Annotated in this window: 193 protein-coding genes, 3 tRNA genes and 11 pseudogenes (2 of these 207 only partly in view); 113 read left to right on the top strand and 94 right to left on the bottom strand. The window is 61.6% G+C overall.

Features of this window, described 5'->3' with window-relative positions; all coding sequences use genetic code 11:
* Both PSTAB_RS12035 and PSTAB_RS12030 read right to left on the bottom strand, forming a co-directional pair.
* Positions 1–857, bottom strand: partial view of an SLC13 family permease gene (locus PSTAB_RS12035; RefSeq protein WP_013983121.1) — the 5' portion only. Its footprint begins 592 nt before the window's first position; the window shows 857 of its 1449 coding nt (coding positions 1–857); it begins with the start codon at positions 855–857; its stop codon lies beyond the left edge, outside the window.
* 141 nt (positions 858–998) lie between these two features.
* Positions 999–2348 carry a class II 3-deoxy-7-phosphoheptulonate synthase gene (locus tag PSTAB_RS12030; protein WP_013983120.1) on the bottom strand — a complete coding sequence of 450 codons (1350 nt, stop codon included), beginning with the start codon at positions 2346–2348 and terminating at the stop codon, positions 999–1001.
* A gap of 138 nt (positions 2349–2486) precedes the next feature.
* On the opposite strand from PSTAB_RS12030, the gene PSTAB_RS12025 reads away from it, so the two are divergent.
* The 17 genes from PSTAB_RS12025 to PSTAB_RS11970 all read left to right on the top strand — a co-directional run bounded on the left by PSTAB_RS12025 (position 2487) and on the right by PSTAB_RS11970 (position 24345).
* Positions 2487–3236, top strand: a complete 750-nt coding sequence (locus PSTAB_RS12025) for a spermidine synthase (RefSeq protein ID WP_013983119.1) — start codon at positions 2487–2489, stop codon at positions 3234–3236.
* Between the two features lie 295 nt (positions 3237–3531).
* A complete protein-coding gene (locus PSTAB_RS12020; RefSeq protein WP_013983118.1) occupies positions 3532–5694 on the top strand; it encodes a methyl-accepting chemotaxis protein in 2163 nt (720 codons plus the stop codon).
* 331 nt (positions 5695–6025) lie between these two features.
* Positions 6026–7687 carry a DEAD/DEAH box helicase gene (locus PSTAB_RS12015; protein ID WP_013983117.1) on the top strand — a complete coding sequence of 554 codons (1662 nt, stop codon included), beginning with the start codon at positions 6026–6028 and terminating at the stop codon, positions 7685–7687.
* 253 nt (positions 7688–7940) lie between these two features.
* Positions 7941–8225, top strand: coding sequence for an integration host factor subunit beta (gene ihfB, locus PSTAB_RS12010; RefSeq protein ID WP_013983116.1), 285 nt, complete (start codon positions 7941–7943; stop codon positions 8223–8225).
* Positions 8226–8376: 151 nt separating this feature from the next.
* Positions 8377–9648, top strand: a complete 1272-nt coding sequence (locus tag PSTAB_RS12005) for a Wzz/FepE/Etk N-terminal domain-containing protein (protein WP_013983115.1) — start codon at positions 8377–8379, stop codon at positions 9646–9648.
* Positions 9649–9907: 259 nt separating this feature from the next.
* The gene (locus PSTAB_RS12000; protein ID WP_041771751.1) at positions 9908–11188 is read left to right on the top strand and encodes a Wzz/FepE/Etk N-terminal domain-containing protein; all 1281 of its coding nucleotides are present in this window, start codon (positions 9908–9910) and stop codon (positions 11186–11188) included.
* A 131-nt stretch (positions 11189–11319) separates the two neighbouring features.
* A complete protein-coding gene (locus tag PSTAB_RS11995; RefSeq protein WP_013983113.1) occupies positions 11320–12753 on the top strand; it encodes an MBL fold metallo-hydrolase in 1434 nt (477 codons plus the stop codon).
* 205 nt (positions 12754–12958) lie between these two features.
* Complete coding sequence (locus PSTAB_RS11990) at positions 12959–14476, top strand: lipopolysaccharide biosynthesis protein (RefSeq protein WP_013983112.1); 1518 nt, start codon at positions 12959–12961, stop codon at positions 14474–14476.
* A gap of 5 nt (positions 14477–14481) precedes the next feature.
* Positions 14482–15852, top strand: coding sequence for a Coenzyme F420 hydrogenase/dehydrogenase, beta subunit C-terminal domain (locus PSTAB_RS21265; RefSeq protein ID WP_013983111.1), 1371 nt, complete (start codon positions 14482–14484; stop codon positions 15850–15852).
* Complete coding sequence (locus tag PSTAB_RS21260; protein ID WP_080564983.1) at positions 15849–16991, top strand: polysaccharide pyruvyl transferase family protein; 1143 nt, start codon at positions 15849–15851, stop codon at positions 16989–16991. The genes PSTAB_RS21265 and PSTAB_RS21260 overlap by 4 nt, the downstream gene beginning before the upstream one ends.
* A 43-nt stretch (positions 16992–17034) precedes the next feature.
* Positions 17035–17979 (top strand): glycosyltransferase family 2 protein, encoded by a 945-nt coding sequence (locus tag PSTAB_RS21255; protein ID WP_080564982.1) that lies wholly within the window; start codon positions 17035–17037, stop codon positions 17977–17979.
* A gap of 45 nt (positions 17980–18024) precedes the next feature.
* Entirely contained in the window at positions 18025–19062 is a 1038-nt protein-coding gene (locus tag PSTAB_RS11985; RefSeq protein WP_041771749.1) for an EpsG family protein, read from the top strand.
* Positions 19062–19853, top strand: a complete 792-nt coding sequence (locus PSTAB_RS21250; protein ID WP_080564981.1) for a glycosyltransferase family 2 protein — start codon at positions 19062–19064, stop codon at positions 19851–19853. The genes PSTAB_RS11985 and PSTAB_RS21250 overlap by 1 nt, the downstream gene beginning before the upstream one ends.
* A complete protein-coding gene (locus PSTAB_RS21245) occupies positions 19834–20673 on the top strand; it encodes a glycosyltransferase family 2 protein (RefSeq protein ID WP_080564980.1) in 840 nt (279 codons plus the stop codon). The genes PSTAB_RS21250 and PSTAB_RS21245 overlap by 20 nt, the downstream gene beginning before the upstream one ends.
* A 29-nt stretch (positions 20674–20702) precedes the next feature.
* Positions 20703–21659 (top strand): UDP-glucose 4-epimerase family protein, encoded by a 957-nt coding sequence (locus PSTAB_RS11980; protein WP_080564979.1) that lies wholly within the window; start codon positions 20703–20705, stop codon positions 21657–21659.
* Positions 21660–21678: 19 nt separating this feature from the next.
* Positions 21679–22236: a sugar transferase gene (locus tag PSTAB_RS11975; RefSeq protein WP_041771950.1), complete on the top strand. Its 558-nt coding sequence runs from the start codon at positions 21679–21681 to the stop codon at positions 22234–22236.
* A gap of 96 nt (positions 22237–22332) precedes the next feature.
* Positions 22333–24345 carry a polysaccharide biosynthesis protein gene (locus PSTAB_RS11970; RefSeq protein WP_013983107.1) on the top strand — a complete coding sequence of 671 codons (2013 nt, stop codon included), beginning with the start codon at positions 22333–22335 and terminating at the stop codon, positions 24343–24345.
* Positions 24346–24542: 197 nt separating this feature from the next.
* Here the strand turns inward: PSTAB_RS11970 and PSTAB_RS11965 are convergent, their stop codons facing one another.
* Together PSTAB_RS11965 and PSTAB_RS11960 are read right to left on the bottom strand one after the other, a co-directional pair.
* Entirely contained in the window at positions 24543–24950 is a 408-nt protein-coding gene (locus tag PSTAB_RS11965) for a PA2817 family protein (RefSeq protein WP_013983106.1), read from the bottom strand.
* 162 nt (positions 24951–25112) lie between these two features.
* Positions 25113–25841, bottom strand: a complete 729-nt coding sequence (locus PSTAB_RS11960) for a 4'-phosphopantetheinyl transferase family protein (protein ID WP_193384065.1) — start codon at positions 25839–25841, stop codon at positions 25113–25115.
* 158 nt (positions 25842–25999) lie between these two features.
* On the opposite strand from PSTAB_RS11960, the gene pap reads away from it, so the two are divergent.
* Both pap and PSTAB_RS11950 read left to right on the top strand, forming a co-directional pair.
* The gene (pap, locus tag PSTAB_RS11955) at positions 26000–27499 is read left to right on the top strand and encodes a polyphosphate:AMP phosphotransferase (protein ID WP_013983104.1); all 1500 of its coding nucleotides are present in this window, start codon (positions 26000–26002) and stop codon (positions 27497–27499) included.
* Positions 27500–27778: 279 nt separating this feature from the next.
* A complete protein-coding gene (locus tag PSTAB_RS11950; protein WP_013983103.1) occupies positions 27779–28963 on the top strand; it encodes a thiolase family protein in 1185 nt (394 codons plus the stop codon).
* Between the two features lie 64 nt (positions 28964–29027).
* Here PSTAB_RS11950 and PSTAB_RS11945 read toward each other — a convergent pair whose 3' ends face one another.
* The 12 genes from PSTAB_RS11945 to PSTAB_RS11890 all read right to left on the bottom strand — a co-directional run bounded on the left by PSTAB_RS11945 (position 29028) and on the right by PSTAB_RS11890 (position 44200).
* Positions 29028–30230, bottom strand: a complete 1203-nt coding sequence (locus PSTAB_RS11945) for an ISL3 family transposase (RefSeq protein ID WP_013983102.1) — start codon at positions 30228–30230, stop codon at positions 29028–29030.
* Positions 30231–30540: 310 nt separating this feature from the next.
* Entirely contained in the window at positions 30541–31641 is a 1101-nt protein-coding gene (locus PSTAB_RS11940; protein WP_013983101.1) for a polysaccharide biosynthesis/export family protein, read from the bottom strand.
* A gap of 444 nt (positions 31642–32085) precedes the next feature.
* Positions 32086–32853, bottom strand: a complete 768-nt coding sequence (locus PSTAB_RS11935) for a WecB/TagA/CpsF family glycosyltransferase (RefSeq protein ID WP_013983100.1) — start codon at positions 32851–32853, stop codon at positions 32086–32088.
* Positions 32846–33721: a glycosyltransferase family 2 protein gene (locus tag PSTAB_RS11930; protein ID WP_013983099.1), complete on the bottom strand. Its 876-nt coding sequence runs from the start codon at positions 33719–33721 to the stop codon at positions 32846–32848. Before PSTAB_RS11930 ends, PSTAB_RS11935 begins: the two co-directional genes overlap by 8 nt.
* Positions 33681–34931, bottom strand: coding sequence for a hypothetical protein (locus tag PSTAB_RS11925; protein ID WP_013983098.1), 1251 nt, complete (start codon positions 34929–34931; stop codon positions 33681–33683). The genes PSTAB_RS11930 and PSTAB_RS11925 overlap by 41 nt, the downstream gene beginning before the upstream one ends.
* 44 nt (positions 34932–34975) lie before the next feature.
* Entirely contained in the window at positions 34976–36226 is a 1251-nt protein-coding gene (locus PSTAB_RS11920) for a Coenzyme F420 hydrogenase/dehydrogenase, beta subunit C-terminal domain (RefSeq protein WP_013983097.1), read from the bottom strand.
* A 64-nt stretch (positions 36227–36290) separates the two neighbouring features.
* On the bottom strand, positions 36291–37523 hold the full coding sequence (locus tag PSTAB_RS11915) for an oligosaccharide flippase family protein (RefSeq protein ID WP_013983096.1): 1233 nt from the start codon (positions 37521–37523) through the stop codon (positions 36291–36293).
* A 2-nt stretch (positions 37524–37525) separates the two neighbouring features.
* Complete coding sequence (locus PSTAB_RS11910; RefSeq protein WP_011913609.1) at positions 37526–38713, bottom strand: polysaccharide pyruvyl transferase family protein; 1188 nt, start codon at positions 38711–38713, stop codon at positions 37526–37528.
* An 18-nt stretch (positions 38714–38731) separates the two neighbouring features.
* On the bottom strand, positions 38732–39814 hold the full coding sequence (locus PSTAB_RS11905) for a glycoside hydrolase family 5 protein (protein ID WP_232244003.1): 1083 nt from the start codon (positions 39812–39814) through the stop codon (positions 38732–38734).
* A gap of 133 nt (positions 39815–39947) precedes the next feature.
* Positions 39948–42164, bottom strand: coding sequence for a polysaccharide biosynthesis tyrosine autokinase (locus tag PSTAB_RS11900; protein ID WP_013983094.1), 2217 nt, complete (start codon positions 42162–42164; stop codon positions 39948–39950).
* Positions 42165–42177: 13 nt separating this feature from the next.
* Entirely contained in the window at positions 42178–42615 is a 438-nt protein-coding gene (locus PSTAB_RS11895) for a low molecular weight protein-tyrosine-phosphatase (RefSeq protein WP_013983093.1), read from the bottom strand.
* Between the two features lie 157 nt (positions 42616–42772).
* Positions 42773–44200 (bottom strand): undecaprenyl-phosphate glucose phosphotransferase, encoded by a 1428-nt coding sequence (locus PSTAB_RS11890; RefSeq protein ID WP_013983092.1) that lies wholly within the window; start codon positions 44198–44200, stop codon positions 42773–42775.
* Positions 44201–44575: 375 nt separating this feature from the next.
* Between PSTAB_RS11890 and yegS the strand changes: the two genes are divergently transcribed.
* The 3 genes from yegS to PSTAB_RS11875 all read left to right on the top strand — a co-directional run bounded on the left by yegS (position 44576) and on the right by PSTAB_RS11875 (position 47411).
* Positions 44576–45487, top strand: coding sequence for a lipid kinase YegS (gene yegS / locus PSTAB_RS11885; protein WP_013983091.1), 912 nt, complete (start codon positions 44576–44578; stop codon positions 45485–45487).
* Between the two features lie 112 nt (positions 45488–45599).
* Positions 45600–46532 (top strand): chemotaxis protein CheV, encoded by a 933-nt coding sequence (locus PSTAB_RS11880; RefSeq protein WP_011913602.1) that lies wholly within the window; start codon positions 45600–45602, stop codon positions 46530–46532.
* 78 nt (positions 46533–46610) lie between these two features.
* Complete coding sequence (locus PSTAB_RS11875; protein ID WP_013983090.1) at positions 46611–47411, top strand: MOSC domain-containing protein; 801 nt, start codon at positions 46611–46613, stop codon at positions 47409–47411.
* Between the two features lie 44 nt (positions 47412–47455).
* On the opposite strand, the gene PSTAB_RS11870 is transcribed toward PSTAB_RS11875, so the two are convergent.
* Positions 47456–49378, bottom strand: coding sequence for a transglycosylase SLT domain-containing protein (locus tag PSTAB_RS11870; RefSeq protein WP_013983089.1), 1923 nt, complete (start codon positions 49376–49378; stop codon positions 47456–47458).
* Between the two features lie 293 nt (positions 49379–49671).
* Here PSTAB_RS11870 and PSTAB_RS11865 point away from each other — a divergent pair, with 293 nt between their 5' ends.
* Positions 49672–51588, top strand: coding sequence for an ATP-binding cassette domain-containing protein (locus tag PSTAB_RS11865; RefSeq protein WP_013983087.1), 1917 nt, complete (start codon positions 49672–49674; stop codon positions 51586–51588).
* Between the two features lie 153 nt (positions 51589–51741).
* Positions 51742–52434, top strand: coding sequence for a DUF6901 family protein (locus tag PSTAB_RS11860; RefSeq protein WP_011913598.1), 693 nt, complete (start codon positions 51742–51744; stop codon positions 52432–52434).
* Positions 52435–52478: 44 nt separating this feature from the next.
* On the opposite strand, the gene PSTAB_RS11855 is transcribed toward PSTAB_RS11860, so the two are convergent.
* A complete protein-coding gene (locus tag PSTAB_RS11855) occupies positions 52479–52919 on the bottom strand; it encodes a universal stress protein (protein WP_011913597.1) in 441 nt (146 codons plus the stop codon).
* Positions 52920–53145: 226 nt separating this feature from the next.
* Here PSTAB_RS11855 and PSTAB_RS11850 point away from each other — a divergent pair, with 226 nt between their 5' ends.
* From PSTAB_RS11850 to PSTAB_RS11840, 3 genes are read left to right on the top strand one after another with little or no spacing between them, the layout of a single operon-like run.
* A complete protein-coding gene (locus PSTAB_RS11850) occupies positions 53146–53613 on the top strand; it encodes a hypothetical protein (RefSeq protein WP_013983086.1) in 468 nt (155 codons plus the stop codon).
* 44 nt (positions 53614–53657) lie between these two features.
* Positions 53658–54440, top strand: coding sequence for a class II glutamine amidotransferase (locus PSTAB_RS11845; RefSeq protein ID WP_011913595.1), 783 nt, complete (start codon positions 53658–53660; stop codon positions 54438–54440).
* Positions 54434–54949 (top strand): DUF2937 family protein, encoded by a 516-nt coding sequence (locus tag PSTAB_RS11840; RefSeq protein ID WP_011913594.1) that lies wholly within the window; start codon positions 54434–54436, stop codon positions 54947–54949. The genes PSTAB_RS11845 and PSTAB_RS11840 overlap by 7 nt, the downstream gene beginning before the upstream one ends.
* A gap of 46 nt (positions 54950–54995) precedes the next feature.
* Here the strand turns inward: PSTAB_RS11840 and PSTAB_RS11835 are convergent, their stop codons facing one another.
* The 4 genes from PSTAB_RS11835 to PSTAB_RS11820 form a co-directional block, all read right to left on the bottom strand.
* Positions 54996–56174: a vWA domain-containing protein gene (locus PSTAB_RS11835; RefSeq protein ID WP_011913593.1), complete on the bottom strand. Its 1179-nt coding sequence runs from the start codon at positions 56172–56174 to the stop codon at positions 54996–54998.
* 43 nt (positions 56175–56217) lie between these two features.
* Positions 56218–56622 carry a GFA family protein gene (locus tag PSTAB_RS11830; RefSeq protein ID WP_011913592.1) on the bottom strand — a complete coding sequence of 135 codons (405 nt, stop codon included), beginning with the start codon at positions 56620–56622 and terminating at the stop codon, positions 56218–56220.
* A gap of 52 nt (positions 56623–56674) precedes the next feature.
* Entirely contained in the window at positions 56675–57523 is an 849-nt protein-coding gene (locus tag PSTAB_RS11825; RefSeq protein WP_011913591.1) for an AAA family ATPase, read from the bottom strand.
* 145 nt (positions 57524–57668) lie between these two features.
* Positions 57669–58739 (bottom strand): DUF748 domain-containing protein, encoded by a 1071-nt coding sequence (locus PSTAB_RS11820; protein ID WP_013983085.1) that lies wholly within the window; start codon positions 58737–58739, stop codon positions 57669–57671.
* A 124-nt stretch (positions 58740–58863) separates the two neighbouring features.
* Here PSTAB_RS11820 and cysK point away from each other — a divergent pair, with 124 nt between their 5' ends.
* On the top strand, positions 58864–59838 hold the full coding sequence (gene cysK / locus PSTAB_RS11815; RefSeq protein ID WP_013983084.1) for a cysteine synthase A: 975 nt from the start codon (positions 58864–58866) through the stop codon (positions 59836–59838).
* A 25-nt stretch (positions 59839–59863) separates the two neighbouring features.
* Here cysK and PSTAB_RS11810 read toward each other — a convergent pair whose 3' ends face one another.
* Positions 59864–60781 carry a DMT family transporter gene (locus PSTAB_RS11810; RefSeq protein ID WP_013983083.1) on the bottom strand — a complete coding sequence of 306 codons (918 nt, stop codon included), beginning with the start codon at positions 60779–60781 and terminating at the stop codon, positions 59864–59866.
* A gap of 125 nt (positions 60782–60906) precedes the next feature.
* Here PSTAB_RS11810 and aceK point away from each other — a divergent pair, with 125 nt between their 5' ends.
* Both aceK and PSTAB_RS22045 read left to right on the top strand, forming a co-directional pair.
* On the top strand, positions 60907–62628 hold the full coding sequence (gene aceK / locus PSTAB_RS11805; RefSeq protein ID WP_013983082.1) for a bifunctional isocitrate dehydrogenase kinase/phosphatase: 1722 nt from the start codon (positions 60907–60909) through the stop codon (positions 62626–62628).
* 197 nt (positions 62629–62825) lie between these two features.
* A complete protein-coding gene (locus PSTAB_RS22045) occupies positions 62826–62951 on the top strand; it encodes a PA1414 family protein (protein ID WP_011913586.1) in 126 nt (41 codons plus the stop codon).
* 6 nt (positions 62952–62957) lie between these two features.
* Here the strand turns inward: PSTAB_RS22045 and PSTAB_RS11800 are convergent, their stop codons facing one another.
* Positions 62958–63629, bottom strand: coding sequence for a glutathione S-transferase (locus PSTAB_RS11800; RefSeq protein ID WP_013983080.1), 672 nt, complete (start codon positions 63627–63629; stop codon positions 62958–62960).
* A gap of 87 nt (positions 63630–63716) precedes the next feature.
* Between PSTAB_RS11800 and PSTAB_RS11795 the strand changes: the two genes are divergently transcribed.
* Positions 63717–64298, top strand: a complete 582-nt coding sequence (locus tag PSTAB_RS11795) for a tRNA-uridine aminocarboxypropyltransferase (protein ID WP_041771747.1) — start codon at positions 63717–63719, stop codon at positions 64296–64298.
* Between the two features lie 42 nt (positions 64299–64340).
* Here PSTAB_RS11795 and PSTAB_RS11790 read toward each other — a convergent pair whose 3' ends face one another.
* Together PSTAB_RS11790 and PSTAB_RS11785 are read right to left on the bottom strand one after the other, a co-directional pair.
* On the bottom strand, positions 64341–64760 hold the full coding sequence (locus PSTAB_RS11790) for a YbaN family protein (protein ID WP_011913583.1): 420 nt from the start codon (positions 64758–64760) through the stop codon (positions 64341–64343).
* Positions 64761–64942: 182 nt separating this feature from the next.
* Positions 64943–65530: a YecA/YgfB family protein gene (locus PSTAB_RS11785; protein ID WP_013983078.1), complete on the bottom strand. Its 588-nt coding sequence runs from the start codon at positions 65528–65530 to the stop codon at positions 64943–64945.
* Positions 65531–65699: 169 nt separating this feature from the next.
* On the opposite strand from PSTAB_RS11785, the gene recQ reads away from it, so the two are divergent.
* Positions 65700–67823, top strand: a complete 2124-nt coding sequence (gene recQ / locus PSTAB_RS11780) for a DNA helicase RecQ (RefSeq protein ID WP_013983077.1) — start codon at positions 65700–65702, stop codon at positions 67821–67823.
* A 181-nt stretch (positions 67824–68004) separates the two neighbouring features.
* The gene (locus PSTAB_RS11775; RefSeq protein WP_013983076.1) at positions 68005–68436 is read left to right on the top strand and encodes a MarR family transcriptional regulator; all 432 of its coding nucleotides are present in this window, start codon (positions 68005–68007) and stop codon (positions 68434–68436) included.
* Here the strand turns inward: PSTAB_RS11775 and PSTAB_RS11770 are convergent.
* On the bottom strand, positions 68433–70619 hold the full coding sequence (locus tag PSTAB_RS11770; protein WP_041771746.1) for a patatin-like phospholipase family protein: 2187 nt from the start codon (positions 70617–70619) through the stop codon (positions 68433–68435). The two genes, PSTAB_RS11775 and PSTAB_RS11770, sit on opposite strands and share 4 nt — an antisense overlap.
* A gap of 71 nt (positions 70620–70690) precedes the next feature.
* On the opposite strand from PSTAB_RS11770, the gene PSTAB_RS11765 reads away from it, so the two are divergent.
* Positions 70691–70972 (top strand): Rdx family protein, encoded by a 282-nt coding sequence (locus tag PSTAB_RS11765; protein ID WP_013983073.1) that lies wholly within the window; start codon positions 70691–70693, stop codon positions 70970–70972.
* 24 nt (positions 70973–70996) lie between these two features.
* Here PSTAB_RS11765 and PSTAB_RS11760 read toward each other — a convergent pair whose 3' ends face one another.
* From PSTAB_RS11760 to PSTAB_RS11745, 4 genes are all read right to left on the bottom strand, one after another.
* Positions 70997–71872: a DMT family transporter gene (locus PSTAB_RS11760; RefSeq protein WP_013983072.1), complete on the bottom strand. Its 876-nt coding sequence runs from the start codon at positions 71870–71872 to the stop codon at positions 70997–70999.
* A 123-nt stretch (positions 71873–71995) separates the two neighbouring features.
* A complete protein-coding gene (locus PSTAB_RS11755; protein WP_013983071.1) occupies positions 71996–72754 on the bottom strand; it encodes an AraC family transcriptional regulator in 759 nt (252 codons plus the stop codon).
* A 71-nt stretch (positions 72755–72825) separates the two neighbouring features.
* Complete coding sequence (locus PSTAB_RS11750) at positions 72826–74214, bottom strand: adenylate/guanylate cyclase domain-containing protein (RefSeq protein ID WP_011913575.1); 1389 nt, start codon at positions 74212–74214, stop codon at positions 72826–72828.
* Positions 74215–74474: 260 nt separating this feature from the next.
* Positions 74475–74792 (bottom strand): Mpo1-like protein, encoded by a 318-nt coding sequence (locus tag PSTAB_RS11745; protein WP_011913574.1) that lies wholly within the window; start codon positions 74790–74792, stop codon positions 74475–74477.
* A 120-nt stretch (positions 74793–74912) separates the two neighbouring features.
* Here PSTAB_RS11745 and PSTAB_RS11740 point away from each other — a divergent pair, with 120 nt between their 5' ends.
* Together PSTAB_RS11740 and PSTAB_RS11735 are read left to right on the top strand one after the other, a co-directional pair.
* On the top strand, positions 74913–75926 hold the full coding sequence (locus PSTAB_RS11740) for an AraC family transcriptional regulator (protein ID WP_013983070.1): 1014 nt from the start codon (positions 74913–74915) through the stop codon (positions 75924–75926).
* Positions 75927–75992: 66 nt separating this feature from the next.
* Positions 75993–76925, top strand: coding sequence for a DUF808 domain-containing protein (locus tag PSTAB_RS11735; protein ID WP_013983069.1), 933 nt, complete (start codon positions 75993–75995; stop codon positions 76923–76925).
* Here the strand turns inward: PSTAB_RS11735 and PSTAB_RS11730 are convergent, their stop codons facing one another.
* Positions 76926–78377 (bottom strand): TrkH family potassium uptake protein, encoded by a 1452-nt coding sequence (locus PSTAB_RS11730; RefSeq protein WP_014596988.1) that lies wholly within the window; start codon positions 78375–78377, stop codon positions 76926–76928.
* 189 nt (positions 78378–78566) lie between these two features.
* On the opposite strand from PSTAB_RS11730, the gene PSTAB_RS11725 reads away from it, so the two are divergent.
* Both PSTAB_RS11725 and PSTAB_RS11720 read left to right on the top strand, forming a co-directional pair.
* Entirely contained in the window at positions 78567–78938 is a 372-nt protein-coding gene (locus PSTAB_RS11725) for a YkgJ family cysteine cluster protein (protein ID WP_011913570.1), read from the top strand.
* A gap of 91 nt (positions 78939–79029) precedes the next feature.
* Positions 79030–79593: an NAD(P)H nitroreductase gene (locus PSTAB_RS11720; protein WP_013983066.1), complete on the top strand. Its 564-nt coding sequence runs from the start codon at positions 79030–79032 to the stop codon at positions 79591–79593.
* On the opposite strand, the gene PSTAB_RS11715 is transcribed toward PSTAB_RS11720, so the two are convergent.
* From PSTAB_RS11715 to PSTAB_RS11695, 5 genes are all read right to left on the bottom strand, one after another.
* Entirely contained in the window at positions 79587–80945 is a 1359-nt protein-coding gene (locus tag PSTAB_RS11715) for a sensor histidine kinase (protein WP_013983065.1), read from the bottom strand. The two genes, PSTAB_RS11720 and PSTAB_RS11715, sit on opposite strands and share 7 nt — an antisense overlap.
* A gap of 90 nt (positions 80946–81035) precedes the next feature.
* Positions 81036–81449, bottom strand: coding sequence for a Spy/CpxP family protein refolding chaperone (locus PSTAB_RS11710; protein ID WP_041771745.1), 414 nt, complete (start codon positions 81447–81449; stop codon positions 81036–81038).
* A 158-nt stretch (positions 81450–81607) separates the two neighbouring features.
* Positions 81608–82285 carry a response regulator transcription factor gene (locus tag PSTAB_RS11705; protein WP_013983063.1) on the bottom strand — a complete coding sequence of 226 codons (678 nt, stop codon included), beginning with the start codon at positions 82283–82285 and terminating at the stop codon, positions 81608–81610.
* A 13-nt stretch (positions 82286–82298) separates the two neighbouring features.
* On the bottom strand, positions 82299–82676 hold the full coding sequence (locus tag PSTAB_RS11700) for a hypothetical protein (RefSeq protein WP_013983062.1): 378 nt from the start codon (positions 82674–82676) through the stop codon (positions 82299–82301).
* Positions 82677–82749: 73 nt separating this feature from the next.
* Positions 82750–83049, bottom strand: a complete 300-nt coding sequence (locus PSTAB_RS11695; RefSeq protein ID WP_003294265.1) for a YciI family protein — start codon at positions 83047–83049, stop codon at positions 82750–82752.
* Between the two features lie 342 nt (positions 83050–83391).
* Between PSTAB_RS11695 and PSTAB_RS11690 the strand changes: the two genes are divergently transcribed.
* The 14 genes from PSTAB_RS11690 (at position 83392) to PSTAB_RS11625 (ending at position 98911) form a co-directional block, all read left to right on the top strand.
* Positions 83392–84258, top strand: coding sequence for a PHP domain-containing protein (locus tag PSTAB_RS11690; RefSeq protein WP_013983060.1), 867 nt, complete (start codon positions 83392–83394; stop codon positions 84256–84258).
* A 13-nt stretch (positions 84259–84271) separates the two neighbouring features.
* Positions 84272–84895: an L-threonylcarbamoyladenylate synthase gene (locus tag PSTAB_RS11685; protein WP_013983059.1), complete on the top strand. Its 624-nt coding sequence runs from the start codon at positions 84272–84274 to the stop codon at positions 84893–84895.
* A gap of 208 nt (positions 84896–85103) precedes the next feature.
* Complete coding sequence (locus PSTAB_RS11680; RefSeq protein ID WP_169917646.1) at positions 85104–86309, top strand: tryptophan--tRNA ligase; 1206 nt, start codon at positions 85104–85106, stop codon at positions 86307–86309.
* A 27-nt stretch (positions 86310–86336) separates the two neighbouring features.
* Positions 86337–87155, top strand: coding sequence for a segregation and condensation protein A (locus PSTAB_RS11675; protein ID WP_013983057.1), 819 nt, complete (start codon positions 86337–86339; stop codon positions 87153–87155).
* Positions 87156–87174: 19 nt separating this feature from the next.
* A complete protein-coding gene (gene scpB, locus PSTAB_RS11670; protein WP_013983056.1) occupies positions 87175–87942 on the top strand; it encodes an SMC-Scp complex subunit ScpB in 768 nt (255 codons plus the stop codon).
* Between the two features lie 172 nt (positions 87943–88114).
* Positions 88115–89944, top strand: a complete 1830-nt coding sequence (gene edd, locus PSTAB_RS11665) for a phosphogluconate dehydratase (RefSeq protein WP_013983055.1) — start codon at positions 88115–88117, stop codon at positions 89942–89944.
* Entirely contained in the window at positions 89941–90903 is a 963-nt protein-coding gene (locus PSTAB_RS11660) for a glucokinase (RefSeq protein ID WP_013983054.1), read from the top strand. Before edd ends, PSTAB_RS11660 begins: the two co-directional genes overlap by 4 nt.
* A gap of 57 nt (positions 90904–90960) precedes the next feature.
* A complete protein-coding gene (locus PSTAB_RS11655) occupies positions 90961–91695 on the top strand; it encodes a response regulator (protein ID WP_011913557.1) in 735 nt (244 codons plus the stop codon).
* Positions 91679–93130 carry an ATP-binding protein gene (locus PSTAB_RS11650; RefSeq protein ID WP_011913556.1) on the top strand — a complete coding sequence of 484 codons (1452 nt, stop codon included), beginning with the start codon at positions 91679–91681 and terminating at the stop codon, positions 93128–93130. The genes PSTAB_RS11655 and PSTAB_RS11650 overlap by 17 nt, the downstream gene beginning before the upstream one ends.
* A 159-nt stretch (positions 93131–93289) precedes the next feature.
* A complete protein-coding gene (locus PSTAB_RS11645; RefSeq protein WP_013983052.1) occupies positions 93290–94537 on the top strand; it encodes an ABC transporter substrate-binding protein in 1248 nt (415 codons plus the stop codon).
* Positions 94538–94646: 109 nt separating this feature from the next.
* Positions 94647–95564 (top strand): carbohydrate ABC transporter permease, encoded by a 918-nt coding sequence (locus tag PSTAB_RS11640; protein WP_011913554.1) that lies wholly within the window; start codon positions 94647–94649, stop codon positions 95562–95564.
* Positions 95557–96399 (top strand): carbohydrate ABC transporter permease, encoded by an 843-nt coding sequence (locus PSTAB_RS11635; RefSeq protein ID WP_013983051.1) that lies wholly within the window; start codon positions 95557–95559, stop codon positions 96397–96399. The genes PSTAB_RS11640 and PSTAB_RS11635 overlap by 8 nt, the downstream gene beginning before the upstream one ends.
* Positions 96400–96410: 11 nt before the next feature.
* Positions 96411–97583, top strand: a complete 1173-nt coding sequence (locus PSTAB_RS11630) for an ABC transporter ATP-binding protein (protein ID WP_013983050.1) — start codon at positions 96411–96413, stop codon at positions 97581–97583.
* Between the two features lie 104 nt (positions 97584–97687).
* Complete coding sequence (locus PSTAB_RS11625) at positions 97688–98911, top strand: maltoporin (RefSeq protein ID WP_013983049.1); 1224 nt, start codon at positions 97688–97690, stop codon at positions 98909–98911.
* A gap of 4 nt (positions 98912–98915) precedes the next feature.
* On the opposite strand, the gene PSTAB_RS11620 is transcribed toward PSTAB_RS11625, so the two are convergent.
* Entirely contained in the window at positions 98916–99695 is a 780-nt protein-coding gene (locus PSTAB_RS11620) for a hypothetical protein (RefSeq protein WP_013983048.1), read from the bottom strand.
* 80 nt (positions 99696–99775) lie between these two features.
* Positions 99776–100738: an alpha/beta hydrolase gene (locus PSTAB_RS11615; protein WP_013983047.1), complete on the bottom strand. Its 963-nt coding sequence runs from the start codon at positions 100736–100738 to the stop codon at positions 99776–99778.
* 156 nt (positions 100739–100894) lie between these two features.
* Between PSTAB_RS11615 and aroC the strand changes: the two genes are divergently transcribed.
* The 7 genes and pseudogenes from aroC to PSTAB_RS11585 all read left to right on the top strand — a co-directional run bounded on the left by aroC (position 100895) and on the right by PSTAB_RS11585 (position 105173).
* Positions 100895–101986 (top strand): chorismate synthase, encoded by a 1092-nt coding sequence (aroC, locus tag PSTAB_RS11610; protein ID WP_013983046.1) that lies wholly within the window; start codon positions 100895–100897, stop codon positions 101984–101986.
* Between the two features lie 65 nt (positions 101987–102051).
* Positions 102052–103203, top strand: coding sequence for an MFS transporter (locus tag PSTAB_RS11605; RefSeq protein WP_013983045.1), 1152 nt, complete (start codon positions 102052–102054; stop codon positions 103201–103203).
* 7 nt (positions 103204–103210) lie between these two features.
* Positions 103211–103394 (top strand): annotated as a pseudogene (locus tag PSTAB_RS21925) (methylthioribulose 1-phosphate dehydratase); the annotation flags it as partial.
* Between the two features lie 52 nt (positions 103395–103446).
* Positions 103447–103992, top strand: coding sequence for a 1,2-dihydroxy-3-keto-5-methylthiopentene dioxygenase (locus PSTAB_RS11600; RefSeq protein WP_011913546.1), 546 nt, complete (start codon positions 103447–103449; stop codon positions 103990–103992).
* A gap of 209 nt (positions 103993–104201) precedes the next feature.
* The gene (locus PSTAB_RS11595; protein WP_011913545.1) at positions 104202–104411 is read left to right on the top strand and encodes a PLD nuclease N-terminal domain-containing protein; all 210 of its coding nucleotides are present in this window, start codon (positions 104202–104204) and stop codon (positions 104409–104411) included.
* Between the two features lie 6 nt (positions 104412–104417).
* On the top strand, positions 104418–104609 hold the full coding sequence (locus tag PSTAB_RS11590) for a PLDc N-terminal domain-containing protein (RefSeq protein WP_013983044.1): 192 nt from the start codon (positions 104418–104420) through the stop codon (positions 104607–104609).
* A 3-nt stretch (positions 104610–104612) separates the two neighbouring features.
* On the top strand, positions 104613–105173 hold the full coding sequence (locus PSTAB_RS11585; RefSeq protein ID WP_013983043.1) for a histidine phosphatase family protein: 561 nt from the start codon (positions 104613–104615) through the stop codon (positions 105171–105173).
* Positions 105174–105181: 8 nt separating this feature from the next.
* On the opposite strand, the gene PSTAB_RS11580 is transcribed toward PSTAB_RS11585, so the two are convergent.
* Entirely contained in the window at positions 105182–106057 is an 876-nt protein-coding gene (locus PSTAB_RS11580) for a DNA-3-methyladenine glycosylase family protein (RefSeq protein ID WP_013983042.1), read from the bottom strand.
* A 186-nt stretch (positions 106058–106243) separates the two neighbouring features.
* On the opposite strand from PSTAB_RS11580, the gene speE reads away from it, so the two are divergent.
* The gene (speE, locus tag PSTAB_RS11575) at positions 106244–107104 is read left to right on the top strand and encodes a polyamine aminopropyltransferase (protein ID WP_013983041.1); all 861 of its coding nucleotides are present in this window, start codon (positions 106244–106246) and stop codon (positions 107102–107104) included.
* A 313-nt stretch (positions 107105–107417) separates the two neighbouring features.
* Entirely contained in the window at positions 107418–107759 is a 342-nt protein-coding gene (locus PSTAB_RS11570; protein ID WP_011913540.1) for a ribonuclease E inhibitor RraB, read from the top strand.
* Between the two features lie 3 nt (positions 107760–107762).
* Here the strand turns inward: PSTAB_RS11570 and PSTAB_RS11565 are convergent, their stop codons facing one another.
* Positions 107763–108719, bottom strand: a complete 957-nt coding sequence (locus PSTAB_RS11565) for a LysR family transcriptional regulator (RefSeq protein WP_013983040.1) — start codon at positions 108717–108719, stop codon at positions 107763–107765.
* Between the two features lie 109 nt (positions 108720–108828).
* Here PSTAB_RS11565 and PSTAB_RS11560 point away from each other — a divergent pair, with 109 nt between their 5' ends.
* Positions 108829–109581 (top strand): sulfite exporter TauE/SafE family protein, encoded by a 753-nt coding sequence (locus PSTAB_RS11560; RefSeq protein ID WP_011913538.1) that lies wholly within the window; start codon positions 108829–108831, stop codon positions 109579–109581.
* A 6-nt stretch (positions 109582–109587) separates the two neighbouring features.
* Here the strand turns inward: PSTAB_RS11560 and chrA are convergent, their stop codons facing one another.
* Together chrA and PSTAB_RS11550 are read right to left on the bottom strand one after the other, a co-directional pair.
* The gene (gene chrA / locus PSTAB_RS11555; RefSeq protein ID WP_013983039.1) at positions 109588–110808 is read right to left on the bottom strand and encodes a chromate efflux transporter; all 1221 of its coding nucleotides are present in this window, start codon (positions 110806–110808) and stop codon (positions 109588–109590) included.
* Between the two features lie 58 nt (positions 110809–110866).
* Complete coding sequence (locus PSTAB_RS11550; protein ID WP_011913536.1) at positions 110867–111829, bottom strand: DUF1853 family protein; 963 nt, start codon at positions 111827–111829, stop codon at positions 110867–110869.
* A gap of 201 nt (positions 111830–112030) precedes the next feature.
* Between PSTAB_RS11550 and PSTAB_RS11545 the strand changes: the two genes are divergently transcribed.
* The 8 genes from PSTAB_RS11545 to PSTAB_RS11510 all read left to right on the top strand — a co-directional run bounded on the left by PSTAB_RS11545 (position 112031) and on the right by PSTAB_RS11510 (position 122623).
* On the top strand, positions 112031–112918 hold the full coding sequence (locus tag PSTAB_RS11545) for an NAD(+) kinase (protein WP_013983038.1): 888 nt from the start codon (positions 112031–112033) through the stop codon (positions 112916–112918).
* Positions 112918–113886: a metallophosphoesterase gene (locus PSTAB_RS11540; protein WP_011913534.1), complete on the top strand. Its 969-nt coding sequence runs from the start codon at positions 112918–112920 to the stop codon at positions 113884–113886. The genes PSTAB_RS11545 and PSTAB_RS11540 overlap by 1 nt, the downstream gene beginning before the upstream one ends.
* Positions 113883–114740 carry a rhomboid family intramembrane serine protease gene (locus tag PSTAB_RS11535; protein WP_013983037.1) on the top strand — a complete coding sequence of 286 codons (858 nt, stop codon included), beginning with the start codon at positions 113883–113885 and terminating at the stop codon, positions 114738–114740. Before PSTAB_RS11540 ends, PSTAB_RS11535 begins: the two co-directional genes overlap by 4 nt.
* 71 nt (positions 114741–114811) lie before the next feature.
* Positions 114812–115090: a YeaC family protein gene (locus PSTAB_RS11530; protein ID WP_011913532.1), complete on the top strand. Its 279-nt coding sequence runs from the start codon at positions 114812–114814 to the stop codon at positions 115088–115090.
* A complete protein-coding gene (locus tag PSTAB_RS11525) occupies positions 115090–115929 on the top strand; it encodes a DUF2797 domain-containing protein (RefSeq protein WP_013983036.1) in 840 nt (279 codons plus the stop codon). The genes PSTAB_RS11530 and PSTAB_RS11525 overlap by 1 nt, the downstream gene beginning before the upstream one ends.
* Positions 115930–116149: 220 nt before the next feature.
* On the top strand, positions 116150–118810 hold the full coding sequence (pepN, locus tag PSTAB_RS11520; RefSeq protein ID WP_013983035.1) for an aminopeptidase N: 2661 nt from the start codon (positions 116150–116152) through the stop codon (positions 118808–118810).
* A gap of 443 nt (positions 118811–119253) precedes the next feature.
* Entirely contained in the window at positions 119254–120252 is a 999-nt protein-coding gene (locus PSTAB_RS11515) for a WD40/YVTN/BNR-like repeat-containing protein (protein ID WP_013983034.1), read from the top strand.
* Positions 120253–120268: 16 nt separating this feature from the next.
* Positions 120269–122623, top strand: coding sequence for an efflux RND transporter permease subunit (locus tag PSTAB_RS11510; protein ID WP_013983033.1), 2355 nt, complete (start codon positions 120269–120271; stop codon positions 122621–122623).
* 93 nt (positions 122624–122716) lie between these two features.
* Here the strand turns inward: PSTAB_RS11510 and cobA are convergent, their stop codons facing one another.
* The 4 genes from cobA to nirB are packed head-to-tail and all read right to left on the bottom strand — an operon-like array spanning position 122717 to position 129031.
* Entirely contained in the window at positions 122717–123454 is a 738-nt protein-coding gene (gene cobA / locus PSTAB_RS11505) for a uroporphyrinogen-III C-methyltransferase (RefSeq protein ID WP_013983032.1), read from the bottom strand.
* Between the two features lie 25 nt (positions 123455–123479).
* The gene (locus PSTAB_RS11500; RefSeq protein WP_013983031.1) at positions 123480–126185 is read right to left on the bottom strand and encodes a nitrate reductase; all 2706 of its coding nucleotides are present in this window, start codon (positions 126183–126185) and stop codon (positions 123480–123482) included.
* A 42-nt stretch (positions 126186–126227) separates the two neighbouring features.
* Complete coding sequence (gene nirD / locus PSTAB_RS11495; protein WP_013983030.1) at positions 126228–126557, bottom strand: nitrite reductase small subunit NirD; 330 nt, start codon at positions 126555–126557, stop codon at positions 126228–126230.
* 23 nt (positions 126558–126580) lie between these two features.
* Positions 126581–129031: a nitrite reductase large subunit NirB gene (gene nirB / locus PSTAB_RS11490; protein WP_013983029.1), complete on the bottom strand. Its 2451-nt coding sequence runs from the start codon at positions 129029–129031 to the stop codon at positions 126581–126583.
* A gap of 489 nt (positions 129032–129520) precedes the next feature.
* Here nirB and PSTAB_RS11485 point away from each other — a divergent pair, with 489 nt between their 5' ends.
* Entirely contained in the window at positions 129521–129829 is a 309-nt protein-coding gene (locus tag PSTAB_RS11485) for a hypothetical protein (RefSeq protein WP_013983028.1), read from the top strand.
* Position 129830: 1 nt separating this feature from the next.
* On the opposite strand, the gene PSTAB_RS11480 is transcribed toward PSTAB_RS11485, so the two are convergent.
* Together PSTAB_RS11480 and PSTAB_RS11475 are read right to left on the bottom strand one after the other, a co-directional pair.
* Positions 129831–131504 (bottom strand): bifunctional protein-serine/threonine kinase/phosphatase, encoded by a 1674-nt coding sequence (locus tag PSTAB_RS11480; RefSeq protein WP_041771743.1) that lies wholly within the window; start codon positions 131502–131504, stop codon positions 129831–129833.
* A 61-nt stretch (positions 131505–131565) separates the two neighbouring features.
* Positions 131566–132777 (bottom strand): MFS transporter, encoded by a 1212-nt coding sequence (locus PSTAB_RS11475; RefSeq protein ID WP_013983026.1) that lies wholly within the window; start codon positions 132775–132777, stop codon positions 131566–131568.
* A 349-nt stretch (positions 132778–133126) separates the two neighbouring features.
* Here PSTAB_RS11475 and PSTAB_RS11470 point away from each other — a divergent pair, with 349 nt between their 5' ends.
* Positions 133127–134062, top strand: coding sequence for a 1-phosphofructokinase family hexose kinase (locus PSTAB_RS11470; RefSeq protein WP_013983025.1), 936 nt, complete (start codon positions 133127–133129; stop codon positions 134060–134062).
* Here PSTAB_RS11470 and PSTAB_RS11465 read toward each other — a convergent pair.
* The 10 genes from PSTAB_RS11465 to PSTAB_RS11420 all read right to left on the bottom strand — a co-directional run bounded on the left by PSTAB_RS11465 (position 134059) and on the right by PSTAB_RS11420 (position 144398).
* Positions 134059–134502, bottom strand: coding sequence for a thioesterase family protein (locus PSTAB_RS11465; RefSeq protein WP_011913518.1), 444 nt, complete (start codon positions 134500–134502; stop codon positions 134059–134061). The genes PSTAB_RS11470 and PSTAB_RS11465 overlap by 4 nt on opposite strands.
* A 205-nt stretch (positions 134503–134707) precedes the next feature.
* On the bottom strand, positions 134708–135406 hold the full coding sequence (locus tag PSTAB_RS11460; RefSeq protein WP_013983024.1) for a hypothetical protein: 699 nt from the start codon (positions 135404–135406) through the stop codon (positions 134708–134710).
* 290 nt (positions 135407–135696) lie between these two features.
* Positions 135697–136275 (bottom strand): ANTAR domain-containing response regulator, encoded by a 579-nt coding sequence (locus PSTAB_RS11455; protein WP_013983023.1) that lies wholly within the window; start codon positions 136273–136275, stop codon positions 135697–135699.
* Between the two features lie 13 nt (positions 136276–136288).
* On the bottom strand, positions 136289–137506 hold the full coding sequence (locus PSTAB_RS11450) for a CmpA/NrtA family ABC transporter substrate-binding protein (RefSeq protein ID WP_013983022.1): 1218 nt from the start codon (positions 137504–137506) through the stop codon (positions 136289–136291).
* A gap of 136 nt (positions 137507–137642) precedes the next feature.
* Complete coding sequence (locus PSTAB_RS11445; protein ID WP_013983021.1) at positions 137643–139271, bottom strand: BatD family protein; 1629 nt, start codon at positions 139269–139271, stop codon at positions 137643–137645.
* Positions 139268–140977, bottom strand: a complete 1710-nt coding sequence (locus PSTAB_RS11440) for a VWA domain-containing protein (RefSeq protein ID WP_013983020.1) — start codon at positions 140975–140977, stop codon at positions 139268–139270. The genes PSTAB_RS11445 and PSTAB_RS11440 overlap by 4 nt, the downstream gene beginning before the upstream one ends.
* Positions 140974–141993 (bottom strand): vWA domain-containing protein, encoded by a 1020-nt coding sequence (locus PSTAB_RS11435; RefSeq protein ID WP_013983019.1) that lies wholly within the window; start codon positions 141991–141993, stop codon positions 140974–140976. The genes PSTAB_RS11440 and PSTAB_RS11435 overlap by 4 nt, the downstream gene beginning before the upstream one ends.
* The gene (locus PSTAB_RS11430; RefSeq protein ID WP_013983018.1) at positions 141986–142480 is read right to left on the bottom strand and encodes a DUF4381 domain-containing protein; all 495 of its coding nucleotides are present in this window, start codon (positions 142478–142480) and stop codon (positions 141986–141988) included. The genes PSTAB_RS11435 and PSTAB_RS11430 overlap by 8 nt, the downstream gene beginning before the upstream one ends.
* The gene (locus PSTAB_RS11425) at positions 142477–143439 is read right to left on the bottom strand and encodes a DUF58 domain-containing protein (protein ID WP_013983017.1); all 963 of its coding nucleotides are present in this window, start codon (positions 143437–143439) and stop codon (positions 142477–142479) included. Before PSTAB_RS11425 ends, PSTAB_RS11430 begins: the two co-directional genes overlap by 4 nt.
* On the bottom strand, positions 143439–144398 hold the full coding sequence (locus tag PSTAB_RS11420) for an AAA family ATPase (protein WP_013983016.1): 960 nt from the start codon (positions 144396–144398) through the stop codon (positions 143439–143441). The genes PSTAB_RS11425 and PSTAB_RS11420 overlap by 1 nt, the downstream gene beginning before the upstream one ends.
* 211 nt (positions 144399–144609) lie before the next feature.
* Here PSTAB_RS11420 and PSTAB_RS11415 point away from each other — a divergent pair, with 211 nt between their 5' ends.
* On the top strand, positions 144610–149460 hold the full coding sequence (locus tag PSTAB_RS11415; protein ID WP_013983015.1) for an NAD-glutamate dehydrogenase: 4851 nt from the start codon (positions 144610–144612) through the stop codon (positions 149458–149460).
* 124 nt (positions 149461–149584) lie between these two features.
* On the opposite strand, the gene PSTAB_RS11410 is transcribed toward PSTAB_RS11415, so the two are convergent.
* Positions 149585–150499: a DUF6685 family protein gene (locus tag PSTAB_RS11410; RefSeq protein ID WP_013983014.1), complete on the bottom strand. Its 915-nt coding sequence runs from the start codon at positions 150497–150499 to the stop codon at positions 149585–149587.
* 158 nt (positions 150500–150657) lie between these two features.
* Between PSTAB_RS11410 and PSTAB_RS11405 the strand changes: the two genes are divergently transcribed.
* Both PSTAB_RS11405 and PSTAB_RS11400 read left to right on the top strand, forming a co-directional pair.
* Positions 150658–150879 (top strand): DUF2835 domain-containing protein, encoded by a 222-nt coding sequence (locus PSTAB_RS11405; RefSeq protein ID WP_011913506.1) that lies wholly within the window; start codon positions 150658–150660, stop codon positions 150877–150879.
* A gap of 112 nt (positions 150880–150991) precedes the next feature.
* On the top strand, positions 150992–152023 hold the full coding sequence (locus PSTAB_RS11400; protein WP_013983013.1) for a quinone-dependent dihydroorotate dehydrogenase: 1032 nt from the start codon (positions 150992–150994) through the stop codon (positions 152021–152023).
* Positions 152024–152114: 91 nt separating this feature from the next.
* Here PSTAB_RS11400 and rmf read toward each other — a convergent pair whose 3' ends face one another.
* Positions 152115–152330, bottom strand: coding sequence for a ribosome modulation factor (rmf, locus tag PSTAB_RS21230; protein ID WP_011913504.1), 216 nt, complete (start codon positions 152328–152330; stop codon positions 152115–152117).
* Between the two features lie 359 nt (positions 152331–152689).
* On the opposite strand from rmf, the gene rlmKL reads away from it, so the two are divergent.
* Complete coding sequence (gene rlmKL, locus PSTAB_RS11395; RefSeq protein WP_013983012.1) at positions 152690–154867, top strand: bifunctional 23S rRNA (guanine(2069)-N(7))-methyltransferase RlmK/23S rRNA (guanine(2445)-N(2))-methyltransferase RlmL; 2178 nt, start codon at positions 152690–152692, stop codon at positions 154865–154867.
* Positions 154868–154914: 47 nt separating this feature from the next.
* On the opposite strand, the gene dacB is transcribed toward rlmKL, so the two are convergent.
* The gene (dacB, locus tag PSTAB_RS11390) at positions 154915–156372 is read right to left on the bottom strand and encodes a D-alanyl-D-alanine carboxypeptidase/D-alanyl-D-alanine endopeptidase (RefSeq protein ID WP_013983011.1); all 1458 of its coding nucleotides are present in this window, start codon (positions 156370–156372) and stop codon (positions 154915–154917) included.
* 265 nt (positions 156373–156637) lie between these two features.
* Between dacB and PSTAB_RS11385 the strand changes: the two genes are divergently transcribed.
* A complete protein-coding gene (locus PSTAB_RS11385) occupies positions 156638–156982 on the top strand; it encodes a YggL family protein (RefSeq protein WP_011913501.1) in 345 nt (114 codons plus the stop codon).
* Here the strand turns inward: PSTAB_RS11385 and PSTAB_RS11380 are convergent.
* The 6 genes from PSTAB_RS11380 to PSTAB_RS11355 all read right to left on the bottom strand — a co-directional run bounded on the left by PSTAB_RS11380 (position 156966) and on the right by PSTAB_RS11355 (position 162186).
* Positions 156966–158060, bottom strand: coding sequence for an FUSC family protein (locus PSTAB_RS11380; RefSeq protein ID WP_013983010.1), 1095 nt, complete (start codon positions 158058–158060; stop codon positions 156966–156968). The two genes, PSTAB_RS11385 and PSTAB_RS11380, sit on opposite strands and share 17 nt — an antisense overlap.
* Before the next feature lie 4 nt (positions 158061–158064).
* Complete coding sequence (locus PSTAB_RS11375; RefSeq protein ID WP_011913499.1) at positions 158065–159396, bottom strand: deoxyguanosinetriphosphate triphosphohydrolase; 1332 nt, start codon at positions 159394–159396, stop codon at positions 158065–158067.
* A gap of 157 nt (positions 159397–159553) precedes the next feature.
* A complete protein-coding gene (locus tag PSTAB_RS11370) occupies positions 159554–159874 on the bottom strand; it encodes a hypothetical protein (protein WP_041771739.1) in 321 nt (106 codons plus the stop codon).
* Entirely contained in the window at positions 159871–160251 is a 381-nt protein-coding gene (locus PSTAB_RS11365; RefSeq protein WP_011913497.1) for a phage holin family protein, read from the bottom strand. The genes PSTAB_RS11370 and PSTAB_RS11365 overlap by 4 nt, the downstream gene beginning before the upstream one ends.
* Positions 160252–160265: 14 nt before the next feature.
* A complete protein-coding gene (locus PSTAB_RS11360) occupies positions 160266–160667 on the bottom strand; it encodes an ElaB/YgaM/YqjD family protein (RefSeq protein WP_011913496.1) in 402 nt (133 codons plus the stop codon).
* Between the two features lie 226 nt (positions 160668–160893).
* Positions 160894–162186, bottom strand: a complete 1293-nt coding sequence (locus PSTAB_RS11355; protein WP_013983007.1) for an OprD family porin — start codon at positions 162184–162186, stop codon at positions 160894–160896.
* A 420-nt stretch (positions 162187–162606) separates the two neighbouring features.
* Between PSTAB_RS11355 and PSTAB_RS11350 the strand changes: the two genes are divergently transcribed.
* Positions 162607–162855 (top strand): glutaredoxin family protein, encoded by a 249-nt coding sequence (locus PSTAB_RS11350; protein ID WP_041771738.1) that lies wholly within the window; start codon positions 162607–162609, stop codon positions 162853–162855.
* A 79-nt stretch (positions 162856–162934) separates the two neighbouring features.
* Here PSTAB_RS11350 and PSTAB_RS11345 read toward each other — a convergent pair.
* The 3 genes from PSTAB_RS11345 to mobA form a co-directional block, all read right to left on the bottom strand.
* Positions 162935–163011, bottom strand: a tRNA-Pro gene (locus PSTAB_RS11345).
* Between the two features lie 144 nt (positions 163012–163155).
* The gene (locus tag PSTAB_RS11340; protein ID WP_013983005.1) at positions 163156–163377 is read right to left on the bottom strand and encodes a YgdI/YgdR family lipoprotein; all 222 of its coding nucleotides are present in this window, start codon (positions 163375–163377) and stop codon (positions 163156–163158) included.
* Between the two features lie 46 nt (positions 163378–163423).
* Entirely contained in the window at positions 163424–164032 is a 609-nt protein-coding gene (gene mobA / locus PSTAB_RS11335) for a molybdenum cofactor guanylyltransferase MobA (protein WP_013983004.1), read from the bottom strand.
* A 201-nt stretch (positions 164033–164233) separates the two neighbouring features.
* On the opposite strand from mobA, the gene PSTAB_RS11330 reads away from it, so the two are divergent.
* Entirely contained in the window at positions 164234–165262 is a 1029-nt protein-coding gene (locus tag PSTAB_RS11330; protein ID WP_013983003.1) for an acyltransferase family protein, read from the top strand.
* 69 nt (positions 165263–165331) lie between these two features.
* Here the strand turns inward: PSTAB_RS11330 and PSTAB_RS21225 are convergent.
* Positions 165332–165529, bottom strand: a pseudogene (locus PSTAB_RS21225) (I78 family peptidase inhibitor); the annotation flags it as partial.
* 147 nt (positions 165530–165676) lie between these two features.
* Here PSTAB_RS21225 and PSTAB_RS11325 point away from each other — a divergent pair.
* Together PSTAB_RS11325 and PSTAB_RS11320 are read left to right on the top strand one after the other, a co-directional pair.
* Positions 165677–166078 carry a PA2779 family protein gene (locus tag PSTAB_RS11325; protein ID WP_011913489.1) on the top strand — a complete coding sequence of 134 codons (402 nt, stop codon included), beginning with the start codon at positions 165677–165679 and terminating at the stop codon, positions 166076–166078.
* Positions 166075–167034: a PA2778 family cysteine peptidase gene (locus PSTAB_RS11320; protein WP_017245185.1), complete on the top strand. Its 960-nt coding sequence runs from the start codon at positions 166075–166077 to the stop codon at positions 167032–167034. The genes PSTAB_RS11325 and PSTAB_RS11320 overlap by 4 nt, the downstream gene beginning before the upstream one ends.
* On the opposite strand, the gene PSTAB_RS11315 is transcribed toward PSTAB_RS11320, so the two are convergent.
* Positions 167031–168314 (bottom strand): NAD(P)/FAD-dependent oxidoreductase, encoded by a 1284-nt coding sequence (locus tag PSTAB_RS11315; protein ID WP_013983002.1) that lies wholly within the window; start codon positions 168312–168314, stop codon positions 167031–167033. The two genes, PSTAB_RS11320 and PSTAB_RS11315, sit on opposite strands and share 4 nt — an antisense overlap.
* Before the next feature lie 168 nt (positions 168315–168482).
* Between PSTAB_RS11315 and PSTAB_RS11310 the strand changes: the two genes are divergently transcribed.
* From PSTAB_RS11310 to PSTAB_RS11225, 18 genes and pseudogenes are all read left to right on the top strand, one after another.
* A tRNA-Val gene (locus PSTAB_RS11310) sits at positions 168483–168559 on the top strand.
* A 226-nt stretch (positions 168560–168785) separates the two neighbouring features.
* Positions 168786–170708, top strand: coding sequence for a threonine--tRNA ligase (thrS, locus tag PSTAB_RS11305; protein WP_013983001.1), 1923 nt, complete (start codon positions 168786–168788; stop codon positions 170706–170708).
* Complete coding sequence (gene infC, locus PSTAB_RS11300; RefSeq protein WP_169918131.1) at positions 170708–171259, top strand: translation initiation factor IF-3; 552 nt, start codon at positions 170708–170710, stop codon at positions 171257–171259. The genes thrS and infC overlap by 1 nt, the downstream gene beginning before the upstream one ends.
* A 59-nt stretch (positions 171260–171318) precedes the next feature.
* On the top strand, positions 171319–171513 hold the full coding sequence (rpmI, locus tag PSTAB_RS11295) for a 50S ribosomal protein L35 (RefSeq protein WP_003298367.1): 195 nt from the start codon (positions 171319–171321) through the stop codon (positions 171511–171513).
* Positions 171514–171540: 27 nt separating this feature from the next.
* The gene (rplT, locus tag PSTAB_RS11290) at positions 171541–171897 is read left to right on the top strand and encodes a 50S ribosomal protein L20 (RefSeq protein ID WP_003282569.1); all 357 of its coding nucleotides are present in this window, start codon (positions 171541–171543) and stop codon (positions 171895–171897) included.
* Positions 171898–172069: 172 nt separating this feature from the next.
* A complete protein-coding gene (pheS, locus tag PSTAB_RS11285; protein ID WP_013983000.1) occupies positions 172070–173074 on the top strand; it encodes a phenylalanine--tRNA ligase subunit alpha in 1005 nt (334 codons plus the stop codon).
* Between the two features lie 31 nt (positions 173075–173105).
* A complete protein-coding gene (gene pheT, locus PSTAB_RS11280) occupies positions 173106–175484 on the top strand; it encodes a phenylalanine--tRNA ligase subunit beta (protein WP_013982999.1) in 2379 nt (792 codons plus the stop codon).
* Positions 175485–175487: 3 nt separating this feature from the next.
* Positions 175488–175790 (top strand): integration host factor subunit alpha, encoded by a 303-nt coding sequence (ihfA, locus tag PSTAB_RS11275; RefSeq protein WP_011913482.1) that lies wholly within the window; start codon positions 175488–175490, stop codon positions 175788–175790.
* Positions 175771–176127, top strand: coding sequence for a MerR family transcriptional regulator (locus PSTAB_RS11270; protein WP_011913481.1), 357 nt, complete (start codon positions 175771–175773; stop codon positions 176125–176127). The genes ihfA and PSTAB_RS11270 overlap by 20 nt, the downstream gene beginning before the upstream one ends.
* A gap of 84 nt (positions 176128–176211) precedes the next feature.
* Positions 176212–176288 (top strand) — tRNA-Pro (locus PSTAB_RS11265).
* Between the two features lie 446 nt (positions 176289–176734).
* Complete coding sequence (locus tag PSTAB_RS11260; RefSeq protein ID WP_013982998.1) at positions 176735–177382, top strand: hypothetical protein; 648 nt, start codon at positions 176735–176737, stop codon at positions 177380–177382.
* 167 nt (positions 177383–177549) lie between these two features.
* Positions 177550–179064 carry an IS21 family transposase gene (istA, locus tag PSTAB_RS11255; RefSeq protein ID WP_013981288.1) on the top strand — a complete coding sequence of 505 codons (1515 nt, stop codon included), beginning with the start codon at positions 177550–177552 and terminating at the stop codon, positions 179062–179064.
* Between the two features lie 17 nt (positions 179065–179081).
* Complete coding sequence (gene istB, locus PSTAB_RS11250; RefSeq protein ID WP_013981287.1) at positions 179082–179837, top strand: IS21-like element helper ATPase IstB; 756 nt, start codon at positions 179082–179084, stop codon at positions 179835–179837.
* Between the two features lie 127 nt (positions 179838–179964).
* Positions 179965–180333, top strand: a pseudogene (locus tag PSTAB_RS11245) (hypothetical protein); the annotation flags it as partial.
* 162 nt (positions 180334–180495) lie between these two features.
* A complete protein-coding gene (locus PSTAB_RS11240; protein WP_013982996.1) occupies positions 180496–181416 on the top strand; it encodes a BrxR family transcriptional regulator in 921 nt (306 codons plus the stop codon).
* Positions 181403–184957, top strand: coding sequence for a helicase-related protein (locus PSTAB_RS11235; protein ID WP_013982995.1), 3555 nt, complete (start codon positions 181403–181405; stop codon positions 184955–184957). The genes PSTAB_RS11240 and PSTAB_RS11235 overlap by 14 nt, the downstream gene beginning before the upstream one ends.
* A 73-nt stretch (positions 184958–185030) precedes the next feature.
* Complete coding sequence (locus PSTAB_RS11230; protein WP_041771737.1) at positions 185031–187895, top strand: DUF1156 domain-containing protein; 2865 nt, start codon at positions 185031–185033, stop codon at positions 187893–187895.
* A gap of 13 nt (positions 187896–187908) precedes the next feature.
* Positions 187909–190740 (top strand): ATP-binding protein, encoded by a 2832-nt coding sequence (locus tag PSTAB_RS11225; protein ID WP_013982993.1) that lies wholly within the window; start codon positions 187909–187911, stop codon positions 190738–190740.
* A gap of 251 nt (positions 190741–190991) precedes the next feature.
* Here PSTAB_RS11225 and PSTAB_RS21785 read toward each other — a convergent pair whose 3' ends face one another.
* The 4 genes from PSTAB_RS21785 to PSTAB_RS11210 all read right to left on the bottom strand — a co-directional run bounded on the left by PSTAB_RS21785 (position 190992) and on the right by PSTAB_RS11210 (position 193684).
* Complete coding sequence (locus PSTAB_RS21785; RefSeq protein WP_003291475.1) at positions 190992–191159, bottom strand: hypothetical protein; 168 nt, start codon at positions 191157–191159, stop codon at positions 190992–190994.
* A gap of 9 nt (positions 191160–191168) precedes the next feature.
* A complete protein-coding gene (gene radC / locus PSTAB_RS11220; protein ID WP_013982992.1) occupies positions 191169–191666 on the bottom strand; it encodes a RadC family protein in 498 nt (165 codons plus the stop codon).
* A complete protein-coding gene (locus PSTAB_RS11215) occupies positions 191638–192588 on the bottom strand; it encodes a recombination directionality factor (protein ID WP_013982991.1) in 951 nt (316 codons plus the stop codon). Before PSTAB_RS11215 ends, radC begins: the two co-directional genes overlap by 29 nt.
* 91 nt (positions 192589–192679) lie before the next feature.
* On the bottom strand, positions 192680–193684 hold the full coding sequence (locus PSTAB_RS11210) for a YqaJ viral recombinase family nuclease (protein WP_003291452.1): 1005 nt from the start codon (positions 193682–193684) through the stop codon (positions 192680–192682).
* Between the two features lie 156 nt (positions 193685–193840).
* Here PSTAB_RS11210 and vapB point away from each other — a divergent pair, with 156 nt between their 5' ends.
* Both vapB and vapC read left to right on the top strand, forming a co-directional pair.
* Positions 193841–194071, top strand: coding sequence for a type II toxin-antitoxin system VapB family antitoxin (vapB, locus tag PSTAB_RS11205; protein WP_003285520.1), 231 nt, complete (start codon positions 193841–193843; stop codon positions 194069–194071).
* The gene (gene vapC, locus PSTAB_RS11200; RefSeq protein ID WP_003291451.1) at positions 194071–194475 is read left to right on the top strand and encodes a type II toxin-antitoxin system tRNA(fMet)-specific endonuclease VapC; all 405 of its coding nucleotides are present in this window, start codon (positions 194071–194073) and stop codon (positions 194473–194475) included. Before vapB ends, vapC begins: the two co-directional genes overlap by 1 nt.
* 83 nt (positions 194476–194558) lie before the next feature.
* On the opposite strand, the gene PSTAB_RS11195 is transcribed toward vapC, so the two are convergent.
* Positions 194559–195527, bottom strand: coding sequence for a DUF932 domain-containing protein (locus PSTAB_RS11195; RefSeq protein ID WP_003291450.1), 969 nt, complete (start codon positions 195525–195527; stop codon positions 194559–194561).
* A 59-nt stretch (positions 195528–195586) separates the two neighbouring features.
* On the bottom strand, positions 195587–195922 hold the full coding sequence (locus tag PSTAB_RS21570; RefSeq protein ID WP_371870546.1) for a hypothetical protein: 336 nt from the start codon (positions 195920–195922) through the stop codon (positions 195587–195589).
* Between the two features lie 286 nt (positions 195923–196208).
* On the opposite strand from PSTAB_RS21570, the gene PSTAB_RS21215 reads away from it, so the two are divergent.
* The 3 genes from PSTAB_RS21215 to PSTAB_RS21205 all read left to right on the top strand — a co-directional run bounded on the left by PSTAB_RS21215 (position 196209) and on the right by PSTAB_RS21205 (position 199306).
* Positions 196209–196442, top strand: a complete 234-nt coding sequence (locus PSTAB_RS21215) for a helix-turn-helix transcriptional regulator (protein ID WP_312024851.1) — start codon at positions 196209–196211, stop codon at positions 196440–196442.
* A 52-nt stretch (positions 196443–196494) separates the two neighbouring features.
* On the top strand, positions 196495–197994 hold the full coding sequence (locus PSTAB_RS21210) for a YfjI family protein (protein ID WP_003291448.1): 1500 nt from the start codon (positions 196495–196497) through the stop codon (positions 197992–197994).
* 220 nt (positions 197995–198214) lie between these two features.
* Entirely contained in the window at positions 198215–199306 is a 1092-nt protein-coding gene (locus tag PSTAB_RS21205) for a YagK/YfjJ domain-containing protein (protein WP_157782031.1), read from the top strand.
* Here PSTAB_RS21205 and PSTAB_RS21565 read toward each other — a convergent pair.
* The 5 genes and pseudogenes from PSTAB_RS21565 to PSTAB_RS11175 form a co-directional block, all read right to left on the bottom strand.
* Entirely contained in the window at positions 199303–200340 is a 1038-nt protein-coding gene (locus PSTAB_RS21565) for a hypothetical protein (RefSeq protein WP_148263414.1), read from the bottom strand. The two genes, PSTAB_RS21205 and PSTAB_RS21565, sit on opposite strands and share 4 nt — an antisense overlap.
* Before the next feature lie 40 nt (positions 200341–200380).
* Positions 200381–201721, bottom strand: coding sequence for a tyrosine-type recombinase/integrase (locus tag PSTAB_RS11185; RefSeq protein ID WP_036998072.1), 1341 nt, complete (start codon positions 201719–201721; stop codon positions 200381–200383).
* Between the two features lie 306 nt (positions 201722–202027).
* Positions 202028–202258: pseudogene (locus PSTAB_RS11180) on the bottom strand (tyrosine-type recombinase/integrase); the annotation flags it as partial.
* A gap of 211 nt (positions 202259–202469) precedes the next feature.
* Positions 202470–202586, bottom strand: a pseudogene (locus PSTAB_RS21200) (response regulator); the annotation flags it as partial.
* Positions 202587–202607: 21 nt separating this feature from the next.
* The gene (locus PSTAB_RS11175; RefSeq protein WP_013982986.1) at positions 202608–204020 is read right to left on the bottom strand and encodes an ATPase domain-containing protein; all 1413 of its coding nucleotides are present in this window, start codon (positions 204018–204020) and stop codon (positions 202608–202610) included.
* Between the two features lie 768 nt (positions 204021–204788).
* Between PSTAB_RS11175 and PSTAB_RS22140 the strand changes: the two are divergent.
* The 6 genes and pseudogenes from PSTAB_RS22140 to PSTAB_RS11150 all read left to right on the top strand — a co-directional run.
* Positions 204789–205124: pseudogene (locus tag PSTAB_RS22140) on the top strand (EAL domain-containing protein); the annotation flags it as partial.
* Positions 205125–205706: 582 nt separating this feature from the next.
* Positions 205707–205999: pseudogene (locus tag PSTAB_RS21190) on the top strand (Hsp20/alpha crystallin family protein); the annotation flags it as partial.
* 141 nt (positions 206000–206140) lie between these two features.
* Positions 206141–208984 (top strand): annotated as a pseudogene (gene clpK / locus PSTAB_RS11170) (heat shock survival AAA family ATPase ClpK).
* A gap of 235 nt (positions 208985–209219) precedes the next feature.
* Positions 209220–209687, top strand: coding sequence for a phosphate-starvation-inducible PsiE family protein (locus PSTAB_RS11160; RefSeq protein WP_013982983.1), 468 nt, complete (start codon positions 209220–209222; stop codon positions 209685–209687).
* 321 nt (positions 209688–210008) lie between these two features.
* The gene (locus tag PSTAB_RS11155) at positions 210009–211790 is read left to right on the top strand and encodes a monovalent cation:proton antiporter-2 (CPA2) family protein (protein WP_080564977.1); all 1782 of its coding nucleotides are present in this window, start codon (positions 210009–210011) and stop codon (positions 211788–211790) included.
* A gap of 218 nt (positions 211791–212008) precedes the next feature.
* The gene (locus PSTAB_RS11150) at positions 212009–212977 is read left to right on the top strand and encodes an LLM class oxidoreductase (protein WP_013982981.1); all 969 of its coding nucleotides are present in this window, start codon (positions 212009–212011) and stop codon (positions 212975–212977) included.
* A 228-nt stretch (positions 212978–213205) separates the two neighbouring features.
* Here the strand turns inward: PSTAB_RS11150 and PSTAB_RS11145 are convergent.
* The 6 genes and pseudogenes from PSTAB_RS11145 to PSTAB_RS11115 form a co-directional block, all read right to left on the bottom strand.
* Positions 213206–213577: pseudogene (locus PSTAB_RS11145) on the bottom strand (amino acid ABC transporter ATP-binding protein); the annotation flags it as partial.
* Between the two features lie 33 nt (positions 213578–213610).
* Positions 213611–215157, bottom strand: a protein-coding gene (locus PSTAB_RS11140) for an IS3 family transposase (protein ID WP_232244002.1) whose coding sequence is annotated in 2 segments (ribosomal slippage) — positions 213611–214671 and positions 214671–215157 — 1548 coding nt in all. Because the reading frame shifts where the segments join, the coding sequence is not laid out codon by codon here.
* A 72-nt stretch (positions 215158–215229) separates the two neighbouring features.
* Positions 215230–215622 (bottom strand): annotated as a pseudogene (locus PSTAB_RS11130) (ATP-binding cassette domain-containing protein); the annotation flags it as partial.
* Complete coding sequence (gene tcyL / locus PSTAB_RS11125) at positions 215622–216290, bottom strand: cystine ABC transporter permease (protein WP_013982975.1); 669 nt, start codon at positions 216288–216290, stop codon at positions 215622–215624. The gene tcyL and the pseudogene PSTAB_RS11130, both read right to left, overlap by 1 nt.
* Complete coding sequence (tcyJ, locus tag PSTAB_RS11120; protein WP_013982974.1) at positions 216287–217081, bottom strand: cystine ABC transporter substrate-binding protein; 795 nt, start codon at positions 217079–217081, stop codon at positions 216287–216289. Before tcyJ ends, tcyL begins: the two co-directional genes overlap by 4 nt.
* A 104-nt stretch (positions 217082–217185) precedes the next feature.
* Positions 217186–218190, bottom strand: coding sequence for a D-cysteine desulfhydrase (locus PSTAB_RS11115; RefSeq protein WP_013982973.1), 1005 nt, complete (start codon positions 218188–218190; stop codon positions 217186–217188).
* Positions 218191–218398: 208 nt separating this feature from the next.
* Here PSTAB_RS11115 and PSTAB_RS22135 point away from each other — a divergent pair.
* Positions 218399–218523 (top strand): annotated as a pseudogene (locus PSTAB_RS22135) (DUF5710 domain-containing protein).
* A gap of 194 nt (positions 218524–218717) precedes the next feature.
* Here the strand turns inward: PSTAB_RS22135 and PSTAB_RS11110 are convergent.
* The 4 genes from PSTAB_RS11110 to imuA form a co-directional block, all read right to left on the bottom strand.
* Positions 218718–220145 carry a hypothetical protein gene (locus PSTAB_RS11110; protein WP_011913468.1) on the bottom strand — a complete coding sequence of 476 codons (1428 nt, stop codon included), beginning with the start codon at positions 220143–220145 and terminating at the stop codon, positions 218718–218720.
* A 317-nt stretch (positions 220146–220462) separates the two neighbouring features.
* On the bottom strand, positions 220463–223543 hold the full coding sequence (locus PSTAB_RS11105; RefSeq protein ID WP_013982972.1) for an error-prone DNA polymerase: 3081 nt from the start codon (positions 223541–223543) through the stop codon (positions 220463–220465).
* Positions 223540–224952 carry a Y-family DNA polymerase gene (locus PSTAB_RS11100; RefSeq protein WP_013982971.1) on the bottom strand — a complete coding sequence of 471 codons (1413 nt, stop codon included), beginning with the start codon at positions 224950–224952 and terminating at the stop codon, positions 223540–223542. The genes PSTAB_RS11105 and PSTAB_RS11100 overlap by 4 nt, the downstream gene beginning before the upstream one ends.
* 8 nt (positions 224953–224960) lie before the next feature.
* On the bottom strand, positions 224961–225578 hold the full coding sequence (gene imuA / locus PSTAB_RS11095; RefSeq protein WP_017245657.1) for a translesion DNA synthesis-associated protein ImuA: 618 nt from the start codon (positions 225576–225578) through the stop codon (positions 224961–224963).
* Positions 225579–225905: 327 nt separating this feature from the next.
* On the opposite strand from imuA, the gene mtnA reads away from it, so the two are divergent.
* Positions 225906–226982, top strand: a complete 1077-nt coding sequence (gene mtnA, locus PSTAB_RS11090) for an S-methyl-5-thioribose-1-phosphate isomerase (RefSeq protein ID WP_013982969.1) — start codon at positions 225906–225908, stop codon at positions 226980–226982.
* 212 nt (positions 226983–227194) lie between these two features.
* Positions 227195–228216, top strand: the start of a protein-coding gene (gyrA, locus tag PSTAB_RS11085; protein ID WP_013982968.1) for a DNA gyrase subunit A. It continues 1786 nt past the right edge of the window; the window shows 1022 of its 2808 coding nt (coding positions 1–1022); the start codon lies at positions 227195–227197; the stop codon falls past the right edge of the window.

Here is a 228216-nt window from a genome sequence, read left to right as displayed (position 1 = left end):
CAGGCCGCCGCTGCCAGCACGAACACCACGGCGACCATTTTTTCGGCACGCGACATCGGCCCGAGTGCGGCCATTTCCTTTTCGAGCAGACCACGGCTGTCGCCCCCCGCGAGGCGAAAACCGCCGCGGGTGAGCGACCACCAGATGAAGACCAGCATGCCGATGCTCAGCGGCAGGCCCAGCAGCATCCACTGGCCGAAGCCGATCTGGACGTCGTAGTTCTCCCGCATGAACGCCGCCAGCAGGGCATTGGGCGGGGTGCCGATGAGCGTAGCGATGCCGCCGACGCTGGCCGAATAGGCGATGCCCAGCAGCAGCGCCACGGCGAACCGCGCGCCTTCCTTTTCCTCGCTGCCGGCGATCAGCAGGCCGATGACCGACAGGCCGATGGGCAGCATCATGATGCTGGTCGCCGTATTGCTCACCCACATACTGATGAACGCCGTGGCGATCATGAAGCCGGCGATCTGCCGGCTCGGCTGGTTACCCACCGCCAGCAGCGTCGCCAGGGCGATGCGTTTGTGCAGGTTCCAGCGCTGCATCGCCAGGCCGAGCAGAAAACCGCCGAGGAAGAGAAAGATGGTCGGGTTGGCGTAGGGCGCGGTGGCCTTGGCCAGGGTATCGATGTCGAGCAGGGGTATCAGCAGAATCGGCAACAGCGAGGTCGCCGGGATCGGTATCGCCTCGGTCGACCACCAGACGGCCATCAGCGCGGCCAGGCCCACGGTCAGCCAGGCCTTTTCCGAAAGGCCGCCGGGTGGGTCGGTTAGGATGCAGGCCAGCAACAGCAGTGGGCCCAGGATCAGGCCGATCCACGCGGCCAGTACGGCGCCCCGGCCTTGAGATGATTCCGCCATTTTCGTCCTCTTCGAAACTGCGCTATCGAAAGCGGGGCCGTGCGGACTGAACCCGCGCGGCCCCTACTTAGGCGGACAGGGCCGGCGGGGTTTCGTTTCGTGCGCGCGGGCGGTGCTGCCCGCGCAGAGGGGCCGAGAGGCTCAGTCCGGTCGGACCTGCTTCAGGGTTTCGGCGATCATGAAGGCCATTTCCAGCGACTGGTCGGCGTTCAGGCGCGGGTCGCAATGGGTGTGGTAGCGATCGCAGAGGCCGGCCTCGGTGATCGGGCGCGAGCCACCGATGCACTCGGTGACGTTCTGCCCGGTCATCTCGATATGGATGCCCCCCGGATAACTGCCTTCGGCGCGGTGCACGTCGAAGAACTGGCGGACTTCGGCAAGTACGCGCTCGAAGTCTCGCGTCTTGTAGCCGCTGGATGCCTTCATGGTGTTGCCATGCATCGGGTCGGAACTCCACAACACCTGGCGTCCCTCGTTCTGCACCGCGCGCACCAGGCGTGGCAGGCCAGCTTCCACCTTGTCGGCACCCATGCGCACGATCAGGTTCAGGCGGCCGGGGTCGTTCTGCGGATTGAGGATGTCGATCAGGCGAATCAGCTCATCCGTATCCATGCTGGGGCCGACCTTCACCCCGATGGGGTTGCCGACGCCGCGCAGGAACTCCACGTGAGCGCCGTCCAGCTGACGGGTGCGATCACCGATCCACAGCATGTGCGCGGAACAGTCGTACCAGCCGCCGCTGAGGCTGTCCTGGCGCACGAAGGCCTGCTCGTAATTGAGCAGCAGTGCTTCATGGGCGGTGAAGAAGCTGGTTTCGCGCAGCTGCGGCGCGCCGTCCAGGCCGCAGGCACGCATGAACTTCAGTGTTTCGTCGATGCGCGCGCCGAGCTGGTGATACTTCTCGGCCAGCAGCGAGTTGGCGATGAAATCGAGGTTCCACTGGTGCACCTGATGCAAGTCGGCGAAACCGCCCTGGGCGAAGGCGCGCAGCAGGTTCAGGCTGGCAGTGGACTGGTGGTAGGCCTGCAGCAGGCGCTCCGGATCGGGTACACGGCTTTTGGCGTTGAAGTCGATGCCGTTGACGATGTCGCCGCGGTACGCCGGCAGCGTAACGCCGTCGATGGTTTCATCACCTGCCGAGCGTGGCTTGGCGAACTGACCGGCCATGCGTCCGACCTTCACCACCGGACAGCCGGCGGCGAAGGTCATGACGATTGCCATCTGCAGCAGCACTTTGAAGGTGTCGCGAATCTTGGTCGCCGAGAATTCGGCGAAGCTCTCGGCGCAGTCGCCGCCCTGCAGCAGGAACGCTCGCCCGCGCGTGACCTCGGCGAACTGCCGCCTGAGCTCCCGCGCCTCGCCGGCGAAGACCAACGGCGGCAACCCGGCGAGCGTGCGCTCGACGCGCTTGAGGTGCTCGGCATCCGGATATTCGGGTTGCTGCTGAATCGGCTTGTTTCTCCAGCTGTCGGGGCTCCAGGCGTGGCTCATGGTCATTCCAGATCGAAAGATGAATGGCGCGAGTTTACCTGATGCATCCGGCGCCCGGAGATAGCGATGGCCTATGGGCCTGCGTAAGATGCGCCTTCGCTGGCACATAGCGGCCATAGACTTTGCGGGAGCTAGCAGATGAAAAAAGAGGAACGGTTGCTCGCTGAAGTGCGCGATGCGTTCGGGCTCATCCGTGTGCTCGAGGTCGGTGACTACCGCTTTCTCGAATTCGGCGCAGCAGTCGAGCAGAGCTGCGTGTTCATCGCCGATCCCGCCTGGCTCGAATATGACTACACCCGTGCCATGCTGCTCGGCGGGCTCTGCCATCCACAGCCGGAAACCGCGCTGTTTCTCGGTCTGGGAGCGGGCAATCTGACCCAGGCCTGCCTCAATTTCCTGCCGCTGGAGGACGTCGAGGTCATCGAGCTGCGCCCGGCGGTGCCGGAGCTGGCCATGCAATACCTGGGGTTGCAGAACGATCCGCGACTGTACATCCGCATCGGAGATGCGACCGAGCTGCTGGAAACCGCGGAAACGGCTGATTTGATATTCGTCGACCTCTACAACGACTCGGGGCCGGACGCGGCGCATCTGGCCTGGTCATTTCTCAAACGCTGCCAGGAAAAGCTCAACCCGGGCGGGTGGCTCGTCATCAACCAATGGGGCACCGACGACGACAGGCCGCTGGGAGCTGCCCTGTTGCGTGGCCTGTATCACCGGCACTACTGGGAATGCCCGGTGAAGGAGGGCAACGTGGTGGTGCTGGTGCCGGCCGATCTGGAACAGCAGCTGGATTTGGCGGGCCTGCGATCGCGTGCCGAAGCGTTGGCACCTCGTCTGGGCTATTCGCTGGATTCACTGATCGGCGTGCTGCGCCCAGCCAGTTGAGGGTAAGCGTGCGCCATGCTGGTGCACAGTGATGCACCGGCCAATTCACCAGGTCTCTAATTTGGTGCGCTTATGTCGGCATAACGCCGAGGACCTGCCCGCGGCGTTTCGACGCACCCGCTACGCAGAGCGCTTTCCGATGCGGGGCGCCATTCACCGGTCTAGCAGCTTATGAGGCGAACATGAGCGGTCCTGGCGCACAGGGGAGCCTGTGCTCGCAGCCGTGGCCTGATCGCTTGCTGGTCTGCTAATTGCAATTGGCCAGTATGTCTTTCCGATCATCAAGGACTGCCCGGTGACCCAGCTTCAAAGCCTCCAAATGCAACTTTCCCCTAGTGAACGTCACTGGCTGCCCTGGCTGGGACGTACCGGCAAGCTGTCGATGGGCTGGTCCTGCTGGTTGAACCGTGGTGTGTATCCCGCCATCGAGCAGGTGTTCGAAGGCGTTGCGCAGTCCCGCGTGCGCATCCTGCAGAACTGGGTGAGCGCTCACTGGGACCATCTGGCGGACCTGGCCGCGAGCCTGGGCGAAGGGCTGGCTCATATGGATAACGACCTGCTGGAAAAGAAGCGTGCTCAGCTCCCCGACCTGTCCGAACTGTTCGTCATCGACCCGCAAGGGCGGGTACTGGCGTCCACGTGCGCCGCGCATGTCGGTCAGCAGGATTTGGATGCGCAGGCCGTTGCGCGGGGGCTGCACGAGCCGTTCTTGCATGGCCCTTATCGCGATCCGCTGACCGAGCGCCTGGGGGCGAGCACGTCACGCTTCCACGACGCGGTGACGCTGATGTTCTATCAGCCCGTGCACGCCGCCGGTAAACGCCTCGGCTGTCTCTGCGCGCGAGTGCCGAACGATGTGCTGGGGGATCTGATCCAGCGCGAAGCCGGGCATGTCTATCCCGAGTCCGGCGACAACTATCTGTTCATGGTCGACTCGCGCTTTGACAGCCGCATCCAACCCGGTACGGCCCTGTCGCGCTCGCGCTTCGAGGACGCCACCTTCAGCCACGGTGAGAACCTGAAAAGCGGCGTGCACACTCGCTGGGGCACGGTCCGTGTACAGCAGCATACCGAGCTGGAACTGCGCTTCACCGATCCGGCCACCGGCCAGCTGCACCCGGGTGTGCGGGAAACCATCACCAGGGGTTCGAACCTGTTCGTCACCTATCCCGGCTATTCCGATTACCGCCACATTCCGGTGATCGGCAAGGGCGTCACCTTCCAGCTGCCGGGCTCCCCGGATCGCTGGGGCATGATGTGCGAGGCCGATCTGGAAGAGGTCTATCGCCGGCGTTCGCTGAGCGTTGGCCTTATGAAGACGTATCTGCTCACCGTGATCACGCTGTTCGTCACGGGCAGCCTGCTGCAGGCCTTCAGCGGGCTGTCCGAGACGGCGCTCTACCTGCTCAACGGCGTGCTGCTCGTGCTCGGCGCCTGGGCGTTCGCCTCATTCGGGCCGCGTCGGCTGGCGGCGCGCATGCAGGCGATGACCGAGGTAATCCGCACCCTGGCCGAGGGCGAGGGCAATCTGCGTCAGCGCGTCGACAGCAGCGCAATGCCGCGCGACGAGAGCGGCGACATGGCGCGCTGGATCAACAGCTTCATCGACAGCCTGGATGGCGTGGTCGGTCAGGTGATCCAGGTGTCGAAACACGTGCGCCAGGACAACGAGCTGATGCTGGTGCGCAGCAGCGAAGCCGGGCAGACCACCAGTGACGTCGCCGAGTCGATCCACCAGCTGCTGTTGCTGGTGGAGGAGCAGCTGGGCGAAATTCAACAGGCTTCGATGACCGCCGAAGAAATGAAAGCCGCCATGGACGAAGTGATGTGCCGCGCGCGGGAGCGCTTCGATACGGTGCGCAAGGGCACCGAATCCATCCGTGATGTGGTGCAGCGCTCGGCGCAGAGCGTGCAGCTGCTCGACAACCGCATGGGCGAGATCGACGAGATCGTCGGGCTGATCAGCGACGTCACCACCCAGACCAACCTGCTGGCGCTGAATGCCGCGATCGAGGCGGCCCGTGCCGGTGATCACGGACGCGGTTTTGCGGTGGTGGCAGGGGAGGTACGTTCGCTCGCGCTGCGCACGGCCAAGGCGGCGGAGGATATTCGCGGCAAGGTGGAAAGCCTGCAGTCCGAGACGCGCCAGGCGGTGTCGTTCATGCAGGGCGGCGTGCAGGATGTCGACAGCAGCCTGCGACTGACCGAGGAGGCGACATCGGAAAACGTCCATCTGCACGAAACCGTGGAGCGCATGTTCGAGATCATCAAGGGGCTGAACGAGCGCAGCCTGCATTACGGTCAGACCATCCGTGGCGTCGACCAGGCCTCCAGTGAAATGGGGCAGACGTTGGGCGTGCTGCAGGACAGCGCCGAGCGCGTGCGCCACACCGCCGGCAAACTGCATCAGCTGGTCGGTCGTTTCCGTGTCAGCGCCGCCAACAGCGAAGCGGCCTGATCTCCGGTCGCGCCTCCCGGCGGTTTCGCTGGGAGGCGCCTGTGCGGGGAGTCCCGGGCCATGGCGTCATCCGCTGCGGCTTAAAATATCCGCACAGCGTCACGTTAATCCGGTATAGTACGCGCCGGCTGAAACCCAGCCTGCGTTCAGGTACTGCAACACACGAAGCGCCGCTTCGGCTGCTGTCCGCTTCGAGCGGACTATCTTGACGATTCATCATCCATACGTTTTCGCAACCCCGCCGACCAGGCTGCCAGGGTGACCTTCGGGTTTTGCACGGCATGCGCAGCTTCGGAACAATGGGTCTTGCGGAGCATCAGAGACAAGACCCATGACCCAGGAAATCGGCGGCTTTGCCGCACTCGGTATTCACTCCGCTGTTCTGGCTGCCATCAGCGCAGTCGGCTACGAAGAACCATCCCCCATCCAGGCCCAGGCGATCCCGGTGATCCTTGGTGGCCACGACATGATCGGCCAGGCCCAGACCGGTACCGGCAAGACCGCCGCATTTGCGCTGCCGATCCTGTCCAAGATCGATCCAGCCAAGCGCGAGCCGCAGGCGCTGATCCTCGCGCCGACCCGCGAACTCGCGCTGCAGGTCGCCACCGCGTTCGAAACCTATTCCAAGCAGATGCCGGGCGTCAGCGTCGTCGCCATCTACGGTGGTGCCCCGATGGGCCCGCAGCTCAAGGCCATCCGCCAGGGCGCGCAGGTTATCGTCGCCACTCCGGGCCGCCTGGTCGACCACCTGAGCCGTAACAGCGAGCTGCTGTCGACCATCCGCTTCCTGGTCCTCGACGAAGCCGACGAGATGCTCAAGCTCGGCTTCATGGACGATCTGGAAGTGATCTTCGAAGCCATGCCGGAAAGCCGCCAGAGCGTGCTGTTCTCCGCCACGCTGCCGCACTCCATCCGTGCCATCGCCGAGAAGCACCTGCGCGAGCCGCAGCACATCAAGATCGCTGCCAAGACCCAGACCGTCGCGCGCATCGAACAGGCGCACCTGATGGTCCACGCCGACCAGAAGATCCAGGCCGTGCTGCGCCTGCTGGAAGTCGAGGATTTCGACGCGCTGATCGCCTTCGTGCGCACCAAGCAGGCCACCCTTGACCTGGCCGCCGCGCTGGAAGCCAAGGGCTACAAGGCCGCTGCGCTGAACGGCGACATCGCGCAGAACCAGCGTGAACGCGTCATCGAATCGCTCAAGGATGGCCGCCTGGATATCGTCGTCGCCACCGACGTCGCCGCCCGTGGTATCGACGTGCCGCGCATCACCCACGTATTCAACGTGGACATGCCGTACGATCCGGAGTCCTACGTGCACCGCATCGGCCGTACCGGCCGTGCCGGTCGCGAAGGTCGCGCGCTGCTGCTGGTCACTCCGCGTGAGCGTCGCATGCTGCAGGTCATCGAACGGGTGACCAACCAGAAGGTCGCCGAAGCCCGCCTGCCCAATGCCCAGCAAGTGCTGGATGCCCGTATCAAGAAGCTGACCAGCAGCCTCGCGCCGCTGGTCGCCGATGCAGAAGCCACTCATGGCGAGTTGCTCGACAAGCTGGTTGCCGACATCGGCTGCAGCCCGCGTGCCCTGGCCGCTGCGTTGCTGCGCAAGGCCACCAATGGTCAGGCGCTGACTCTTGCGGAAGTGGAGAAAGAGCAGCCGCTGGTCCCCACCAGTGGTCCGCGCGAGCGTTCCGATCGTCCGGAGCGCAGTGGCGATCGTGAGCGTCGCGCACCCGTACCCCTGGCCGAAGGCCGCGCCCGCTGCCGTACGCCGCTGGGCGCACGCGACGGTATCGCTGCCCGCAACCTGCTCGGCGCCATCCTCAACGAAGGCGGCCTTGCGCGCGAAGCCATCGGCCGCATCCAGGTGCGTGACAGCTTCAGCCTGGTCGAACTGCCGGAAGATGGCCTCGATCGCCTGCTCGGCAAGCTCAAGGACACCCGCGTCGGCGGCAAGCAGCTCAAGCTGCGCCGTTATCGCGAAGATTGATTTGTCGTAGCTAAAAGCAGGCGGGCTCTAGAGCCCGCCTTTTTTATGCCTGCAAGAAAAGATCGGCAGCATTCCTCCGTAGACCGGCCCCGCCAGGGTGAAGGGCTGAATCATGATTCCGATCTGTGCCGTGGTCTCCTAAACCAAGCGCTCATTCGTCGTCAATCCCGTTCGGGCTGTTCAAAGTCTGAGCAACATGCTACAAACGACCGCAACCCGAATGATCTAGCCGCTTGAAAACGAAGGGAAAACCATGACCAAGTCGGAGTTGATCGAGCGAATCGTCACCCAGCAGGGGCTGCTTTCATCCAAGGATGTCGAGCTGGCCATCAAGACCATGCTTGAGCAAATGGCTCAGGCCTTGGCCACCGGCGAGAGGATCGAGATCCGCGGCTTCGGCAGTTTCTCCCTGCACTACCGCGCCCCGCGCATCGGCCGCAATCCCAAGACCGGTCAATCCGTCAGCCTCGACGGCAAATTCGTTCCGCATTTCAAGCCTGGAAAGGAGCTGCGGGATCGGGTGAACGAGGAGGACTGACAAGCGGCTAGGTTTGCTCTCCCAGCGGCAACGAGGCATCAGCCTAAATAGTTGTTAAAAGCCATCATTCGGCTGAACTTTTTGCGGTTCGTACGTACAAAATCCGGTTCGCTTGCTCCGCAGTGATGAGCACACATAACAAGGACCTCGGATGATCGTGCAGCAACCCACTTCATCTAACGATGAAATTGACTTGATCGAACTGTTCCGTGCGCTTTGGCGACAGAAGATTCTGATCGCTAGCATCACCCTTCTCGTTACGCTACTGGCGGCCCTGTACGCCTTCCTGGCGACGCCATACTTTCAAGCTCGAACCTACCTTCGTCCAGTGCCGCAGAGCAATCTGGACCAGCTCAATGAAACGGGCATCTACAAGCTCACTCCAGAAGAGGCCATCAATCGTGTGGCAGGCGGTCTGTCGTCTTATGACAACCGTCTGGAGTTCTTCATGAACAATCAGGAGCTGTTTCCGAATCTCACCGAGCGGGGCGAGCAATTGGAGCAGGCATTCGCTGAGTTCAACGAAGAGGCGTTTGAGATGCTGTTCCCTGACCCGAAGCGTACGGAGAACCGCAGCGCGTTCGTGGGGCTGAGACTTACTTACCCCGAGGGTGTCGCCGGCGCTTCGGTAGTTAATGGTTTTGTCGCTTATGTGTTGGAATTGGAGCGCCGCGAAATTGCGGAGGATGTGGAAAGCCTGGTCAATAATCGTCTGGCCAGCCTGGAGATGAATATCGAGGCGCAGCGTGCAAACTATGAAGCCTCCAAGGAGGCGAAGATCGCGTCCCTGCTCGAAGAAAGCGCGCTGAAGCAGGCCCAGCTTCAGGACGAACTCGCCGCTTTGCGCGCTGAACTCAAGACGCGACGTACCAATCGGATCCAACAATTGACGGAGGCGATATCGATAGCCGAGTCGCTGGGTATTCGTAAGCCAACAAGCCCGTCCGCCATGTCCGACTTAGCCAGAGGCGGCGCGCAAGTCATTCGGACGGAGGTTAACAGTCGGGAAACACCGCTGTATTTCATGGGAACAGAAGCGCTGTCCGCAGAGCGTGATGCCCTCGCCAGTCGCAAGTCGGATGACTTCATAGAGCCTCGAATCGCCGAGATCCACTCCGAACTCGCGATGCTAGAAAATAATCGCGAGGTGGAAATTCTCAGAGAGCGAGAGGGTGAAGACCTATACCTGACCAATCTCGCTGAGCTGCGCGAAGAGGCCGCACGCTTGAAGGGAATCAAGCTCGAAACCGATCGGTTGCGGCTTGTTCGCCTGGATCAGCCTGCGCTGGATTCATCCAAGCCAATCAAGCCCAAGAAAGCGCTGATTCTCGCGCTGGGCTTTGTGCTTGGCGGCATGCTTGGCGTATTCGCCGCTTTGGTACGCAGCCTTGCAAATCGCGGCCGCGAGCTGCAAGCCCCATAGGCATCGTAGATTGCCGAGTTCCTTTCTTCTGCGAAGAGCCAGGTAAGGCGTAGCCTGGCCGCGCAACTGAAGTCGGTGGGCATCTAGCGCGGCGCTTTAGGCGCTCACAATCGCGAATTAAAGTTGAGGCGTGTCACTTGTTTTTTGTGAACTGGCTGGCAGAATGGCGGCCCTTAGCGCGGCGGAACTTTTCCGTGCGTTAGCGGTATAGCCTTCGGCGCACGCTCTGCGTCGCCGCATTCAGCGAGACGGACCTCAAGTGAACGCAGTAACTCCTCCACAAGTCCTTGCTTCGGCAATGTCTGATGAAATTGACCTCATCCAACTCTTCCGCTCGTTGTGGAAACAAAAAGTCCTGATTGGCGGCATAGCTGGGGTGTGCACGCTCGTCGGGTTGCTCTACGCCATGCTGGCGCCTCGTTATTACACCGTTCAAAGCGTGCTACGGCCGGCCGCTATCAAAGATCTCGATGAGTTGAATCATCTTGGTATCTACAAGCTGTCGCCGAAACAAGCGCTGGCGCAGGTCGGGGCAACGCTTGACTCGTACGAGAATCGGCTGGCCTTCTTCCGCGAACACCCGCAGCTTTTCGCTGATCTCGTGCAGCCTGGGCGAACACTTGAGCAGACTTTTGAAGCCTTCAACGATGAGGCCTTCAAGTTGCTGCAACCCGATTCAAAGAAGCCCGAGGGGATGTCTCCGTATGTCGGCCTCCAGCTGACCTATCCCGAAGCGCTGAATGGGGTTGAGATCGTCAACAGCTTTGTGAATTTCTCCCTGGCTAATGTCCGCAAGGAGATCGCGGCTGATCTGGAAACCCTAATCGGCAACCGGCTCAGTCAGCTTGATAAAAAGATTGCCGCTGCTCGTGCCAGCTATGAAGCCAGCAAGGAAATCAAGATCGCCAAGCTGACCGAGGCGGATGCGCTCAAGCGTGCAGAGTTGAATGATGAATTGGCAGCCCTGCGCCAGCAGCTCCGGACGCGTCGCGATAACCGCATCAATCAGCTTAACGAAGCGATTCGAATCGCGACTTCGTTGGGTATAAGCAAGTCCACCACGCCTTCCTCCCTTGGGGCGCCTGAGATCACGGGCCAAGGCAGCGTGATCCGTACCGAGGTCAACAACCAGCAGATACCTTTGTATTTTATGGGTAGCGAAGCGCTGGAAGCCGAGCGTAAGGCGCTCTTGGCCCGTCGCTCCGACGACTTTACCGAGCCGCGCATCGCACAGATTGCCAGGGAGCTGAAGCTGCTTGAACACAACCGCCAGATTGAGGTCTTAAAAAGCCGAGAGAATGAGGACCTGTTCCTGAAAGACCTGGCTGGCTGGCGCGAGGAAGCGGCGAAGCTGCGCTCCCTGCAGTTCGATGCTGGTTCGCTCAAGCTGGTTTCTATCGATCAGCGAGCGGTTGAGCCCCGTCAGCCCATCAAGCCCAAGAAGACTTTGATTGTGGCTCTCGCGTTGGTATTGGGCGGCATGCTCGGAGTGTTCGTCGCGCTGGTGCGCAACCTTCGCCGTCCGGTCGCCGCAATCTGACCATCCATCCGTCGGCGTGCCGTTGAGAGCTCAACGGCCCCGAAAAACGGTAGTATTCCCGCCTATTTTTTAAGGTGGCTCGTGACTAGCATGTCGCGAGTGCGTTGGTTGACATCGTTAAAGGAATAACCGTGCGCTATCCAGATATCGAACACCACGGCGCTAAGGATGGCGTAACTGGTTCCTGTCATCAGCTACACATGGACGCGAGCCATAGCTTGCTGGTCGATTGCGGCCTGTTCCAGGGTAACGAGACTTCGAGCGATGGTCGTACTGCTACAGGACGGCTGGATATCGAGTTCTCCTTGGCCACCGTCCAAGCGCTCGTCGTCACCCATGTGCATATCGACCACGTGGGGCGAATTCCTTATCTGCTTGCTGCCGGCTACAAAGGCCCGATCTACTGTAGTGAGCCTTCGGCCAAATTGCTGCCTATCGTCCTTGAAGATGCCTTCAGGCTAGGCTTCAGCCGTGACCAGAACGATATTGAGCGTTACCTCAGGCTGGTCGAACAGCGCTTGCGGCCCTTGCCTTACCAGCAATGGCTCACATTGCAAGAGACCAGCCAGCTCGTGGCGCGTATAAGGTTACAGCGCACTGGCCATGTACTTGGGTCCGCTTACGTAGAAATTGACCTTACATATCCAGCGACCGGCGAGAACAAACGCATCGTTTTCTCCGGTGACCTCGGCGCGCCACACGCGCCACTGCTCATGCCGCCCAAGTCGCCCGAACGGGCAGACATCCTGGTGCTGGAAAGCACCTACGGCGACCGCCTGCATGAAGACCGCGCCAGCCGCCGACAGCGGCTCGAGGCCGTGATCGAACATGCACTGCAAGACAGCACGGTACTGATCCCAGCCTTTAGAATTGGCCGTACCCGAGAGCTTCTGGATGAGCAGGAAGAGAACATTCACAGCAAAACACAGGTCTCAGCGAACCCGCCGTCTCACGTCTTGAACGAGCGTAGAGCGGACGGCAGGACAGACCCTCGCACACCGCACGCTCGGTCCTCCCTCTCGTCCGGGGAGAAGAGGGCTAGGGCAAGCGGCATTAGCCGCAACATGGCCGTCCAATTGGAAACCAGCTGGCCCAAATGGCCCGTTATCTTCGATTCCCCGTTGGCTACCCGCTTCACAGCGGCTTACCGCAGCCTGAAACCTTCCTGGAATCAGGACGCCCGCCAGCGCGTCGAAGCCGGGAACGACCCTGTCGCGTCTGAAAACCTGATCATGATCGACAGCGACGCCGACCATATCGCCGTGCTCAACCACCCTGTCCAAACCGCACGCCCGGCTATCGTCATTGCATGCAACGGCATGTGCTCTGGTGGGCACATCGTTAGAGGCACCGGCACGATGTGCTCGTTTGTCGGTTACCAAGCGAAGAGAACTTCAGGTTATGCCATTCGGCAATTTGGTCCGAAAGGTGGCTATGTTGATATCCGCGGTATCCGTTTCGATATTCGGGCCAAGGTGACCAGCGTTGGCGGTTACTCGGCGCATGCGGGACAGAGAGGTTTGGTGGAATTTGTAACGAGTATGCATCAATGCCGGCGGATATAGATCTTGCCTGGTGAGCAACGCGCTAAAGAAATACTAGCCGCTCGACCGCGTACGGTACGAGCAAACGAATAGGCTGCAAGTGAAAATTACTAAGTAGCGGTATATTGAAGCTTTAATCTAGACGATGCCGATAGCTCGTCGCGGGACGACTTTGGAGTAGGTGTCATGGTAGTTGTTAAATTTTAATGACCTTAATAAGGCTGCAATGGATAAAAACTATAGGCGTATCCTTCGTAATACCGGGATGCTCTACGCCCGCATGTTGTTGGCCATGGCCATTGGCCTATATTCGTCACGAGTTGTATTAAATGTATTGGGAGTTGAAGATTTCGGTATCTACCATGTCGTGGCGGGTTTCATAGCGTTGCTGGGCTTTATGCAGGGAGCCATGACCACCGCTACACAACGCTACTTCGCCTTCGATCTTGGGCAGAACGATGGTCTTAACCTGCGAGACCTTTTCAATACTAGTCTGCAGGTGCATGCAGCGTTGGCCGTTTGTATTGTATTGATTGCCGAAAGCGTAGGCTTCTGGTTCGTCAGGTCCCAGCTGAACATTCAACCGACCAGGCTGGACGCCGCGCTGCTAGCATATCATCTATCGGTGGGAGCCTTCGCCCTTAACATAATGACGGTACCACTCACGGCGATGCTTATGGCGAACGAGCGGATGGGGCTGTTTGCGACGATGAGCATGGTGGATGTACTACTAAAATTGTTGGTGGTATTGATTTTGCCATGCCTGGCATATGACAAATTAAGTATGTACGCTGCTTTGCTGCTATTCGTCGCGCTGCTTACTTTTAGTGGCTATTTTATGATAACTCGTACGGTCTTTCCCGCTGTCCGGATGCAGTTGTATTGGAGTGGCGGCAGCTTTCGAAGCATGCTTTCTTTTACCGCTTGGAATACCTGGGGAAATCTCGCGGGAGCGATGTCGGAGCACGGCAATAATATATTGCTTAATATTTTTTTTGGTCCTGCAGTTAATGCAGGTCGTAGCATAGCTAGCCAGGCAAATGGTGCGTTGAATAATTTCGTGACTAGTGTGCAGGCGGCAGTCAATCCACAGATAGTAAAACTCTATGCAAAGGGCAGTGCTTCTGAGCTAAACAAACTAATATTACTTGCGGCCAAGTATAATTACCTTATTCTTTTGACGCTTGCGCTGCCTGTGCTGTTCAATACCGCGACATTGTTAGATCTCTGGTTGGTGCAAGCCCCTCCTTATGCTGAAATTTTACTTCAGTTAACTATCGTGGCCTCGCTGATTAACTCTATATCAGGTCCATTAATGACCGCTGCTCAAGCAACAGGCTATATTCGCCTATACCATACGGTTGTGGGTGGTATTTTGCTGCTAAATGTTCCCGTTAGCTATTTGTTACTTTCATATGGGTTGCCGCCAGAAACGGTTGTGACAGTGAGCATAGCATTGGCCATAATCTCGCTGGCGGTGCGTCTATATATAATTGCTCCGCTGATCGGTCTGTCAATTGGTTCATTCATATCAGATGTGATAATCAAAATCGGCCTAGTTTCGATCATTGCGAGCGGGTTCGCTTATTTTATTAATTCAGTTACTAGCGACTCATCCCTAGCATTAATTGGTAGGCTAATGATTACCATGGCAATTGCCCTTGTAATAATATGGTTTTTTGGTCTGGGCAAAACTGAGAAAAAACAATTTGCAGGTTTCTTGAGATCGCTAAAGGCACGGTAATCTATATGAGTGCAATGAAGCCCCTTGTTCTTTCTATGGTAGTGGAGAACGATTTATGCATTGGTTGTGGTGCCTGTGTACAAGCCTGTCCAAGCAAAGCAGTGGATGTAAATTGGAATAATTATGGGTTTATAGTTGCGACCAGCAACGATAATCAGTGTCACGCGGATGGAAACTGTATTGAGGTTTGTCCATTTAACCCTATGCCCGGCTCGGGATACAAAAATGAGGACGGCTTAGCTGCAGTTTTTCTCGCTGACGCCCCAATGCATCATCCAAAAATTGGCCGCTATCACGCCATTTACGCGGGGTATTCTGAAAAATACCGCGAGACTTCCTCCTCTGGCGGTATTGCATCATTTATGTATGAGGCCCTCTTTGATAAAGGGTTGATCAATCATGTAGTTACCGTCGGCGAATCTAAATCCTCTGATAGCTATTACCAATATAATATAATTAGCAATAAAGAAGAACTTTTGAGTATAGCGAAGACCCGCTATCACCCGGTTACGCTGGCATCGACATTAGAAAAAATTAAACAGTTGGATGGGCGAGTGGCAATCAGTGGGGTTGGCTGCTTTATTAAGGCAATCAGACTTGCTCAGGATAAGGATCCTATATTAAAAGAAAAAATTGCTTTTCTCGTTGGTATTATTTGCGGTGGTGTAAAAAGCAAATTTTTTACCGAGTATCTTGCTGCCAGAGCGGGCGCAAGTAGCAATTTTTCAAAACCCGACTACCGCGTTAAGGATTTAAGGAGTACGGCCGTAGATTATGGTTTTAGCTGCATCGATAACCCTAGCGACACGACTAAACTAATTAAGATGCGCGAAGTGGGTGATATGTGGGGCACGGGAATGTTCAAGGCCAATGCATGTGATTTCTGTGATGATGTCACAACGGAGCTTGCGGACGTATCGTTAGGAGATGCTTGGCTTGACCCCTACGACCAAGATGGCGGCGGACACAGCGTAATTTTGGCGCGTAGTGCTCTAGCACAAGATATTTTGCAGGACGGCCTGTTCACAAATGCTTTGCAAATGGAAACCCTACCACTTGAGCTATTTCTTTTGTCCCAACAAGGTAGCTTCAACCATCGGCATGATTCTATGGGGACGAGAATCGCGCAAGCAAAGCGCTACGGCGCTGTTGTTCCTCCCAAACGTATAATAGGGAATAAACAACCACTTTACTTAAGACTAGTTCAGCGCGCAAGAAGGGAAACGCGAGCTAAAAGCCTTGCAACGTGGGCGTCATATGCTGATGCGGCCATGTTCGATAAAAAAATGAAAGCCTCGCTATTAAGGTTAAGCTTAATAACTAGGCTTTCGCATGTAATGCGAAAACTAAACACTAAACGGAAAAGAAATCCATGAAAGTTGCAATCATGACCCAGCCGCTTGGTCAGAACTACGGAGGTATCTTACAGGCTTGGGCGCTGCAGCAAGTGCTCCAACGGCTGGGGCACGAACCAGTAACTATTGACAGGCAGGCTGATGCTCCGAATCTAATTTATCAATTGGCTCGCTTCGGCTACCGCGCGTTTAAAAAGGCTACCGGAAACCGACCTGCCCCTTTGAATTTCGAGCGGCACTTTCCAAGAATTTTGAGTAACACCAGCGCTTTTATCGTCGAAAATATTAAAACTTCTCCGCCGCTTAATAGTACAGCAAAACTAAAAGATCACTTTTCTAGGGAAAAATACGACGCAGTTGTAGTTGGTAGCGATCAAACATGGCGGCCTTGCTATTCGCCTAATATTGAAAACTTTTTTCTAGACTTCATAGACTGTGACTCCATAAAGCGCTACGCCTACGCTTCCTCTTTCGGTGTTGATAATTGGGAGTTCACGAAGGAGCAAACAGAGCGCTGCGCCGCTCTAGCAAAGAAATTTGATGTTATTAGCGTTCGCGAAAAATCTGGTATCGATCTATGCCGCAATCACTTAGGTGTAAAGGCTAGTCACGTCTTGGATCCTACATTACTCTTACAAAAAGATGCATATGAAGCTTTATTTATAGATAAGAAGTTACCTCGCCGAAGTGGTGTTTATACTTATATTCTTGACGACGCGCAATGGAAAGCGAGGGTTGTAGAAACGGTAACACGCTCATTCGGGAAAAAGACTTATAGTAATCAGCCAAAATGTAATTTATCTGACTTGTCTTCAAGCAATCTGAGCGATTATGAAATGCCCAGTATTGAAGGATGGTTGCAGGGTTTTTTTGACGCTGACTTTATAGTTACAGATTCTTTTCACGGCACTGTCTTCTCAGTTATCTTTGAAAAGCCTTTTATTAGCTTGATAAACGCTGGCAGAGGCGCGACGCGATTTTTTTCCTTAGCTGACGAGCTAGGCGTTCAAGACAGAATATTAGAAAAACATGACGAAGAATCCATAAAAAATCTGATAGAAACGCCAGTAGACTTCGAACAAGTTAGATCGCGATTAGGTGCTTTACGCAAAACATCAGAAGATGCGCTCTTTGAAATGTTACCGGTAAAGTTTGGATAAATTTTTTTAGAGTTACGATTTTTTTGCAAAGTCTAGGTGAACCGTGAGATTTAGTATTGTATTGCCAACATATAATGTTGGGGAATATATAGAACGCTGCCTGCTCTCTTGCATACATCAGACGTATCACGATATTGAGGTTGTCGTCGTTGATGATTGCGGGCATGACGACTCTATCGAAAGGGCTCGGCGGGTCGCGGAAAAAGATTCTAGGATAAAGATCGTTCGGAACCTAACTAATTTAGGTACATACCACGCACGGCGTATAGGTGTGGAAAACTCAACAGGCGAATACATTTTGTTTCTTGATCCAGATGACGAGTTAAGGATAAATACAGTGGAGGTTGTCAAGCAAAGCCTTAAAATAAAAAAAGATATTTTATTGTATGGGGTGGAGAACATACCAAGAAAAAAATTTTATGAAACTCAAGCCGTTATGCCGCAGATAACAGGCGATTCGTTAGACCGTAATAATGTTCGAAAAATTTTCATGGCGCGAGGGTTTAATCTGGGAACGCCAGGCAAAGTATTCAGGCGCGAAATTTTAATGCGTGCTTATTCTAATCTAAGCATCTCGCCTTCTACGAGGTTGATATTTTCTGAGGACGTTTTACTTTTCTCAGAGGCTTTAAGTTTGTCGGAAAGTGCTTCGGTGGTGTCTGAAAATCTTTATGTTTACCATAGAAATCAGGATTCTGTTACCCAGGTTCAAACTACTGAGGCCTTGCGATTCAAAGCTGCTCAGGCTACGTTTTGTTTGTGTTTAATTTCCAAGCGAGCCGAAGTTTTCAAGGATCGTTGCTACATCTACGGTCCTGTATTTCAAAGGCTAGAAGTCGATGCTAAAAAGTTAAATATTCTTTTGAATGTTTCTTTTTTGTCTGGCCTTAAAGATTATGTATTTATTATACGTAGAGCAAAAAGCATTAAGTACGTTGTCAAGATGTTTGTCTATATAGTTACCGGTATGAAGGTTAGGCTTGTCTAGTAAAGTCTATTCCACGATTAATGTTCGCTTTGTTAAGGCGATTGGATGATTTACTATCTAGGATTTGCGGCTTTTTCTATTGTCAGTTTGGTTTTGACTGAGGTCTTTCGGACAAAAATTTTCTTGTACGTTTTGTTGATTTTTGCTTTTTTATTCTCCGCGCTTAGGTATGATGCAGGATATGATTTTTTTAGTTATATGAATCTAATAAGTGAGGCTGAGGGGGCTTCTTTTGATAGGCTCGAGTTCATAAATAAATTTTTGATTGGTGTGGCGAGATACGTTAATGTTCCTCAGCTTTATTTTGTAGTCACGAGTTTTATTTATTTAGTGTTCATGATCCTGGGATTTCGCCACGTCAAGAGTGTAAACTCGGTGACTGTGGCCATGCTATTGTTTTTCATTGGTTCCTATTTAACTTCGTTTGATATTATCCGTCAAATGTCGGCGGTAGCCATTGTATTTTATGCTACTACAAGGTTGCTCACGAAGGACTATTTCGTAAGTTTTTTGCTTGCGTTCGCCGCTTTTGGTCTTCACAGATCCGCTGTGATATTTATCTTTATTTTTATGTTTTATGTGCTTGTCCGAGATAGGCGGTTTGGGCTCTGTTCTTATATTTTTTTCTTCGCTCTTTCTATATTTTCTTTGAAATTTGCTGTTCAAATTTTGCAGGCGGCAGGACTGTATACGAGCTATATTGAAAGTGGCGGCAATGATTCGGGGGGCAAGATTTACTTGATGTTAGGTTTCATGGTTTTTGCTCTCCTGTTGCTAGCGAAAACCAAAGATCAGACAAGGTTGTTTTGGGTTGGCTTCAATTTGTTCTTCTTGGGTTTTTTGATTTATACAGTATTTTTGCCTTTTGGTTATTTTGTTACAAGAGTAAGTTATTTTTTGTTTCCCTGGGGATTTGTGGCTTGGAGTGAGCTAATATATGGTTCAACAAAAAATAGAATGCTGTTAATTTGCTTTATATGGATTTTTTCACTGGTTATTTTTTTTCTTACCCTTTATGTTTCTTTTCAATCCGCAAGGAATCCATATCTAAACTATAGATTTTTCTTTATGGAAGGCTTGTGATGAAATCCGTATCGGTGTTGATACCTACTTACCAACCTGGCTGGTATTTAGAAAGGTGTCTGGATTCGATTGAATGTCAGACTTTACCCAAAAAGTCATATAAGGTTTATCTGGCTTTAAACGGTCCTAGTGACGGTTATGACGAGTTTGTTATTAGGATCTTGAAAAAATATACTTTTAACTGGGAGTATATTTATGTGGAACAGGCTGGAGTCTCCAATGCGAGAAATGTTTTGCTAGAGCGGTCCTGTGAAGATTATATTGCATTTATAGACGATGACGATGTGGTAAGCCCTGACTACCTTGAGCAGTTGCTTATGAAGTCTTCAGAGACCTTTATTTCTGTTAGTAATTCTTTCAATTTTACCGATTCGGTAACTCATTTGACTAATAATTATCTCGGAATAAGTTTCTCTAAGCTAAATGATGTTGAGGTTTCGCTTTTCAAGTCTAGAAAATTTTTTTCGTCGCCAGTTTGTAAGCTGATCCATAGAGACATCATAGGGGGGGTAAGGTTTGATCCTAAGCTAAAAATTGGCGAGGATTCTTTATATTTGGCTGCGTTGAGTAAGAGGGTCTCGGGTGTCCGTAAGACAGCATCAAGTGCTTGTTATTACGTATGCGAACGACAGGGTTCGGCAAGCCGGTCAAAAATTTCGCGAATAGATGAGCTTAGAAGGTTGTCCTATCTGATTATTGCTTACTCTAAAATGTTTTTCAAAGGATACAATATTCCTTTTATTCTCAGTCGAATAGTAGATTCGATAGTTCATGTTAAGCGGATTTTTTGAAGTTATTATTTTGTTGCTGTCCGGGATTAATGTTTTGCCATTGTCAATGGGTTCGGTATTTATGAATGCTAAGCCTTTAGTAAGTATTGTAATGCCGCTATATAATGCGATGCCTTACTTTGAATTCTCTGTTGCTTCTGTCCTCGCGCAGTCTTATGAGTGCTGGGAGCTGCTGATTGTGGACGATTGTTCTACCGACGGATGCGGACAACAAGCCGTGCAGTATGCAAGCGGTGATTCTAGAATTAAGTATTTTCGCAATGCTGCTAATCTTGGGGTCGCAGCTTCACGCAATATAGCCTTGCAGAATGCAGTAGGTTATTTCATAGCTTTTCTTGATAGCGATGACCGTTGGGAACCTGACAAACTAGAAAAGCAGGTTCGTTTTATGATAAGTAGGTCGTTAAGTATTACATATTGCTCTTACGCCAGATTTTCAGAGAATGGCCTTTTTTTAGGTGTTGTCAACCCCAAGCCGAAAATTGGTTATAAGCACATGCTGTTTATGAATCATATCGGATTGTTGACTGCTATGTACGACAGAAGAAAAGTCCCCGGTGTGATCTTTATGGCGGTTGGACACGAAGATTATCTATTTTGGATGCATGCTTTGCAGAAAGTTGGGTCCGCTGAATGCGTGCCCAGTGATGGGCCCATGGCTCATTATTTAGTCAGAAAACACTCTTTGTCTGGTAATAAGTTGAAGGCGGCAAAGTGGCAGTGGGTTAATTATCGGGAAAATTTGGGGCTCGGTTTCTCGCGTTCGTTTTTTTATTTTCTGTGCTATGCTTTTTTGTCATTTATACGGAAATTTGGTTAAGTTGTTATTATGGAGTATTTTTTGTTGATATGATAGAGCAGCGATACAAACTACTTGTTACAGGTGCAACAGGCTTCGTTGGTAGCCGTCTTATGACTAAGTTGGGGCGGTGTGATGATTTCATTGTGATACCCTGTATTAGATTTTCGTCGTCTTTAATATGTAATTTTCCCCGTGCTGAATATATTGACGAGATAAGTCCATTTACTGATTGGTCATCTATTCTCGTTAACATAGATTCGATTGTACATGTTGCTGGTCGTGCTCATATTCCTTCCGATAAAACGCTTGACGTGCTAGATGAATACTGCAAGGTAAATGTGGGAGGAACACTCAACTTGGGAAGGCAGGCTGCGGCTGCTGGTGTCAAGCGCTTTGTTTATATTAGCTCGATTGGCGTAAATGGTAATATTAACGATCATCCATTTATCGCGGATGATCAGCCTAATCCTGTTGAGCCCTATGCTTTGTCTAAATGGGAAGCTGAGCAGGGATTATGGCAAATTCAGCAAGAGTCAGGTATGGAGGTCGTGATCATTCGTCCTCCTTTGGTCTACGGCCCTGGCGCCCCTGGAAGCTTTGGTAGTTTGGTGCGTTGGGTCGAAAAAGGTGTTCCTCTACCGCTAGGGGCAATTCACAACAAGCGCTCTCTCGTCGGTATCGACAATCTGGTCGACCTGATCATCCGCTGCATCGACCATCCCGCCGCTGCCAATCAAGTCTTCCTGGCCGGCGATGGCGAAGACTTGTCTACCACTGAGCTGCTGCGCTCTGTGGGCAAGGCGATGGGTAAGCCTGCACGCTTGATCCCGGTTCCCGTAGGGCTACTTCAGTTTGGTGCTACCTTGCTTGGCAAGAAGGCAATGGCTCAGCGGTTGCTAGGCTCTCTGCAAGTGGACATCAGCAAGACGTGCGAGCTATTGGACTGGCAGCCGCCATACACTGTCGAAGAGGGCCTGCGTCGCTGCTTCGAGCCCGTTGACTGATCATCGGCAGGTAACCATCGTGATCCGTATTTTCGATTTTGTTTTCTCTTTGCTGGGGTTGGTTTTTGGCTTCCCTGTGCTCGTGGTGCTTGTGATCATCGGGCTTTTCGATACGGGCTCCCCGATTTTTCGGCAAGTGCGTGTCGGTCGCCATCAGCAGCCGTTTACGCTGGTCAAATTCCGCACCATGCGGGTGGATACGGCGTCGGTTGCCACGCACCTGGCGAGCAGTGCGTCGATTACCCGCTTTGGCCGTTTTCTGCGCAAGACCAAGCTGGACGAGCTGCCACAGCTTTGGAATGTGCTCAAGGGCGAGATGAGCCTGGTGGGGCCTCGGCCCGGGTTGTTCAATCAGGAAGAGCTGACTGCAGAGCGCGCCAGGCGGGGTGTGTATGCAGTACGCCCCGGAATTACCGGCTTGGCTCAGGTGAGCGAGATCGATATGTCCACGCCCGCGCTCTTGGCCGAAACGGATCAAAAAATGATCCAGAGCCTGACTGTCGCGGACTATTTCAAGTACATCTTCATGACCGTGGCGGGTAAGGGTGCCGGCGATCGGATTGTGCACAAGGGCTGATTCATTCGCTCTACGTGGGTGTATGTGTTGCCTGCAGAATGCTGCTCGCCTGGTTGGCCGCTCGAGCATGTTCGGCGCTAAGGAAGGGGAAGGTTTGTGTTGAGGTTTGCTGAGAAACTTCGTGCCCGTCTGGTGCGGCTGCCGAGGCGGCAGAAGCGGCTGATTCAGGTGGCGACCGATGTGGTGCTGGTCTGGTCGGCTCTTTGGCTGGCGTTTTTCGTGCGGGTTGGCGAGGCCGGGTTTGTCGAGCCATTGAGTGGTCACGCTTGGATATTCGGTATAGCGCCGCTTCTCTCCATCCCTTTCTTTGTGCGCTTTGGCATGTACCGTGCGGTGATGCGCTATTTCGGCAGCGATGCGCTGATGGCCATCGTCAAGGCCGTCACGCTGTCGGCGCTGACGCTGTCGCTGGCGATCTACTGGCGGAGCGACGTGCCCAAGGTCATCCCGCGTTCGATGGTGTTCAACTACTGGTGGCTCAGCCTGGTACTGATTGGTGGCCTGCGCCTGGTGATGCGCCAGTACTTCATGGGTGACTGGTTTTCCCCCGACTCGACCATCAAGTTCAAGTTCAAGGGCAAGGATGCCGGGTTGCCGAAGGTGGCAGTTTACGGTGCCGGCGCGGCGGGTAATCAGCTGGTGGCGGCCTTGCGCATGGGCCGGGCGATGCGACCGGTGGCCTTCATCGACGACGATCCGAACCTGCAGAACCGTTCCATTGCCGGGCTGCGCGTCTATTCGGCCAAGCACATCACTCAGATGGTGGAGGAGACCGGCGCGGCCGAAATCCTGCTGGCCATTCCTTCTGCCTCGCGGGGCCGTCGGCGCGAGATTCTGGAAATGCTCGAGCGTTTTCCACTGCATGTGCGCAGTGTGCCTGGCTTTATGGATTTAGCGAGCGGCAAGGTGCAGGTCGAAGATATCCAGGAAGTGGATATCGCCGACCTGTTAGGGCGCGATGCTGTGCCGCCGCAGCAGGCACTGTTCGAGAAATGCATCCGCGGCAAGGTGGTGATGGTGACCGGTGCGGGTGGCTCCATCGGTTCGGAGTTGTGCCGGCAGATCCTGTCGAGCAAGCCCAAGGCGCTCCTGCTGTTCGAGCACTGCGAATTCAATCTGTACAGCATCCACCTTGAACTGGAGAGGTTGATCGAACGGTCGTCGCTGGCAACCCGGCTGGTGCCCATCCTGGGGTCGATTCGCAACCCGGAGCGTTTGTTGGACGTGATGCGCACCTGGGAGGTGGAGACGATCTACCACGCCGCGGCTTACAAGCATGTGCCGATGGTCGAACACAATGTGGCGGAGGGCGTACTGAACAACGTGATCGGCACCTTGAACACGGCACAGGCAGCGGTGCAGGCTGGTGTCAGCAACTTCGTTCTAATTTCTACCGACAAGGCTGTTCGCCCGACCAATGTGATGGGCAGCACCAAGCGTGTGGCTGAGCTGATTCTGCAGGCGTTGAGCCGTGAGCCGGCACCGTGTCTGTTCGGCGCCTCCGGGGTCCATCACGTCAACAAGACGCGCTTCACCATGGTGCGATTCGGTAATGTGCTCGGCTCGTCAGGCTCGGTGATACCGCGCTTCTATGCGCAGATTCGTGCGGGCGGGCCGGTGACGGTGACGCATCCGAAGATCACCCGTTATTTCATGACCATTCCCGAAGCGGCTCAGCTGGTGATTCAGGCGGGCTCGATGGGGCAGGGCGGTGACGTGTTCGTGCTGGATATGGGCCAGCCGGTGAAGATCGCTGAGTTGGCCGAGAAGTTGATTCATCTATCCGGTCTCAGCGTGCGTTCCGAGAAGTGTCCGCACGGGGACATTGCCATCGAGTACACCGGCCTGCGACCCGGTGAAAAGCTTTACGAGGAGCTGCTGATTGGTGACAACGTCAGTGCCACCGAGCACCCGATGATCATGCGCGCCAATGAGGAGCATCTCGATTGGGATGTACTCAAGGACCGGCTGGCGAAGCTGCTCAAGGCGGTGGAAAGCGATGATTACCCGCAGGTGCGGCAGCTGCTTCGCGAAGTAGTGAGTGGTTATGTGCCGGAGGGGGAGATCGTCGACTGGATCTATCAGCAGCGGCGAGTGGAGCTGGAATAACGCGCTTGCCCCCGGATAGCGCTCTGCTGGTCGTCCAGTCGGGTAACTCCGTAGAGGGCCAACGCCTGATCGGAGCGCTGTTTTTGCGGTGACCGGCCCGCCATCGAGACCTTAGGCGGGCTTGGGCTCACTGTCTCCGGAAACGTCGACGCTCGGTTTGCTGAGCGCTTACAGATTTACCGCCAACGCCCGACTCGTCAATGCCGCGCGCCCTCGTCCGGCATGCTCAGCAGCTGCTTTTCCAGATTCCAGTCGAAGGGCTCGTCGTTCTGCTCGGCTTCATAGCGGCGTTCTTCGAGTTGCTGGAAGACGGCGATTTCCTCGTCGGGCATGAAGTGCAGGCAGTCGCCGCCGAAGAACCAGAGCAGGTCGCGCGGAACCAGGTGGGCGATCTGTGGGTAGCGGTGGAAGACCTGGCAGATCAGGTCCTGACCCATGTGGCGCTCTTCCGGTACGTTCTGCAGATTCATGATCAGCTCGTCGAAGCGCTCGAGGAACAGCGCGTGGCTTTCTTCCGAGACCTGTTCGGCTTCGCCCATGGCAAGCAGGATGCCGCGCAGATGGGCCAGCAGAGTCAGGTTGTGATCGTGGTATGGATTGGCCATGGTGCACCTGTGTCAATTTCTGAGGGCGCGATTATAGGCGTGCGCGCCGGTGAATTGGGGCTGTCTGGTTGACCCGCTGTGGCGCCGAGGGTTCGGTCGCAGGCGCTGGCACGAGCCCCTACCAGGGCCGGCCGGCGCTCGCCAGGTATGTGGCAAGGACAATCAGCCGGCCGGGCGCTCTGCCGGGATGGCGATCAGGCTGAGCAGGTAGTCATCGAAGATCGCGAACTGGCCGTCGAGTTCTGCGCCGTTGCGCCAGCCTTCCGATAGATCAATTAACAGGCGCAGGCGAGCGATACCGTCTGCGCTAACGTCCAGCACTTCGGCATCCTGAAAATAGAAGCGCTGTTTGATTAGCGGGTACAGCGCTTTAAACAGGCTCTCCTTGAGCGAGAAGGTGCGGGTGACCAATAGTGCGCGCTCGTTGTCGTTCAGGCACGCGTAGAGCTCCAGCTCGCCGCCGGTGAGAATCCCACCGGCCAGGCGGTCGGCCCGTTCGCATGTGAGCAGGCGCTCGACGTCCAGGCCCAAGCCGCACCAATGTTCCTGGCGCGCCACCACTACGCCGGCCCAGCCTGCACCGTGGGTGATGGAGCCGACGGTACCGGCCGGCCATTGCGGCGCCCGGTCCTCTCCGACCGTGGGCACGTACGCCGAGCCAGTCAGGCGATGCAGTGCTTCGCGGGCGCACAGGCGGCCGGCGAGAAACTCGGTCTGCCGTTTGCTCACGCCTTTGGGTTCGGGAATGTTCCAGCGCAGGAAATCGTCGCGTTCGAGCAACGTCGGGTCGAAACGCGTACTCAGCAGCTGTACGCCGGGCAGCGGCCGGGGCAGCGGCCAGTGGTCGAGTGGTGGCGTGCAGCAGCGCGGGATCGGGGGGCGGTCGTTCATGGTCGCCATTGTGCCGTAATCCCTTGTGAAAACGCTCGTGGCATGAGGCGACGAGCGTCGACCTGAATCAATGTAGTTCGATCTAGCTCTGCTTCTGGCTCGCTATTTTCGCGGTCTGCCTGCTAGGGTTGAGTGCATCACCCGGGACGGAGCCAGTAATGTTCGAATCAGCCGAAATCGGTCACGCCATCGACAAGGAAACCTACGACGCCGCGGTGCCAGAGCTGCGTGAGGCGTTGCTGCAGGCGCAGTATCGGCTCAAGGCGCAGGCGAAGTTCCCGGTACTGATCCTGATCAACGGTATCGAAGGGGCGGGCAAGGGCGAGACCATCAAGCTGCTCAACGAGTGGATGGACCCCCGGCTGATTCGGGTCGACAGCTTCGATGTGCCCAGCGACGAAGAGCTGTCGCACCCCCCGGCCTGGCGCTTCTGGCGGCGGCTGCCGCCGAAGGGGCATACCGGCATCTTCTTCGGCAACTGGTACAGCAAGATGCTCGAGGATCGCGTGCATGGCCGCATCAAGGGTGCCGAGCTGAAGCTGGCCACGGCCCGGGCGCAGCGTCTGGAGCGCATGCTCTGCGACGAAGGCATGCTGATCTTCAAGTTCTGGTTCCATCTCTCGAAAGACCAGATGAATGCACGCCTCGACTCGTTGAAGAACGACCCGCTGCACAGCTGGCGCATCAGCCCGCTGGACTGGCAGCAGTCCAAGACCTACGACAAATTCGTGCGCTACGGCGAGCAGATCCTGCGGCTGAGCAGCCGCGATTTCGCGCCCTGGTACGTGATCGAAGGCGCCGACGAGCGTTATCGCAGCCTGACCGTGGGGCGCATCCTGCTGGAAGGTTTGCAGGCTGCGCTGGCGGCCGCGAAACAGCCCGGACAGAGCGTGGCCCAGCCCCATTCGGCGCCGCTGCAGGTGGACCTCGATCACCTGAGCCTGCTGGACAGCCTGGACCTGAGCCAGAAGCTCGACAAGGACAACTACCAGCAGCAACTGGCCGAGGAGCAGGCGCGGCTATCACGGCTGCTGCGCGACCGCAGGCTGCGCAAGCGCGGCGTGCTGGCCTTGTTCGAAGGACATGATGCGGCCGGCAAGGGCAGCGCGATCCGGCGGGTCACGGGCGCGCTGGACCCGCGAATGTATCGCACGGTGCAGATCGCCGCACCGACCGACGAAGAGCGGGCGCAGCCCTGGCTCTGGCGCTTCTGGCGCAATGTGCCGGAGCGCGGCAAGTTCACCATCTTCGACCGCTCCTGGTACGGGCGCGTGCTGGTTGAGCGGGTAGAAGGTCTCTGCACGCCGGAGGAGTGGCTGCGGGCCTATACGGAGATCAACGACTTCGAGGAGCAGCTCGTCGATGCGGACATCGTGCTGGTGAAGTTCTGGCTGAGCATCGACAAGAAGACCCAGCTCAAGCGCTTCAAGGAGCGCGAGGATACCGCCTTCAAGCGCTTCAAGATCACCGACGAGGATTGGCGCAACCGCGAGCGCTGGGACGATTATGGCCACGCGGTGGCTGATATGGTCGACCGCACCAGTACGGAGATCGCGCCTTGGACGCTGGTGGAGGCGAACGACAAGCGTTTCGCCAGGGTGAAGGTGTTGCGGACGTTGAACGAGGCGCTGGAGGCCGCGATCGAGAAGGGGCGTTGACCAGGATCGGCTCGCCAAGTGCCTGAGGGAGCGGCCTTGTAACTGCAGTGAGGCGCCAGCTAGACGCTGCACCCACCTGCGAGATTGCTCAAACGCCTGCCGCGGGCATGCCTGATCCGTGAGGCGATGGCCGTGCATATGCTTGCTGAATGGTCGTCGCCATGCTCGCGACGCCGGAACTATGCTCGGATCACCGTCCACCCTGCGGTCGTGGAACAATCCGTGCGCGCTGCGCCGCCATAACATTTCCGCGACCGCGCCTAGTCTCCGAGGTATGTCATGCGTGAAGTAGTGATCGTCGATAGCGTGCGGACTGGCCTGGCCAAGTCCTTCCGCGGCAAGTTCAACATGACCCGTCCCGACGACATGGCGGCGCATTGCGTCGATGCGCTGCTGTCGCGCAACGATGTCGATCCGGCGCTGGTCGAGGATTGCATCGTCGGGGCCGGTTCCAACGAGGGCGCGCAGGGCTACAACATCGGCCGCAACGTCGCCGTGTTGTCGCGCCTGGGCATCGCCTGTTCCGGCATGACGCTGAACCGCTACTGTTCGTCCGGCCTGCAGGCCATCGCCGTCGCGGCCAACCAGATCGCCTCAGGCTGCAGTGACGTCATCGTCGCCGGCGGGGTGGAGTCCATCACCCTGACGCTCAAGAGCCGCAACACCGATCACCTGTTCAACCCGATCATCCAGGAACGCGTGCCAGGCATCTACCACACCATGGGCCAGACCGCCGAGCTCGTGGCGCGGCGCTACAACGTCACCCGCGAGCAGCAGGACCTCTACTCACTGCAGAGCCAGCAGCGCACCGCGCGTGCCCAGGCCGAAGGGCTGTTCAGCGACGAAATCGTGCCGATGAACGTGCAGTATTTCACCGAGGACAAGAACACCGGCGAGCGCACCCTGCATCAGGGTGTGGTCGACCGTGACGACTGCAACCGTCCGGACACTACCCTGGAAAGCCTCGCCGGACTCAAGCCGGCTTTCGCCGAGGACGGTTCGGTGACCGCCGGCAACGCGTCGCAGCTGTCCGACGGCGCCTCGATGACGCTGGTGATGAGCCTGGACAAGGCCATCGAGCTCGGCCTCAAGCCGCGTGCGTTCTTCCGTGGCTTCACCGTGGCAGGTTGTGAGCCGGAAGAGATGGGCATCGGTCCCGTCTACGCCGTACCGCGCCTGCTCAAGGCAAAAGGGCTGCAGATCGCCGATATCGACCTGTGGGAGCTCAACGAGGCCTTCGCCTCGCAGTGCCTGTACTGCCGCGACACCCTGGGTATCGATAACGAGAAGTACAATGTCAACGGCGGCTCGATCTCCATCGGCCACCCGTTCGGCATGACCGGCTCGCGTACTGCCGGTCATATCGTGCGCGAACTGCAGCGCCGCAATCTGCGTTACGGCGTGGTGACCATGTGCGTGGGCGGCGGCATGGGCGCGGCCGGGTTGTTCGAAGCGGTGCGCTGACGCCCTCGAAGCTGCTCACAGAAACGGGCCTGCTATCAAGCTGTAGCAGGCCCTTTTTTTTGGTTCATCGCGCTTTCCCGGGGAAGGCGACCTTGATTTTCAGGAAGAAGTATTCCGAGTCCCGGAAACCGTAGGCCATGCGCTTGATGACCTTGATGCGGTTGTTCACGCCCTCCAAAACACTGGTGTGCATGGGGAAGTGAGCACTGGCGAGGATGCCCCGGGCATATTTGCGCAGGTTGCGGGCGAAGCGCTGTAGCGGCGCGAGGCCGCTGTCCCGGGCGTGCCGCAGCCAGGTTCGCCAGCGCCGCCAGCCCTCTCTTACGCTGGGGGCGTACCAGACATCCTTCAGGGCATCCTTGAGTACATAGACCGTAGCCAGCGGCTGGTTGGCCGCGAGCAGTTCCTGTAACTGCACGGCCTGTCCGTCCTTCAGGTTGTCGCGATTGCGCAGCAGCAGCCAACGACTTTGTTTGACCGCCTTTCGTGCCGGCTTGTCTTCGCGCAGGAGGTTGGCCTGGTCGACCCGGATTCGGTCAATCACATCTCGCCCGTAGCGCGCTACCACATGAAACAAGTCGTACACCACTTCGGCTTGAGGGCAATGTTGCTTCACCTCCAGGTCGAAAGCCGTATTCATGTCCATGGCCACCGCCTCGATCTGTTGGCAGTGCTCGCCGAGCAATTCAAAGAACGGGCGGATCGCCTCGCGGCTGTTGCCGTGACCGACCCACAGCACCCGTGTTCGCTCGGCATCCATGATGACCGTGGCGTAGCGATGCCCCTTGTGCAGGGCGAATTCGTCCATCACCAGACGGCGGACGTCGCTGGAATCGAAGGCGCCTACCTCGGCTTCCAGGCGTCGTTTATCGAGCGTCTTGAGGGTGTGCCAGTGCAGCCCGGTGAGCTGGCTGACGTGGCTGATCGGCAGCAGCCGCAGCAAGCTTTCGAGCCAGATCCGTAACCGTTGGGTCAGGCGAGATGCAGGCTCCAGCCAGTCGATTCGCTCGGTCACCCGACCACAGTTCAGGCAATCGACTCGGCGCACTGGCAGTTGAAGCAGGACGCGCTGATCGAACAGATCACGATCACGCACCAGACGAATCCGGCGCTCGTGAATCAACGGACTGAGCTGACCACAACGCCCGCACTTGGGCACTGAACCGGCTTGAGGCTCGAGCTCAATCAGAAGGGAGTTGTTGGCAGATGAACGGCAGGCAACGGTGTCATAGCCTGGCCAGAACGAGGCAAGATCAATAGGATGCACGGCGACAGCAGGGACAGGTGAAGGGTGTGTTTGGCGACTGCCAATTTACCTGCTTCCCTGACTGTCAACTCGCTCTTCCCCCAGAGTCCGCGATGAACCTTTTTTTTTGCCTGGCTGCGTTGTGCGGGGTACTAGCCGGGCCACTTCTGACTGACGCTGCGTGGAGCGCCGTCGCCGACGGCGGTTCGGTTCCGCTGTAGGTGTTGCACGCACGGCGCAATGGCGGGTGCCAACGTACGAAAAAGCCGCAGAGCATCGGTGATGACTCTGCGGCTTTTCTACCCGATCCTGCGATCAGGCCATGGCGCGCTTAGCGAGACAGGTTGTACTCGGCAGCGGCACCAGTGCCCACGATGCTGGCGGACGGCAGCAGCTGGCTGATGAAGCGGTTCCAGCGGGTAATGTTGGCCGGCCCCACGAACACCACATCCTGCGGCTGCAGCGGGAAGTGCTTGGCCAGAGCGAAGGCGGTCGGTGACTTGGCGTTCAGCTGGAACACCTTGGCCTGACCTTCGGCCATGTTTTCCGCACCGCGGATCACGTACAGCGCCTCGCCATCGGCAGTTTCCTGGCGAATACCGCCGGCGGTACCGACCGCGTCCATCAGGTTCATGCTGGTAGCCTTGAAGGTCATGGCTTGCGGCGACATTACCTCACCCAGCACGTAGACCTTGCGCTGGTCGTTGTACGGAAGGTGCAGTTGGTCGCCGTCCTTCAGGTAGACCTGGTGCAGCCAGGAATCCGGGCGGTTGAGGGAGTCGACGTCCAGCATGTACTCGCGGCCATCACGCTTGAGGGTCAGACCGGTGAGGTCGGCGGTATCGGTATCGACGCCAGCCTGGCCGATGGCCTGGGTGATGGTCATCGGGGCGGTGGTGATCGGTACTTCGCCGGCAGTATTGAACGCACCGGAGACGACCACGCGCTGGCTACCGAAGCGCAGGATGGAAACGTCCACCTGCGGACTGTCGATGTAGTTGGTCAGACGGCGGGCGATGGTGGCACGCAGCTCTTCGATGGTCTTGCCGGCCGCTTCGACGTTGCCGATGTACGGGTAGAACAGCGTGCCGTCAGGGCGAACCAGGCGTCCGTTGGCATCCAGCTGCTGCTGCGGGCCGGACGGCGCGGTCAGTTCAGGGTGATCCCAGACGGTGATGTAGAGCAGGTCGTTGGCACCGATGCGGTAGGCGCTCGGCTTGTAGCCGAGCAGTTCCTGCTTGCTCGAGGTGCCTTTGTCGGACGCGATCTCACCCCGGAGCATTTCCGGCGTGATACGGACCAGCTGCACCGTGCCGTGTTCGGCTTCGGCGCCTTCTTTGAACTCGTCGGGGTCAAGATACTGGCCGGGGGCGAAAGCACAGCCCTGCAGTGTCAGAGCGGAAGTAAAAGCGAGTGCAATGAATGGTTTCATGGTTTGTTCATCCTTGACGGAGTGGTTGTTGTTCAAAGAGTGAGACGGCTTGATTCACTTTTTTGCCTGAGGCGTTTGAATTGTTCTTTCGCCTTTTCAAGAGGACCGGAGTCATCACTCCACACTCCTCAGCGACCAAATCGGATCGGTAGCCAAAGTTTCTCTCCTTCCTGAATGTTCATCTCCAGCGGCTTTTATATTCAGCTACGCGGAAGCGTTTAATTCCCTCCTGGTTGTAAAACGGCAGCGGTCGGCTTGGCAGATTTAATCCCTTACTTGTTTACGCGTGGCTGCAGCATTACGGCCGAGGCGGGACGGCGCTCAATGTTTAGTTCGATGTTGAAATGCCATCCTGTCACGCTCACACAGAAGGGATAGACCGTCTCGATCTGGCTGGGTTCACCGCGGTTCCGTGCAATTCCAGCCATTTTTTCGATGAATGCGTCAGCTGTCCTGTTTTGCTGGCTTGGCTTTGTCCATGCGGTAGTTCTTCTCCCGCCAAAATGCAGGAACAATGAACAGCGCATCATGGACATAACGTTTGACCAGGCGTTTTGGCTCGGAGAGCATGCGATGCAGCCATTCCAGTTTGCAGTTCTGCATCCATACCGGAGCACGCTTAATACTGCCGGTGGCGAATGAAATCGACGCGCCGATACAAAAGCCCATTCCGGTCCGTTCGTGGCTTTCGATCGAACTGGCCAATATTTCCTGGCGCGGTGCACCCACCGCGTAGAACACCAGTTCCGAGGGGTGTTCACGAACGAACTGCAATGCCTTTTGCACTTCATCCGGTCGATTGATGAAGCCCATCGGCGGATTGTGGTGGTAGACCGTGATGCCCGGATAAAGCGCGCGCAACTTGCTGCATTCCTGTTCGGTAGCGCCGATCAGCACGATGCGCAGATGCTCGCGATTGGCCCAGTCGAGCAGGTCCATGGTCAGGTCGCTGCCGGGAATGACTTCCTCGATCTGCACGCCGAGACGCTGCAGCAGCGGCTGCAGGATCCGGCTGTCGCACAGGCGCAGCCGGGCCTTGGCGTATGCCTCGCGCAGGGCAGGGTTGTCCTGCAGCTGCGCGAGGTGATCGACGTTGGGTGTCACGACGAACGAGTAGGGCTGCTTGACCCCCTCGCGAATGCAGTTCAGCAGCGACGCCTTGCTGCCGGTGTAGAAATGCACACCGAACGCGTGGTTAGTCTCGTTAGACACTCATCGTTACTCCCTTGAAGGCGCCCTTGATGCCGGACCAGGCAAGGCTGGGGTGGTTGAACTCCTTGATGACGGTGATCGCCGACAGGAAACAGGCCGAAGCCAGCGCAAACCCCTGGCCGTAGAAGCGCTTGTTGAAACGGGTGGCCGCACGGTTGCGGTAGTAGTGGTAGAAGGCCGAGCGGCCGCCCGAGCTGAGCGAGCCGTAGTGGAACAGGCGGCTTTCGGGCACGACGCGGATCGACACGCCTTTCTTCTTCGCCTGGAACTGCCAGTCGACTTCTTCGGAATACATGAAGTACGCCTCGTCCATCATGCCGATGCGGTCGATCAGCTTGGCCGAGAACGCCAGGCTGCAGCCCATCAGGTAGTCCGGTTGCTCGCTGGTCTGGGCCATGGCTTCGAGGGTCTGGTCCTTGCCCAGCAGCTTCGCCTTGCCCAGCAGCGGGTACAGCTTGCCGCCGCCATAGCACTCAAGGCGGCCGGTATCGGCGCTGAGGATCACCGAGCCGACGAATTGGCGATCGTTCTGCGCGAGAGCATCGAGCAGCGGGGTGAGGGCGTCGCTGTCGACGTAGGTGTCGTTGTTGACGATCCAGAAGTTGGTCACCGGCAGGTTGTCCAGCGCCCAGCGCAGCCCGTAGTTGTTGCCACCGGCGTAGCCGTTGTTCTCCGGGTTGGCGAGCACGGTGACGTTGTGCCGCGGCTGGGCTTCCAGCCACTGGTTGAAAGCCACGACGGAGCCGTCCTGGGAATCGTTGTCGATGACCACTACATGGTTGAGAGCCGGGCAATGAGCGAGCAGGCTCTCAACGCAACTGATGGTTTCAGTAGCTGCCTTGTAGTTGAGGATAAGCGCGACGTTCATGGATAGGTTCCTGGCTGCGGAGGTAACGGGCCCGTAGGGCATGAATGACGAACAACATTGCGATGACCGGCTGGCCGTATTCGAACAGGCCGTTGAGCGGCCAGATGACGAAGAGGGCCAGCATGGTCGCGTAGATGAAGCTCATGTCGCTGGCTATGTTCTTGGCGATGCGGTGATAGACGAACAGCGTCATAGGCACGATCAGGAAGGTCAGGAAGCCGAAGCGGAACAGCGTGCCGATGATGCCGACGTCGGAGAGGAAGAAGTGTTCGCCGAAATAGGGGATGAAGCCGTCCTGCCACATCAGCGAGAGCGAACCGCTGGGTAACCAGTTGACCTGCTTCAAGTGGTCGAAGATCAGGGCGATGGTGACCGAACGGGCGCCGTCTTCCACGCCTTCCAGGGTGCTGTCGTAGAACTCGACGTTGAGTCCGAGAATTTCCAGCAGGCTCGGATAGAAGTAGAACGGCGACAGCAGAATCGACAGCGAGGCGGCCCAGATGATGGCCTTGGCGCGCAGGCAGAACAGGGTGAAGGCCAGGCACAGCACGATCAGCTGGCGCGTCTGGGTAGCGAACACCAGGGTCAGCAGCAGCACCGCGGCGATCACCAGATAGAAGGTCTTGCTGCGCGCCGCACCGCTGATCGGCGACGCCCCCTTCGACCAGATCTGGATGCAGTAGAAGTACGCCAGGCAGATCAGGAAGGGGCCAATGGAGGATCGGTCCGGGCGGTCATCGGAGCGCACTTCCGGGCGCATGTCCGGAATCACGCCGAACTTGAAGCACCAGGAGAAGAACGCGGCAATCAGCGCGGCATAGAGGAATGCCCGCTCGAACTGCAGGGTGCTGACGCGCTTGCCGAGGAACAGCAGCGGCGCGAAGCCCAGAGCCGCCAGTACCCGGCGTTCCTCGATCAGCCCGAAGACGATCGGCTGTCCGTACGTGTAGTAGGCGAAGATCGCCGGCAGCACCAGAAACACCACGGTGGTGTAGGCGCAGTAGTACATGATGATGCGAAACTCACGCGGAGCGTTTTCCGCCGAAGCCAGCAGCAGAATGGTGAAGATGATGCAGATGGCGAGGTACAGCTCGTTCAGACCCTTGATGCCGTAAGGGTTGTGCGGGCTGTCCCCGAACACGGCGAAGTGCAGCACGATCGCCATGATCAGCAACGGAAAAAAGAAGAAGCGTGAACTGAAATTCGTCATCAACCTGAGTCCTTAGGTATTGGTTCCTTGAGCGCCACAGCCCATCAGGCTGTTTCCAGCGCCCGCTTCTTGATCTTCTTGCGCCGCACCAGCAGACCGGTGAACGCCTTGAAGCTCTGGTAGAACCCGATCTCCTTGGCCCCTTTGCCAAGCTCAAAGCCTTTGTACGAAGGGGTTTTGAGCAACAGCAGCTTCATGGCCAGCAGCCGCGGAAGAATCGTCGTGCGGCGGTAGTACTGGAACGGCTGGATGGCGAAGATGCTGCCCGTATCGAACGCCTCCGCTTTGACAACACCATCGGCCTCCGCGTTGCGAAAAAGTTCGCGGCCTTTTGCGGTGCGTACCAGAATCAGCGAGTTGCCCTCGCGCTCTTCGAACGAGGGGTAGCCTTTTTCGTCGCCTTCCCAGCCGTCGGCACAGACGATATCGGCGAACTCACCGATGCCGTCCGGGCAGATCTTGCAGCGGGTCTGCAGGTGACGGTTGAGCACCTTTCCCCAGGAATCGTTGTAGGTCATGGTGCGTTCGTCGCCGTTCTTCAGCGTCGCCTTGGTCAGACCCGGCCAGCCGTCGCCGCGGTAGCGGAAGGCGGTGACGTCCTTGCGCTCGACCTCCAGCTTGTCCAGCACCTGCTCGGTACCCTGCAGGCTCGGGGTGCCGGCGCACATGAAGGAGACGATGTAGGGAATGTTTTCCTTCAGGCGGGGATCGTGCTGCTGCATCTGGCGCACCGCGGCGACGTCGCAGGGTTTGCCGATGAACAGATACTTCTCGGTGGACATGGCCACCCATTTCAGGGCCTCACCGGGGCTGGCCGGCGCGTAGCGCGAGCCGGAGGAGGCGATGATGTTCTGCCGCGAGCGGCTGATGGTGGCGACGTTCTCCAGCGGATCGGTGTGCGAGGCCTGGATCTGGATGACACCGTCGACCAGGTTCTTCTCCAGGCAATACTGCGCCAGCGCGGAGATCACACCGCCGGAAGAGCCGGCCTGGCGGATCTCGTTATCGGTGGCATAGCCCTTGAGCGTATCGAGGATCTCGCCCCAGATGGGGTGGTAGTTGGCCGACTTGTACGGCCGGATGTCCAGGTTCAGCGCCGGGCAGGACTTGGCGAAGGCGGCGCTGGTCTGCTCGTTGGCAACCGGCTTGTTCTGGTACTGCGCATTGAGCACCGGGCGGTGATAGCCATCGCCGGTCAGACGGATCTTGATGGCGTCGTCATCGGCCACCGAGCTGCACATGCCGCAGCCACTGCACAGGTCGTTGTTGAGCACGCGATTGAGTAAAGCTTTCATACCTGCCTTCCCTTGAGCGGCCGGTCGGGCGCGATGCGCGACCGGCAGTATTTAACGAGTTCGGTCATGCGTGCTGGCGCCGCTTGCGGTAGATGGCGAGCACCGCATAACCGTAAATGCCTGTCAGGACGACCATGCCGAGAGTGGACACCCAGGGGGCCGCCTGTATTCCGTGGGACGGAATGAAAATCCAGTAACAGAGCACGGTGATCACGCCCGAGGCGATGATTCCGAAGGTGCGCAAGAAGCCCGTTCCCATGGCCATCAGCTGTACGCCAAGCCCGGCGGCGATGAAGCGCGCGGCGGTGAAGCAGGCGAACGCCAGCCAGAGGGTGTTCAGCTCCGCGTACTCGGCGCCGAGGAAGTAATCGGTGAACAGCGGGCCGATAAAGAAGAACGCCAGCGCGAAGATCAGCCCCATCCCCGTGTATTCGCCGAGGATGCGCAGGCCGTAGCGGGCTAGCCCGGCGGTCTTGTTGTGCAGCTGATAGGCGAAGCGCGGGATATGCACGCTGGCCAGCAGCACGCTGAACGGCACCGCGCCCTGGATCAGCCGCGAGCCGGCGAAGTAGATGCCAGCGGCCTCGCGGCCGGCGAGGTGGTTGACCAGGATGACGTCCAGTTGGGCGAAGATGTTGGTTGCGCCACTGTCCACCGCGAAGCTCGTGGAAGACTTGAAGCGTTCGCCCAGCACCTTCCAGGAATTGCGCAGGATGCCGCCCAGTTCGAGGATCCTCGACAGGGCGCGAAGGGCGAAGGTGGCGTAGATCAGCCGCGACAGGAGAAACGCCATGCCGATGGCCAGCACGTCGTTGCGCAGCAGGATCGCGGCACCGATCAGGACGAAATGCACCAGCGCCGTCGCCACCACGATTCGGGTTTCGCGGTGAAACTGGCCGATGCTGCGAAAAACCGTCAGACCCAGGTCGCCGTAGGACGAAGCGAGCGTGCCGAGCAGGAACAGCACCGCGGCGAAACGCTCGATGAGGTGCAGATCGAGCACGAACAGAATAACCGGCAGCAGCACGATGCAGGCCGGCAGCACCAGCACCGACTTCGCCGCCAGGCTGGCCGACATGATCTCGCCGGCCCGCTCGCGTTCGGCACCGATGTCGCGCAGGGCGCGCATGCCGAAGCCATAGTCGGTCACCAGGGCGACGATGGTCGACCAGGTGATGACGATGGAAATGAAGCCGAAGTCGCTCGGCCCCAGCGTGCGCGCGAGGATCAGCAGGGTGCCCAGCTGCACGGCGGTCCGAGCCGCCGTGGTGACCCCCATCAGGGCGTGGTCGCGCATGGTTATCTCTGATACGCGGCCTGAGGCTGATGCAGCGTCGCCAGAATCTGTTCCAGTGCGGCGCTGTAGGCGTCCAGCTTGCGACGGATGATCGCGCCGCTGGCGGCGACCTCGGCCTTGAGCTGTTCACGGTTGTCCAGGTGCGCCAGTACCAGCTCCAGCGCGCTGTCGGTGTCCTCGGTCTTGAGGTCGACCACGCGGTGGTAGTCCAGCGACTGGTAGAGCCCGGCGAACTTGCGGCTGTAGGCCAGCGGCACGACCGGTACGCCCGCGGAAAAGGCACCAATGGTGGCGTGCATGCGCGCGCCGACGAAGAAGTCCATGCCGCTGATATAGGACTTGGCTTCGATCGGCCCCTTGAAGCGCGGCGCCAGCTTGAGCTCCGGATACTGCTGCTGGAGCTGCTGGGAGACGGTGTAGTCGTCTTCGGCGGGGAACCCGATCGGGATCACGTGGGGCACCAGGTGCACCTCGTGGCCGCGCTCGAGCAGGGTACGGATCAGCCGGTCGGTCAGCGCCTTGTAGTCGGCGCGCAGGCCGAACTGGTTGGCCGTGCCTTCGTAGCCGCCATGATGCAGCAGCGCGGAGACACTCAGGCCCACGGCGAGCTTGCTTGGGTCGCGCTGTTCGCTCTGGCGCTCGAAGGGCAGGGCGAAGGCGACGTCGATCACCTCGTCGCGATTGGGGATGTTCAGCTGCTTGAGCACATCGAAGGACTGGTGATCGCGGGCGAAGACCATGGTGCTCTTCTTCATCGCCCAGGCCGAGGCCTTGGTGCCCCAATCGGACTTGAACGGGCCGATGGTCTGCGGCGACAGGATCAGCGGCACGCGGCCACCCAGTGCCATGCCCTTGCTGACCAGCAGCTTGATCAGGCGCTTGGCGCCATAGATGTCGGAAAAGCTGTCGCCCTCGCCGATGTCGAAGATCGCGTCGCAGGAAGCGATCGCCCGATACAGGCCGTGCGGGTTCTTAAGCAGGGCCTTCTCGTTGAACTCGATGAATTCGTAGTTGAAGCGTTCGGTGGACGGCGGGTAATCACAGGGGCCGGAGGAGCCGATGATCAGGAACTCCGGGGTGATGCCACATTTGCGGGCGGCTTCGTCGATCAGCAGCATGTTGGAAATGCTCAGCGCGCCAACCCCGAGGTTGCCGGATGAGAACGAATGCCACAGCAGTCCGAATTTCATGTTCGAGTCACTCCAGAATCAATCAGCAATTTGCGCAGGTGTAGGGCCGATGGCCGTGCAGTCGTTGGCCAGGTGCTTGCGCATGAGCTCCATCTGCGGACGGTCTTTGCCGTTGCGCGGCTCGATCGCAAGCTTGTAGGTGCCCCAGCCGGGGCCGCCGGCCCAGTACGCGCTGGGCACGCAGTTGTCGTTCAGGTAGGCGAGCAGGTTGTCCATCGCTTGCGCCGCTTCGGGCAGGTCGTCGGGTATGCCGTACTCGCCAAGGAACCCTTTCTGGCCATGCTTCTGCAGCCACTCGATGAATGGCCGCGCGCGTTCGACGCCGATCATCGGATCGATGTTGCGGCTGGTCTGGGCCATGTACTTGCCGGAGAAATCGTCGTCGAAGTACAGGTGCGCCTCGTAGATGAGGCGGTCGGCCGGGTCGTTGATCAGGAAATTGGCGTTCACCAGCGGCCAGTGATAGGCGCTCGACCAGCGCTCGCCCTCGATGAAGATCAGCGTCTGGTCGTCGACTTCGCGGATCGCATCGACCGCCGCCTGGGCTGCGCCCGGCCAGAGGCCCACGGTGCTGTGCGGCTCGTTCATGATGTCGTAGCCGAGCAGGCCCGGGTGACCTTTGAAGCGCTCGGCCAGCTTGCGCCACACCGAGGCATAGGCTTCGTAGGGCACCTTGCTCGAGCCGATGAGTTCGCCGTGATAACGACCATAGTTGTGCATGTCCAGAACGACCTTCTGGCCGTTCTGTGCGGCCAGATCCAGGGTCTTCTTCAACAACCGGATCTGGTCGAAGTTCAATCCGGAATCGAGCGAGTGCTGCACGCGCTCCCAGATGAACGGAAAGCGGATCAGGCGGATGCCCTGATCGGCGTAGTACTTGAAGTGTTTGTTCTCGGGGTAGAAGTAGTGAGTGCCGTTCTTGCCCGGCGTGATGTGCGGGGCGAAGCCGGCACCGGAGATGTTGACCCCGTGCAGGGCCAGGCCTCCTTCGTCATTGACAGGCCAGTCGGCGGCGCACACGCCGACAGCCGACAGCGCGGCCGCCAGGGCCACTGCCAGTCGGGTCGAGCGCATTGCAGGCCGGTTGGAGTGTCTGGTCATCGCTAAACACCTATCTTCAAGCAAAAAAAATGTCCGCTGACGCTCGCAAGTCAGTGTCGGGCAGATACGAAAAAAAAAATGGGGCGGCGTTCGGCATGGCGACGGGGGTTGACCCCGCCGCCGTGCGAATCACTTACTTATTGGCGCTGGCGTATTCGTACTGGTAGTAGCCGTACTCGCCATAGGTGGATGCCTTGCGGACCACGGCGTTGAAGATCACGCCCTTGACCAGCAGGCCGTTCTGCTCGAGACGCCGCTTGGCCGCTTCGATTTCCTTCAGGCCGTTCAGGCCGTAGCGGGTGACCATCAGCGTGGTACCTGCCTGGCTGCCGACCAGCGCGGCGTCGGTGACCGCCAGGATCGGCGGCGTATCGAAGATCACCAGGTCGTACATGTGGCTGATCTCCTTGACGAAGCGCGAGAAGTTCTCGTGCATCAGCAGTTCCGACGGGTTCGGCGGCAACTGGCCATGGGTGATCACGTGCAGGTTGTTCAGCTGGGTCTTCTGGATGGCATCGAACAGGGTGATGCGACCGGAGAGGATATCGGACAGACCCTTGTCGCCATCGCAACGCATGACCTTGTGCAGGTAACCCTTGCGCATGTCGGCGTCGATCAGCAGTACACGCTTGCCGGACTGAGCGACAACGGCGGCCAGGTTGGTGGTGACGAAGGACTTGCCGACTGCCGGGCTCGGACCGGTGATCATCAGGACGTTGTTCTTGGCCTCGATCATCGCGAAGTGCAGGCTGGTGCGCAGGCTGCGCATGGCCTCGGTGGCGAGGTCGGCCGGGTCGTTGATGGTCAGCAGGTAGGATGCAGTGCTCTTGTCGCGCTTGAAGTTGGCCAGGCGCTTCTCCAGCGTGGCCTGCTTCTCGGTGAAGGGAATCGAGGCGTAGACCGGAGTGCCGGTGCGTTCGATGTCCTCCGGGTTCTCCACGCCGCGCTTGAGTGCTTCACGCACATAGACGAAGGCGGTGGCGAGCAGGGCGCCGAGCAGGGTGGCGACGATGACGACCAGCGGCTTGTTCGGCTTGACCGGGTTTTCCAGGTCTGCCGCGGCGTGGTCGATGATGCGCACATTACCCACGGTGCCGGCGCGGATGATGTCCAGCTCCTGGGTCTTGTTCAGCAGCATGGAGTAGGTTTCCGAGGAAACTTCCACGTCGCGGGTCAGGCGCAGCAGTTCCTGCTGGGTCGACGGCAGGGTCTCGATCTGCTTCTCCAGCTGGTCCTTCTGCATCTGCAGCTGGTTGATCTGGTTCATCAGTGCCTGGAAGTTCGGGTGCTGACGAGTGAAGCGACGTTCCATCTCGGTGCGCTTGAGGTTCTGCTCGGAGATCTGCTTTTCCAGGTCGACGATGCGATCGAGCACCGACTGGGTTTCTGCGGTGATATCCACCGAGCGGGAGCCGGTCTGGTACTTGTTCAGCGCGGTCTGGGCAGCCTCGAGGTTGCGGCGTACGGCCGGAACCTGCTCGTTGAGGAATTCCAGGCTCTGGGTCGCTTCTGCAGCGTTACGGGCAACGTTCTGATCGACGTAGCGGTTGGCCACTTCCTCCAGCACGCGGATGGCGTGTTGCGGATCCGGGTCTTCCAGGGTCACGTTGACGATGCCCGACTGCTTGCCGCTCTCGGCGGCGGACAGGCGCTGCTGATAGCTCTCCGTGGTGTTGTAGGTGCGATTCTTGATCACGGTGAAGGTGGTGCCGGGGCGAGCGTTCAGCTCGGCCACGGTGACGCGGTAGCCTTCATTCTCTACCGGCTCGCCGGTGACGCCCTGTACCACGACTTCACCGTCTTCATCGCGCAGGATGAAGCCGTTGTTCTCGGCGGCTTCCAGCGTCAGCTCCTTGCCATGCACCTTGTCCGGTACTTCCATCTGGGTGACCTTCAGCACTTCGCCACCCCAGGCGTAAGCGCCGAGGCCGGTCGGGTACCAGCCCAGCTCGCCTTCTTCGGTCGGCTCGAAGCGCCGGGCCATGAAGCCGCCGATGATCGGGAAGTGGTGGGGCTTGATGATGATGTCGAGGTTCAGGTTGCTGACCGCGCCACCCACCACCGAGCGCGACTTGAGCAGCGCGATCTCGGTCTGTGCCGGCGATACCGGCGGGTTGTTGTTGACCACGTCGGTCAGGCTCGGCAAGCCGCTCTTGGGTTCGATCTGGATCATCGCGCTGGCGAGATAGACCGGTGTTGCGAGCAGCGCATAGGCGATGCCCAAAGCCGCGAAGAAGCCGGTGATGCCCAGAATGAGCATGCGGTTGTTGATGAAGGTGTCAAAGAGGTGGGCCAGGTCGATGTCCTTGTCCTCTTTGGTTTCATAGATTGGGCGGGGCATGGTTGTCATCGAAGTTCCTTCTTCATTTCAGGTAAGGAAGCCAGCTCTCGACGGATTTCGTCAGGAGATTGTGGACATGTTCAAAAGCGGGTTTGGATTGGCGGTAGGGGTCCGGAATTTCCAGGTTGTCCTGCCATTTGCCGATGAGAAACGTCTTGCCGTGGACCTCGGGTGCAATCTGGCGAATGTGTTGAATGTGGCTGTTCTCCATCGCCAGGATCAGGTCGGCCTGGTGCAGCATGTGTCTGTCGACCTGGCGCGCACAGTGGGCGGGGAGTTCCAGCCCGTGGTCCTGCAGTACTTCATGGGCGGTTTTGTCCATGGGGTTACCTACTAGTGCGCCAATGCCCGCCGAACTGATCGTCAGGCCCTGGCCGCTGAGTCTGTGCGCGAACAACGCTTCGGCGGTTGGGCTCCGGCAGATGTTCCCGACACAGACGATCAAAATGTTCTTGAACATGGGTTCAACCTCGTGGCTGCAAGGTCGCAGCCGCCGGGATTCGGCCCGTGATGAACGAATGTGAGATTTTGGGCAGTGTCATTAGTTCCTTCCTGTCACGCCTTTGTGCGGCGTGACTTTTTCCAGTCTTTTCGGCGGCGCGCGGAGCGTGCGTCGATCAGTACACGTCCTTGTTCAGCAGCAGCGCCGGCGGGGTGCGTACGAGGATGTAGAGGTCGAACCAGACCGACCAACGCTCGATATAGTCGAGGTCGAACTCGACGCGTTTCTCGATCTTCTCCAGCGTGTCGGTCTCGCCGCGGTAGCCGTTGATCTGCGCCCAGCCGGTGATGCCGGGTTTGACGCGATGACGTGCCGAGTACTCGGCCACGGCGTCCTCGAACAGCACGCCGGCAGCCTTGGTGGCGGTGGCATGTGGGCGCGGACCGACCATGGACATGCTGCCGAGGAAGACGTTCAGCAGCTGTGGCAACTCATCGAGGCTGGTCTTGCGGATGAAGCGGCCGACACGGGTGATGCGATCGTCGCCACGGGTGGTCTGCCGATCGGCGTTGGCGTCGGACTTCTCGTGGTACATCGAGCGGAACTTGAAGACCTCGATCAGCCGGTTGTTGTAGCCGTAGCGCTTTTGCTTGAAGAGCACCGGACCCGGCGAGTCGAGCTTGATCGCCAGCGCGATGAGCAGCATCACCGGCGCGGCAGCGAGCAGGGCGATGCTGGAGATGACGATGTCTTCCAGCCGCTTGAAGAAGGGGGACCAGCCGCGCAGCGGCAGGTCCGAGGCGATCAGGGTGGGCAGGCCGCCGACTTCGGTGATGCGCTTGTCGGCGTGGCGGAAGGCGACCATGTCCGGTACCAGCAGGACGTTGACCGGCAGCTTGCGCAGTTCGTTGATCAGCTGGCCGATGCGGCTGTCGGCGAACCAGGGCAGGGCGACCAGCACCTGGGTGACCTTTTCCTCGCGGATCATGCGTTCCAGATCGCGGGTGTTGCCGAGCAGGGGCAGGTTGGCCAGTTCCTTCGGCAACCGCTCGAGGCGGTCATCGATGAAGCCCAGCACACCGGTGCGGATGTCGCGATGGTTCTGCAGGTGTTCGGCCACGCGCAGGCCGTTCTCGGTACCGCCGAGGATTACTGCGTTCTGCAGGAACATGCCCCGCGCCATCAGGCGGCGGAACAGCGCGAGCATGGCCAGGCGCTCGGCGCCGAACAGGACGGCGCTGGTGAAGAACCAGAACACCAGGTGTTTGGTTTCCAGGTAACTGAACAGGCCCATGCCCTGATGCATGAAGATCAGGAAGCTGAACGCTGCGGCCCAGGCCACGAGCATGACGCGGAAGCGCAACAGGGTGCTGAACACCTCTTCGCTATAGATGCCGACGGTCTGGAAGATGATGACGCTGAGTACCGCGAAGAAACCGAGGAATGCGCTGAACGGGCCGCTGGCGGGAAGTTCCATGAACGCCAGCAGGAGTAGCCCGGGCAGGATCGACGTGAGGCCGTGGATCAGGCGAATGCTGGCAAGGAAGTAATCGACGAAACTCGGGTGAGCATATTCAAGGGTTCCAACAGACTGTACGCGCATACAAGGCTCCATCCTCAGCTCAAAGCTGGCTCAAATCTCGAATTAATCGCCGCGGAACGCGGGGGATTGATAGCAGGCCGCCATCGCAACCGTGATCGGGACTCCTGCTCCGACCGTGCCTCTCCGGATGAGTTCAGTAGGAGTCAGTGGGCCGCCAAAAAAATGAGCGGGCCCGCAAAATGCGCGCAAATAGCTGTTTTGAAAGCGCTTTGAGCGGTGCCCGAGATGAGCGTGGCGGGCTAAGCAGGACGCGGATAATGACGGGCGGTGCGATACATCGAAGTTTTGGATTAATACCGCTGCGCTTGTTGCGCACAACTTCCGACCCCGGCCCCGGTCTTATGCAGCGGTGCCAATTGCGAGGAATGAACTGCCATGGGCGATGCCAAGGCGCTGCTGATACTGCATGGAAAACAGGCGCTCAACGATGAGGTACGCGAGGCGGTTAGACAGCGTCGCGAGGCGGGGTGGGATCTGGCGGTTCGTGTCACCTGGGAGCCAGGCGATGCGCAGCGGCTGGTGCGCGAGGCGCTGGATGCGGGCTATCCGACCCTGATTGCCGGTGGCGGCGACGGCACCTTGCACGAGGTGGCCGCGGCCATGCTGGAGATACAAGCGGACGCCCGCCTCGCGCTACTGCCGCTGGGGAGTGCAAACGACTTCGCCAAGGCTGCCGGCATACCGCTCGTCCCGGTCGAGGCACTGGGTCTGCTGGAGCAGCCGGTGCAAGTGATCGATATCGGCGAAATGAACGGCCATCCCTTCGTCAACATGGCCACCGGCGGCTTCGGCTCCAAGGTCACCGCGAGCACCTCCGAGGAGCTCAAGCGGGTGCTGGGTGGCGGCGCCTATCTGCTCACCGGCCTGACGCGCTTTGCCGAGATTCATTCCGCGAAGGGGCGTTTCAGCGGGCCGGGCTTCGATTGGGAAGGAGAGTTCCTGGCGCTGGGCATCGGCAACGGGCGACAGGCCGGTGGTGGCCAGCTGCTCTGCCCGCAGGCGATGATCGACGATGGGCTGCTGGACGTCTGCATCGTGCCGGCACCGGCGGATGCCGTCGGGACCCTGGGCACGCTGCTCAGCGGTGGTCTGCTTGGGGTCGATGCGGTGTCGGTCAGTGCCCGGGTGCCCTGGCTCGAGGTCGAGGCGCCGACGGCGATCAACATCAATCTGGACGGCGAACCCTTCACAGGCGCCAGTCTGCGCTTCGATGTCCGCCCGCGGGCTTTGCGCCTGCACGTGCCCCCGGAGTCGCCGCTGCTGCAACGAAATCTCCGGGCGCAGTGATATGGGCGAAGCCGGCAGCCGGTAAGCTGGGAAAAAAGTGGTGAACGGTACATAAAGCCGAAGGGGATGCGGCCGATATGCCTCTTACCATGTTTTCCCAAGGAGCCTGGAAATGGCCGGCATTCTCGATTCAGTCGATCAACGCACCCGCCTCGTGGGGCAGAATCGCCTGGAAATTCTCATGTTCCGGCTCGGCGGGCGGCAGAAGTTCGCCATCAACGTCTTCAAGGTGCAGGAAGTTGTCCAGCTGCCGAAGATGACGCTGATGCCGCACCGACACAGTTCGGTGTGCGGCGTGGTCAACCTGCGCGGGCAGACCCTGCCGGTGGTCGATCTGTCGCGAGCCATCGGCCTGCGGCCGCTGGTGCCGGACGAGCGCAGCACCATCATCGTCACCGAGTACAACCGCACCGTGCAGGCCTTTCTGGTCGGTGGCGTGGACCGCATCGTCAACCTGAACTGGGAAGCGGTGATGCCGCCGCCGACTACCGCCGGCCGGCAGCACTACCTGACTTCGATCACCAAGGTCGACGATGAGCTGGTGGAAGTGATCGACGTGGAGAAGGTGCTCGCCGAGATCGTCCCCTATGACACCAACATCTCCGCCGAGCGGCTGGCCGATCCGATCCTCGAGCGTGCTCGTGGCCGGGAAGTGCTCTGTGTGGACGATTCCTCGGTGGCCTTGGCTCAGCTGCGCGAAACCCTCAGCCAGCTCGGCCTGAAGATCCACACCGCAAGCGACGGCTTGAAGGGCCTGAACATGCTCAAGGCGTGGGCCGACGCCGGCGAAGTGCTCACCGACAAGCTGCTCATGGTGTTCACCGATGCCGAGATGCCGGAGATGGACGGCTATCGCCTGACCACCGAAATTCGCCACGATCCGCGTCTGCGGGACCTCTATGTGGTGCTGCACACGTCTCTGTCGGGTAGCTTCAACCTGGCCATGGTGCAGAAGGTCGGTTGTGACAACTTCCTCTCCAAGTTCCAGCCGGAAAAACTGGTGGACGTGATCCAGGACCGCCTGAAGCTGGACGAGCAGGCCTGACAGCCCGCCTGCAGCCGGCTGCTGAACCACGCAGCCGCCCCTGCTATGCTGCTGCGCTTTCCCCCAAGGAGGCGCAGCATGCATCTCTCCTCGCTCTATCGCTTCCCTCTCAAGTCGGCGGCTGGCGAATCGCTGCAGCGCTGCGCCAGCGATTCGCTTGGTCTGCTCGGCGATCGGCGCTGGATGGTGGTTGCCGCCGGCACCGGGCGCTTTCTCACCCAGCGCATACTGCCGCGTATGGCTTTGCTGCAGGCGCATTGGCAAGGCGATACAGCGTTGAAGCTGGCGGCGCCCGGCATGCCGGAGCTGCTGGTGCGAGTACCGGATGACAAGACGATGCGTTGTGTGCAGGTCTGGAGCGCCAATCCGGTGGTACCGGATGCTGGTGAGACCGCAGCGGCCTGGCTCTCGGACTTTCTCGGGCAGGCCTGCCGGCTCGTGTACCTGCCGGAGGACGACGGCATTCAGGTCGATCTGGATTATGCGCGGCTCGGCGAGCGTACGGCCTTCAGTGACGGGTTTCCCTTTCTGCTGATCGGTCAGGCGTCGCTGGACGATCTGGCCCGACGTGTAGGGCGTCCACTGGAGATGCTGCGCTTTCGACCGAACCTTGTCGTCAGCGGGGCCGAGCCCTATGCCGAGGATGGCTGGAAGCGCATCCGTATCGGCCAGCTGACCTTCCGTGTGGTCAAGCCCTGTTCGCGCTGCGTCATCCCCACGCTCGACCCGGCCACTGGCGAGCGCGCGCCCGATCGGGAGCCACTGAATACGCTGCTGTCGTATCGCAAAGGGCCGGGCGGGGTGTTCTTCGGCCAGAATCTGATCGCCGAAGGGCGCGGCGAGCTGGAAGTCGGAATGCCGGTCGAGCCGCTGGAGTGAGAAACGGCCGGCCCGGACGGTGTGCCGTCCGGGCCGGCTGCGCGTCACTGCGATTCGAAATAACGCTCGTGCCACTCCACCAGCGGTTGGGGTGAATTCAGCTTCTGCCCGTAGATCACCGAGTAGGTCAGCACGTTCTGCACGTACTGGCGGGTCTCGTCGAACGGAATGTTCTCTACCCACACATCGAACGACAGGTGCTCGGCGTTGCGCAGCCACTGGCGCACACGACCGGGGCCGGCGTTGTAGGCAGCCGAGGCCAGTACACGGTTGCCGTTGAACTGCCCGTAGATCTGGCTGAGATAGGCAGTGCCCAGCTGGATGTTGGTGGTGGGGTTCAGGACCTGCTGCGGCGAAGCCAGCGGGATGTTGAAGCGCTTGGCGGTTTCCTTGGCGGTCGCCGGCATCAGCTGCATCAGACCGGTGGCCCCGACATGGGAGCGGGCATCGGCCATGAAGGCGCTTTCCTGGCGGGTTACGGCGAACGCCCAGCTGGGATGGATCTCCCGCGCCCGCGCGGCCTGTACCAGGGTGTTGCGGTGGGCCATGGGGAAGCGGATATCCAGATCGTCCCAGTACTGCGCCTGGCTGATGGTGCGGATGGCCGGGAAGTACCACTCCTTTTCATAGGCGATGCGTGCCTGCGCGACCATCTCGTCGCGGCTGAACAGCCGACTGACGTGATACCACTCGCGGCGGCCATCGACGATCTGCCCGCGGTCGTAGAATTCCAGTGCGCGGCGAATACCGGCGGTATTGCGGACCTTCTGCACGACCTTCGGATCGAGCGCCAGTGGCTGATGGTTCAGCTTGTACGGCGCCTGGATGCGGTCGGCCGACAGGAAGCCGTAGAAATCCCGCTCTTCGGCCACCGGCTTATAGAGCAGGGCCGCCTGCTTGCTCTCCGGTTTGGCCAGCTGCAGGCTGCGCGCCTGCCAGTAGCGCCAGCGATTGGTATTGGCCAGTTCATCGGGAAAACGCTGTGTCAGCCGGTACGCTTCATCCCACTGGCCCTGGCGCAGCAGCAGACGGGTGCGCCACTCGGTTACGGTGTTGTCGCGCAGCTCGGGATCGTACTCGGCCATCACCTTGAGCGCGCGGCTGTCGAAGCGCTTGGCCAGGGTCAGCCCGATCTGCCGGGCAATGGCGACCTTTTCCTCGGGCGAAAACGCAAAGCGGCGTGCGTAGCCGTCGAGCAGATTGAGCGCCTGCTCCGGGTCCTGGCGCGCGAGGCGCCGCAGGCCGATCGAAACGACGTCGGCCATCGCTGGGCTGGTCGGCGAGAAGCGTTCAGACTGGCGAAGCATCTGAGGTTTCTGCGCCACGTCGATCATCAGCTGACCCTGGCTCTGCAGCGTAGGCAGACGTTTCACCAGGAAGCTGGCGACCCCGTAATTGCCGCTCTCCACGGCCAGCTTGGTGCGCTTCCAGCGCCGGTCTTCGGTCAGGAGACCCTTGGATTCCCAGAGCTCGAACAGCGGGTCGCAGGAGTTGTGCTGCGACTTGCCAACCAGCCACAGCCGCTCGGTCGCGGCGTCGGCGCCCGGGAGACCGTTGCGCAGCTGATACTGCGCGAACAGGCAGTCCAGCTCGGTGAAGTTCATCTTCGGATCGTAATAGCGGGTAAAGGTCTGCCAGTCGCCGCGGGCGGCCAGCAGGCGCAGCCAGCGCAGCTTCATCCAGTTGATCTGAGGCAGGTCGCCGTGTTCGGCTAGAAACTTCTCGACTTCCTGATTGCTGGCCGACTTCAGCCGGTGGGTCAGCTCGTCATAGGCGAGGTAGGGCTCGAGCGGATAGTCGCGCAAGGCGCTCTGGTAACGGCGATAGGGGCCTGCATCGCCCTTGGCCAGGGCCTGCTTGGCCTCATCGTAATACTGGCGTTGCTGGCTGAGACTGGCGGCGGACGCATCCAGGCCAATGGCAGAAACGAACAGGCAGAAACACAAACTGGAGAGTCGGCCGCGCATGGTACATCCGTAAAACGGGGGGCGTTGAGATGACAGGCGACGTGCTGTACCGGGCGGCACAGGAGACGGCCTGCTGCAGGAGCTAGCTTAGCTTGCCGCACCGGCCAGTTAAACGAGCATTAAGCTCCGGTAACAAACAAAACCACTCTTCCGACGAGCGTACGGCGACAGGGGCGCAAGTCGCCGACAGACGGGAGGCCGGCGCGCCCGCTCGGCAGCGATAAATCATCGGATCCGACCGGGTTCATGGTCGCCATCCTGCTAGAATGCGCGCCCTGTTTTCGGAGGTAGCCATGACCCTGCTCAATTTCACCGATGTATCTCTCGCCTACGGCACCACGCCGTTGCTGGATGGCGTGTCCTGGCAGATCGCGCGGGGCGAGCGGGTCTGCATCATCGGCCGCAACGGGACGGGCAAATCCAGCATGCTGCGCCTGGTCAAGGGCGATCGCAGCGCAGACGACGGCGAAATCTGGCGCGCGCCGGGACTGAAGATCGGCGAGCTGCCACAGGAGCTGCCGCGGGCCGACGACCGCACGGTCTTCGATGTGGTCGCCGAAGGCCTGTCCGGGGTAGGCGAGCTGCTCGCCGAGTACCATCACCTGAGCATGAACATTCAGGATCAGGACGACCTCGACAAGCTCATGCATGTTCAGCAGGCCCTGGAAGCCAAGGATGGCTGGCGCTTGCAGCAGCTGGTGGAAAGCACGCTCAGCCGCCTGCAGCTGCCCGCCGATCGCACCCTTGCCGAGTTGTCCGGAGGCTGGCGGCGGCGAGTGCTGCTGGCTCAGGCGCTGGTGTCCGAACCCGACCTGCTGCTGCTCGACGAACCCACGAACCACCTGGACATCGGCGCCATCGCCTGGCTGGAGGAAGCGCTGACCGGCTTCAACGGTGCCGTGCTGTTCATCACCCACGACCGCGCCTTCCTGCAGAACCTGGCGACCCGCATTCTGGAGCTGGACCGTGGCCACCTGATCGACTGGAACGGCGATTACGCCAGCTTCCTGGTGCACAAGGAACAGCAGCTGGCCGCGGAGGAAACCGCCAACGCCCTGTTCGACAAGAAGCTCGCCCAGGAGGAAGTGTGGATTCGTCAGGGCATCAAGGCGCGGCGCACCCGCAACGAAGGCCGGGTGCGTGCCCTCAAGGCGCTGCGTGCCGAGCGCAGCGAGCGCCGTAATGTGCAAGGCAAGGCGACTTTCCAGGTGGAAACCGCGGAAAAGTCCGGCAAACAGGTTGTCGTTGCCGAGCACATCAGCTTCGCTCATCCGGGCGGCGAACCGCTGATCCGCGACTTTTCCCTCGTCATTCAGCGCGGCGACCGCATCGGCCTGCTCGGCGCCAACGGTACCGGCAAGACCACGCTGCTCAAGCTGCTGCTGGGTGAACTGCAGCCCAGCAGCGGCTCGATCGAGTTCGGCACCAAGCTGGAAGTGGCGTATTTCGACCAATTGCGTCACAAGCTGGAGCTGGAGAAGACCGTGGTGGACAACCTCGCCGAAGGCCGCGAATTCATCACCATCGATGGGCAGAATCGCCACGTGCTGAGCTACCTGGGCGACTTCCTGTTCAGCCCGCAGCGGGCGCGCACGCCGGTCAAGGCGCTGTCCGGCGGTGAGCGGGCACGGCTCTTGCTGGCGAAGCTGTTCAGCAAGCCGGCCAACCTGCTGGTGCTCGACGAGCCGACCAATGATCTCGATGTGGAAACCCTCGAACTGCTCGAAGAGGTGCTGCTCGGCTTCCAGGGCACGGTGCTGATGGTCAGCCACGATCGGGCCTTCCTCGACAACGTGGTCACCAGCACGCTGGTGTTCCAGGGCGGTGGCGAGGTGCGCGAGTACGTCGGTGGCTATCAAGACTGGCTGCGCCAGGGCGGTTCGCCGCGTCTGCTGGGCGTTGCCGACTCCGCTGCGCAGGCGAAGGAGGCCGGCAAGGCGCAGGGGGCAGCGCCTGCTCCCGCTCCGACGCCGGCCGAAGCGGCACCGGTGAAGAAGAAGCTCAGCTACAAGCTGCAGCGCGAACTGGAGGCGCTGCCGGGCAAGATCGATGAGGCCGAGAAGGCCATCGAGGCGCTGCAGGCGGACATTTCCGATCCGGCGTTCTATCAGCAGGCGCCCGAGGCGACCGCCGCGGCGCTGGCCCGCCTCGAGGCGCTACAGCTCGAGCTCGACGGGCTGCTGGAGCGTTGGGCCGAACTCGAGGAGTGATCGCACGCTGTGGGCCCCGGCGGCGCCCGGAAGACGGGAGCCGCTGCACGGCGGAGCGGGTCCCGGTCACGGCTTATGAGATGGATCAATGCCATGCGCGCTGGCGCGTAGTTAAGTATCCGGAAAAGGATCAGCAGTCATGATGGAGCGTTAATGGCAATCGAATACCGCATCACCCTGGATGACGAACACGATTTCAGTTACCGGATCGAGCTGGATCGTGATTACGACCAGGAGGCCGCCGCCCAGGCGCCGAAATGGACCCGCCTCGATCATCAGCGTTGCTCCAACTGCCCGCTCAGCAAGGACGATTTCAGCCATTGTCCCGCCGCCGTGGACCTGCATCGGGTAATCGAGGACTTCCAGGGGCTGCCCGCCGTGCAGAAGGCTCTGGTCTGGGTGCGTACCCCCGAGCGCGAATACACCAAGCAGGTCGGACTGGACGAGGGCTTGCGGGCGCTGCTCGGAGTGATCATGGCGACCAGTGCCTGCCCGGTGCTCGGCCGGCTCAAACCCATGGCCAAGCAGCATCTGCCGTTCGCCAGCAACCATGAGTTCGTGCTGCGGGCCGTGTCGCTCTACCTGGCGCGACAGTATTTCAATCTGCGCGAAGGGCGCCATGCCGATTGGGAGCTGCGGGGGCTGGTGCGCTCATTCCAGCAACTGCAGCTGGTCAACCAGGCGTTCTGGCAGCGCATTCACGATACCTGTCACGCCGACTCCAACCTCAAGGCCTTTCTGACCTTCTTCTCGATGGCGTCCAGCCTGACCTATTCGCTGGAGACGCAGCTGCAGAAGATCCGCCCCTTGGTGATGAGCGCGGGCGAGGGCGTGGAGCTCTTCTGATCACCGCTACCGCGCAGCGCCATCACGCTGCGCGGTCGGGGCTGTCATTCCGTTTTTTTCAGGCGCACGGCCAACACGTCGCACGGCGCGCCATGCAGGATGTCGTTGGCGGTGGAGCCGAGCAGCAGCGCAAGGCCGTGGCGGCCGTGGCTGCCGACCACGATCAGGTCGCAGCGCTGCTCCTTGGCCAGCCGATGCACTTCCTGGCGAGGCTGCCCATAAGCCAGGTGGCGATTTTCCGGAGCGAGGCCAGGATAGCTGTCGGCAAAGCCGTTCATGCGCTCGCGGGCCTGATCGAACTGCTGTTGCTGCAGCATCGAAAGGTCCATCGGCACGTCACCGCCGAACGCCATGGCCATCGGTTCGATGATATGCACCAGGCTCAGTTTGGCATTGGAGGTGCTGGCGAGCGACTGCGCGCGGGCGACAACCGGATGGCATTCTTCGGTCAGGTCGATGGCGACCAGTATGTGTTGGTAGGGCATGGCGCGTTTCTCCTTGCGTGCCGGTCGCCAGAGGCGGTGGTCGTCCCGGCGGTATCTGGGTGATTACCCTTTCGTTTAACAGGTTTATACGACCTTGCGTCGGCCCCCGCCAGTGGCTTGTTGTCACCATCGATGACGGTGACCGGGCAGGGGCTGCTATCATGGCCGCCTTCTTTTTTGCGTCGCTGTCATGCTCGCCGCGTCGCCGCAGGTACGAGAAACGCCAATGCCGATGTTCGAATCCGATTATTCGCTTGCCTGGGCCCTGTACGGGCTAGCCGCGCTGGGCTGCCTGTTGTTCTGGTTCCGGGTGACGCGCTGGATGTGGCGCTGGTTGCGCGAGCCGCTGCGATTGATCGCGGCCGTGCTGCTGTTCACGCCGACCATCGTCGACCCGGCGAAGGAACTGTTCGCGCCCGCCGTGGCCATTACTGCCATGGACCTGGCGTTCAAGGTCGGCAACAACGCCTGGCGAGCGGTGGCGGATCTTGCGATGTACGGCTTGATCGCCTTCGCGCTGTATCTGCTGCTGGTCGCCATTCGCTGGCCGCTGGAGCGCAGATACGGCCGGCGCGAAGAAGCCGTTGCGGACGAGGACCCACGCACGCTGCGCGAGCGCATGGAAGATGAGCACGATGATGAGCCGGACTACACCCCATCGCGTGGCCGGATGCGCACCGAGCCGCGGATCTGAGCGCAGCCAAACATAGGTTACGAACCCCCATCGGGAGATGACGCATGTGCGAGCTGCTTGGCATGAGCGCCAACGTGCCCACCGATATCGTGTTCAGCTTCACCGGCCTCATGCAGAGAGGCGGCAAGACCGGGCCGCACAAGGACGGCTGGGGCATCGCCTTCTATGAAGGTCGCGGCCTGCGCCTGTTCCAGGACCCGGTCGCCAGTTGCGAGTCCGAAGTGGCGAAGATGGTGCAACGCTACCTCATCAAGAGCGAAGTGGTGATCGGCCACATCCGCCACGCCAATGTGGGCAAGGTTTCGCTGGTCAATACCCATCCTTTCGTTCGCGAGCTGTGGGGGCAGCACTGGTGCTTCGCGCACAACGGCCAGCTCGCCGACTTCGAGCCGCCTAAGGGCATCTACCGCCCGGTTGGCGACACCGACAGCGAGCGCGCCTTCTGCGACCTGCTGAACCGCATCCGCCTGGATTTCCCGGACCGCTGCCCACCGGACAACCTGCTGCCGGTTCTGCTTGGCGCCTGCGTCGAATACCGCCGCAAGGGAGTCTTCAACTGCCTGCTGAGCAATGGCGAATGGCTGTTCAGCTTCTGCAGCACCAAGCTCGCCGAGATCACCCGGCGCGCGCCGTTCGGGCCGGCGCAGCTGAGGGACGCCGAGCTGACGGTGAACTTCCATGCCGAAACCACACCGGACGACGTGGTCACCGTCCTGGCCACCGAGCCGCTGACGAACAACGAACAATGGACGCTGCACGAGCCCGGCCAGTGGAGTCTATGGCGCCTCGGCGAGTGTATCGCTCGGGGGAGGGTGGCCGAGTGTTGAGGAGTTATCTGCGTCTGACCCTGTTCGCCTTCGGCCTGCTGGTCGGCATCCAGGTGCCGGGATTCATCGAGGCCTATGCGCAGCATGTCGAGGCGCGACGGCTGGAGGCTCAGCAGGGCCTGCAGGGCTTTCAGCAGACGGCGCAGCGCTTCTTCGGCGGCGATCTGGATGCCCTGGTGCAGCATTATCAGGACAGCGACGACCCGGTGTTCCAGAGCGATGCGCAGAGCGTGGAGCAGCTGGTAAGCCGGGCGCGGATGCTGGAGCGCGAATGGCAGGCGATGCAGGGGCCGTGGTACGCACGGGCCGCGCACGTCTTGCTTGGTGCACAGCGCAGTCTGCGCGAGCAGGTCTGGAGCAGCTACCGCTTCCAGGTCCTGTTGGCGCCCGAGGCCATCGCTTGGGGCCTGAGCTGTGCGTTGCTCCTGGCCTGGCTGGTGGAGAGCCTGTTGCTGGCCGCCAGTTTCCCGCTTCGCTCGCGGGCGCGACGCTACCGGCCGTATCGCTGAGCACCATCGCCGTGCGCTCAGCGGTCGCCGCCCAGGTGCTGACCGCTCACTTGGCCAGGAACTTCATCCCTTCCTCGAGCCCACTGAGGGTCAGCGGGTACATCCGGTCTTCCACCAGCTCGCGAACGATCCCGGTGGAGGTGGTGTAGCCCCAGGTATCCTTGGGATAGGGGTTGATCCAGATGAGCTTCTTGTACTTCTCCATGAAGCGCTGCATCCACACGTAGCCCGCTTCCTCGTTCCAGTGCTCGACGCTGCCGCCCGGCTGGGTGATCTCATAGGGCGCCATCGCCGCGTCACCGACAAACACCACCTTGTAGTCCGCGCCGTACTTGTGCAGCACATCCAGCGTCGAGGTGCGCTCCGAGGTGCGGCGGAAGTTGTTCTTCCACACCGATTCGTAGATGAAATTGTGGAAGTAGAAGTATTCCAGGTGCTTGAACTCGGTCTTGCAGGCAGAGAACAGCTCCTCGCAGACCTTAACGTGGGCGTCCATCGAGCCGCCGATATCGAACAGGATCAGCAGCTTCACCGCGTTGCGCCGCTCCGGTCGCATCTGAATGTTGAGCAGGCCAGCATCGCGCGCGGTGTGGTCGATGGTGCCGTCGATGTCCAGTTCGTCCGCCGCGCCCTGACGGGCGAACTTGCGCAGGCGGCGCAGGGCGATCTTGATGTTGCGCGTACCGAGTTCGACCTGGTCGTCGAGGTTCTTGTATTCGCGTTGGTCCCAGACCTTCACAGCCTTGCCCTGGCGCTTGCCGGCATCGCCGATGCGGATGCCTTCGGGGTTGTAGCCGCCGGAGCCGAACGGGCTGGTACCGCCGGTACCGATCCACTTGTTGCCGCCGGCATGGCGTTCCTTCTGCTCTTCGAGACGCTTCTTGAACTCCTCGATCAGCTTGTCCAGCCCGCCGAGGGACTGGATCTGCGCACGCTCCTCGTCCGTCAGGCTGCGCTCGAACTCCTTGCGCAGCCAGTCTTCGGGGATCAGCGCTTCGAGGTGCTGGTCGAGATTCTCCAGGCCCTTGAAGTAGGCACCGAAGGCCCGGTCGAACTTGTCGAAGTGGCGCTCGTCCTTGACCATCACCGTGCGCGCGAGGAAATAGAACTCGTCCATGTCGGCGAACACGACGCGGTGCTTGAGCGCATCGATCAGATCCAGCAGTTCGCGCACCGATACCGGCACCTTGGCGGCGCGCATCTCGTTGAACAGGCCAAGCAGCATGGCAGAAACCTCTGGCGCCGAGGTCGGCGCGATATACGGGCGCTCAGCGTGGGCTGTCGCCGTTGTGTTGGGGCATCCCGTCGCGAATCGCATACCAGTCGGCCTTCGAGTCGACGTAGATATGCGATTGCGGCGGCTCTGGCAGCGGTGAGTCGAGGGTGCCGGCGGCGACGCCGACCTCATGTTCGCGGTTGTCGACGAACAGCAGATTGGCACCGCAGCGAATGCAGAAGGTGCGCGTGACGTGCTCGGAGGAATGGTAGACGCCGAGCTGATCCTTGCCGGACATGAAGTGGAAGGCATCCAGCGGCACGCTCGCATAGGTGGCGAAGGCGGCGCCATGGGCCTTGCGGCACATCTTGCAGTGGCAGTGGGTCAGTGCGTCGATGGGGGCGTCGATGCGATAGCGCACGACGCCACACAGGCAACTACCGGTATGCGTTTGCATGGTTTCTTCCTCCAGTGAGTGCACGGCCGGCTCCACCGGAAACCGGCGTCGATCAGCGGCTGTTGGCGCGTCGGCTCATGAAGGCTAGACGCTCGAGCAGCATCACGTCCTGCTCGTTCTTGACCAGCGCACCGGCCAGCGGCGGGATCGCACGGGTCGGGTCGCGCTCGCGCAGCACGGCTTCGCCGATGTTGTCGGCCATCAGCAGCTTCAGCCAGTCGACCAGCTCGGAAGTCGAGGGTTTCTTCTTCAGGCCCGGCACCTTGCGCACGTCGAAGAACACGTCCAGGGCTTCGCTGACCAGCGACTGTTTGATGCCCGGATAGTGCACGTCGACGATCTTCTGCAGCGTCTCGCGGTCCGGAAAGGCGATGTAGTGGAAGAAGCAGCGGCGCAGGAAGGCGTCCGGCAGTTCCTTCTCGTTGTTGGAGGTGATGATGATGATCGGCCGCTGCGTTGCCTTGATGGTTTCGTTGGTCTCGTAGACGTAGAACTCCATCTTGTCGAGTTCCTGCAACAGGTCGTTGGGAAACTCGATGTCGGCCTTGTCGATCTCGTCGATCAGCAGGATGACCCGCTCCTCGCTTTCGAAAGCCTCCCACAGCTTGCCCTTCTTGATGTAGTTCTTCACGTCGTGGACCTTGTCCACACCCAGCTGCGAATCACGCAGCCGGCTGACCGCGTCGTATTCGTAGAGGCCCTGGTGGGCCTTGGTGGTGGACTTGATGTGCCAGGTGATGAGTTTGGCGCCGAAGGATTCGGCCAGCTGCTCGGCCAGCATGGTCTTGCCGGTGCCCGGTTCGCCCTTTACCAGCAGGGGGCGCTGCAGGGTGATGGCGGCGTTGACCGCGAGTTTCAGGTCGTCGGTGGCGACGTAGGACTGGGTGCCTTCGAATTTCATTGCGGATTCCTTCGGCGGGGCCTGGCACGCAGGCGCTCGTTGTAGTCAGGTGGACGACTATAAGGGAAGGCCGTGTGGCTGTGAACGCGAGCGCATCATTCAGTCACTGAATGGCCGTGTGCGTGTTTCTGGTGACGCCCGCGGATCATTCCTCCTCGTCCAGCGCGCGTTCGAAGCGGGCGGTGAAGGCCTCGACGAAGGCATTGCGCAGGATCGCGACGAACGCCTGGAACGGGCTGACGTCCGTTTCCTTGGTCGTGCCGGACAGCTCGACGCGGGTGGCGAACTGGTCCTTGCGCTGGTTTTTCAGCACTTCCTGGCCGCCGCCGACGACCGCCTCCCACAGGCCGCGGAAGAAACCCTTGTCCTCGTTGGCCACGTCCTGCTCGTAGTCGAAGATGTCGACGTTGCGCAGCAGCGGTTTGATATAGCCGTCGAGCTGGCTGTTGCTGGCCTCGACTTCGACCACCAGGTCGCCGGTGCCGCCGGCGAAATCGAACTTGCCATAGGCCCGGCTGAGGTCGTTCAGCTGCTTGAGCGGCACCCCTGTCACGCGCAGATTCACCTCGAAGTCTTCCCAGTCGGTGAACGGGTCGAAGCGCGCGGTCGCCTCGATCGGCGCCTGATTGAACAGCTTGCCGGTGCCCTCGAAGGTAGCCGTGCGAGTGCCGTCGGCATCGTCGGTGTTGGTCAGGTTGTACAGGCTCGCCTGGATGTCGCTGGCATACACGTGCACCTGCGGGTCGGAGGAAAAATTGCGGAACGACAGCTGACCGTCCACTACGCGAATCTCGTTGAGCGTGATGGGCACCAGCGCATCGAGCTGGTCGCGCCAGTCGACCCCTTCGCCGCTCTGCGAGTCGCCACTGTCGCCGCCATCGACGAAGTTCAGGTGTGGCTGTTTGAAGACGACCTCGCCGACGATTTCGCGGTGGCGCAGGATCGCGTCCCAGCTGATGGCGATATCGATGCTCGGCGCCTTGAACAGGGGGGCTTGCACCCGCTTGTCCTTCTTTTCGATCAGCAGGCCTTCGACCCGGTAGGCGCCACGCCACCAGACCAGGTCGACATCCTCGACATGGCCCTGATAGTCCCCCATGTCGGCCATCTTCTCGTTCAGGAAGTTGCGCACCAGGTGCGGCAGGGCGAGATGCAGCAGGATCAGCAGCAGGCCGAGCGCTAGCAGGATCCACAGGGGAAGCAGGCGGCGAGTCATGGCATTCCGGGATGTGCGAGGTTATGCACGATGGACCCCGGCCGGCAGGCATGAGTTCGGCTGGACTGTCGTCAGGACTGCGCATAGGCTGAACGGTCTGATACTCCTCGGACAGGGCCTTCCCATGAGTCGCATATACGCAGACAACGCACGCTCCATCGGCAACACCCCGCTGGTCATGATCAATCGTCTCGGGCCGAAGGGCGTGAGCATCATGGCCAAGATCGAGGGGCGCAATCCGGCCTATTCGGTGAAGTGTCGGATCGGCGCAGGGATGATCTGGGACGCCGAAGACAGCGGCCGGATCAAGCCCGGCATGACGCTGGTCGAGCCTACCTCGGGCAACACCGGGATCGGCCTGGCATTCGTCGCCGCCGCGCGCGGTTACAAACTGATGCTGACCATGCCGGCTTCGATGAGCCTGGAGCGACGCAAGGTGCTCAAGGCGCTCGGCGCCGAACTGGTACTCACCGAGCCGGCCAAGGGCATGAAGGGCGCTATCGAGAAGGCTGCGGAGATCGCCGCCTCGAACCCGGAGCAGTACTACATGCCCCAGCAGTTCGAGAATCCGTCCAATCCGGCGATTCACGAAAAGACCACCGGGCCGGAAATCTGGAATGACACCGATGGCGGCATCGATGTGCTGGTGGCTGGCGTCGGCACAGGGGGCACCATCACCGGCGTGTCGCGCTATATCAAGAACACCAAGGGCAAGCAGATCCTGAGCGTTGCCGTGGAGCCCGCCAGCTCCCCGGTGATCAGCCAGACGCTGGCCGGTGAAGAGGTGAAGCCCAGCCCGCACAAAATCCAGGGCATCGGTGCCGGCTTCGTACCGAAGAACCTCGACCTGTCGATGGTCGACCGCGTCGAGCTGGTCGATGACGACGAGGCCAAGCAGATGGCGCTGCGACTGATGCGCGAAGAGGGCATTCTGTGCGGCATCTCCTGCGGAGCGGCGATGGCGGCGGCGGTACGGCTGGCCGAACGGCCGGAAATGCAGGGCAAGAATATCGTCGTGATCCTGCCGGACTCCGGCGAGCGCTACCTGTCCAGCATGCTGTTCAGCGACATGTTCAGCGAGCAGGAACTGGTGCAGTAATACGCCTCGCGGCGCGGCTGCGATGTCAGCCGCGTCGCAGGTCCGCCTGTGGCTGGGCTGGCGGCGTTGGTCGCAGGATCAGCCACAACGCCAGTGCGATCAGTGCACCGCCCTGGACATAGGCCCAGGACAGCGGTTCATCGAGCAACAGCACGCCCCACAGCACGCCGAATGGCGGGATCAGGAAGGTCACGGTCAGCGTCTTGACCGGGCCGATGTCCGCCAGCAGGCGAAAGTACAGGATGTAGGCGAACGCCGTGCAGACCAGTCCGAGCCCCAGCAGGCTGAGCCAGACGGTCTGGTCGCCCCAGCTCACCGGCGGTGCGTTCAGCACGGAAAGAACGAACAGTGGCAGCAGGCAAAGCGTTGCCCCTGCCTGGCTGCCGAATGCCACCACCTCGCTGTTCAGACTGTCGCCCTGCTGGTTGATCCAGCGGCGGGTAAGGAAGCCGCCTACGCCATAGCAGGCCGTCGCGCCCAGGCACGCCAGCGCACCGAGCAGCACCTCCGTGTCGAAGGGCACCGGGCCGATGCGCATCAGCAGGGCAACACCGCCGAGTCCGCTGAGCACACCAACGATCTTGGCCAGCGTCAGCTCCTCGGCAAAGAACAGGGCGCCGATCAGCACGCCCATCATCGGCGTGGTGGCGTTGAAAATGGCCGAATAGCCAGCCGGCAGCAGCTGCGCGGCCACCGAGTACAGCACGAACGGCACGCCGGAGTTGATCGCGCCGAGCACCAGGCACAGGCCGAGCTTGCCGTGGAAGTCCCAGCGTGTGCGCATCAGAGCCAGGATCGCCATCAGGCCGACGGTCGCCAGCAGTACGCGAAAGAAGGCGGTGGGAAAGGTCCCGAGTACGGGGGCGATGATGCGCAGGAACAGAAAGCTCGCGCCCCAGATGGCGGCAAGGCCGAGCAGGCGAAGCAGGTCAAGCGGTCGCATGGACTGGCTCCATCTCGCGAAGCAGCAAGTGTTGTCGCCCTTTGCGCAACTGGCAATCCGAAACCGACTTTCAAACAGCGGGCTGCTAAGCTCGGCGAACCTTCATGTCCGGCAGTGGGTGCATCATGGTGCAGCACGAACTGGCCGCGGAAATCGCGCGGCAGATTCTCCTCGGCTTCGACGATTATCGAGAGCATTTCCGTCTGATCACCGAAGGCGCGCGGGCGCGCTTCGAGCAGGCGCAGTGGCAGGAAGCCCAGCGCGCCTCCGCGGCGCGGATCAGTCTCTACGAGGAGAAGGTGGGGGAAACCCGGCGCCGTTTGCTGGCCAGCTTCGATCATGCCGACCTGCTCCAGGTCGAGGCCTGGCCGCAGATCAAGAGTGCCTACATCGAGCTGATCAACCCGCGCTTCGACGATGAACTGTCGGAAACCTGGTACAACTCGATCTTCTGCGGGCTGTTCAGCCACGACTGCATCAGCGACGGCACCATGTTCATCCATACCACCCGGCCTGCGGTGCGTGCTCATGAGCGGCTGGCGCAGACGCGTCGCTACCGCCCGAACGGTGATCTGCGCGGGATGCTGGAGCAGATCCTGCGCGACTATGCGTTCTCGGTGCCGTACTGCGATCTGCCGGGTGATCTTCAACGGTTGCAGACGCAGCTCTGCGAGACGCTGCCTGACTGGGTCTGCAAGGACCCCGAGCTGACCGTCGAGGTGTTCGTGTCGGTGCTCTATCGCAACAAGGGCGCGTATCTGATCGGGCGCATCTTTACCTGCGACGAGCAGTGGCCATTGGCGATTCCGCTGTTGCATCGCGATGGTCAGGGCATCGTGGCCGATGCGCTGATCACGGACGAGGCGGAGGTGTCGATTATCTTTTCCTTCACTCGCTCCTACTTCATGGTCGAGGTGCCGATCCCTGCCGAGTTCGTCGGCTTTCTCAAGCGCATCCTGCCCGGCAAGCACATCGCCGAGCTGTACAGCTCGATCGGCTTTTACAAGCATGGCAAGTCCGAGTTCTACCGCGCACTGATCGACCACCTGGCCAATACCGATGACCGTTTCGTCATGGCGCCTGGGGTGCGCGGCATGGTGATGACGGTGTTCACGCTGCCCGGCTTCAACACGGTGTTCAAGCTGATCAAGGATCGTTTCTCGCCGATCAAGAGCGTCAACCGCGCCAACGTGATCGAGAAGTACCGGCTGGTGAAAAGCGTCGATCGGGTAGGGCGTATGGCCGATACCCAGGAGTTCGCGGACTTCCGTTTCCCCAAAGCCAAGTTCGAGCCTGAATGCCTGGCCGAACTGCTGGAAGTCGCGCCATCGACGGTGGAGGTGCAGGGCGACACCGTGCTGGTGCGGCATTGCTGGACCGAGCGGCGCATGACGCCGCTGAACCTTTATCTGGAAAACGCCAGTGAACAGCAGGTACGCGAGGCGTTGGAAGACTACGGCCTGGCCATCAAGCAGCTGGCGGCAGCCAATATATTTCCCGGCGACATGCTGCTGAAGAACTTCGGCGTCACCCGCCATGGTCGGGTGGTGTTCTACGATTACGATGAGATCAGCTTTCTCACCGAGGTGAATTTCCGCCACATACCGCCGCCGCGCTACCCGGAGGACGAAATGGCGTCCGAGCCCTGGTATTCGGTGGGGCCGAATGACGTCTTTCCCGAGGAGTTTCCACGCTTTCTGTTTGCCGATCTCGGCCAGCGTCGACTCTTCGCCAGCCTGCACGGGGAGCTCTACGACGCCGATTACTGGAAGGGGCTGCAGGATGCCATCCGCCAGGGCAAGGTGATCGACGTCTTTCCCTATCGGCGCAAGGCCGACCGCAACTGACGCAGTGCCGTCCGCGAAGTCGGTGGAACGCCCAGGCGCCCGCTCGGTCGCAGATGTAAAGCGCCGTAACAAAGCGGCGCCCGTACAGCAACGTATGGCCACATTGCGTGCGAGCACCAGGCCGGAACTTGGATTATGCTGTCCACATAGGCCGCATGGCTCCGATGTAGCCCGTTATCTAGCAGGAGGGTATGACCATGAAAGCATGGCTCAATGAAATGTATTGGAAGCTGGCGGTCGCTCTTGGCTTGATCGAACCGCCTCGTATGCAACCCATCCCCGTACGCGCCCGCCGCGAGCAGGAGCGTCGCGCCCAACGCTGAGCCGCGTCACGCGGTGGGCAGGGCCGGTCCGCCGCGTTCGACGGCTCGTTGATAGGCGGGCCGTTGCTGTATGCGTTCGAGAAAGGCCAACAGGCGCGGGCGGCTCTGGTCCAGCCCCGCTCTCGAGCGTGCCGCCTCGAGCGGAAAGCTCATCTGAATATCCGCCGCGCTGAAGCTGTCTCCTGCGAACCAGGGGGATTTCTCCAGCTCCGCTTCCATATAGTCCAGATGCGTCTTCAGTTGAGGACCGATGAACGCCTTGTGCGCGCCGTTGGCGATGGCACGGGCTACCGGCTTGATGAAAAACGGCATCGGCCCGCTGGCGACCCGGTCGAACACCAGCTTCAGCAGAAGCGGCGGCATGGCCGACCCTTCCGCGTAATGCATCCAGTAGCGAAACCGTCGGTAGTCGGCGCTTCCCTGGGCCGGCATCAGCCGACCGTTGGCGTAGCGCTCCAGCAGGTATTCGAGAATCGCAGCCGACTCTGCCAGGGTCAGGTCACCGTCAGTGATAACGGGGGATTTGCCCAACGGGTGAACGGCTTTCAGTTCCGGCGGAGCGAGCATGGTTTTCGGATCGCGCCCGTAGCGCTTCAACTCGTACAGCAGCTCCAGTTCCTCCAGCATCCAGAGCACGCGGTGCGAGCGGGAATGGTTCAGGTGGTGGACGGTGATCATGCGGGCTCCTCGGTAGCAGGTCGGGGCAAGCATAGCCGTTCGGCAGAGCACTGCCCGATCTGGCAGACTTCGCGGCCGAGGTGAACCATGTCCCGACCACGCTGCTCCCGCTGCCACCGCCCGTCGCTGCACTGCCTGTGCGCATTGATTCCGTCTCTGGGAAGCCGCACGCAGATCGTCATCCTGCAGCACCTCAGCGAAGCGAGCCATGCGCTGAATACTGCGCGCCTGGCGGCGTTGGGCTTGCGCAGCGCGCAGTTGCAGATCGGCGAGCGTTTCGATGAGGTCGCTGATGCAGTGCCGACCTATCTGCTCTTTCCGGGCGAGGACGCCGTGCCGCTGTCAGTCGTCGCCCACGATGACTTGCCGGTGCGCCTGATCGTGCCGGACGGCACCTGGCGCAAGGCGCGCAAGCTCCTGCACCTCAATCCCTGGCTCGCAGCGCTACCGCGGGTCGCGCTACCGGAGGGGCTGTCCTCGCGCTATCGGTTGCGCAAGGCACCTATGCCCGGTGCGCTGTCCACCATCGAGGCCATCGTCGCCGCCTTGAACACCCTCGAGGCGCCCGAGCGGTACGATGACCTTCTGCGACCGTTCGAGGCACTGATCGAAGGGCAGATCGACGCGATGGGGGCGGATGTCTACCGGCGCAATCACGGTGGTTTATGAGTTCTGGCGGGACAGGTTTCAGCCTGCAGATAGGCTTGGCGTTTAGCGCGGCTCGGGCTGCTTGGCGACCGCCAGGGTTTTCTGCCTGAGGATGTACAACGTCACCAGTGTCGCGCTCAGCAGCATACCGACGCGTGCCCAGACAAACGGGACCAGCCAGCAGGAGACGCTGATGCTGATCCACATCGTTGCAATGGCGTAGACCTTGCCCTTGAGTGGGATGCCGTTGCCTTCGAGGTAATCGCGAAACCATGGCCCGAGATGCGGGTGATCGACCAGCCAGCCGTAGAACCGCCGCGAGCTGCGCACGAAGCAGGCAGCGGCCAGCAGCAGGAAGGGAGTGGTTGGCAGCACGGGCAGGAAGATGCCGATCACGCCCAGCGCCACGGCGAGCCAGCCTACCGTGAGCAGCGTCATGCGGATGACCGGATTGCGGTGCTGCCGAATGTCGCGATGGGCCATGGCGCTACTCGCTGCTGCCTTGCAGACCGCCACGAATGGGGAACGACAGCCGGGTGCTATCCGGACCCGGACGGTGCAGAAGCCGAAGGCCTGAGGGCTGGGACATGGACGGCTCCTCCTGGCAGAGAGCGGCGGTTAGGCTTCGCCTGCCGCCGTCGCCTGCGTCCGGCATCGAGCCGCGATCAGTGGCGGCGCGGCTTGAGCAGGGCGGGTTTTTCTTCCGGTGCATGGCAGATCAGGTATAGCGCTGTCAGCAGCTCCGGAATCTGCGCCACCATTTCGTCCACCAGATCGGGATTGTCGGCGATGTCGGCAAATTCCGGCTGTTCGTCGAACAGCCCCGAGCCGACCATGATCGGCAGCAACAGCTCGCTGACCTCCTCCTCGGAGTCTTCGAACCAGACTGCTTCGCGCATGAATACGCCTTCCATGAAGCCGATGCACCAGCCGCGCAGGTCGGACTCGTCCGGGTCTTCGCCGAGGTCCAGTTCGCACGGCAGTTCCATATCCTCGTCGCTGGCCAGCTGGCGCGCGATATGGGCCTTGAGCTGGACCAGCGTGGCCTCGATGGCCTCGCGTTCCGTGTCGTCCTTGTATTTCGGCGGTTCGGAAAACAATGCATCGATCCACTCGCGCTCGGGTACCTGTTCCGAACAGATGCACAGCGCTGTCAGGTAGCCATGGGCGGCGATGTAATCCAGTGCTTCCTCATGCAGATCATCTGCATCCAGGAAGACTTGCAGGCGGGCGAGTTGCTTGGCGAATGACATCGGGAACTACCTTGGGGTGGGAAGACAACCCGGATTCTAGACGAGGCGCGGTGTCCAGGCTACTCGCGCCTCGTCCGCCGCCTGCGTGCAGCCGATCCGGCAATGGCGCAGCGGTCCTGAACTCCGTGATGCGCTCGCGTATACTGCGCGCCTTGTTTCGGAGACCGGCATGCTCGACCAGGCACAGCGCATCCTCAAAGACGTATTCGGTTACGACGCCTTTCGCGGCAACCAGGGCGCGATCATCGAGCGTGTGGGCAGTGGCGGCGATGCGCTGGTATTGATGCCGACCGGCGGCGGCAAGTCGCTCTGCTATCAGGTTCCGGCGCTCTTGCGCGAGGGGCTGGCGGTGGTGGTTTCGCCGCTCATCGCGCTGATGGACGACCAGGTCGCCACGCTCGATGAGCTAGGCGTCTCGGCCGTCGCCCTCAACTCGACGTTGAGCACGGACGAGCAGCGCGACATCGCCGAGCGTATCCGTCGCGGCGAGATCAAGATGCTCTACCTGGCGCCCGAACGCCTGGTCCAGCCACGCATGCTGGCCTTCCTGCAGCGGCTCGAGATCGCCCTGTTCGCCATCGACGAAGCGCATTGCGTGTCCCAGTGGGGCCATGATTTCCGTCCTGAGTACATGCAGCTGGGCCAGCTCGCCGAGCTGTTTCCCAACGTTCCGCGGATCGCCCTGACCGCCACGGCGGACAAGCGCACCCGCGAGGAAATCGTTCAGCGCCTGCATCTGGAAAATGCCGAGCGGTTTCTCTCCAGCTTCGACCGGCCGAACATCTTCTATCGCATCGTGCCCAAGGAACAGCCACGCAAGCAGCTGCTGGGCTTTCTCGCCGAGCGCCGCGGCGACGCCGGCATCGTCTACTGCATGTCGCGCAAAAAGGTCGATGATCTGGCCGCCTTCCTCACCGAACAGGGCTTTCCGGCGCTGCCTTATCACGCGGGCTTGCCCAATGAGCTGCGCGCCTATCACCAGAAGCGCTTTCTCAACGAGGAAGGGCTGATCATGGTGGCGACCATTGCCTTCGGCATGGGCATCGACAAGCCCAACGTGCGTTTCGTCGCCCACCTCGACCTGCCCAAGTCGCTGGAGGCCTACTATCAGGAAACCGGTCGGGCAGGGCGTGACGGGCTACCGGCCGACGCCTGGATGGCCTATGGCCTGCAAGATGTAATCTTCCTCAAGCAGATGCTCAACAATTCCGAGGGTGATGAGCGGCACAAGCGGGTCGAGCAGCACAAGCTCGATGCAATGCTGGCGCTCTGCGAGGAAACCCGTTGCCGACGCCAGGCGTTGCTGGCGTACTTCGACGAAGAGCTGCCCAGGCCTTGCGGCCATTGCGACAACTGCGTCGACGGGGTGCAGACCTGGGACGCCACCGAGCCCGCTCGCCAAGCGCTTTCAGCCATCTATCGCAGTGGTCAGCGCTATGGCGTCGGGCATCTGGTGGATGTCTTGCTGGGACGCGACAACGACAAGGTACGCGGCCTCGGCCATCAGCATCTGTCAGTGTTCGGCGTCGGCAAGGCGTTGTCCGAGGGTGAATGGCGCTCGCTGTTCCGCCAGCTGGTCGCCCGCGGTTTGGCCGATGTCGATCTCGAAGGCTTTGGCGGCTTGCGGTTGAGCGATAGCTGCCGCCCGCTGCTGCGTGGTGAAGTCAACCTCGAGCTGCGCCGGGATCTATCCAGCAAAGCGCCGAAACCGGCATCCAGTGCCGCCAGCCAATTGGTGCGCAGCGAGGAGCGCGAGACCTGGGAGGCGTTGCGTACGCTGCGGCGCAAGCTGGCCGAAGAGCACAGCGTGCCGCCCTATGTGATCTTTCCGGACGCCACCCTGCTTGAAATGCTGCGCAGCCAGCCGGCGTCGCTCGCGGACATGGCGCGCATCAGCGGCGTCGGCGCGCGCAAGCTGGAGCGCTACGGCCAGGCCTTTCTCGAGGTCTTGCAGGGTACAGTCGAGGTGGTCAGGTCGCCGGCTGACCTGCGTCATGAACTCGTGACCCTGGCCCGCGCCGGCATGACGCCGGCGCAGATTGCGCGCCAGCTCGATTGCAGCGAGAAGAACGTCTACACGCTGCTCGCCGAGGCCATCGGCAAGCAGCAGCTGAGCCTGGAGCAGGCGCTCGACCTGCCGGAAGACCTGCTTGGCGAGATTCAGGAAGCCTTTCTCGACGGCGAGGGCGAGCTGCCTCCGGTGGGGGATGTGGCACCGCTGTTCGCCGGACGGGTCCCGGAGCAGGTGCTCTATTGCGTGCGCGCTGCGCTGCAGGCCGAGTTCGAATTGTAACGGGGTGCATCGGCAGCGCCGGCCTACAGCGCCCGGCGCTGCGGCCTTCGAGCCCAGCCCGACTGTCCCTCTGCCATCATTGCGCCTTTGGCACGCCTATCAGCAACCGAAGGTCGTCTTGCCTGGTTATCGGAGCTGTGGTTAGCTCACTAATAATTAGTTTTTGCAGGAATGGTCGTACATGTACGCCGAGCAACATCGCTTCGCCATGCAGTTGGCGCAACTCTCGCGTGGCTGGCGCGCGGAACTGGATCGGCGCCTGGCCGATCTGGGCCTGTCTCAAGCACGCTGGCTGGTACTTCTGCACCTGGCCCGTTTCGATCACGAACCCACCCAGCGCGAGCTGGCGCAAAGCGTCGCGGTGGAAGGCCCCACGCTGGCACGCCTGCTCGACAGCCTCGAGGCGCAGGGGCTGGTACATCGCAAGGCATCGGCCGAGGATCGCCGTGCCAAGCGCATTTCCCTCGGGGCTCCGGCGCTGCCGCTGATCGAGAAAATCGAGGCGATTTCGACGCAGGTCCGCCAGGAGGCCTTTGCCGGGATCGACGAAGAGGACCTGCGCAAGTGCCAGCAGGTGCACGCGCGCATCCTCGCCAATCTGGACAAGCGCTAGAAGCTGCGTCCCAGATTCATGTAAAGCGCCTGCTCGTCCTCGTCGTTGATGCCGTAACCGAAGTTCAGTGGGCCCAACGGCGTGTCGTAGCCGAGGAAGATGCTTGCGGCGTTGATGTAGCCGCTGTCGAAGGCGTTGTCGTTGTTCCAGGCCCGGCCGCGCTCGAGCGATCCACCGAGATAGAGCGGAAAGTCCAGCGGCTGGAATGCGCGCGGCGTCACCCGGCGGTAATACACCACACGCCCGAGGCTGACGTTCTGCCCCGACAGCGCGTCCTGACGAAAGCCCGATAGCTGGCGCGCGCCGCCGAGCAGGAAGCTCGAGGTGACCACCTCGGCGTCGTCCAGGGTGCGACCGTAGAGACCGCCCAGTACCCAGGTGTTGGCACCATGGCTGAGCGCCTTGTCCAGCTTGATGTTCCACTGTCGATAGCGCTGGTCGGAACTGAGGCTCGGGTCGTACTGACGCAGGGTCAGACGTATATCCTCGCCCTCGCGGGGAAAGTCGATATTGTTCAGCGTATCGAACGAGTACTGCATCTCGTAATAGCCTTCGGTGAAGCTGAAGTCCGGCAGATCGCGCTCGCCGATCCGCACGTCCGCTTCCCCCCAGGCCTGGCCGATACCGAAGCGGATCTCGCCGTTATTGGCGATCTGCCGGCCGAGATTGAGACCGTAGCCGTACCGCTGCAGGCGGTATTCGGCGATCGGGTCGTTGTCGAGAATGGCCTCGACGTTCTGCGCCTCGATGAACAGGTTCGGTGCGGCGAACCAGCGTGAACCGGCGTCCAGCGGCTGGTAGAACTCGCTATAGAGCTCCTGGCGATCCCCCAGCTGGAGACGGGTCAGCCATTCGGCGCCGAGCTGGTTGATGCCATTCTTGCGGTAGCTGGCGCCCAGGTTGAACACGCTGTCGCCCTGAAAATCGTCGGAAAGGCTCAGCCCCAGGCGCAGGTAGTCGGTTCCGCTGCGCTTCTCGCGTGCGTTGATGACCAGGGTGTTGTCTAGTTTTCCGCGCTGGACGCGATATTCGACCCGCTCGAAGTAGTCCAGGCCGTAGAGCGTGCCCATGTCTTTTTGCAGGCGCTCCAGGTCCAGCGGCTCGCCCAGCGGCTGGCGGATGTGCCGCCGGATCACCGCATCGCCGACCTTGGAGTCGTTTTCCACCCGGATCGCTGTAATGACCGGTGTGCGCGGGTCGCCGGAGCGCGCGAGGCTCAATGCCGGATTGCCGCCAGTCGTCGTGCGCATTTCGGCCAGTCGTCCTTGCAGCGCGAGCGTCGCACGATAGCCGGCATCGACCAGCTGCTCGGCGCGGGCGAAGTCGGTAGAGCCGTAGGCGGCCAGCGGCGGCTGGATCAGCACGTCCTGCGGCTGCAGCGTGGCCAGCTGCGCTTCGGAATTACGCCGGGTCATCATGGTGGTGGTCTGGTTGAGCACATCGACCACGGTCACCAGCTCCTTGCGCGGTTTGAGCGGAGTACCGATATCCACCACGATCAAACGGTCGACGCCCATGTCACGCGCCACATCCATGGGGATGTTGTCCACCATGCCGCCGTCGACGAGCAACCGGTCATCGATCTCCACCGGCGCGAACACCGCCGGGATCGACATGCTCGCGCGGATCACCTGGGGCAGGTGGCCGCGGCGGAAGACCACCTTTTCGTCATTGGCGATGTCGGTGGCCACGGCGCGGAACGGAATTGGCAGCTGGTCGAAATCGCGGGTGTCGCTGGCATGCACCAGCAGGCGTTCGAGCAGCAGTGCGAGGTTCTGGCCCTGGATCACGCCCAGTGGCAGGCCGAGGCTGCCGTCGTCACGAAAGCTGAGCTTTTGCTTGATGAGAAAGTCGCGGTCGTCCTGCTTGCGCCGGTAGGGAATGTCCTGGCGCGGCGGGTCGTCGGACAGCACCTGCTGCCAGTCGAGGGTGAGCGCCAGTCGCTCCAGTTCGGCCACGCTATAGCCCGCCGCGTAGAGCCCGCCGACCACTGCGCCCATGCTGGTGCCGGCGATGGCGTCGATGCGCACGCCCTGTTCCTCCAGGGCTTTCAGCACCCCGACATGGGCCAGCCCGCGCGCGGCGCCGCCGGACAGCACCAGGCCGGTCCTGGGTTGGGCCGTTTCGGCAAAGGCAGCTGGCAGGCAGACAACGAGGAGCAGGAAAGCGAGCAGGCGAAACATGGTCGAACCAGAGGTATGCACGGGAGAGGCGGCTATTATAGGCGGCACTCAACCAGCCGGAGGCGCCGCGCATGAGTCCTGCCAAGCCTGAAATCGTCATCACCTATTGCACCCAGTGCCAATGGCTGCTGCGCGCCGCCTGGCTGGCTCAGGAGCTGCTTTCGACCTTTGCCGACGACCTGGGGCGGGTGTCCCTGGTGCCCGCGACCGGCGGGACCTTCCACATCAGCTGCGACGGCGAGCAGATCTGGGAGCGCAAGCGCGACGGCGGCTTCCCCGAGGCGAAGGAACTCAAGCAGCGGGTGCGCGACCGGATCGACCCGCAGCGGTCGCTGGGGCACAACGACCGCTGAACCGGGCCGGGCGATCGCGTAGGTTCAGCTCACTGGCTGGGGCGTGGGCGCCGGGCTCTTCAGGCGGCTGGTGATCACGCTCGCGATGATGATCAAGGCGCCACCGATCAGCATGCGCAGCGTTGGCTGCTCGTTGAACAGCCACCAGGCGAAGGCGATGCCGTAGACGGGCTCCAGAGCGAAGATCACCGAGGTGGTTCGCGCTTTCAGTACCCGCAGGCTGGCAACGAACAGGCTGTGCGCAAGCCCGGTGCAGAGCACTCCCAGCAGGGCGAGCCAGAGCCAGTCCTGCGCCGGGATGGTCGGGATCGCCGCTCCGCAGAAGGGCAGCAGGCCGGCGAAGATCGCCAGGTTCTGCCACAGCGCCGATCGCACCGGATCGAGGCCACGGGTGACTGCGCGATTGAGCAGCGACAGCAGCGCGAACAGCAAACCCGAGAGCACGCCATAGAGCAGTCCGGTGGTCGGGCCGTTGCCGAGATCGAAGGTGGGTGCGACCAGCAGCAGGCCCGCGGTGACGAGGCCAACCATGGCGAACTCCACGGCGCGGGTGCGCTCGCGGAACAGCAGGCCTTCGAGCAGTACGGTGAACGCGGGGAAGCTGGCGAAACCCAGGGTGGCGATGCCGACACCGGCGATCTTCACCGCAATGAAGAAGGTCAGCCAATGCGCGCCGAGCAACAGCCCTCCCAGCGCCAGACCGGCACGCTGACGCCAGCTGGGCAGCGCGCCGCTGGGGCGCAGCAGCTGTGCCACCAACAGCAGGGCAAGCACGGCGAACAGTGCACGGCCAAAGGTGATGACCAGCGCCGAGCTCTCGGCCAGTTTCCCGAGCACGCCGGACAGGCCAAACATCAGCGCGCCGAGATGGATCGCCAGCAGGGCGTTGCGCGGCGTCATGGCGTGAGGAACCGGCGTGAGCTGCGCGTTACGCAGCGCATATGAAGCGAGCTGATCATGGCGAGCTGAACCTTGACGAATCAGTGGCCATGCTAGGCCGCGGGCGAGCGGGTGTCTGTCGCGTCAACCATCGATTTTGTCGCGCAACTCTCGCCGCAGCGCGCGCGGCGTGCAGCCTCGGGCGCGCACCAGGGCGGCGGTAAAGGCGCTTTGCGAGCCATAGCCGACGCGCGCGGCGATCTCGCCAACCGGCAGGCGGGTATCGTGCAGCAGCGCCTCGCCCTGTTGCAGGCGGCGCCGGCGAACGTACTCCATGGGCGTGCAGCCGGTCTCGCCTAGAAAGCGCGCGTGCAGCCGTGCCACGGACAGACCGGCGATGCGTGCCAGATCGGCGACCTGCAGCGGGTGTGCGAGATGCTGGTCAATGAAGCTGTCGATGGCGGCCAGCGGCAACGCGGTAGAGTCGGACGCGGCGCCATGTACGCCGTTCAGGCTGGCCAGCAGCAGGACGGCACCCTGCTCGGCGATCACCGAATCGTTGATCGGGCTGCTCGCCAGCCAGCTCACCAGGCTCTGCTGGGTTGGGCCGAGACGCAGCGTGTCCGGGCGGTCCAGCAACCGCAGGCTGCTTTCGCAGTGGTGGCCCAGGCGCTGGCGCAGCCAGCCTTCGGACGGCACATCCAGCACCAGGCAATGGCTGCCGGTCACACTGGCACAGGCGTGATGCACGGCTGCAGGGACGATTGCCAGGCCGCGTTCGCCGATCCGGCTGCCGCGTCCGGCGATCTCGAACTCCAGCTGGCCACTCAGGCCGAACACCAGTTGCGGGTGGTCGTGGCTGTGGGCAATGAGGTCGTGCTGGTAGTTGCGCAGCGATAGCATCGGCGATCTCGAAAGCGGGCTCTGCGGACCGGACACGGTAACCGCACGCTGCCAGCCCGCCAATCAGTAAATCAGAGGATGACCTTGTCGCGGAGTTTCTCGGCGGCCTGTTGCAGCGCCTGGATTACCCGCTCCTTGTCGAAGTTCTGCACGCCGTTGGTGTCCAGGTACATGGAGAAGCCTGGTAGCTCGTGCTCGACGAAGCTGTTGGTCGCGCCCAGGTCGCGGCGGAAGTCCACCACCTGGTAGATCTGTACCGGACGGGAGAAACCCTTGACCGCGATCTGCCCCTTGTCGCGGCACATGATCACGTCCTTTACCAGCGAATAGGTTTCGTGAGAGACCAGGATCTCGCTGGCCTCGGCCGCGCTTTCCAGGCGGCTGGCCAGGTTCACTTCGCGGCCGATGATGGTGTAGTCCATGCGGGTGTCGGCACCGAAGTTGCCCACCGTGCAGTAGCCGGTGTTGACGCCCATGCGGATTTCCAGCGGGCGGGTGATGCCCCGCGCGCGCCATTGCTGGCGCAGTACCTTCATGTGCTTGCGCATCGCGATGGCCATGGAAACGGCCGCCACCGCGTCTTTCTTGGCGCCCTGGCTGGACGGGTCGCCGAAGAACACCATCACGCAGTCGCCGACGAACTTGTCGATGGTGCCGCCGTACTTGAGGGCGATCTTCGACATTTCATTGAGGTAGTTGTTGAGCAGGTCGGTCAGGGCTTCTGCTTCCAGCTCTTCGGAGAGCTCGGTGAAGCCCTTGATGTCGGAGAAGAACACCGTCAGCCGCTTGCGCTGGGTTTCCAGGCGAACGCTACGCTTGCCGGTGAAGATCGATTCCCAGACCTGTGGCGACAGATACTTGGCCAGGTTGCGGGCCAGGCGCGCGGCCTTGGCCTGTTCCAGTTCGATTTCCTTGCGCGCCAGCGCCAGGCGCACGCCTTGCTGGTGAACGAAATAGGCGGTGGCGCAGACATAGAATGTTGTGAACAGAATGCTGACCAGCGAGACCAGCGGCGGGGTGACGCCCTGGTAATGCAGACTCACCACGGGGTATGCCAGGCCGATGCCGATGCCCACGCAGAGCAGCGCCATGGCCAGGTTGCGCAGGCTGCCGCTCACCAGGGCGCTGAAGCTGAGGGTCAGCAGGAACATCAGGCTGGGTACGATGGAGAAGCCGAGCAACAGGATGCCGGCACCGGCGTTCATGGCGTCCAGGCAGAGCAGGACCTGTGCCGTGCGTTCCGGATGATCGCGCTTGAAGCGGTAGCTCAGGTGATAGGCCAGGTGCGGATAGAGCAGGGCGTACGGCACCATCCACAGCAGGTCCATCGAGAAGTACTGGATGTAGGTACCAGCGGCAATGGTCGCGGCGCAGATCAGATAGGCGAGCACGCGGGAGTAGTACTCGCGCAACGGGCGAGTGGCGAGGCCATTGCGGCGCTCAACCCTGGTGGAAGTCATTATGCGTACGATCCCTGGTAGATTTATCGACGCCTTTTTCTATGCGCCTTGCAGACTGCCACCGGGCGGGATCGGCGCCAGGCATCGATGATGGTGGCTCCGACCGAATCGCGCGGGTTTCAGTCTCGCCGTCGCGGAGCCAGCTCGGCGATGACCGGTCCGGGCGACAGCCGACAGATCATAACCAAGCCGCGCCGCATCGCCAAACCAGAGCGTCGAAAGTGCGCATACGCTGGTCGGATATGCTGCTGGCGTCGCACTCAGAAGCGGACGCGGCCGGTCAGCATGTCCTTGAACATGACCCAGTCGCCGAGAAGGCTGTACAGCGGATACTGAAAGGTCGCGGGACGATTTTTCTCGAAGACGAAATGGCCGACCCAGGCGAAACCGTAACCGGCCACAGGCATCGCCAGCAGCCACAGCCACTGCTGGCTGATCAGGGCGTAGCCGAGAATCGCCAGGACCAGCAGGCTGCCAACGAAATGCAGACGGCGACAGGTCGGGTTGCTGTGCTCGGCCAGGTAGAACGGATAGAAATCGGCAAAGCGGGTGAAGCGTTCGGCGGTTTGCGTACTCATGGCGTACCTCCTGTTATTGTCGCGGACAGCTTAGTGAGCGCGAAGCTTGCGAGTCAGTGACAATCACGGCCAGTTTAGTAGCCTTGTGCGCAGCCGCCCGACCATTCGAAGAACAACAACATGACTGAACGCACCACATCCTCGAGCTGGGCACAGGGAATCGTCCAGGCGCTGGAGTCGGCCGGGCTCGATTGCCGTGCGCTGTTCGCCGAGCTCGGGTTGGACTATGCGGCACTGCAGGACCCCGACGCGCGTTTCGCGCAGGACGACATGACCCGGCTCTGGCATCGCGCCGTGGCGGTTTCCGGCGACCCGGCTGTCGGCCTGAACATGGCGCGGCAGGTACGACCTGCGGCGCTGAATGTGGTGGGCTACGCGCTGATGTCCAGCCGGAATCTGAAAGAGGGCTTCGCCCGTCTGGTGCGCTATCAGCGAATCATCGCCGAGGGTGCCGATCTCGACTTTCAGCCATGCGCCCAGGGCTATCGGTTGAGTCTCACCATTCAGGGCGACCGTCTGCCACCTGCTCCGCAGAGCGCGGAAGGCTCGCTTGCCGGTTGCCTGACCTTCTGCCGCTGGTTGACCGGAGACGCGCTGCGGCCGCTGGAGGTCTGCTTTCAGGGGCCGCAGCCGGCCGATCTCGAACCCTATCGTCAGCTGTTCCAGGCGCCGCTGCGCTTCGGCGCGCCGCGCTATGCCCTGCTGTTCCGCGAGGCCGATGTGAACATGCCGCTGCCGACCGCCAACGAGGCGCTGGCGCAACTGCATGACCGCTTCGCCGGGGAATACCTGTCGCGCTTCGCCGACAGCCGGGTGATGCACCGTGCGCGACAGATCCTGTGCCGTCTGTTGCCGCAAGGCGAACCCCGGCGCGAGGCGGTCGCCCAGGCCCTGTGCCTGTCGGAAAGAACGCTGCAGCGGCGTCTGCAGGAGGAGGGCGGCAGCTTCCAGCAGTTGCTGGACGACACGCGACGCGACCTGGCAGAGCAGTATCTTGCGCAACCTGACCTGGCGCCGCTGGAAATTGCCTACTTGCTCGGCTTCGCCGATCCGAGCAATTTCTATCGGGCCTTCAAGCGCTGGTTCGGCGTGACGCCTGGAGAATACCGCCTGGCCGCTCGCGCGCGGCGCTAGGAACCTGTATCCGTAGCGGAAGCCTTAGCTAAGGCGCTCTGCACATCAACACGATGGAGAACGAAATTGGCCAGCAGCCTGCTTGCGCTGATCGATGATATTGCGACCGTGCTCGACGATGTGTCGGTCATGACAAAGGTCGCGGCAAAGAAAACCGCGGGGGTGCTGGGCGACGACCTCGCCCTCAACGCCCAACAGGTAACCGGCGTGAAGGCTGACCGCGAGCTGCCAGTGGTATGGGCTGTGGCCAAAGGGTCGCTGCGCAACAAGGCGATCCTGGTGCCGGCGGCATTGTTGATCAGCGCCTTCGCCCCTTGGGCAATCACGCCGCTGCTGATGCTCGGCGGGGCGTTTCTCTGCTACGAGGGATTCGAGAAGCTGGCGCATCGCTTCCTGCACAAGGAAGACGGCGAACATGCCGAGACGGCGAGAGCGCTGGCCGACCCAGCGGTGGACATGGTGGCTTTCGAGAAACGCAAGATCGCCGGCGCGGTGCGCACCGACTTCATCCTTTCCGCAGAGATCATCGCGATCACCCTGGGTACGGTAGCGGCGGCTTCGTTCAACCAGCAGGTGGCGGTTCTGGTCGGCATCGCGATTCTGATGACGGTGGGCGTCTATGGCCTGGTGGCAGCGATCGTGAAGCTCGATGACCTGGGGCTCGCCTTGAGCAAGCGGGCCAGTGGCCTGGCCAGTTCAACGGGGCGGGGCATCCTGCGGGTAGCGCCCTGGCTGATGAAATCGCTATCGGTCATCGGTACCGCGGCGATGTTCATGGTGGGCGGCGGCATCCTTACTCATGGCATCCGCGCACTGCATCATTTCATCGAGACCAGCGCCCACGAAGCACTTGGGCTGCCTTACGTCGGTGCGGTACTGGGCGGGTTGCTGCCGACCCTGCTGGATGCCGCATTCGGCATCCTCGTCGGCGCTGTCGTGCTGGGGCTGGTGACGCTGGGTGGCCGCTTGTTCAAGCGCGGCTCCGGCGCCGCGGCCTGATCAGTGACGCCAGAAGGCCGGGGTCAGTAGCACCAGCACGGTGATGATTTCCAGGCGGCCGAGCAGCATGCCGATCGACAGCAGCCACTTGGCGGTGTCCGGCAATGTGGAGAAGTTGCCGGCCGGCCCGATGATCTCGCCCAGCCCGGGGCCGACGTTGCACACGGCGGTCGCCGCGCCGGTCAGTGCGGTGATCGGGTCCAGGCCCAGCAGTGCCAGACACAGCGCCAGCACACCGATGGTCATCGTGATGAAGAACGAGAAGGTGAGGATCGAACGGACGATTTCCTCGTCGAGGTTGTGGCCGTTGTACTGCTGCCGGATCACCGCGCGGGGATGGATCAGCTGCTTGAAGTTGGCGCGCAGCAGCGAATAGGCCACCTGGAAGCGGAACATCTTCAGGCCGCCTGAGGTCGAGCCCGAGCAGCCGCCGATAAAGGTCAGGTAGAAGAACGCCATGACCGCGAAGCCGCCCCACTGGGTGTAGTCGTCCACCGCGAAGCCGGTTGTGGTGACCACCGATACCACGCTGAAAGTGACGATGCGCAGTGCATCCAGCGCCGGTACATCGTTGTTCAGCCAGTACCAGCCGCTGAACAGCACGCTGGTGATGGCCAGCATGAGCACGAAGCCACGCACCTGCTGATCCCTGAACAGCGCAGTGCGGTGGCCGCGCAGGGTCATCACGTACAGCGTGAACGGCAGGCTGCCGACGATCATGAAGAACACCGCGACCCAGTGGGCGGAGGGGCCGAACTTGCCCATCGAGGCGTCCGAGGTGGAGAAGCCGCCGGTGGCGACGGTGGACATGGCATGGTTGATGGCGTCGAAGGCGCCCATGCCGGTCAGCAGGAAGGCGATGAAGGCCGCGATGGTGAAGGTCACGTAGATCACCAGCAGATACTGCCCGGCCACGTGCGAGCGCGGCATGACCTTTTCCGACCAGTCCGAGGATTCGGTCTGGAACAGCCGCATGCCGCCGACGCGCAGCAGCGGCAGGATCGCGATGGCCATGCCGATGAAGCCGATGCCGCCCAGCCAGTGCAGCAGTGACCGCCACATCAGCAGGCCGGGGGAGGCGCTGTCCAGGCCCGAGAGTACCGTCGCGCCGGTGGTGGTGATGCCCGACATGGTCTCGAAGAAGGCATCCGAATAGCTGATGTGCTGGATCAGCATCAGCGGCAGCGCGGCGAAGCAGCAGACCACCACCCAGCTGATGGTCGTCAGGAAGTACATGTCGCGCGGGCGCAGATGGGTATTGGCCGGCTTGCCCGGGGCGACCAGGGCGAAGCCGCAGGAGAAGGTGATCAGGCTGCCCCAGATGAAGGCCTGCAGGTCGTCGGTGCGCTCGTAGGCCAACAGTGTCAGCATCGGGATGATCATGCTGACGGCAAGGGTAATGAGGAAAATGCCGAGGATGAAACCGATGATGCGCAGGGTCGGCAGGGCCATGTAGAAGGTGCTCGGCACGGGTGAAAGAGGGGCCGACATTCTACTCGCGTCGCGGTGGCAGTAAACCGCTCGGCGGATCATTGAAAAATGTTTTCGCGGCGTGGCCCCGGCCCCTTCCCAAGCCTATCGGCATGAATAGAATAGCCGCCCGGGCGCCGGCCCATTCCGGTCTCTGGGTGTTCACCTGCCATGTCCATCGACAATCCCTGCCTCACGTGCGGCGCCTGCTGCGCGTACTTTCGTGTGTCCTTCTATTTTGGCGAATGCGTATCGGCGGGTGGTGCAGTGCCGGACCATCTGACCGTTCAGGTGTCGCCGTTCCATGTCGCCATGCTCGGCACCGACAGCAAGCCGGCACGCTGCGTCGGTCTGCTGGGAGACGTGGGCTGCGGCGTGCGTTGCAGCATGTACGAGCAGCGTTCGAGCACCTGTCGCGAGTTCGAGGCCTCCTGGGAGAATGGCGAGCACAACCCGCACTGCGATGCCGCCCGTGCCGCCCATGGCCTGCCGCCGCTGGTGCCGCCGCTGCAGCCCCATCTGTCGCCGGATCGGGTTGCCTGAGCCGGGGCATCGGCTGAGCTGTCGGCCAGCCATCACTCGCGATAAGGCGGCAACAGCCTCTAGAATGTCCGACCGCCTTAGGAGGTAATGGATGGACGCTCTGGATCTGCTGCTCAATCGCGTTTCGGTCACTCGCCTGTGCGAGCCGGCCCCCACTGCCGATCAACTCGACCTGATGTTCCGCGCCGGGCTGCGCGCTCCGGATCATGGTCAGCTACACCCGTGGCGCTTCCTCATCATCGAAGGCAATGCCCGCCACAAGCTTGGCGAGCTGCTCGCCGCGGCCCTGCGTGTGCGCAATGCCGATGCTGCCGAGGAGGCGCTGCAGAAAGCGCGCAACATGCCGTTGCGAGCACCGATGCTGGTGCTGGTGATCGCCAGCGTGAAGCCGCATCCAAAGGTGCCTGAAGGCGAGCAGGTACTCGCTGCCGGCTGCGCGGCGCATGGTCTGCTGCTCGCCGCGCATGCCCAGGGCATCGGAGCGGTGTGGCGCACCGGGGAGTTTTCCTACGATCCGCGGGTGCTCGAGGGCCTCGGGTTGACCGAGCAGGAGCGCCTGCTGGGCTTTCTCTATATGGGTACGCCGGAAGGCCGCGTACGCAGCGCGCCGGTTCTGGAGCCCAAGGACTTCGTCCAGCGTTGGAACGCTCAGTGAGACGCCGGATCGTCTGAGGTTCTGCTCGCCGGGCCGGCCAGCGGCAGACGCAGGCGGGCGACGAAGCCGCCGTCGGGGTGATTGGCCAGTTGCAGCTGGCCGCCGTGGCGCTCGGCGGCGCGTCGGGCGATGGCCAGCCCCAGGCCATGCCCGGCCGCGGTCTGGCCCGGGGCTCGGAAGAAAGGCTCGCTGAGCTGGGGCAAGTGCTCGTCGGCCACGCCGGGGCCATGGTCGCGAACGCTGATCACCAGGTCCTGGCCGTCGCGCTGGGCGCGCAGCTCCACCGGCACCCCTTCTGGATTGAAGCGCAGGGCATTGCGCAGCAGATTGTCCAGCGCACGCTCGAGCATATCCGGCCAGCCCGTGTAGCGGATGCCGGGTTCGACGCGACTGTCGATACGTTGCGTGGGGGCGACGATACGGGCGTTGTCCTTCAGCTGTTCGAACATATCGGGCAGATCGACGTCGATTGCCGCGCCGGGCTCGGCATCCAGCCGCGAGAGTTCCAGAATCTCGCTGATCAACGCCTCCAGTCGGTCGCATTCCTTGGCCAGCCGTGGCCAGATCACCTCGCGTTCGCTGGGCGTGGCGCGCTCGGCCAGGCCCAGGGCAATGCGCAGTCGCGCCAGCGGCGAGCGCAATTCGTGGGACACGTCGCGCAGCAACTGTCGCTGGCTGCCGATCAGTGCCTGCAAGCGCGCACCCATGCGATTGAAATCGCTGGCCAGCACGCCGAGCTCGTCGCGGCGGGTCGCCAGGCGCGCCAGCGACTGCTGCTGATAAGTCGTTTGGCCGAGGTCGTGCACGGCACGGCGCAGGCGGTCCAGCGGTCGGGTGATGGAGAGCGTTAGCAGCAGGCTGAAGCCGGTCAGCACCACCAGAGCGATGCCCAGCGCACTCAGCGGCCAGGCGAGGCTGCCGCGGTGCCAGGCCTGCAGTTCGGGATGCGGAATACGGTAGATGAACAGGTACGTTTCGCCGGTGGTCGGGCTGGTGTAGTCGGCGGTCAGGCGCCGCCAGGGCAATGGGCGCTCGCGATCCTGATGGCGCGCCTCGAAGGCGGCTGCGCGGGCGGGGAAGGTGCCGCGGATGATCGGCTGGCCGTTTTCCGCCAGTACCTGTACATCGACCCGTGCACGATGGCGGTGCTGTTCGAGCAGCCGCTGAGCGGCCAGCGGGCCCTGGCGCTCGTAGACTTCGGTCCAGGTCTCGGCCAGGCCCTGCAAGGCGGGATGCCGACCGAGAATCCAGGCATCCTGGTTCAGTGCATGGCCGAGCAGCATCGCCAGGCCGGCGACCAGGGCAATGGCCAGCCAGAAGGTTGCGAGTATGCGCCAGAACAGTGATCGCACCGGGTCTCTCCACGGCAAAAAGCCCGGCACGCTTCGCCCATCACATGACGGGCGGACGCTGCCGGGCGGGGTATCAGATGGACCGCCGGATCAGTTCTTCTGATCCCGCTCGGCCTTCCACTTGAGGAATTCGGCGCGTTCGGCGCGCTTTTCTTCCATTTTCTTCAGGCCTTCATCGAAGGCTTTCTGCTGTTCCGGCTTGAGCAGGGCGCGCATGCTCTGGTGAGTCTTTTCCCGACTGGCGTCCAGATCCTTCTGCATGGCCTGGCGCTGGGCTTCGGGCAACTTGTCGAGGTAGCGCTGGGTGATCGCCTGGCGCTGCTTCATCTGCTCGCCCATGAGCTTGCGCATTTCGCGCTGCTGTTCCTTTGTCAGGTCCAGGTCCTGGAACATGTGGGGGGCTCTTTTGCCGCCATGGGGGCCGTCGTGCATGCCACCGGGCATGGCAAAGGCGAGGGTCGGCAGGGCGGCGGCGAACAGTAGGGCTACAAGTGATTTGCGCATGATGAAACTTCTCCTATGTAGGGAAACCGGTCGTGCCGCCGCGGCATCGAAGAAGCTGGCGGCTGGTCGGTGACCGGATGAGTTCAGTCTAAGCAGCGCAAGGTCAAGGGCGGTCAGCCCTGGGTAAAGCCTCGGTAAAGACGATCAGCCGGGCGCGATCAGGCCGAATAGAGATAGCCACGGCTGCGCAGGGCGACGATCCGCGGGCTGCCGTCGGCGTGCGGGCCCAGTTTGCGGCGCAGGTTGCTGACATGCATGTCCAGGCTGCGGTCGTAGAGCGTGAGCTTGCGACCCAGGGCGTGCTGGGCCAGGGCCTGCTTGTCGATCGGCTCGCCGACCTGGGCCAGCAGGGCCTCGAGGATGCGGCCTTCGGACAGCGTCAGGCTGACGTCATGCCCGCCGACACTGGCAACGCCGCGGGCGGGGCTGTAGCTGAGGTCGCCGAGTTCGAGCTGGCTGGGCGCGGCTGCCGGTTGGCTGCGGCGCAGCACAGCTCGCAGACGCGCGGTCAGTTCGCGCGGGTCGCAGGGCTTGGCCAGATAGTCGTCGGCACCGAGTTCGAGGCCGAGAATGCGGTCCAGCGGTTCGCCACGGCCGGACAGCATCAACACCGGCAGGTCCGGATGTTCGCTGCGCAGCTGCTTGAGCAGTTCAAGACCGCTGCCGTCCGGAAGCATCACATCCAGTACTACCGCGGCGGGCTGATACTGCGCCAACGCCTGCTTCGCGCTCTGCCCGTCATGGCAGGCATGGGCGACGAAGCCTTCCTGTGCGAGCCAGCTGATCAGCAGCTCGCACAGCTCCTGATCATCATCGATAAGCAGCAATTCGCTCATGTTTGCCTGTTACTCAATTGAGCCACTGGCGCCGACGCCGGCCGCGCGTCACCAGCAGGCCCAGTAAGAAGCTGGTGACGCCAACGGCTCCACCCACCGCGAACCATTGCTGCTGCTCGTTCAGCAGCGCCGGCAGGACCTTCGACTGCTCGGCTTGCAACTGCATGCGCAGCCGGCGGTTTTCCTCGCGCAGACGCAGCAGCAGGGCTTCGCTGGTATCGCTGGCCAGGCGTGCCGCGTGGGGCTCGGTGGCGGTCTGCTGCGCTTCGATCGGTGCGGCTTCGCTGGCTTCGTCAACCGGCAGGGTCGGAACGCTTGATGTTTCTTCAGCCTGCAGCGCAGGGGCCAGCAGGGTCAGGGCAAGCAGCAGGGAAAGCGGTCGTTGACGCATCGGAACTCCTATTTCCTTACGAGGCCGTGGAAGACCAGCAGCCGGGCGGATTCGCTATCCCCGCTGTGTCGGCTCAGGGCAGCACTTTCTTGAAGGGCTTGACCACCACATTCACGTAAACGCCGGCGGCCTTGTACGGATCGGCATCGGCCCACTGTTGCGCAGCTTCCAGCGAATCGAACTCGGCGACCACCAGGCTACCGCTGAAACCGGCTTCGCCCGGGTCGTTGCTGTCGATGGCAGGATGCGGGCCGGCGAGCACCAGGCGACCTTCGTTCTTGAGCTGCTCCAGGCGCGCCAGGTGGGCCGGGCGGGTGGCGAGGCGGTCCTGCAGGGAATTCGGTGCGTCGGTGGCGATAACGGCGTACAGCATGGTCGTTCCTCGTTCGCGTGGGTTGCGGCGTAAAAAAGTATTGCGTCCACGCCGGGTGGGGCTGGCGTGTGCCAGCCAGGGCGTCGACGCCCACAGGCCAGCAGCGCGGCATCATAGCAAACGGCGCCTGGCGGGAAACTGCCTGGATCAAGGATGCATCGCACGGCAAGCGGGATCGGCGGTCGAAGCAGAAGGTTTCGCGGCGCCGGGTGCCGCTGGTGCAAGCCAAAGCCCCGGCGCGGCGTTAGACTAGCCGGCCGTTCGCCCGCACTGTCTTGCTGAACCGGGCTTGTCGGACAGTTTTTCGCGAGGTGCCGGCACCTCACTGGAGTGCGTTACCTGATGATCGTCGATCTGCATTGCCACAGCACTGCCTCCGATGGCGTGCTGGCGCCAACCAAGCTGGTGGAACGTGCCCATGGGCGCGGGGTCCAGCTGCTGGCGCTCACCGACCACGACACCGTCGATGGCCTCGCCGAGGCTCGGGCGGCTGCGTTGGCGCTGGGGGTGCAGCTGGTAAACGGCATCGAACTCTCGTGCCTGTGGAACGGGGCTACCATTCATGTACTGGGTTATGCCTTCTCCGCCGATGCGCCAGCGTTGCAGCAGGCGATCGCGCAGCTGCACGAAGGGCGCTGGCGGCGGGCCGAACAAATCGCCCAGCGGCTCGAGGCCAAGGGCATGCCTGGCGCGCTGGAGGGTGCACGGGCGATCCAGCAGGAACTGGGCGACAGCGGCAACGCGCCGGCCCGTCCCCATTTTGCGGAGTTTCTCGTGCGTGCCGGCCATGTCCGCGATCGTGCCGAGGCGTTTCGCAAGTGGCTCGGCTCCGGCAAGCTCGGTGACGTGAAGCAGCACTGGCCGAGCCTCGAGCAGACGGTTCGGACCTTGCGCGAGGCGGGTGCCTGGATCAGCCTGGCGCATCCATGGCAGTACGATTTCACCCGCAGCAAGCGCCGTCGCCTCGTCGTCGATTTCGTCGCGGCGGGCGGCCATGCGCTTGAGGTGGTCAACGGCATGCAGCCGCTGGAGCAGGTTGGCGGTCTGTCGATCCTGGCGCGCGAGTTCGGCCTGATGGCCACCGTGGGCAGCGACTTCCACGCACCGGGCGACTGGTCGGAGCTGGGGCTGTATCGCAACCTGCCGGAGGATCTGTCACCACTCTGGAGACATTTCGACCATGAGCGCCGCCTACCTGCTGCCAGCTGAACAGGGAGTTCCCATGAGCCAGTTCTTTCAGATCCATCCGGACAACCCACAACCGCGCCTGATCAAGCAGGCCGTGGAGATCATCCGCAAGGGCGGGGTGGTGGTGTATCCCACCGATTCCAGTTATGCCATCGGCTGCTCGATGGGCAACAAGGCCGGCATCGAGCGCATCCGCCGGCTGCGTCAGCTCGACGACAAGCACAACTTCACCCTGGCCTGCCGCGACCTGTCGCAGCTGGGCCTGTTCGCCAAGGTCGACACCGCCGCCTTCCGCCTGCTCAAGGCGCATCTGCCCGGTCCCTACACGATCATTCTCACGGCGACGCGCGAAGTGCCGCGCATGCTGCTGCATCCCAAACGTCGCACCATCGGGCTGCGCGTACCGGCATTGCCGATCGCCCAGGCGTTACTGGAAGAGCTCGGCGAGCCGCTGATGAGTGTCAGCCTGATCCTGCCGGGCGAAGACCTGCCGATGAGCGATCCGTACGAGATGCGCGACGCTCTGGAGCACCAGGTGGACCTGGTCATCGATGGCGGGTACGGTGGCCTCGAGGCCTCGACCGTGGTCAGCCTGGTCGATGATCAGCCGGAGGTGGTGCGGGTCGGCTGCGGCGATCCCGAACCCTTCATGGCCTGAGCCTGAATGGCATGTATGCCGGTACAACATTATCTGGCCTGGGCGGTGAGTGGATTGAGGCAGGCTCGATGAACATGTCTCCGAGACCAGGCGCTGCGACAAGTCATGGCCGGCTATGGCAAGGTGCCGCGATGGGCTACGGGCGCCAGACTTGACCAACTGAACCTACCAAACAGGCCAATTAAGCAAGGACACTCTTTTGAGCTCCATGGATTCACAGCGGCGTGTGGTTTCCGGTATGCGCCCCAGCGGCCGACTGCACCTTGGCCACTACCACGGCGTATTGAAGAACTGGGTCAGGCTGCAGCACGAGTACGAATGCTTTTTCTGCATCGTCGACTGGCATGCGCTGACCACCGACTACGAGAGTTCCGGCGAAATCTCGCAGAACGTCATGAGCATGGCGGTGGACTGGCTGGCCGCCGGGGTCAGCCCGAGCTCGGCCACGCTGTTCATCCAGTCGCAGGTGCCCGAACACGCCGAGCTGCACCTCTTGCTGTCGATGATCTGTCCGTTGGGCTGGCTGGAGCGGGTGCCGTCGTACAAGGAACTGCAGCAGAACCTGCAGGACAAGAACCTCGACACCTACGGCTTTCTTGGCTATCCGCTGCTGCAGGCGGCGGACATTCTGCTGTACCGCGCCGGACTGGTGCCGGTCGGGGCCGACCAGCTGCCGCATATCGAATTCGCCCGCGACGTGGCGCGCCGCTTCAATCACCTCTACGGCCGTGAGGACGACTTCGAGAGCAAGGCGGAGGCGGCGATCCGCAAGCTTGGCAAGAAAACCTCCAAGCTCTATGTCAGCCTGCGCAAGAGCTATCAGGAGCAGGGCGACGTCGAGGCGCTGAATACCGCGCGCGCAGTGATCAAGGAGCAGCAGACCATCACCATCGGCGACCAGGAGCGGCTGTACGGCTACCTGGAGGGCTGCGGCAAGCTGCTGTTGCCCGAGCCGCAGGCGCTGCTCGGCGAGGCGCCTAAGCTGTCCGGGCTCGACGGCGGCAAGATGGCCAAGTCCAACAGCAACGCCATCTATCTGCGGGATACGCCGACCGAGATCGAGGAGAAGATCCGTCGCATGCCCACCGACCCGGCGCGCGTGCACCGCAGCGACCCCGGCGAGCCGACGCGCTGCCCGGTGTGGCAGATGCATCTGGCGCATTCCGAGGAGGCAGTGTGTCAGTGGGCCGAGCAGGGTTGTCGCAGCGCCGGCATCGGCTGCCTGGAATGCAAGGCACCGCTGATCGATTCGATCAAGGCCGATCTTGCGCCGCTGCAGGAACGCGCGCTGGATTACGAGCAGAACCCCGATCTGGTACGCAGCATCCTGGCCGAGGGAGCCGAGCGCGCCCGCGACGAAGCCCGTGAGACGCTGATCGACGTGCGTCAGGCGATGGGCCTGAATTACCGCTGACGCGCCCGCGCAGCTTCGAGGAAGACCATGCAGACCGAACCCCAGAGCCACGAATCGACTCAGCCCGGCGAGCAGCTGCGCCTGGCGCTGGTCTATGGCGAGGCGGTTACCGAGCTGCCGCTGGACCTGTACATACCGCCGGATGCGCTGGAAGTCTTTCTCGAAGCGTTCGAAGGCCCGCTGGACCTGCTGCTCTATCTGATCCGCAAGCAGAACATCGACATCCTCGACATCCCGGTGGCGGAAATCACCCGCCAGTACATGGGCTACGTCGAGCTGATGAAGTCGGTGCGTCTGGAACTGGCCGCCGAATACCTGGTGATGGCCGCCATGCTCGCCGAGATCAAGTCGCGCATGTTGTTGCCGCGCTCGGCCGAAGCCGCCGAAGAGGAAGACGACCCGCGCGCCGAGCTGATCCGCCGGCTGCAGGAGTACGAGCGCTTCAAGGCCGCCGCCGAGGATCTGGACGAGCTGCCGCGGGTCGGTCGCGACCTGCAGGTGCCACGCCTCGATGCCCCGGATGCCAGGGCGCGCAAGCTGCTGCCGGATGTCAGCCTGGAGGAACTGCTGGTATCCATGGCCGAGGTGCTGCGCCGTGCCGACATGTTCGAGAGCCACCAGGTGACCCGCGAGGCGCTGTCGACCCGCGAGCGGATGAGCGAGGTGCTTGAGCGTCTGAAGGGGGGCGGTTTCGTCCCCTTCGTGGCGCTGTTCCATGTGGAAGAAGGGCGCCTTGGCGTGGTGGTGACCTTCATGGCCGTACTCGAGCTGATCAAGGAATCGCTGGTCGAGCTGGTGCAGAACGAGCCCTTCGCGCCTATCCATGTGCGCAGTCGAACCGAATAGATATTTGCAGGAGTCAACCGTGGACCTGTCCGATCCCAAGGATCTCGCTTCGCTGCTCGAAGCCTTTCTGCTCGCGTCCGGCAAGCCGCTCTCCCTGGAGCGCCTCGGCGAGCTGTTCGAGGAGCATGAACGACCCTCGTCGGCGCAGCTGAAGAAGGCCCTCGAAGTCCTGGACAAGTCCTGCAAGGGGCGCGCCTTCGAACTCAAGGAGGTGGCCAGCGGTTATCGTCTGCAGGTGCGCCAGCGCTTCTCGCCCTGGGTCGGGCGGCTCTGGGAGGAGCGTCCGCAGCGTTATTCCCGGGCGCTGCTGGAAACCCTGGCGCTGATCGCCTACCGCCAGCCCATCACCCGTGGCGAGATCGAGGACATTCGCGGCGTTGCGGTCAACAGCCAGATCGTCAAGACATTGCAGGAGCGCGAGTGGATTCGCGTGGTTGGCCATCGTGACGTGCCGGGGCGCCCGGCGATGTTCGCCACCACCCGACAATTCCTCGACCATTTCAATCTGAAGAACCTCGACGAACTGCCGCCGCTGGCCGTGCTGCGGGAAATGGAGCCCGAGCTGCGCCCGTTGCTCGACGACGATGCGGCCGTGCCGGTCGCCCTGCAGGCCCGCGCCGACGAGACGTTGGACGAGCCGCAGGCGCCCGCGCGCGAGCAGACCAGCTTCCGTAGCCTGCTGGCTGAACTCGATGGCATGGAACAGGGGCTCAAGACCGACTTCGACGACCTGCTCGAAGCGCAAGCCGCGGATATCGACTCCGACGAGGAGCAATCGACCCCCTGAGCCCAGGCATGTCGCCGGGGCGCCGGCGGCCTCGCTGCAGCCGGCCGCTGGGAGCATAGCTCTGCAGCTGCATGTCGTGCGCAACCATTGGCCTTGCGTCCTGTCCGAACGCCAACCGACTCCGGATGGTTTATGGTTGTCGAAGAACAAAATTCCGCAGCAGGAGAGACGCATGCACCCGCGAGTTCTGGAAGTCACCGAGCGCCTGGTCGAGCGCAGCCGCAAGACGCGTGAGCGTTACCTCGCGATGATGGCCGCCGCTGCCAGCGAGGGCCCTCAGCGAGGCGGGCTGCAATGCGCCAACTTCGCCCATGGCGTCGCCGGCTGCAATTCCACTCAGGACAAGCAGAGCCTGCGCCTGATGAACGCGGCGAACGTCGCGATCGTGTCGGCATACAACGACATGCTTTCGGCGCATCAGCCCTACGAGCATTTTCCGGAGATGATCCGCCAGGCGCTGCGCGAGATTGGTTCGGTCGGCCAGTTCGCCGGCGGCGTGCCGGCAATGTGCGACGGCGTGACCCAGGGCGAGGCGGGCATGGAGATGAGCCTGGCCAGTCGCGAAGTGATCGCCATGAGCACCGCGGTGGCGCTGTCGCACAACATGTTCGACGCCGCGCTGATGCTCGGCATCTGTGACAAGATCGTCCCCGGGCTGATGATCGGTGCGCTGCGCTTCGGCCATCTGCCGACGATCTTCGTACCGGGTGGGCCGATGCCATCGGGCATCCCCAACAAGGAAAAGGCCGCGGTGCGCCAGCGCTACGCCGAAGGCAAGGCGAGCCGCGAGGAGCTGCTGGAATCGGAAATGAAGTCCTACCACAGCCCGGGCACCTGCACCTTCTACGGCACCGCCAACACCAATCAGGTGGTGATGGAGATCATGGGTCTGCACCTGCCGGGCTCCTCGTTCGTAAATCCTTACACGCCGCTGCGCGATGCGCTGACCCGCGAAGCCGCGCAGCAGGTCACCCGCCTGACCCATCAGGCTGGCAATTACACGCCGCTGTGCCAGGTGGTCGACGAGAAGTCCATCGTCAATTCGGTGGTCGCGCTCAACGCCACCGGCGGTTCGACCAACCACACCCTGCATATTCCGGCATTCGCCCGCGCCGCCGGCATCCAGCTGACCTGGCAGGACATGGCCGACCTTTCCGAGGTCGTGCCGACCCTGGCCAAGGTCTACCCCAACGGTCAGGCCGATGTGAACCATTTCCATGCCTGCGGCGGCGTGCCCTTCATGGTGCGCACGCTGCTCGACGCCGGCTTGCTGCATGAGGATGTGCACACGGTGGTCGGCAAGGGCCTGCGCCGCTATATCCAGGAGCCGTTCCTCGACGGTGACAAGCTGGTCTGGCGCGATGGGCCCGCTCAGAGCCTGGACGAAACCATCCTGCGTCCGGCAAAGCGGCCCTTCTCGCCGGAGGGCGGCCTGCGTGTGCTGGAAGGCAACCTGGGGCGCGGCGTGACCAAGATCTCGGCCGTGGCGCCGGAGCATCGTGTGGTCGAGGCGCCGGCACGGGTGTTCATCGACCAGAGCGAGCTGGCAGCCGCTTTCAAGGCCGGCGAGCTGGAGCGCGATTTCATCGCCGTGGTGCGTTTCCAGGGGCCGAAGGCCAATGGCATGCCGGAGTTGCACAAGCTCACGCCCTTCCTTGGCGTGCTGCAGGACCGCGGCTACAAGGTGGCGCTGGTTACCGACGGGCGCATGTCCGGCGCCTCCGGCAAGGTGCCGGCGGCCATCCATGTCTGCCCGGAGGCGCTGGACGGTGGGCCGCTGGCGCTGGTCCGTGATGGCGACATCATCCGCGTCGATGGCGAGACCGGCGAGCTGCGGGCGCTGGTCGACCCGGCCGAATGGGCGACGCGCCAGCCGGCCATCCGCCCGGAAGACATGGGTATCGGTTGCGGTCGCGAGCTGTTCGCCTTCATGCGCGCGTCCTTCAGCACGGCAGAGCAGGGCGCCAGCGCGTTCACCGAGAGTCTGGAGGCGCTCAAGTGAAGACAGCGCTGGTTGGCGACATCGGTGGTACCAATGCACGCTTCGCGCTGTGGCGCGATCAGCGGATCGAGCAGCTTCGCGTGCTGCCCACGGCAGACCATGCGCGTCCGGAGCTGGCAATCCGCGCCTACCTCGACGAAGTGGGCCAGCCGCTGGATGCGCTGGAAGCAGTATGCCTGGCCTGTGCCGGGCCGGTGAGCGGCGATCACTTCCGCTTCACCAACAACCACTGGCAGCTGAGCCGACAGGCGTTCTGCCGCGAACTGGGCCTGAAGGATCTGCTGCTGATCAACGACTTCACCGCCATGGCCCTGGGTATGACCCGGCTACGCGATGACGAGCGCGTCACGGTCCGCGAGGGCGAGCCTGAACCCGGCCGGCCGCGTCTGGTCATAGGCCCCGGCACCGGGTTGGGGGTCGCCGGGCTGCTGCCGCTGGTCGGCGGCGGCTGGCGCGCGTTGCCGGGCGAGGGCGGGCATATCTGTCTGCCGATCGGCAGCGAGCGCGAGGCGGCGATCTGGATGCAACTGCACCGCGCACAGGGCCACGTGAATGCCGAAGCCGTGCTCAGCGGGCCGGGTTTGCTGACGCTTTATCGTGCCTGTTGCGCGCTGGATGGCCGAGCGGCCGAACACGACTCCCCGGCCGAGATCACCAAGGCTGCGCTGGCTGGCGAGCCGTACGCCGTGGCCGTGCTGGAGCAGTTCTGCCGCTGGCTGGGACGCATCGTCGGTGACAACGTGCTGACGCTCGGTGCACGCGGCGGGGTATATATCGTCGGCGGCGTGGTACCGCGCTTCGCCGAGTTCTTCATGCACAGCGGCTTTTGCGATGCCCTGTGCGAGAAGGGCCAAATGAGTGGCTATTTCGATCGCCTGCCGGTATGGCTGGTGACCGCGCCTTATCCGGGCCTGGAAGGCGCCGGCGTGGCGTTGCAATCGCTGCTGGAGGGCGTCTAGGCGGCTGGCAGGGAAAGGCGACGGGCGATCGGATAACAACAAGAAAAGGGACGTGACGTGAGCCAAGCAGGTAAGAACATCCTTCTGGTCGACGACGATCAGGAAATCCGCGAACTGCTGCAGACCTATCTCAGCCGCTCGGGCTTTCAGGTCCGCGGCGTGCCGGACGGCGCGCAGTTTCGCAGCGCGCTGTGCGCCGAACCGGCCGATCTGGTGATACTCGACGTGATGCTGCCCGACGAGGACGGCTTCAGCCTCTGCCGCTGGATTCGCCAGCACGAGCGGCTGGCCTCGATGCCGATCATCATGCTCACCGCCAGTTCCGACGAGGCCGACCGGGTGGTCGGTCTTGAGCTGGGCGCCGACGATTACCTCGGCAAGCCGTTCAGCCCACGCGAGCTGCTGGCGCGGATCAAGGCCTTGCTGCGGCGGGTCAGCTTCGCCCAGGAGCGCGGCAGCGACGTGCTGGCCTTCGATGAATGGCGGCTGGACATGATCAGCCACCGTCTGTTTCACGCCGATGGCGAGGAAGTCTTTCTGTCCGGTGCCGATTTCGCGTTGCTCAAGCTGTTTCTCGATCATCCGCAGCAGATCCTCGACCGCGACACCATCGCCAACGCCACCCGCGGGCGCGAGGTGATGCCGCTGGAGCGCATCGTCGACATGGCGGTGAGCCGTCTGCGTCAGCGCCTGCGCGACACCGGCAAGTCGCCCCGGCTGATCCGCACCGTGCGCGGCTGCGGCTACCTGCTGGCAACCCAGGTGACGCCGCACCATGAATCTGCGCACTGAGCGGCGGCGTCTGCGGCTGGTGCCGCGCTCGCTGCTCGGACGCATGCTGTTGCTGACCCTGCTCGCGGTGCTGCTGGCGCAGGGCCTGTCGAGCCTGATCTGGTTGTCACAGCTGCGCGCCAGTCAGATGGAAGGGCTGCTGGCCAGCGCCCGCAGCCTGGCGCAGTCGATGGGGGCGAGCGTCAGCTACTTCCGATCGCTGCCGCTGGGCTACCGACCGCTGGTGCTCGACCAGCTGCGCAGCATGGGCGGCACGCGCTTCTTCGTCTCGCTCAACGACAAGCCGCTGGAGATGAAGATCCTGCCGGAGACGCCACGCAAGCGTGCGGTGCTGCACGAGGTGGAGCAGGTGCTGCGCCAGCGTCTGGGTGGCGCGGTGGACCTGACCATCGAGTTCGTCAGCCCGGACGATCTGCGCATCTTCAACAGCGGCATCAAGCTCGAGGAACTGCCGCGCTCCTGGGCCCACTACGCGCTGGGATTCGAACCGCTGGCGCCACCGGTGCTGGTGACGCAGATCCAGATCGCGCCGCAGGAATGGCTCTATCTCGCGTCGCTGATGCCGGCACCCTACGTCAGCCTGGAAGACGAGGGGCTGCCGGTGCAGCAGCTGTGGTTCATCGTGCTGACCAGCGCCTTCCTGCTGCTGTTCATCGGCCTGCTGGTGCGCTGGCAGAGCCGGCCATTGAAACGCCTGGCCAAGGCGGCGCGGGAGCTGTCGGTGGGCGGGGAAGTGCGGCCGCTGGCCGAGATCGGTGCCAGCGAGATCGTCGAGGTCAGCCGCGCCTTCAACAACATGCGCGAGCGCATCAGCCGCTATCTGACCGAGCGCGGCCAGTTGTTCAGCGCCATCTCCCACGACCTGCGTACGCCCATCACGCGGCTGCGACTGCGGGTCGAACTGCTGGAGGACGAGGCCCAGCAAGTCAAGTTCAACCGCGATCTCGACGAACTGGAGCTGCTGGTCAAGGGCGCCCTGCAGTGCGTGAAGGACACCGATATCCACGAAAACATCGAGGCCGTGGACCTCAATCTGTTGCTCGAACACATCGTCGAGCCCTACCAGGCCTGCGACCAGACCCGCGTGACCCTGGATGGACGCGCGCTGGCGACTTACCCCGGCAAGCCGCTGGCACTCAAGCGCTGCATCGGCAACCTGCTGGACAACGCCCTGAAGTATGGCGAGCGCGCCCACCTGCACGTCGAGGATGGCAAGGAGGCGCTGGTGCTGCACGTTGACGACGAGGGGCCAGGTGTTCCGGAGCAGCGCCTGGAGCACGTTTTCGAACCCCATGTACGGCTCTCCGGCCAGCAGCAGGGCTACGGCCTGGGGCTGGGTATCGCGCGCAACATCGCTCACGCCCACGGCGGCGAGCTGAGCATGCGCAACCTGCAGCAGGGAGGGCTGAGGGTGACCCTCACACTACCGCGCTGACGCCCGCCGGGCGTGCCTGTTACCTGTGGCGTGCCTTTGTAACCGGTTGGTGACCATCGGCCATCCCTTCGTTACCCAGTGTCCATTTTTCCGGGCATAGACTCGGTCCATCGCAAGCGACCCACGACTTGCCGGATAAAAACAAGAAGGTACTCCTCCATGAATGCGATCCATCGTCTCGCTCTTTCCGTTTCCCTTGCCCTGCCATTGCTCGCCCACGCCGGCGAGGTCGAAGTCCTGCACTGGTGGACCTCCGGCGGCGAGAAGCGCGCCGCCGACACCCTGCAGAAGATGGTCGAGCAGAAAGGCCACACCTGGAAGGATTTCGCCGTCGCCGGTGGTGGTGGCGAGGCCGCCATGACCGTGCTGAAGACCCGCGCGGTTTCCGGCAACCCGCCGTCCGCCGCACAGATCAAGGGCCCGGACATCCAGGAATGGGGCGAACTCGGCCTGCTCGCCAACCTCGACGACACCGCCAAGGCCGAACGCTGGGACGAGCTGCTGCCCGAGCAGGTCAGCAAGATCATGCAGTACGACGGCTCCTACGTGGCCGTGCCGGTCAACGTGCACCGGGTCAACTGGCTGTGGATCAACCCGGAGGTATTCGAGAAGGCCGGTGCCACGCCGCCGAAGACCCTCGACGAGTTCTTTGCCGCTGCCGAGAAACTCAAGGCAGCCGGTTTCGTGCCCGTCGCCCACGGTGGCCAGCCGTGGCAGGACGGCACCGTGTTCGAGGGCTTCGTGCTCAGCATTCTCGGGCCGGACGACTACCACAAGGCATTCGTCGAGCTGGACGAGGACACCCTGACCGGCGACAAGATGGTTCAGGCCTTCACCGCGCTGAAGAAGCTGCGTGATTACCTCGACGCCGATGCCGCAGGCCGTGAGTGGAACCGTGCCACTGGCGTGGTCATCGACGGCAAGGCCGGCATGCAGATCATGGGTGACTGGGCCAAGAGCGAGTTCACGGCCGCCAACAAGGTCGCGGGCAAGGACTACCAGTGCCTGCCATTTCCCGGCACTCAGGGCAGCTTCACCTTCAACATCGATTCGCTGGCGATGTTCAAGCTGAGCAGCGATGAGAACCGCAAGGCCCAGGAAGACCTGGCGCGCGCGGTGTTGCAGCCGGAGTTCCAGACCTTCTTCAACCAGAACAAGGGCTCCATCCCGGTTCGCCAGGACCAGGACATGAGCGAGTTCGACGCCTGTGCCCAGCAGTCGATGAAGGACTTCAAGGCGGCGGCCCAGGGCAGCGGCCTGCAACCCAGCCTGACCCACGGCATGGCCGCTTCGAGCTACGTGCAGGGCGCGGTGTTCGATGTCGTGACCAACTTCTTCAACGACCCCAAGGCCGATCCGCAAAAGGCGGCCAGGCAGCTGGCGGCGGCGATCCAGGCCGTGCAGTGACGCCAAGGGCGGACCGCGTCCGCCCGATTTCCCGAACCGTTGTCCCGGTACAGGCCAAGGCCCGTGCCGCGGGCGACGACATCCCGGATTCTGACGAGGGATCACATCCATGAGCTCCATCGCGCTTCCCGCCAGGCCCGCCAAGGTCTCGCCGCTCGATGCCCTGCAGCGCTGGCTGCCCAAGCTGGTCCTGGCGCCGAGCATGCTGATCGTGCTGGTCGGCTTCTACGCCTACATCGGCTGGACCTTCCTGCTGTCGTTCACCAACTCGCGCTTCATGCCCAGCTACAAGTGGGTCGGTCTGCAGCAATACCAGCGCCTGTGGGACAACGACCGCTGGTGGGTGGCCAGCCAGAACCTGCTGGTGTTCGGCGGCCTGTTCATCGCCATCAGCCTGATCATCGGTGTCGTGCTCGCCGTGCTGCTGGACCAGCGCATCCGCCGCGAGGGGCTGATCCGCACCATCTACCTGTACCCCATGGCACTGTCGATGATCGTCACCGGTACCGCCTGGCAATGGCTGCTCAATCCCGGCCTGGGTCTGGACAAGCTGCTGCGTGACTGGGGCTGGGAAGGCTTTCGCTTCGACTGGCTGGTCGATCCGGACCGGGTCATCTACTGCCTGGTGATCGCTGCCGTATGGCAGGCCTCGGGCTTCGTCATGGCGCTGTTCCTGGCCGGTCTGCGCAGCGTCGATCAATCGATCATCCGCGCTGCCCAGGTGGACGGTGCGAGCCTGCCGACCATCTACCTGCGCATCGTGCTGCCGAGCCTGCGACCGGTGTTCTTCAGTGCGTTGATGATCCTGGCCCATATCGCCATCAAGAGCTTCGACCTGGTGGCGGCGATGACCGCCGGTGGGCCGGGTTATTCCAGCGATCTGCCGGCGATGTTCATGTACGCCCACACCTTCACCCGCGGCCAGATGGGCCTGGGTGCGGCGAGCGCCATGCTGATGCTCGGCGCGGTGATGGCGATCATCGTGCCCTACCTGTATTCCGAGCTGAGGAGCAAGCGCCATGTCTGATTTCGCGCAACCGCGCCTGACGCTTGGGCGCCTGACCATCCACGCTACGCTGCTGCTGGCTTGCGCCGTCTACCTGGTGCCGCTGATCGTGATGTTGCTGACCAGCTTCAAGACCCCGGAAGACATCCGTACCGGCAACCTGCTGAGCTGGCCGGAGGCGTTCACCGCGATGGGCTGGCTGACAGCCTGGGATGCCGTCGGTGGCTACTTCTGGAACTCGGTGAAGATCGTCATCCCGGCGGTGCTGATTTCCACCGCGCTGGGCGCCATCAATGGCTACGTGCTGTCGATGTGGCGCTTCCGCGGCTCGCAGCTGTTTTTCGGTCTGCTGCTGTTCGGCTGCTTCCTGCCGTTCCAGGTGATCCTGCTGCCGGCGTCCTTCACCCTCGGCAAGCTGGGCCTGGCCAATACCACCACCGGTCTGGTGCTGGTGCACGTGGTATACGGCCTGGCGTTCACCACACTGTTCTTCCGCAACTTCTACGTCAGCGTGCCGGAAGCGCTGGTGCGGGCGGCACGGCTGGATGGCGCCGGTTTCTTCACCATCTTCGGGCGCATCCTGCTGCCGATGTCGGTACCGATCATCATGGTTTGCCTGATCTGGCAGTTCACCCAGATCTGGAACGACTTCCTCTTTGGCGTGGTGTTCGCCAGCGGCGATACCCAGCCCGTCACCGTGGCGCTGAACAACCTGGTCAATACCAGCACCGGCGCCAAGCAATACAACGTCGACATGGCCGCCGCGATGATTGCCGGCCTGCCCACGCTGGTGGTTTACGTGATCGCCGGCAAGTACTTCCTGCGCGGGCTCACTGCCGGCGCCGTCAAGGGTTGAGGAGAACAACGATGGCTTCCCTGGAACTGCGCAACGTTCAAAAGAGTTATGGCAACAGCCAGATCGCAACGCTCAAGGACATCGCGCTGAAGATCGACGCCGGTGAGTTCCTGATTCTCGTCGGCCCCTCCGGCTGCGGTAAATCCACCCTGATGAACTGCATCGCCGGGCTGGAGAATATCACCGGCGGCGAGATCCTCGTCGACGGCGAGGACATCAGTCAGGCCAGTCCGAAGGATCGGGACATTGCCATGGTGTTCCAGTCCTATGCGCTCTATCCGACCATGAGCGTGCGTGGCAACATCGCCTTCGGCCTGAAGATGCGCAAGGTGCCGGCGGCGAAGATCGAGGAGGAGGTGGCACGGGTCGCCAAGCTGCTGCAGATCGAACCGCTGCTGGAACGCAAGCCGTCGCAACTGTCCGGCGGCCAGCAGCAGCGCGTGGCCATGGGCCGGGCGCTGGCGCGGCGGCCGAAGATCTATCTGTTCGACGAGCCGTTGTCGAACCTCGACGCCAAGCTGCGGGTGGAGATGCGCACAGAGATCAAGCTGATGCACCAACGGCTGAAAACCACCACGGTGTATGTCACCCATGACCAGATCGAGGCAATGACCCTCGGCGACAAGGTCGCGGTGATGAAGGACGGTGTGATCCAGCAGTTCGGTACCCCCCACGAGATCTACAACAACCCGGCCAACCTGTTCGTCGCCAGCTTCATCGGCTCGCCGCCGATGAACTTCGTGCCGCTGCGCATTCGTCAGCGTGACGGCCGCTGGGTGGGCGTGCTCAACAGCGAGCAGGGCAGTTGCGAGCTGCCGCTGCCGATCACCAGTGACGAAGGTCTGCGTGACCGGGAGCTCATTCTGGGCATTCGCCCCGAACAGATCGGCCTGTCGAATGGCTCTGCGGCGGACCTTTCGCTGCTGGTGGATATCGAAGTGGTGGAGCCGACCGGCCCCGATACGCTGGTCGTCTTCGCGCTCAATCAGGTCAAGGCCTGCTGCCGGCTGGCGCCGGATCAGGCGCCGCGGGTGGGGGAGACGCTCAACCTGCAGTTCGATCCGCGCAAGGTCCTGCTGTTCGACGCCCAGAGCGGCGAACGGCTGGGCCTGGCGCAGCCTGTAGCCACGCGCGAAAGCAAGGTCACCCGGCTGGTTTCCAACGGAGCGGGGCCGGTGCAGTGAGGTACCGGCCTGCCTTGCCAGCAGGCTGGGGATAACGGAGACAGGAACCAACGGAGCCGAACAGGCTCGATCCAGCGATCAATAACAACAAAAGCGGAGTGGATATGAAAAAAACACTGACAGCCCTGGGCGTTGCCAGCGCCATTGCGGGTCTGACGCTGCCTTTGGGCGCCCATGCACTGGAGTTCACCGGCTACATGCGCAGCGGGGTCGGCGAATCGGTCAACAGCGATTCGCAGTCCTGCTTCCAGTTGCCCGGCGCGCCGAGCAAGTACCGCCTGGGTAACGAGTGCGAGCAGTACGCCGAGCTCGATCTGCGTCAGGACCTCTACACCTTCGCCGACGGCTCGGTACTGAGCCTGGAAGGCATGGCGGCGCTCTACAACCAGTACAACCACACCCCTGAGTTCACAGGCGATCACGGCTGGGCGCGAATGGTCCAGGCCTATGCCGAGTGGAGCAAGGTGCCGGCGTTGTACAACGGCTCGTTGTGGGCCGGGCGGCGCTTCTACAAGCGCAACGACATCCATATCTCCGACTTCTACTACTGGAACCAGAGCGCCACCGGTGCCGGCGTGGAGGACATGGAGATTGGCGGGCTGAAGTACAGCTATGCCTTCTCGCGCAAGGACAGCGTGTTCCAGAAGGACTACGTCACCCGCCACGACTTCAACGTTGGCGGCTTCGACAGCAACCCGGGAGGTGAGCTGGAGTTCGGCCTGAGCTACCTCGACAAGCCCAGCCGTGACGATGCCAACAGCGGTTGGGCCGTGACGGTGCAGCATGTGCAATCCGACTTCCTCGGCGGCAAGAACACCCTGGCGCTGCAGTATGGCGAGGGTCCGGGCACCGGCCTCGGTTATACCGGCGACGTCACCCTGGACAACAGCGCCAAGAGCTGGCGAGTGGTGGAGTATTTCGACTGGCAGCTGACGCCGCGCTTCGGCGGCCAGTTCCAGGTGGTCTACCAGAAAGACAAGCGCGACGACGGCGGCGACCAGGACTGGTGGTCGGTGGGCGCGCGTCCGGTCTATGCGTTCAGCGAGCAGTTCAAGCTCGTCGCCGAGGTGGGTCACGACCAGATCGATGCCACCGACGGCACGCGCAAGCTCAGCAAGTTCACCATCGCGCCGACCTGGTCACCCGCCGGTCCTGGCTTCTGGGCACGGCCGGAGTTCCGCCTGTACTACACCTACGCCAGCTGGAACGACGCGGCGCAACGGGCGGCCAACGTGATGGCCGAAGGCTCGGCGCTGTCGGATACCGGTGCGTTCGGCAACGCTCGCCACGGTTCGAACTTCGGCGTGCAGGTCGAGCACTGGTGGTAAGCGGCTAGCGGGTCGCCATCCAGATCAGCAGGCCGGCCTGGAACAGCGCCAGCGCAATCAGGCAAACAATGGTGAATCGCAGCGCACCGTCCTCGCGGCGGAAGCGGGCGATACGCTCCTGCAGGTCGCGGATCTGGTTTTCCTGCGCCTGCAGGTTGCGGTCGGCCTGTTCCAGCATCGCCGCCGCATCCTGCAGCTCCACAATCTGGACCTTCTCGCTGTTCCAGTCCGGCCTCAGGCTGCTGGCGCGCGGCGCGCCGTAGGTCGCCTTGCCCGCCTGGTCCTTTGGGTAGTCCACATCGAACCCCTGGGTGCGCTGGCAGTGGTCACGCCGCAGGCGCTGGTCGTCGCTCGTCACATCCTTGGGCAGCGATCCGCCCTCGACCAGATAATGTCCCCAACGCTTCTGCGCCCAGGCCGCGCCTTGTGCCAGCAGGAAACGGCCGAGGCCGCGATTGGCGGGTTCCAGATGCAAGCCGCTGTCCGGGCCGAAGCGCAGTTCCTTGCTGCGATGGTCGGCCCATACCTCCAGCACGTTGTACTTGCGCGAGCGCGCCTGCCCCGGGATGTTGACGAACATCCGCAGCAGGCTCTGCTCGGGCGTGTGGCGTTCCAGCTGCGCCAGCTCGACGAAGCGCAGTGGCCGCGCGCCGCCGTCGCGTTCGGTGGGCAGCGGCGCCAGGCGCAGCAGACGGAAACGATCGGGGCGAAGTTCGGCCCACGGATGCTTCGGCGGCGCCGGTGGCTCTTTCTCTGTGCTCTGGGTGATATCGGTGTCGGTCATCTGCGCGTTCCTGGGCCTGCGCGGCGGCTCGTTCAGAACTGGTCTCGGCCATCGTCACGGGGCTATCGGCGGCGCGGCGCCTAACTGGAGGCTGGCAGCATGCCATTATCGTTCAGGAAGCGCTGGATGCGTTCGAGCAGGCCCCGGGCCAACGGCAGATCGGGATCGTCGTAAGACGCGAGCTGCGCAGCGCTGGCCGGCACGATGCGCAGCACATGATTCATGCCGTCGATCAGCGCGAGTTCGGCGTCGGGCTTGGCGCGGTGCAAGGCCTCGGCGTCATCGATGCCCACCTGGATATCGTGCCGGCCCTGAACGATCAGCGCCGGAGCGTTCACCGCCGCGAAGGCCTCGGCCGGATCATAGGCGAAGAGAGTAATCAGATATGGCTGCACGCTGGGGCGGAACAGCACCTGCAGAGGCTCTGGAATGTCCGCGTGGGTGCGACCGGCCTTCAGTTCGTCGATCAGATAATGGCTGGTGGCGAGCAATGCCGGTGGCAGGCGTCCCTGCAGCTGCTCGCGCAGCACCGCATCGATCGGCCGGCCGCTGCCGGCGATGCTGATCAGCGCCGCGGCACCTGAGCGAGGCGCCGCAAGGCTGGCGATCAGCGCACCTTCGCTGTGGCCGACGAGGATCAGCTCGCCGAAGCGCGGGTCACCCTTGAGCCGTTCGCTCCAGGTCAACGCATCGCTGACGTAGGCTTCGACGCTGAGGTCGCGCTCGTCCGGTGCGGCGGCCAGGCTCGCGCCGACGCCGCGCTTGTCGTAGCGCAGGCTGGCCACGCCCTGCTTGGCCAGGCCCTGGGCCAACCGCTTGAGGCTGTCGTTGTGGCCGGCCGGGTTGTTGCCGTTGCGGTCGGTCGGCCCGGAGCCGGCGATGAGCAGGGCGACCGGCAACGGCCGCTCGCTTTTCGGCAGCAGCAATGTGCCCTGCAGCACGCCATGGCCGGTGTCGAGGTTCAGCGTCTGCGTGAGCAGGGTCTGCGCATGTACGAATGAGAGGGGCATGGTCAGCAGCAGTAGGATCAGCAGGGCACGCATGGAAGGCTTCGCCGGTTACGGAGCGGGTTTGACGCGAGGATCGGTGCGAGGTTCGCCGCTGCGCCAGTATGCGCGCCGAAGACAGGCAGTGAAACCGCGGCGCCCTCAGGTATACTTCCGGCCCCTGTTTTTTCGGTCGATCGCGGAGCGTCCTGCATGTCCGGCAATACCTACGGCAAGCTGTTCACCGTCACCACTGCCGGCGAAAGCCACGGGCCTGCGCTGGTGGCCATCGTCGATGGCTGCCCACCCGGGCTGGAGCTGTCGCTGGACGATCTGCAGCGCGATCTCGACCGTCGCAAGCCCGGCACCAGCCGGCACACCACGCAGCGCCAGGAAGCCGACGAGGTGGAAATCCTTTCCGGCGTGTTCGAAGGCAGAACCACCGGGTGTCCGATCGGCCTGCTGATCCGCAATACCGACCAGAAGTCCAAGGACTACTCGGCGATCAAGGACCTGTTCCGCCCGGCCCACGCCGACTACACCTATCACCACAAGTACGGCCTGCGTGACTACCGCGGCGGTGGCCGCTCCTCGGCGCGCGAGACCGCCATGCGTGTCGCCGCCGGTGCTATCGCCAAGAAGTACCTGGCGACGCTGGGCATTCAGGTGCGCGGCTACATGAGCCAGCTCGGGCCGATCGAGATTCCGTTCAAGACCTGGGACAGCGTCGAGCAGAACGCCTTCTTCAGCCCAGACCCGGACAAGGTGCCGGAGCTGGAGGCCTACATGGACCAGCTGCGCCGTGACCAGGATTCGGTGGGCGCAAAGATCACCGTGGTCGCCGAGGGTGTGCCGCCGGGCCTCGGTGAGCCGATCTTCGACCGCCTGGACGCGGAGCTTGCCCATGCGCTGATGAGCATCAACGCGGTCAAGGGCGTGGAGATCGGTGCCGGTTTCGCGTCGGTGGCCCAGCGCGGTACCGAGCACCGCGACGAGCTGACCCCGCAGGGCTTTCTGTCCAACAATGCCGGCGGCATTCTCGGTGGCATCTCCTCGGGCCAGCCGATCGTCGCCCATCTGGCGCTCAAGCCGACGTCCAGCATCACCACGCCCGGTCGCTCCATCGACGTGAATGGCGAGGCGGTGGACGTGATCACCAAGGGTCGCCACGACCCCTGCGTCGGCATCCGCGCCACCCCGATCGCCGAAGCGATGATGGCCATCGTGCTGCTGGATCACCTGCTGCGCCACCGCGCACAGAATGCCGATGTGCAGGTGACGACGCCGGTGCTGGGTCAGCTTTGAGCGGCTATTCGGAGCGCGGCGCGCCGGCGTTGACGCCGCGCGCTGCAACCTGAACGCCTGTTGCCATGACCGCTTCGCTCCCTTACTGGCGCCTCTCCGGGTTCTATTTCTTCTACTTCGCGCTGCTCGGTTCGACGGCGCCGTTTCTCGGCCTGTACTTCGCCCATCTGGGGTTCTCGCCGGAGCGCATCGGCGAGCTGATCGCCATTCCGATGTTGATGCGCTGTCTGGCGCCGAATCTCTGGGGCTGGCTGGGCGACGTCAGCGGCCGCCGGCTGGAGATCGTCCGCCTCGGCGCCCTGTGTACGCTGCTGTCCTTCGGCCTGATCTTCTTCGACAAGAGCTTCGCCTGGCTGGCGCTGGTGATGGCCCTGCATGCGTTCTTCTGGCATGCCGTGCTGCCGCAATTCGAGGTCATCACCCTGGCGCATCTGCACGAGCAGCCCGAGCGCTACAGCCAGGTACGGTTGTGGGGCAGCATCGGCTTCATCCTGGCGGTGGTGGGGCTTGGGCTGCTGTTCCAGCGGTTGAGTCTGGACCTGTATCCGACCGCTGTCGCTGCGGTGATGCTGGGCATCTTGCTGAGCAGTGTCTGGGTCCCGAACGCGCAGCCGCGCCAGCGCGCCGAGTCGGCCGGGCAGGGCGGCTTTCTCGCCCAGCTGCGGCGCCCCGGCGTACTGGCCTTCTACGGTTGCGTGGCCCTGATGCAACTGGCTCACGGCCCGTACTACACCTTCTTCAGCATCCACCTGGAAGCGCTCGGCTACAGCCGCAGCTTTATCGGTCTGATGTGGGCGCTGGGCGTCGTCGCGGAGATTCTGCTGTTTCTGGTCATGGCGCGTCTGCTGGAGCGTTTCTCGCTGCGCCAGGTGCTCCTGGCGAGCTTCCTGATCGCCGCGCTGCGCTGGCTACTGCTCGGGCAACTGGCCGATCATCTCGGCGTACTGCTGATCGCGCAGCTGATGCACGCTGCGACCTTCGGCAGCTTCCATGCGGCGGCCATCCATTTCGTCCAGCGCAGCTTCGGCCATCGCCAGCAGGGTCAGGGGCAGGCGCTGTATGCCAGCCTGTCCGGAATCGGCGGCGCGCTGGGGGCGTTGTATGCCGGATATGCCTGGTCCGGGCTCGGCCCGGGCTGGTCGTTCGCCATCGCCAGCCTGGCGGCGCTGGCAGCAGCCGTTATCATTGCCTTCCGTTTGCAGGAGGATCGGGCGTGACCGCCACGCAGCGCTGGCTTCCAGGCGGCAACCCTGGCTTGACCGGCACCGCTATTGCGTCGGCTGGCTGATCCGCGGCCACGGGTCTGTACACCCGGGGCAAGAAGACGAGCGACGCGCTGCGTCAGATCGAGGCGTTCGAGTTCTTTTTCGAATGCGAACTGAAAATGGGCGCCCTGCACAACAGATGAATTCCTGCCTGGCCGGCAGTGATCGGCCGGGCGATCCTTCGGAGAGCCGAACATGAGTGTCCTCAGTGTCTATCACGAATCCCGCCCCGAGCAGCCGCTCAAGGTCCTGACCCACCTCGAGGACATCGCCGCGACCCTGGCCGAGGTCGGTGTGCAGCTGGAGCGCTGGGACGCCAGCGCGCCGGTCGCCGCCGGTGCCAGCCAGGAGGACGTGATCGCCGCCTACCGGCCACAGATCGATCGGCTGATGGCCGAGCGCGGCTACGTGACCGTCGATGTCATCAGTGTGTCCCGCGATCATCCGCAGAAGGACGAGCTGCGCGCCAAATTTCTTGACGAGCATCGTCACGCCGAGGACGAGGTGCGCTTCTTCGTCGCTGGACGCGGCCTGTTCACCCTGCATATCGAGGACATGGTCTACGCCGTGTTGTGCGAGAAGAACGACCTGATCTCCGTGCCTGCCGGCACCCGCCACTGGTTCGACATGGGCGAGCAGCCGAGCTTTGTCGCCATTCGCCTGTTCAACAATCCGGACGGCTGGACGGCGCAGTTCACCGGCGAACGCATCGCCGATCAGTTCCCGCGCCTGGACGACTGAGCGGCCGATCCAGCTGACCCTCACCGAACATACGGCCAGCGAGCACAAGCAGGAGCTGACCTCCTGCCGACCCGCGCCAGCGGCGTGCTCGTTAACCATGAACCAGCAGCCAGTACCAATGCGCTGCTGAGCCGCTCTGGCACGGGAATTGAACCCTGCCGCCGCGCTGGCATCCTAATTTAGGTACCCACCCAAACAGGAGCGTACCCATGGGAGATGCATTCGGCGGAATTTTCGGCCTGCTCATCCTGATACTGGATATCTGGGCAATCATCAGCATCGTTCGCAGCGACAGTACCAGCGGCAAGAAAGTGCTCTGGGTTCTTTTGATCGTCATCCTGCCCGTGCTCGGTCTTATCATCTGGGGAATCATGGGACCGCGCGGCAATCGCCCCGACGACCGTGGGCCCTTGCGGTAAACACCGATGGAAAGCCTCAGCGCTCCGCTGGCCCTGGTGGTGCTGGTGCTGGATGTGCTCGCCATCGCGCATGTCTGGCGCAGCCCCATCGAGGCTGGTCGCACAATCATCTGGACGCTGGTGATCGTACTGCTGCCGGTGGTCGGCCTGATCATGTGGGCGGTCGCGGTCGGGCCGTTTGGCAAGGCGCGGCTGTGAAGCATGCGTGGCATCGGCCTGGCGCTCGTCGCGCTGCTCTTCGTCGTAGGCCCGCTGCAGGCCGATGATGGTGACGCCTGGCAGGCGTTACGCGAAGGGCGGGCACTACTGCTCCTGCGCCACGCGAATGCGCTGGGGCTGGGCGACCCACCTGGCTTCGTGCTCGATGACTGCAGCACCCAACGCAATCTTGATGAGCACGGCAGGGCGCAAGCCCGACGCTGGGGCGAGCTGCTGCGCGAGAAAGGCCTGACCAGGGTACGTCTGTTGAGCAGTCGCTGGTGCCGTGCACTGGACACGGCGCAGCAGATGGCACTCGCGCCGGTCGAGCCACTACCGGCGCTGGATTCCTTCTTCGCCTCGCCGACCAGCGAGCGACTGCAGACCGCCGCGCTGCGCGAAGCCCTCACCGAGCTGGAACCCGGCGAGGTAGCGGTGCTGGTCACCCATCAGGTCAATATCACCGCGCTGACCGGCATCTTTCCGCAGTCGGGCGAGGGGCTGATCCTGGCCCGGCCGCTGGCCGTTGCGCCGAAGGTCCTGGCGCGCGTCGCGCCGCCGTAACCGTTTCCTCAGCCGCCCCGGGCGTAGTTGTCCCAGATGTGGATGGCTGCGTAGGCCCGCCATGGGCGCCAGGCTTCGGCACGTTCGGCCAGCGCCTTGGCGGTCAGGCCATCCGCTCCCCAAAGCGGCGCCTTGAGCAAACCCAGATCGGCACTGGGAAAGGCGTCCGCCACGCCAAAACCGCGCAGCGCGATGTATTCGGCCGTCCAGGGGCCGATGCCGGGCAGCTCGCACAGCCGACGGACCAGCGTATCGGCGCCATCCTCCACATGCAGGTGCAACGCGCCCTCGGCCACCGCGCCGGCCAGGCGGCGCAGCGCCTGAGCGCGCTTGGCCGGCATGCCGATGTTCTCCAGCGGGTCGTCGGCGATCGCCCGCGCGGTGGGAAACAGCACCTCCAACCCGGTCGGAGCCTGTGCCAACGGCTCGCCGAGACGCTCCACCAGGCGGCGGGTGATGGTCACTGCCGCCTTCACCGTGACCTGCTGGCCGACCACCGCGCGCACGGCCTGCTCGAACGGGTCGTAAGCCGCCGGCAGACGCAGGCCGGGTTGTGCCGAGACCAGCGGGCCGAGTGCCGGGTCGCCGGCGAAATGCGCCGCGATCGCCTGCGGGTCGGCATCCAGGTCGAACATCTTGCGCACCTGGGCCACCAGCGGTTGGCTGGCGTGCCGCAGCGAGTCGCTGAGGGTCAGCTCGAGCGCCGGCCGGTCGTCCGCCGCGCTGACACTGAGCCAGCCGCGGGCATCACCCAGGCGCAGCGTACGGGCATAACCGCGCGGATCCAGGCGCTCCACGCCCGGCAGCAGACGCAGGGCGAAGTGGCGGTGGAACTGTTGCCAGTCCCAGGGTTCGAGGTAGGGCAGGTGGATGGTTTCGGTCATTTCCAGACCCTAGCGCCTGGGCGCCGCTTTGTCGCCCCGAAGTGTGCTTTCAAACCCTCGCGGTTCCCCCTGTCATCTTGGCCAACGTAGAATGCGCCTCTTTTCGGTGGGCGATTCGATCGCCCGTCCTCAGCCAGCCTGCAGACGTCGCGGCCTTGCGCGCGATGGCTGCCAAGGGAGACACCCATGAGCGACTTTCAGGAAACTCTCTACGAGGGATACGGGCAGCGGTTCCAGATCGACAAGCTGCTGCATGAAGTGCGCACCGAACGCCAGCATCTGGTGATCTTCGAAAATGCCCGCATGGGCCGCGTCATGGCCCTCGACGGCGTGATCCAGACCACCGAAGCCGACGAGTTCATCTACCACGAAATGCTTGCCCATGTGCCGATCCTGGCCCATGGCCTGGCACGCCGGGTGTTGATCATCGGTGGCGGCGACGGCGGCATCCTGCGTGAGGTGGCGCGCCATCTTGATATCGAGAGCATCACCATGGTCGAGACCGACCGCACCCTGGTGGAGCTGTGCAAGGAATTCCTGCCGAATCACTCGGCCGGCACCTTCGATGATCCGCGATTGAACCTGGTGTTCGATGACGGCATGCACTTCGTGGCGACCACTGAAGAGCGGTTCGATGTCATCATCTGCGATTCCACCGATCCCATCGGCTCGGGCGAGGCGCTGTTCTCCGAGCACTTCTACCAGGCTTGCCGCCGTTGCCTGAACGAGGGCGGCATCCTGGTCGCGCAGAACGGCACGCCATTCATGCAGCTGGGCGAGCTGCAGACCACCGTCAAACGCATGCAGGGGCTGTTCGCCGATTGGCACTTCTACCTGGCCGCGGTGCCGACCTACATCGGCGGCGCGATGAGCTTCGCCTGGGGCGCCTGTAACGCCGAGAGTCGCAAGTTGCCGCTGGAAACCCTGATGCAGCGCTACAGCGGCAGCGGGATTGTGACCCGTTATTACAACCCGCACGTGCACATTGGCGCCTTTGCGCTGCCGCAGTACCTGCTGCACGCGATTGCCAAGCCCAGCAACGACTGAGCGAGCACGGCGGCATCGCCCTGAACGGCCCGCCTGGCAACGGCGCGGGCCGTTTTGCATTGCCGGCCCGGTTGAACTGCTGCAGGTTCGGCGGGTTCTACTGATGGAGCCCGCGACTCTGGCGCGCGGTGGCGTCGAGCCATCCAGCCCGTGCAGTCAGACGCGTGGCCTGCTAGCTTGTCACTGTGGACACCGTCCACCGCGTCTCTTCGACTAGCTGTTGCGACTCCCGTTTGCCCGATGTCTCGACGACGGAGCCGATCTCCCGCTGAGCTCGTGGCAACTTCATCCAGGTATGAGAGGAGGTTGAATCATGAGCACCACCTTCCATGAGGATGTCAGCAGCACCGTTCTGCGCCGGATGAAAGAGGGCGGTTTCGATTTCGCCCGCGTGCATCCCATCGAGTTCTATGCGGTCTTCCCCGAGCGGGACCGCGCCCAGACCGCCGCCGAGAATTTTCGCGGTGAAACCATCAACACCCAGGTCTTTCCGCGTGAGGACGGAAGCTGGAATCTGCAGGTCAGCAAAGTGATGTATGCGACGTTCGACGGCATCGGCGACTTCGAGCAGGATCTTGAGGATCTTGTCGAACCCCTGGGTGGGGTACTCGATGGCTGGGGCGTCACCCAGGAAATCGAAAGCCAGAGTCTGTGACCGTCACTCCCTTTTCAGACCGCTGTTGAGCGCCTGGTCCCACGGCGGGACCGGGCCGAAGCGGGACTTGAGAAATTCCAGCAGCAGTCGGGTCCGCGAGTCGGCCTCGCGCGTCAGGCGCAGGGCATAGATGCCGCTGGCTTCCGGCTGCGGCAACCCGCCTTCGCAGAACAACGGCAACAGCTCGCCGCGCAGCAGGTACTCGCTGATCAGCCAGGTCGGCAGGTGGGCGATGCCGAGCCCGGCCAGCGCTCCCGCCAGCAGCGCTTCAGCATTGTTGGCCACCATCCGCAGACGCCCCGGGCGCAACAGCTGCGATCGCCCGTTTCGTTCGAAGCGCCAGGCGTGCGGCGGGGCCAGCGCATCCCAGTCGAGGCCATCATGTTCAGGCAACTGCTCGGGGGTCAGCGGCACGCCGCGACGCTCCAGGTAGGCCGGGCTGGCGCAGACGATGCGCACCATCGGCGCCAGGGGCGTGGCGACCAGGCGCGTATCGGCGAGTGGGCCGATGCGCAGCACCAGATCGACCTCGCCGAGGTGCTCGCCATGCAGATCGACGAAGCTGTCGATCAGCCGCAACTGGATATCCACACCGGGATAGGCCTGCAGAAACTCGGCGAGGGCCGGCGCCAGATGTCGCCGCCCGAACGGCGCCGGTGCGTCGATGCGGATGCGGCCTTCCGGTGCACTGTCCAGGGATGTCGCCTCGGCCCGGGCCAGGTGCAGTTCCTGAACGATGCGCCGGGCGCGCTCGGCGAAGGCAAGGGCGGCAGGCATTGCCCGCACGGCATGGGTGCTGCGGCTGAACAGCTGGCAGCCCAGCGCCGCTTCCAGCGCATCGACTCGCCGCGCCACGGCGGAGGGCGTCAGGCCATGCCGGCGCGCGGCAGCGGAAAAGCTGCCGCATTCGAGCACGTCGATGAAGAGTTCGAGCTGAGCGGAAAGGGCGTCTGGCAGCATCGGGTTACCGGCTTGTGCGTAATAGGCAAAGCCATTGTGCGCGGCTGTGCGTATCGACGCCAGCGGCGGCGGCGTAGCATGGGCGCCTCAATGAGGCTGGAGCGCGAACATGCTGTTGGACATCGGGTTGAACGTATTGCTGGGCCTGGCCCTGGGCACGCTCGGCGGACTGTTCGGCATCGGCGGCGGGCTGATCGCGATCCCGGTACTGGGCGTGCTGTTCGGGCTGGATCAGCAACTGGCGCAGGGCACGGCACTGGTGATGGTGGTGCCCAACGTGCTGCTCGCCATCTGGCGTTATCACCAGCGCAATCGCATCGATTGGCGCCACGCGGCGGCGCTGGCCGGCGCCAGCTTCGTCTTCGCGATCGTCGGTGCCGCCGTGGCGGTGTCGCTGGATGCCGGGCGCATGCGCCTGGCCTTCGTCGGCTTTCTCCTGGCGCTGGCAGCCTACACGCTGTTGCGCGTGTTTCTGCGCCCCGCGCCCGGAGATGGTCAGCTGCGTCATTCCTGGCCATGGCTCAGCGTGCTCGGTGCGGGGGCCGGGGCGGCGGGCGGGCTGTTCGGCGTGGGCGGTGCGGTGATTGCCACGCCGATCCTGACCAGCGTATTCGGCACCTCGCAGGTGGTCGCCCAGGGGCTTTCGCTGGCGCTGGCTGCGCCGAGCACTGGCGTTACCCTGGTGACCTATGCGCTGCATCAGCAGGTCAACTGGCTGCTGGGCTTGCCGCTGGCGGTCGGCGGCCTGCTCAGCATCAGCCTGGGTGTGCGCCTTGCCCACGCGTTACCGGAGCGCCTGCTGCGCCTGCTGTTCAGCGGTTTTCTGGTGGCCAGTGCGGTGCTGCTGGCGATGGAAAGCTGAGCGGTTTCAGCTCGTCAGGCCGAGCAGGCCGCCGCCGAGCGCACCGGCGATCACCACCAACCACGGTGGCAGTTTCCAGTAGCTCAGCGCGGCGAAGGCCAGCACGGCCAGGATGAAGTGTTCCGCGGCCTTGATCGCACTGGTCCAGACCGGGTCGTACAGCGCCGCCAGCAGCAACCCGACCACGGCGGCATTGACGCCCGCCAGCGCCGCCTGGCTGCGGCGATTGCCGCGCAGTCGCTCCCAGAACGGCAATGCGCCGAATACCAGCAGGAAGGAGGGCGCGAACACCGCGAGCAGGCAGATGGTTGCGCCGAGCCAGCCGCTTGGGCCGCTGTTCATCGAGACCCCGAGAAAGGCCGCGAAGGTGAACAGCGGTCCAGGTACGGCCTGGGCGGCGCCATAGCCGGCGAGGAAGGCGTCGTTGTCGACCCAGCCGGACGGCACGACCTCGGCCTGCAGTAGCGGCAACACCACGTGTCCGCCACCGAACACCAGCGCACCGGTGCGATAGAACGCATCGACCTGCGCCAGCGCTTGGCTGCCGCTGACGCCGGCCAGCACGGGAAGCAGGATCAGCAGGGCAAAGAACGCAGCCAAGGCAGACAGCGCGGTGCGCATCTTGATGCGTACGGGCAGGTCGGGGTGCACCTCGCCTGACGCCGGGCGGAACGCCAGCAATCCGATCAAGCCCGCCACGACGATGATCGCCACCTGGCTCCAGACGAAAGGCAGCAGCAAGACGGCGCTCGCCGCGGCGAGCATGATGGCCAGCCGCGGGCCATCGCTGCACAGCGTTCGCGCCATGCCCCAAACCGCCTGGGCGACGACCGCCACTGCCACGATTTTCAGACCCTGGATGAACCCGCCGGGCAGGGCGTCGCCCCAGCGGGCAATGCCCAGAGCGAACAGCGTCAGCGCAACGGCCGAGGGCAGCGTGAAGCCGGCCCAGGCCGCCAGCGAACCTCGGTAGCCGCCGCGCAGCAGCCCGATTGCCAGGCCGACCTGGCTGCTGGCCGGGCCCGGAAGGAACTGGCAGAGCGCGACCAGATCGGCGTAGCCGCGCTCGTCCAACCAGCGGCGGCGCTGGACGAATTCGTCACGAAAGTAGCCCAGATGCGCCACCGGGCCGCCAAAGGATGTCAGCCCCAGGCGCAGGAATATCAGGAAGATGCTCCAGGCTCTCAGAGGCTCGCCGGACGATGGGCGTTGGGCGTCGATGGGCATGCGAATTCGTGCTGGTCTGCAAGGGTGAATCGAGCGGAAATCCTAGCCGGCAATTGTGTCACGCCGATGACGCGCGTGCCGATTCACCGTTGTGCGGCCAGTCGTCCGCCACCAGGAACAGCCGCTCCTGCTCCAGCCAGTCGCCGGATGCGTGGGGTTCGAGACGCACCAGCAGTTGCGCCCGCGCGCGTGCCGGATCACCGGCCAGCCACTCGGCAAGGCGGTCCGAGGTCCACAGGTCCGGTTGCGGCACGCGGGCAGCAGCCAGCCAGGCGGCACGCGGAAGTGGCTGCCAGATGGTGCCGGCCGCCGCGGCCTGATACACCGGCCAGTCGGCCTGGCGCAGCCAGCGGCCGCTCAGGTGGTGCGGGTTGGCACCATGGGGCGGGGCGCAGCCCTCTGGCCAGGGTTGAAACAGGTAGCCGCTGAGCCAGAAGCTGCTTTGCACCTCCCGCCCGGTAAGCTCGGCGAGCACGGCGCGGGCGGCTGGCTGGTTGCACAAGGGCAGCTGGTGTTGGCGCAGGTGGGCGAGCTTCAGGTCCAGGCGATCGTGGTTGCCGGGGCCGAGCCAGTGGTCGTGCTGGCTGCCGTCTCCGGGCCCGAAGCCCAGATAGAGCTTTATCGCCAGCTCCAGATGGTGCACGCCCTGGTCATCGCAGAACAGCAGGTCCAGCTCGCCGAGGGTGCTGCCGTTCTGCCGGATCGGCAGGTTGGCCGCGATCAGCTGCAGGTCGGGCGCCTGGCACAGCGCGTACTGCCAGAGCCGTTCGTAGTACAACCCCAGGCGCCGATTGCTGCGCTGCGACAGCCAGGCCTCGAGGACCGAAGGCTCGGCATCCTGGCACAGCAGCCAGTCGGCCAGCAGCCCCGGCTCGCTGTGCCAGCGGCTTGCGCTCAGGGGGTGACGCTGGCGGGGAGGTGTTTCGCTCAGCAGGGGCGGCGACAGCAGCGTCCAGGCGAGATCACGCACCTGCGGATGGCGAAGGACGCTGGACAGCTCGGCAAGACTGATAGGGTTCATGTCAGCAGCATAGCCGTCGGTTTGCCGCCGGTTCGACGTTTCGCCGATAATCCGGTGCCGCTGAACACCCGCGCCTGACCGAGGCTCTAACCACAGTCGGTGCAGGCCGCGTCGATCCGCTGCGGCGGCCTCGCAAGTGCATGTTGGTGTTCAAGCGCTGCGAACGCCTGCAACTTCTGCCAGCCACACCAGGGAACTTCAATGGAGCAATTCCGCAATATCGGCATCATTGGCCGCCTGGGCAGCTCCCAGGTGCTGGATACCATCCGCCGGCTGAAGCGATTTCTCGTCGAACGCCATCTGCATGTGATCCTCGAGGAGAACATCGCCGAGGTGCTCCCCGGGCACGGCATGCAGACTTCGTCGCGGCAGCGACTGGGCGAATCCTGCGACCTGGTGATCGTGGTCGGCGGTGATGGCAGCCTGCTCGGCGCCGCCCGGGCAATGGCCCGGCACCGCGTGCCGGTGCTGGGCATCAACCGCGGCAGCCTTGGCTTTCTCACCGACATCCGCCCGGATGAGTTGGAAGAGAAGGTTGCCGAGGTGCTCAACGGCCAGTACACCCTTGAGAACCGCTTCCTGCTCGAGGCCCAGGCGCGTCGCTTCGACGAGCCGATCGGCGAGGGCGATGCCCTCAACGACGTGGTGCTGCACCCGGGCAAGTCGACGCGCATGATCGAGTTCGAGCTGTACATCGACGGTCAGTTCGTCTGCAGCCAGAAGGCCGACGGCCTGATCGTGGCGACGCCCACCGGCTCCACCGCCTACTCGCTGTCCGCCGGCGGGCCGATCATGCATCCGCGCCTGGATGCCATCGTCATCGTGCCGATGTACCCGCACACGTTGTCGAGCCGGCCCATCGTGGTGGACGGCAACAGCGAGCTGAAGATCGTGGTGTCGCCGAACATGCAGATCTACCCGCAGGTGTCCTGCGATGGCCAGAACCACTTCACCTGCGCGCCTGGCGACACCGTGACCGTGCGCAAGAAGCCGCAGAAGCTGCACCTGATCCACCCGCTGGATCACAACTACTACGAAGTCTGCCGGACCAAGCTGGGCTGGGGCAGTCGCCTCGGCGGAGGCGATTGATGCAGCTGGATCCCGAGCGTGGCTACGACCTGATCGGCGATATCCACGGCTGTGGCCATGCGCTGGCGCGGCTGCTGGATCAGCTGGGCTATCGCCTCCAGGGCGGTGTCTGGCGTCATCCGCGCCGGCAGGTGATCTTCCTCGGCGACATCATCGACCGTGGGCCGCATATCCGCGAGGCACTGCACCTGGTGCATGCGATGGTCGACCACGGCCAGGCCCATTGCATCATGGGCAACCACGAGTTCAACGCGCTGGGCTGGTACATGCCGGCCCCGCCGGGCAGCGGTCGCGATTTCGTGCGCGAACACTCGCCACGCTTCGCTCGGCTGCTGCAGGAAACCTTCCAGCAGTTCGAGCACTACCCCGAGGAGTGGAAGGCCTTTCGCGAGTGGTTCTACGACTTGCCGCTGTTTCTCGAAACCGAGCGTTTTCGCGTGGTACACGCTTGCTGGGACAGCCGCGTGATCGCGCGCCTGCGTCCGTTGCTGAACGATGGCCGGATCAACCCGGCGATCCTGCGCGAGGCCGGCCTGCCGGGCACCTTCATCTGCCAGGCGCTGGATCGGCTGCTGCGCGGCACCGACATGCCGCTGCCGGAGGGCATGACGCTGACCAGCGAGGAAGGCTTCGTGCGGACCTTCTTCCGCACCAAGTTCTGGGAAGAGAACCCGCAGACCTACGGTGACGTGGTGTTCCAGCCCGATGGGCTGCCGGAGCATGCGGCGCGCCTGCCGTTGTCGCCGCAGCAGAAGAACCGCCTGTTTCTCTATGGGCCGGATGAGCCGCTCCTGTTCGTCGGCCACTACTGGCGCCGCGGTCGCCCGGGGCCGATCCGCGACAACCTGGCCTGCCTGGATTACAGCGCGGTGAAGAACGGCAAGCTGGTGGCCTATCGGCTGGACCAGGAAACGCGCCTGGACCCGACCAAGTTCGCCTGGGTGGACGTGCAGGCGGTGTTCCGATGAGTTCGGTGAGCGAGGCCCTGCGCCTGCCGCTGTCGGAGGACCTCAGCGGCTTCATCGCCCTGTTGCGGCGCCTGCGGGTGCCGTGCCGGGTCTCGGAGGAGGGCGACCAGCAGGTGCTGCGAGTGCCGAGCGAGGTGGTCGAGCAGGTGCGCGACCTGTATGCGCGCTACCCCCAGGGCGACGACAGCGTGGTGGTCGAGCAGCCCCGGCGGCGCGGCGGCTTCTTCGCTGCCCTGCGTGCCAGCCCGCTCACCGCGGCGGTGCTGCTGATCACCCTGGCGGTGGCGGGGATCACCCTGCTCGGCGAGAACTTCGCCACGATCCGCTGGCTGAACTTCGTCGACTTTCGCATCGACGGCGAGTACGCCTACTTCGCGACGCTGGAGCAGAGTCTCGCGGCCGGCCAGTGGTGGCGGCTGATCACGCCTATCTTCGTGCACTTCGGCATCCTTCACCTGGCCATGAACAGCATGTGGTACTGGGAGTTGGGTCGGCGCATCGAGGCTCGTCAGCGTGCGCCAATGCTGCTGGCGCTGACGCTGCTGTTCGGGCTGATCTCCAATTTCGCGCAGTATCTGTTCGGCGGGCCGGGCATCTTCGGTGGTTTGTCCGGCGTGCTCTACGGCCTGCTGGGCCATTGCTGGCTGTATCAGAAGCTCGCCCCCAACGAGGCCTACCGGCTGCCCCCTGGGGTGGTGGTGCTGATGCTGGTGTGGCTGGTGATCTGTCTGACCGGCGTCATCGAGGTGCTCAGCTTCGGCGCGCTGGCCATCGCCAACGCGGCACATGTCGGCGGGCTGGTCGCAGGCTGCGTGACCGGCGTGATCGGCGGCACCCTGGCGCGGCGGCGCTAGCGGGCTGTCGCGCTTTTCCCTAAAGCGCGACAGCCCGGTAGAATGGCCGCTCGTTTCCCTCGGAGCTGGCCATGTCGACCTTTATCCAAACCGCCGAAAGCATCACCCCCGAAATCTACGCGAGCCTCAAGCAGGCCCTCGAACTGGGCAAATGGGCTGACGGCCGCAAGCTGACCCCCGAGCAGAAGGAAACCTGCATGCAGGCGGTGATCGCCTGGGAGATGAAGAATCTTCCCGAAGAAGAGCGCACCGGCTACATGGGTGGCCAGGAATGCGGCTCCAAGAGCAAGAAGGCCGAGGCCGCCATCGACACCAGCCTGTTCGCACCGGCTTCCGGAACCCGCCACTGATGCTGGAGCTCGGACGCGGCGCGCTGGAGAAGATGTCGGTTCAGCTCGAATCGGGCGTGCCGGTGCAGTATGCCTTTCGCTTCGGTGAAGGACTGGTGCCGGTCAATCCGCTGATCGGCAGGACGCTGCGGCTGGAGTACCTGGGCGCCATCCACTGCACCCATTGCGGGCGCAAGACCAACAAGAGCTTCAGCCAGGGTTACTGCTATCCCTGCTTCAAGAAACTGCCGCAGTGCGATGTCTGCATCATGAGCCCGGAGAAGTGCCACCACGATTTCGGCACCTGTCGCGATCCGCAGTGGGGCCTGGATTTCTGCATGACCGATCATGTGGTCTATCTGGCCAACTCGTCTGGCATCAAGGTGGGCATCACCCGCGCCACCCAGCTGCCGACGCGTTGGCTCGACCAGGGCGCGAGCCAGGCGTTGCCGATCATGCGGGTCGCCACCCGCCAGCAGTCGGGCATGGTCGAAGACCTGCTGCGCAGCCAGGTTGCCGATCGCACCAACTGGCGAGCATTGCTCAAGGGTGACGCCGAGCCCATTGACCTGATCGAGATGCGCGAGCGGATCTTCGATGCCTGTGCCGACGGGGTGCGGGATCTGCAGCTGCGCTATGGTCTGCAGGCGATCCAGCCGGTCGCCGACGCCGAGGTGGTGGAGATCCGCTATCCGGTGGAGGCCTATCCGACGAAGGTCGTGAGCCTGGATCTGGACAAGACCCCGGTGGTTGAGGGCACGCTCCTGGGCATCAAGGGTCAATACCTGATCCTGGATACCGGCGTGATCAATATCCGCAAGTTCACCGCCTATCAGGTGGCCGCCAGCGCCGCCGCGTAGGGTGGATGACGTTTCGCTTGCCCGCGGTCATGGGGCGCCAGGCTCAATGACGAGCGGCCTGGAACAAGGGGTGGAGCAGGCTTCGCCGTTCTCCACCCTACAAGTCCGCCGCGACAGACGCTAAGCTCGAACTCATTCGCACGCCGGCCCCCGGGCTGGCAGTCCATCGCCATATCCCGCTTGAAGCTTGCCGCTTGAAGCTCAGTCGACGAGGTTTTCCATGCGCACCGAACAACCGAAAGTCATTCATCTGAAGGATTACCAGGCCCCCGAGTACCTGATTGATGAAACCCACCTGACCTTCGAGCTGTACGAGGATCGCACGCTGGTGCACGCCCAGTTGGTGATGCGCCGCAACCCCGAGCGCCCGGCAGGCAAGCTGCCGCCGCTGGAGCTGCATGGCCAGCAGCTCGAGCTGCTGTCCATTGCGCTGAATGACCGCGCCCTGAGCCTGGGCGACTATCAGCTCAGCGAAGACTGCCTGACTCTGCAGCCGGACAGCGACAGCTTCGTCATCGACAGCTCGGTGGTCATCCATCCGGAAAGCAACACCGCGCTCGAGGGGCTCTACAAGTCCGGCAGCATGTTCTGCACCCAGTGCGAGGCCGAGGGCTTCCGCAAGATCACCTACTACCTCGACCGCCCGGATGTGATGAGCAAGTTCACCACCACCGTCAGCGCCGAGCAGAAGGCCTATCCGGTGCTGCTTTCCAACGGCAACCCGATCGCCAGTGGCAGCGAGGACAACGGCCGCCACTGGGCGACCTGGGAAGATCCGTTCAAGAAGCCGGCCTACCTGTTCGCCCTGGTGGCCGGTGACCTCTGGTGTGTCGAGGACAGCTTCACCACCATGAGCGGACGCGAGGTGGCGCTGCGCATCTACGTCGAGCCGGAAAACATCGACAAGTGCCAGCACGCCATGGACAGCCTGAAGAAGTCGATGAAGTGGGACGAAGAGGCCTACGGTCGCGAGTACGACCTGGACATTTTCATGATCGTCGCGGTGAACGACTTCAATATGGGCGCCATGGAGAACAAGGGCCTCAACATCTTCAACTCCAGTGCCGTGCTGGCCCGCGCCGAAACCGCCACCGATGCCGCGCACCAACGGGTCGAGGCGATCGTGGCCCACGAGTATTTCCATAACTGGTCCGGCAACCGCGTGACCTGCCGCGACTGGTTCCAGTTGTCGCTCAAGGAAGGCTTCACCGTTTTCCGCGATGCGCAGTTCAGCGCCGACATGAATTCGCCGACGGTCAAGCGCATCGAGGACGTCGCCTACCTGCGCACCCACCAGTTCGCCGAGGATGCCGGCCCCATGGCTCACTCGGTGCGCCCGGAGTCATTCATCGAGATCTCCAACTTCTACACCCTGACTGTCTACGAAAAGGGTGCCGAAGTGGTGCGCATGATCCAGACGCTGCTCGGCAAGGAAGGCTTCCGCAAGGGCAGCGACCTGTACTTCGAGCGCCACGACGGCCAGGCCGTGACCGTCGATGATTTCGTCAAGGCGATGGAAGATGCCAACGGCGCCGATCTGTCGCAGTTCAAGCGCTGGTACAGCCAGGCCGGCACCCCGCGCCTGTCGGTCAGCGAGCAGTACGACGAGGCGGCGCAGACCTATCGCCTGACGTTCCGCCAGAGCTGCCCGCCGACGCCCGGCCAGCCGACCAAGGAGCCATTCGTGATTCCCGTGGAGCTGGGCCTGCTGGCTGCCGATGGCAGCGATTTGCCGCTGCGCCTGCAAGGTGAGGCGCAGGCCCAGGGCACCAGCCGCGTACTGGCGGTCACCGAGGCCGAGCAGAGCTTCACCTTCGTCGACGTGCCCGAGCGTCCGCAGCCGTCTCTGCTGCGCGGCTTCTCCGCACCGGTGAAGCTGGACTATCCGTACAGCCGCGATCAGCTGATGTTCTTCATGCAGCACGATTCCGACGGCTTCAATCGCTGGGAAGCGGGTCAGCAGCTGTCGGTGCAGGTGCTGCAGGAGCTGATCGGCCAGCATCAGCGTGGTGAGGCACTGGCGCTGGACGAGCGTCTGATCGAGGCAATGCGCAGTCTGCTGCAGAACGAGACGCTGGATGCGGCGATGGTTGCCGAGATGCTCTCGCTGCCAGGCGAAGCCTACCTCACCGAGATCAGCGAAGTGGCCGACGTGGATGCCATTCATGCCGCCCGAGAGTTTGCCCGCAAGCGTATCGCCGATGCGTTGTTCGAGCCGCTGTGGCATCGCTATCAGGCCAATCGCGAGACCTCCCGCAACACGGCCTATGTCGCCTCCGCGGAGCACTTCGCGCGCCGCGCCCTGCAGAACATCGCGCTGTCCTACCTGATGCTGAGCGAGAAGACCGAGGTGCTCGGAGCCTGCCTGGAGCAGTTCGAGCATGCCGACAACATGACCGAGCGTCTGACGGCCCTGGCGGTGCTGGTCAACTCGCCGTTCGAGGCCGAGCGCGACAAGGCGCTGCAGGCCTTCGCCGAGCACTTCAAGGACAACCCGCTGGTGATGGACCAGTGGTTCAGCGTGCAAGCGGGCAGCCCGCTGCCCGGCGGGCTGGAGCGCGTGCAGCAGCTGATGCAGCATCCGGCGTTCACCCTGAAGAACCCGAACAAGGTGCGTGCGCTGATCGGTGCCTTTGCCAATCAGAACCTGATCAACTTCCACCGCGCCGATGGCGCCGGTTACCGCTTCCTGGCCGATCAGGTGATCACCCTCAACGCCCTGAACCCGCAGATCGCTTCGCGTCTGCTGGCGCCGCTGACCCGCTGGCGCAAGTACGACGGCGCCCGTCAGGCGCTGATGAAGGGTGAGCTGGAGCGCATCCTGGCCTCCGGCGAACTGTCCAGCGATGTCTATGAAGTGGTGAGCAAGAGCCTCGCCTGAGTCCGAAGGCCGATCGTGCCCGCGATCGGCCGTCTTTGCCCGGTAGGGTGGGGCTTCAGCCCCCACCCGCACCCCATGGCCCGCTCAAGACTCGGCAGCGCAATCGACGTAGCGCACCCCCGTTGTCGTGACCATCCCCTGGCGCGCCGCGTCCGATCGTCACTTCGACGGCGACCCAGTCAGTCGCCATACTGGCCACTGGCCCAATCAGCCTGAGTGATCACGCGTCAATCATTGCGCGAGAGTTAACAATTCATAACGTCCGGCCAATTGTGCCTGTCCGCGGAAGCTGGCTAGGATGGCTGCGCCTGTAGTGCAGGCCTTACCTAATAAGAATAAAGGGGGTATGTATGAGTGAGCCCGTTCAGCGGCGCACACTATTCGGCCGCGCCGTGGTTCCATGCCAGGCGAGGGCGTCGCGTTTTCACTCATCGGTTGCCGGCATGCTCTCGCTATGCGGCGCCGTTTCGCTCCTGTTGCTGTCGGCAACGGCGCCGGTCCAGGCTGCTACCGATGGCCAGACCCGCTATTCCATCGAGTCGGCGAAAGCCGCATCCAACCTTCTGCTCGATATCACCGAAGCCGGTGATCGCCTGGTCGTGGCCGGTGATCGTGGCCATATCCTCTATTCCGACGATGGCGGCAACAGCTGGACCCAGGCCAAGGTGCCGACCCGTCAGCTGCTGACGGCCATCGATTTCGTCGACGACAAGCATGGCTGGGCGGTTGGCCATGATGCCCTGGTCCTGTCGACCAGCGACGGCGGACAAAGCTGGCAAGTGCAGTACGAAGATCGCGAGCGTGAAGCACCCCTGCTCGACGTGTGGTTCGAAGACACCCAGCACGGCATTGCGGTCGGTGCCTATGGTGCGCTGATCGAAACCATCGACGGCGGCCAGAGCTGGGACGACATCAGCGACCGGCTCGAGAACGAAGACGGCTTCCACCTGAATGCCATTGCCCATATCGAAGGCTCCGGCCTGTTCGTGGTTGGCGAAATGGGCGGCATGTTCCGCTCCGCCGACATGGGCGAAACCTGGGAGAAGGTCGAGTCGCCTTATCAGGGCTCGTTCTTCGGCGTGGTCGGCGGCTCGGAGCCCGGTGTGGTGATCGCCTTCGGCCTGCGTGGCCACTTGTTCCGCTCCGCCGATTTCGGCGACAGCTGGGAGGGCATTGAACTGCGCAACGGCAACGGCCATGCGCTGGAGTCCGGGCTCGCCGATGGCAGCCTGTTGCGCGATGGCCGTATCGCGGTGGTCGGCCATGGCGGAGCCGTGCTCACCAGCGATGACCAGGGTCGCAGCTTCAAGCTCGTCAACCGTCCCGATCGCCGTTCGCTGTCGGGCGTCACCTCCGATTCCCAAGGCAACCTGATCCTGGTAGGGCAGGGCGGTGTTCGCATCGCCTCGCCATCGGGCGCGGATCTGGCCCCAAAACAATAAAGCCGGGAGAGTCTGCATGACCAAGCACCAACAGAAGCCGGCGTCGTTCCTCGAGCGCCTGATCTTCAACAACCGGCCGGCAGTGGTCGTCCTCTGCCTGCTGATCAGCGCGTTCCTGTTCTACCAGGCGGCCCAGGTTCGGCCGCAGACCAGCTTCGAAAAGATGATTCCGCTGGGGCATCCGTATATCCAGAAGATGCTCGAGCACCAGAACGACCTGGCCAACCTCGGCAACACCGTGCGGATTTCCGTGGAAGCGGTGGAGGGCGACATTTTCTCCAAGGAATACATGGAGACGTTGCGGCAGATCCACGACGAGGTGTTCTACATCCACGGCGTCGACCGTTCCAACATGAAGTCGCTGTGGAGCCCCAGCGTGCGCTGGACCGAGGTCACCGAGGAAGGCTTCGCCGGTGGCGAGGTGATCCCGCAGACCTACGACGGCTCGCCCGAGAGCCTCGAGGACCTGCGCGACAACATCCTCAAGTCCGGGCAGATCGGCCGCCTGGTGGCGAACAACTTCAAGTCCAGCATCATCGACGTGCCGCTGCTCGAGTCCTATCCGGATCCGGAAGACCAGGGGCGGCAGATCAAGCTGGATTACCAGAAGTTCTCCCACGAACTGGAAGAGAAAATCCGCGAGAAGTACCAGGCGCAGAACCCGAACGTGAAGGTGCACATCATCGGCTTCGCCAAGAAGGTCGGTGACCTGATCGACGGTCTGGTGGGCGTGGCGCTGTTCTTCATCGTCGCCATCGGTATCACCTTCGTCCTGCTGCTGTGGTTCACCCGTTGCGTGAAGAGCACCATCGCGGTGTTGATCACCACGCTGATCGCGGTGGTCTGGCAGCTCGGCCTGCTGCACACCCTCGGCTTCGGGCTTGACCCGTATTCGATGCTGGTGCCGTTCCTGGTGTTCGCCATCGGCATTTCCCACGGCGTGCAGAAGATCAACGGCATCGCCATGGCCTCCGGTTTCACCGAAGACCCGGTGACGGCAGCGCGCATGGCGTTCCGCCAGCTGTTCATCCCAGGCATGGTGGCGTTGCTGTCGGATGCGGTGGGCTTCGTTACCCTGCTGCTGATCGACATCGGCGTGATCCGCGAGCTGGCCATCGGTGCGTCGCTGGGCGTGGCGGTGATCATCCTGACCAACCTGATCCTGCTGCCCGTGGCGATTTCCTACATGGGCATCAGCCAGAAGGCGATTAAGCAGGCCCGTGAAGAGGCCTCGCGCGACCATCCGTTCTGGCGTGCGCTGTCGAACTTCGCCAGCCCGACCGTGGCACCGATTTCCATCACCATCGCCGTGGTGGCGCTGGCTGGCGGGCTCTGGTACGGCCAGAACCTGAAGATCGGCGATCTCGACCAGGGCGCGCCGGAGCTGCACCCGGATTCGCGCTACAACCTGGACAACGATTTCGTCATCCGCAACTACTCGACCAGTTCCGACGTGCTGGTGGTGATGGTCAAGACCGCACCGGAAGGCTGTTCGCACTACGACACGCTCGCCGCCATGGACGAGCTGATGTGGAAGATGCAGAACACCGAGGGTGTGCAGTCTGCAGTGTCGATGGTGTCGGTGGCGCGTCAGGGCATCAAGGGCATGAACGAGGGCAGCCTGAAATGGGAAACGCTGTCGCGTAACCAGCACGTGCTGAACAACTCCATCGCCCGCGCCGAAGGCATGTACAACAGCGACTGCTCGCTGGCGCCGGTACTGGTATTCCTCAACGATCACAAGGCCGAGACGCTGGAGCACGTGGTCGCCGCGGCCAAGGATTTCGCCGAGGAGAACAACCGCGAGGGCCTGGAGTTCGTACTGGCAGCCGGCAACGCCGGGATCGAGGCGGCGACTAACGAGGTGATCGCGGCATCGGAAACCACCATGCTGATCGCCGTCTACCTGGCCGTGAGCATCATGTGCCTGCTGACCTTCCGCTCGCTGGCCGCGACGCTCTGCGTGATCCTGCCACTGGTGCTGACCTCGATCCTCGGCAACGCGCTGATGGCGTTCATGGGCATCGGCGTGAAGGTCGCCACGCTGCCGGTGATCGCGCTGGGCGTGGGTATCGGTGTGGACTACGGCATCTACATCTACAGCCGCCTGGAGTCCTTCCTGCGTCAGGGTCTGACCCTGCAGGAGGCGTACTACCAGACGCTGAAGTCCACCGGCAAGGCGGTGATCTTCACCGGCGTCTGCCTGGCGATCGGTGTGGTGACCTGGGTGTTCTCGGCGATCAAGTTCCAGGCCGACATGGGTCTGATGCTGACCTTCATGTTCCTCTGGAACATGGTCGGGGCGATCTGGCTGCTGCCTGCCCTGGCGCGCTTCCTGATCAAACCGGAGAAGCTGCGTCAGCAGGGGTGAGCCGGGATGTAGCGAAGAACCGCGGCCCTTGGGCCGCGGTTTTTTTTGAGTGGAAGTAAAGGGAAGGGGGCCAACGCTCCGGGCCCCGGAGGATCAGGCCGTCTGGCTCAGCATTTGCGCAACGGCCTGCGCGGCCACGTCACCGATCACCAGGATGGCCGGGCTCTTCAGCTCGAAGGCGTGGGCGTCGCGACACATGCCGGCGAGACTGGAGCGGCACTCGCGCTGCTGGGGCAGCGAGGCGTTCTCGATCATGGCCACCGGCGTGCTGGCGCTCATCCCGCCTTCCAGCAGCCCGGCCTGAACCTGCTCCAGCTTGCTTACACCCATGTACACCACCAGCGTCGTGCCGCTTTTGGCCAGCGCCTGCCATTCGAGGCTGCTGTCATCCTGGGTGTGCGCGGTGACCAATGTTACGCCACGTGCTACGCCGCGCTGGGTCAGCGAGATGCCGCATTGCGTGGCGCCGGCCAGGCCGGCGGTGATGCCGTTGACCAGCTCGACCTCGATGCCGCGCGCCGCCAGCCATTCGGCCTCCTCGCCGCCACGGCCGAAGATGCACGGATCGCCACCCTTGAGGCGCACCACACACTTGCCCTGACGGGCGTAGCGCAGCATCAGCCGGTGGATGAAGGCCTGCGGCGTGGAACGGCAGCCGCCACGCTTGCCCACCGGGATGATGCGAGCGTTCGGGCAGTGTTCGAGCACGGCGGGGTTGACCAGGTCATCGATCATCACCACCTGTGCCTCGCCCAGTGCGCGTACGGCCTTGAGGGTCAGCAGCTCCGGGTCGCCAGGGCCGGCGCCTACCAGCCAGACTTTTGCGCTCATGGGGTAATCCTCGTCTTGGTTGGTATCAGAGAAGTGCGCGTTCCGGCTGATGGGCCAGCAGGCGCTTGAGTTCGGGCACGCAGGAGCCGCAGCTGGTGCCACAGCCGAGTTCCTGCTTGAGGCCGGCCAGATCGAGACCGCGCTCGATGCCAGCGCAGATCGCGCTCTGGCTGACGTTCAGGCAGTTGCACAGCGTGCGATCGGTTCCGGCCTTGGCATTGCCCGGTGGCGCACTGAGCGGCGCCAGTAGCCAGCGGCGCAGTTCGGCGTCCGCACTGCCGCTTTCCCAGAGCCCGCGCAGCCACTGCCGGGCGGCGGTTTCGCCGGCCAGGCGCAGGGCGACGATGCGGCCGTCCTCGATGCGTACGCGCTTGCCGACAGCACGGCGGGGATCGTCATAGGCCAGCACCGGACCTTCATCGAGGCCGAGCAGGTGGTCGATGGCATCCAGCTCGACGGCCGTTGGCGCCGCATCTCGGGCGCCGCGGATCAGCAGCGCCGAACGCTCGCGACCGCCGAGGCTGAAGCTGGCGTAGTCGAACGTTTCGAACAGTGGCCGCAGCGCCTCGAAGCGTCGCTGCACATCGCCTTCAACCAGCGCGAAGAATTGCCAGGGCAGTTCGACCTGTTCCACTTCGATGCCGGCGTGCTTGAGTTCAGGCTGCTTCGACAAAGGGTCGACGCTGGCCAGGGTCAGGACGTTGCTGCCCAAACCCTTGAGGAAGCGATCGCCCCAGTGCATCGGCAGGAATGCCTGGCCGGCGCGCAGGCTGTCGTCCTTCTGCACCGGCAGGATCAGGCTGCCGCGCCGGCTCGTCACCTCTACCAGCTGGCCGTCCAGCAGACGTCGGCGACGCATGTCCTCGGCATTCATGCCAAGCAGCGCCTCCTCGACATGGCCGAACAGCCGCGCCGCGGTGCCGGTGCGGCTCATGCCGTGCCACTGGTCGCGCAGCCGACCGGTGTTGAGCGTCAGCGGATAGCGTGCGTCGCGCTTTTCCTTCGGCGCCTGGTAGTGCTCGGCAACGAAACGCGCGCGGCCAGTGGCAGTGGGGAACACACCGTCGCCATACAGCCGCGCGGTGCCCAGTTCGCTGCCTGGCGGAAACGGCCATTGCTGCGGACCGAGGGTGTCGATCAGTGCGTAGCTCAGGCCGCTGTAGTCCAGATCGCGGGCGGCGGTGAGCGGCTTGTACTCCTCGAACAGCGCCTCGGCATTCTCGAACGCGAACAGGCTCGGCGCGCCGGGGCGCAGGCGACGTTCCAGCCGACGGGCGAAATCGCAGGTGATCGCCCAGTCCGCACGGGCTTCGCCGGGGGCCGGCACGGCGCGACGTACATGGCTGATGCGGCGCTCGGAGTTGGTCACGGTGCCTTCCTTCTCGCCCCAGCTCGCGGCCGGCAGCAGAAGGTCGGCGTAGCGGCAGGTTTCGGTGGTGAAGAAGGCTTCCTGCACTACGACGAAGGGACAGGCTGCCAGGGCCTCATGGACTTTCTGCTGGTCCGGCAGCGACTGCGCCGGGTTGGTGCAGGCGATCCACAGCGCCTTGATCTTGCCGGCGCGCACCGCCTCGAACAGCTCGATGGCGGACAGTCCAGGCTGCTTGGGCAGCTGCTCGACACCCCAGTAGTCCGCAACTTCGGCACGGTGTTCGGCGTTGGCCGCTTCGCGGTGGCCGGGCAGCAGATTGGACAGACTGCCGGTTTCGCGGCCGCCCATGGCATTCGGTTGGCCGGTGAGCGAGAAAGGGCCGGCACCCGGCTTGCCGATCTGTCCGGTGGCCAGGTGCAGGTTGATCAGCGCACTGTTTTTGGCGCTGCCGGCGGTAGACTGATTCAGACCCATGCACCACAGGGAGAGGAAGGCCGGAGCGCTTCCGATCAGCCGTGCGCAGGTTTGCAGATCATCTACCGAGATGCCGCAGAGGTCGGCGACCATCGCCGGGGTGTAGTCGCGCACCAGGCTTTTCAGCGCATCGAAGCCCTCGGTATGCGCATCGATGAAGCGGCGGTCGATCCAGCCTTCCCACATGAGGATATGCAGCAGGCCGTGGAACAGCGCGACATCGGTGCCGGGCAGGATCGGCAGGTGCAGATCGGCCAGCTCGCTGGTGTCGGTGCGCCGCGGGTCGACGACGATGATGGTCATCTCCGGTCGCTTCGCCTTGGCTTCTTCCAGACGGCGGAACAGCACCGGATGCGCGTAGGCCATGTTGCTGCCGGCGATCAGCAGGCAGTCGGCCTGCTCGATATCTTCGTAGGAGCAGGGCGGGGCGTCGGCGCCCAGGCTGCGCTTGTAGCCGACCACCGCCGAGGACATGCACAGCCGCGAGTTGGAATCCAGGTTGTTGGTACTGACCAGGGCGCGGGCCAGTTTGTTGAAGGCGTAGTAGTCCTCGGTCAGCAGCTGGCCAGAGACATAGAAGGCGACGCTGTCCGGCCCGTGTTCGCGGATGGTCTCGGCGAATACGCTGGCCGCATGCTCCAGCGCGCTGGCCCAGTCGGTGCGACCGCGGGCCAGGCCCTTGCCCAGACGCAGCTCAGGGTAGAGCGCGCGGGCCCCCAGGTCGCCGGTCAGGTGCAGGGTCGAGCCCTTGCTGCACAGCTTGCCGAGGTTGGCCGGATGGCTGGGGTCGCCGGCCACATCGAGGATGCGCTCGCCGTCGTGCTCGATCAGCACGCCACAGCCGACTCCGCAGTAGCAGCAGGTCGAGGCGGTTGTCATACGCATGGCGTCGTCTCCTGGAAAAAGGTGCTGGTCAATTGCGCGTGTTCAGGCCGCGCATTCCTTGCGCGGGTTCAGCGAAAGCTGCACGCGCCCGTTCTCGACGCGCGCCGCGTGACGATGGGCGCAGCCGACGTCCGGGGCCAGGGCCTCGCCGCTGGCCAGATCGATCTGCCAGTTGTGCAGCGGGCAGGCGACCTGCTTGCCGTAGACGATCCCCTGCGACAGCGGCCCGCCCTTGTGCGGGCAGCGATCGTCGAGGGCGAAGACCTGATCGTCCGCGGTGCGGAATATCGCAATGTCACCCTTGGGGCCGGCGACGATGCGCGAGCCGAGCGGGTTGATCTCATCCAGTGCGCAGATATCGAGCCAGTTCATGCGGTGTCCCTCCAGGTCGGTGCTCAGGCGTTTTCCAGCTGCTTGACGGCGATGCGGTCGAATTCCTTCTTCAGCTGCGGCTTGGAAAGCTGCTCCTGCCACGGGTCCTGCTCGAAGGAAAGCGAGAACAGCAGCCGCTGGTGCAGCGCCTTGCGCCGCTCGGCATCGTTCAGCACGGCCTGTTTGATGTGATCCATGCCGACGCGCTGCAGGTAGTGCACGGTGCGTTCGAGGTAGAAGGCTTCCTCGCGGTAGAGCTGGAGGAACGCCAGGCTGTATTCCATGACCTCCTCGGCGCTCTTCACCTTGACGAAGAACTCGCCGGCCTCGGTCTTGATGCCGCCGTTGCCGCCGATGTACAGCTCCCAGCCGGAGTCCACACCGATGATGCCGACGTCCTTGATACCGGATTCGGCGCAATTGCGCGGGCAGCCGGAGACGGCCAGCTTGACCTTGTGCGGCGACCACATGTTGAACAGCGCGTGCTCCAGGTCGATGCCCATCTGCGTCGAGTTCTGCGTGCCGAAGCGGCAGAACTCGCTGCCGACGCAGGTCTTCACGGTTCGGATGGATTTGCCGTAGGCGTGGCCGGAAGGCATGTCCAGGTCTTTCCAGACGCCCGGCAGGTCTTCCTTGCGGATACCCAGCAGGTCGATGCGCTGGCCGCCGGTGACCTTGACCATCGGCACCTGGTACTTGTCCGCCACATCGGCGATGCGTCGCAGCTCGGCGGCATTGGTGACGCCACCCCACATCCGCGGCACCACGGAGTAGGTGCCATCCTTCTGGATGTTGGCGTGGGCGCGCTCGTTGATGAAACGTGACTGCGGGTCGTCCTTGGCCTCGCCCGGCCAGGTGGAGATCAGGTAGTAGTTCAGCGCCGGACGGCAGGTGGCGCAGCCGTTCGGCGTGCGCCATTCCATGAAGGCCATGGCCGCCGGGATGCTGATCAGGTGGTGCTCGCGAATGGCCTTGCGCACCTGGCCATGGTTGAGGTCGCTGCAGCCGCAGATGGCCTTCTCGCTCTTCGGCTTGACGTCGGCCGCGCCGCCCACGGTGTTGATCAGAATCTGTTCGACCAGCCCGGTGCAGGAACCACAGGAACTGGCGGCCTTGGTGTGCTTTTTCACCTCGTCCACCGAGAACAGCCCGTGCTCCTGGATCGCCTTGACGATGGTGCCCTTGCACACCCCGTTGCAGCCGCAGACTTCCATGTCGTCCGGCATGGACATGGCCTTGCTCTGGCCCTGATGGCCGGCATCGCCGATGGCGCCCTCGCCAAACATCAGGTGGTCGCGGATCTGCGCGACGTTCTGGCCCTCGCGCACCTGGCGGAAGTACCAGCCGCCGTCGGCGGTGTCGCCGTAGAGACAGGCACCGACCAGCACGTCATCCTTGATCACCAGTTTCTTGTATACGCCGCCGATGGGGTCGGAGAGGGTGATGGTCTCTGTGCCTTCGCCGCCGATGAAATCGCCGGCCGAGAACAGATCGATGCCGGTAACCTTGAGCTTGGTCGAAGTCACCGAGCCGAGATAGCGGGAAAAGCCGAGCATGGCCAGGTGGTTGGCGCAGACCTTGGCCTGTTCGAACAGCGGGGCGACCAGGCCATAGGCGGTGCCGCGATGATTGGCACATTCGCCGACGGCATAGATGCGCGGATCGTAGGTCTGCAGGGTGTCGTTGACCAGGATGCCGCGGTTGCACGGCAGGCCTGCCTGCTCGGCCAGCTCGCTGTTGGGGCGGATGCCGGCGGCCATCACCACCAGGTCAGCGGGAATCACCTCGCCATCGGCGAAGCGTACGGCCTTGACGCGGCCTTCGTCGTTGCCGATCAGCTCGGCTGTCTGCTTTGGCAGCAGGAACTTCAGGCCGCGGCTCTCCAGGGCGCTCTGCAGCAGGGTGCCAGCGGTCTTGTCCAGCTGGCGCTCCATCAGCCAGTCACCGATGTGCACCACGGTCACATCCATCCCGCGCAGCTTGAGGCCATTGGCCGCCTCCAGGCCGAGCAGGCCGCCGCCGATGACCAGCGCGTGCCTGTGGGTCTTGGCGGTTTCCATCATCACCTGGGTATCGGCGATGTCGCGGTAACCAATCACTCCCTGAAGGTCGTTACCGGGAATGGGCAGGATGAACGGATTGGAGCCGGTGGCGATAAGGAGGCGGTCATATTCGGCCTCGCTGCCGTCGTCGGCGATGACCCGGCGACGGGCGCGATCGATCTTCACCACCTTGCGCTTGAGCATCAGGCGAATGCCGTTCTCGGCGTACCAGTCCAGGTCGTTGAGCACGATCTCTTCGAACTGCTGCTCGCCGGCCAGCACGGGGGAGAGCAGGATGCGGTTGTAGTTGGGATGCGGCTCGGCGCCGAACACCGTGATGTCGTAGAGCTCGTTGGTCAGCTTGAGCAGCTCTTCGAGGGTTCGTACGCCGGCCATGCCGTTGCCGATCATCACCAGTTTGAGTTTCTTCATGCCCGTTCTCCGTGCCATCCGGTTCGCCGTCTGGCCTGCTCGAATTCTTTTCAGCAACAAAAAAGGCGTCCCACCGGTTCTCCGGTGAGGACGCCTTTGTCCGTGTCCCGCTCAGTCGGGAAACCTGCCGCTCCACGTTGAGGGTCAGGTCGTATGTCATCTTCGACGTTTGCTTTGCAGAGCCTGTGCCAATTTTGAAATGCGCCGCCTTTCAACGCTTTGCGCGAACTTATGGCTGCCCTGAGCGGGTGAATGCTGCACCGATATGCGGCAGCTTGCGCTGTCATGGTGCGGGTAGCCCTGGCTCGTTCCGGGGACGGAGCGTTGACAGGGGGTGGCCGGCTTTTCTAAAGTCTTGCCCATGCGCCGATTTAGTCAGCTACTTGCGGGGCGCCTGGAGCCGATGGCTTCGAAATACCGCTAAAGCGCTGGTTCCGGTGTCGCCTCCCACCGCTGCCCAGCGGAATCCTCGAGGCGGAAGTCGAATCAATGAATGCAAAGCACGCTCAGCTGCGCCTGGCCCCCATCACTAGCGGCCTCACTCCCAGCAATCCCAAGATCCTCCTGGGCGGTTCTCACCAGCCCTCCTTGTTGCGCTACCTGGAAGGCTGGCCGCGACGCCATCGCAAATCCCGCGCCCTGCTTATCCAGTTCGCCTCGGCCGACGAGTCGCTGGCGCGTTTTGCCACCGACAGCTTCGACCTGGCCGTGATCCAGGCGCCGACAGCAGAGCGCCTGGAAGAATGCGTGCGTGAGCTGACCCGCGTCGCGCGGCAGGGCCTGATCACCCGGCGCTGAATCAGGCGCTCTTCATCAGCAGTACGACCAGCAACAGGTTGAGCAGCAGCGACAGCAGCGCCATGCCGCGCCAGACCTTCAGCGGCTCGCGTTCGAGCAGCGGGCGGGGTTGCAGACTGGCGCTGCGCTGTTCGCCCTGTTCCAGTTCCAGCAACCACTGCTCGGCGGTTTCGAAGCGCTGGCGTGGATCGACCGCCACCGCGCGGCTCAGGCTTTCCTCCAGCCAGCTCGGCAGGTCGGGGCGATAGCGGCTGGCTGCCGTCGGCTGGCCGAATCGTGGACGCTGAAACGCCTCGATCTCGCCGTAGGGGTAGTGCCCTGTCAGCAGGTAATAGAGCGTCACGCCAGTTGCATAGAGGTCTTGCGCGGGGCTTGGCTCGGCACCGGCGAAGGCCTCCGGGGCTATGAAGCTGGGCGTGCCCGGCAGGTGGTTGGGCAGGTCGCGGGACAATCCCGGACAGAACGCCAGGCCGAAATCCAGCAGACGCAGTTCGCCGTCTTCGCCCAGCAGCAGGTTTTCCGGCTTGATGTCGCGGTGCAGGATGTTGCGCCGATGCAGCATGCCCACCGCGCGGATCAGCCGTGGGGCGATCTGCAATAGATCGGCAAGTGGCAACGGACCTTCTTCTGCGAAGCGTTGCGCCAGGGTGCAACCGGGGTACTCGCGCTGCACGTAATAGAGATGCTGGCGCTGTGGCAGGGGATGCAGCTCGGCGAAGTGCCGCCCGGCGACGCGGCGCATGAACCACTCTTCCTGCAGCAGGGCGGGGCCGGCGTCCAACTCGTCCTGCCGGCTGGGCGGCAGCGTCTTCAACAGCCACGGTTGGCCCTGACCATCCAGTACGCGGTAGATCAGCGACTGCCGCGACTCATGCAGCAGCGCGGTTACCTGCCAGCCCTCGAAGGTCTGCCCGGCGCGCAGCTTCGGTGGCAGCGGCCAGTGATCGAGCTGCGCCAGGGTATCGGCGAGCACCGCCTCGGGCAGCGCGTCCACCCGTAGCAGCAGGGCGCTGGCGTTGTCCTGGCTGCCGCTCTGGTGCGCCAGGTTGACCAGCGCCCGGGCGGCGGCACCGAGGTCGGGTTGATCGTGCAGGATATGCGCGATGTCGCGCTCGGGGACGTACGACCAGACCCCGTCGCTCAGCAGCAGGTAGCTTTCGCCTTCCTGCAGCTCGCCGTCGAGGTAGTCCATCACCAGGTGTTGATCCAGCCCCAGGGCACGCTTGAGGACATGCTGCATGCCCGACTGTTCCCAGACGTGGTCTTCGCTGAGTCGCTCCAGCTCGGTGCCGTTCCAGCGATAGGCGCGGCAGTCGCCGACATGCGCCAGGGTGAAGCGTCGGCCGCGCAGTACCAGCGCTGTGAGCGTGGTCAGCAGCGGCTGGTTGCCGCCGTTGGCCTGCAGCCAGCGGTTGTGCGCCACCAGCACACGGTCCAGCGACTGTGCGACGGCCCAGGTTTCCGGCGTCGCGTAGTAGTCGAAGGCCAGCGCCTGGAGCGTCGCACGCGCGGCGAGGCCGCCATCGGCGCACTGGCTGACGCCGTCGGCCAGCGCGAACAGATAGCCCTTGCCGGTGGCCAGCGCCGAGGCCGGCGTGACGACGCGCAGCGCATCCTGGTTTTCCGGCCGCGGGCCGGCGGCGCTGGCCTCGCCGTAACTCAATCGCAGGGGCATGATCGTTCTCGAAAGGCTCGGTACGGCGGCGCAGCAATAATCGCGCCCTGCGGCATCGGCATCAGACCCGCGCGGCGGTGACGGCGGCCGAACCCCAGGTGGTGCGCCAGCGACGCTTGACACCATGCAGGCCGAACCAGGCGAGCACACCGAGGCTGGCGAACAGCCAGAGGCCGAGCTGGTAATCGCCGGTGGACTGCTTGACCGCGCCCAGCCCGGCGGTGAGCAGGAAGCCACCGATACCGCCGGCCATGCCGACCAGCCCGGTCATCACGCCGATTTCCTTGTTGAAACGCTGCGGCACCAGCTGGAACACCGCACCATTGCCGGCGCCCAGGCTAAGCATGGCGACCACGAACAGCGCCAGCGCGGCCGTGGAACCGGGCAGGTTGAAGCCGACTGCGGCAATACAGATGGCCGCGACCGTGTACATCACCAGCAGCGCGCGAATGCCGCCGATGCGGTCGGCCAGGGCACCGCCGAGAGGGCGCAGCAGGCTGCCGGCGAACACGCAGGCGGCGGTGTAATAGCCGGCCTTGACCGGGTCGAAGGCGTACTGGTCGTGGAAATAGCCTGGCAGGGTGCTGGCCAGGCCGAGGAAGCCGCCAAAGGTCACGCTGTAGAAGAACATGAACCACCAGCTGTCGCGGTCGCCCAGTGCCTTCATGTAGTCGGCCAACGACTTGGGTGTCGGGCGGTTGGGCGCGTTCTTCGCCACGCTGGCGAAGATGATGAGGGTGAGTACCAGCGGGATCAGGGCCAGGCCGAACACATTGTTCCAGCCGAAGATCGCCGCCAGTACCGGGGCGAACAGCGCCGCCAGCACGGTGCCGGAGTTGCCCGCGCCGGCGATGCCCATGGCCTTGCCCTGATGTTCCGCCGGATACCACTGCGAGGCCAGCGGTAGCGCCACGGCGAAGGAGGCGCCAGCCATGCCGAGGAACAGGCCGAGCAGCAGCGCCTGCTCATAGATGTTGATGCCGTGCAACCAGGCCACCAGCAGGGCAACGATGACCACGCTCTGGCCGAACAGCCCGGCGGTCTTCGGTGAGGTGCGGTCGGCGAGGATGCCAAGCGCCAGTCGTAGCACGGCGCCGGCGAGGATCGGCGTCGCCACCATGAACGCGCGTTGCTGGGTGGTCAGACCCAGGTCGGCGGCGATCTGCACGCCGAGCGGGCCGAGCACGTACCAGACCATGAAGCTCAGGTCGAAATAGAGAAAGGAGGCAAACAGGGTAGGCGCGTGGCCGGCTTTCCAGAAACTTGTGCTCATTGGATCGACTCCAGGGCGTTACGTGGCGCGGCGTTGGCCGCCAGGGCTGCTCGATCCGCCCCATCGGCGAGGCGGAAAACAAAAAGGCGCCGCAGCACGCCTGCCGGAGCAGGAATGTTGCGACGCCTTTGTCGTATGGGCAGACCGCCGTTGGCCTGCGTGCCAGAACAAAGCATCTAGCGTGCCAGCCATCGCGAAGGCCCGTCGCGCGTGGCTCCCGGCGGTCCAGTTGCACGTGGCGGTGCGGCAGCTGCACAACGAGTGCGCAGCGGTGGGCCAAATCGGGGCAGGGCGGTGCAGTCGCCGCGGTTGCTGGTAGGCTTGGGCAGCACTTGCCAAGGAGCGAGCGATGCCCCTGATTGCGACCCTGACCCTCAACCCGGCGATGGACCTTTCCGTCAGTACCGCCCGGGTCACCGATACCCAGAAGCTGCGCTGTTCGGCGCCTCGCCACGATCCTGGCGGTGGCGGCATCAACGTGGCCCGGGTGGTAAAGACCCTCGGTGGCAAGGCAGTCGCCGTGTACCCAGCGGGTGGTCCGTTCGGCGATCTGCTGCGGCGTTCGCTCGACGAACTCGGACTGGTGCATCGCCCCGTGCCCATCGTCGGCGATACGCGGGAGAGTTTCACCGTCGATGAGCTGCAATCGGGCCTGCAGTACCGCTTCGTGCTACCTGGTCCGGTGCTGTCGGCGCAGGAGCTGGAGCGCTGCCTGCAGACGCTGGCGGCGCTGCGTCCGGCGCCAGAATATGTCGTGCTGAGCGGCAGCTTTCCGCCCGGCACGGACCTGGCCTTCTTCGATGACCTGCGCGCCCTGACCCTGCGGCTCGGTGCCCGGCTGGTGGTCGACCTCTCCGGTGAGCCGCTATGCCATGCGGCCCGGCATGGCGGTGTGTACCTGATGAAGCCCAGTCTCGAGGAGCTTTCCACCCTGATGGGCGGCGCCGTGACCAGCGAGGCCGAGCAGCAAGAGGCCTTGCGCAGCCTGATCGCCCGGGGCCGCGCCGAGATCGTCGTACTGTCTCTGGGGGCCGAGGGTGCGCTGTATGCCTATGGCGAACGGCTGGAGCGCCTGCGCTCGCCGCAGGTGCCGGTGGTCAGCGCAGTGGGAGCGGGCGACAGCATGTTGGGTGCCATCGTGCAGGCACTGGCGGATGGGCGTTCGGTAGACGCGGCGGTGCGCCAGGGCATCGCGGCCGGTGCCGCGACGGTGATGCGGCCGGGCACCGAGCTGTGCCATCGCGAGGATGTGCAGCGCTTGCTCGAGGCGCTGGAGCGCGCCTAGTCGATCCGGTTGACCCGTGGAAACTTGGCGGCGAATGCCTCGGGCATCGCTACCACCCGCGCCTGCCCATAGTCGTAGAACACGAAGCCGGACTTGGCCATGGCGATCAGCACGCCGTCGGCCGGCCGGGTGATGCGGAAGATGATGTCCCCGCCGTACTTGTTGAAATCCATCACGCCGACCTCGAACAGCAGCGCATCGCGGGCGTGGGCTTCGGCCTTGTAGGTGGTGGCAAGGTCGGTGACGATGATGCCGCTGCCGTCCTGGCGCGTCTCCGGCACCCCGTAGGCGAACAGAAAGCGCGCCCGCGCTTCGGAGATCATCGAAATCATCGAGTCGTTGGCCAGATGGTTGGCTGCGTTGATATCGGTGATCCGCACGGTGAGTTGGGTGGAAAAGCAGTACTGGTCTTCCGGAAACTGAAGGTTGAGGCGCGCCATGAGGTGCTCGGTCGTCGAATGAAGGAGGGCATTCTAGCGCTGCGTCACTTGCCCGGGGCAGGCGCGGGAGCGGTATTGACTGCGAATGGACCAGCTAAAGGCGGTACTTCATGGACAAGGCCGTTTTACAGAAGACCACCGCTCATGGCCTGGGCCGGTTCCACGGCCACCGCCACGGTTGCCGAACAGCGTGGCCATGATTCCATCATCCCGGCTTATGCGCGGCTGGCAGCCCCTTCAGGCTGTCATGCTGCAGACGTTGCTGGATCGAGCGCAGGCGCGCGTCGATCAACGGCGTGATCAGTGCGAAGCACTGCGGCGGGCTGAGCCTCGGCTGTTGTGCGTGGATCACGCCGCGCTCCAGTTTGCCGATCAGGCGTTTCAGCTCCACGTCCGGGTCACTGCCGAGGCGTCGGCACAGAGACATGAGGCGGGCTTGCAGGCCCGGTGTGCAACCGCCCTGGTTCGAGGCAAGCACACACAAACCTCGCAGGCGCGCCACATCCTCCAGCGTACGGCAGGCCTGACCCAGTGGCTCGCGCTCGTCGATGGCGGCGATCAGGCTATCGATCAGGCGGCTATGGCCATCGAAATCGGCCGGCGTGCCGCGCAGTTGCGCCCAGTCAGCGGCGACCGCGTGTGGATCGGGCATAGCGCTGCGCTGTTGCAGCCGCTGGGTCAGACTGGCGGCCACGGCATCGCGCAGTGCAACGGCGGCGGCCTCGTGCTGCGCGCCGAGGCCGCGGTGTTGTTGCAGCAGGCGCAGAATTTCCAGGTCTTCCAGCAGTGACCGTACGCGCAGATCGCGCACGCGCTGGGCGTGGCTGGCAGTGGCCATGTGGTTCAGGTAATGGCCGAGCAGCAGCAGGGCGCAGGTGATCGCCACGGTCGCGGTTATGGTCATCTTGAAGCTCCCCAGCCTTGGGCGCGAAGCGCGCAACAAAAAAGGCGTCCGAACCGCATGCGTACATGCTGTCGAGGACGCCTTTGTCTGTGCCGACACCTTCGTTGGTTCGGCCTATCCAGCCAAGCAAGCGGCTTGCCAGTTCCGCGCTTGACGCTCGCCGGCCAGTGCGATGCCACTAGGTCGGGGCGCAGCGGCGTTTCTCGGCAGCGGTGGCGCACGATGATTCGCTGTAGCGCCTGCCCGCCGCTGGTGCAGTAGCTTGCCTGGCGCACCGTGACCGGGCGCGGTCATTCGCCGAGCAACTCGTTCATCGCGATGATCTGCTCGGCGACCTGGATCAGCTTCTGCTGCCGGCTCATCGCCTGGCGGCGCATCAGGGTGTAGGCCTCTTCTTCCTTGCAGTTTCGCATCTTCATCAGCATGCCCTTGGCCAGCTCGATGCGCTTGCGTTCGGCCAGCTGCTGCTCCCGGGCCTGCAGTTGCGCACGTATTGCCTGGTCGCTTTCGAAGCGGGCCATTGCCACGTCGAGGATCGGCTTGAGGCGCTGGGCCTGGATGCCTTCGACGATATAGGCACTGACCCCGGCGCGAATGGCCTGACGCATGGCGTCCGGGTCGCTGTCATCGGTGAACATGACGATGGGGCGTGGCTGATCGCGGCTGACCAGCACCACCTGCTCGAGCACATCGCGGCCGGGTGAGTCGGTGTCGATCAGCACCACGTCGGGACGGATCGCCTCGACCCGCTCGGGCAGGTCGATGGTCAGGCCGGATTCGTCGATGACCTCGAAGCCGGCTTCGATCAGCGCACTCTTCAGGCGGCCGATCTTCCGCGGGGTGTCGTCGATCAGGAGGATACGCAGCATGCCGGAGTCCTTCTCAAAGCGCAGCCATGGCAGGGCTCGCCATGGAATGCAGCGCGAAACTGCGGGCATAGGTGGCCGGGTCGCTGCCGTCCCAGTGTTTGCCATCCATCAGCGTGGCGCTGCGCATGGCTGTGTCAGGCAGGGCGATGCCCAGCGCGCCGGCGGCCTGGCGATACAGTTCGATCTGCTGCACCTGGTTGGCCACCTGCAGGTAGTCCGGGTCTTCGCGCAGCAGGCCCCAGCGGCGCAGCTGGGTCATGAACCAGAGGCCGTCGGAGAGATAGGGCAGGTTCGCCGCCCCCTCACCGAAGAAGCGCAGCGGATGCTCGTCCTGCCAGGCATTGCCGAGACCATCCTGGTAGAGGCCGAGAAAGCGTGACTCGATGGCCGCCAGCGGTGCATCGACGTAGTCACGCCCGGCGATCAGCTGTGCGGTGCTGCGGCGATTCTCCTGGCTCTGGTCGATGAAGCGGCTCGCCTCCAGCACGGCCATGACCAGTGCTCGGGCGGTGTTGGGGTATTCCTCGACGAACGCGTGGGTGCAGCCGAGCACCTTTTCCGGGTGGTCAGGCCAGATCGACTGGCTGGTCGCCAGGGTGAAGCCGACGCCTTCGGTAATGGCCTGTGCTCCCCAGGGTTCGCCGGCGCAGAAGCCATCGATGCGACCGGCGCGCAGGTGCGCCACCATCTGCGAAGGCGGCAGCACGAGCGTCTTCACGTCCCGCAGCGGATCGATGCCATGGGCGGCGAGCCAGTAATAGAGCCAGAGCGCGTGGGTGCCGGTGGGGAAGGTATGTGCCAGGGTCAGGCGTGCACCGCTATGGCGCACGCTGGCGCGCAGTGCCTCGGCATCGGTCACGCCTGCCGCCTTCAACGGGGCGGACAGGTTGATGCTCTGGCCGTTCTGCGCCAGGCCCATGAGCACGGCCATGTCCACTGCCGGGCTGCCGCCGATGCCCAGATGCACCGCATAGATCAGGCCGTACAGCCCGTGGGCCGCGTCCAGCTCGCCGCCGATCAGCTTGTCGCGCAGGGCCGACCAGGAGTTCTGCCGCTGCAGGTTGAGCGTCAGTCCGAACGGCTGGGCGAAACCCTGGGTGGCGGCGACGATCAGCGAGGCGGCATCGGTGAGCGGCAGAAAGCCGAGGTTGATCGAGCTCTTTTCCGGTGCATCGCTGCCGGCGACCCAGGTGAGTGCATCGTGTCGGGGCGGCGAGAGAGGGTCGGTCATGCTTGATGGCCTTTTTCCGGTGGCGCGGTGCGCAAGATTGGTTATGCCAACCCTGAAGCAAGCCATATGCCAGCGAGAAAATGGTGCATGCCGCGAGCGGTCACTGGGGTTCGCCAGTGCCGCCCAAAGACGGCCATCAGCGTGGATAGAGCGGCGGCAATGCACCCTGTTCCTGGTCGAGATCCGGGCTGCTGGCCGGTGGCAGCGCCTGGATCGCCTGCCACAGCGCATCGCCCTGCCAGCGTTGGCCGGCTTCGCTATACAGCGCGCCATTCAGGCCGTCCAGGGCGTCGGAAAGCGGCACGAAACGCGCGGCCATGTCCGCCAGTGTTTCCGGTTGCTGCCGCGCCCAGGCGTCCAGTGCCTGGCGGGTGGCCTGTGTATCGTTGGCCTGGCAGGCGCGGCGCAGATCGTCGAGCAGGCTGCGCGGAGTAGGGCCGGGTTGCAGTGCGCGCTGCACCGCAGGCTGGCGCCGCGCATGCAGCCACAGACCGAAGCCGATCAGCGTGCTGAGTGCCAGCAGCGCTGTGCTCAGCTGCCACGGCCAGAGCACGGCCTGTTCGGCGGGTACTGCAGACAGCACCGGTGGTTCGGCCGCTGGCGGGGCGAGATTCGGATTGTCCGCGACATCCAGCGTTCGCGCCTCAAGCGTGGTGCGCTCCAGGCGATCTTCGACCGTGTTCCACCAGACGACTTCGAGAGCAGGCAGCTGCAATGGCCCGCTGCGGGTGGGGATCAAGGCTTCGCGCTGTTCGCGACTGCCGACCAGGCCGGCTGAGCTGACCTCGTTGGCCAGGCTGGGCTGGTCGGGGTAACGGCGCAGTTCGGCGCTCGGTGTGGAGCCGATCGCCGGCAGCTGCGTGCTAGTCAGCCCCTCGGCCTTGAGCAGCAGGCTGCGGGTGAGCGATTCGCCGGCCTGGGCCTGCTGCGGCTCCGGGCTCCAGGCTTCGACCAGCGTCAGGCTGCGCGCCGGCAGCCAGGGCGCGCCGGCTGGATAGTCGGCCGGTTTGGCCTTGACCGTCAGCGGGATGCTCGGCGAGCGGACCTGGGTGGACCGGCCGCCGCGCGAGCCGAATACCGAGTTGCTGCCGTTGGTGACGGTGGTGGCGCTGAACAGCTGAGCGGGGATGGTCAGTTCACCGGATTTCTGCGGGAACAGCGCATAGCGCACCTCTATGACGCCGTGGCGGATGCCGTTGATGGTCTTCTCGTAGGTGCGCGGCTCGCCGAGGCGCTCCACAAGCGCTTCGGGCATCTGCAGCGGAGAAAGCGTGCTGTCGTCGTACAGCGAGACCGAATGGTAGATGCGCAGCGTGAGAATCACCTGGGCCTGCACGTAGACGCTTTCCTGATCGACGCTGGAGTCGATGAAGATGGGCGCCAGCTGATCGCCTTCGCTGCTTTTGAGCGACTCCTGGACCAGCAGGGTAATCGGCTCGCTGCGCCAGTCGCCCAGCTGCAGCGGCGGAATGACGACGTAGCCGGTCTGGCGTGGGCGCAGGGTGATCAGCCAGCGGGTGATCGCCCGGGCTTCGCCGTTGCTGCTGGACAGCTGGTTGACCTGGCGGGTGTCGAAGACCTCGAACAGTTCCTCCAGCGGCTCCAGATCGGGTTTGCCGAAGACGGCGCCGCCCTGGCTTTCCAGGCTGAGTTCGAGGGTTTCGTCGATGCTCAGCTGGGTGCGATCCACACGGGCGAACAGGCCGGCGGCGGTCGCCTGTCCGGCCAGGATGCAGAGCAGGAGAAAAGCCATCAGGCGCTTCATCGATTGGTTCCCTGGCGCTTGCGTTGTTCGTAGAGAAATTTTCGCCGCAACAGCTCGCCGGGATCGTCCGGAATCTGCCGCAGCCATTGTTCGGTGGCCTGTTGCCGTTCCAGATCGGGCAGGCCCTCGTGCTGTGCCTGAGCGGACGATTCGCCGGTTTCGTCCGTCGCTTCGCTTGTGGATGCCTGCGGGGCGCCACTGGCTTCGCTGGCCGGCTCGCCCTGTGCGTCCTCCGTCGACGGACTGCTGGCCGAGCCGGACTCCGGTGGTTGCGACTGTGGCTGCGGCTCGTCCGGCTCCGTCTGTTCCTGTTCCTGCTGCTCAGGCTCTGGCTCGGCCTGCTCCTGACGGCGGCGCAGCAGCTCCTCCACCAATGCCTTGTTGCGCTGCGCCGCTTGCAGGTCGGGCTGCAGCTCAAGCGCCTGTTCATAGGCTTCGATGGCGGCCTCCAGAGCCTCGTCGCGTGCCAGGGCGTTGCCGCGATTGTAGTGGTCGGCGGCCGTATTGCCTTCGGCGAAGCGTTCGGCGGCACCGGCGTAGTCACCGGCCTCATACAGCGCCATCGCCTGCCAGCGCCGGTCGGCAAAGCGCTCGGCGGCCTTCGCCGGTTGTTCCGCCTCCAGCAGGCGTTGGCCTTGCTGGTCGCGGCGCAGCCAGAGATCTTCGAACTCGAATGCGCTGGCCGGTTGCGGCTGCAACAGCAGCAATGGCAGACAGAACAGCCAGCCGCGACGGCCAGCCAGCGCGGCCAGCAGGAGCAAGGGCAGCAGCAGCCAATAGCCCTGGTCGAGCCAGGCCTCCAGGCGGGTCACTCCGTCGTCGCGCTGCAGTGTGCCGGCTTGGTCCAGCAGCCCCAGCGCCGCGAGGTCTTCATCGCCGAGACGTGCCTGACGGTAGCGCCCGCCGAGCTCGGTTGCGAAGCGCTGCAGCCCGGCGTTGTCCAGCCGCGGAATCAGGATCGCGCCGTTCGTATCCTTGAGGAAGCTGCCGTTCTCGCCGGCAATCGGGGCACCCTGTTCGGTCCCCACGCCAAGCATCAGCAGCCGCTCGCCTTGCCCTTGCAGCAGCGTGGCAATGGCGCTGCGCTCGTGCTGGTCCAGACTGCTGCCGATCAGCAGCAGGCGTCCGCGGCCGAGGCCTGCCTGACGCAACAGTTCGAGCCCCCTGGCAACGGCCAGGTCTGCACGTTGGCCGGGCTCGGGCATCAGTGCCGGGTGTACGGCCGCCAGCAGGTTGCGGGTGGTCGCCAGATCGTCGGACAGCGGCACCAGGGTATGTGCGCTGCCGGCGAATACCACTACGGCGGTCTGCACGTCCTGGCGCCGCTCCAGCAGGTCCAGCAGCTTGCGTTTGGCCTGCTCGAGGCGGGTGGGGGCGACGTCGGCCGCCAGCATCGAAGGCGTGACTTCCAGCAGGACCACTAGTGGGTCGCTGCGCTTGATGCTGGGCTGCTCGAAGCGCTGCCAACTCGGGCCGAGCAGCGCGATGACCGCCAGCAGCCAGGCGAGCCCCAGCACCAGCCAGGGCAGGCGACTGTGGCGCAGCCGGCCGCGGGTCAGCAAGGCCGCGTGAAAGGCTTCCGGCAGCAGCCGCTGCCACCGGCCGACCTGCAGTTGTCTATGCCAGAGGCGCCAGAGCAGCCAGGCCAGCAGCGGCACGATGGCCAGCCACCAGGGGCGAAGCAGGTGGGGCAGCAGCTCGCTCATCGCCGCTGCTCCCGTCGCCATGCCAGGCGTTGCAGCTGCGCGCTCCAGAGATTGGCCGCGACCATCAGCAGGCTGATCAGTAGCGCAGCGCTGAGGGGCCAGATGTAAAGCGCTTCGGCCAGGCGTGCCTGGGTCGGCTGCTGCGCGGCAGGTTCGAGGCGGTCCAGCGCTGCGCCGATGGCCTTGAGCTCGGCGCTGGACGCGGCGCGGAAGTATTCGCCGCCGGTCTGCTCGGCAATGGCGCGCAGCGTCGGTTCGTCCAGATCCAGCCCCGGGTTGAAGCCGAAACGGCTGAGCACGCCCCCTTCTTCCGGGACCGCGCCAATGCCGATGGTGTGGATGCGCACGCTCTCTTCTGCGGCCAGTGTCGCGGCCAACAGTGGATCGAGTTCGCCGCCGTTGTTCGCGCCATCGGTAATCAAGACCAGCACGCGGCTGTTGGTCGGGCGCTCGCGCAGGCGCTTGACGGCAAGGCCGATGGCATCGCCGATGGCGGTATTGCTGCCCGCGATGCCGACCCGCGCCTCGTCCAGCCAGACACGCACGGTACGTCGGTCGAAGGTCAGCGGCGCCTGCAGGTAGGCCTTGCTGCCGAAGAGGATCAGACCGACCCGATCGCCGTGGCGCTGCTCGATGAAGTCGCCGAGCAGCACCTTGACCAGCTCCAGTCGGGTGAGCTCCTCGCCTTGCCACTGCATGTCCGGGTAATCCATCGAGCCGGAGACATCCACTGCGAGCAGCAGGTCGCGGCCACTGGTGGGCAATGGCAGCGGCTCGCCCAGCCATTGTGGGCGCGCTGCGGCGAACAGCAGCAACAGCCAGACAGTGAGATAGGGCAGTTGCTGGCGCCAGGCAGGCAACGCGACCCGCGCACGACGGCCGGCCAGCTGCTGCAGTTCATCGAGGAAACTGACCTTGAGGGCGGCCTCGCCGCTATCGGCTGGCGGCAGCAGTGCGCGCAGCAGCCAGGGCAGCGGCAACAGCAGGAAGACCCAGGGCCAGGCCAACTCAAACATGTTTGCGAATCCAGATGTCGACGGATTGCTCGAGGCCGTCGATCGCCTTGTCGTCGAGGCGGCATTCGGCCCGATAGGCGCCTTCGACGAGGACCATCCAGCGCGTCAGACCGGCCGCCGGGCAGCGACTGTCGAGAAATGCCAGCCAGGCCCGCCCGCTGAGCGTGTGCGGATGGTCAGCAGGGTAGCGAATGCGGCAGAGGCGCTTGAGCAGGGCGTTCAGCTGCTGCAGCCACTGGCTGGCGGGCTGGCCGCCATAGGGTTTGTGCAGGCGGGCCAGTTCCGCCAGCGCCTCCTGGCGTTGCGGGTCCAGTACCGGCTCGGGGGGCACGCGCGGCTTGCGTTTGATGAGTCGATGGCGAAACCGCCAGAGCGCAGCGAGTCCGAGCAGCAACGCCAGCCCAAGCAGCCACCAGCCGGGTGCCGGCGGCCACCAGGAGATGGGCTCCGGATCGATCAGGGGAGCGAGCTGGTCGAGCGGGTTCATGGCCGCGCGCTCGGGTGACGAACGCTCAGGTGTTCGCGCAGCTGCTCGACCAGGTCATGCTGGGTATCGAGCGGCATCAGCGGCACCCGCAGGCGATCGGCCAGGCGCTGCCAACGCGCGCTGCGCGCCTCGCCCAGCTCGCGGTAGCGTTGGCGCAGGGTAGCGTCGTGGGTGTCGAGCTCCAGCCGTGCGTTGCCCTGGCTGAAGCGCAGCAGCCCGGCTGCGGGCAATGCACGATCGAGGGGGTCGAACACTGGCAGCAGCAACAGATCGACATGGCGCGCCAGCAGACTGAGCTGCTGTTCGGCGGCGTCGCTCAGGGTGCGTTCGTCGCAGAGGATCACCGACAGGCTACCGGGCCGCAGCACTTCGCGTACGCGGCGTAGCGCCAGGCTGAAGGCCTCCGGGTCGAGTGGGCTGTCCGGCCGCAGCTGCCGGTTGGCGCGGGTGATGCGATCGAGCAGCTGCAGCAGGCTCTGCTTGCTGCGGCGCGGCTTGATCTCCTGCTGCTCGCTGCCGAACACCAGTCCGCCGACGCGATCGTTGTGGCTGAGCGCGGCCCAGCCGATCAATCCGGCTGCCTGGGCCGCCAGTACCGATTTGAATTGCCGGCCGCTACCGAAGAACAGGCGCGGGCTCTGTTCGACGACGATGTAGATGGGCCGTTCGCGTTCTTCGTGGAACAGCTTGGTGTGCGGCTCCTGGGTGCGGGCGGTCACCCGCCAGTCGATGGTGCGCACGTCATCGCCGGCCTGGTAGACGCGCACCTGATCGAAATCCACGCCGCGGCCGCGCAGCTTGGAATGATGCAGCCCCACCAGCGGGCTGCGCCTGTGTGGCGTGGAGAACAGCGGGACCTCGCGCACACGGTGACGAATGTCGATGAGTTCGGACAGGCTCACCCGGACACCGATGTCCTGTTCGGGCGGCTGCCCGGTGCCCGACGCCTGCGGTTGCATCAGGCCACCGCGACCACGTCCAGGATGCGCTGGATGACCCGATCCTGATCGATGCCGGCCGCCTCCGCCTCGAAGGACAGGATGAGGCGATGGCGCAGCACATCGAAGAGCATCGCCTGAATGTCCTCGGGGCTGACGAAGTCGCGACCGGCTAGCCAGGCATGGGCGCGGGCGCAGCGGTCCAGCGCGATCGAGCCGCGGGGGCTGGCGCCGTAAGCGATCCACTCGGCCAGCTCGGCATCGAACTTGGCCGGCGTGCGGGTCGCCATCACCAGCTGCACCAGGTATTCCTCTACCGCATCGGCCATGTACAGACCGAGGATGTCCTTGCGTGCGGCGAAGATCGCCTGCTGGCTGACCCGATGCTCCGGCGCCGCCTCGCCATTGATGGCTTCGCCGCGGGCCTGTTGCAGGATGCGGCGTTCCACCGAGGCATCGGGAAAGCCGATTTTCACATGCAGCAGGAAGCGATCCAGCTGCGCCTCGGGCAACGGGTAGGTGCCTTCCTGCTCGATGGGGTTCTGCGTCGCCATCACTAGGAACAGCGGCGGCAGATCGTAAGTGCTGCGGCCCACGCTGACCTGGCGCTCTGCCATGGCCTCGAGCAGTGCCGATTGCACCTTGGCCGGCGCACGGTTGATCTCGTCGGCCAGCACCAGGTTGTGGAAGATCGGCCCTTGCTGGAAAACGAAGCTGCCGGTTTCCGGACGATAGATCTCGGTGCCGGTGATGTCGGCGGGGAGCAGGTCGGGGGTGAACTGGATGCGGTGAAACTCCGCTTCCAGTCCTTCGGCGAGCTCCTTGATCGCCCGCGTCTTGGCCAGCCCCGGCGCCCCTTCGACAAGCATGTGGCCGTCGGCGAGCAGGGCGATCAGCAGGCGTTCGATGAGCCGTTCCTGGCCCAGGATCTGTGTGGACAGGAACTGCCGCAGCGCGACTATCGATTCACGGTGGTCCATCGTTTCGGTTCTTCCTGGTGGGCGGCTGGCCCCGGCTGTTGACGCCGATGCCAGCGTGGCCGTCATCGGCTGCTACAGACGGTCGCAGAGGGCCGCAAGGGATGCGCCACTTTACTGCATTAACCCTCGTCTAGACTAACCTTGAACCTTCGTCCTGTGCCGTCAGTCACTACCGACGAGCCTTTCCCCAGCAAGCCAAGCGGAGCCATACATGGCGTTCTTTTCAGCGGCCAGCAAGGCCGACTTTCAGCAGCAATTGCAGACAGCGTTGGCCCAACACGTAGACCCGAAAATCCTGCCCCAACTTAATCTGTTCGCCGAACAGTTCTTCGGCATCGTCGCCTTGCCCGAGCTGACCGAGCGGCGCATGAGCGACCTGGTTGGCTCGACGCTGGCCAGCTGGCGGCTGCTCGAGCGCTTCGACCCTGCCGTGCCGGAAGTGCAGGTCTTCAATCCCGATTATGAAAAGCATGGCTGGCAATCCACCCACAGCGTGGTCGAGGTGCTGCATCCGGACATGCCGTTCCTGGTCGACTCGGTGCGCATGGAGCTGACCCGCCGTGGTTACAGCATCCACACCCTGCAAACCAGTGTCCTGCAGGTGCGCCGCGCAGCCGACGGAACATTGCTGGAGCTGCTGCCCAAGGACGAGCGCGCCCCGGACAGCCACGCCGAATCGCTCATCTTCGTCGAGATCGACCGTTGCGCCAGCGCTTCGGCCCTGCGCGAGCTGGAGCAGTCGCTGCTCGGTGTGCTGGCCGACGTGCGTCAGGTGGTAGGTGACTTCGCGGCCATGAAAGGCAAGGTAGGCGACCTGCAGGCGCGGCTGGAGCAGGTCAACCTGCGCATTGATGCCGATGAGCTGGACGAGATCCGTGACTTCTTGCGCTGGTTGGCCGATGACCACTTCACCTTCCTCGGTTACGAGGAGTTCTCCGTGCTGGAGCAGGGCGACGGCGGTCAGATCGTCTATGACGAGAATTCGCTGCTGGGGCTCTCGCGCAGCATGCGCACCGGGCTGTCGCAGGAGGAGCAATCGCTTACCGGCCAGTCGGTCAGCTATCTGCGCGAGCCGCTTCTGCTGTCGTTCGCCAAGGCGGCGATGCCCAGCCGTGTGCACCGCCCGGCTTATCCGGACTTCGTCTCGGTGCGCGAATTCGACGAGCAGGGCCGAGTGGTGCGCGAGTGCCGCTTCCTCGGTTTGTTCACCTCGTCGGTCTACACCCAGAGCGTGCGGCGCATCCCCTTCATCCGGCGCAAGGTCGAGACGGTGGTACAGCGCGCCAACTTCGGCAACTCGGCGCACCTGGCCAAGGAGCTGGTGCAGGTTCTGGAAGTGCTGCCGCGCGACGAGCTGTTCCAGGCGCCCATCGACGAGCTGTTCGAAAATGCCATCGCCATCGTGCAGATCCAGGAGCGCAATCGCCTGCGGCTGTTCCTGCGCTTCGATCCGTACCGTCGCTTCTGCTACTGCCTGGTCTACGTGCCGCGCGACAGCTATTCCACCGAGACGCGGCTGAAGATCCAGCAGGTTCTGCAGGAGCGGCTCGAGGCGAGCGACTGCGAGTTCTCCACCTATTTCTCCGAATCCGTACTGACGCGGGTGCAGTTCATTCTGCGCCTGGACCCCAGCCGAGCGCTGCAGGTCGATCCGGCGCGTCTCGAGCAGGAAGTGCTGCAGGCCTGCCGTACCTGGCAGGACGATTACCAGGGCCTGGTGGTCGAGCGCTTCGGCGAAGCGAAGGGCACGCACCTGCTCAGCCAGTTTCCCAAGGGCTTCCCGGCCGGCTACCGCGAGCGCTTCTCGCCGCAATCGGCCACCGTCGACATGCAGCATGTGCTCGATCTGAGCGAAGAGCGTCCGCTGGTGATGAGTTTCTACCAGCCGATCACCGCGGAAGAGAACCGCCTGCATTGCAAGCTTTACCACCTGGATACGCCGCTGCCGCTGTCGGACATCCTGCCGATCATGGAGAACCTGGGCTTGCGCGTGCTCGGTGAGTTTCCGTTCCAGCTGCGCGACAGCAGCGGCCGCGACTACTGGATCCATGATTTCGCCTTCACCTATTCCGAAGGCCTGGAAATCGATCTGCTGGAGATCAACGAGGCGCTGCAGGACGCCTTCATCCACATCTATGGCGGTTTCGCCGAGAACGATGCCTTCAACCGCTTGGTCCTGACGGCGGGCCTCGCCTGGCGGGAGGTCGCGCTGCTGCGGGCCTATGCGCGCTATCTCAAGCAGATCCGCATGGGCTTCGATCTGGGCTATATCGCCAGCGCGCTGCTCAACCACACCGACATCGCGCGTGAGCTGGTTCGACTGTTCAAGATGCGCTTCTACCTGGCGCGCAAGCTGGGTGACGAAGACCTGGCCGACAAGCAGCAACGCCTGGAGCAGGCGATCCTCAGCGCCCTGGATGACGTGGCGGTACTCAACGAGGACCGGATTCTGCGGCGCTACCTGGCCCTGATTCAGGCAACGCTGCGTACCAACTTCTATCAGCCGGACGCCAGCGGCAAACCCAAGCCGTATTTCAGCTTCAAGCTCGATCCCCGGGCCATTCCGGAAATGCCGCGGCCGGCACCGATGTACGAGATCTTCGTCTATTCGCCGCGGGTGGAGGGCGTACATCTGCGCGGTGGCAAGGTGGCCCGTGGCGGGTTGCGCTGGTCGGATCGCGAGGAGGACTACCGCACCGAGGTACTCGGCCTGGTCAAGGCGCAGCAGGTGAAGAACGCGGTCATCGTCCCGGGTGGGGCCAAGGGCGGCTTCGTGCCGCGGCGGCTGCCGACCACCGGCTCGCGTGACGATATTCAGGCCGAAGCCATCGCCTGCTATCGCATCTTCATCAGCGGGCTGCTGGATATCACCGACAACCTGCGCGAGGGCCAGGTGGTTCCACCCGCCAACGTGCTGCGTTACGACGGCGATGATCCCTATCTGGTGGTTGCCGCGGACAAGGGTACGGCGAGTTTTTCCGATATTGCCAACGGCATTGCCGCCGAGTACGACTTCTGGCTTGGCGATGCCTTCGCCTCGGGCGGCTCGGCGGGTTACGACCACAAGAAGATGGGCATCACGGCCCGTGGTGCCTGGGTATCGGTGCAGCGTCATTTCCGTGAACGCGGCATCAACGTGCAGACCGATGTGATCAGCGTGATCGGCATTGGTGACATGGCCGGCGACGTATTCGGCAATGGCCTGTTGATGTCCGAAACCCTGCAACTGGTGGCAGCCTTCAACCATCTGCATATCTTCATCGACCCGAATCCCGACCCCGCACGCAGCTTTGCCGAGCGCAAACGCCTGTTCGACTTGCCGCGGTCATCCTGGACCGACTACGACGCTTCGCTGATCTCCGAGGGCGGCGGCATTTTCCCGCGTTCGGCCAAGCGGGTGCAGATCACCGCACAGATGAAGGAGCGTTTCGCCATCGAGGCGGATCAGCTGACGCCGGCCGAACTGATTCACGCCCTGCTCAAGGCGCCGGTGGATCTGCTCTGGAACGGAGGCATCGGCACCTATGTGAAGAGCAGCGGCGAAAGCCACGCCGAGGTCGGCGACAAGGCCAACGATGCGGTGCGGGTCAACGGCGCCGATCTGCGCGCCAAGGTGGTGGGCGAGGGCGGCAACCTCGGCATGACCCAGCTGGGACGCGTCGAGTACGCGCTGCATGGTGGCTCGAGCAACACCGACTTCATCGACAATGCCGGTGGGGTCGACTGCTCCGACCATGAGGTGAATATCAAAATTCTGCTCAACGAGGTTGTCAGCGCGGGAGACATGACCGCCAAGCAGCGCAACCAGTTGCTGTTCGATATGACCGATGCGGTGGCGGATCTGGTGCTGCAGAACAACTACAAGCAGACCCAGGCACTGTCCCAGGCGCAGCATCGCTCCCGTGAGCGGGCCTCCGAGTACGTGCGGCTGATCAATGCGCTGGAGGCTTCCGGACAGCTCGATCGCGCGCTGGAGTTCCTGCCTTCTGACGAGGCGCTCGCCGAGCGCGCCAATATCGGCAAGGGGCTGACCCGTCCGGAGCTGTCGGTGCTGATCTCGTACAGCAAGATCGAGCTCAAGAAGGCGCTGCTGGATTCCCGTGTGCCGGACGATGACTACCTCGCGCGCGAGATGGAAACCGCATTCCCGCAGCAGCTGGTCGAACGCTTCCGTGGTGCCATGTTGCAGCACCGCCTCAAGCGCGAGATCGTCAGTACCCAGATCGCCAACGATCTGGTCAACAACATGGGCATCACCTTCGTTCAGCGGCTGCACGAGGCGACGGGCATGAGCGCCGCCAATGTGGCCGGAGCCTATGTCATCGTGCGCGATATCTTCCATCTGCCGCACTGGTTCCGCCAGATCGAGGCGCTGGACCACAAGGTGCCTGCCGAGCTGCAGCTCAGTCTGATGGATGAGCTGATGCGTCTCGGTCGGCGTGCGACGCGCTGGTTCCTGCGTAACCGGCGCAGCGAACTGGATGCCGCGCGGGATGTAGCGCATTTCGGTCCGCGGGTTGCAGCCCTGGGATTGAAGCTGGACGAGCTGTTGCAAGGCTCGACCCGCGACCATTGGCAGGAGCGCTATCGGCGTTACACCGAAGCTGGCGTGCCCGAGCTGCTGGCGCGCATGGTTGCCGGCACGAACCATCTGTACACGCTGCTGCCGATCCTCGAGGCCGCCGACGAAACCGGGCAGGTTCCGGCGCACGTGGCCGCGGCGTATTTCGCCGTCGGCGGGGCGTTGGAGCTGCCGTGGTATCTGCACCAGCTGACCAACATGCCGGTGTCCAACAACTGGCAGGCGATGGCCCGCGAAGGCTTCCGCGACGACCTCGATTCGCAGCAGCGCAGCATCACGGTGTCTGTGCTGCAGATGGACAACGGACCGGAGTCGATCGGCGAGCGAGTCGATAGCTGGCTGGCCCTGCGGCCGGCTCCGCTGGAGCGGTGGCGATCGATGCTTGCCGAGTTGCGCAGCGCCAGCGGCAATGACTATGCGATCTATGCCGTTGCCAGTCGGGAGCTGCAGGGGCTGGCGCAATCGGTAGGGCATGGCTGAACCGCTGCGCCCCCTGCGCACAGGTCGCAGGGGGCGTACATTTGGTCAAACACAAAAAAAGCGCACCGCGGCAGCGGTGCGCTTTTCTATTTGAGCTGCGTTCGAAATCGCACCGTGGTGCGGTTCAGTCCTGCGACGGCTGGCCGACCTTGAAGCGGGTAATCTGCGGCAGGTCACGCAGATAACGGATCAGATCCGGCGCGCCGGCCAGCTTGAGCCCTTCGCCGATGGCGTTTGCAGTCGGGTCGCGTCTCTCCAGCAGGAGCAGCTCCGAGTTGCTGGTGTCGCGCAACAGCGTCAGGCGGGCGTAGGGGACATGGCTGTCCAGCAGCAGCGCCATGAATTCGCGATCGCTCCAGGCCTGCGCAGGCATAGTAACGGCATGGTAGTCCGCATCCAGCGCATGCAGGCCGGGACGGTCGAGTCGATATTCGGTGACGTTGGCGGGCAGTGATACTTCCAGCCCGCGCAGGCGAGCATAGGCCACGGCGGAGGCGAACGCTTCGAGGTGATGATCGCCGGCCCAGTAGAGGCGTTCGCCGAGCCAGCTGGCCTGACGCAGCTCGATCGTTGCGCCTGTGTCGAAGCCGGGGAGGGCAGTGCCAAGGGCGCGGGCGAAGTCCTTGTAGCTGATGATGCGAACCTGCCGACATGCCGCTGTGCTGGCGAAGGCCTCGAAGGTCGGGTAGCTGGGCTCGTTCTTGCGCTGCGCGCCGAAGCCGTCGACCTGGCGCAGGTCGACCAGCGTCTGCACGCTGAGCTTGCTTACCAGCCGAGTCAGGGCTGCGTGGGCGCGGGCCTTGTCCTCCTGAACCGGACCGGACAGCGCACCGCGCGGCAGCTCCAGGAGGCGTTGCAGGCACGGACCATCGTTCCAGAAGATGCTCGGTTCGGGCTCGGGCAGGCGCGCGAATGGCAACTGCAGACCGCTGGCGCGTTCCTGTACGGGAAGCGCGGACTTCGAGCGCAGCCCGAGGCGTTGCGCAAGTCTGGCGATTTGAGATGTCAATGAAGGCATGGGCTCGGGCAGGCTCATCATGATGCTTGAGCTCTCAGGGCTACGGCCGAAGTGTGGCAGACCTGTGGCATTTGCGCACGGGCTTTGCACCGCGCGTGCCGATGCCACACGCACCAGGGGCGGCCAATCATGGCGTGTCGATGTGGCAATATCGCTGGGTAGATCACTGAGGAGCCTCCATGCCAAATCTGGTGCTGGATATCGCGCTATCCGCCGAACGAATGAAAGCGGTATACCAAGGCCATGCGAATCGCATCCTGATCCGAAGTCGCGATGGCACGCGGGTCAGCCTGCCTGCGCATCATCTGCGCCCGTTTCTGACCCACGAAGGCGTATATGGTTCCTTCGAGCTCGAGTTTGCCGAACAGGGTCAGTTGCTGGGCTTGCGGCGGCTGAAATGACGCGCCTCGCCGACTGCTGGCGACGCCCGTATTTCATCACCCGCCGCTGCGGCTGTACGGACCTCGGGCTGCTATACTCCGCGTCCACCTTTACCGAGACTTTAGGCTGCGTATGTATAACCTGGCCCGCCAGCTGTTGTTCAAGTTATCTCCGGAAACTTCCCACGAACTTTCCCTCGAGCTGATTGGCGCGGGCGGCCGTCTCGGGCTGAATGCGATGCTTAGCAAGCCGCCGGCCAGCCTGCCAGTGCGGGTGATGGGGCTGGACTTTCCCAACCCGGTAGGTCTGGCCGCGGGGCTGGACAAGAACGGTGAGGCCATTCGCGGGCTGTCGCAGCTGGGTTTCGGCTTTATCGAGGTCGGCACCGTGACGCCGCGCCCGCAGCCCGGCAACCCGAAGCCGCGAATCTTCCGCCTGCCGGAAGCCGAGGCGATCATCAATCGCATGGGCTTCAACAACCACGGTGTCGATGCCTTGCTGGCTCGTGTCGAAGCGGCCAGGTTCAAAGGCGTGCTGGGGATCAACATCGGCAAGAATTTCGACACCCCCGTCGAGCGCGCCGATGAGGATTATCTGCTCTGCCTCGACAAGGTCTACCACCACGCCAGCTATGTCACCGTGAACGTCAGTTCGCCCAATACTCCGGGCCTGCGCAGCCTGCAGTTCGGCGACTCGCTCAAGCAGTTGCTCGACGCGTTGCGGCTGCGTCGTGAAGATCTGGAGATCATGCATGGCAAGCGTGTACCGCTGGCCATCAAGATCGCGCCGGACATGACCGATGATGAAACCGCGCTGGTGGGGGAGGCCGTGTTCCAGGCGGGAATGGACGCGATCATCGCCACCAATACCACTCTTGGCCGCGAAGGCGTCGCCGGCCTGGCGCATGCCGATGAGGCAGGTGGCCTGTCCGGCGCGCCGGTACGGGACAAGAGCACCCATACGGTGAAAGTGCTGGCGCAGACGCTGGGTGGGCGACTGCCGATCATCGCCGTAGGCGGTATCACCGAGGGTCGTCACGCGGCCGAGAAGATCGAGGCGGGTGCCAGCCTGGTCCAGTTGTACTCAGGCTTCATCTACAAGGGACCGGCACTGATCCGCGAGGCGGTGGATGCCATCGCGGCGCTGCGTTCGCAGGCGAAGTAGGTGGTGGGAAGGGGCTCCTGTTTGGAGCCCCTGGGCTTCTAGCCCGCCGCCCGGGTAGGGCGTGCCGTATCAAGTCGGGTGGATCGGTAAATCAGCCGACCGCGTGAAGTTCGTTGAGTCTATGCAGACCGGCCGTGCCGGTCAGACCATCCCAGTTGTCGCCGCGACCCTCCCGCCAGCCGTTGATCCAGGCTTGGCGAACTTGGGGATGGGAGAAGGGACAGAGGTCGCGAGATTTGCCATGTATGCCATGTTGATAACCGCGCAGAAATGCTCGTTCCATCGGATCACGCTTGAGTCTTCTCATTGGGTATTGCCCTCAGTGGTTGACTGGTGTTCCTGTGGCCTCATGGCGAGACCGGGCAGATAGACTGCCGATTGAAGCGCGCTGCCGGCGTGGCGCGCCTCGCCGACATCCTTGCGATGACGGCCTGAGGTGAGTTCTAACCCAATGCCCCTGAGGCTGGAATGATCGTTTTGTCATAAGTAGGTAACGAATCTATGGTTCTGCCCATAAGCCGGAGTCGGCGAGGCATCTGAAGTGCACGCCCGGCCGCCCCGCCTAATTGCCAGCCATCTTTTTCTTGCCATTCATTTTTTGTTCGTTGCTGCGTTTGTTCCGACGAAAGGGTCGTAGCGGCCCGCAGCACTTTTTCTGGAAACGCCATGACCGATCGCCATGAACTGATCCTGACCTGCCCCAAGGGGCTCGAAGGCCTTTTGCTTGAGGAGGCCACCGCGCTTGGTCTGGAGGAGGGGCGCGAACAGACTTCTGCCGTTCGCGGGTATGGCGCATTGGAGGTGGGCTATCGGCTTTGCCTGTGGTCACGCCTGGCCAACCGCGTACTGCTGGTGATCAGTCGCTTCCCGACGGTCGATGCCGAGACGCTCTACCAGGGCGTGCACGCCGTCGATTGGGCCGAGCACCTGCTGCCATCCGGCAGCCTGGCCGTGGAGTTCAGCGGGCGTGGTTCGGGGATCGACAACACGCATTTCGGTGCGCTCAAGGTCAAGGATGCCATCGTCGACCGGCTGCGCAGCGCATCGGGCGAGCGGCCAAGCATTGATAAGCTCGACCCCGACCTGCGGGTGCACCTGCGCCTGGACAAGGGGCAGGCCGTGCTCTCGCTGGACTTGTCCGGTCATAGCCTGCATCAACGCGGCTATCGTCTGCAGCAAGGTGCTGCACCACTGAAGGAAAACCTTGCCGCCGCCATCCTGATCCGCGCCGGCTGGCCGCGCATCGCCGCCGCTGGTGGTGCGCTGACCGACCCCATGTGCGGTGTGGGTACCTTCCTGGTGGAAGGCGCGATGATGGCGGCAGATATCGCACCCAATCTCAAGCGCGAACGCTGGGGCTTCAGCGCCTGGCTGGGGCATGTGCCGGCGCTGTGGAATCGCCTGCACGCCGACGCCCAGGCGCGCGCGGAGGCCGGTTTGGCCAGACCACCGCTGTGGATTCGTGGCTACGAAGCCGATCCGCGTCTGATCCAGCCTGGTCGCAACAACATCGAGCGCGCCGGACTGTCGAGCTGGATTCGTATCTACCAGGGTGACGTCGGGAGTTTCGAGCCGCGCCCAGACCAGAACCAGAAAGGGCTGGTCATCTGCAACCCACCTTACGGCGAACGCCTGGGTGACGAGGCCAGCCTTCTTTATCTCTACCAGAACCTGGGCGAGCGCCTGCGCCAGGCCTGCCTAGGCTGGGAGGCTGCAGTGTTCACTGCCGCTCCGGACCTCGGCAAACGCATGGGTATCCGCAGCCACAAGCAGTACGCCTTCTGGAACGGTGCACTGCCGTGCAAACTGCTACTGATCAAGGTCGAGTTGGACCAGTTCGTTACCGGCCAGCGCGCCGCCTCCACCGAGCCACAGCCTCAGCAGGCTCCGGTGGAGCAGGCACGTCTGAGCGAAGGTGGGCAGATGTTCGCCAACCGCTTGCAGAAGAACCTGCGGCAGCTCGGCAAATGGGCGCGTCGCGAAGGCATCGAGTGTTATCGACTGTACGATGCCGATATGCCGGAGTACGCATTGGCGGTCGATCTGTATCGCGATTGGGTGCATGTGCAGGAATATGCTCCGCCACGCTCCATCGATCCGGACAAGGCCCAGGCTCGCCTGCTCGATGCCCTGGCGGCTATTCCGCAGGCGCTGGGCATTGCGCGCGAGAAGGTGGTGGTCAAACGTCGCGAGCGCCAGAGCGGCACTCGCCAGTACGAGCGCCAGGCCTCCCAGGGTGAATTTCTCGAAGTCAGCGAGGGTGGCGTCAAGCTGCTGGTCAACCTGACCGACTACCTGGATACCGGCCTGTTCCTCGACCATCGCCCGCTGCGCCTGCGCATACAGCGCGAAGCGGCCGGCAAGCGCTTTCTCAATCTGTTCTGCTATACCGCAACGGCAACCGTGCACGCGGCCAAGGGCGGCGCCCGCAGCACTACCAGTGTCGACCTGTCCAGGACCTATCTGGACTGGGCGCGGCGCAACCTTTCGCTCAACGGCTTCTCGGACCGCCAGCGGCTGGAACAGGGAGACGTGATGGCCTGGCTGGAAGCGGATCGCGGCGAATACGACCTGATCTTCATCGACCCGCCGACCTTCTCCAACTCCAAGCGCATGGAAGGCGTGTTCGACGTGCAGCGTGACCACGTTGCCCTGCTCGACCTGGCGATGGCGCGGCTGGCTACCGGCGGGACGCTGTATTTCTCCAACAACTTCCGCAAGTTCGTGCTGGACGCGAGCCTGATGGATCGTTACGCAGTAGAGGAAATCACGGCTTCAACGCTGGATGAGGACTTCCGCCGCAATCCGCGAATCCACCGTGCCTGGAAACTCCAGGCACGGTGATGACGGTTCTGCGCGGGCCTCAGGCAGGCCCGCTCTTTCTGTAGCAATCAGCGCTGAGCGGTGCTTTCGCTGCGCTGGTTGTACAGGCTGACCAGCACCTGATCCAGGATCGACGAGGCGCCCCATGGACGCGGGTGGTTGAGGATCGCGACCACCGCCCAGACATTGCCGTCGCCGTCTCGACTGTAGCCCGCGATCGCGCGCACGGTATTCAGCGTGCCCGTCTTCACGTGTGCCTTGCCGGCGACCGGCGTGTTGCGCAGACGCTTGCGCATGGTGCCGTCCACGGCCGCCAAGGGCATCGAGGAGATGAACTCGGCCGAGTAGGGGCTGCGCCAGGCGGCCTGCAGCAAACTCGCCAGTTCACGCGCGCTGACCCGCTCGGCACGGGAAAGGCCGGAGCCGTTTTCGATCACCAGGTGCGGGGAAATCAGCCCTTTCTTGGCCAGCCACTGACGGATCACTCGCTGTGCCGCCTTGGCGTCATCGGCATCCGCTTCGTTGCGGAACGCAGCACCCAGGCTCAGGAACAGCTGCTTGGCCATGGTGTTGTTACTGTACTTGTTGACGTCGCGAATGATCTCGGTGAGGTCCGGGGAGTAGGCCCTGGCCAGCAGGCGGGCGCTGCTCGGTACCTGGGCGACACGATCAGTGCCCAGGATGCTGCCGCCGAGTTCGCCCCAGATCGCCCGCACCGCGCCTGCGGCATAGCGTTCGTGGTCCAGCAGGGAAAGATAGGTCTGCGCGCTGCAACCAGCGGCGAGCTTGCCCGTGACCACCACGGTGACCCCGTCGCCGTCGGCAACGGGGTTGTACAGCACCTCTGGCCAGCCTGGGCATTTGGCTGCCGGCAAGGCCTGAACGCGGTTGTCGATGCGGACGCTGGCAATGGGCGGCTCCACCGCCACGTTCACCTTGCCCCCATCGTTGCGGACGATGAAGCGCAGCGCCTTGAGGTTGACCAGTAGCGAATCGGGGCCGACCAGGAACGGCTTGTTCTGGTCGCCGCCGTCATCGTCGAATACCGGCAGGTCGGGCTGGACGAAGTGGCTGCGATCCAGCACCAGATCGCCGGTGACCTTGCTCACACCGTTGGCGCGCAGATCACGCAGCAGCAACCAGAGCTTCTCCATGTTCAGCTTGGGATCGCCGCCACCTTTCAGATAAAGATTGCCATTGAGCACGCCATCCACCAGCGGACCGTCGGCATAGAACTCGGTTTTCCACTGATGATTGGGCCCGAGCAGTTCAAGTGCGGCGTAGGTGGTGACCAGTTTCATGGTCGAGGCGGGATTGACCGATACGTCTGCATTGACGATTGTTGGTGCCGCGTTGCCGGTAAGCGGCAGCATGACGACCGACAGCGCATCGTTGTTGATCTTGTTGGCCTTGAGCGCCTGTTCCACACGGGCTGGCAGCGTCTGGTTCACGCCGGCCGCATGAATCGGCAGCGCAATGGGCAAGGCCAGAACGGCCAGGGAGATACCACGAAGGATTCTGTTCATTTGCGAGCGCCTCTGAGCGCACACAGGGGGCTGCTGGCGATTCGATTCGGCATGCGATTTCCCACTGCACTAAGGGAACGATTGCGGGCCATTATGCCCGGCCCGTAGAGGCGCTGTGCCTCTATCCGATAAGCGTAGCTGCGTCGCAGGGGTTACTGCAAAAAAAGGTGGCGAGCCGTTGCGGTGGCGGTTCTCGGTCATCGCCTTGGCATCGGGTTGCTGTTAGAGTGCGCGCCGTCATCACGTTGAAAAAGGGATCGATCCAATGGCTACCAATCGTTCGCGTCGCCTGCGCAAGAAACTCTGTGTCGATGAGTTCCAGGAGCTGGGCTTCGAGATCAATCTCACCTATCGCGAAGGTATCGAAAGCAAGGCCGTGGATGACTTCCTCGAAGCATTCATCAGCGAGGCGATGGAAGCCAACGAGCTTGGTTATATCGGCGGTGAAGACTACGGTTTCGTCTGCCTGGCGCGCCGTGGTTCGGTCACCGAAGAGCAGCGCGCCAAGGTGGATGCCTGGCTGAAAGGCCGTAGCGAGCTTGCTGAGTACAACGTCAGCCCTCTGATGGATGTGTGGTATCCGGAAAACCCGATCAGGACCGAGAAGTAGTCTGCTCGTCGGTTCGTTGCGCTGCTGCCAGCTGGGCTTTCCTTCGTGAGCGCCTGGCCAGCAGCAGATGCAGCAGGTGCATCAGCGTTGCGATGAGCAACGCAACGCCCACGCCAAGGCTGGCATTGATGAGGCGTATCTGCGGCAGGTTCCAATCCTGCGCCAGGGTTTCTGCCAGCAGCAGGAAGAGCAGGGTGGTCTGCAGCACGAACAGCCCGTAGTGATTCGCCTGGAAGGCCCTGCCGAGCACAACCAGCGGCAGCAGGATCATAACCATCAGCGGCGGGTCGGCCAGGCCATGTCCGATGTAGATGAGGATGGCGGCGGCAGCCAGGATTCCGAGGCTGGCCTGCAGCGCGCGAACCAGGCTGCGCTCGAGGTCCATCTGCAATGTGGTGAACACCGCCAGCGTCAGCCAGTAGCCTCTCGGCAACTGCGCCATGTTCACGATCACACCACCCAGCGCGCCGGCCAGCATGTAGGTCAGCGCGTGTACTCGCCATTGCCGGATCGGCGTCCGTCGAGCGTGCCGCCGCAGCACCCGCAGGATGCTCAGCAATCGTGGCATGTACGGCCACATACGCAAGCCATGCATGCCGCGCAGACCGAACGCCAGCAGCGTCACCCACAGACCGCCAAGCGCGAACAGCACGGCAATCGCATAGGGGTTGTTGAAATCGGCGACGCCATGCTGGCCCTGGCCGAGGCACAGGCAGATCGCCAGGCCGATGCCGAGTTTGCCGGCTTCGCTGCCATATCGTTGCAACCAGGCCAGAAGCAAACCGTAGAAGGCGAACAGGCCGAGGCTGATCAACGGGTGGGTGGCTGACCAGAAACCCAGGCCGGCACTGCCGGCGCCCAGTGCGATAAGGAGCAGCATCCGTAGCATGCCGAAGCGATGAAGCGGATTGGCCTTGGCGGCCTGGAATGCACCTACCGTCGCCCAGAGAAAACCCGGGTGACCACTGAACAGGCCCAGCAATAGCGGCAGCGCACAGCCGAAGCCTGCGACCATCGCCGCGCCCCAGGCGGGGCGCCCGGGATGCCAGTGAATGCTTTGCCGCAACAGACGCTTCATGGGGTCAGACCGGGCTGGAGCGACCGGTCATTTCTCCGGCCATTTCCGTGGCGTAACTGTCGGTCATGCCGGCGATGAAATCGATCATTCGCAGAAACGACTGGTAGAGCGGTAGCTCGGGAGAGGGTGCGCTGCGTCCGAGCAGATCGAGGATCCGCTGGTTCTTGAATGAAGGTGTACCGCCGCGATGCTGTTCCAGCGCCGCCCCGCAGAAAGCGTTGAGCAGGATCTCCAGCGTCGTGTAGGCGCCGATCTCGTGCAGGGTCTTGCGTTTGTCCTGGAAAATCTTCTGGCGGGCCATCGCTTTCGCCTGCACCACGCAGGCCTTGGCAGGACCGTGCATATGCTCGACCAGGTCGCCCGGCAGTTCGCCGCGCAAGAGGTTATTCTGCTGTTCGACGAACGCAGCGGCAGCGGCATTGGTCAGGTGCTCGATGGCCTTGCCGCGCAGGATCGCCAGCTTGCGGCGCCTGGAGTCGCCTGGGCCGAGTTGGCGATAGGTTTCCGGAATGTCGTCGCCAACCAGCGCCAGCAGCAACTCCTCGACCTCCGCGTACTCGAGCAACTCCATTTCGAGGCCATCTTCGAGGTCGATCAGCCCGTAGCAGATGTCGTCCGCGGCCTCCATCAGATACACGAGGGGGTGGCGCCCCCAGCGCTGATCGGCAACCTTCGGCAGGTTCAGCTTGTGTGCGATCTGCTCCAGCAACGGCAACTCGTTCTGGTAGCAACCGAACTTGTGTTTCTTGTACCCCAGCGCCTCGGCATGGCGAGACGTCCATGGGTATTTGAGATAGGTGCCCAGCGTGGCGTAGGTAAGCCGGGTGCCTCCGTCGAACTGGTGATACTCCAGCTGCGTGAGCACACGGAAGCCTTGGGCATTGCCCTCGAAGTTGAGGAAGTCCGCCCGCTGCGCATCCGTCATGTCGTCCAGCCAACCGCGTCCCGCAGCCTGCTGAAACCAGCAGCGAATGGCATCCTCCCCGGAGTGGCCGAATGGCGGGTTGCCGATGTCATGGGCGAGGCAGGCCGACTGGACGATCATGCCGAGATCGGCGGGGCTGCACCACTCGGGCAAGTCATCGCGAAGGACTTCGCCGACGCGCATGCCGAGCGAGCGCCCCACGCAGCTCACTTCGAGCGAATGGGTAAGCCGGGTATGGATATGGTCGTTACTGGAAACCGGATGGACCTGGGTCTTGCGGCCGAGGCGGCGAAACGCGCCGGAGAAAATGATGCGGTCATGATCCTTGTGGAACGGGCTGCGCCCCAGCTCGTCGCTGCTATGAGCGGACTTGCCGAGTCGTTCACGGGTAAGCAGTGTGTGCCAGTCCAAGACCATCTCCATATTGCCATTAGCGGGCTGGTGCAAAGCTACCATAACCGTCCAGCCGCGAATCGCTACTATCGCACTATGCGACCCGCGCGCACACGCAGCTTGACCCAGTTGAAGCTGGATCGAGCTGCCAGTACAACAGGTGTTGCTCCAGCGATTAATGCAACTTTTCGCGCAACTTCTGCTGACCTTTGATCAGGGGGTAAACCGTCAAGGCGACACGAGCCAGCTTGCCCAGCCTGCCCATCCGGCGACCGAACAGAGCCAGTACAACCGTGGCGGCAATCACCAGCGGGCCCTTGCCTGAAGAGGCGTCGGCAGATGAGCGCCGGGAGGTTACGAATCCCTTGATCTGCTGAAGCGGATGGGAAAGTGGTTGTGCGTGGTAGAGCATCTGCTGGCGATGCATTTCCATGCGAAGGCGCACCAGATCCTTACGCATGCTTAACTCGTTCGAGGTGCTCAGGGGTCGACTCATGGCAATAGACGCTCCCGGTTACGCTCCAGCTCTTCAAGAGTGGCCTGGAACGGCGCTGCACATTTCTTGGCCAGTGAAATGGCTCGGCTGATACAGATGATCATGATCACTGCATAGATGGCGCACAACGTCAGGATTGCTGCCATTCGGTGGGTTTCCCAGAACGCGATCACGATCGCGGCCGAGAGGCCGACCAGAACCAGTAGGCCAAGAATCAGGCTGACGCCAGCCAGGAGAAAAAGCCGAAACGTCCGGGCTTTTTCTTCCTGAACCTCGATGCCCACCAGCTCCAAATGCCCTTGGAGCAGGCCGACGAACGCGCCGCCCAGCTTCTTCAGCGACGGTCTGGGAGCTTCTGAGCCGGGCTTCGCTTCCATCTGCGGTTCTCCCATCAGCGACGTGTGATCAAGCCGAGCAGGAAACCGACACCGGCGGCGATGCCAATCGACTGCCACGGGTGGCTATGTACATATTCCTCGGTGCACTGGATGGCTGCCTGACCCTGATCGCGCATCGAGCTTTCGCGGTCTTTCAACATCTCACGCGCCTTGGCGATGTTCGCGTTGATCTTGCTGCGTAGCTCTTCGGTCTGGCCACCTGCAGTTTCCTGCGTGTGCTTGAGCAGGCGTTCGGTGTCGCCGATCAGGGTATGGAATTCCTCGATCAGGGCGTTCTGCGCAGCCTGCAGGTTGCGGCGATGGGCCGACGTGTCGATAAGGGGGCGGGTGCTCCCAGCGGGGCCCTCGGGGATCGGGGTGTTGTCGCTGGTGCCGAAGGTGGATTCGGTAGACATTCGCAGCTCCTTTTCTGAATCTAGCGGCGACGAAAGGTCCCGCTGCCTCAAGTTTCGAGCATGCTGCCGCTGCAAAGGTTCCCGTTTCGTTGGGGATATCCGATTGATATGAGGTTGGCGGAAGAAAGATTGGCTCGTCGCTATGGCAAATCTGGAAAATAACCAAAAGAAAACCCGCCGAAGCGGGTTTTCTTGTTCTACAGCACGATCGTGCTATAGCCGCTAATTACATCAGCGGAATGGTGTAGCTGACGATCAGACGGTTTTCGTCGATGTCGTTGCCGTAGTTGTTACGAGCAGTCGCGTTACGCCATTTGACGTTCAGGTTCTTCAGCGCACCTTCCTGGAAGGTGTAACCGATGTCCATGTCGCGTTCCCACTCCTTTCCTTCGGTGCCGTTGGCGCGCTCGAAGTTGTCACCAGTGATGTAGCGGGTCATGAAGGTCAAGCCCGGAATACCGATGGACGCGAAGTTGAAATCGTAGCGAGCCTGCCAGGATTTCTCATCAGCGTTGGCGAAATCATTGATCTGGACGTAGTTGACCAGGAACGGATCGGTCGCGCCGCCAACATAAGCAAAGCCGGTGTCGCCGCTCATCTTCTGATAGCCGACGCCGAAGCTATGGCCGCTCAGCGAGTAAGTAACCATGGCGCCGAACGCTTTGTTGTCAACGTTGGTGCTGCCGTCGTCTTTGGAGCGCGAGTACCGCAGATCAGTCTTCAGCGACTGGCCGTCAGCGATCGGCAGTACATGCACAAGGTTGTACGTGTGCTGCTTATAAAGTTCTTCAAGGTTGCTGTAGTAATAAGTAGCTGTCAGATCTTTGGTGACTTGGTAGCTACCGCCCAAGAAGCGGAAGTCGTCAGATTGATTATTCGGCGTGCCACCATCAACGCTAATACCACGGCGACCACCGGTATTCAAAGACATCACTTGGTTGTTGGTGGAATCGCGATGGTTGATGCGGTTTGCATAGCCAGCATCAAGTGTCAGACCTTTGATTTCTTTGGAGACGATTTGCGCGCCCTGCATAGTCTGAGGCAGCAGGCGGCTGTCGCTAGTGCCGATGGCAGGATTTTTGAACTGCAAAGTACCTACTTTCAGAACGGTCTCGGATACTTTTGCCTTGCCCGCAAACCCGATCTCTGACCAATCGTCTGGAGTTTTGTGGTCGTAGTTGTCGGGCATCAGACCGCTGCCAGTGCGGCCGGCGCCGCCATCGAGCTTCACCCCCAGAAGACCGAGCGCGTCAACACCAAAACCAACGGTGCCCTCGGTATAGCCCGACTCAACGCGCAGCAGGAAACCTTGAGCCCAAGCTTCGGACTTCGACTGGCCGCTAGCGGTAGATGCGGTGTTTCCACCCTCGTTGCGATAGTCGCGGTTGAAATAGAAGTTACGCAGTTCCAGGCCAGCCTTGGTGTCTTCGATGAAGGCGGCTTGAGCCATGGTTGGGATAGCCAGTGTTGCTCCCAGAGTGGCGAGGGCCACGCCCCGGGCGATGGGGGTCTTGAGCATTTCTTATTTCTCCTCGTTGGATGATGCTCTGAAGTCGCTCTTTACGGCGCCATGCAATAAAACATTACAGAGGTTTTTCAACCCTTAGACTTTAGTCGCCAAGCCCTGCAAGTCAACGTGCTAGACGGTCGCAGCCCTGACGGCCGTTTAAGGCTGTCGGTCGGTCACGCATCAAATATTCACGTCGCATGATCTGGCGATTAAACACTAAAGGGTCAACCGGGCAATCTGCGTCGCCGCGGGTGGCAGCATCCTAGCGTTTTGCTCGGGCAGAGTCGAATGGCCTGAGCATAATCGCCTAGTGAGTGGGGCCGATTTCACATTTTTGACTGCGTGAAGGCGCATTCACGCTTCGTAACTAAGATGGCTAACCACCTCGGCCTTGCTAGAATTTCGACACGAATGATTGCGAGATCGCCAATGTTGCCTGAATGCCAGCTTTTCGGAACTCTGGGTTGCCATCTCTGCGAGCAGGCAGAAGAGGTGCTCATGCCGCTTGTAGAGCATGGTCTGTTAGTGGAATTGATGGATATTGCCGAGCGCTCCGACTGGGTCGAACTCTACGGGCTACGGATACCGGTGCTTCGCCGCGTTGACAATGGTGCAGAATTGGATTGGCCGTTCGAGGCCGAACAAGTAGTGAGCTTTCTGCAGGCTGCCGCAAAGTAGGTCAAATGACATGCATAAAAAAACCGGCTCGTTGGCCGGTTTTTTATGGTCTGCCATTCAATAGCAGATCCGCGGGATATGGTCGGAGCGACTGGATTCGAACCAGCGACCTTCTCGTCCCGAACGAGACGCGCTACCAAGCTGCGCTACGCTCCGAAGATGGCGCGCATTCTACAGAAAAAGTTTTGTCGCACAAGACGTTACGCCGGATTTTTTTCACACGCCGTGCTGGCCCGGTGAGACATGCTGAGGCTTGTCGTGCTGTCTGATCCGAAGCCGACAGCACGACGTTCAGACTGATCAGAGTTCGCGTACGGTGCGGACCTGATCCTTGTTCACTTTGCCCGGCTTGCCGTCGAGCTGCTCGTATTCATAGAACCCCGACTCGTCGTCGTAATCCGGACGGTCCAGGGTCTGGATCTCGCGACCGTCGTTCAGGGTGATAACGCTCGGATTGGCGCAACCGGCCAATATGCCGAAGCTCAGCGCAAGAATGAGGGTGGGTAGGGTGCGTGTTTGCATGACGCTGTTCCTTCTGCGAGTAACGATAACCATCGGACGAAGCGCGCTACGATGAAGTTCCCAGCTCTGAACGGCTGGCTTTGAGAAGCTCCGGTGTGTTGAGGTTGGCCAGGCGAGGATCGTCTTTTCTGACTTGCAGTTCACGCGCGCCGAGCTTCAGCAGAATGCGTTGCGGGCTGCGCTCCCCGGCACGCCAGAAAGCGTCTATTTCTGCTCGCATGCTGGTAGGTATGACACAGAACAGCGGCTCCCATTGTTCGCCGCAGCGGAGCATCACGGGTTGGTCGGGCGTGCTGATTGCTGCCGAGTACAGCGAATGCAGCAGCGGACGATCTACAAGGGGTGTATCGCATGGCAGCAGGAGCAGCCAGCGGTGGCTCGCGGCGGCAAGCCCGGCGCGTATCCCTGCGAGCGGGCCAGGAAATCCGTCTTCGTCATCGCTGACCAGGCGGTCGGCATAGCCGGCGTAACGCGCATGGTTCCGATTGCAGGACAGCAAGAGCTCATCGGTCAGTGGGCGGGCAACGTCATGCAGCCAGGCGATCAGTGGGCGACCTCGCCACTCCAGCAGCCCCTTATCCTGACCGCCCATACGCTGCCCGCGGCCTCCGGCCAGAAGCAGAATGGAGCAGGACTGGAAAGTTGAGTCGGTCATTAGGTGGCTCCTGAAGCGTGCAATCGGACCGTGCCGGCAATCCTACGCGGCTGTGGCGTCGCTGTCCGTCCGGCAGATACGGACATGCAGCCGTTGTGTCGCTAAACCATCGAGAAATCCTGTTGTCTATCTCCTCCATCCGCTTTCTGCAGAGGGCGGTGTGCCGCCTGCTTATTGGCCGAAATACAAGGAGAACAGACAATGCAGGAGAGAAACGTTTGGGTTGATTATGCCAAGGCGATCGGAATCATTCTCGTTGTCTACGGGCATGTCGCGCGGGGCGTCTTCAATGCAGGGCTGCCCATGGATGAAGGTGAATTCGTGCTTGTGGACAGCATCATCTATAGCTTCCACATGCCGTTGTTCTTCTTCCTTTCCGGCTTGTTTTTTTTCGATTCGCTGCAAAAGCGGGGTAGGGGCGGCCTGATCATCAACAAGGTGGATACGATCGTTTATCCATTCATTGTCTGGTCCTTGCTGCAAGGGCTGTTAGAAGTCGTCCTGTCGAATTACACCAATGGCCAGGTCACCTTGACTGAGGTGTTCTCGTTGCTATGGCTGCCGCGTGCCCAGTTCTGGTTCCTTTATGCCCTGTTCCTGGTGTTTCTGGTCTGCACGTTCCTGTATGCGAAAGCCGATCGCCGATACTTTCTACCGTTCGTGGTGCTGTTCGGAGTCCTGTTCGTCTTCCAGCAGGAACTGACGATCAACAACATGACGCGCTTCATCCTGGGGAATACGGTGTTCTTCGCGCTGGGGGTCTGGTTCAACGAAGTGAAGGCTTTTTTCCTGGCACGCTGCACGCAATTAACCGTGTTTTTCGGTGCTTTGTTCATTATCGGCCAGTATCTGTTTCATATCACATTTGGCATGAACTACACCGACGGCGGCCTGCCGGTGCTGGCTCTGGCAACGATATCCATCTTTTTTATGGTCGCGCTTTCGATGTGGCTTGGACAATTCCGTGTCGACTGGTTTCTGTTTATCGGCGCGTCCTCGATGACGATCTACCTCATGCATATCCTGGCCGGGAGCGGCGTGCGGGTGATTCTCAGCAAGTTCCTAGGCATCGACTCGATTGCTGCACATCTCGTGGTCGGCACACTGATTGGGCTCGTTGCTCCGCTGCTGGCTCAGATCGTGATCAATCGTTTCAACCTGCACTTTCTGCTTACTCCGCCAAAGCGAATCTCCGCTTCGCATCTGCGTATGCGCAAGGCCGTGGCGTGATGCGCATCCGCTAGGTCCTCCCGACAGCCGCCAGAAGATACTGGCGGTCAGTCGGGCTCAGGTGCGGGTTCAGCCGCAGCTGACGCGTTCTATGGTCAGATTTGCGTCAGTATTAAGGTTCAGTCTCTGGGAGTTGTACTCCAGTGTAACGACGTCATCGGGCCGAAGTATTCGGGCTACATCGGCACCTGCCTTGTCCCTCGCCTGTTCCAGTAATTCGGGGGTTGCGACCTTGCCGACAAGGCTGCTCACCGCCTCTGAATTGCATTTGCCGTGTTGCTGGGTATTGGCTTGCTGGGCCTTGTCGTCCGGGGAAAAAAGAGGCTATGGGCGGGAACCGAAGCGGCGTCATTTCGTCTTATTGCTTGATGGCGCTTTGCAATCCTGGCTGAAGAAAAACAAGGAGTTTCCGCTATGTTTACCTCCCCGTTACTCAAGCGTATCGCTACCGTACTGGCTGCTTTGCATATCCTGTTGGTGGCACAGATTCCCATGGCGCAGGCTGCCATGATCGGAACGCCGGAAGTGGTCGCCGAGCATCAGCAGCAAGTCGACAGACAGCAGTTGCTGACCATGCTGGAAGATCAGGACGTGCAAAAAAAGCTCGAGTCTATGGGCGTTGAGCGTGACCAAGTGGAAAAGCGTATCAACAGTCTGACCGCCGCAGAGCTGGCGCAATTCAACCAGCAGCTTGACCAAGCGCCGGCAGGCGCTGGTGTGGTTGGTGTGATCGTGCTGTTTCTGGTGATCTTCATCATCACCGACATGCTCTGCGCGACCAACATCTTCAACTTCGTCAACTGCATCAACCGTTGAGCCTGCGGTTAGCCCTGCTTGTATTGTTCGGCCTGCTCGGGGCCTGTGCTCGTACGACAGTGACGCTTGTCGACGCCTCGCACCTCCCCGTTCGGGCCGAGTTGGCTGATGTACCGTTCTATCCGCAGGAAGACTTCCAATGCGGGCCCGCTGCGCTGGCCACGATGCTGTCGCAACGGGGAATTGACGCGACGCCCGATGCATTGGTCGAGCAGGTTTACATCCCTCAGCGCAAGGGCAGTCTACAGGTGGAAATGGTGGCTGCTGCTCGCTCCGCCGGGCTGCTGGTCTACCCGCTGCGCCCCCGTCTGGAGGATGTTCTGACCGAGATCGCGTCGGGTAATCCGGTGCTTGTGTTGCAAAACCTAGCATTCGATCGATGGCCGCAGTGGCATTTTGCTGTGGTGGTGGGATTCGATCTTGAGCGGCAGGAGATCATCTTGCGTTCCGGTACCACGGAACGATGGGTTGGTGGATTTCGGGAGTTCGAACGATCCTGGGCCAAAGGCGGCCGTTGGGCTGTGCTCACCCTGACACCAGCTCAGATTCCAGAGACTGCGCAGGAGGCCGTTTGGCTTCGCAGTGCCAGTGATATGGAGGAGGTCGGGCAACGGCGGGGTGCCCGGCAGGCATACGATGCCGCTACGGCGCGCTGGGGGTCAGCGCTGGCGTACTTCGCCTTGGCTAACAGCCAGTACGGTTCGGGTGAGATACACGCTGCGGAGGCATCGTTGCGTGCCAGCGTGCGCGTGGACCAGAGGTTCGCGATCGGTTGGTTCAATCTGTCGCAGGTAATGGCCGAGCAGGGCTGCATCTCGGAGGCCCGGCAGGCTCGAGCCTGTTCGGCCCGACTTGCACCGGGTGATGACCGTCTAAAGGCGCCTTTGCCGGCTGCCGCAGAGCAGGCGGCTCGGCAATGCGCTCCGCCACCGTCGTGCCCGCTGCCTGTTCACTAGAACCCGATTCGGTCGCGCAGACTGTAGTACATGGCGCCGAGAGCGCTGAGCGGCGCCTGGAAGCGCTGACCGCCTGGGAACGGGTAGTGCGGCAGGCTGGCGAAAGCATCGAAACGCTCGGCCTGGCCGCTCAGTGCTTCGGCGATCACTTTGCCTGCGACGTGGGTGTAGGTGACGCCGTGACCGCTGCAGCCTTGAGAGTAATAGATGTTGCTTCCCAGCCGCCCGACTTGCGGTAGGCGCGACAGCGTGAGCAGGAAGTTGCCCGTCCAGGCGTAGTCGACTTTCACATTCGCCAGCTGTGGGAATGTTTTTAGCATCTTCGGTCGGATGATCGAGGTGACATCAGCTGGATCTCGCGCACCATAAACGACCCCACCTCCGTAGATGAGACGCTTGTCTGCCGAGAGCCGATAGTAGTCGAGCAGATAGTTGCAGTCCTCGACGCAGTAATCCTGGGGCAGAAGGCTGCGAGCGAGTTCCTCGTCAAGAGGCTCGGTAGCTATCACCTGGGTTCCGCAAGGCATCGATTTTGCCGCCAGTTCAGGGATCAGGCCGCCTAGGTACGCATTGCCTGCCACCACCACGAACCTAGCGCGAATACTCCCATCAGGCGTGTGCACTACCGGCTGCTCGCCGCGCTCGACGCGGATCGCTGGCGAGTTCTCATAGATGATGCCGCCGAGAGACTCGATCGCCGTGGCTTCTCCCAGGGCCAGATTGAGCGGGTGGATATGGCCGCCTTGTTTATCGAGCATGCCGCCGGCGTAGCGATCAGACGCTACAACCTGCTGGATATCATGCTGGTCCAGCAATTCGAGATGCTGGTAGCCGTATCGCTCCCATAGCGCCTTCTGCGCTTCGAGATGGTGCATCTGCTTCTTGTTGAAAGCAGCAAACACGCCGCCGTCTTTCAGGTCGCTCCTGATGTGGTAGCGGGCGACCCGATCGCGGATGATCCTTCCGCCTTCAAATGCCATTTCGCCGATCAGCTTGGCGGCAGGCTCGCTGACGCTGCGCTCAATGCTGTCGAGGTCTCGGCTGTAGCTGTTGACGATTTGCCCGCCGTTGCGACCGGATGCGCCGAAGCCAACCTTCACGGCTTCCAGAACGGTGACGCTGAAGCCCTTCTCGAGCAGGAACAGGGCAGTGGACAGACCGGTGTAACCGGCGCCAATGACGCACACGTCGACCTGATGATGATCAGCTAGCGCGGGGCGAGATACGGTTTGATTGGCGGTCGCAGCATAGTAGGAAGTTGGATAGTCCTTGTGCGGCATATTGCAATCTCTGTTCTAAATATTTTACGCATGCTAGCGCTTAACCGGCCGCCTTGCCAGGTAGGCCCAGCGATACGTGTGGATTTCCAAATTTTCCAAATATCAGTGAGTTAGCAGAAAAAACTGCTTGACTCTTTTTTTCATCCATTTAGAATGCGCCCCCATCGAAGGCACATAGCTCAGTTGGTTAGAGCACCACCTTGACATGGTGGGGGTCGTTGGTTCGAATCCAATTGTGCCTACCAATTCGAAAAAGGGTCGCGCAAGCGACCCTTTTTTTTGGCTTGCTTGCCAGCGCATCGGTGTTCTGGAAGCATCGCCAGTCGTATTTCCCAGTGACTTCGGTCCGGTCGAGAGTGAGCCTATCAGGCGCCTGCCATTGTGCGGCAGGCCTGCTCGCCGGGTCGCTTTCCTGGCTCATCCCAACCCATGTGGCCTTTGGTACGGGTCACCACTAGGAGAGGAGGCGCCATGCCCACCATTACTCTTCCCGATGGCAGTCAGCGTTCGTTCGATCATCCCGTTACCGTGGCTGAGGTTGCTCAGTCCATCGGCGCCGGCCTTGCGAAGGCAACCCTGGCTGGCAAGGTCGACGGCAAGCTGGTCGACGCCTGTGATTTGATCGAGCGCGATGCTTCGCTGCAGATCATCACGCCGAAGGATGAGGAGGGGTTGGAGATCATTCGCCACTCCTGCGCGCATCTGGTCGGTCATGCTGTAAAGCAGTTGTATCCGAACGCCAAGATGGTAATCGGTCCGGTCATCGATGAGGGTTTCTATTACGACATCGCCATCGATCGTCCCTTTACCCCGGAAGACATGGCGGCCATCGAGAAGCGTATGGCCGAGTTGATCGACAAGGACTACGACGTCATCAAGAAGATGACGCCGCGAGCTGAAGTCATCGAGGTCTTCACGTCGCGAGGTGAGGATTACAAGCTGCGCCTGGTCGAAGATATGCCCGACGAGCAGGCGATGGGTCTATATTACCACGAAGAATATGTGGACATGTGCCGCGGCCCGCACGTGCCGAATACCCGCTTCCTGAAAGCATTCAAACTGACCCGCATTTCCGGTGCGTACTGGCGTGGCGACTCGAAGAACGAACAGCTGCAGCGCATCTACGGCACTGCCTGGGCCGACAAGAAGCAGTTGGCCGCCTATATCCAGCGCATCGAGGAGGCCGAGAAGCGTGACCATCGCCGGATCGGCAAGCAACTCGACCTGTTCCATACTCAGGAAGAAGCCCCTGGCATGGTCTTCTGGCACCCGGCTGGCTGGACGCTCTACCAGAACCTCGAGCAGTACATGCGTCAGGTGCAGCGCGAGAACGGCTATCAGGAGGTGCGCACGCCGCAGGTAGTCGACCGCATCCTCTGGGAGAAGTCCGGACATTGGTCGAACTACGCCGAGAACATGTTTACCACCTCGTCGGAAAACCGCGATTACGCAGTCAAGCCGATGAACTGCCCGTGTCATGTGCAGATCTTCAACCAGGGCCTGAAATCCTACCGCGATCTGCCGCTGCGCATGGCCGAGTTCGGCGCCTGCCACCGCAACGAGCCGTCTGGTGCGCTGCATGGCATCATGCGTGTGCGTGGCTTCACTCAGGATGACGCGCACATCTTCTGCACCGAGGAGCAGGTGAAGAAGGAAGCTGCCGACTTCATCAAGCTGACGCTCAAGGTCTATGCCGATTTCGGTTTCAGCGATATCGCGATGAAGCTTTCGACCCGTCCGGCGAAGCGTGTCGGTTCCGACGAGTTGTGGGATCGCGCCGAAGGTGCGCTGGCCGAAGCGCTCAATGAGTCAGGTCTGGCCTGGGAGTATCAGCCGGGCGAGGGAGCCTTCTATGGGCCGAAGATCGAGTTCACTTTGCGTGATTGCCTGGGTCGCAACTGGCAGTGCGGTACGCTGCAGTACGATCCGAATCTGCCCGAGCGTCTCGATGCCAGCTATGTGGCGGAGGACAACAGCCGTCAGCGTCCGGTGATGCTGCACCGTGCGATCCTCGGGTCGTTCGAGCGGTTCATCGGCATGCTCATCGAGCACTACGCCGGCGCTTTCCCTGCATGGTTGGCGCCGACCCAGGCGGTGATCATGAATATCACCGACAAGCAGGCCGCATTTGCCGTAGAGGTGGAAAAAACGCTGGTCCAAAGCGGGTTCCGTGCCAAGTGTGACTTGAGAAACGAGAAGATCGGCTTTAAAATCCGCGAGCATACTTTGCTCAAGACTCCCTATCTCTTGGTTATTGGGGATCGGGAAGTCGAAACACGATCCGTTGCTGTGCGCACCCGCGAAGGCGTCGATATGGACTCCATGCCGCTCGAACAATTCGCCCAGCTGCTTGCACAGGCGGTTTCCCGGCGTGGTCGCCAAGAATCGGAGTAATCATTATTAAGCGTGAAATGAGACAGGATAGAAGAGCTCAGCCCAAGGCACCGATCAACGAAAACATCACCGCGCGCGAAGTGCGCCTGATCGGTGTCGATGGCGAGCAGATTGGCATCGTCTCTATTGATGAAGCGTTGCGGGTCGCCGAAGAGGCAAAGCTGGATCTGGTGGAGATTTCCGCTGATGCGAATCCCCCGGTCTGCCGGATCATGGATTACGGCAAGCATCTCTTCGAAAAGAAGAAGCAGGCTGCGGCTGCAAAGAAGAATCAGCACCAGCAACAAATCAAAGAAATCAAGTTTCGTCCAGGGACGGAAGAGGGGGATTACCAGGTAAAGCTACGCAACCTGGTACGTTTCCTTGAAGATGGGGACAAGGCCAAGGTTTCATTGCGATTCCGCGGCCGTGAGATGGCTCACCAGGAGCTGGGGATGGAACTGCTCAAGCGGGTCGAAGCTGACCTCATTGAGATTGGTACCGTCGAACAGCATCCGAAGCTGGAAGGACGCCAGCTGATGATGGTCATCGCTCCCAAGAAGCGTAAGTAACCTCCCGGGCACTGGCAGGCCTGATGGTTAACTGTTGTTATTGAATGCGGAGTACGAACATGCCAAAGATGAAAACCAAAAGTGGTGCTGCGAAGCGCTTCAAAAAGACTGCTAACGGCTTCAAGCACAAGCACGCTTTCAAGAGCCACATCCTGACCAAGATGACCACCAAGCGTAAGCGTCAGCTGCGCGGTTGCTCGCAAGTGCATCCGTCCGACGTTGCAAAAGTGGAGCGCATGCTGCGCGTTCGTTGATCCGGTCAAGACTCAGAGGAATAACTCATGGCTCGTGTTAAGCGTGGCGTCGTTGCCCGTCGCCGTCACAAGAAAATTCTGAAACTCGCCAAAGGCTACTACGGTGCGCGTTCGCGCGTATTCCGCGTTGCCAAGCAGGCGGTAATCAAGGCTGGCCAATACGCCTACCGTGACCGCCGTCAGCGCAAGCGTCAGTTCCGCGCTCTGTGGATCGCCCGTATCAATGCTGGTGCTCGTGTCAACGGTCTGTCCTACAGCCGTCTGATCGCCGGTCTGAAGAAGGCGGCCATCGAGATCGATCGCAAGGTTCTGGCCGATCTGGCAGTGAACGAAAAAGCAGCCTTTGCTGCGATTGTCGAGAAAGCCAAAGCTTCTCTGGCTTAAGCCCCGGCAATCACGGATCCTCGGATTCGTTGCAAGTCATCGATAGGGGAAGAGCCTTGTGCTCTTCCCCTATTTCGTATCTGGAAGGGGCTTTTGCAAAAGTGCGCTTGGCGGCGGCCTGGCATGGGTCGCTCAGTCAGTGCGGTTCTGCAAGAACCTCTGGAGGTTGTACATGGAAAATCTGGATGCACTGGTCTCGCAAGCGCTCGAGGCCGTGCAACGAAGTGAAGACATCGGTGCCCTGGAGCAGATCCGCGTCCAGTATCTCGGCAAGAAAGGCGAATTGACCCAGGTGATGCAGGCCCTGGGCAAGCTGTCCCCCGAGGAGCGGCCGAAGGCCGGTGCGCTGATCAATGCCGCCAAGACGCAGGTCCAGGACGTACTGAATGCGCGCAAGGCGGAACTCGAGCAGGCTGCGCTGAGCGCCAAGCTGGCTGCGGAACGCATCGATGTGTCCCTGCCGGGGCGCGGGCAGGCGAGCGGCGGGTTACATCCGATCACCCGAACGCTGGAGCGGATGGAGCAGATTTTCGGCCATATCGGCTACAGCGTTGCCGAGGGGCCTGAGGTTGAAGACGACTATCACAACTTCGAGGCGCTCAACATCCCCGGCCACCATCCGGCCCGGGCGATGCACGACACCTTCTATTTCAACGCCAACATGGTCCTGCGTACCCATACATCATCGGTTCAGGTGCGGACGATGGAGTCGCAGCAGCCACCGATACGCATTATCTGCCCGGGTCGCGTATATCGTTGCGATTCAGACCAGACGCATTCTCCGATGTTTCATCAAGTCGAAGGCTTGCTGATTGATGAGGGTGTCAGTTTTGCCGACCTCAAGGGCACTATTCAGGCGTTTCTTCGGGAGTTCTTCGAGGCAGATCTGGAGATTCGTTTCCGTCCTTCGTTCTTTCCTTTCACCGAGCCTTCTGCCGAAGTTGATATTCGCCGCATGATCACCAGGAATGGTGAAAGTAAGTCCGATTGGCTGGAAGTTCTGGGTTGTGGAATGGTGCATCCGAACGTACTGCGGATGTCGGGGATCGATCCGGAAAAGTATCAGGGATTCGCTTTCGGAATGGGCGTCGAGCGCCTAGCCATGCTGCGCTATGGAGTCGGGGATCTGCGTATCTTTTTCGATAACGACCTGCGCTTTCTTGAGCAGTTTCGCTAAGGCATGACCCAGTACTTTCCAGGAGAACAGCATGAAATTCAGTGAACAATGGCTGCGGAGCTGGGTCAATCCGCAGGTTTCCCGTGAGGAGCTGGTCGCTCGTCTGTCGATGGTCGGCCTCGAGGTCGATGCGGTCACGCCGGTTGCCGGCGCGTTCAGTGGCGTGGTCGTGGGCGAAGTGCTGGCGACCGAGCAGCATCCCGACGCCGACAAGCTGCGTGTCTGCCAGGTCAGCAACGGTAGCGAGGCCTTCCAGGTGGTCTGCGGCGCGCCCAATGTGCGCCCGGGCCTGAAGATTCCGTTCGCCATGCTCGGCGCCCAACTGCCCGGCGATTTCAAGATCAAGAAGGCCAAGCTGCGGGGCGTCGAGTCCAACGGCATGCTTTGCTCGGAAACCGAGTTGCAGGTCGGAGGCGACGACAGCGGCCTGATGGAACTCGCCGCCGATGCGCCGGTTGGTACAGATCTGCGCGAGTATCTCGGGCTCGATGATGTGTCTATCGAGATCGGTCTGACACCCAATCGTGGCGATTGCCTCTCTCTAGCTGGTTTGGCTCGGGAAGTCGGTGCCATCTATGGTGCCGAAGTGCGTCCGGTGGAAGTCGGCGTGGCCAGTGTCGCCCATGAAGATGTACGCCCGGTCGAGGTGTTGGCGCCGAAGGCTTGTCCGCGCTACCTCGGGAGAGTGATCCACAATGTCGATCTGACACGCCCGACGCCACTCTGGATAGTGGAGCGCCTGCGCCGTTCCGATATTCGCAGTATCGACGCGGTTGTTGATGTCACTAACTATGTGATGCTCGAGCTGGGCCAGCCGCTGCACGCGTTTGATCTGGATGAAGTCAAGGGCGGCATCCGGGTTCGTATGGCTGAAGAAGGCGAAAAGCTGGTTCTGCTGGATGGCCAGGAAGTCTCCTTGCGCAGCGATACGCTGATCATTGCGGATCATGAGCGGCCACTCGCCATCGCCGGCGTGATGGGAGGCGAGCATAGCGGTGTCAGCGCTTCCACCCGCAGCATCTTTCTCGAGAGTGCGTTCTTCGACACGATTGCGCTGGCCGGCAAAGCACGCTCCTACGGTCTACATACGGACGCTTCGCATCGCTACGAGCGGGGTGTCGACTCGCAACTTCCGCGGCAGGCGATGGAGCGGGCGACCAGCTTGCTGCTCGATATCGTCGGCGGGAAGGCGGGTCCCATCGTCGAGGTCGTCAGCGAACGCGATCTTCCAAATATTGCACCTGTAACCCTCCGCGCCGAGCGTATTACCCAGATGCTTGGGTTGGAGCTGGACGATACCGAAGTGGTCCGCCTGCTGACATCGCTGGGTCTTGTTGTGGTGGGCGAGGGTGAAGGGCGCTGGCAAGTCTCCGTTCCAAGTCATCGTTTCGACATCAGTCTTGAAATCGACCTGATCGAAGAGTTGGGCCGCCTATACGGCTATGATCGCTTGCCGGTGCGGTACCCGCAGGCTCGTCTCGCGCCTGAGGCGAAGCCGGAAGCGCGCGCAGAGTTGCCGTTGTTGCGTCGTTTGCTGGTGGCTCGTGGTTATCAGGAAGCGATCACTTACAGCTTCATCGACCCCAAGCTCTTTGAGCTGTTCAGCCCGGGCATGAAACCACTGGAACTGGCCAACCCGATTTCCGCAGATATGGCGGCAATGCGCGCCTCGCTTTGGCCGGGATTGGTGAAGGCGCTGCAATACAACCTCAATCGCCAGCAATCGCGTGTGCGCCTGTTCGAAGCAGGGCTGCGCTTTGTCGGTCAGCTGCCAGCGCTCGAGCAGGAAGCCATGCTGGCAGGTGTGGTGACAGGTAGCCGCGAGCCTGAAGGCTGGGCGAACGCCCGCGAAGCGGTGGATTTCTTCGACGTCAAGGCTGATGTCGAAGCGCTGCTCGCATTCGCTGGGAACGGCGGCGCCTATCGATTCGTTCCTGGTGAACATCCCGCCTTGCATCCCGGTCAAACTGCTCGGATCGAGCGCGATGGCCGGCTGGTCGGCTTTGTTGGAAGTCTGCATCCCGAACTGGCAGGTACGCTGGGGATCGATCAGTCGGTATACCTGTTCGAGCTGAAGCTTTCCGAGATCGCAGACGGCCGCATGCCGCAGTTCTCCGAGCTGTCGCGCTTTCCTGAGGTGCGGCGTGACCTTGCGGTCCTCGTCAATCGTGACGTCGCCGCGCAGGCAATCCTTGACTGCATTCGCGGTGGCGCGGGCGAGAATCTGACGGACCTCAAGCTATTTGATGTCTATCAGGGGAAAGGTATTGATCCTCTTAGCAAAAGTGTGGCAGTCGGCTTGACCTGGCAGCACCCATCGCGCACTCTAAACGACGATGAGGTGAACGACGTAATGCAGAAAATCCTCACCTCCCTGGAAGAAAGGTTCAATGCCACGTTAAGGAAATAGCGTATGGGGGCTCTGACGAAAGCTGAAATGGCGGAACGTCTTTATGAAGAGCTGGGCTTGAATAAGCGCGAGGCCAAGGAACTGGTCGAGCTGTTTTTCGAGGAAATCCGACAGGCGCTCGAGCACAACGAACAGGTCAAGTTGTCCGGCTTCGGCAACTTCGACTTGCGCGATAAACGTCAGCGCCCAGGTCGTAATCCGAAGACGGGTGAGGAAATTCCTATCACGGCGCGTCGTGTGGTGACGTTCCGTCCTGGGCAGAAACTCAAAGCGAGAGTCGAGGCCTATGCTGGAACCAAGCCATAACGACGAGCTTCCTGCCATTCCGGGCAAGCGCTATTTCACCATTGGTGAGGTCAGCGAACTCTGCGCGGTGAAACCCCATGTGCTGCGTTACTGGGAGCAGGAGTTTCCTCAGCTGAACCCGGTGAAGCGTCGTGGTAACAGGCGCTACTATCAGCGGCAAGATGTGTTGATGATCCGTCAGATTCGCGCGCTTCTCTACGATCAGGGTTTCACCATCGGAGGCGCCAGGCAGCGCATGTCCGGTGATGAAGCGCGCGACGACACCACCCAATACAAGCAGCTGATTCGGCAGATGATTTCGGAGCTTGAGGAAGTGCTGCAGGTTCTGAGGAAATAGCTTCCTTGGCTCTAAAAAACTTTCACATTTTCAGATGCTTAATGTATAGTTCGATCCGCTTTCAGCAGTGCTGACAGCATTCGTCGGGGCGTAGCGCAGCCTGGTAGCGCACTTGCATGGGGTGCAAGGGGTCGAGTGTTCGAATCACTCCGTCCCGACCAAAAAACCCTAGAAAATCCAGTCACTTAGCGGTGACTGGATTTTTTTATGCCTGATGGTTTTCTCCCCCCGCCCAGAGTTCTGCGTTTTGGTCACCGTTGGGTCACCGTTAGCCCTAATCTGATTTTTCCACGTCGGCCTCGTCACCGTTTAGGCCATCTTGAGGCTCTGCTAAGCCGGAGCGCCACTCAGTTAACTCTCCCAAAGCTCAATGCGGAATTTCTCTCGACAGGCTTGGCAATGTTGCTCCCCATTGCCCGGCCTGATCGGGACGGTCGGTTATGGGCAGGGATGCATCTATTGATATAGCTATTAACTATCTACTCTACCTAATCAATAGTAACCATCACTCCCCATCACCACTGACTACTACAAGAGGGTAAGACGACCAGTAAAAAGAAACAGACCACGTACCTGGTATGCGACATAACCAACCAGGTACTCAGCCATGAACAACCGCAAGCACAACACCCACCTCTCACAGTCCGACATAGCCCTGCAGATCGAATCACTCGTCCAGGCTATCGAGCGCAGCGATACACCCGCATATCGGATCACGCACAAACGGTCAGGCTATGAGCAGGTCGAGCAGACCAGACTCTCCCGGTACTTCACCAACGTGCAGCAGATGTACAACCTGTTCGATGATCGGGTGCCATACGACTACAGCGAGCACCTGTTAGCGTTCAGGGAGGCATGGGAATACATCGGCCTCCAGCGTTCACCCAATGGCCCTGTCTGCATGAGCGAGACGGGTACGTACTGGCTCAGTCATCAACAGAGCATGAACGTCCTGACCGAACGGATCCGTGAGTTGACCCGTCAGCGTCGGTATCAGCGCAAAGCTGGAGATCGAGCCTATGAGGCACGCAAGCAAGCGACGGAGATCATCGCGTACACGGATGCAGTGATGAGCCTTTACTCCCGCACTACGGTCATCAGACTGGACTTGTATTACCGCCCTGAGGCTCAGGCCAGGCTGCGAGTCGAGCAGGTATTCGAGCACCTGGATGATTTGATCGATAAACACAGCCGTCAACCGATATTCGAGCACCTCATTGCGGATTCCACGGTCATCTGGCCACCCATTCCATGAGCATCTGACCACCGATTCCACGGTGATCCGGCCACCCATTCCACGCGTATCCGACCACTGATTCCACGGCCATCCGGCCACCCAACCGGGTAGGCAGCTACGCAGGATTTCTTCACTACCATCGACCTCTTTTTCGAAGCAGAGAGGTCGTCGTGGAGCGTTTATCCATGCGTAAGATTCGCGAAGTACTTCGTCTCAAGTTCGAGGTCGGGCTATCGGCTCGCCAGATTGCGGTCAGCGTGCAGATCGGTCGTGTCACCGTCGGCGATTACCTCAACCGCTTTGCCGCCAGCGGCCTCAGTTGGCCCTGTTCGTTGTCCGATTCCGAGCTGGAACAGCAGCTGTTCCCACCGGCGCCGGCAGTGCCCAGCGAGCAGCGGCCACTGCCTGATTGGTCTTGGGTGCATGCCGAGCTACGCCGGCCGGGCGTGACCTTGGCGCTGCTCTGGCAGGAGTATCGCCTGAGCCAGCCGAAAGGCTTTCAGTACAGCTGGTTCTGCGAGCACTACCGGGCCTGGCAGGGCAAGCTGGACGTGGTGATGCGCCAGGAGCACCGCGTCGGCGAGAAGTTGTTCGTCGACTACGCCGGGCAGACGGTGCCGGTGATCGACCGCCACAGCGGCGAGATCCGCCAGGCGCAGGTGTTCGTCGCGGTGCTCGGTGCGTCCAGCTACACCTTCGCCGAAGCCACCTGGTCGCAGCAGCTGCCGGACTGGCTGGGCTCGCATACCCGCTGCTTTGCCTTCCTCGGCGGCGTGCCGGAGATCGTGGTGCCGGACAACCTGCGCAGCGCGGTGAGTAAGAGCCATCGCTACGAGCCGGACATCAACCCGAGCTACCGCGATCTGGCCGAGCACTATGGCGTGGCGGTGGTGCCGGCGCGGGCGCGTAAACCGCGCGACAAGGCCAAGGCCGAGGTCGGCGTGCAGGTGGTCGAGCGCTGGATCCTCGCCGCGCTGAGGAATCGGCAGTTCTTCTCCCTGGATGAACTCAACAGCGCCATCGCCTTATTGCTGGAGCGGCTCAACCGACGACCGTTTCGCAAGCTGCCGGGCTCCCGGCAGTCGGCCTTCGAAGCTCTGGATCGTCCGGCGCTGCGCCCCCTGCCGGAGCAACCCTACGTCTACGCCGAGTGGAAGAAGGCGCGGGTGCACATCGACTACCACGTCGAGGTCGATGGGCACTACTACTCGGTGCCGTACCAACTGGTGAAGAAACAACTGGAAGTACGCCTGACAGCGCGCACGGTGGAGTGCTTCCACGCCAATCAGCGGGTGGCCAGTCACCTTCGCTCAATGCACAAGGGCAGGCACAGCACGCAGGCCGAGCACATGCCCAAGAGCCATCGCGAGCATGCCGAGTGGACGCCGCAGCGGCTGATCCGCTGGGCCGAGCAGACCGGGCCGAACACGGCCGGCGTGATCCGGCACATCCTCGAACGGCGCATCCATCCGCAGCAGGGCTACCGGGCCTGCCTGGGCATCCTGCGCCTGGGCAAGACCCATGGCGAAGTGCGCTTGGAGTTGGCCTGCCGTCGCGCCCTCAGCCTCGGCGCGTGCAGCTACAAGAGCCTCGAATCGATCCTGCGCCAGGGGCTGGAAAACCTGCCGTTGGCTCAAGCCAACCTGCCCCTGCTGCCGGACGACCACGCCAACCTGCGCGGCCCCGCCTACTACCACTGACCCCAAGGAATCCCACCATGCTGCCCCATCCGACCCTGGACAAGCTCCAGACCCTGCGCCTGACCGGCATGCTCAAGGCACTCGCCGAGCAACTGAAAACCCCCGACATCAACAGCCTGAGCTTCGAGGAACGCCTCGGCCTGTTGGTCGACCGCGAACTGACCGAACGCGACGACAAGCGCCTCAGCAGCCGCCTGCGCCAGGCCCGGCTCAAGCACAACGCCTGCCTCGAAGACATCGACTACCGCAGCCCGCGCGGGCTGGATAAGGCGCTGATCCTGCAACTGAGCGGCGGCCAGTGGCTACGCGACGGCCTCAACCTGATCATCGGCGGCCCCACCGGCGTGGGTAAAACCTGGCTGGCCTGCGCCCTGGCCCACCAGGCCTGCCGAGAGGGTTACAGCGTGCGTTACCTGCGCTTGCCACGCCTGCTGGAAGAGTTGGGCCTAGCCCACGGCGACGGGCGCTTCGCCAAGCTGATGAGCGGCTATGCCAAGACCGACCTGCTGATCCTTGATGACTGGGGTCTGGCCCCGTTCACCGTTGAACAGCGCCGTGACATGCTGGAGCTACTGGACGACCGCTACGGCCAGCGCTCGACCCTCGTGACCAGCCAAATGCCCGTGGACAACTGGCACGAACTGATCGGCGATCCGACCCTGGCCGATGCCATCCTCGACCGCCTGGTGCACAACGCTTATCGGATCAACCTCAAGGGCGAATCGATGCGCAAACAGACGAAGAAATTGACGACACCGGGCACCTCAGACTAACAATGCAACCCCTGCGTCGCTGCGCTCCGACTGCCCGGCCGGATGGCCGTGGAACAGGTGGCCAGATGGCCGTGGAATGCCTGGCCAGATGAGCGTGGACTGGGTGGCCGGATGGTGTGGAATCCGCAACCTCATCGGCTACACGTACTCAGTGGAGCAGGGCGATCGCAATGATGGCAGCGGCTACCACATCCATGCAGCCTACTACTTCAATGGCAACCAGGTATGCCGGGATGTCTGGAAGGCGATTGAGATCAGTGAGCTATGGGAGGGGGTCACGCGTGGTCAGGGCTATGCCCACAGCTGCAACCATGACAAGGAAGGGTATGGTGACGAGTGCGGCATCGGCCTGATCCAGAGGGAGGATCAGTCGAGACGGCCCCATACGCACTTCGCGATGAAGTACCTGGTCAAGGACGATCAGCACCTGCGCTTGAAGCCTGCAGGGGCGCGTTGCCTGCGTAAGGGGGCTCTGAACCGTGCTCGTCGCGGATAAGTGAATGGCAATGCTACTTGACCTTTGCAGCCATTAACTCAGACCGACGAATGGGCCATACGGGGGAGAGCAATTCTCTTTGCCAATCCACTTGTCAAATTGACGAGTGGGGCGGTTTGAACTAGCATCAGGCCATCAAGGATCAGGCCGCAAGGACGATTGATGCAACACGCCGTACTCGCCGACATATCGCAACCCCAGCAGGAACGCCTGGCATTCATCGAGTTTCGTCTGATGTTTCTCGGTTCTGCCAATCGCCCGGATCTGGCGCGTCGCTTTGGGGTGAGCGAGTCGGCAGCCTCGCGTGACTTTGCTCTCTACCGTCAGTTGGCGCCCAGCAACCTGCATTACGACCGCTCAAGCGCCTTGTACATCCCTGCGCCTGACCTTGCACCACTCTTTCATTATTCTGCTTCCCAGGTACTCACTGCGCTGGCAGAGGGCTTTGGTGATGATTTCGTCGCTACGCCCAGATCCTGGTTGCCATGCGAGCTACCGAGTCGGCTCAATGCGCCTGCAATTGATGTACTGATCCCCGTGGCCAGGGCGCTGTTCAACGGCAACCCTCTGCAAATGGATTACCGTTCCCTTGCCAGTGGTTTAACGCATAAAACCATCGTTCCCCTGGTGCTGGTCGACAACGGCCTGCGTTGGCACCTGCGCGCTTACGAGCCCGAGCAGCAGCGTTATGCTGATTTTGTCCTCAACCGGATGGACCAGGTACAAGTGCTGGCCGGCAGAACAGATCAGTCCGAGCTGCGCCAAGCGGATCAAACCTGGCAGCAAATGTTGCACCTGGAGATCAAGCCGCACCCGCAGTTGAGACATCCAGACACGGTGGCCCATGAATACGCCATGCGCGATGGCAGTTTATCCCTTGAGGTCCGTGCCGCCCTGGCCGGCTACCTGCTTCGCCGCTGGAACGTCGATTGCACTCCCGACCACTGCTTGCAAGGGCCTGAGTATCTGCTGTGGCTGAGCAATGCTGCCCAGCTGCAATCCCAATCTGCTTTGACCATAGCGCCTGGCTTCATGGAAGTAAGCCAGCATAGACACACGGAGGCAATGGATGCTGAAGCTTGAAGAGATCACCAAAGACGCCCAGCTCAGCGGCGTAGTACCCGATCAGATCGTGCGTATCGCACAGGTAGAAAAGGTGGGCGACCACGCCGTCACCATCATCTACCGCGACAGCCAGGGCAAGTTGGGCGAGCAAATGCTGTTTCGTACCGATGAAGCGCGCCTGGAGCTGGCGCAGGCTGGCCGCCCATGGGCCTTTGACGCCAATGGTGAAGACTTCAAGCTGGGTCTTGAGGCCTACCGCATCAGTCAAGCAGCTCTGTTTGATCCGATGATGGCGGTGCATACCTCCAACGTTGATCCGTTGCCGCATCAGATTTCAGCGGTGTATGAAAGCATGTTGCCGCGCCAGCCCCTGCGATATGTCCTGGCCGATGACCCCGGTGCTGGCAAGACCATCATGGCGGGCTTGTTGATCCGCGAGCTACTGATGCGCGCCGATGCCCGGCGTATTCTGATCGTCTCACCTGGCTCCTTGACTGAGCAGTGGCAGGACGAGCTGTTGGAGAAATTCGGCGTCCAGTTCGAGATATTCAGTCGCGAGAAGCAGGAGCAGAGCGCCTCGGGCAATTTCTTCGAGGACCAGGATCAACTCATTTGCCGGCTCGACCAGTTATCGCGCAACGAGGACTACCAGGAAAAACTCAAGAACACCCATTGGGATCTGATCATCGTTGACGAGGCGCACAAACTCTCGGCCAACTACTTCGGCAACAAGGTCAACAAAACCAAGCGCTTTGTATTAGGTGAGCTACTCAGTTCTATTACTCGGCACTTCCTGCTGATGACCGCCACGCCGCACAACGGCAAGGAAGAGGACTTCCAGATCTGGCTGTCATTGCTTGATGGTGATCGCTTCTATGGCAAGTTCCGTGAAGGCGCGCACAAGGTGGATGTCTCCGACATGATGCGCCGCATGGTCAAGGAAGAGCTGTTGAAGTTTGACGGCACGCCCCTGTTCCCCGAGCGCAAGGCCTATACCGCCAGCTATGAATTGTCGTCGCTGGAAGCCTCGCTCTACGAGCAGGTAACCACCTACGTGCGCGAGGAAATGAACCGCGCCGACAAGCTCGATGGCAGCAAGCGCAGCACCATCGGCTTTGCCTTGACCCAGCTACAGCGCCGCTTGGCGTCCAGCCCTGAAGCCATTTACCAGTCCCTCAAGCGCCGTCGCAAGCGCCTTGAGCTGCGCCTGGATGAAACCAAACTACTGGCCCGGGGCGAGTCCATCAACAAGGGATTGCACAGCGCTGAAACCCTCGGCGAGTATGTGGTCAAGAAGAAGCTCGACCTGCCCGACAGCCTGGATGACATCGACGATGAACTCAGCGCCGAGGAATATGAGCTCTACACCGAGCAGGTAGTGGATCAGGCCTCTGCGGCTGAAACCATTCCCGAACTGGAAGCCGAAATCCTGATCCTCAAGGACCTGGAGCATCAGGCCCACCAGCTGGTGGAGTCGGGTAACGACAAAAAGTGGGAACAGCTGTCCAGCCTGCTGCAAGACAAGCCGGAAATGTTCCTCGCCTCGGGTTCCCGGCGCAAGCTGATCATCTTCACTGAGCACAAGGACACGTTGAATTACCTGGTAGCGCGCATCCAGAATATGCTCGGCAACCCCAATGCCGTGCGCGTCATCTATGGCGGCACCAACCGCGACGAGCGCCGCAAGGTACAGGAAGAGTTCCGCAACGATCCTGAAGTCACCGTACTCATCGCGACCGATGCAGCGGGCGAGGGCGTCAACCTGCAAAACGCCAACCTGATGGTCAACTATGACCTGCCCTGGAATCCCAACCGCCTTGAACAGCGCTTTGGCCGTATTCACCGGATTGGTCAGACCGAGGTTTGCCACTTGTGGAACATCATTGCCGCGGGCACCCGTGAAGGTGAGGTTTTCCAGAAGTTGTTCGAGAAGATCGAAATCGAGCGCGCCGCACTCGGTGGCAAGGTATTTGACGTGCTCGGTGAAGCCTTTGAGGAAGTCTCCCTCAAGGATCTGTTGATCGAGGCCATTCGTTACGGCGACGCCCCGGAAACACGCGCCAAGATGAATCAGGTGATCGAAGGCGCCCTGGACACCGAACACCTGCGCGACATCCTCAAGCGCAACGCCCTGGCCGAGCAGCACATGGGGCTGGAAGACCTCTATGCCGTCAAAGACGAAATGGAAAAGGCCGAGGCGCGCAAGCTGCAACCCTATTTCATTCGTGCTTTCTTCACTGAAGCCTTTGCCCGGCTGGGCGGCGAGCTGCGCCCCCGGGAAACGGGTCGCTATGAGGTCAAGCATGTACCGGCGGTCATTCGTGAGCGCGATCGGGTGATCAGCGAAACCCGCACCCCGGTGCTGCGCAAGTACGAACGCGTCTGCTTTGAAAAAGGCCACACCCGCCTGCCGGGCAAGCCTATGGCTGACCTGATCCACCCAGCGCACCCGCTGATGCACGCCACCACCGACCTGATATTGCAGAGCAACCGACCACGGTTGAAGCAGGGCGCAGTGCTGATTGATCCGGCGGATGACAGCCTGGAGCCCAAGGTGCTGTTTATGATCGAGCACAACGTGCGCGAGAGCACCACAGACAGTCGCGGCAACCAGCCTGTGGTATCGCGTCGCCTGCAATTTGTGCAGATCGACCAGCAAGGCAATGCTGTCAATGCGGGCTGGGCACCGCATCTGGATTTGCAGCCCATCGATGACTACGACCGCAAACTGGTCAGTGACATCCTGCAAGCGCCCTGGCTGAATCAGAATCTTGAGGTCCTGGCCCTGCAACAGGCATCCCGGCACCTGGTGCCGGAGCATTACAGCGAAGTGAAAGCCCGCCGTGAGCGCCAGGCCGACAAGATCCTCGCCGCCGTGCATGAGCGACTGGTCAAGGAGATCAGCTACTGGTCAGACCGCTACATGAAGCTGACCGATGATGTTGCCGCTGGCAAGCAGCCACGGCTTCAGCCGCATAATGCCAAACGTACCGTTGATGAGCTGACGGCCCGGCTGCAACAGCGTACTGCCGAGCTAAGCGCGATGAAAAACGTGGTGTCCAGTACCCCGGTGGTGATGGGTGGCGCCTTGGTCATCCCCCAGGGCTTGCTGTCTGCGCGCAAGGGTGAAACCCAGTTCAGTGTGGATGCCGCGGCGCGTGCCCGCGTTGAACGTGTAGCCATGCAAGCGGTGATCAGTGCCGAACAGGCACTAGGGCATGAGATCAAGGATGTCAGCGCCGAGAAATGCGGCTGGGATGTGACTGCTCGTCCGCCCGTCAGACCTGACGGCTCACTACCGACGGATCGGCACATCGAAGTCAAAGGCCGCGCCAAGGGGCAGAGCACCATCACCGTCACCCGTAACGAGATTATCTATGGGCTGAACCAGGCGGATAAATTCATACTGGCCATTGTGGTTGTCGATGGCGATGCCTTTGAAGGGCCTTACTACATTCGCAACCCGTTCAGCAGCGAGCCGGATTTTGGCGTGGCCAGCATCAACTACAGCCTTGATGAGTTGCTATCTAAGGCCGTTATGCCCGAGGCATTGCCATGATGCCCCATTCAGTCAACAGACTTTCAAACCCTTTCGTTTTATTTTGCGCCAGCCTTTGGCCCGAGTACTGCTAATGCATCCGATCAAATCTCCCAAAAAACTTATCGAAGTTGCGCTGCCATTGGACGACATCAATGGATTTTCATCATCTGAAAAATCAATTCGCCTAGGGCACCCTTCAAATCTCCATCTTTGGTGGGCTAGGCGCCCGTTTGTAACTGCACGGGCTATACTTTTCGCTCAGTTAGTCAATGATCCTGGGGGGGAAAGAGGGTGGAGTAAAGGGAAAACTAAGGCTCAAGCTGAGTCAGAGCGGGAGGAGTTGTTCGATATTCTACGAGAGTTGTCTGATTTCAATAACTCAAACAAAAAAAGCCTTTTTAAGCGTGCTCGAACTAAAATACTTGAGTCATGGAAAGAGAGTTGTGCATTAAACCCTGCTTTGAATTGGAACGAAGCCTTGCTCCCTGAGTTTCATGATCCTTTTTCAGGTGGTGGTTCTATCCCTCTCGAGGCGCAGAGATTGGGGTTGGCTGTGCATGCAACAGATATCAACCCTATTTCAGTTTCAATTAACAAAGGCCTTACCTATTATCCAGCACTTTTTTCGGAAGTTTCGCCTGTTGGTCCGATACCAAAAAATGAAAAACAAGCTGTTTTTGATCGGGAATACAGTGGTGCTCATGGACTGTCTGAAGATGTAAAAAGATATGCTCACGTTGTTTATCGTCGAGCAAAAGATAAATTGCAAAGATATTACCCAGAAATAAAGCTTTCTGAAAGTTTGGGTGGCTCCGATCACGATGGGCTCCCAGTGGTTTCTTACGTCTGGGCTAGAACGGTTAGAAGCCCTAGTCCAGCTTTCAGTAATATTCATGTTCCTTTGATGACAAATTTCTTTCTTTGTTCCAAGAAGGGGAGGCAGGTATGGGCTGAGATAGAAAAGAATGGTTCAGGGTACAGATTTAAAGTAATTCATGGCGTCCCTTCAGACCCTGCTACATTAAAGAAAGGCACAAAACAATCAAGGGGGGCTAATTTTGAATGCATACTTTCTGGCGCACCAATAACTTCTAATTATGTCCGCGAGCAAGGATTAATGGGTGAGCTTGGTGCGAAGCTGATAGCAATAGTCGCTTTGGGGAGAAAGGGTCGTGTTTACATTGATCCTTCTGAATATGATGAAGAGATAGCTAGAAGTGCTAAGCCAGAAACTCCTCCGGATGTTGAGTTGTCGAAACATTCCCAATATATGGGAACGATTTCTTATGGGCTAACAAAGCATTCGGACCTGTATACAAAACGACAGTTGTTGGCATTGGAAACTTTCTGTGAGCTGATCAAAGAGGTTCGGAGTGAGGTTGAAAAAGATGCTCTACACTGCTCAAAATTTATCGCCTCTTATGGGGAAAGCTTTTCTTCAGTTTATGCAGATGCCATAGTTCATTACTTGGCTTTTTCGCTAGGAAAGTTAGCGGATATAAACAATTCTCTTGCCGCATGGGGGCATATTCAAGAATGTCCCTTGCACTTATTTACTCGGCAAGCTATACCAATGGCATGGGACTTTGCAGAAGCAAATCCAATAGGAACTTCATCAGGTTCTTGGTTAACCGTGAGCAAGGGGGTGCAGCGGGGCATTATTAGCATTGGGCAAACGGCTACTGATGGTTCGCCTGCGCATGTGAGGCAAATGAATGCGGTTGAAAATAATGTTGCTAACGCAATTATTTCTTGTGATCCCCCTTATTATGACAACGTTCCATATTCTGATCTTTCAGATTTCTTTTATATTTGGGAGAGACGTATTCTCAAGGAAGTAGACCGAGATTTGTTTAGCACTATCACTACGCCGAAGGAGCAAGAGCTTGTAGCAGATTTTAAACGCTGGGGTGGGAAAGATCAGGCTCAAAATTTCTTCACAAGTGGTATGCTTCTAGCAATACAGAAATTGGCCGAAAACACTCACCCTGCTTTCCCTGTAACAATTTATTATGCTTTCAAGCAGTCAGAAACCAAAGACGACTCTACTAAATCAACAGGCTGGGAAACTTTTCTTGAGTCAGTTATTCAGGGCGGATTTAAGATAACAGGTACCTGGCCTCTGAGAACAGAGCGTGCTGCCCGGATGCGAGGTCAGGGATCAAATGCGTTAGCTTCATCAATTGTTTTGGTCTGTCGAACGCGTAAACTCGATGCTGAATCAATTTCTCGTCGCGACTTCCAGCGCCAGCTTCGGGAGGGGATGCCGGAGGCCCTGGAGGCGATGATTGGTGGTGAAACCGGCCAGACGCCCATTGCTCCGGTGGATCTGGCTCAGTCTGCAATTGGCCCCGGTATGGCTATCTATTCCAAATATGCCGCCGTGCTCAATCAGGATGGTTCACGCATGAGCGTGCATGACGCACTGATCATGATCAATCGCGCCATCAGCGATTATCTGAACCCAGACAGCGGCAGCTTTGATGCCGATACCCTGTTCTGCGATGACTGGTTTGCCCAGTACGGCTGGAGTGCAGGTGCCTTCGGTGATGCAAACACATTGGCTCAGGCGAAAGGCACCTCAGTGGATGGCGTGCATTCTGCCGGAGTGATCGAATCCGGTAGCGGCAAGGTGCGTCTGCTCAAGTGGAGCGAGTACCCCAGTGACTGGGACCCACGAAATGATACGCGCACCCCGGTCTGGGAGGCCTGCCACCAGATGATCCGCGCTCTCAATCAGCAGGGCGAAGCCGCCGCTGGCGCCTTGCTGGCGCGTATGCCAGAGCAGGGCGAACCCATCCGCCAACTGGCCTACCACCTGTACACCCTCTGCGAGCGCAAGAAATGGGCTGAAGAAGCCCGCGCCTACAACGAACTGATCGGCTCCTGGCACGCCATCGTCGCTGCCTCGCACGACACCGGTCACCGTGACGAACAGATCGGACTGGAACTCTGAAAGGATACTGACAATGAGCTTGAAGCCCTGGCGTGAGATTGCGCAACCGCACAAAGATGTCCTCGAAGGCACCTTCAAACAATCCGAGTTCGCCGCGGATATTTCTCAGGTTGCTGCCGGTACTGCACCAGCTGAATACCAGGATGCGGAGAAGTTTTTCGCCCGTACATTTATTACCGAAGGTATGCGCCTGCTGCTGTTGTCGGTAGCCCAGCGTTTGGTTGGGCAGGGCGGTGATCCGGTCATTCAGCTGCAAACCGCCTTTGGTGGCGGTAAGACCCACACCATGCTGGCGGTGTATCACCTGGCCTCGCGCAAGGTCGCCACCAGCGCTCTGGAAGGCATACCGCCTATTCTGGATGATGCGGGTATCACGGATTTGCCCCAAGCCAAGGTGGCGGTGATTGACGGCATCGCCCTGGCACCCAGCCAGGAGCTGGTAAAAAAGAACGGCCAGAAGGTCACAACACTGTGGGGCGAGCTAGCCTGGCAACTGCTGGGTGAAGAAGGCCTTGCCATGGTGCGCGAGTCGGACGAGCAAGGTACTTCGCCGGGCAAGCGTTTGCTGGTTGAGCTGCTACAAAAGGCGGCGCCCTGCGTGGTGCTGATCGACGAGCTGGTGGCCTTCCTGCGTCAGTTTGAACCGGGTAAGAGCTACCGTGCCGGTACCTTTGACTCCAACCTGACCTTTATCCAGGCGCTGACTGAAGCGATGAAAGCAGTGCCTAACGCGATATTGCTGGCGTCGTTGCCGGAGTCGGAAGTAGAGGTGGGTGGCACCACAGGCCAGCGGGCGCTGAACTCACTGGAGAAGTACTTTGCCCGGGTCGAGTCAGTCTGGAAACCAGTGGCCTCGGAAGAAGCCTTTGAAATCGTGCGGCGTCGGCTGTTCGAGACCGCTGGCGAGCAGGCTCACGTTGAAGGTATCTGCCGCCAGTTTGCCGATTTTTATCGCAACAACAGCAGCAAGTTCCCGCTGGAAACCCAGTCCAATGTTTATTTCGAGCGGCTGTGTAAATCCTATCCGATCCATCCGGAAATCTTTGACCGCCTCTATGAGGACTGGTCGACCCTGGACAAGTTTCAGCGCACGCGTGGCGTCTTGCAGTACATGGCTATCGTCATTCACCGGCTGTGGAACTCGGACAACCGTGACGCCCTGATCATGCCGGGTTCGATTGCCCTGGATGACAGCAACGTGCGTGACAAGAGCATTCATTACCTGCCCCAGGGCTGGGAGCCGGTGATCGAGCGTGAAGTGGATGGCCCGCGCTCGGAGCCCTACGAGATTGATAGCCGGGATACCCGTTTTGGTAGCGTACAGGCGGCACGCCGCTCCATGCGCACCATCTTTCTGGGTAGCGCTCCCTCGGGGACTGGCCAGATGGTCAAGGGTATTCAGGTTGAGCGTATTCTGCTGGGCTCGGTTCAGCCGGAGCAGACCATCGGCGTGTTTGAGGATGTGCTGAAGCGTCTGCGTGATCGACTGCATTACCTGTATGCCGAGCAGGACCGCTTCTGGTTGGATACCAAGCCGAACCTGCGCCGCGAGATGGAAAGCCGTATCCAGAACATCAGCACCCGTGAGCAGCTGATTCCGCTGCTGCGCGACAAGGTACGCAATGTCTTTGCCACCAACCACAGCTTTGCCGGCATTCACGTTTTCACCCCGTCAACGGATGTGCCCGATGAGTACGGTAATGGCCCTCGCTTGGTAGTGTTGCCGCCAGATGCTGGTTACAGCCGCGTCGATGGCAAGGCCGCACAGACCGCCGCTGAGGAAATCCTGACCAAACGTGGCGATCAGCCACGGCAAAAACGCAACCGTCTGATCTTCCTGGCGCCAGACTACGACGTGGTCAGCCGCCTGAAAGAGGCCGGGCGGATCTTTATCGCCTGGCAAGAAATAGTCGCGGACATTGACGAGGGTAAGCTCAACCTCGACCTGTTCCAGGCCAAGCAGGCAAAGAAAAACCGCGACGGTGCCGAGCAGACGCTCAAACAGGTTGTGCGCGATTGCTATAAGTGGCTGCTATGCCCATCCGAGGACTTTGTCGGTGGTAAGCCGCAACTGCGTTGGGAAGGCGTAATCGTCTCCAGCGCGGCCACCAGCCTGATTGCCGAGATTGAAAACAAGCTCAAGGAAGAGGAGTGGCTGGTCACTGACTGGAGCCCAGTACACCTGAAGAACCTGTTGGAAAAATGGTACTTCCGCGATGGCGGTAAAGATGTCAGTGCCCTCAAGGTGTATCAGGACTGCTGCCATTATCTCTACATGCCGCGCCTGCTCAACGACAACGTGTTCAAGGCTACTTTGACCAAGGGTCTGGCCACGGCAGACTACTTCGGCTTTGCTGCGGGGCGTGATGGCGATAAATACCTGGGCTTCATCTTCGAGCGCGACACCATGGTCACCCTCGATACCGACGCCCTGTTGATCCAGCAGGATGCGGCTATTGCCTACCGTGAAGCGACCAAGCCGGTACCCCAGCCCCAGGTCCCAACGGCCAGCGAAGGCGACAAGGGAGACTATGCCGGCACAACACCCACAACCGCTGCACCAACAGCTCCCGCTGCGCCTGGCTCAACTGTGGCGCCCACCGCAGCGATCAAGAAGCGTTTTTACGGCAGTATCAATATCGACCCGGTCAAAGCCAAAATGGATTTTGCCCAGATCTATGACGAGATTGTGGAGCAGTTCAGCTCACGCCTGGGCGTGGATGTGCGCATCTCCATCGAGATTGAGGCGAACAGCACCACCGGCTTTGACGAGTCATTGCAGCGCACGATCAAGGAAAACTGCAATGTGCTGCGGTTTGGCGAGGCGGAGTTTGAGGGGGAGTAGCAATTTGGTCAGTATCTGAGCGTTATGACAATTCTCTGCCGAAAGCCAGGATGTGGGAGCAAATTTGCTTGAGGCTACGAGGCCTGCCAATTGATGGGGCTGGGTTAAAACTTTGCCTGTGGGGATCATCTTGCAGTCGAGCGCGAGCACCGGGAGCGGGCCAAGAAGTTTCACCTCGCCATACTGAAAAAAGAAATATGTCCTTAGCCATGGGCAGCCTCTCGGCTGCCCATTTTGGATTTAGTTCATTGTTACGATTCGGCGTTTAGCTTCCGGTAGATCCAGCACGCCAACACCACGGCAATCAGCAATGGTGGAAAGCGCACCATCAGAATCACCAGCAGCAGTACCGCTAAGCAGCCTGCCAAGATCCCGGCAAACATGAACGCAGCTGCGAACGTGCGTAGCAATTGCTTCATATCGCCTCCTTAGAGGTATCCCCGTTCGGCCAGTGACACGCAGCCTTCGTTCCCCACCACAACGTGATCGAGCGTTCTAACTCCGACCAGATTCAGCGCGTCCTGCAGTTTTGTGGTGAGATTGCGATCCGCCATGCTGGGCTCAGGGTCTCCCGAAGGGTGGTTGTGCACCAGGATCAGGGCAGCGGCGTTGTGCTCCAGGGCGAGCTTCACGACCTCCCGTGGGTAGACGCTGGCGCTATCCAGCGTGCCGCGAAACACTTCCTCAAATGCGATCACTCGGTGCCGGCTGTCGAGCATGAGCAGGGCAAATACTTCATGCTCATAGTTGGCCAGCAATGTTTGCAGGTGGCAGAACACGTCCTTGGGGGAAGTCAGTGCTCGGCCCTTGCGCAGGCGCAGACTGGCCAGTTGCTTGGCCATCAGCAGGATGTCGTTTTCCGTCACCGGCGACTCGACCAGGTAGGTGCCTGTCGTGTCACTGGCTTTCAGCTTGTGCAGGCGCATGGCGGCCTCCTTGGTTTTGGTCTGTGGGTGGGGTTTGACGTGCAGCCTGTGCATCGAGCTTTTCAGCCAGGCTGGGTTTGGTGGGGTTGAGTTGAGACATTGTTGCTACAGCAGTGGCTTCACCCTCGGGGTAGAACTCATCGACGATGGCGCCGACATCCTCCTCGCTGTCCTCGAACGCACCGTTGCCGAAGCCGCGTCGTGCCGCCTCATCCAAAGCGGCCTGATTGAAGCCTGCAGCCTGACGTCGTGAATCGAGTTCATTGGCTGTCACCAATGCTTCGGCCATTTCCATGCCACCGCGTACCGTCAGGTCGGCGTAGAAGATCGGCGTGCCATGACTCTGGCGTGTCGACTTGCCACGCAGACGTAGTTCCAGTGGCAGGCAGGCCAGGCGGTTGCCCGAGATGGCCTGGAAGTAATGCAGGCGCGCGGCCAGGGTGCGGATGCTGTTAAAACCGGTGGTACGGAACACGAAGCTGCCCAGCGGATCCTCATCGCCAATGACTACGTTCAGTCGGCCGTAGGGCTTGCAGGCACTGCCTTTGGCCAGTGGGCAGGCATCCGGTGAAGGGCAGGGCAGCGACTGCATGCCGTCCTGTGTGACCCGCTTACAGGTCTCGCCATTACCGACGCAAACCGGTCGACCCGATTGCCGGTCGAACAGCGTGTAGTCAGCCCGGAAATTCAGCTCCGGTTCGTTGAACAGCAGGCGTACCGGAATGCTGCGCAGCTTGTCGTCCTTGCCCTGACGTAGCTCGTCATTGAGCGGGTGCAGCAGCCAGCCGTCCTTACCCTGCACCTGGGATGTGATGGTGAATTGGTCATCCTTCTCCGGCAGCCGTTTGCCGTTCTTCTCGATGACCTTACCGATGGAAATCCGCCCGAGTACCGGTGGAGTGATAGCCAGACCTTTGAGCATGGTAATTCTCCTGGAAATGAAAAAAGGCCAGCCACGCAGTGCGAACTGCATGGACTGGCCAAGGGGAGGGAAGGGATGAATGAGGTTGGTTTCAGCCGACCAGGAAGCGCCGTGCACCCGGTTTCAGCAGTGGGTATTTGGTCTGCAGGTAGGGCTTGTCCTTGAGCAGTTGAGCGACATCGAGGCCGATGCTGTCCTTGGCTTTGCGCCAGCTGACATAGCCGCTGGAAAACTCCGCTCTGCTGGCATCGCCCATGGCCTGCTGCAGCATCTGCTTTAGCTCAGCCTCGCGTTTTTCCTTGTCGGCAATCGACTGACGAACAGCCCTCAGCTCGACGTAAGCCGCGCTGAGCCCGGCATGCTGGGTGAAGTCGACGACTTGGCCGTTGTCCTCCGGGTAGAGGCAGCGCAGTGCTGACTCTGCCGAAGCGGTGCCATCAGCCGGTGGCGGCGTATCAGTCTCCACGTAGTGCCAGAACTGGCGCTCCAGCTCGATCAGGCGAGCGATCATCTGCTCATCCCGCTCGATGCGGTGGATCTCCAGCGTCTGACCACCCAGCAGTACCGCCACATCCGCCGCCTGCTTGCCGGTGACGGCGAGCTGGTGCATCACCTGCAGTTGCACATACTCGGGTACGCCCTCTTTCCAGAGGCGTGCGCCGTTTATGCCGGCTGTCTTGCATTCGAGGATTTGCACGCCATCGGCCCCGATCACCTCGCGGTCGATGTTGGCCAGCATCCAGGGCAGCTCCGGATCCGGATGCTGCAGTACGGCGTTGATGCGCCGTACCTTGTTCTTCGTGCGCTTGCTGTAATGCCAGGCCACGATGGGCTCCAGCACGTTGCCCCAGTACATCGGGCTTTCCTCATCGTGCGGGTCGGCCTTGGGCAATGTGGTGTCGCGGCCGGTTTTTTCCATCCACAACTCCAGCTGCGATTTATACGGATTGAGGCCGACGGCTGCGCCGGCATCCGAGCTGCCGATGCCTTGCTTGCGGATCTGCAGCCAGTCCTCACGGGGCAATTCCTTGGTGCTGATCAGGCGTAGGGCTGGGCGGGGTTTGCTGGGGCTGCGGTTCAATGAAGTGGCTTTCATCATGTTTCTCCTGCAGGCATAAAAACGCCCAGCCAGCACAAGGCTGACCGGGCGGTTATGGTGGTAGGTGGATGGCTAGTTGGGGATATGCCGTTGACATATCCCGCTTGATTGACACAATGGGCTATACGCAAGGCATATCCCGGGGAGGTTTCCATGGAACAAGGTGCAGTTTTTCAGAGCAACCGCAGTCAGGCGGTGCGTTTGCCCAAGGCGGTTGCGCTGCCTGAGGATGTGAAGCGGGTGGATGTAGTGGTAGTTGGTCGAGCCCGAATCATCACGCCGGCAGGCGAGGCCTGGGACGTCTGGTTCGATGGCGAAGGTGTGACCGCTGACTACATGGCGGATCGCGAGCAGCCTGCAGATCAAGAGCGGGATGCGTTCTGATGCTGAAGTACATGCTTGATACCAACATGTGCATTTTCACGATCAAGAATCGTCCTGAGCAGGTGCGGGAAGCCTTCAAGCGCCATTCAGGGCAGCTGAGCATCAGCACTGTCACCCTGATGGAGCTTATTTACGGCGCCGAGAAGTCCGCTAATCCCGAGCGTAATCTGGCGGACGTTGAAGGTTTCGCTGCGCGCCTGGAAGTACTGCCTTACGACGCTCAGGCAGCGGCTCATTCCGGGCAATTGCGAGCTGAGTTGGCTCGTATCGGCAAGCCTATTGGCCCGTATGATCAGATGATTGCAGGACACGCACGTGCCCAGGGACTGATTCTGGTCACGAATAATCTTCGTGAATTCGAGCGAGTACCGGGTTTGCGCGTCGAGGATTGGGTGAGCGCCTGAGTAAGGGCGATCATTTAACGCAGAGCAGCTGAACCCCTGATCACCCTTGTGGCGATCAGGGGCTGTGTTTATGCCGCATCAGCTTAAGCGGCGAGCTGCAGCGCTGCGTCCAAGGCGCGTTGCTTGATCTGCGCGCCCTGGCCGAACCAGGCTGAGTCGAGGCGATACTCAGTGCTGCGCGCCCGGCGCTCGTGATCGACGTACTCGGTGACGGCATTGAGGAGGCCCCAGGCGGTGCCACGTGCCGAGTCGAGCTGACTGCCACGGCCACGACCTTCGTACAGCTCCTGAACTTTGCGCAGAGCGCGCTCGTTCGGCAGCTGTTCAGGAAGCGGACCGGTCGGGCTGGTTTCACACATCACGTTCATGAAGAAGCCCAGTGCCTCATGCCACTGCACCTTGCGTTCAGCCAGGTAGCGCATGCGGTACATGAAGTCGTCCCATTGCGAGACGGCGACACCAAGCTGCTTCTTCACCAGCTCACCATCGAAGCGGGTGCTGTGCGGCACCTTGATCGCACGGCTGGTGCCGTCCAGGGCGATGGTGAGGGTGTTGTTGCAGACCACGCGAATGGTGGTGGGCGTTGCCGTGGTGGCCAGAGTGCCGTCGCAGGAAGTGGCCAACAGTAGGTAGCCATTTACCTGGTCGTTACCCTTGAGTGCAGCGCCCTGGCCGGTGCGTGCCAGCGCCCAGAACTTGCGACCCCCCTTGAGCACGCCAGCAGTTTCCAGCTCGTAGCCGGAGACCTCGGTCAGGTCGCGATAAAACTCCAAGACATCCTTTGGCTGCACGGTGTGATAGCGCTGCGAGACCACCGACAGCGGTGCCTTGGTGTCCGAGCGGTAGAGCACTTTCTGTTCCGGGAATGAGTGGATCGCGCCCAGATGGCCGATGGCATCCGACTTGAAATGCACAGGGCTTTCCAGGATCTGCCAGTCCATGCCGGCTTCGCGTTGCCAGACTTCGATGGGTTGTTTCTGCGGCAGGTTGTTGCCCAGACCGTGCCACGGGGTAGCGCCAGCGTAGGCCATGGTTTCGATGAGATGAGCCATTACAATACTCCTTCTACGTATGTATACGTAATAACGTTTCGTATATCGGTACGATGAGTTCAGCGCTCATTTTGTGTAAAGGCAGTGCCGCAGTGATGGCACTCATAGTTGTCGAGTACGTGAGAATCGAACTCTTCACCCATCTTGGCGCCGGCCAGCCCCCCGGCAGTTCCACCTGCCAGGCCGCCCAGAATCGCGCCAGCCAGGCTACCCAGCGTAATACCCACGGGGCCAGCGAAAGCACCTATAAGCGCGCCGCTTTTTGCGCCAGCCATAGCGCCTGCTGCTCCGCTCGCCGTGCCGCCAACGGCGCCAATAGCGCCACCGACTTTGCGACCATGATTGCGCGCTACAACTCGAAGAGAACCGCAGGAAGGACAGCAAATACTCATCATTCAGACTCCTGTTCAAAAGAGGATACCCAGAGGTAGAAACGAGCCTTTCGTGCTCGTCTTCCTGTGGGTAATACATTTCTAAAATCTTTTTGAATCGGGTCTGGCCTCAAGTCTAGGAAGCCCGAGGCTGTGGGCTCTGGAGGCTATAGCTATTCCAGCTATTAATAGCAGAATAGCTATCCACCTCTGCCGAAAATTTTAACGTTAGAAAACGTTAACTCATTTTCCTTTGGATCTTGACGCATGGCTTATAGGATCTGCGCAACCAATCCAAAGGAGCACAAGTATGTTCAGCCAAAGATCAAAGCCATTAGTAATGATTCGGCTTAGAGATGTTTTAAATCGCACAGGGCTTTCAAGGTCAACTATCTACAACAAGCTTGATGTCGACTCGCCGCATTACGATGAAATGTTTCCAAAGCAAGTACGTGTAGGCAGAGGATCTGTGCGATGGATTGAGTCTGAAATAACTGCCTGGATCGAGAAGTGTATAGCCTTATCGAGAGAACCTAAAACATAGCAGGTGAAGGTACGGTGCTTGTTTTATAGCGTAAAAGTTACTGGAGAAATTAGTGTTTTCTAAAAAAGAAATATGGAATCAAGAGTGCGTTGAGGTCGCTGATAACGGGCGAACTGCGCTTGCCTCTCTTCCATTGCTGAGTGCTGCGATAAATGAAGCTGAGATAAATATACAGGCGCCGAGAGGGTTAGTTATAAACTCTGCATTAACGGCCATCTCAATAGCTTTGCAGGGGCTTATTGATGCTAGTAAACCTAACGCTCAGAGGGTGCCTGTATCTCTCATGCTGCTCGCTATAGCAAATTCTGGAGAAAGAAAATCGACTGCTGAAAGTGTTTTTCTGAAGCCTATTAGGGAGTTTCAGTCAAGGCAGGCGAGAGTTTTTTCTGAGAAGCTACTGGTTTGGAATGCGAAGCATGACTCTTGGGTGGTTAGGCGTAAGGCAGTTCTAAAAAACATTGAGAAAAAAATGTCGAAAGGATTATCGACAAAAGAAGATGAAATGGTGTTGTTACAAGTAGATCGTGAGTGTCCAGTGAAGCCTAAAGAATTTAAAATTCTTTATGAGGATTCAACGTCTGAAGCTTTGTTTTATGGCATGTACAAGAATTTACCAACGGCAGGGTTGGTTTCGAGCGAGGGAGGAGGCGTATTAGGAGGTCGAGCTTTTAATGATCTTTCTAAGCAAAATTCAATTTGGAGTGGAGATGCAATTACGGTCGATCGGAAAACATCTGAAAGTTTTGAGCTTGTAGGAGGTAGGCTAACCGTTTCAATGATGGTGCAGAAAAGTGCTTTTTCAGAATACATGAATAATAAAGGCGAGCAGTCTAGAGGGTCAGGTTTGTTGGCGCGCTTCTTAATTTGCCATCCTAAATCTAGGCAAGGAAATAGGTTTATTGATGGCGCAACACAGTCATGGGAGTGTTTAGATAGATTTAATGCCCGTATTGAATATTTACTGGATAGAAATCTTAAAAAATTTTCAGATAAGAGCATGGAGAAGGAGCTGATTCATTTTGATTGTGAGGCTTCTCGATATTGGATAAATATTGCAAATGAAATTGAATCAAAGATTTGCCCAAAAGGAATCTTAGATGGATTGGGGGATCACGGATCAAAGCTTGCGGATGTGATTTGTCGATTGGCAGCGCTGTTTCACTGTTTCGAAGGGTTTGCGGGAGATATATCGATAACTACGCTGCGAGCAGCTGAGGGGGTTGCTAAGTGGTATTCAGATAATTTTATTAAATTATTCGGCCGTGCATCCAAAGAGGAGGAGGAGGCGCGAGAGTTGAATGAGTGGCTAGACGCGCTTCGAATGACCGGGAGGCGGTTAGTTAAAAAGAATTACATCAGGCAGTATGGCCCGGGCAAATTTAGGAGGAAAGATGTTCTTGACAGGCTGCTTTTATATCTCTCGACAATTGGAGTTGTCCAATACTGCTCCTACGTTGGTGATAAAACAATTTATCTAGATATTTGTCCAGGGCAGAGCGCGATGCCGCTTATTCCGCTCTACGCAAATTCCACTAACTTATCTTCGATCTAGGCTTGATTTGGTTAGCCTATTATCGAGGCTCTACTTTTGATTTGGTGGGGTAATCCTTATTTTTACGTGATATCTATTTTTTTCAATTATGGTTTATATTCTAATTAATTACTAAATTATTACTATATTGCTAGTGATGTTGGAATTAGATGTGTGTTGGAAGTTAATGATGAATGACATGATGCCTACATCATGTCATTAGAAAATTATGGTGATTTCAATGGGTGATACTAAAGACTGGATTGATTGTAATGGGGTGTCAAGCTTGATAGTAGAGGAGATCGGAGATGTTCCTCTACTGAGAGTGGAGGAGACCTTGTTGCTAGATCTTCGCAGGATTGAAAGGATGATGAGATGCTTGGAGATGAGTGAAGAGGTTGAGCTTTTCTCATGCTCCAATGTTCGGAATGATGTGAGAGTAAAAGCTACAAGGCTAGGGAGGGATTTTATATCGAACCTACTTCAGGGAGTGTCAAAATTTGATTATCATTTTCCAGTTCATGAGATGAATCCTTACGTTGAGGTTTTTTACAAGTGTATTAATAAGTTGGAAGGCTCGAACATGCTGAATGGTTGGGCTGATTTAATAAATGAAGATGCTTTGAGTTTTATAGTTCAGATGAATGGTATTGTTTGTTTTGCTCGTTGTGAATTGTCTAGCAAGGCTTTCAAAAAAATAAGCAAAAGGTTTGTGAAGGCTTCTAAGAAGAGATCTAAGAGCCTTGAGGAATATATAGATGCTCTTTTTGTTGAGCACTCTAGGATGCTTGTGGTAAGAATCGACCTTTCTTATCGCTCTGGCTTCTTTAATAAGGGGGACGGGTTTGATGATAAATTAAAATTGGTTAGGTCTCATTGGGCTGGTATGCAAAGGGATCTACATAAGGGAAAGCCGGTTGATGGTCTGCTTGGGTTCGCTTGTAAGCTTGAGTATGGACAGTTGAAAGGATTTCATCTCCATCTTTTACTCTTTTATAACGGCTCAGTTCGTCGTCAAGATGGAGTGCTGGCTAGGATGGTGGGGGAGCACTGGAGAGACTCAATTACTAATGGGGCAGGGGCGTATTTCAACTGTAATGCCGTAAAAGCAAAGTATCGGCATTTGGGAATAGGTATGATTAACTTCGATCAAGTAGAATACATTGATGCTTTAAAAAGGCGGGTGGCATCATATCTTACTAAGGTTGATTACTGGGTTCGCTTATCTCCGCGAAAGGGAAGAGCTTTCTTTAGAGGTAATATGCCCAAAAAAACTGCGGTGAAGAGAGGGCGGCCTAGAAAGCTCTGTAAATTAGTTGCTTCTGAGGTTTAACGAGTGTTAATTTTTTTGTTTTTTCGTTTTTTTAAATTGATTATGGTGGAGGCTGCGATGGCAAGATTTGTTGTAAAGTGGTGTTTATTTATAAGTTCAAGTTGTATTGTTGTTGCTTTTTCCCGCTTTCCGCCGGTTTCCAAAAATTTATCTTCGATGGCTTTCGCAACCTCGTTAATAATAGTTAATTTCCTTGATCGATAAACGCCACCAGTTGCGTTGTTTGGCTTTTTTGAGGCTGATTCATAAGGCCCATCTGGAATTATAGCTAGCGCGGCTTGTTCTATTAGGCGTTCGCTAGTAGTGTCCCATCTTGCTCTTAGCCAGTCTTCTACGCTTTTGAGTATGTTATCTGTGGTGGTTTCCGGGGCTATTGTTGAAATAAATAATTCTGATGCTAAGTTTAGATCCGCAAGTTTTTCCGACATCCAATAATCTTTTGGGGTTGAGTTTGAGTTGCTTCTGGAGTTACCTTCTAGGTGGTCTTTTAGTAACTTGTCTGCGTCAAGCGATTTGATATAAATGTCGTTTTCGGCTAGGAGAATATCCATTGCTGATAACGGGCCTGACCGTGATGAGAAGAATATGCCTGAGTCGATCACGAACGAAGCAGGCGGTGATGGAGTATTTTTAATTATCTGTTGGGCTGTTTTCTTTGTAAGCAGTCCATCGGTGGATTGAAAGTAGATTGACTGGACTCTATTCACCAATGCTTTGCCAAGATTGATCATCTCAAACCATTCTGCTGGTGAGATGGTTATAAAGCTAACGTTCTCTCTCAGCTTGGTGTAAAAATCATGTTCGTCGCTAAATGGAGTCCCTTGGTGCTTCTTGTGATAGTCTTTAAATGTTTTGGGTTTATTTTCGCTAGGAGCGATTACTGAGCCTGATGCGTAAATATCAACATTTGCAGGGCGGCGAACTAGAAGGTCTAATTTTAGTTCTATAAGCTTTTCTTTGAGGTCAAGCCCTGAAAGCTTATATTTCTTACGGATGTCGGTGACTGGCAATAGTTTGCTATCGTTATTTTCCATTATTTTATTCCAGATTATGCGCCAGCTATTTGATATTGGATCATCGTTTTCTGCAGAGTTCCGATAAGTGCTTGCCAAGGACGTCCCAGGCGCTAGCCATTTCTTTTGTATAGCTGTGACGTTGGTAAGTACGCTTCACCTTATTTTCTTCAGTATGGTTTAGACAGCGCTCTGCTACCTCAGGAATAACGCCTAGCGCAGTCATCAAGGTTGCACCTGTTCGCCTTAGATCGTGTGGAGTCCATTTGCCCCCTTTTAGAATTAACGCTTGAGCGCTGGCACTTCGGTTGCTCATAACTTGCTGATCTGGTTGGCGTTGCCTGTCGCCAAGCTGTTTGGTCACGGTCTTCGAGCAAACAGGGCCAGTGTTTTTTGTGTTGGGGTAGCACCATTGACTTTTGCCGCTAAATACTTTGACTTTCTCGAACTGCTGAATCGCAAATTCAGAGAGGGTGACACTGTGAGCCTTGCCGTTCTTGCTGTCTTGTGCAGGAATAAGCCAAACACCCGTATTGAGGTCGATGTTCTCCCAGCGAGCATTTGTTAGCTCCCCAATACGGCAACATGTGGAGAGCGCAATCCAGATTGCTGCCTCTGTCGAGGGGAGCAAACCGGCTGCTGGTGCTTGCTTCGCTAAAGCACGAATTTCTTCGTCGCTCAGCACCCTGTCTCGTTCAACGTCCTTGCCACCGATCTTCGCTTTGCGGATGCTAGCGGTTGGATCGTGATCGATTAAGTCTCTGTCCACGGCGAATCGGAACATTTGCCGCATAAGGCTGAAGATCATCTTGGCCATCCGGTTGACGCCACGGGCAAGCAAAGCGTCTGTCACTTCGGTGATATGGCCTTTCTTTACCTCATCGATAGGTATGCAGCCTAAGAGTGGCAAGACGTCCTTATTGAACATGCGGCGCACCTCGTCTCCGCCGTCTTTACGATTGATCAAGTCAACCTTGGCCCAGTGATCAAATAGGTCTTGGACGGTCTTTCTAGCGGCTTGTCGAGCCCGTGCTTCTTCGGAAGCCGCTTTCTCGGCCGCAACGCGGGCTTGCTCTGCTTCACGGGCCGCTTTTCGATCATCTTCTTCGGCCTGAATGTATTCCCGCAGATCGCGATTTCCACCCTGATAGAGGCGCGAAAGCTCGCCTGCCTTCGCCCGGGCTTCCTTTAGTGTTAATCCATCGACTCCAGCTGGGTCATACACCCCGAGCGGAAGAAAAATGCGTTCACTGCTTGAGCTCGTGTAGCGAAAGTAAAAATGGCGTTCCCCACTCGGTCGGAGCCTTGCCATGAAGCGACCGCAACCACGCGGCGCATCTTCGATTAGCCAGGTCGGCTTATCTGGCTTTGCATTCATTTGCTTGTCGGTAATCGTAGCCATCGCATCCTCGCCAATCCAGGTCACCGTTGGGTCACCGTTTCTCGTAGGCTTTGTTAGCATTCTATTACATGCGATTGGACAGCAGAACCTTTGAAACCCCTGTATTTGCTGTTGTTAGGCGATGACTTTGGATTTTCTGGAAATGCGCTGGACTCTAATTTACCTTTATGGGGTGCAAGGGGTCGAGTGTTCGAATCACTCCGTCCCGACCAAAATTCCCTAGAAAATCCAGTTACTTAGCGGTGACTGGATTTTTTTTTGTCCGGTCCGCGCGTGGCGGTGTGGGGACTTTTGGGGGGACTTTTTTCAGCCTGCCTTCCTCCTCAGTATCGTCAGCGCCGGTCCCCTCGAATCCGTCGCCGATATCTTGTTGGCCTCATCGATCAGTTTGCCCAGTTCGGCCGCCGAGTAGTGGCTGGTGATGCTCCCGTTCTTGTGGCCCAACAGGACCTTCCTGTCTTCCTCCGTCACGCCTGCGGCGCGAAGCCTGCGACCGAACGTGTGCTTCAGGTCATGCACGCGGATCGACGCAAACCCGTTGGTGCTGCTCGGTTGAAGCGCTGCTCAGACAGCGGGCCAGTGCCGCGGCGACGAGGGAGGCGTTCGATACACCTTTCTTGGGTGCGAGCTCGTCGAGACGACCGGCGTGTTCGGGCTCGATGAAAAGGTTCAGCCGCGTGCGTCTCATAGTTCGCCGTGACTCTGCTGGTCAATCGCGCCGAAGAACCGCAGGTCTTGGCAGATCGAGTTCGAGCTCATAGCGTCCATTGCTTGCTTGCGTGACCATGAAGCCTACGTCTTCAAGCGCAAGGGTCAGGACCTCGACAATCAAGTATTCATCATCGACTACCAAGACCGTTGTCATGGATAAAAACCTTATCGACCGCTAGCGATCTTGCGGTGTGAGTGTGCCGTTCGACGTCAATGAGTAACCACCCGGTCCGATCTGGGCGGACAGCGTGGTGCGCTCATAGGGGCCGTTACGGCGTTTTATGATCCTCAGAGTTGGCTCGCTGGTGCCTGGCCCCTCGGTGAAGCCGGCCAGAATGACGTTATCGAACAGGCTGCAAAGCTCTGCCGGAGGCGCCACGGGGGCATTTGCAGCGAAGAAATTGAGCTCCCACGTTGCCACCATCGTGGTACCCAGTGCGCGCGCCTCGTTCACCAGTGCGCTGACGAATTCCAATTGTCGGCCTTGCTGCAAGCTGGGGCGCGTCAGCGCGGCCAATGTGTCAATTACGATGCGAGAAAGCTGCTTGTGTCTGATCCGGGCGAGCATATCCAACGCCATCCGATCAGGAATGAACTGTGTCGTTGGTTGCCAATGAAAGTCGAGACGCCCTTGCTCAACCGGCTTTTCAAGCCCGAGCTCAAGCTGACCTGATTTCCTGAGCAGTTGTTCGGGCGACTCGACGAAACCGAAGAAAGCCCCATGTTCGTCCGGTGCCGCGCCGGCAAGGAAATTGAGCGCAAAAGTCGTCTTGCCTGCACCGGAGGGACCAATGACTAGCGTTGCGCTGCGCTCGATGAACCCGCCACCCAAGGCTTCATCCAGGCCCCCAATGCCGGTTGGTAGCATTCGCTCGCCGAGTGAGAGTGGGGCAGTTGGCTGGCTCAACAGTGCTTCGATTCGAGGATAAATGGCAATTCCATTGCTAGTGATCTCGTACTCGTGCTCCCCGGAAACATAGTCCGAGCCCCGGTACTTGTGCACGCCGAGCCGGCGATAGGAGCGCATGCCGACCCGTTCTTCCTTGAGGGAGAACACGCCATCAACCATCGTCAGCTCCGGGCTGCCATGATCAATCTCTGCACTGGTCAAAAGCAGCGTGGTGCAACCGGCAAAACTGGCGTGTACCTGAAGCTCGGCGACAAACTTCTTCGTGTTCAGTGGGGTGTCCGAGCGGCTACGGACGTTCATCAGCCCGTCGAGGACCAGAAGGGTAGCCTTGTGCCGGATGATCTCGCGGCGAAGCAGCTTCAGGACCTCGTCGAGCCCCTCGTTCTCGAGTGTGTCGAAGGCGCTGACGTACAGCATGCCTGCGCCTATCTCGGCTGAGTTGAAGAAACTGAGCGTCGACAGGTACTGGAAGAGGCGGTCGTGCGGCTCTGAAAGGAGAGAGGCGAAAATGACTTTTCCGCCTTGGGCCGTGTGATGGAAGGCGACCTGGTTAGCGAAGATGGTCTTGCCCGAACCCGGTCGTCCTTGAATTAAATAAGCGGCCCCGGCGACGAAACCGCCGTGGGTAATGGCGTCTAGACCATCTATACCGCTTTCCAAGCGCTCAAGTGCTTTCACGTCAATCTGCCTGGTGAATGAGGGCGTTGGGGAATTTGTCTCGGGGCCTGGCTACAAGTGCGCCGGATGTACGATTTGGCCGACGCAGGAATGCTTCGAACCGGCACATTTTCCGTTTCCCGTTGCGATAGCGGACACGTCAGGTCGCTGAGAGTAACCAGGCGTAACGTTAAACCTGACTATGAAATAAAGCGGGCAATGTAACACAGGGTTTGTACCGTCTGCCGCTGACGTTAATGAGTCGGTGATTTAGGCAATGGGCTCGACATGGGAACCCTCTTTTCTCGGGTTTTGCTGGGGTACGCAATTGCAGCGGCAACAGTTTACCGACCGCGCCAGAGCCCTTCCCTGCTTGGGGTTGCGAGCCGATGTCCGCGCTAAGCATAAGGTCCGCGGCTGTATGCCCCTCTCAGGGAAAAGGCGGATTCCGATCGAGGCGCCCGAGTGAGAGGTATTGGAACCGTCGACCAGCGGGGGCCTCGATGCAGGGCGATCAGGCCCATTCTAGTTCCAAGGCGGTGCTGCGGGCCAAGATCACGGACTCGTCGCCGCCGAAACGCGCGACCAAGTTCCCGCGGGCGGCACGGCGGTAATTCGCTGGGCAGCTTCGCATAGATCGAATCCTTCAGCGTTGGTAGAGCTGACCCCAGCCTGCGCAGGCGCGCACCGGTTTCCACGCAAGCTGGTTGGAACTCGAAGTGACCGAGGGCGCCCTGATAGACGACGCCAAGGCATCCCGCCCGGTAACGGAAGGCGCAGGCGCAAGGCGTCCGGCGTGCGGGCGACGACTTCGGTACCGGCTACGCGGCGCCGGTCCTATCTCGCCGATCCCCCATCGACGTCGTCAAGCTGGACCGGTCTTTCGTGACGGGAATTGCGGGAGACGTTGACCGGTATCTCTTCACGTGCACCATCGTGGATATGGCTCGCTCGCTGAAACTGCATGTCGTAGGGTGTCGAGGATGCCGAGATAATGGAGCTGTTGCGAGTAGTGGGACACGACTAGGGGCCAAGCTATCTTTTCGCCCCTATCGCTCGATTCGCCAGGCTGCCGTAGGTCGCGAAACGGCAGAACGACCAAAATCCGTCTTAAAAAGCTGTTGACAAGAACAATTATGCACATATGGCTACCACTTCGGCGCGACTGCCTAACCGGCTGATGCGACGCGTTGGCGCAGCTCGATAAGTGACTGATTTATAAGGGGTAAGGCGAGCTGAACAAAATCTCGCCGATCTGTTTGCGATCCGCGCCAAACGGGCGTTTGCGCCAGCCATCCAAAATTTGCTCACAGTCTTATCCACAGCTTCTGTGGATAAGGATCTAACTCCTAACCGTAGCGGGGTTTTGCAGCGCCAAATTGGCCCGCATCAGAATAGGCGGGCATTGTTACCGTCTTGAGTACGGCGGAGAGGTCGATGGGGGCGGTATAGGCGTGCTATTGCCGATTCACGCATCGCGTTTACGATCTCGGTTCTAGATGTTTGCCACGTACCCTGCCACCTAACGCTCTCGCAATTATGCAGCTGAGAATCAGAATCACACTCATCGAATGCCTCTTCGACTGCTACCCCTGTGCCTGATCGCACTCGGCATTCGCCGTACGAAGCCCAGATATTTCTTGACTTTTAGCAGTTCCGGCGCAGAGTTTGTAAAGTACTGTAAAAAACCCCTTGGGCTTGGCTGAATTTGGTTTTCCGGCGCTTGTCATGCCGCGCTTGCCGTTCGATTGGCTAGGCATGCTGAAGCTGGCGTTGGATATTCAGGAAACCGGTAAGCAGCAGGATTTCCCTCGACGGTCTCGATGTCGAGGAAAAGGACATCCAGATCACGCCCGACAACGACGTGCCGATGGTGCGAGGTGAAAGCGCCAGGAGCAAGAGAAGAGCGAAGCGGCTTTTCTCGTGTCGAACTTCCCTACGGCAGTTTCCAGTGTGCACTGAACCTGCCCGACGATGCCAACCAGGATTCGAAGCGCTAAGCAAGTGCACCGAAGCACGGCCGTTCGATTCCGATTGAAGCTGAGTCGGATATTTCCATTGCGGTCGCCACGAGGTCCCACCAGGAAACGAGGCGCCGCGGCCTGCGGCCCTCGTCATCTCAATGACCAAGGAGCGTCCGCATGGCCAGGAAGCAATGTCAAATCTGCGGCCAACCCGCCACGGCGCGGGTGGAAGCCAATCTCAATGGTCGCCTCACCACCATGCTGTTGTGTGACGATCACTACCGCCAACTGGTGCGCCAGCAAAAGCGCGCCATTTCCCCGCTGGAAGCCCTTTTCGGCTCACGCAGCGGCCTGTTCGAAGATTTTCTCGGCAGCGATTTCTTCCGCATCGGAGAAGAGTCGGCACCGGCTGCAGCCGCTGCCGATGAAGTGGACGATGCGCCGTTTGGCGAACCAGCCTCCACAGCATCTGGCATGCCGCGCCGTCGCGGTAGCGGGTTGGCCAGCCGCATCAGCGAGCACTCCGAGGCGCTGTTGCAGGAAGCCGCCAAGCATGCCGCGGACTTCGGTCGCTCCGAAGTCGATACGGAACACCTGCTGCTGGCGCTGGCCGACAGCGATGTGATCAAGACCATCCTGAGCCAGTTCAAGATCAAGGTCGATGACCTCAAACGCCAGATCGAAGCCGAAGCCAAGCGCGGCGATAAGCCGTTCGAAGGCGAGATCGGCGTGTCGCCGCGGGTGAAGGATGCGCTCAGTCGCGCTTTCGTCGCTTCCAATGAATTATGACATTCCTACGTCGGGCCCGAACACTTCCTGATCGGTCTGGCCGAAGAGGGCGAGGGGCTGGCCGCCAACTTGCTGCGCCGCTATGGCCTCACGCCGCAGGCCCTGCGCCAGCAGGTAAACAAGGTGGTCGGCAAAGGTGCGGAGGATGGCCGCGCCGAGACGCCGACCAATACGCCGGAGCTCGACAAGTATTCGCGCGATCTCACCAAGATGGCCCATGCGGGCAAGCTGGATCCGGTCATCGGCCGCGCGCAGGAAATCGAAACCACCATCGAGGTGCTGGCGCGGCGCAAGAAGAACAACCCCGTATTGATCGGCGAGCCTGGCGTGGGCAAGACCGCCATCGTCGAGGGGTTGGCGCAGCGCATGGTGGCCGGCGAGGTGCCCGAGACGCTGCGCGACAAGCGCCTGGTGGAGCTGAACATCAATTCCATGGTGGCCGGCGCGAAGTACCGTGGCGAGTTCGAGGAGCGGGTGCAGAAGGTGCTGAAGGAGATCTCCGAGCACCAGGGCGAGATGATCCTCTTCATCGACGAGGTGCACACCATCGTAGGTGCCGGCCAGGGCGGCGGCGAAGGCAGGTTGGATGTGGCCAACGTCTTCAAGCCGATGATGGCGCGCGGTGAGCTGAACCTGATCGGCGCGACGACGCTCAACGAGTACCAGAAGTACATCGAGAAGGACGCCGCGCTGGAGCGGCGCTTCCAGCCGGTCATGGTGCCCGAGCCAACGGTGGCGCAGACCATCATGATCCTGCGCGGCCTGCGCGATACCTTCGAAGCGCACCACAAGGTCAGCATCACCGAGGACGCGATCATCGCGGCCGCCGAGCTGTCCGATCGCTACGTCACTGCGCGCTTTTTGCCGGACAAGGCCATCGATCTGCTCGATCAGGCTGCCGCCCGCGTGAAGCTGTCGGCGACGGCCCGCCCCGTGGCGGTGCAGGAGTTGGAGGCCGAGCTGCACCAGTTGCGCCGGGAGCAGGACTACCTGGCCTCCCGCAAGCAATACGACAATGCGGCGGAGGTCGGTAAACGCATCGAAACCAAGGATGCCGAACTCAAGACGCAGATCGAGGACTGGGAGCGCGAGCGGGGCTCGGGCAGCGCCGAAGTCAAGGCGGAACACGTGGCCCAGATCGTCTCGCGTCTGACCGGCATCCCGCTCAATGAGCTGACGGTGGAGGAGCGCGAGAAGCTGCTGCACCTGGAGGAGCGTCTGCACGAGCGCCTGGTGGGGCAGGACGAGGCGGTACGCGCGGTGGCGGATGCGGTGCGGCTGTCGCGCGCGGGTCTGCGCGAAGGCAGCAAGCCCGTGGCCACGTTCCTGTTCCTGGGCCCCACCGGCGTCGGCAAGACCGAGCTCGCCAAGGCGCTGGCCGAATCCGTCTACGGCAACGAGGGCGCCCTGTTGCGCATCGACATGTCGGAGTACGGCGAGCGTCATACCGTGGCGCGGCTGGTGGGCGCTCCGCCGGGCTACGTCGGCTATGACGAAGGCGGCCAGCTCACGGAGAAGGTCCGTCGCAAGCCCTACAGCGTGCTGCTGCTCGACGAGATCGAGAAGGCCCACCCCGACGTCTACAACATCCTGCTGCAGGTGTTCGACGACGGGCGGCTCACCGACGGCAAGGGTCGCGTAGTGGACTTCACCAACACCATCATCATTGCCACCTCCAACCTGGGATCCGACATCATTCAGCGCCGGCTGAAGGCGCGAGGAGCGGCCGGCGAGGAGTACGAGAAGACCAAGGCAGAGGTGATGGACGTGCTGCGCGGGCACTTCCGCCCCGAGTTCCTCAACCGCATCGACGAGCTCATCGTCTTCCACGCGCTGGGCAGGGAGGAGATCCGCCACATCGTCGGCCTGCAACTCGATCGCGTAGCCCGTAATGCCGCGAGCCAGGGGGTGACGCTGACGTTCGATGGGACGCTGGTCGATCACTTCGCGGAAGAAGGCTACAAGCCCGAATTCGGTGCTCGCGAGCTCAAGCGACTGATTCGCAGCGAGTTGGAAACGGCACTGGCGCGCGAGATGCTCGGCGGTGGCATCGGCAAGGGCGATCACGCCCATGCACGTTGGGAAGACAAGGCGGAGCGGGTCGCGTTCGACCGCAAGCAACCCGTTCCGGCCAGCGACGAAGGTCTCACTGAATCTGTGCAACCGCCGGGCTCGTCCAACGAGTCGAGCAAGGGGGCGCGCGCGAAGAAGTCCGAAAGCGGCAAGGCATGAAGCGCGGGGCTGCCCTAATCCTGAAAATGGGAGACGGCAGCCCGCCCATCCAGGTGCGGCGTCCCTGCGCGCGCGTGGTGGAGTACGCGCGACATCCTGTCGTGACGACCTGTTGGTCTGCCGATATCGCCCGCCAAATGACCACGTGCTTCGGCATGGACGAAGGCCTGGACTGGCGCAAGAGGCGTAGCGACCGCGATTTTTTAGGAGTGGCCTGTTTCTGAAGGAGTGGCGCATGAACAGCAATCAGACCGGGACGACACTTGAACGACTCCGCCGTGACTGGGCGGTGATGACGTTTTACGAACGCTTCGAGCAGGCCGTCGCCATCATCCTTTCAGCGGTGATCGCGGTGATTATCCTGGTGTCCCTGGTGCAGCTGATTCAGATTGTCTTCAGCCTGCTGATCATCGATGCATTCAATCCGCTCGACCACAAGATCTTCCAGAGTGTGTTCGGCATGATCATGACGCTTCTGATCGCGATGGAATTCAAGCACTCCATCGTGCGCGTGGCCTTGCGCCGTGACAGCATCATTCAGGTCAAGACTGTCATCCTGATCGGGTTGATTGCCCTGTCCCGCAAGTTCGTGATTCTCGATCCCGATGTCGATCCGGCCAAAGTCGCGGCGCTTGCTGGCGCCACCCTGGCTCTCGGGCTGACCTACTGGTTGTTGCGTGAGCGCGATGACCGAATCGTCTAGGACGCCACGGCTGCCAGCGGGTGGCCCAGGCCACAAACGTCGAGTCTGGCTACGGCATCGCTTGAGCGACCGCCTACAGACAGTGCAGCCGGCTTGCACTTTGATCGGTATCACTCGCAGGCGGCCTTTTACTCGGCGAAAGGGGGCTGTGGATCGCCCAGGAGCAAGCCTACTTGCCTTGTTATTCGAACCGGCGGCAGCTGCAGCGCCGACGCTGAAGTTGTATGGCGCACGTGCCATCCGGTCGGGTGAAGCACCCGAAATCGAGGGTGTACGAACATTTACCTGTAACCGCTCCTGACATGGCTGAGGGTCAAGGCTATGGCCGCTGAAGGCAACGCAGGACAATTATTGAGTGTCATTACGTTGCTTGCCGCCGCCGTGGTGGCAGTACCGCTGCTCAAACGCATCGGGTTCGGCTCGGTGCTGGGTTACCTGGCGGCGGGGATGATGATTGGTCCCTTCGGACTGCAACTGATCCATGACCCCCACACCATCATTCAGGTGGGCGAGTTGGGTGTGGTGATGTTTCTTTTTGTGATCGGACTGGAGCTGAAACCCTCACATCTATGGGAATTGCGCGGGCAGATCTTTGGGCTGGGTAGCCTGCAGGTGGTGGTCTGTGCTTTTCTGCTCACCTTCGTCGGCATGGCCTTTGGTTTCCCCTGGCAGGTGTCGTTTGTGTGCGCGGCCGGTTTCGTACTCACATCCACGGCCTTGGTTATGCAAGTCCTCTCGGAGCGCGGTGACATAACCGAGCCGAGGGGGCAGCGCATCGTGTCCATCTTGCTGTTTGAAGACTTGTTGATCGTGCCGTTACTGGCGGTGGTGGCTTTTCTCGCGCCCACTGAAGTGGTGCATGAACCCACTTCACCCCTTTGGCAGCGCATAGGTATCGCCGCCCTGTCCTTGGGCGCGCTGGCTGCCATCGGATTGTGGCTGCTCAATCCCTTGTTTCGGGTATTGGCTCAAGCCAAAGCGCGCGAGGTGATGACCGCCGCCGCGCTACTGGTGGTGCTGGGCGCAGCGCTGCTGATGGAAATCGGCGGGCTTTCAATGGCGATGGGGGCGTTCGTTGCCGGCGTGCTGCTGTCGGAATCCACCTTCCGCCACCAGTTGGAGGCCGACATAGAGCCGTTTCGCGGTCTGCTGCTGGGGCTGTTTTTTCTTGGCGTCGGCATGGCGTTGGATCTGCAAGTGGTGGCCACGAACTGGATGCTCATCACCTCTGGTCTGCTGGCGCTGATGCTGGTCAAGGCGCTGTGTATTTATGGGTTCGCGCGCCTCGCGAAGAGCTCCCATGGCGATGCGCTGGACCGCGCCGTGCTTATGGCGCAGGGTGGCGAATTTGCTTTTGTGTTGTTTGCCGAGGCGCTCAAGCTCAGGGTCATAAGCCCCGAAGTCAACGCCAATATGACGGCTATCGTGGTGCTCTCCATGGCCATTACGCCGGTGACCTTATTGCTGTACAAACGGTTTGCGCGCGCGCAAACCGTTTCGATGGACGGCGTGGAGCCCGCACATAATCTGCAAGGCAATGTACTCATCATCGGTTTTGGCCGCGTGGGTCAGATTGCCTGCCAGGCACCGCTCGCTCAGGGAGCGAAACTTTCCATTATCGAAATAGATCCGGAGGTGATCCGTGCCGTGGAGCCCTATGGTTTCAAGGCCTATTACGGTGATGGTGCCCGCCATGAAGTATTGCATGCTGCCGGCGCCCATAACGCCCGCACCATCATCGTTTGTGTAAATGACAAAAAAGCCGCGACACGCATCGTCGAAAGTACGCGGCACTACTGCCCGCAGGTGAAGTTGCTGGTACGTGCCTTTGACCGCGAGCATGCGCTCGAGCTGGTCAAGCATGACGCCGATTACATAGTGCGGGAAACCTTTGAGTCGGCCCTGCTGCTTGGACGTCAGGCCGTGCTGACGCTGGGGGCGTCTGAGCACGAAGCCGACGCGGTGACCGATGAAGTGCGCATGCGCGATGCCGAGCGTTTTGCCCTGGAAACAGCGGGTGGTCTGTTTGCCGGGCGAGCATTGGTACTGGGAAACATCGAGCGTATCGAACCGCCGAACCAAGAAGCGCGGGACGCCCAGTGAGCATTCATTCGGGATCGTATGGGTCTGTCGCCCTCGACCGTCTCGCCCTGTATCGCTGCCTTGCAGCAGGGGCAACGGGTGACCTCGCAACGCATCGTCCCTGGACCATCACAAACGCCCTGCGCGAAGTTCCAAGTGGCCTTGAAACGCTGATTTGATATCCGCTCGCAAGGATTTCTCTCAGCTCCTCAACATCTTTTGAATAAGTAGGAGGGCGCATGTTCACTCCGAATTCCATTCCCTATCAGCAACAACCTGGCTTTCAGCGCACATACCGCCAAGGCCGCCTGACCCTGGGGCTTTTCTTCCCTCTCGAAGCCTTTGCCGGTGATACGCCGAGCATGCTCGACCAGGCGAGCCTGGCCCAACGTGCCGACAAGCTGGGTTTCTCTGCTCTCTGGTTTCGCGACGTGCCGTTACGCGACCCCAGTTTCGGTGATTCGGGCCAGGTTTTCGATCCTTGGGTCTACCTGGGTTATATGGCGGCACACACGCGCTCGATTGCGCTGGGTACCGCCTCGATCATCGTGCCAATCCGCAATCCCCTACACACCGCCAAGGCCGCAACCAGTGTCGATCAGCTCAGCGGTGGCCGCCTGTTACTCGGCGTGGCTTCCGGTGACCGGCCGGTGGAGTTCCCCGCGTTCGGTGTCGACCCGGAACAACGTGACAGCCTGTTCCGCGAATACCTTCAGGTATTTCGCGAGGTTCAGCGCAGCAGTTTCGTGCCTTTGACCTGGTCCGGCGGCACGCTTGAAGGCGCAGATCTGATTCCCAAGCCGACCACGGCGGAAATACCTTTCTTTGTCACCGGCCATAGCCGCCAGACGCTGGATTGGATCGCCCGCTACAGTCATGGCTGGATCAGTTATCCGCGCGCACCGAAGACTCAGCAACTGATTGTCGAGAGCTGGCGCGCTGCGGTTCGTACCGAATGCGGTGAGCTGTTCAAACCCTTCACCCAGTCGCTATACATCGACCTGACGGATAGCCCGCAGACACCACCTCGCCCGATCCACCTGGGCTATCAACTAGGGCGATATCACCTGATCTCGTTGCTGGAAAGTTTGCAGGAGATCGGGGTTAACCATGTGATCGTCAATCTGAAATACGGCCAGCGCCCCGCGAGCGAGGTTATCGAAGAGCTCGGCCAGTTCGTTCTACCGAACTTCGTCCTGTCAACATGAGCGACAAGATTCTGGCGAGCTACACAATTCGCTTCAGCTTTTTCTCATGCGCAAAATCGGCATTGCTACGATCGAGGCGGCGTTGAAGGGAAAAGGGCATTCCAGCCGAGTCGCGCCGATGGCTCAGCGGAGTACCCGGAAAGATGATCCCAGACGAGAGATGGCAGAAGATGAACCAGACCGGGCAAGCCAATCGCAAAGCGGCGAAGGCACTGGCCATCGGGCGATCTAGTTCACGTGGTTGCCGCCAATGAACTTGCTCAAAAACTGTCGCGTGCGTTCGTGCTGCGGTGCGCTGAGCAGTTGCCTTGCGTCGCCTTGTTCAACGATGACCCCGCCGTCGATGAAGATCGCCCTGTCGGCCACGTCGCGGGCGAAGCTCATCTCGTGGGTGACGATGACCATGGTGCGCTTTTCCTCGGCCAGTCCGCGGATGGTGGCGAGCACCTCGCCGACCAGTTCCGGATCGAGCGCCGAGGTCGGCTCGTCGAACAGGATCACGTCGGGCTGCATCGCGAGCGCGCGGGCAATCGCCACGCGCTGTTGCTGACCGCCGGAGAGGCGCCTGGGATACGCATCTTCCTTGCCCTCCAGGCCGACGGCGATTTTCAAGGTAGTTGTCGCGTGAGCGTGTCACGCTGCCTTTGATGTTTGCTGCAGTACCGCTTCCCGCTCCGGGTTCAGGCACACGATTGGTGCCAGCACCCAGTTCCTGATGTTGCCGCTCCAGCGCTCCGGGTGCCGTGCACGCGCCGCCTCGTACAGCTCGATACGCTTGCGCAGCAACTCTTCCGCCTGGCCAGTATGTCGCTGCGCCGGGGTCACGAACTTCAGGGCGCTGTGGCGATGTTCATGGTTGTACCAGGCCACGAAGCTGTTCACCCAGTTCCTGGCCTGCTCCAGCGTGTCGAAGGGCCGCTCCGGCCACAGCGGGCAGTACTTCGCCGTGCGGAACAAGGCCTCGGCATAGGCGTTGTCATTGCTCACCCGCGGGCGGCTGAACGAGGGCATCACACCCAGGTTCTGCATGGCCGCCAGCATGGTCGAGCCCTTCATCGCGCTGCCGTTGTCCGAGTGCAGTACCAGCGGCTGGCCTGCTCGCTGTTCACGTAGGCAGGCCTGGCGTAGCAGCTGGGCGGCCTGCTCGGCGCTTTCACTTTCATGCACCTCGTTGGCCATCAGCTTCCGGCTGTAGACGTCCTTGATCATGTACCAGTAGAAGTAACGGCCCTTGACCGTGGTCGGCAGCCAGGTGATGTCCCAGCACCACAGCTGGTTCGGGCCGTCGGCCACATGGGTCGTCAGCGCTCGTTTCACCGGTGGGCGGCTACGGCCGCGCGGATGCTGCTGTTCGGCGTCCTTCAGCAACCGGTAAAAGGTCGACTCCGAGGCCAGCCAGGTGCCCTGATCGGCCAGCCGCGCCACGATCTGCTGCGGCGGCAGGCTGGCAAACTCGGGCTGATTGGCGACCTCCAGCACGCGGCGGCGCTCTTGCGGGGTCAGCTTGTTGGCCGGCTCAGCTCGCTGTGCCGAAGGACGCCGATCCTCCGGGCAGTGCTGCCAGCGCTGCAGGCTGCGCAGCGACAGGCCCAGTTCGGCGCAGGCCTGCGCCCGCCGCGCTCCCGCCGCCACGGCGTCCTCGATCAACTGCAGCGTTTCACGGCGATCCGGGGCGCTGATCATTCGTCCTCGTCCTTCCCCCAGAGCGCCTCGGCTTTTTTTCGCAACACCAGCAGAGCCGCGGTTTCTGCCAGCGCCGCATCCTTGCGCCGTAGTTCACGCTCCAGCTGCTTGATGCGCTTCTTCGCGGCCTTTTCCTCTTCGCGTTCGCGCCGGGTCTTGCTCGGCTGAGCCAGGCTGTTGGCCTGCTCGCAGGCTTCGCGCCAGGCGTTGATCTGCTCGACATACAGGCCTTTGCGCCGGCAGTACTCCGCCAGCTCAGCCGCATTGAGGCTGGCGCTTTCCAGCACCACCCGAAACTTGTCCTGGCTCGACCACTGGTCGGCCTGCTGTCCATCTCCCGGCACCACTGCTCCCGCTGCTCTGGCCTGTTTGCGCCAAGCATACAGGGTGGCATCAGTAATGCCTGTCGCTTCCACCAGCTCCGGCACCGTCCGGTTCAAGGGCGGCATCATCTGCCGCACCACCCACTCCCGATGCTCTATCGAATAACGCGCCACACGGCTCTCACTTCCGCCCACCGACCAAGACTCATCGAATCAACTCACACGACAACTATCCTGACGCGGCGGGCCGACCTTGGCCAGCAGTGCCCGGCCGCGCTCGATGGCCTCGCCGCGAGGCTCCTTCTTCACCTGCACCGGGCCTTCGATGACGTTCTCGAGGGCGGTCCGATGGGGGAACAGGTTGAAGTTCTGGAACACGAAGCCGACGTGCTGGCGCAGCTCGCGGATCAGCCCCTGCTGTGCCTTGAGCGGCCGGTCTGCGTCGATGTGGATCTCACCCACGCCGATCTGCCCGCCGCTGGGTTGCTCCAGCAGGTTGAGGCAGCGCAGCAGGGTGGTCTTGCCCGAACCGCTGGGGCCGATGATCGCCAGCACCTCGCCGGGAGCGATATCCAGGTCGATGCCCTTGAGCACCTCCTGGCCATTGAAGGATTTTCTCAGGTTGCGCACGGTGATCATCAGGCGTCCTGCTCGTGGCGGTTGACCCTGTGTTCCAGGCGTCCCTGGAAGTACGCCAGCACGCTGGCCAGCAACCAGTAGATGAGCGCAGCGGCCAGGTACATGGTGAAGATCTCGAACGTGCGCGCGGTGATCAGCTGCGCCTGGCGGAACAGCTCCGGCACCTGGATGGTGGCAGCCAAGGCGGTGTCCTTGACCAGCGAGATGAAGCTATTGCCCAGCGGGGGCAGGGCGGTGCGTGCGGCCTGCGGCAGGATGGCCCGGTACAGGGTCTGCGCGCGGCCCATGCCGATGCTGGCTGCCGCCTCCCACTGGCCACGGTCAATGGAGGCGATGGCGGCGCGCAGAATCTCCGCAGTGTAGGCCGCCATGTTCAGCGAGAAGCCGATCAGCGCCGCCGGCAGCGGGTCGAGCTGAATGCCCAGTTGCGGCAGTCCGTAATAGATCATGAACAGCTGCACCAGCAGCGGCGTGCCGCGGAAGAACGAGACATAGACCCTCGCCAGCCACTGCAGCGGCCAGAACGCGTACAGCCGCAGCAGCGCCAGACCGAAGCCCAGCAGCAGGCCGAAGAACATCCCACCCAGGCACAGGACCACGGTCCACCACGCGCCCTTGAGCAGGAAGGGCAGGGAGTCCAGGACCAGCTGCAGGCTGCCCTCGATCATTGCGTGACGTCAGCCCCGAACCACTTCTCCGATAGCTCTTTGAGCGTGCCGTCGGCGCGCAGCTTGGCTATGGCTTCGTTAATGGCGGCGAGCAACTGCGGGTTGCCCTTGCGCAGGGCAACACCGGACTCCTGGCGGGAGAAGGCTTCACCGGCCACCGCCAGGCGATTGCCGGTTTTCTCGACCATCTCGAAGGCGGCCAGTCGGTCGACCAGGATGACGTCGATGCGGCCGACGGCAAGGTCCTGGAACTTGGTCGGGTCATCGTCGTAGGTGCGGATATCGGCCTGAGGCACGTTCTCCTTCAGCCACTGCTCGTAGTTGGTGCCCAGGCCAACCCCGACCTTCTTGCCGGCGAGGTCGGTCGGACGCTTGACGCTGTCCGCATCGGCCTTGCGGGTGAGGGCCTGGATGCCAGAGACGGTGTAGGGCGTGGAGAAGTCGTACTTCTGCTTGCGCTCCTCGGAGATGGTCACCTGGTTGATCACCACGTCCAGGCGCTTGGATTCCAGGGCGGCGAGGATGCCGTCCCACTTGGTCGGCTGGAACTCGGCCCTGACCCCCAGCTCCTCTGCCAGCGCATTGGCGAAGTCCACCTCGAAACCGGTCAGCTCACCGCTTTCGTCCTGGTAGTTGAAGGGCGGGTAGGTGCCTTCGAGGCCGACCTCGAGGGTGCCGTTGGACTTGATCTCATCCAATAGATCGGCCGCTAATACCGGCATGAACAGGCTTCCGAGCAGCAGGCTCAGACTGCCGAGCAGGAAATGGCGACGCAGGATCGCAAACGTCATGGCGGGCCTCCAGGGGAACGGAAAGGTCACACAACTCTAACGACGGACATTTATTCGAGAAAATAATTAGAAAGCATCAGAATCAACGCTAAAGGAATATGGCGTTATGCACCCAGTGCCCATGGATAATAGGCGAACAATGCCGGGGCACCACCGGTGTGCAGAAACAGCAGCGGGCCCGTTCCGGGGAAGGCGCCCCGGGCCAGCCCGTCGAGCAGGCCGGCGAAGGCCTTACCGGTGTAAACTGGATCGAGCAGCACGCCTTCCTGTTCGGCCAGCAGGCGGATCGCGGCCAGAGTGGCGGCATTCGGTTCACCGTAGCGCGGGGCGAAATACTGGTCCCACAGTTCGACCTGCAGTCCCGCTGGAACCTGGACGCCGAGCAGCTCGGCGGTGCGCTGCAGCAGCTCCTCGACCTTGGGCCGCTGTGTCGCCTGTGGCCGCGACACCGTGACCCCGACCACCCGGCTGCTCGGCCGGGCATGCGCTAGCGCCAGCGCCAGGCCGCTGTGGGTTCCGGCGCTGCCGGATGCGAGGGCCACGGCGGCAAAATCCTCGCCCGCGCCATGCATCTGCTCGGCCAGCTCCAGGCCGGCGCGTACATAGCCCAACGCACCAAGCGCATTGGAGCCACCGATGGGCACCAGGTAGGGTTTGCGCCCAGCGCTGCGCAGACGCTGGGCCGCCGCCTGCAGCAACTCATCGGCGTTATCCAGGTTGGCGACCGCTTCGACCTCGCTGCCGAACAGGTCGAGCAGCAGGCGGTTGCCGTTGCCTAGGTAGTTGTCCTCGTTCGTGCCCAGCGGATTCTCCAGCAGCGCCAGGCAGCCAAGACCCTGTCTGGCCGCCAGGGCTGCGGTCTGGCGCACATGGTTGGATTGGATGGCACCGGCGGTTACCAGCACATCGGCGCCCAGAGCCAGGGCGTCGGCACCGAGGTATTCGAGCTTGCGCGCCTTGTTGCCACCGAGGGCCAGCGGGGTGAGGTCTTCGCGCTTGATCCAGATATCACGGCCCAGATGACGCGACAGTCGCGGCAAGTGTTCCAGGGGCGTGGGGGTGGTAATCAATTCAAGGCGCGGGAAGTGGGCGAGGGCGTCGGTGAGCATCGGGCAAGCTTCTGAACAGGGACGAATCATCACTGTAGAAGGCAATCTGAAGGTGCAGCAAGGCGATATGGGCGCAGTGCTGACAGGCCGCGCATCGCCACGCATGTCAGCCGGCTTCACAGGCCTAGGTGCAGGCTTGTTACTCTTCGGTCGCTACACCAGAGCCCGGTGAAGCCAGGGCAGACTCACCCGTCGCAGGAGAACCCGTGTGGCTCGCGTTGACTTGAAGGTTCCGTTTGCGGAGAAGGACGAGGCTAAAGCGCTTGGGCCCGCTGGGATCCACAGGCAAAAGTCTGGTACGTGCCCGAAGGCAACGAAACGGCGCCAACCTAGAGACAGCCTCTGTCCGAAGCGGTGCACGGCGATGGTGCGCTATGGGCTTGTTGACCGATTAGTTAAGAAATCGGCGACTGGTCGCCCGGGTTCAGGGGCGCACCTCATATTGCTGCTTTGATGCGGAGACTACGGAACCTGTCCCATCGCCGTTTGCGTTGCTCACTGGCGGGCTCAGTCGGGCGGCAATGGGTTCATCCCCGTCGCCACAGGCGGCTCAGTCGATGCCAGGCGGAGTGTTGTAGCTCTGGTGGTTCAGGCCAGTGGGCCTTCTTGCTTTCGCATTGCACGATGCCGTTGGTGCCAAGCCTCAGGCGCCACCGCTGGGCCGATGGAAAGTGCTCGCCCGGATTGGTGTGCAACAGCAACAGGTTGTAGTCGTGCTGCTTCTCGATGGGGTGGGCCTGGACTGAACCTTTGTTGTCGTCGCTAGCGGAATCATCGCCTTCAGTCTGGGCGAACAGCTTGTTGTGGCTCGCCTGGATCATTGCGCAAAGCTGTTCGCAATCCAGCGTGAGTCGCTCCCGAATCTCGTCGTGCTCCAGTGCTGCCTTGTCCAGGGTCATGAGCACGCGATAGCAGATGATTTGCCGCTCCTCGTTGGTCGCCCACTTGCCCGAGTGTTCTCGAACTAACGGTGGCAGATCGGGCAGCTTGCGATAGTCGAGCCAGACCCGTTGCTGCGCGAGTACCTTGCGGGTGTAGGGCATCAGCAAGCGAATCTTCCAGCGCGGCTTGCCTTTGCGCAGTCTGCGGGTGATGGCCGTGATCATGTCGTCGCGCAGCAGATCGCGAACGGCATAGACCAGCGCGATCACCAGCAGAAGGGTGAGCGAGAGTTTCTCGCTGGCGCCGCGCGCGTTGAACAGGAAGTACGTGAAGAACGACATGATCAGCATCGTCGACATCGCCTTGACCAGCTTGTGGGTGCCGGCCCCCAGCTCCGTGACCTTCGAGCGCAACATCACCGGATACTCCAGCAGCCGGTGATACAGCGCCATGCGGTTCCATATCCGTGTCGGGGTTCCGTGGAAGTCGCTCAGGTACTCGCGCTCCTTGCGGTATCTGCGTTCCTGGCGCAGGAATTCCGCCACCGATTGCTTGAGCTCTTCATCGATGGCCGCGTAGCCCTCTAGGGTCATGCTTTCCAGCAGGAATTGCTCGGCATGCCATGAGAAATAGATGTCCATCTGACGGAAGTAGCGCTGCTGATTGCTCTGTTTCGGGTTGGATTTGCGCAAACGTTGCGCAAAGTTCTGACTAAGCCGCAGGGCACGCGCTATGGGCTCTGCCACAGCCCCGGACGTGAGCATCTGCTGGCGCAGCCGCTCCATTGAAGCCTGATACTGGAAGAACCAGGAGCCATACATGATTTCGTAGTGCGGAGAGAGCAGTACGAAGGATTGGTCGGCCTTGCTGATGCGGTCCTTCGATGGCATGCCCAGCAGCCCGAAACTGTGCGTCAGGGTAGTAAAGAAAAACTGCTCTTCCGACAGGGTCCATGCCGACAGGTTGCTTTCGTGCGGAGTGAACAGATACAGCTCGATCTTGTGCCGTCCAGGCTGCTTCAGCGTGCGGGTCAGCTGCAGACGGAAATCACCTTTGCGCTTGAGTGAAAACACGGAACCCCCAATGACCGTGGAACGCCGCCAGCTTACCAAGCTTCCGCTGGGAGGTACGCCAAGTGGCGGGCGGGCACGGCGCTGACCGGCTATCGGCTTGTAAGTGATTAGTTAGAAATGGGCGGATGGCGGTCGCCCGGATTCAAGGCAGGCTCCACACGCTCATATATAAAAGCCGGCAGCGCTGTTGGGAGCGCCGCTAGCCGCCGCTGCTTTGTTGACGTTCACCACGGCGGGTCTTCATTCGAGGCATCGGAGAAGTAATGCCTTGTTCCCGCCATGCGCCTCCTCTCCGGCTTGCTGACGGGACCGCTCGATCACTGAAAATCGCGGCTACGCACATCGAGCCCTGTGAGCAGGGGCGTGAGGTCGCTCAGGCGGCCGGCGATGAGATGTCGTACGCCGCTGGCCGACTCCAGATGGCCATCCACACGAAGCAGTTGAGACTGGAGCAAGGGTCGCCTCTGGCGCTCGGCCAGGTCGCGCCAGACCACCACGTTGACCATGCCGAACTCGTCCTCCAGGGTGACGAAGATGACACCGCTGGCGGTCTGTGGGCGTTGTCGGCCGATCACCAGGCCGGCAACGCTGACCGGGCGGCCGTGCTCGATCGTGCCCAGTTCCCGTGAACTGCGGCAGCGCCGGGCCTTGAGCTCATCTCGTAGCAGGAGCAAAGGATGTGGCCCCAGCGTCGTGCCAAGGGTCGCGTAGTCGTTGAAAAGGTCTTCGCCCACCGAAGGCAATGGCAGGTTGATGGAGGTTTCCTCCGGTGCGGGCAGGCTGGCGAACAGCGGCAGCTGTGGTTCGATTCCGGCGACGGCCCAGCGCGCTCGATGGCGATGGCCGGCCAGGCCGCGGAGGGCGCCGGCATCGGCGAGCTGCTCGCGCGCACGCGGTTCGAGCTCGGCGCGAAGGCACAGGTCATGGATATCTGTGAATGGCTGGCGTTGGCGTGCGGCTTCGATGCGCTGGGCATCGGTTTCCCGAAAGCCGCGCACCATGCGTAGCCCCAGGCGGATGGCCGGCTGTGCCTGGCGGCTTGGCTCGAGGCTGCAATCCCAGCCGCTGTGGCGAACGTCCACCGGGCGGATTTCCAGCCGGTGGCGACGGGCGTCCTGGAGAATCTGGTCAGGGTTGTAGAAGCCCATCGGCCAGCTGTTGATCAGGGCGCAGGCAAATGCAGCCGGCTCGTGGCGTTTCAGCCAGCAGCTGGCATAGGTGAGCAGGGCAAAACTCGCCGCGTGTGATTCGGGAAAACCGTAGCTGCCGAACCCTTTGATCTGCTCGAAGATCCGCGCGATGAAATCGGGCTGGTAGCCTTTGGCGAGCATTCGCTCGGTCAGTCGCACGCGGTGAGGCTCCAGGCTGCCGTGACGCTTCCAGGCGGCCATGGCACGGCGCAGCTTGTCGGCCTCGTCTGGAGTGTATTCGGCCGCCACGATCGCCAGTTCCATCACCTGTTCCTGAAAAAGGGGCACGCCAAGGGTGCGCTCGAACACCGGTTTCAGTTCTTCGGACGGGTAATCCACCTCTTCTTCCTTGTTACGTCGGCGCAGGTAGGGATGCACCATGTCGCCCTGGATCGGTCCGGGGCGGACAATGGCGACCTGGATGACCAGGTCGTAGAAGGTCTTCGGGCGCAGGCGTGGCAGCATGGCCATCTGTGCACGTGATTCGATCTGGAACACGCCGATCGTATCGGCCCGACTGATCATCTCGTAGGTGGGCTTGTCCTCCGCGGGCAGCGTGGCGATGGTCCAGCGCGTGCCGCGATAGTGTTCGATCAGGTCGAAACAGCGACGTATCGCGCTGAGCATGCCCAATGCCAGCACGTCGACCTTGAGCAGACCGACCGCATCGAGGTCGTTTTTGTCCCACTGGATCACCGTGCGGTCGGCCATGCTGGCATTCTCGATCGGCACCAGGGTGTCGAGCGGCTGTTCGGAGATCACGAAGCCGCCAGGGTGCTGGGACAGGTGACGGGGAAAGCCGATAAGCGCATCGGTCAGCACCAGGACCCGGCGCAGAACCGGATTGTCCGGGTCGAAGCCGGCCTCGCGCAGTCGCGAGTCGTCGGGTATGTGCTCACTCCAGCGTCCACAGCAGCCGGCCAGGGCGTTGATCTGGTCCGGCGGCAGGCCCAGCGCCTTGGCGACATCCCGCAGGGCGCCGGTGGCGCGGTAGCTGCTGGCGACGGCGGTGAGGGCGGCGCGATTACGCCCGTAGCGCTGAAAGACGTACTGGATGACCTCCTCGCGGCGGTCGTGCTCGAAATCCACGTCGATATCGGGCGGCTCGTTGCGCTCGCGGGAGAGGAAACGCTCGAACAACAGTTTGCTGCGCACCGGGTCGAGTTCGGTGATGCCCAGTACGAAGCAGACGCTCGAGTTGGCCGCCGAGCCCCGACCCTGGCAGAGAATGCCCCGCTCGCGGGCGAAGCGAACGATGTCATGCACGGTCAGGAAATAGCTTTCGTAATGCAGGTCGCCGATCAGCTCCAGTTCATGTTCGAGCTGCGCGCGGGCCTTTTCCGGGATGCCGTCCGGCCAGCGCCAGCGTGCGCCATCCTCGACCAGCTTGCGCAACCATGAGGTGGAGTCATGTCCAGGCGGGACCAGTTCGTGGGGGTAGTGATATTTCAGCTGGTCGAGCTGGAAATGACAGCGCTGGCTGATGCGAAGGGTTTCGCTGAGCAGTGCGGCCGGATAGAGCTGGGCCAGCTCCTCGCGCGACCGCAGGTGGCGTTCGCCATTGGGAAAGAGGTGGCATCCGGCCTCGGCGACCGGCAGATGGTGGCGGATGGCGGTCATGCAGTCCTGCAATGCCCGGCGACCGCGGGCATGCATGTGCACGTCGCCACAGGCCACGGCGGGTATGCCCAGGCGTGAAGCCTGGGTCAGGGACTGCCGCAGCTGCAGCGCGTCGTCCGGCCCTCGATGCAGTTCGATGCCGAGCCACAGCCGCTCGCGAAAACGCTCGAGCAGCCATCGACCGTCGGTGTCGGCGCCGGCGTGACCGGGCAGCCAGATCGCCAGCAGTCCCTCTAGCGACCCTTCGCTCAGGTCTTCGCGCAGCGCCTGGTAACGACCTTTCTCGGCCCTTCGGCGGGCACGGGTGATCAGCTGGCACAAGGCCTGGTAGCCGGTCAGGTTCTCCACCAGCAAGACCAGTTTGGGCCCGCCCTCGATCTGCACCTCGCTGCCAATGATCAGCGGCAGACCGGTGTCCTTCGAGGCCTGCCAGGCGCGCACGATACCGGCCAGGCTGCATTCGTCGGTGATCGCCAGAGCGTCATAGCCCTGGCGCTTGGCACGCTCGAAGAGTTCGCGCGCGCTGGATGCACCCCGCTGGAAGCTGAAGTTGGACAGGCAGTGCAGCTCGGCGTATTTGGCGTTCATGCGAACCAGCCGTGCAGCAGCAGCGGCCCTCCGGTAAGGGCGCGAAACGCCCAACCCTGTTGGCCGGTAGTGGTTTGCACCCGATAGTAGTCGCGCCGCGCGTCGGCACCATCCCACCAGCCGGACTCGATGCGCTCGGGGCCAGCCAGGGTGAGCAGACCCTCTTCGCGCAAGGGCTGCGGGGTGTTCAGCAGCCAGCCGGGGCGCAAACCTACTTGGGGCAAGGGTTCGGTGTGGGCGAGGCTGCCTTCCCGCCAGGCGCATTCCGGGCGGTGGTCCGCTCGTGCGCTCAGCGAGACTACGGCGTCGTCACCCAGTCGGGCGCGGAGGCGTTCGCGCAGTTGCTCCCAGGGCACATTCTGCTGCGGGCGCTCGTCGAACAAGGCCTGATGGGCCGGCGTGAAGGCTGGCAGATCGCGAGCCAGCAGACGCACGGCCAGGACGGGGGCCGGCAGTTGCAGATGCTCGAGGCGGCCACGGGTCAGTTCGAACAGCATGGCGGGCTCGCGTTCGGTACTGAGCAGGCCGACCGGCACCTCGCTGTCGGGCAGGGTGCGATGTTCCAGGTACAGACTGAAACGCTGGACGCCGCTGTCCCGCCCGGCGAGAAAGGCGGCCAGGTCGGCGGTCAGTCTGCGCAATGGAAACAGCAGGGCCTGGTGGGACTCCACCTCGAAATTCAGTTCGATGCGGGTGTCGAAGACATCCGGCGGGCGGTAGAACTCCAGAGGTAGCGGCCGATGCCCGAGCAGGGTGTCGAGCTGGGCCAGCACTTCGGCCGGAAAGCGTCTGGCCAGGCTGTCGCGCGGCAGGGCGAGCAGTTGATGAAGATGGCGCAGGCCCATGCGTACCAGCGATGTGCTGACTTCGCGGGGCAGGCCGAGGCGCTCGATCGGCAGTGCCCCGAGCGCCTGATGCAGCGCGGCCGTATCGGTCACGGCCAGCCCATCATGGGCATTGGCGAGGACGCGCGCGGCCGCCGGGTTGGGTGCCAGGGTGATGCGGTGGCGGAAGCCCAGGCCTGTGAGCTCCTCGCGCAGACGCTTCTCGAATCGTGGCCAGGGGCCGAACAGGCCGAGGCTGGAATGCACCTCCAGCAGCAGACAGCGCGGATAGTGCAAGCTGACCTGGGCGCTGTAGCCGTAACCCCAGGCCGCCAGAAACTGCTGCCAGCGTTCGATCATCAGCGGGTCGTAATCGGCAGTGGCGAAGTCGTGGGTCAATGCCTGGGCTGCGACCAGCGATTGCCCTGGCTTGAGGCCGAGCTTGCGGGCGGCGGTGTTGACGGCCTGCAGCACGCGGCGCTGTGGCGGGCCGGCGAGCAGAACCAGTGGTGCGGCGGCATCGTCGCGGTGGCGCAGGATGCCGTCCATGGCCAGTTGCGGCAGTAGAATGCAGGCCCAGAGCATCGTCGCACCTATTGCCAGGCGCTGGCTGGTAGCGGCCGGGCCGGAGCCAGGCCGCCGCGGCACTTGATGACCCGCAGCTGCACCGGCTGTGCTTCCAGGGTCAGGCGCAATGCCGCAGGCGACGAATTTTCCGCTTCGCGCAGCGGACGATAGGCAAAGGCCAGGGTCTGGCCGGTTTCGGCGGCTATCTGCAGTCGCCGCAGGGCGCGGTCGTCGGCCTGTCGCGGCCAGCACAGCACCGCGGCGCAACTGCCGGAGCGCAGGCACTGTTCGGCGCTCCACAAGGCATCGCGGTCCTTGGCCTGGACGATGACCAGATGGCGCAGATCCACTCCAGCCGCAAGCCAGGCCTGGGGGCAGGGACGATGGGGCGGGGCGACCAGCACGACACGTTCGCCTGCGCTGGTCAGCCTGGCGAGCGTCGGCCACAGCAGGCGTAGCTCGCCGATCCCCGGGGCTGCGAAAAGGATTTCGCTGAGTGCCGAATCCGGCCAGCCGCCAGCGGGCAAGAGCGCATCCAGCATGGCATGTCCGGTCGGTTGGGCCGCCGTAGGAGATGCAACGGACTGGCCACGCCAGATGCGGCGAGCATCCAGCAGGCGGTCAAGGGCGACCACGGAAGACATGAGTACGGCATCCAGATAACTGTATATAGATACAGTATTAGGCGGCTCGTGCCTGGTCAAGTTGGCTCGGATGGACGCGCGTACCCGGTGGGTCTGCTGACAGGTCGAGCGGCGCTGCCCGGGGAAAACAGCCAGCACCAGGCATCAATAGCCGTCGCTTGTACTTGGAAAATCAGTGCATTAGCATTCGCGCCCGGGATGCGAGGCCTCACTGTTCCCGGCCATATCGAGATAGAAAGCCCGGTTCGGTCGCGAGCCGGGCTTTTTCTTTGCTGTGCGGGGCGCATCATGGGTCCTGCTTCGACGAAGCTGAACGAGGGAAATGCCATGCGCGAGCGCCTGCTGGCCGCGGAAAAGGTGAAATCGATCGAGTGGCATGGCGATCGCCTGAGCCTGCTCGATCAGCGCAAGCTGCCGACCGAAGAGGTCTGGCACAGCTGCGATTCTGCCGCTGCGGTCGCTGACGCCATTCGCAACATGGTCGTGCGCGGCGCGCCTGCCATCGGCATCAGTGCGGCCTATGCGCTGGTCCTGGCTGCCCGTACGCGCATGGCGGCCGGTGATGATTGGCGGCAGGCGCTGGAGGAAGATGTCGCGCTCCTTGCCGCATCGCGTCCCACGGCGGTCAATCTGTTCTGGGCGCTGAATCAGATGCGCGAACGCCTCGAACGCCTCAAGCCAGGCGAGGATCCTTGCGCGGCGCTGGAGGCCCAGGCCATCTCGATACATGAGAGCGATCGGGAGGCCAATCTAGCCATGGCGCAGTTCGGTGTCGACCTCATTCGTCGCCATCAGGGCAATCCGCAGAACTTGCTTACTCACTGCAACACCGGTGCCCTGGCGACCGGCGGTTTTGGCACCGCGCTCGGTGTCATCCGCGCGGCGCATCTCGACGGGCTGGTGGAGCGCGTCTACGTGGACGAAACCCGCCCCTGGCTGCAGGGTTCTCGCCTGACCGCCTGGGAGCTGCTGGGCGATGGCGTGCCGGCCACGTTGAACGTCGACTCGGCGGCCGCCCATCTGATGAAGTCGCGCGGTATTTCCTGGGTGATCGTCGGGGCGGATTGCATCACTGCCAACGGCGATGTGGCGAACAAGATCGGCACCTACCAGCTTGCGGTGCTGGCGATGCACCACGGCGTGCGTTTCATGGTGGTGGCGCCCAGTTCGACCATCGACATGGCTCTGGAAAGCGGTGACGAGATCCTCCTCGAGGAGCGTGCCGGCAGCGAGCTGCTGGAGGTCAATGGCCAGCGCTTTGCCGCCGAGATCGAAGTTTTCAATCCCGTGTTCGACGTGACGCCGGCCGATCTCATCGATGCCATTGTCACCGAGAAGGGAGTGGTCGAGCGCCCGAACGCCGCGAAGATGACCGAATTGATGAACCGCAAGCGGTTGCACTGAAATCGCTGCCGACCTTGCGCGCCATCTCGATGGCTGCGCATGTCCTTCGCCTCGGCAAGCTCTGCGAGGCTCCTGCCTGAGGGGCTCCAGGTTATTCCGCAAGGCTCGCTGGCTCGGTTTTGCTGTGCGCAAGGCTCAGCTTATGGCCGCCGTCTGTGTTACCATCCCGCGCTTATCGCAGGACCCTGCTGACTATAAGGAACCAGGCTTCCATGGGCGAACTGGCCAAAGAAATCCTCCCGGTCAATATCGAAGACGAGCTCAAGCAGTCCTACCTTGATTACGCCATGAGCGTGATCATCGGCCGTGCGCTGCCGGACGCGCGCGATGGCCTGAAACCGGTGCACCGTCGCGTGCTCTACGCCATGAGCGAGCTGGGCAACGACTGGAACAAGCCGTACAAGAAATCCGCCCGTGTGGTCGGTGACGTGATCGGTAAGTACCACCCGCACGGCGACTCCGCGGTGTACGACACAATCGTGCGTATGGCGCAGCCGTTCTCGCTGCGCTACATGCTGGTCGACGGTCAAGGCAACTTCGGTTCGGTCGATGGCGACAGTGCCGCGGCCATGCGTTACACCGAAGTGCGCATGGCCAAGCTGGCGCACGAGCTGCTGGCCGACCTGGACAAGGAAACCGTCGACTGGGTGCCCAACTATGATGGCACCGAGCAGATTCCGGCAGTCATGCCGACCAAGATACCCAACCTGCTGGTCAACGGTTCCAGCGGTATCGCGGTCGGCATGGCCACCAACATTCCCCCGCACAACCTGGGAGAAGTCATTGATGGTTGCCTGGCGCTGATCGACAACGCCGATATCACCATCGATGAGCTGATGCAGTTCATTCCCGGCCCTGACTTCCCCACCGCGGGCATCATCAACGGTCGCGCCGGCATCATCGAGGCCTATCGCACCGGTCGTGGCCGCATTTATATCCGTGCGCGCGCCGATATCGAGGACATCGACAAGGTCGGCGGCCGTCAGCAGATCGTCATCACCGAGCTGCCGTATCAGCTGAACAAGGCGCGGCTGATCGAGAAGATCGCCGAGCTGGTGAAAGAGAAGAAGATCGAAGGCATCACCGAGCTGCGTGACGAGTCCGACAAGGACGGCATGCGTGTAGTCATCGAGCTGCGTCGTGGCGAGGTGCCGGAGGTGATCCTCAACAACCTCTATGCCCAGACCCAGCTGCAGAGCGTGTTCGGCATCAACGTGGTGGCGCTGGTCGATGG

Source organism: Stutzerimonas stutzeri, assembly GCF_000219605.1.
Taxonomy (GTDB): Bacteria; Pseudomonadota; Gammaproteobacteria; order Pseudomonadales; family Pseudomonadaceae; genus Stutzerimonas; species Stutzerimonas stutzeri.
This window is presented reverse-complemented; position numbering and strand designations above follow the sequence as displayed.

Bases quoted from the DNA above. Each gene is read 5' to 3' on its own strand.
- PSTAB_RS12030 (WP_013983120.1), bottom strand. From the start codon at position 2,348: ATGAGCCACGCCTGGAGCCCCGACAGCTGGAGAAACAAGCCGATTCAG.
- PSTAB_RS12025 (WP_013983119.1), top strand. From the start codon at position 2,487: ATGAAAAAAGAGGAACGGTTGCTCGCTGAAGTGCGCGATGCGTTCGGG.
- PSTAB_RS12015 (WP_013983117.1), top strand. From the start codon at position 6,026: ATGACCCAGGAAATCGGCGGCTTTGCCGCACTCGGTATTCACTCCGCT.
- ihfB (WP_013983116.1), top strand. From the start codon at position 7,941: ATGACCAAGTCGGAGTTGATCGAGCGAATCGTCACCCAGCAGGGGCTG.
- PSTAB_RS12005 (WP_013983115.1), top strand. From the start codon at position 8,377: ATGATCGTGCAGCAACCCACTTCATCTAACGATGAAATTGACTTGATC.
- PSTAB_RS11990 (WP_013983112.1), top strand. From the start codon at position 12,959: ATGGATAAAAACTATAGGCGTATCCTTCGTAATACCGGGATGCTCTAC.
- PSTAB_RS21265 (WP_013983111.1), top strand. From the start codon at position 14,482: ATGAGTGCAATGAAGCCCCTTGTTCTTTCTATGGTAGTGGAGAACGAT.
- PSTAB_RS21260 (WP_080564983.1), top strand. From the start codon at position 15,849: ATGAAAGTTGCAATCATGACCCAGCCGCTTGGTCAGAACTACGGAGGT.
- PSTAB_RS11985 (WP_041771749.1), top strand. From the start codon at position 18,025: ATGATTTACTATCTAGGATTTGCGGCTTTTTCTATTGTCAGTTTGGTT.
- PSTAB_RS21250 (WP_080564981.1), top strand. From the start codon at position 19,062: ATGAAATCCGTATCGGTGTTGATACCTACTTACCAACCTGGCTGGTAT.
- PSTAB_RS21245 (WP_080564980.1), top strand. From the start codon at position 19,834: ATGTTAAGCGGATTTTTTGAAGTTATTATTTTGTTGCTGTCCGGGATT.
- PSTAB_RS11980 (WP_080564979.1), top strand. From the start codon at position 20,703: ATGATAGAGCAGCGATACAAACTACTTGTTACAGGTGCAACAGGCTTC.
- PSTAB_RS11965 (WP_013983106.1), bottom strand. From the start codon at position 24,950: ATGGCCAATCCATACCACGATCACAACCTGACTCTGCTGGCCCATCTG.
- PSTAB_RS11960 (WP_193384065.1), bottom strand. From the start codon at position 25,841: ATGAACGACCGCCCCCCGATCCCGCGCTGCTGCACGCCACCACTCGAC.
- pap (WP_013983104.1), top strand. From the start codon at position 26,000: ATGTTCGAATCAGCCGAAATCGGTCACGCCATCGACAAGGAAACCTAC.
- PSTAB_RS11950 (WP_013983103.1), top strand. From the start codon at position 27,779: ATGCGTGAAGTAGTGATCGTCGATAGCGTGCGGACTGGCCTGGCCAAG.
- PSTAB_RS11940 (WP_013983101.1), bottom strand. From the start codon at position 31,641: ATGAAACCATTCATTGCACTCGCTTTTACTTCCGCTCTGACACTGCAG.
- PSTAB_RS11930 (WP_013983099.1), bottom strand. From the start codon at position 33,721: ATGAACGTCGCGCTTATCCTCAACTACAAGGCAGCTACTGAAACCATC.
- PSTAB_RS11925 (WP_013983098.1), bottom strand. From the start codon at position 34,931: ATGACGAATTTCAGTTCACGCTTCTTCTTTTTTCCGTTGCTGATCATG.
- PSTAB_RS11920 (WP_013983097.1), bottom strand. From the start codon at position 36,226: ATGAAAGCTTTACTCAATCGCGTGCTCAACAACGACCTGTGCAGTGGC.
- PSTAB_RS11915 (WP_013983096.1), bottom strand. From the start codon at position 37,523: ATGCGCGACCACGCCCTGATGGGGGTCACCACGGCGGCTCGGACCGCC.
- PSTAB_RS11910 (WP_011913609.1), bottom strand. From the start codon at position 38,713: ATGAAATTCGGACTGCTGTGGCATTCGTTCTCATCCGGCAACCTCGGG.
- PSTAB_RS11905 (WP_232244003.1), bottom strand. From the start codon at position 39,814: ATGACCAGACACTCCAACCGGCCTGCAATGCGCTCGACCCGACTGGCA.
- PSTAB_RS11900 (WP_013983094.1), bottom strand. From the start codon at position 42,164: ATGACAACCATGCCCCGCCCAATCTATGAAACCAAAGAGGACAAGGAC.
- PSTAB_RS11895 (WP_013983093.1), bottom strand. From the start codon at position 42,615: ATGTTCAAGAACATTTTGATCGTCTGTGTCGGGAACATCTGCCGGAGC.
- PSTAB_RS11890 (WP_013983092.1), bottom strand. From the start codon at position 44,200: ATGCGCGTACAGTCTGTTGGAACCCTTGAATATGCTCACCCGAGTTTC.
- yegS (WP_013983091.1), top strand. From the start codon at position 44,576: ATGGGCGATGCCAAGGCGCTGCTGATACTGCATGGAAAACAGGCGCTC.
- PSTAB_RS11880 (WP_011913602.1), top strand. From the start codon at position 45,600: ATGGCCGGCATTCTCGATTCAGTCGATCAACGCACCCGCCTCGTGGGG.
- PSTAB_RS11875 (WP_013983090.1), top strand. From the start codon at position 46,611: ATGCATCTCTCCTCGCTCTATCGCTTCCCTCTCAAGTCGGCGGCTGGC.
- PSTAB_RS11870 (WP_013983089.1), bottom strand. From the start codon at position 49,378: ATGCGCGGCCGACTCTCCAGTTTGTGTTTCTGCCTGTTCGTTTCTGCC.
- PSTAB_RS11865 (WP_013983087.1), top strand. From the start codon at position 49,672: ATGACCCTGCTCAATTTCACCGATGTATCTCTCGCCTACGGCACCACG.
- PSTAB_RS11860 (WP_011913598.1), top strand. From the start codon at position 51,742: ATGGCAATCGAATACCGCATCACCCTGGATGACGAACACGATTTCAGT.
- PSTAB_RS11855 (WP_011913597.1), bottom strand. From the start codon at position 52,919: ATGCCCTACCAACACATACTGGTCGCCATCGACCTGACCGAAGAATGC.
- PSTAB_RS11850 (WP_013983086.1), top strand. From the start codon at position 53,146: ATGCCGATGTTCGAATCCGATTATTCGCTTGCCTGGGCCCTGTACGGG.
- PSTAB_RS11845 (WP_011913595.1), top strand. From the start codon at position 53,658: ATGTGCGAGCTGCTTGGCATGAGCGCCAACGTGCCCACCGATATCGTG.
- PSTAB_RS11835 (WP_011913593.1), bottom strand. From the start codon at position 56,174: ATGCTGCTTGGCCTGTTCAACGAGATGCGCGCCGCCAAGGTGCCGGTA.
- PSTAB_RS11830 (WP_011913592.1), bottom strand. From the start codon at position 56,622: ATGCAAACGCATACCGGTAGTTGCCTGTGTGGCGTCGTGCGCTATCGC.
- PSTAB_RS11825 (WP_011913591.1), bottom strand. From the start codon at position 57,523: ATGAAATTCGAAGGCACCCAGTCCTACGTCGCCACCGACGACCTGAAA.
- PSTAB_RS11820 (WP_013983085.1), bottom strand. From the start codon at position 58,739: ATGACTCGCCGCCTGCTTCCCCTGTGGATCCTGCTAGCGCTCGGCCTG.
- cysK (WP_013983084.1), top strand. From the start codon at position 58,864: ATGAGTCGCATATACGCAGACAACGCACGCTCCATCGGCAACACCCCG.
- PSTAB_RS11810 (WP_013983083.1), bottom strand. From the start codon at position 60,781: ATGCGACCGCTTGACCTGCTTCGCCTGCTCGGCCTTGCCGCCATCTGG.
- aceK (WP_013983082.1), top strand. From the start codon at position 60,907: ATGGTGCAGCACGAACTGGCCGCGGAAATCGCGCGGCAGATTCTCCTC.
- PSTAB_RS22045 (WP_011913586.1), top strand. From the start codon at position 62,826: ATGAAAGCATGGCTCAATGAAATGTATTGGAAGCTGGCGGTCGCTCTT.
- PSTAB_RS11800 (WP_013983080.1), bottom strand. From the start codon at position 63,629: ATGATCACCGTCCACCACCTGAACCATTCCCGCTCGCACCGCGTGCTC.
- PSTAB_RS11795 (WP_041771747.1), top strand. From the start codon at position 63,717: ATGTCCCGACCACGCTGCTCCCGCTGCCACCGCCCGTCGCTGCACTGC.
- PSTAB_RS11790 (WP_011913583.1), bottom strand. From the start codon at position 64,760: ATGGCCCATCGCGACATTCGGCAGCACCGCAATCCGGTCATCCGCATG.
- PSTAB_RS11785 (WP_013983078.1), bottom strand. From the start codon at position 65,530: ATGTCATTCGCCAAGCAACTCGCCCGCCTGCAAGTCTTCCTGGATGCA.
- recQ (WP_013983077.1), top strand. From the start codon at position 65,700: ATGCTCGACCAGGCACAGCGCATCCTCAAAGACGTATTCGGTTACGAC.
- PSTAB_RS11775 (WP_013983076.1), top strand. From the start codon at position 68,005: ATGTACGCCGAGCAACATCGCTTCGCCATGCAGTTGGCGCAACTCTCG.
- PSTAB_RS11770 (WP_041771746.1), bottom strand. From the start codon at position 70,619: ATGTTTCGCCTGCTCGCTTTCCTGCTCCTCGTTGTCTGCCTGCCAGCT.
- PSTAB_RS11765 (WP_013983073.1), top strand. From the start codon at position 70,691: ATGAGTCCTGCCAAGCCTGAAATCGTCATCACCTATTGCACCCAGTGC.
- PSTAB_RS11760 (WP_013983072.1), bottom strand. From the start codon at position 71,872: ATGACGCCGCGCAACGCCCTGCTGGCGATCCATCTCGGCGCGCTGATG.
- PSTAB_RS11755 (WP_013983071.1), bottom strand. From the start codon at position 72,754: ATGCTATCGCTGCGCAACTACCAGCACGACCTCATTGCCCACAGCCAC.
- PSTAB_RS11750 (WP_011913575.1), bottom strand. From the start codon at position 74,214: ATGACTTCCACCAGGGTTGAGCGCCGCAATGGCCTCGCCACTCGCCCG.
- PSTAB_RS11745 (WP_011913574.1), bottom strand. From the start codon at position 74,792: ATGAGTACGCAAACCGCCGAACGCTTCACCCGCTTTGCCGATTTCTAT.
- PSTAB_RS11740 (WP_013983070.1), top strand. From the start codon at position 74,913: ATGACTGAACGCACCACATCCTCGAGCTGGGCACAGGGAATCGTCCAG.
- PSTAB_RS11730 (WP_014596988.1), bottom strand. From the start codon at position 78,377: ATGGCCCTGCCGACCCTGCGCATCATCGGTTTCATCCTCGGCATTTTC.
- PSTAB_RS11725 (WP_011913570.1), top strand. From the start codon at position 78,567: ATGTCCATCGACAATCCCTGCCTCACGTGCGGCGCCTGCTGCGCGTAC.
- PSTAB_RS11720 (WP_013983066.1), top strand. From the start codon at position 79,030: ATGGACGCTCTGGATCTGCTGCTCAATCGCGTTTCGGTCACTCGCCTG.
- PSTAB_RS11710 (WP_041771745.1), bottom strand. From the start codon at position 81,449: ATGCGCAAATCACTTGTAGCCCTACTGTTCGCCGCCGCCCTGCCGACC.
- PSTAB_RS11705 (WP_013983063.1), bottom strand. From the start codon at position 82,285: ATGAGCGAATTGCTGCTTATCGATGATGATCAGGAGCTGTGCGAGCTG.
- PSTAB_RS11700 (WP_013983062.1), bottom strand. From the start codon at position 82,676: ATGCGTCAACGACCGCTTTCCCTGCTGCTTGCCCTGACCCTGCTGGCC.
- PSTAB_RS11695 (WP_003294265.1), bottom strand. From the start codon at position 83,049: ATGCTGTACGCCGTTATCGCCACCGACGCACCGAATTCCCTGCAGGAC.
- PSTAB_RS11690 (WP_013983060.1), top strand. From the start codon at position 83,392: ATGATCGTCGATCTGCATTGCCACAGCACTGCCTCCGATGGCGTGCTG.
- PSTAB_RS11685 (WP_013983059.1), top strand. From the start codon at position 84,272: ATGAGCCAGTTCTTTCAGATCCATCCGGACAACCCACAACCGCGCCTG.
- PSTAB_RS11680 (WP_169917646.1), top strand. From the start codon at position 85,104: ATGGATTCACAGCGGCGTGTGGTTTCCGGTATGCGCCCCAGCGGCCGA.
- PSTAB_RS11675 (WP_013983057.1), top strand. From the start codon at position 86,337: ATGCAGACCGAACCCCAGAGCCACGAATCGACTCAGCCCGGCGAGCAG.
- edd (WP_013983055.1), top strand. From the start codon at position 88,115: ATGCACCCGCGAGTTCTGGAAGTCACCGAGCGCCTGGTCGAGCGCAGC.
- PSTAB_RS11650 (WP_011913556.1), top strand. From the start codon at position 91,679: ATGAATCTGCGCACTGAGCGGCGGCGTCTGCGGCTGGTGCCGCGCTCG.
- PSTAB_RS11645 (WP_013983052.1), top strand. From the start codon at position 93,290: ATGAATGCGATCCATCGTCTCGCTCTTTCCGTTTCCCTTGCCCTGCCA.
- PSTAB_RS11640 (WP_011913554.1), top strand. From the start codon at position 94,647: ATGAGCTCCATCGCGCTTCCCGCCAGGCCCGCCAAGGTCTCGCCGCTC.
- PSTAB_RS11635 (WP_013983051.1), top strand. From the start codon at position 95,557: ATGTCTGATTTCGCGCAACCGCGCCTGACGCTTGGGCGCCTGACCATC.
- PSTAB_RS11630 (WP_013983050.1), top strand. From the start codon at position 96,411: ATGGCTTCCCTGGAACTGCGCAACGTTCAAAAGAGTTATGGCAACAGC.
- PSTAB_RS11625 (WP_013983049.1), top strand. From the start codon at position 97,688: ATGAAAAAAACACTGACAGCCCTGGGCGTTGCCAGCGCCATTGCGGGT.
- PSTAB_RS11620 (WP_013983048.1), bottom strand. From the start codon at position 99,695: ATGACCGACACCGATATCACCCAGAGCACAGAGAAAGAGCCACCGGCG.
- PSTAB_RS11615 (WP_013983047.1), bottom strand. From the start codon at position 100,738: ATGCGTGCCCTGCTGATCCTACTGCTGCTGACCATGCCCCTCTCATTC.
- aroC (WP_013983046.1), top strand. From the start codon at position 100,895: ATGTCCGGCAATACCTACGGCAAGCTGTTCACCGTCACCACTGCCGGC.
- PSTAB_RS11605 (WP_013983045.1), top strand. From the start codon at position 102,052: ATGACCGCTTCGCTCCCTTACTGGCGCCTCTCCGGGTTCTATTTCTTC.
- PSTAB_RS11600 (WP_011913546.1), top strand. From the start codon at position 103,447: ATGAGTGTCCTCAGTGTCTATCACGAATCCCGCCCCGAGCAGCCGCTC.
- PSTAB_RS11595 (WP_011913545.1), top strand. From the start codon at position 104,202: ATGGGAGATGCATTCGGCGGAATTTTCGGCCTGCTCATCCTGATACTG.
- PSTAB_RS11590 (WP_013983044.1), top strand. From the start codon at position 104,418: ATGGAAAGCCTCAGCGCTCCGCTGGCCCTGGTGGTGCTGGTGCTGGAT.
- PSTAB_RS11585 (WP_013983043.1), top strand. From the start codon at position 104,613: ATGCGTGGCATCGGCCTGGCGCTCGTCGCGCTGCTCTTCGTCGTAGGC.
- PSTAB_RS11580 (WP_013983042.1), bottom strand. From the start codon at position 106,057: ATGACCGAAACCATCCACCTGCCCTACCTCGAACCCTGGGACTGGCAA.
- speE (WP_013983041.1), top strand. From the start codon at position 106,244: ATGAGCGACTTTCAGGAAACTCTCTACGAGGGATACGGGCAGCGGTTC.
- PSTAB_RS11570 (WP_011913540.1), top strand. From the start codon at position 107,418: ATGAGCACCACCTTCCATGAGGATGTCAGCAGCACCGTTCTGCGCCGG.
- PSTAB_RS11565 (WP_013983040.1), bottom strand. From the start codon at position 108,719: ATGCTGCCAGACGCCCTTTCCGCTCAGCTCGAACTCTTCATCGACGTG.
- PSTAB_RS11560 (WP_011913538.1), top strand. From the start codon at position 108,829: ATGCTGTTGGACATCGGGTTGAACGTATTGCTGGGCCTGGCCCTGGGC.
- chrA (WP_013983039.1), bottom strand. From the start codon at position 110,808: ATGCCCATCGACGCCCAACGCCCATCGTCCGGCGAGCCTCTGAGAGCC.
- PSTAB_RS11550 (WP_011913536.1), bottom strand. From the start codon at position 111,829: ATGAACCCTATCAGTCTTGCCGAGCTGTCCAGCGTCCTTCGCCATCCG.
- PSTAB_RS11545 (WP_013983038.1), top strand. From the start codon at position 112,031: ATGGAGCAATTCCGCAATATCGGCATCATTGGCCGCCTGGGCAGCTCC.
- PSTAB_RS11540 (WP_011913534.1), top strand. From the start codon at position 112,918: ATGCAGCTGGATCCCGAGCGTGGCTACGACCTGATCGGCGATATCCAC.
- PSTAB_RS11535 (WP_013983037.1), top strand. From the start codon at position 113,883: ATGAGTTCGGTGAGCGAGGCCCTGCGCCTGCCGCTGTCGGAGGACCTC.
- PSTAB_RS11530 (WP_011913532.1), top strand. From the start codon at position 114,812: ATGTCGACCTTTATCCAAACCGCCGAAAGCATCACCCCCGAAATCTAC.
- PSTAB_RS11525 (WP_013983036.1), top strand. From the start codon at position 115,090: ATGCTGGAGCTCGGACGCGGCGCGCTGGAGAAGATGTCGGTTCAGCTC.
- pepN (WP_013983035.1), top strand. From the start codon at position 116,150: ATGCGCACCGAACAACCGAAAGTCATTCATCTGAAGGATTACCAGGCC.
- PSTAB_RS11515 (WP_013983034.1), top strand. From the start codon at position 119,254: ATGCTCTCGCTATGCGGCGCCGTTTCGCTCCTGTTGCTGTCGGCAACG.
- PSTAB_RS11510 (WP_013983033.1), top strand. From the start codon at position 120,269: ATGACCAAGCACCAACAGAAGCCGGCGTCGTTCCTCGAGCGCCTGATC.
- cobA (WP_013983032.1), bottom strand. From the start codon at position 123,454: ATGAGCGCAAAAGTCTGGCTGGTAGGCGCCGGCCCTGGCGACCCGGAG.
- PSTAB_RS11500 (WP_013983031.1), bottom strand. From the start codon at position 126,185: ATGCGTATGACAACCGCCTCGACCTGCTGCTACTGCGGAGTCGGCTGT.
- nirD (WP_013983030.1), bottom strand. From the start codon at position 126,557: ATGAACTGGCTCGATATCTGCGCACTGGATGAGATCAACCCGCTCGGC.
- nirB (WP_013983029.1), bottom strand. From the start codon at position 129,031: ATGAAGAAACTCAAACTGGTGATGATCGGCAACGGCATGGCCGGCGTA.
- PSTAB_RS11485 (WP_013983028.1), top strand. From the start codon at position 129,521: ATGAATGCAAAGCACGCTCAGCTGCGCCTGGCCCCCATCACTAGCGGC.
- PSTAB_RS11480 (WP_041771743.1), bottom strand. From the start codon at position 131,504: ATGCCCCTGCGATTGAGTTACGGCGAGGCCAGCGCCGCCGGCCCGCGG.
- PSTAB_RS11475 (WP_013983026.1), bottom strand. From the start codon at position 132,777: ATGAGCACAAGTTTCTGGAAAGCCGGCCACGCGCCTACCCTGTTTGCC.
- PSTAB_RS11470 (WP_013983025.1), top strand. From the start codon at position 133,127: ATGCCCCTGATTGCGACCCTGACCCTCAACCCGGCGATGGACCTTTCC.
- PSTAB_RS11465 (WP_011913518.1), bottom strand. From the start codon at position 134,502: ATGGCGCGCCTCAACCTTCAGTTTCCGGAAGACCAGTACTGCTTTTCC.
- PSTAB_RS11460 (WP_013983024.1), bottom strand. From the start codon at position 135,406: ATGACCATAACCGCGACCGTGGCGATCACCTGCGCCCTGCTGCTGCTC.
- PSTAB_RS11455 (WP_013983023.1), bottom strand. From the start codon at position 136,275: ATGCTGCGTATCCTCCTGATCGACGACACCCCGCGGAAGATCGGCCGC.
- PSTAB_RS11450 (WP_013983022.1), bottom strand. From the start codon at position 137,506: ATGACCGACCCTCTCTCGCCGCCCCGACACGATGCACTCACCTGGGTC.
- PSTAB_RS11445 (WP_013983021.1), bottom strand. From the start codon at position 139,271: ATGAAGCGCCTGATGGCTTTTCTCCTGCTCTGCATCCTGGCCGGACAG.
- PSTAB_RS11440 (WP_013983020.1), bottom strand. From the start codon at position 140,977: ATGAGCGAGCTGCTGCCCCACCTGCTTCGCCCCTGGTGGCTGGCCATC.
- PSTAB_RS11435 (WP_013983019.1), bottom strand. From the start codon at position 141,993: ATGTTTGAGTTGGCCTGGCCCTGGGTCTTCCTGCTGTTGCCGCTGCCC.
- PSTAB_RS11430 (WP_013983018.1), bottom strand. From the start codon at position 142,480: ATGAACCCGCTCGACCAGCTCGCTCCCCTGATCGATCCGGAGCCCATC.
- PSTAB_RS11425 (WP_013983017.1), bottom strand. From the start codon at position 143,439: ATGCAACCGCAGGCGTCGGGCACCGGGCAGCCGCCCGAACAGGACATC.
- PSTAB_RS11420 (WP_013983016.1), bottom strand. From the start codon at position 144,398: ATGGACCACCGTGAATCGATAGTCGCGCTGCGGCAGTTCCTGTCCACA.
- PSTAB_RS11415 (WP_013983015.1), top strand. From the start codon at position 144,610: ATGGCGTTCTTTTCAGCGGCCAGCAAGGCCGACTTTCAGCAGCAATTG.
- PSTAB_RS11410 (WP_013983014.1), bottom strand. From the start codon at position 150,499: ATGATGAGCCTGCCCGAGCCCATGCCTTCATTGACATCTCAAATCGCC.
- PSTAB_RS11405 (WP_011913506.1), top strand. From the start codon at position 150,658: ATGCCAAATCTGGTGCTGGATATCGCGCTATCCGCCGAACGAATGAAA.
- PSTAB_RS11400 (WP_013983013.1), top strand. From the start codon at position 150,992: ATGTATAACCTGGCCCGCCAGCTGTTGTTCAAGTTATCTCCGGAAACT.
- rmf (WP_011913504.1), bottom strand. From the start codon at position 152,330: ATGAGAAGACTCAAGCGTGATCCGATGGAACGAGCATTTCTGCGCGGT.
- rlmKL (WP_013983012.1), top strand. From the start codon at position 152,690: ATGACCGATCGCCATGAACTGATCCTGACCTGCCCCAAGGGGCTCGAA.
- dacB (WP_013983011.1), bottom strand. From the start codon at position 156,372: ATGAACAGAATCCTTCGTGGTATCTCCCTGGCCGTTCTGGCCTTGCCC.
- PSTAB_RS11385 (WP_011913501.1), top strand. From the start codon at position 156,638: ATGGCTACCAATCGTTCGCGTCGCCTGCGCAAGAAACTCTGTGTCGAT.
- PSTAB_RS11380 (WP_013983010.1), bottom strand. From the start codon at position 158,060: ATGAAGCGTCTGTTGCGGCAAAGCATTCACTGGCATCCCGGGCGCCCC.
- PSTAB_RS11370 (WP_041771739.1), bottom strand. From the start codon at position 159,874: ATGAGTCGACCCCTGAGCACCTCGAACGAGTTAAGCATGCGTAAGGAT.
- PSTAB_RS11365 (WP_011913497.1), bottom strand. From the start codon at position 160,251: ATGGAAGCGAAGCCCGGCTCAGAAGCTCCCAGACCGTCGCTGAAGAAG.
- PSTAB_RS11360 (WP_011913496.1), bottom strand. From the start codon at position 160,667: ATGTCTACCGAATCCACCTTCGGCACCAGCGACAACACCCCGATCCCC.
- PSTAB_RS11355 (WP_013983007.1), bottom strand. From the start codon at position 162,186: ATGCTCAAGACCCCCATCGCCCGGGGCGTGGCCCTCGCCACTCTGGGA.
- PSTAB_RS11350 (WP_041771738.1), top strand. From the start codon at position 162,607: ATGTTGCCTGAATGCCAGCTTTTCGGAACTCTGGGTTGCCATCTCTGC.
- PSTAB_RS11340 (WP_013983005.1), bottom strand. From the start codon at position 163,377: ATGCAAACACGCACCCTACCCACCCTCATTCTTGCGCTGAGCTTCGGC.
- mobA (WP_013983004.1), bottom strand. From the start codon at position 164,032: ATGACCGACTCAACTTTCCAGTCCTGCTCCATTCTGCTTCTGGCCGGA.
- PSTAB_RS11330 (WP_013983003.1), top strand. From the start codon at position 164,234: ATGCAGGAGAGAAACGTTTGGGTTGATTATGCCAAGGCGATCGGAATC.
- PSTAB_RS11325 (WP_011913489.1), top strand. From the start codon at position 165,677: ATGTTTACCTCCCCGTTACTCAAGCGTATCGCTACCGTACTGGCTGCT.
- PSTAB_RS11315 (WP_013983002.1), bottom strand. From the start codon at position 168,314: ATGCCGCACAAGGACTATCCAACTTCCTACTATGCTGCGACCGCCAAT.
- thrS (WP_013983001.1), top strand. From the start codon at position 168,786: ATGCCCACCATTACTCTTCCCGATGGCAGTCAGCGTTCGTTCGATCAT.
- rpmI (WP_003298367.1), top strand. From the start codon at position 171,319: ATGCCAAAGATGAAAACCAAAAGTGGTGCTGCGAAGCGCTTCAAAAAG.
- rplT (WP_003282569.1), top strand. From the start codon at position 171,541: ATGGCTCGTGTTAAGCGTGGCGTCGTTGCCCGTCGCCGTCACAAGAAA.
- pheS (WP_013983000.1), top strand. From the start codon at position 172,070: ATGGAAAATCTGGATGCACTGGTCTCGCAAGCGCTCGAGGCCGTGCAA.
- pheT (WP_013982999.1), top strand. From the start codon at position 173,106: ATGAAATTCAGTGAACAATGGCTGCGGAGCTGGGTCAATCCGCAGGTT.
- ihfA (WP_011913482.1), top strand. From the start codon at position 175,488: ATGGGGGCTCTGACGAAAGCTGAAATGGCGGAACGTCTTTATGAAGAG.
- PSTAB_RS11270 (WP_011913481.1), top strand. From the start codon at position 175,771: ATGCTGGAACCAAGCCATAACGACGAGCTTCCTGCCATTCCGGGCAAG.
- PSTAB_RS11260 (WP_013982998.1), top strand. From the start codon at position 176,735: ATGAACAACCGCAAGCACAACACCCACCTCTCACAGTCCGACATAGCC.
- istA (WP_013981288.1), top strand. From the start codon at position 177,550: ATGCGTAAGATTCGCGAAGTACTTCGTCTCAAGTTCGAGGTCGGGCTA.
- istB (WP_013981287.1), top strand. From the start codon at position 179,082: ATGCTGCCCCATCCGACCCTGGACAAGCTCCAGACCCTGCGCCTGACC.
- PSTAB_RS11240 (WP_013982996.1), top strand. From the start codon at position 180,496: ATGCAACACGCCGTACTCGCCGACATATCGCAACCCCAGCAGGAACGC.
- PSTAB_RS11235 (WP_013982995.1), top strand. From the start codon at position 181,403: ATGCTGAAGCTTGAAGAGATCACCAAAGACGCCCAGCTCAGCGGCGTA.
- PSTAB_RS11230 (WP_041771737.1), top strand. From the start codon at position 185,031: ATGCATCCGATCAAATCTCCCAAAAAACTTATCGAAGTTGCGCTGCCA.
- PSTAB_RS11225 (WP_013982993.1), top strand. From the start codon at position 187,909: ATGAGCTTGAAGCCCTGGCGTGAGATTGCGCAACCGCACAAAGATGTC.
- PSTAB_RS21785 (WP_003291475.1), bottom strand. From the start codon at position 191,159: ATGAAGCAATTGCTACGCACGTTCGCAGCTGCGTTCATGTTTGCCGGG.
- radC (WP_013982992.1), bottom strand. From the start codon at position 191,666: ATGCGCCTGCACAAGCTGAAAGCCAGTGACACGACAGGCACCTACCTG.
- PSTAB_RS11215 (WP_013982991.1), bottom strand. From the start codon at position 192,588: ATGCTCAAAGGTCTGGCTATCACTCCACCGGTACTCGGGCGGATTTCC.
- PSTAB_RS11210 (WP_003291452.1), bottom strand. From the start codon at position 193,684: ATGAAAGCCACTTCATTGAACCGCAGCCCCAGCAAACCCCGCCCAGCC.
- vapB (WP_003285520.1), top strand. From the start codon at position 193,841: ATGGAACAAGGTGCAGTTTTTCAGAGCAACCGCAGTCAGGCGGTGCGT.
- vapC (WP_003291451.1), top strand. From the start codon at position 194,071: ATGCTGAAGTACATGCTTGATACCAACATGTGCATTTTCACGATCAAG.
- PSTAB_RS11195 (WP_003291450.1), bottom strand. From the start codon at position 195,527: ATGGCTCATCTCATCGAAACCATGGCCTACGCTGGCGCTACCCCGTGG.
- PSTAB_RS21570 (WP_371870546.1), bottom strand. From the start codon at position 195,922: ATGATGAGTATTTGCTGTCCTTCCTGCGGTTCTCTTCGAGTTGTAGCG.
- PSTAB_RS21215 (WP_312024851.1), top strand. From the start codon at position 196,209: ATGTTCAGCCAAAGATCAAAGCCATTAGTAATGATTCGGCTTAGAGAT.
- PSTAB_RS21205 (WP_157782031.1), top strand. From the start codon at position 198,215: ATGGGTGATACTAAAGACTGGATTGATTGTAATGGGGTGTCAAGCTTG.
- PSTAB_RS21565 (WP_148263414.1), bottom strand. From the start codon at position 200,340: ATGGAAAATAACGATAGCAAACTATTGCCAGTCACCGACATCCGTAAG.
- PSTAB_RS11185 (WP_036998072.1), bottom strand. From the start codon at position 201,721: ATGGCTACGATTACCGACAAGCAAATGAATGCAAAGCCAGATAAGCCG.
- PSTAB_RS11160 (WP_013982983.1), top strand. From the start codon at position 209,220: ATGAACAGCAATCAGACCGGGACGACACTTGAACGACTCCGCCGTGAC.
- PSTAB_RS11155 (WP_080564977.1), top strand. From the start codon at position 210,009: ATGGCCGCTGAAGGCAACGCAGGACAATTATTGAGTGTCATTACGTTG.
- PSTAB_RS11150 (WP_013982981.1), top strand. From the start codon at position 212,009: ATGTTCACTCCGAATTCCATTCCCTATCAGCAACAACCTGGCTTTCAG.
- tcyL (WP_013982975.1), bottom strand. From the start codon at position 216,290: ATGATCGAGGGCAGCCTGCAGCTGGTCCTGGACTCCCTGCCCTTCCTG.
- tcyJ (WP_013982974.1), bottom strand. From the start codon at position 217,081: ATGACGTTTGCGATCCTGCGTCGCCATTTCCTGCTCGGCAGTCTGAGC.
- PSTAB_RS11115 (WP_013982973.1), bottom strand. From the start codon at position 218,190: ATGCTCACCGACGCCCTCGCCCACTTCCCGCGCCTTGAATTGATTACC.
- PSTAB_RS11105 (WP_013982972.1), bottom strand. From the start codon at position 223,543: ATGAACGCCAAATACGCCGAGCTGCACTGCCTGTCCAACTTCAGCTTC.
- PSTAB_RS11100 (WP_013982971.1), bottom strand. From the start codon at position 224,952: ATGCTCTGGGCCTGCATTCTACTGCCGCAACTGGCCATGGACGGCATC.
- imuA (WP_017245657.1), bottom strand. From the start codon at position 225,578: ATGTCTTCCGTGGTCGCCCTTGACCGCCTGCTGGATGCTCGCCGCATC.
- mtnA (WP_013982969.1), top strand. From the start codon at position 225,906: ATGCGCGAGCGCCTGCTGGCCGCGGAAAAGGTGAAATCGATCGAGTGG.